This window comes from Stenotrophomonas maltophilia, from assembly GCF_002799155.1.
GTDB lineage: Bacteria > Pseudomonadota > Gammaproteobacteria > Xanthomonadales > Xanthomonadaceae > Stenotrophomonas > Stenotrophomonas maltophilia_R.
In genome coordinates this window covers 398,966-620,751 of the sequence record NZ_NERD01000002.1, presented here as the reverse complement: position 1 = coordinate 620,751, position 221,786 = coordinate 398,966, and the positions used below count along the sequence as shown (strand labels likewise).

Annotated in this window: 212 protein-coding genes, 14 tRNA genes, 1 other RNA gene and 1 pseudogene (2 of these 228 running past the window's edge); 97 read left to right on the top strand and 131 right to left on the bottom strand. The window is 66.6% G+C overall.

Annotated features, from left to right (window positions below; all coding sequences use genetic code 11):
- Positions 1-580 carry the 5' portion of a transposase gene (locus tag B9Y82_RS03460; protein ID WP_100471544.1) on the bottom strand. It extends 71 nt beyond the left edge of the window, so only the first 580 of its 651 coding nucleotides appear in the window; it begins with the start codon at positions 578-580; its stop codon lies off the left edge, out of view.
- A gap of 212 nt (positions 581-792) precedes the next feature.
- On the opposite strand from B9Y82_RS03460, the gene B9Y82_RS03455 reads away from it, so the two are divergent.
- The 13 genes from B9Y82_RS03455 (at position 793) to B9Y82_RS03395 (ending at position 14,208) form a co-directional block, all read left to right on the top strand.
- Positions 793-1,332, top strand: a complete 540-nt coding sequence (locus tag B9Y82_RS03455) for a GNAT family N-acetyltransferase (RefSeq protein WP_100471543.1) — start codon at positions 793-795, stop codon at positions 1,330-1,332.
- Positions 1,329-1,661 (top strand): non-heme iron oxygenase ferredoxin subunit, encoded by a 333-nt coding sequence (locus tag B9Y82_RS03450; protein WP_100471542.1) that lies wholly within the window; start codon positions 1,329-1,331, stop codon positions 1,659-1,661. The genes B9Y82_RS03455 and B9Y82_RS03450 overlap by 4 nt, the downstream gene beginning before the upstream one ends.
- 194 nt (positions 1,662-1,855) lie before the next feature.
- Positions 1,856-2,260, top strand: a complete 405-nt coding sequence (locus tag B9Y82_RS03445; protein ID WP_100471541.1) for a hypothetical protein — start codon at positions 1,856-1,858, stop codon at positions 2,258-2,260.
- A 150-nt stretch (positions 2,261-2,410) separates the two neighbouring features.
- Positions 2,411-4,699, top strand: a complete 2,289-nt coding sequence (locus tag B9Y82_RS03440) for a TonB-dependent receptor (protein ID WP_100471540.1) — start codon at positions 2,411-2,413, stop codon at positions 4,697-4,699.
- A 97-nt stretch (positions 4,700-4,796) separates the two neighbouring features.
- Positions 4,797-5,498 carry a tetratricopeptide repeat protein gene (locus B9Y82_RS03435; protein WP_238381533.1) on the top strand — a complete coding sequence of 234 codons (702 nt, stop codon included), beginning with the start codon at positions 4,797-4,799 and terminating at the stop codon, positions 5,496-5,498.
- A gap of 10 nt (positions 5,499-5,508) precedes the next feature.
- On the top strand, positions 5,509-6,186 hold the full coding sequence (locus B9Y82_RS03430; RefSeq protein ID WP_100471539.1) for a Fe2+-dependent dioxygenase: 678 nt from the start codon (positions 5,509-5,511) through the stop codon (positions 6,184-6,186).
- Positions 6,187-6,351: 165 nt separating this feature from the next.
- Positions 6,352-6,753, top strand: a complete 402-nt coding sequence (locus tag B9Y82_RS03425; protein WP_100471538.1) for a hypothetical protein — start codon at positions 6,352-6,354, stop codon at positions 6,751-6,753.
- A gap of 145 nt (positions 6,754-6,898) precedes the next feature.
- Positions 6,899-9,319, top strand: coding sequence for a TonB-dependent receptor domain-containing protein (locus B9Y82_RS03420; protein ID WP_100471537.1), 2,421 nt, complete (start codon positions 6,899-6,901; stop codon positions 9,317-9,319).
- Between the two features lie 202 nt (positions 9,320-9,521).
- On the top strand, positions 9,522-10,160 hold the full coding sequence (locus B9Y82_RS03415; protein WP_100471536.1) for a PepSY-associated TM helix domain-containing protein: 639 nt from the start codon (positions 9,522-9,524) through the stop codon (positions 10,158-10,160).
- Positions 10,161-10,186: 26 nt separating this feature from the next.
- Positions 10,187-10,705, top strand: coding sequence for a DUF2271 domain-containing protein (locus tag B9Y82_RS03410; RefSeq protein WP_100471535.1), 519 nt, complete (start codon positions 10,187-10,189; stop codon positions 10,703-10,705).
- A 75-nt stretch (positions 10,706-10,780) separates the two neighbouring features.
- On the top strand, positions 10,781-11,584 hold the full coding sequence (locus tag B9Y82_RS03405) for a DUF4198 domain-containing protein (RefSeq protein ID WP_100471534.1): 804 nt from the start codon (positions 10,781-10,783) through the stop codon (positions 11,582-11,584).
- A 51-nt stretch (positions 11,585-11,635) separates the two neighbouring features.
- The gene (locus B9Y82_RS03400; protein WP_100471533.1) at positions 11,636-12,607 is read left to right on the top strand and encodes an FAD:protein FMN transferase; all 972 of its coding nucleotides are present in this window, start codon (positions 11,636-11,638) and stop codon (positions 12,605-12,607) included.
- Entirely contained in the window at positions 12,604-14,208 is a 1,605-nt protein-coding gene (locus B9Y82_RS03395) for a sulfite reductase subunit alpha (protein ID WP_100471532.1), read from the top strand. Before B9Y82_RS03400 ends, B9Y82_RS03395 begins: the two co-directional genes overlap by 4 nt.
- Positions 14,209-14,335: 127 nt before the next feature.
- Here B9Y82_RS03395 and B9Y82_RS03390 read toward each other — a convergent pair whose 3' ends face one another.
- The 4 genes from B9Y82_RS03390 to B9Y82_RS03375 form a co-directional block, all read right to left on the bottom strand.
- Complete coding sequence (locus B9Y82_RS03390; RefSeq protein ID WP_100471531.1) at positions 14,336-14,944, bottom strand: HutD/Ves family protein; 609 nt, start codon at positions 14,942-14,944, stop codon at positions 14,336-14,338.
- Positions 14,945-14,978: 34 nt separating this feature from the next.
- Positions 14,979-15,704 carry a murein L,D-transpeptidase catalytic domain family protein gene (locus B9Y82_RS03385; RefSeq protein ID WP_100471530.1) on the bottom strand — a complete coding sequence of 242 codons (726 nt, stop codon included), beginning with the start codon at positions 15,702-15,704 and terminating at the stop codon, positions 14,979-14,981.
- Positions 15,705-15,720: 16 nt separating this feature from the next.
- Positions 15,721-16,800 (bottom strand): L,D-transpeptidase, encoded by a 1,080-nt coding sequence (locus B9Y82_RS03380; RefSeq protein ID WP_100471529.1) that lies wholly within the window; start codon positions 16,798-16,800, stop codon positions 15,721-15,723.
- 351 nt (positions 16,801-17,151) lie between these two features.
- A complete protein-coding gene (locus B9Y82_RS03375; RefSeq protein WP_049422785.1) occupies positions 17,152-17,478 on the bottom strand; it encodes a ComEA family DNA-binding protein in 327 nt (108 codons plus the stop codon).
- A 199-nt stretch (positions 17,479-17,677) separates the two neighbouring features.
- Between B9Y82_RS03375 and B9Y82_RS03370 the strand changes: the two genes are divergently transcribed.
- The 4 genes from B9Y82_RS03370 to murU all read left to right on the top strand — a co-directional run bounded on the left by B9Y82_RS03370 (position 17,678) and on the right by murU (position 21,306).
- The gene (locus tag B9Y82_RS03370; protein WP_049422700.1) at positions 17,678-19,171 is read left to right on the top strand and encodes a M20 family metallopeptidase; all 1,494 of its coding nucleotides are present in this window, start codon (positions 17,678-17,680) and stop codon (positions 19,169-19,171) included.
- Between the two features lie 69 nt (positions 19,172-19,240).
- Positions 19,241-19,510 (top strand): GlsB/YeaQ/YmgE family stress response membrane protein, encoded by a 270-nt coding sequence (locus B9Y82_RS03365; RefSeq protein ID WP_005415577.1) that lies wholly within the window; start codon positions 19,241-19,243, stop codon positions 19,508-19,510.
- Positions 19,511-19,573: 63 nt separating this feature from the next.
- Entirely contained in the window at positions 19,574-20,599 is a 1,026-nt protein-coding gene (locus B9Y82_RS03360) for an aminoglycoside phosphotransferase family protein (RefSeq protein WP_100471527.1), read from the top strand.
- Entirely contained in the window at positions 20,596-21,306 is a 711-nt protein-coding gene (gene murU, locus B9Y82_RS03355) for an N-acetylmuramate alpha-1-phosphate uridylyltransferase MurU (protein WP_100471526.1), read from the top strand. The genes B9Y82_RS03360 and murU overlap by 4 nt, the downstream gene beginning before the upstream one ends.
- Positions 21,307-21,801: 495 nt before the next feature.
- Here the strand turns inward: murU and hda are convergent, their stop codons facing one another.
- From hda to B9Y82_RS03340, 3 genes are read right to left on the bottom strand one after another with little or no spacing between them, the layout of a single operon-like run.
- Complete coding sequence (gene hda / locus B9Y82_RS03350; RefSeq protein WP_100471525.1) at positions 21,802-22,509, bottom strand: DnaA regulatory inactivator Hda; 708 nt, start codon at positions 22,507-22,509, stop codon at positions 21,802-21,804.
- Entirely contained in the window at positions 22,509-23,678 is a 1,170-nt protein-coding gene (locus tag B9Y82_RS03345) for an AI-2E family transporter (protein WP_100471524.1), read from the bottom strand. The genes hda and B9Y82_RS03345 overlap by 1 nt, the downstream gene beginning before the upstream one ends.
- Positions 23,675-24,814 carry a DUF2066 domain-containing protein gene (locus B9Y82_RS03340; RefSeq protein WP_100471523.1) on the bottom strand — a complete coding sequence of 380 codons (1,140 nt, stop codon included), beginning with the start codon at positions 24,812-24,814 and terminating at the stop codon, positions 23,675-23,677. Before B9Y82_RS03340 ends, B9Y82_RS03345 begins: the two co-directional genes overlap by 4 nt.
- A gap of 99 nt (positions 24,815-24,913) precedes the next feature.
- On the opposite strand from B9Y82_RS03340, the gene purM reads away from it, so the two are divergent.
- The 7 genes from purM to B9Y82_RS03305 all read left to right on the top strand — a co-directional run bounded on the left by purM (position 24,914) and on the right by B9Y82_RS03305 (position 29,833).
- A complete protein-coding gene (purM, locus tag B9Y82_RS03335) occupies positions 24,914-25,972 on the top strand; it encodes a phosphoribosylformylglycinamidine cyclo-ligase (protein ID WP_100471522.1) in 1,059 nt (352 codons plus the stop codon).
- A gap of 21 nt (positions 25,973-25,993) precedes the next feature.
- Complete coding sequence (locus tag B9Y82_RS03330; RefSeq protein WP_100471521.1) at positions 25,994-26,482, top strand: hypothetical protein; 489 nt, start codon at positions 25,994-25,996, stop codon at positions 26,480-26,482.
- Positions 26,479-26,901, top strand: a complete 423-nt coding sequence (locus B9Y82_RS03325; RefSeq protein WP_100471520.1) for a hypothetical protein — start codon at positions 26,479-26,481, stop codon at positions 26,899-26,901. Before B9Y82_RS03330 ends, B9Y82_RS03325 begins: the two co-directional genes overlap by 4 nt.
- 40 nt (positions 26,902-26,941) lie before the next feature.
- A complete protein-coding gene (locus B9Y82_RS03320; RefSeq protein WP_100471519.1) occupies positions 26,942-27,601 on the top strand; it encodes a DUF2238 domain-containing protein in 660 nt (219 codons plus the stop codon).
- A complete protein-coding gene (gene purN, locus B9Y82_RS03315) occupies positions 27,598-28,257 on the top strand; it encodes a phosphoribosylglycinamide formyltransferase (RefSeq protein ID WP_100471518.1) in 660 nt (219 codons plus the stop codon). Before B9Y82_RS03320 ends, purN begins: the two co-directional genes overlap by 4 nt.
- Positions 28,258-28,325: 68 nt before the next feature.
- Positions 28,326-29,147: a DUF3108 domain-containing protein gene (locus tag B9Y82_RS03310; RefSeq protein ID WP_100471517.1), complete on the top strand. Its 822-nt coding sequence runs from the start codon at positions 28,326-28,328 to the stop codon at positions 29,145-29,147.
- 2 nt (positions 29,148-29,149) lie between these two features.
- Complete coding sequence (locus B9Y82_RS03305) at positions 29,150-29,833, top strand: DUF3108 domain-containing protein (protein WP_100471516.1); 684 nt, start codon at positions 29,150-29,152, stop codon at positions 29,831-29,833.
- 79 nt (positions 29,834-29,912) lie between these two features.
- Here B9Y82_RS03305 and B9Y82_RS03300 read toward each other — a convergent pair whose 3' ends face one another.
- The 3 genes from B9Y82_RS03300 to B9Y82_RS03290 are packed head-to-tail and all read right to left on the bottom strand — an operon-like array spanning position 29,913 to position 31,759.
- Positions 29,913-30,239 carry a hypothetical protein gene (locus tag B9Y82_RS03300; RefSeq protein WP_100471515.1) on the bottom strand — a complete coding sequence of 109 codons (327 nt, stop codon included), beginning with the start codon at positions 30,237-30,239 and terminating at the stop codon, positions 29,913-29,915.
- Positions 30,236-31,507: a UDP-N-acetylglucosamine 1-carboxyvinyltransferase gene (murA, locus tag B9Y82_RS03295; RefSeq protein ID WP_014646237.1), complete on the bottom strand. Its 1,272-nt coding sequence runs from the start codon at positions 31,505-31,507 to the stop codon at positions 30,236-30,238. Before murA ends, B9Y82_RS03300 begins: the two co-directional genes overlap by 4 nt.
- 21 nt (positions 31,508-31,528) lie before the next feature.
- Complete coding sequence (locus B9Y82_RS03290) at positions 31,529-31,759, bottom strand: BolA family protein (protein ID WP_100471514.1); 231 nt, start codon at positions 31,757-31,759, stop codon at positions 31,529-31,531.
- A gap of 54 nt (positions 31,760-31,813) precedes the next feature.
- Here B9Y82_RS03290 and B9Y82_RS03285 point away from each other — a divergent pair, with 54 nt between their 5' ends.
- From B9Y82_RS03285 to B9Y82_RS03210, 16 genes are all read left to right on the top strand, one after another.
- The gene (locus B9Y82_RS03285) at positions 31,814-32,815 is read left to right on the top strand and encodes a KpsF/GutQ family sugar-phosphate isomerase (RefSeq protein ID WP_100471513.1); all 1,002 of its coding nucleotides are present in this window, start codon (positions 31,814-31,816) and stop codon (positions 32,813-32,815) included.
- Between the two features lie 67 nt (positions 32,816-32,882).
- A complete protein-coding gene (locus tag B9Y82_RS03280) occupies positions 32,883-33,431 on the top strand; it encodes a KdsC family phosphatase (RefSeq protein WP_100471512.1) in 549 nt (182 codons plus the stop codon).
- The gene (lptC, locus tag B9Y82_RS03275) at positions 33,428-34,003 is read left to right on the top strand and encodes an LPS export ABC transporter periplasmic protein LptC (RefSeq protein ID WP_100471511.1); all 576 of its coding nucleotides are present in this window, start codon (positions 33,428-33,430) and stop codon (positions 34,001-34,003) included. Before B9Y82_RS03280 ends, lptC begins: the two co-directional genes overlap by 4 nt.
- A gap of 101 nt (positions 34,004-34,104) precedes the next feature.
- Positions 34,105-34,671 carry a lipopolysaccharide transport periplasmic protein LptA gene (gene lptA / locus B9Y82_RS03270; RefSeq protein ID WP_100471510.1) on the top strand — a complete coding sequence of 189 codons (567 nt, stop codon included), beginning with the start codon at positions 34,105-34,107 and terminating at the stop codon, positions 34,669-34,671.
- On the top strand, positions 34,671-35,390 hold the full coding sequence (gene lptB, locus B9Y82_RS03265; protein WP_005415558.1) for an LPS export ABC transporter ATP-binding protein: 720 nt from the start codon (positions 34,671-34,673) through the stop codon (positions 35,388-35,390). The genes lptA and lptB overlap by 1 nt, the downstream gene beginning before the upstream one ends.
- Before the next feature lie 40 nt (positions 35,391-35,430).
- The gene (locus tag B9Y82_RS03260) at positions 35,431-36,852 is read left to right on the top strand and encodes an RNA polymerase factor sigma-54 (RefSeq protein ID WP_100471509.1); all 1,422 of its coding nucleotides are present in this window, start codon (positions 35,431-35,433) and stop codon (positions 36,850-36,852) included.
- 58 nt (positions 36,853-36,910) lie between these two features.
- Positions 36,911-37,228, top strand: coding sequence for a ribosome hibernation-promoting factor, HPF/YfiA family (gene hpf, locus B9Y82_RS03255; RefSeq protein ID WP_005415556.1), 318 nt, complete (start codon positions 36,911-36,913; stop codon positions 37,226-37,228).
- A 21-nt stretch (positions 37,229-37,249) separates the two neighbouring features.
- Entirely contained in the window at positions 37,250-37,702 is a 453-nt protein-coding gene (locus B9Y82_RS03250) for a PTS sugar transporter subunit IIA (RefSeq protein ID WP_100471508.1), read from the top strand.
- Positions 37,699-38,649: an HPr(Ser) kinase/phosphatase gene (hprK, locus tag B9Y82_RS03245; RefSeq protein WP_005408388.1), complete on the top strand. Its 951-nt coding sequence runs from the start codon at positions 37,699-37,701 to the stop codon at positions 38,647-38,649. The genes B9Y82_RS03250 and hprK overlap by 4 nt, the downstream gene beginning before the upstream one ends.
- A gap of 26 nt (positions 38,650-38,675) precedes the next feature.
- Positions 38,676-39,560: an RNase adapter RapZ gene (gene rapZ / locus B9Y82_RS03240; protein ID WP_100471507.1), complete on the top strand. Its 885-nt coding sequence runs from the start codon at positions 38,676-38,678 to the stop codon at positions 39,558-39,560.
- A gap of 296 nt (positions 39,561-39,856) precedes the next feature.
- The gene (locus B9Y82_RS03235; RefSeq protein ID WP_014036239.1) at positions 39,857-40,249 is read left to right on the top strand and encodes a PTS sugar transporter subunit IIA; all 393 of its coding nucleotides are present in this window, start codon (positions 39,857-39,859) and stop codon (positions 40,247-40,249) included.
- Complete coding sequence (locus B9Y82_RS03230) at positions 40,242-40,511, top strand: HPr family phosphocarrier protein (RefSeq protein WP_005408385.1); 270 nt, start codon at positions 40,242-40,244, stop codon at positions 40,509-40,511. The genes B9Y82_RS03235 and B9Y82_RS03230 overlap by 8 nt, the downstream gene beginning before the upstream one ends.
- 2 nt (positions 40,512-40,513) lie before the next feature.
- Positions 40,514-42,283 carry a phosphoenolpyruvate--protein phosphotransferase gene (ptsP, locus tag B9Y82_RS03225; protein ID WP_100471506.1) on the top strand — a complete coding sequence of 590 codons (1,770 nt, stop codon included), beginning with the start codon at positions 40,514-40,516 and terminating at the stop codon, positions 42,281-42,283.
- A 187-nt stretch (positions 42,284-42,470) separates the two neighbouring features.
- Positions 42,471-43,832, top strand: coding sequence for a magnesium transporter (gene mgtE / locus B9Y82_RS03220; RefSeq protein ID WP_008266103.1), 1,362 nt, complete (start codon positions 42,471-42,473; stop codon positions 43,830-43,832).
- 63 nt (positions 43,833-43,895) lie between these two features.
- On the top strand, positions 43,896-44,162 hold the full coding sequence (locus tag B9Y82_RS03215) for a hypothetical protein (protein WP_100471505.1): 267 nt from the start codon (positions 43,896-43,898) through the stop codon (positions 44,160-44,162).
- Positions 44,163-44,232: 70 nt separating this feature from the next.
- Positions 44,233-45,051: a prolyl oligopeptidase family serine peptidase gene (locus B9Y82_RS03210; RefSeq protein ID WP_100471504.1), complete on the top strand. Its 819-nt coding sequence runs from the start codon at positions 44,233-44,235 to the stop codon at positions 45,049-45,051.
- A gap of 69 nt (positions 45,052-45,120) precedes the next feature.
- On the opposite strand, the gene B9Y82_RS03205 is transcribed toward B9Y82_RS03210, so the two are convergent.
- The 4 genes from B9Y82_RS03205 to B9Y82_RS03190 all read right to left on the bottom strand — a co-directional run bounded on the left by B9Y82_RS03205 (position 45,121) and on the right by B9Y82_RS03190 (position 47,765).
- A complete protein-coding gene (locus B9Y82_RS03205; RefSeq protein ID WP_100475161.1) occupies positions 45,121-45,612 on the bottom strand; it encodes an REP-associated tyrosine transposase in 492 nt (163 codons plus the stop codon).
- A gap of 132 nt (positions 45,613-45,744) precedes the next feature.
- The gene (locus B9Y82_RS03200) at positions 45,745-46,695 is read right to left on the bottom strand and encodes an aspartate carbamoyltransferase catalytic subunit (protein WP_100471503.1); all 951 of its coding nucleotides are present in this window, start codon (positions 46,693-46,695) and stop codon (positions 45,745-45,747) included.
- A gap of 16 nt (positions 46,696-46,711) precedes the next feature.
- Entirely contained in the window at positions 46,712-47,206 is a 495-nt protein-coding gene (gene ruvX, locus B9Y82_RS03195) for a Holliday junction resolvase RuvX (protein WP_087921744.1), read from the bottom strand.
- On the bottom strand, positions 47,199-47,765 hold the full coding sequence (locus B9Y82_RS03190; RefSeq protein ID WP_087921743.1) for a YqgE/AlgH family protein: 567 nt from the start codon (positions 47,763-47,765) through the stop codon (positions 47,199-47,201). Before B9Y82_RS03190 ends, ruvX begins: the two co-directional genes overlap by 8 nt.
- Before the next feature lie 91 nt (positions 47,766-47,856).
- On the opposite strand from B9Y82_RS03190, the gene B9Y82_RS03185 reads away from it, so the two are divergent.
- Positions 47,857-49,644, top strand: a complete 1,788-nt coding sequence (locus B9Y82_RS03185) for a DUF4153 domain-containing protein (protein ID WP_100471502.1) — start codon at positions 47,857-47,859, stop codon at positions 49,642-49,644.
- Positions 49,641-50,183, top strand: a complete 543-nt coding sequence (locus B9Y82_RS03180) for a DNA-3-methyladenine glycosylase I (protein ID WP_100471501.1) — start codon at positions 49,641-49,643, stop codon at positions 50,181-50,183. The genes B9Y82_RS03185 and B9Y82_RS03180 overlap by 4 nt, the downstream gene beginning before the upstream one ends.
- Positions 50,184-50,193: 10 nt before the next feature.
- Here the strand turns inward: B9Y82_RS03180 and B9Y82_RS03175 are convergent, their stop codons facing one another.
- The 3 genes from B9Y82_RS03175 to B9Y82_RS03165 all read right to left on the bottom strand — a co-directional run bounded on the left by B9Y82_RS03175 (position 50,194) and on the right by B9Y82_RS03165 (position 51,749).
- Positions 50,194-50,901, bottom strand: a complete 708-nt coding sequence (locus tag B9Y82_RS03175) for a YitT family protein (RefSeq protein ID WP_100471500.1) — start codon at positions 50,899-50,901, stop codon at positions 50,194-50,196.
- 93 nt (positions 50,902-50,994) lie between these two features.
- Positions 50,995-51,444: a GNAT family N-acetyltransferase gene (locus tag B9Y82_RS03170; protein WP_100471499.1), complete on the bottom strand. Its 450-nt coding sequence runs from the start codon at positions 51,442-51,444 to the stop codon at positions 50,995-50,997.
- 95 nt (positions 51,445-51,539) lie between these two features.
- Positions 51,540-51,749 (bottom strand): DUF4287 domain-containing protein, encoded by a 210-nt coding sequence (locus tag B9Y82_RS03165; protein WP_100471498.1) that lies wholly within the window; start codon positions 51,747-51,749, stop codon positions 51,540-51,542.
- Positions 51,750-51,842: 93 nt separating this feature from the next.
- Between B9Y82_RS03165 and B9Y82_RS03160 the strand changes: the two genes are divergently transcribed.
- A complete protein-coding gene (locus B9Y82_RS03160; RefSeq protein WP_100471497.1) occupies positions 51,843-52,739 on the top strand; it encodes a LysR family transcriptional regulator in 897 nt (298 codons plus the stop codon).
- A gap of 154 nt (positions 52,740-52,893) precedes the next feature.
- On the opposite strand, the gene B9Y82_RS03155 is transcribed toward B9Y82_RS03160, so the two are convergent.
- From B9Y82_RS03155 to B9Y82_RS03145, 3 genes are all read right to left on the bottom strand, one after another.
- Positions 52,894-53,877, bottom strand: coding sequence for an aldo/keto reductase (locus B9Y82_RS03155; RefSeq protein WP_100471496.1), 984 nt, complete (start codon positions 53,875-53,877; stop codon positions 52,894-52,896).
- 121 nt (positions 53,878-53,998) lie between these two features.
- Positions 53,999-55,162 carry a PilT/PilU family type 4a pilus ATPase gene (locus B9Y82_RS03150; protein ID WP_049400675.1) on the bottom strand — a complete coding sequence of 388 codons (1,164 nt, stop codon included), beginning with the start codon at positions 55,160-55,162 and terminating at the stop codon, positions 53,999-54,001.
- 79 nt (positions 55,163-55,241) lie between these two features.
- Positions 55,242-56,279 (bottom strand): type IV pilus twitching motility protein PilT, encoded by a 1,038-nt coding sequence (locus B9Y82_RS03145; RefSeq protein WP_004147099.1) that lies wholly within the window; start codon positions 56,277-56,279, stop codon positions 55,242-55,244.
- A gap of 87 nt (positions 56,280-56,366) precedes the next feature.
- Here B9Y82_RS03145 and B9Y82_RS03140 point away from each other — a divergent pair, with 87 nt between their 5' ends.
- Together B9Y82_RS03140 and proC are read left to right on the top strand one after the other, a co-directional pair.
- A complete protein-coding gene (locus B9Y82_RS03140; protein ID WP_100471495.1) occupies positions 56,367-57,044 on the top strand; it encodes a YggS family pyridoxal phosphate-dependent enzyme in 678 nt (225 codons plus the stop codon).
- Between the two features lie 18 nt (positions 57,045-57,062).
- Complete coding sequence (proC, locus tag B9Y82_RS03135; protein ID WP_100471494.1) at positions 57,063-57,884, top strand: pyrroline-5-carboxylate reductase; 822 nt, start codon at positions 57,063-57,065, stop codon at positions 57,882-57,884.
- Between the two features lie 60 nt (positions 57,885-57,944).
- Here the strand turns inward: proC and B9Y82_RS03130 are convergent, their stop codons facing one another.
- Positions 57,945-58,820, bottom strand: a complete 876-nt coding sequence (locus B9Y82_RS03130; RefSeq protein ID WP_100471493.1) for a LysR family transcriptional regulator — start codon at positions 58,818-58,820, stop codon at positions 57,945-57,947.
- Positions 58,821-58,919: 99 nt separating this feature from the next.
- Between B9Y82_RS03130 and B9Y82_RS03125 the strand changes: the two genes are divergently transcribed.
- Positions 58,920-59,522, top strand: a complete 603-nt coding sequence (locus B9Y82_RS03125; RefSeq protein ID WP_088024857.1) for a short chain dehydrogenase — start codon at positions 58,920-58,922, stop codon at positions 59,520-59,522.
- A 66-nt stretch (positions 59,523-59,588) separates the two neighbouring features.
- Here the strand turns inward: B9Y82_RS03125 and soxR are convergent, their stop codons facing one another.
- Positions 59,589-60,023, bottom strand: a complete 435-nt coding sequence (gene soxR / locus B9Y82_RS03120; protein ID WP_088024856.1) for a redox-sensitive transcriptional activator SoxR — start codon at positions 60,021-60,023, stop codon at positions 59,589-59,591.
- 29 nt (positions 60,024-60,052) lie between these two features.
- On the opposite strand from soxR, the gene B9Y82_RS03115 reads away from it, so the two are divergent.
- Positions 60,053-61,474 (top strand): MFS transporter, encoded by a 1,422-nt coding sequence (locus B9Y82_RS03115; protein ID WP_100471492.1) that lies wholly within the window; start codon positions 60,053-60,055, stop codon positions 61,472-61,474.
- Between the two features lie 48 nt (positions 61,475-61,522).
- On the opposite strand, the gene B9Y82_RS03110 is transcribed toward B9Y82_RS03115, so the two are convergent.
- Both B9Y82_RS03110 and B9Y82_RS03105 read right to left on the bottom strand, forming a co-directional pair.
- Complete coding sequence (locus B9Y82_RS03110) at positions 61,523-63,547, bottom strand: esterase/lipase family protein (protein WP_100471491.1); 2,025 nt, start codon at positions 63,545-63,547, stop codon at positions 61,523-61,525.
- A complete protein-coding gene (locus B9Y82_RS03105) occupies positions 63,547-64,521 on the bottom strand; it encodes a DUF4105 domain-containing protein (protein WP_100471490.1) in 975 nt (324 codons plus the stop codon). Before B9Y82_RS03105 ends, B9Y82_RS03110 begins: the two co-directional genes overlap by 1 nt.
- A 171-nt stretch (positions 64,522-64,692) precedes the next feature.
- Here B9Y82_RS03105 and B9Y82_RS03100 point away from each other — a divergent pair, with 171 nt between their 5' ends.
- Entirely contained in the window at positions 64,693-65,097 is a 405-nt protein-coding gene (locus B9Y82_RS03100; protein ID WP_100471489.1) for a GFA family protein, read from the top strand.
- Positions 65,098-65,367: 270 nt separating this feature from the next.
- On the opposite strand, the gene B9Y82_RS03095 is transcribed toward B9Y82_RS03100, so the two are convergent.
- Together B9Y82_RS03095 and B9Y82_RS03090 are read right to left on the bottom strand one after the other, a co-directional pair.
- Positions 65,368-68,469 (bottom strand): efflux RND transporter permease subunit, encoded by a 3,102-nt coding sequence (locus tag B9Y82_RS03095; RefSeq protein WP_100471488.1) that lies wholly within the window; start codon positions 68,467-68,469, stop codon positions 65,368-65,370.
- A gap of 4 nt (positions 68,470-68,473) precedes the next feature.
- Positions 68,474-69,652: an efflux RND transporter periplasmic adaptor subunit gene (locus B9Y82_RS03090; RefSeq protein WP_100471487.1), complete on the bottom strand. Its 1,179-nt coding sequence runs from the start codon at positions 69,650-69,652 to the stop codon at positions 68,474-68,476.
- 152 nt (positions 69,653-69,804) lie between these two features.
- On the opposite strand from B9Y82_RS03090, the gene B9Y82_RS03085 reads away from it, so the two are divergent.
- From B9Y82_RS03085 to B9Y82_RS20795, 4 genes and pseudogenes are all read left to right on the top strand, one after another.
- Entirely contained in the window at positions 69,805-70,488 is a 684-nt protein-coding gene (locus B9Y82_RS03085; protein ID WP_100471486.1) for a response regulator transcription factor, read from the top strand.
- Positions 70,466-71,851 (top strand): sensor histidine kinase, encoded by a 1,386-nt coding sequence (locus tag B9Y82_RS03080; RefSeq protein WP_100471485.1) that lies wholly within the window; start codon positions 70,466-70,468, stop codon positions 71,849-71,851. Before B9Y82_RS03085 ends, B9Y82_RS03080 begins: the two co-directional genes overlap by 23 nt.
- A gap of 99 nt (positions 71,852-71,950) precedes the next feature.
- Positions 71,951-74,044 carry a TonB-dependent siderophore receptor gene (locus tag B9Y82_RS03075; RefSeq protein WP_100471484.1) on the top strand — a complete coding sequence of 698 codons (2,094 nt, stop codon included), beginning with the start codon at positions 71,951-71,953 and terminating at the stop codon, positions 74,042-74,044.
- Between the two features lie 25 nt (positions 74,045-74,069).
- Positions 74,070-74,207: pseudogene (locus tag B9Y82_RS20795) on the top strand (LysR family transcriptional regulator); the annotation flags it as partial.
- A gap of 13 nt (positions 74,208-74,220) precedes the next feature.
- Here B9Y82_RS20795 and B9Y82_RS03065 read toward each other — a convergent pair.
- The 3 genes from B9Y82_RS03065 to B9Y82_RS03055 form a co-directional block, all read right to left on the bottom strand.
- Positions 74,221-75,099: a LysR substrate-binding domain-containing protein gene (locus B9Y82_RS03065; protein ID WP_100471483.1), complete on the bottom strand. Its 879-nt coding sequence runs from the start codon at positions 75,097-75,099 to the stop codon at positions 74,221-74,223.
- 38 nt (positions 75,100-75,137) lie between these two features.
- On the bottom strand, positions 75,138-76,019 hold the full coding sequence (locus B9Y82_RS03060) for an SDR family NAD(P)-dependent oxidoreductase (RefSeq protein WP_100471482.1): 882 nt from the start codon (positions 76,017-76,019) through the stop codon (positions 75,138-75,140).
- Between the two features lie 155 nt (positions 76,020-76,174).
- Positions 76,175-77,038: a DMT family transporter gene (locus B9Y82_RS03055; protein ID WP_100471481.1), complete on the bottom strand. Its 864-nt coding sequence runs from the start codon at positions 77,036-77,038 to the stop codon at positions 76,175-76,177.
- Positions 77,039-77,170: 132 nt separating this feature from the next.
- On the opposite strand from B9Y82_RS03055, the gene B9Y82_RS03050 reads away from it, so the two are divergent.
- Entirely contained in the window at positions 77,171-78,550 is a 1,380-nt protein-coding gene (locus tag B9Y82_RS03050) for a PLP-dependent aminotransferase family protein (protein ID WP_100471480.1), read from the top strand.
- On the opposite strand, the gene B9Y82_RS03045 is transcribed toward B9Y82_RS03050, so the two are convergent.
- Positions 78,489-79,433: a LysR substrate-binding domain-containing protein gene (locus tag B9Y82_RS03045; protein WP_100471479.1), complete on the bottom strand. Its 945-nt coding sequence runs from the start codon at positions 79,431-79,433 to the stop codon at positions 78,489-78,491. The two genes, B9Y82_RS03050 and B9Y82_RS03045, sit on opposite strands and share 62 nt — an antisense overlap.
- A 115-nt stretch (positions 79,434-79,548) precedes the next feature.
- On the opposite strand from B9Y82_RS03045, the gene B9Y82_RS03040 reads away from it, so the two are divergent.
- On the top strand, positions 79,549-80,247 hold the full coding sequence (locus tag B9Y82_RS03040) for a glutathione S-transferase family protein (RefSeq protein ID WP_100471478.1): 699 nt from the start codon (positions 79,549-79,551) through the stop codon (positions 80,245-80,247).
- Between the two features lie 87 nt (positions 80,248-80,334).
- Complete coding sequence (locus B9Y82_RS03035; protein WP_100471477.1) at positions 80,335-81,009, top strand: class I SAM-dependent methyltransferase; 675 nt, start codon at positions 80,335-80,337, stop codon at positions 81,007-81,009.
- Between the two features lie 3 nt (positions 81,010-81,012).
- Here B9Y82_RS03035 and smqnr read toward each other — a convergent pair whose 3' ends face one another.
- Positions 81,013-81,660 (bottom strand): SmQnr family pentapeptide repeat protein, encoded by a 648-nt coding sequence (gene smqnr / locus B9Y82_RS03030; RefSeq protein WP_100471476.1) that lies wholly within the window; start codon positions 81,658-81,660, stop codon positions 81,013-81,015.
- Positions 81,661-81,820: 160 nt separating this feature from the next.
- Between smqnr and B9Y82_RS03025 the strand changes: the two genes are divergently transcribed.
- A complete protein-coding gene (locus tag B9Y82_RS03025; protein WP_100471475.1) occupies positions 81,821-82,597 on the top strand; it encodes a DeoR/GlpR family DNA-binding transcription regulator in 777 nt (258 codons plus the stop codon).
- Positions 82,598-82,608: 11 nt separating this feature from the next.
- Entirely contained in the window at positions 82,609-83,742 is a 1,134-nt protein-coding gene (locus tag B9Y82_RS03020) for an MFS transporter (protein ID WP_100471474.1), read from the top strand.
- Between the two features lie 9 nt (positions 83,743-83,751).
- On the opposite strand, the gene B9Y82_RS03015 is transcribed toward B9Y82_RS03020, so the two are convergent.
- The 3 genes from B9Y82_RS03015 to B9Y82_RS03005 all read right to left on the bottom strand — a co-directional run bounded on the left by B9Y82_RS03015 (position 83,752) and on the right by B9Y82_RS03005 (position 87,932).
- Positions 83,752-85,257 carry a PepSY domain-containing protein gene (locus B9Y82_RS03015; RefSeq protein WP_100471473.1) on the bottom strand — a complete coding sequence of 502 codons (1,506 nt, stop codon included), beginning with the start codon at positions 85,255-85,257 and terminating at the stop codon, positions 83,752-83,754.
- Between the two features lie 11 nt (positions 85,258-85,268).
- Positions 85,269-87,407 (bottom strand): TonB-dependent receptor, encoded by a 2,139-nt coding sequence (locus tag B9Y82_RS03010; protein ID WP_162292077.1) that lies wholly within the window; start codon positions 87,405-87,407, stop codon positions 85,269-85,271.
- A gap of 129 nt (positions 87,408-87,536) precedes the next feature.
- On the bottom strand, positions 87,537-87,932 hold the full coding sequence (locus B9Y82_RS03005) for a DUF2946 family protein (protein ID WP_100471472.1): 396 nt from the start codon (positions 87,930-87,932) through the stop codon (positions 87,537-87,539).
- 241 nt (positions 87,933-88,173) lie between these two features.
- Here B9Y82_RS03005 and B9Y82_RS03000 point away from each other — a divergent pair, with 241 nt between their 5' ends.
- Together B9Y82_RS03000 and B9Y82_RS02995 are read left to right on the top strand one after the other, a co-directional pair.
- Positions 88,174-88,749 (top strand): hypothetical protein, encoded by a 576-nt coding sequence (locus tag B9Y82_RS03000; protein ID WP_100471471.1) that lies wholly within the window; start codon positions 88,174-88,176, stop codon positions 88,747-88,749.
- A gap of 41 nt (positions 88,750-88,790) precedes the next feature.
- Positions 88,791-89,888, top strand: a complete 1,098-nt coding sequence (locus B9Y82_RS02995; RefSeq protein WP_100471470.1) for an XVIPCD domain-containing protein — start codon at positions 88,791-88,793, stop codon at positions 89,886-89,888.
- A 34-nt stretch (positions 89,889-89,922) separates the two neighbouring features.
- On the opposite strand, the gene B9Y82_RS02990 is transcribed toward B9Y82_RS02995, so the two are convergent.
- Positions 89,923-90,303 (bottom strand): tautomerase family protein, encoded by a 381-nt coding sequence (locus B9Y82_RS02990; protein ID WP_100471469.1) that lies wholly within the window; start codon positions 90,301-90,303, stop codon positions 89,923-89,925.
- Between the two features lie 566 nt (positions 90,304-90,869).
- Here B9Y82_RS02990 and B9Y82_RS02985 point away from each other — a divergent pair.
- From B9Y82_RS02985 to B9Y82_RS02975, 3 genes are all read left to right on the top strand, one after another.
- Positions 90,870-91,277 (top strand): hypothetical protein, encoded by a 408-nt coding sequence (locus B9Y82_RS02985; protein WP_100471468.1) that lies wholly within the window; start codon positions 90,870-90,872, stop codon positions 91,275-91,277.
- Positions 91,278-91,329: 52 nt separating this feature from the next.
- A complete protein-coding gene (locus B9Y82_RS02980; RefSeq protein WP_100471467.1) occupies positions 91,330-91,893 on the top strand; it encodes a hypothetical protein in 564 nt (187 codons plus the stop codon).
- 104 nt (positions 91,894-91,997) lie between these two features.
- Positions 91,998-92,231, top strand: coding sequence for a hypothetical protein (locus B9Y82_RS02975; protein ID WP_238381532.1), 234 nt, complete (start codon positions 91,998-92,000; stop codon positions 92,229-92,231).
- A 58-nt stretch (positions 92,232-92,289) separates the two neighbouring features.
- Here B9Y82_RS02975 and B9Y82_RS02970 read toward each other — a convergent pair whose 3' ends face one another.
- From B9Y82_RS02970 to B9Y82_RS02890, 17 genes are all read right to left on the bottom strand, one after another.
- Positions 92,290-93,492, bottom strand: coding sequence for a hypothetical protein (locus B9Y82_RS02970; RefSeq protein WP_088431441.1), 1,203 nt, complete (start codon positions 93,490-93,492; stop codon positions 92,290-92,292).
- 73 nt (positions 93,493-93,565) lie between these two features.
- Positions 93,566-94,573, bottom strand: coding sequence for a nucleoid-associated protein (locus B9Y82_RS02965; protein WP_157804588.1), 1,008 nt, complete (start codon positions 94,571-94,573; stop codon positions 93,566-93,568).
- Positions 94,574-94,928: 355 nt separating this feature from the next.
- Positions 94,929-95,204 carry a SinR family protein gene (locus tag B9Y82_RS02960; RefSeq protein WP_100471466.1) on the bottom strand — a complete coding sequence of 92 codons (276 nt, stop codon included), beginning with the start codon at positions 95,202-95,204 and terminating at the stop codon, positions 94,929-94,931.
- A 172-nt stretch (positions 95,205-95,376) separates the two neighbouring features.
- Positions 95,377-95,451 (bottom strand) — tRNA-Val (locus B9Y82_RS02955).
- 114 nt (positions 95,452-95,565) lie between these two features.
- Complete coding sequence (locus tag B9Y82_RS02950) at positions 95,566-95,919, bottom strand: PilZ domain-containing protein (protein WP_005412452.1); 354 nt, start codon at positions 95,917-95,919, stop codon at positions 95,566-95,568.
- On the bottom strand, positions 95,916-96,872 hold the full coding sequence (locus B9Y82_RS02945; RefSeq protein ID WP_100471465.1) for a DNA polymerase III subunit delta': 957 nt from the start codon (positions 96,870-96,872) through the stop codon (positions 95,916-95,918). The genes B9Y82_RS02950 and B9Y82_RS02945 overlap by 4 nt, the downstream gene beginning before the upstream one ends.
- A complete protein-coding gene (tmk, locus tag B9Y82_RS02940; RefSeq protein ID WP_049421574.1) occupies positions 96,869-97,534 on the bottom strand; it encodes a dTMP kinase in 666 nt (221 codons plus the stop codon). The genes B9Y82_RS02945 and tmk overlap by 4 nt, the downstream gene beginning before the upstream one ends.
- Positions 97,531-98,592 (bottom strand): endolytic transglycosylase MltG, encoded by a 1,062-nt coding sequence (gene mltG, locus B9Y82_RS02935; RefSeq protein ID WP_100471464.1) that lies wholly within the window; start codon positions 98,590-98,592, stop codon positions 97,531-97,533. Before mltG ends, tmk begins: the two co-directional genes overlap by 4 nt.
- Before the next feature lie 231 nt (positions 98,593-98,823).
- Positions 98,824-100,188, bottom strand: coding sequence for an aminodeoxychorismate synthase component I (locus B9Y82_RS02930; RefSeq protein WP_100471463.1), 1,365 nt, complete (start codon positions 100,186-100,188; stop codon positions 98,824-98,826).
- Between the two features lie 101 nt (positions 100,189-100,289).
- Entirely contained in the window at positions 100,290-101,552 is a 1,263-nt protein-coding gene (gene fabF, locus B9Y82_RS02925) for a beta-ketoacyl-ACP synthase II (protein WP_100471462.1), read from the bottom strand.
- 142 nt (positions 101,553-101,694) lie between these two features.
- Complete coding sequence (acpP, locus tag B9Y82_RS02920) at positions 101,695-101,934, bottom strand: acyl carrier protein (RefSeq protein ID WP_005415509.1); 240 nt, start codon at positions 101,932-101,934, stop codon at positions 101,695-101,697.
- A 152-nt stretch (positions 101,935-102,086) separates the two neighbouring features.
- Complete coding sequence (gene fabG, locus B9Y82_RS02915) at positions 102,087-102,830, bottom strand: 3-oxoacyl-ACP reductase FabG (RefSeq protein WP_100471461.1); 744 nt, start codon at positions 102,828-102,830, stop codon at positions 102,087-102,089.
- 82 nt (positions 102,831-102,912) lie between these two features.
- Positions 102,913-103,857, bottom strand: coding sequence for an ACP S-malonyltransferase (gene fabD, locus B9Y82_RS02910; RefSeq protein WP_100471460.1), 945 nt, complete (start codon positions 103,855-103,857; stop codon positions 102,913-102,915).
- Positions 103,858-104,017: 160 nt separating this feature from the next.
- Positions 104,018-104,800, bottom strand: a complete 783-nt coding sequence (locus B9Y82_RS02905) for a serine/threonine protein phosphatase (RefSeq protein WP_100471459.1) — start codon at positions 104,798-104,800, stop codon at positions 104,018-104,020.
- A 77-nt stretch (positions 104,801-104,877) separates the two neighbouring features.
- A complete protein-coding gene (locus tag B9Y82_RS02900) occupies positions 104,878-105,855 on the bottom strand; it encodes a beta-ketoacyl-ACP synthase III (protein WP_100471458.1) in 978 nt (325 codons plus the stop codon).
- A gap of 91 nt (positions 105,856-105,946) precedes the next feature.
- On the bottom strand, positions 105,947-106,141 hold the full coding sequence (rpmF, locus tag B9Y82_RS02895) for a 50S ribosomal protein L32 (protein WP_004154640.1): 195 nt from the start codon (positions 106,139-106,141) through the stop codon (positions 105,947-105,949).
- 107 nt (positions 106,142-106,248) lie between these two features.
- Positions 106,249-106,758 carry a YceD family protein gene (locus B9Y82_RS02890; RefSeq protein ID WP_094001990.1) on the bottom strand — a complete coding sequence of 170 codons (510 nt, stop codon included), beginning with the start codon at positions 106,756-106,758 and terminating at the stop codon, positions 106,249-106,251.
- A 113-nt stretch (positions 106,759-106,871) separates the two neighbouring features.
- Here B9Y82_RS02890 and B9Y82_RS02885 point away from each other — a divergent pair, with 113 nt between their 5' ends.
- Complete coding sequence (locus B9Y82_RS02885; protein ID WP_100471457.1) at positions 106,872-107,441, top strand: Maf family protein; 570 nt, start codon at positions 106,872-106,874, stop codon at positions 107,439-107,441.
- 114 nt (positions 107,442-107,555) lie between these two features.
- Here the strand turns inward: B9Y82_RS02885 and B9Y82_RS02880 are convergent, their stop codons facing one another.
- Positions 107,556-109,391, bottom strand: a complete 1,836-nt coding sequence (locus B9Y82_RS02880) for a glycosyltransferase family 39 protein (RefSeq protein WP_100471456.1) — start codon at positions 109,389-109,391, stop codon at positions 107,556-107,558.
- A gap of 42 nt (positions 109,392-109,433) precedes the next feature.
- Here B9Y82_RS02880 and B9Y82_RS02875 point away from each other — a divergent pair, with 42 nt between their 5' ends.
- The 4 genes from B9Y82_RS02875 to B9Y82_RS02860 are packed head-to-tail and all read left to right on the top strand — an operon-like array spanning position 109,434 to position 113,800.
- On the top strand, positions 109,434-110,387 hold the full coding sequence (locus B9Y82_RS02875; protein WP_100471455.1) for an AAA family ATPase: 954 nt from the start codon (positions 109,434-109,436) through the stop codon (positions 110,385-110,387).
- 23 nt (positions 110,388-110,410) lie between these two features.
- Positions 110,411-111,334 (top strand): DUF58 domain-containing protein, encoded by a 924-nt coding sequence (locus tag B9Y82_RS02870; RefSeq protein ID WP_162292093.1) that lies wholly within the window; start codon positions 110,411-110,413, stop codon positions 111,332-111,334.
- Positions 111,327-113,276: a transglutaminase TgpA family protein gene (locus tag B9Y82_RS02865; RefSeq protein ID WP_100471453.1), complete on the top strand. Its 1,950-nt coding sequence runs from the start codon at positions 111,327-111,329 to the stop codon at positions 113,274-113,276. The genes B9Y82_RS02870 and B9Y82_RS02865 overlap by 8 nt, the downstream gene beginning before the upstream one ends.
- Positions 113,273-113,800: a Slp family lipoprotein gene (locus B9Y82_RS02860; protein ID WP_014036182.1), complete on the top strand. Its 528-nt coding sequence runs from the start codon at positions 113,273-113,275 to the stop codon at positions 113,798-113,800. The genes B9Y82_RS02865 and B9Y82_RS02860 overlap by 4 nt, the downstream gene beginning before the upstream one ends.
- 80 nt (positions 113,801-113,880) lie before the next feature.
- Here B9Y82_RS02860 and B9Y82_RS02855 read toward each other — a convergent pair whose 3' ends face one another.
- The 4 genes from B9Y82_RS02855 to dnaX form a co-directional block, all read right to left on the bottom strand.
- On the bottom strand, positions 113,881-114,240 hold the full coding sequence (locus B9Y82_RS02855) for a histidine triad nucleotide-binding protein (protein ID WP_100471452.1): 360 nt from the start codon (positions 114,238-114,240) through the stop codon (positions 113,881-113,883).
- A 66-nt stretch (positions 114,241-114,306) separates the two neighbouring features.
- Entirely contained in the window at positions 114,307-114,906 is a 600-nt protein-coding gene (gene recR / locus B9Y82_RS02850) for a recombination mediator RecR (protein ID WP_005415496.1), read from the bottom strand.
- 103 nt (positions 114,907-115,009) lie between these two features.
- The gene (locus B9Y82_RS02845) at positions 115,010-115,330 is read right to left on the bottom strand and encodes a YbaB/EbfC family nucleoid-associated protein (protein WP_010483846.1); all 321 of its coding nucleotides are present in this window, start codon (positions 115,328-115,330) and stop codon (positions 115,010-115,012) included.
- A gap of 6 nt (positions 115,331-115,336) precedes the next feature.
- Positions 115,337-117,403 carry a DNA polymerase III subunit gamma/tau gene (gene dnaX, locus B9Y82_RS02840; protein ID WP_100471451.1) on the bottom strand — a complete coding sequence of 689 codons (2,067 nt, stop codon included), beginning with the start codon at positions 117,401-117,403 and terminating at the stop codon, positions 115,337-115,339.
- Between the two features lie 143 nt (positions 117,404-117,546).
- Here dnaX and B9Y82_RS02835 point away from each other — a divergent pair.
- A tRNA-Ser gene (locus B9Y82_RS02835) sits at positions 117,547-117,639 on the top strand.
- Positions 117,640-118,212: 573 nt separating this feature from the next.
- Positions 118,213-118,542, top strand: a complete 330-nt coding sequence (locus B9Y82_RS02830) for a hypothetical protein (RefSeq protein WP_157804587.1) — start codon at positions 118,213-118,215, stop codon at positions 118,540-118,542.
- Between the two features lie 185 nt (positions 118,543-118,727).
- Here B9Y82_RS02830 and B9Y82_RS02825 read toward each other — a convergent pair whose 3' ends face one another.
- A complete protein-coding gene (locus B9Y82_RS02825; RefSeq protein WP_100471449.1) occupies positions 118,728-129,611 on the bottom strand; it encodes an autotransporter-associated beta strand repeat-containing protein in 10,884 nt (3,627 codons plus the stop codon).
- A gap of 355 nt (positions 129,612-129,966) precedes the next feature.
- Positions 129,967-130,284 (bottom strand): DMT family transporter, encoded by a 318-nt coding sequence (locus B9Y82_RS02820; RefSeq protein WP_100471448.1) that lies wholly within the window; start codon positions 130,282-130,284, stop codon positions 129,967-129,969.
- A 300-nt stretch (positions 130,285-130,584) separates the two neighbouring features.
- On the opposite strand from B9Y82_RS02820, the gene ffs reads away from it, so the two are divergent.
- Positions 130,585-130,681, top strand: an RNA gene (gene ffs, locus B9Y82_RS02815) — signal recognition particle sRNA small type.
- An 87-nt stretch (positions 130,682-130,768) separates the two neighbouring features.
- Here the strand turns inward: ffs and B9Y82_RS02810 are convergent.
- Genes B9Y82_RS02810 through B9Y82_RS02800 form a run of 3 tightly spaced genes read right to left on the bottom strand, consistent with a single transcriptional unit; the run spans position 130,769 to position 132,671 of the window.
- Positions 130,769-131,158: a DUF4440 domain-containing protein gene (locus B9Y82_RS02810; RefSeq protein WP_100471447.1), complete on the bottom strand. Its 390-nt coding sequence runs from the start codon at positions 131,156-131,158 to the stop codon at positions 130,769-130,771.
- Complete coding sequence (locus B9Y82_RS02805; RefSeq protein WP_100471446.1) at positions 131,155-131,922, bottom strand: MBL fold metallo-hydrolase; 768 nt, start codon at positions 131,920-131,922, stop codon at positions 131,155-131,157. Before B9Y82_RS02805 ends, B9Y82_RS02810 begins: the two co-directional genes overlap by 4 nt.
- On the bottom strand, positions 131,922-132,671 hold the full coding sequence (locus B9Y82_RS02800) for a 3-deoxy-D-manno-octulosonic acid kinase (RefSeq protein WP_032958195.1): 750 nt from the start codon (positions 132,669-132,671) through the stop codon (positions 131,922-131,924). Before B9Y82_RS02800 ends, B9Y82_RS02805 begins: the two co-directional genes overlap by 1 nt.
- 20 nt (positions 132,672-132,691) lie before the next feature.
- On the opposite strand from B9Y82_RS02800, the gene B9Y82_RS02795 reads away from it, so the two are divergent.
- Positions 132,692-133,738: a glycosyltransferase family 9 protein gene (locus B9Y82_RS02795; RefSeq protein ID WP_100471445.1), complete on the top strand. Its 1,047-nt coding sequence runs from the start codon at positions 132,692-132,694 to the stop codon at positions 133,736-133,738.
- Positions 133,739-133,792: 54 nt separating this feature from the next.
- Here the strand turns inward: B9Y82_RS02795 and B9Y82_RS02790 are convergent, their stop codons facing one another.
- Both B9Y82_RS02790 and B9Y82_RS02785 read right to left on the bottom strand, forming a co-directional pair.
- The gene (locus tag B9Y82_RS02790) at positions 133,793-134,197 is read right to left on the bottom strand and encodes a DUF6165 family protein (protein ID WP_100471444.1); all 405 of its coding nucleotides are present in this window, start codon (positions 134,195-134,197) and stop codon (positions 133,793-133,795) included.
- A gap of 312 nt (positions 134,198-134,509) precedes the next feature.
- Positions 134,510-134,600: transfer RNA gene (locus tag B9Y82_RS02785), tRNA-Ser, on the bottom strand.
- A gap of 164 nt (positions 134,601-134,764) precedes the next feature.
- On the opposite strand from B9Y82_RS02785, the gene B9Y82_RS02780 reads away from it, so the two are divergent.
- Complete coding sequence (locus B9Y82_RS02780; protein WP_100471443.1) at positions 134,765-135,469, top strand: PP2C family protein-serine/threonine phosphatase; 705 nt, start codon at positions 134,765-134,767, stop codon at positions 135,467-135,469.
- 65 nt (positions 135,470-135,534) lie between these two features.
- Here B9Y82_RS02780 and dnaQ read toward each other — a convergent pair whose 3' ends face one another.
- From dnaQ to B9Y82_RS02765, 3 genes are read right to left on the bottom strand one after another with little or no spacing between them, the layout of a single operon-like run.
- A complete protein-coding gene (gene dnaQ, locus B9Y82_RS02775; protein ID WP_100471442.1) occupies positions 135,535-136,266 on the bottom strand; it encodes a DNA polymerase III subunit epsilon in 732 nt (243 codons plus the stop codon).
- Positions 136,267-136,270: 4 nt separating this feature from the next.
- The gene (rnhA, locus tag B9Y82_RS02770; protein WP_014646157.1) at positions 136,271-136,723 is read right to left on the bottom strand and encodes a ribonuclease HI; all 453 of its coding nucleotides are present in this window, start codon (positions 136,721-136,723) and stop codon (positions 136,271-136,273) included.
- A 12-nt stretch (positions 136,724-136,735) separates the two neighbouring features.
- Positions 136,736-137,380 carry a methyltransferase domain-containing protein gene (locus B9Y82_RS02765; RefSeq protein WP_100471441.1) on the bottom strand — a complete coding sequence of 215 codons (645 nt, stop codon included), beginning with the start codon at positions 137,378-137,380 and terminating at the stop codon, positions 136,736-136,738.
- An 11-nt stretch (positions 137,381-137,391) separates the two neighbouring features.
- Here B9Y82_RS02765 and gloB point away from each other — a divergent pair, with 11 nt between their 5' ends.
- Together gloB and B9Y82_RS02755 are read left to right on the top strand one after the other, a co-directional pair.
- Entirely contained in the window at positions 137,392-138,156 is a 765-nt protein-coding gene (gene gloB, locus B9Y82_RS02760; protein ID WP_100471440.1) for a hydroxyacylglutathione hydrolase, read from the top strand.
- Positions 138,153-139,355: a lytic transglycosylase domain-containing protein gene (locus B9Y82_RS02755; RefSeq protein ID WP_100471439.1), complete on the top strand. Its 1,203-nt coding sequence runs from the start codon at positions 138,153-138,155 to the stop codon at positions 139,353-139,355. Before gloB ends, B9Y82_RS02755 begins: the two co-directional genes overlap by 4 nt.
- 168 nt (positions 139,356-139,523) lie before the next feature.
- Here the strand turns inward: B9Y82_RS02755 and B9Y82_RS02750 are convergent, their stop codons facing one another.
- From B9Y82_RS02750 to B9Y82_RS02665, 18 genes are all read right to left on the bottom strand, one after another.
- Complete coding sequence (locus B9Y82_RS02750) at positions 139,524-141,479, bottom strand: peptidyl-prolyl cis-trans isomerase (protein ID WP_100471438.1); 1,956 nt, start codon at positions 141,477-141,479, stop codon at positions 139,524-139,526.
- Between the two features lie 181 nt (positions 141,480-141,660).
- A tRNA-Asp gene (locus B9Y82_RS02745) sits at positions 141,661-141,737 on the bottom strand.
- 106 nt (positions 141,738-141,843) lie between these two features.
- Positions 141,844-141,920, bottom strand: a tRNA-Asp gene (locus B9Y82_RS02740).
- An 88-nt stretch (positions 141,921-142,008) separates the two neighbouring features.
- Positions 142,009-142,085 (bottom strand) — tRNA-Asp (locus tag B9Y82_RS02735).
- A gap of 82 nt (positions 142,086-142,167) precedes the next feature.
- A tRNA-Asp gene (locus B9Y82_RS02730) sits at positions 142,168-142,244 on the bottom strand.
- Positions 142,245-142,270: 26 nt separating this feature from the next.
- Positions 142,271-142,345 (bottom strand) — tRNA-Val (locus B9Y82_RS02725).
- An 11-nt stretch (positions 142,346-142,356) separates the two neighbouring features.
- A complete protein-coding gene (locus B9Y82_RS02720) occupies positions 142,357-142,629 on the bottom strand; it encodes an HU family DNA-binding protein (protein ID WP_004146343.1) in 273 nt (90 codons plus the stop codon).
- 219 nt (positions 142,630-142,848) lie between these two features.
- Positions 142,849-145,299 carry an endopeptidase La gene (gene lon, locus B9Y82_RS02715; RefSeq protein ID WP_100471437.1) on the bottom strand — a complete coding sequence of 817 codons (2,451 nt, stop codon included), beginning with the start codon at positions 145,297-145,299 and terminating at the stop codon, positions 142,849-142,851.
- A 142-nt stretch (positions 145,300-145,441) separates the two neighbouring features.
- Positions 145,442-146,731: an ATP-dependent Clp protease ATP-binding subunit ClpX gene (gene clpX, locus B9Y82_RS02710; protein WP_004154600.1), complete on the bottom strand. Its 1,290-nt coding sequence runs from the start codon at positions 146,729-146,731 to the stop codon at positions 145,442-145,444.
- 126 nt (positions 146,732-146,857) lie between these two features.
- A complete protein-coding gene (gene clpP / locus B9Y82_RS02705) occupies positions 146,858-147,484 on the bottom strand; it encodes an ATP-dependent Clp endopeptidase proteolytic subunit ClpP (protein WP_004146318.1) in 627 nt (208 codons plus the stop codon).
- 76 nt (positions 147,485-147,560) lie between these two features.
- A complete protein-coding gene (gene tig / locus B9Y82_RS02700; RefSeq protein WP_100471436.1) occupies positions 147,561-148,856 on the bottom strand; it encodes a trigger factor in 1,296 nt (431 codons plus the stop codon).
- Positions 148,857-149,045: 189 nt separating this feature from the next.
- A tRNA-Leu gene (locus B9Y82_RS02695) sits at positions 149,046-149,130 on the bottom strand.
- A 139-nt stretch (positions 149,131-149,269) separates the two neighbouring features.
- Positions 149,270-149,638, bottom strand: coding sequence for a hypothetical protein (locus tag B9Y82_RS02690; protein WP_100471435.1), 369 nt, complete (start codon positions 149,636-149,638; stop codon positions 149,270-149,272).
- A 220-nt stretch (positions 149,639-149,858) separates the two neighbouring features.
- A tRNA-Lys gene (locus B9Y82_RS02685) sits at positions 149,859-149,934 on the bottom strand.
- A gap of 196 nt (positions 149,935-150,130) precedes the next feature.
- Positions 150,131-150,206, bottom strand: a tRNA-Lys gene (locus B9Y82_RS02680).
- Between the two features lie 79 nt (positions 150,207-150,285).
- A tRNA-His gene (locus B9Y82_RS02675) sits at positions 150,286-150,362 on the bottom strand.
- Between the two features lie 174 nt (positions 150,363-150,536).
- Positions 150,537-150,613, bottom strand: a tRNA-Arg gene (locus tag B9Y82_RS02670).
- A 39-nt stretch (positions 150,614-150,652) separates the two neighbouring features.
- A tRNA-Pro gene (locus B9Y82_RS02665) sits at positions 150,653-150,729 on the bottom strand.
- 180 nt (positions 150,730-150,909) lie between these two features.
- Between B9Y82_RS02665 and B9Y82_RS02660 the strand changes: the two genes are divergently transcribed.
- On the top strand, positions 150,910-151,668 hold the full coding sequence (locus B9Y82_RS02660; RefSeq protein ID WP_100471434.1) for a Bax inhibitor-1/YccA family protein: 759 nt from the start codon (positions 150,910-150,912) through the stop codon (positions 151,666-151,668).
- A 92-nt stretch (positions 151,669-151,760) separates the two neighbouring features.
- Positions 151,761-152,381, top strand: a complete 621-nt coding sequence (locus B9Y82_RS02655; protein WP_100471433.1) for a flavin reductase family protein — start codon at positions 151,761-151,763, stop codon at positions 152,379-152,381.
- An 11-nt stretch (positions 152,382-152,392) separates the two neighbouring features.
- Here the strand turns inward: B9Y82_RS02655 and B9Y82_RS02650 are convergent, their stop codons facing one another.
- From B9Y82_RS02650 to grxC, 6 genes are all read right to left on the bottom strand, one after another.
- Positions 152,393-153,145 (bottom strand): sulfite exporter TauE/SafE family protein, encoded by a 753-nt coding sequence (locus B9Y82_RS02650; RefSeq protein WP_100471432.1) that lies wholly within the window; start codon positions 153,143-153,145, stop codon positions 152,393-152,395.
- Positions 153,146-153,170: 25 nt separating this feature from the next.
- Positions 153,171-154,079 (bottom strand): LysR family transcriptional regulator, encoded by a 909-nt coding sequence (locus B9Y82_RS02645; RefSeq protein WP_100471431.1) that lies wholly within the window; start codon positions 154,077-154,079, stop codon positions 153,171-153,173.
- 53 nt (positions 154,080-154,132) lie between these two features.
- Positions 154,133-154,876, bottom strand: a complete 744-nt coding sequence (locus B9Y82_RS02640; RefSeq protein WP_100471430.1) for a cysteine hydrolase family protein — start codon at positions 154,874-154,876, stop codon at positions 154,133-154,135.
- A 206-nt stretch (positions 154,877-155,082) separates the two neighbouring features.
- Positions 155,083-156,087, bottom strand: a complete 1,005-nt coding sequence (locus tag B9Y82_RS02635; protein WP_100471429.1) for an isocitrate dehydrogenase — start codon at positions 156,085-156,087, stop codon at positions 155,083-155,085.
- A gap of 246 nt (positions 156,088-156,333) precedes the next feature.
- Positions 156,334-156,726, bottom strand: a complete 393-nt coding sequence (locus tag B9Y82_RS02630) for a carboxymuconolactone decarboxylase family protein (protein WP_100471428.1) — start codon at positions 156,724-156,726, stop codon at positions 156,334-156,336.
- Positions 156,723-157,013, bottom strand: a complete 291-nt coding sequence (gene grxC, locus B9Y82_RS02625) for a glutaredoxin 3 (protein WP_004154541.1) — start codon at positions 157,011-157,013, stop codon at positions 156,723-156,725. The genes B9Y82_RS02630 and grxC overlap by 4 nt, the downstream gene beginning before the upstream one ends.
- 88 nt (positions 157,014-157,101) lie before the next feature.
- On the opposite strand from grxC, the gene B9Y82_RS02620 reads away from it, so the two are divergent.
- From B9Y82_RS02620 to lpxH, 9 genes are all read left to right on the top strand, one after another.
- On the top strand, positions 157,102-158,802 hold the full coding sequence (locus B9Y82_RS02620; RefSeq protein WP_202908113.1) for a M48 family metalloprotease: 1,701 nt from the start codon (positions 157,102-157,104) through the stop codon (positions 158,800-158,802).
- 116 nt (positions 158,803-158,918) lie between these two features.
- Positions 158,919-159,608: a phosphate regulon transcriptional regulator PhoB gene (phoB, locus tag B9Y82_RS02615; protein WP_005408258.1), complete on the top strand. Its 690-nt coding sequence runs from the start codon at positions 158,919-158,921 to the stop codon at positions 159,606-159,608.
- Between the two features lie 106 nt (positions 159,609-159,714).
- The gene (gene phoR / locus B9Y82_RS02610) at positions 159,715-161,046 is read left to right on the top strand and encodes a phosphate regulon sensor histidine kinase PhoR (protein ID WP_087921666.1); all 1,332 of its coding nucleotides are present in this window, start codon (positions 159,715-159,717) and stop codon (positions 161,044-161,046) included.
- Between the two features lie 4 nt (positions 161,047-161,050).
- Complete coding sequence (gene ppk1, locus B9Y82_RS02605) at positions 161,051-163,138, top strand: polyphosphate kinase 1 (RefSeq protein ID WP_100471426.1); 2,088 nt, start codon at positions 161,051-161,053, stop codon at positions 163,136-163,138.
- A gap of 446 nt (positions 163,139-163,584) precedes the next feature.
- A complete protein-coding gene (gene ppx, locus B9Y82_RS02600) occupies positions 163,585-165,111 on the top strand; it encodes an exopolyphosphatase (protein WP_100471425.1) in 1,527 nt (508 codons plus the stop codon).
- Positions 165,112-165,429: 318 nt separating this feature from the next.
- Positions 165,430-168,372 (top strand): TonB-dependent receptor domain-containing protein, encoded by a 2,943-nt coding sequence (locus B9Y82_RS02595; protein ID WP_100471424.1) that lies wholly within the window; start codon positions 165,430-165,432, stop codon positions 168,370-168,372.
- A 172-nt stretch (positions 168,373-168,544) separates the two neighbouring features.
- Positions 168,545-169,690 carry a glycosyltransferase family 4 protein gene (locus B9Y82_RS02590; protein WP_100471423.1) on the top strand — a complete coding sequence of 382 codons (1,146 nt, stop codon included), beginning with the start codon at positions 168,545-168,547 and terminating at the stop codon, positions 169,688-169,690.
- Complete coding sequence (locus B9Y82_RS02585; protein ID WP_100471422.1) at positions 169,671-170,210, top strand: phosphatase PAP2 family protein; 540 nt, start codon at positions 169,671-169,673, stop codon at positions 170,208-170,210. The genes B9Y82_RS02590 and B9Y82_RS02585 overlap by 20 nt, the downstream gene beginning before the upstream one ends.
- A gap of 93 nt (positions 170,211-170,303) precedes the next feature.
- Complete coding sequence (gene lpxH, locus B9Y82_RS02580; RefSeq protein ID WP_100471421.1) at positions 170,304-171,050, top strand: UDP-2,3-diacylglucosamine diphosphatase; 747 nt, start codon at positions 170,304-170,306, stop codon at positions 171,048-171,050.
- A 54-nt stretch (positions 171,051-171,104) separates the two neighbouring features.
- On the opposite strand, the gene B9Y82_RS02575 is transcribed toward lpxH, so the two are convergent.
- Positions 171,105-172,358: a M12 family metallo-peptidase gene (locus B9Y82_RS02575; RefSeq protein WP_100471420.1), complete on the bottom strand. Its 1,254-nt coding sequence runs from the start codon at positions 172,356-172,358 to the stop codon at positions 171,105-171,107.
- A gap of 225 nt (positions 172,359-172,583) precedes the next feature.
- On the opposite strand from B9Y82_RS02575, the gene B9Y82_RS02570 reads away from it, so the two are divergent.
- The gene (locus B9Y82_RS02570) at positions 172,584-174,041 is read left to right on the top strand and encodes a DUF2235 domain-containing protein (protein ID WP_100471419.1); all 1,458 of its coding nucleotides are present in this window, start codon (positions 172,584-172,586) and stop codon (positions 174,039-174,041) included.
- A 68-nt stretch (positions 174,042-174,109) separates the two neighbouring features.
- Here the strand turns inward: B9Y82_RS02570 and B9Y82_RS02565 are convergent, their stop codons facing one another.
- The 7 genes from B9Y82_RS02565 to B9Y82_RS02535 form a co-directional block, all read right to left on the bottom strand.
- Positions 174,110-174,934 carry a ferritin-like domain-containing protein gene (locus B9Y82_RS02565; RefSeq protein ID WP_100471418.1) on the bottom strand — a complete coding sequence of 275 codons (825 nt, stop codon included), beginning with the start codon at positions 174,932-174,934 and terminating at the stop codon, positions 174,110-174,112.
- Positions 174,935-174,943: 9 nt separating this feature from the next.
- Positions 174,944-176,410 carry an amidophosphoribosyltransferase gene (gene purF / locus B9Y82_RS02560; RefSeq protein ID WP_005408246.1) on the bottom strand — a complete coding sequence of 489 codons (1,467 nt, stop codon included), beginning with the start codon at positions 176,408-176,410 and terminating at the stop codon, positions 174,944-174,946.
- 30 nt (positions 176,411-176,440) lie between these two features.
- On the bottom strand, positions 176,441-177,220 hold the full coding sequence (locus tag B9Y82_RS02555; protein WP_100471417.1) for a CvpA family protein: 780 nt from the start codon (positions 177,218-177,220) through the stop codon (positions 176,441-176,443).
- A gap of 46 nt (positions 177,221-177,266) precedes the next feature.
- Positions 177,267-178,286 (bottom strand): SPOR domain-containing protein, encoded by a 1,020-nt coding sequence (locus B9Y82_RS02550; protein WP_100471416.1) that lies wholly within the window; start codon positions 178,284-178,286, stop codon positions 177,267-177,269.
- Between the two features lie 80 nt (positions 178,287-178,366).
- Complete coding sequence (folC, locus tag B9Y82_RS02545; RefSeq protein ID WP_100471415.1) at positions 178,367-179,638, bottom strand: bifunctional tetrahydrofolate synthase/dihydrofolate synthase; 1,272 nt, start codon at positions 179,636-179,638, stop codon at positions 178,367-178,369.
- A gap of 41 nt (positions 179,639-179,679) precedes the next feature.
- Positions 179,680-180,324 (bottom strand): histidine phosphatase family protein, encoded by a 645-nt coding sequence (locus B9Y82_RS02540; RefSeq protein ID WP_100471414.1) that lies wholly within the window; start codon positions 180,322-180,324, stop codon positions 179,680-179,682.
- A 201-nt stretch (positions 180,325-180,525) separates the two neighbouring features.
- On the bottom strand, positions 180,526-182,691 hold the full coding sequence (locus B9Y82_RS02535) for a S46 family peptidase (RefSeq protein WP_100471413.1): 2,166 nt from the start codon (positions 182,689-182,691) through the stop codon (positions 180,526-180,528).
- A gap of 297 nt (positions 182,692-182,988) precedes the next feature.
- On the opposite strand from B9Y82_RS02535, the gene tdh reads away from it, so the two are divergent.
- Positions 182,989-184,011, top strand: coding sequence for an L-threonine 3-dehydrogenase (tdh, locus tag B9Y82_RS02530; RefSeq protein ID WP_010483949.1), 1,023 nt, complete (start codon positions 182,989-182,991; stop codon positions 184,009-184,011).
- 184 nt (positions 184,012-184,195) lie between these two features.
- Here the strand turns inward: tdh and B9Y82_RS02525 are convergent, their stop codons facing one another.
- Positions 184,196-184,891 carry a TorF family putative porin gene (locus tag B9Y82_RS02525; protein WP_100471412.1) on the bottom strand — a complete coding sequence of 232 codons (696 nt, stop codon included), beginning with the start codon at positions 184,889-184,891 and terminating at the stop codon, positions 184,196-184,198.
- Between the two features lie 201 nt (positions 184,892-185,092).
- On the opposite strand from B9Y82_RS02525, the gene kbl reads away from it, so the two are divergent.
- Positions 185,093-186,301: a glycine C-acetyltransferase gene (kbl, locus tag B9Y82_RS02520; RefSeq protein WP_100471411.1), complete on the top strand. Its 1,209-nt coding sequence runs from the start codon at positions 185,093-185,095 to the stop codon at positions 186,299-186,301.
- An 88-nt stretch (positions 186,302-186,389) separates the two neighbouring features.
- On the opposite strand, the gene B9Y82_RS02515 is transcribed toward kbl, so the two are convergent.
- From B9Y82_RS02515 to B9Y82_RS02500, 4 genes are all read right to left on the bottom strand, one after another.
- Positions 186,390-186,725: a hypothetical protein gene (locus B9Y82_RS02515; RefSeq protein WP_100471410.1), complete on the bottom strand. Its 336-nt coding sequence runs from the start codon at positions 186,723-186,725 to the stop codon at positions 186,390-186,392.
- An 84-nt stretch (positions 186,726-186,809) separates the two neighbouring features.
- Entirely contained in the window at positions 186,810-187,616 is an 807-nt protein-coding gene (locus tag B9Y82_RS02510; protein ID WP_238381531.1) for a pseudouridine synthase, read from the bottom strand.
- A gap of 20 nt (positions 187,617-187,636) precedes the next feature.
- A complete protein-coding gene (locus B9Y82_RS02505; RefSeq protein ID WP_065176011.1) occupies positions 187,637-188,143 on the bottom strand; it encodes a hypothetical protein in 507 nt (168 codons plus the stop codon).
- A 217-nt stretch (positions 188,144-188,360) separates the two neighbouring features.
- On the bottom strand, positions 188,361-189,452 hold the full coding sequence (locus B9Y82_RS02500; protein WP_049416163.1) for an OmpA family protein: 1,092 nt from the start codon (positions 189,450-189,452) through the stop codon (positions 188,361-188,363).
- 357 nt (positions 189,453-189,809) lie between these two features.
- On the opposite strand from B9Y82_RS02500, the gene B9Y82_RS02495 reads away from it, so the two are divergent.
- The 5 genes from B9Y82_RS02495 to B9Y82_RS02475 all read left to right on the top strand — a co-directional run bounded on the left by B9Y82_RS02495 (position 189,810) and on the right by B9Y82_RS02475 (position 195,182).
- A complete protein-coding gene (locus tag B9Y82_RS02495; protein WP_100471408.1) occupies positions 189,810-190,829 on the top strand; it encodes a zinc-binding alcohol dehydrogenase family protein in 1,020 nt (339 codons plus the stop codon).
- A gap of 128 nt (positions 190,830-190,957) precedes the next feature.
- Complete coding sequence (locus B9Y82_RS02490) at positions 190,958-191,599, top strand: YczE/YyaS/YitT family protein (protein ID WP_100471407.1); 642 nt, start codon at positions 190,958-190,960, stop codon at positions 191,597-191,599.
- Between the two features lie 101 nt (positions 191,600-191,700).
- Positions 191,701-193,731, top strand: coding sequence for an NADPH-dependent 2,4-dienoyl-CoA reductase (locus B9Y82_RS02485; protein ID WP_100471406.1), 2,031 nt, complete (start codon positions 191,701-191,703; stop codon positions 193,729-193,731).
- Between the two features lie 296 nt (positions 193,732-194,027).
- On the top strand, positions 194,028-194,486 hold the full coding sequence (locus B9Y82_RS02480) for a cell wall hydrolase (RefSeq protein ID WP_004145661.1): 459 nt from the start codon (positions 194,028-194,030) through the stop codon (positions 194,484-194,486).
- Between the two features lie 84 nt (positions 194,487-194,570).
- Positions 194,571-195,182, top strand: coding sequence for a glutathione S-transferase N-terminal domain-containing protein (locus B9Y82_RS02475; protein WP_100471405.1), 612 nt, complete (start codon positions 194,571-194,573; stop codon positions 195,180-195,182).
- A gap of 77 nt (positions 195,183-195,259) precedes the next feature.
- Here the strand turns inward: B9Y82_RS02475 and B9Y82_RS02470 are convergent, their stop codons facing one another.
- The 6 genes from B9Y82_RS02470 to B9Y82_RS02435 all read right to left on the bottom strand — a co-directional run bounded on the left by B9Y82_RS02470 (position 195,260) and on the right by B9Y82_RS02435 (position 201,924).
- A complete protein-coding gene (locus B9Y82_RS02470; RefSeq protein ID WP_100471404.1) occupies positions 195,260-196,315 on the bottom strand; it encodes a suppressor of fused domain protein in 1,056 nt (351 codons plus the stop codon).
- Positions 196,316-196,361: 46 nt separating this feature from the next.
- Entirely contained in the window at positions 196,362-196,865 is a 504-nt protein-coding gene (locus tag B9Y82_RS02465) for a hypothetical protein (protein WP_100471403.1), read from the bottom strand.
- A gap of 216 nt (positions 196,866-197,081) precedes the next feature.
- On the bottom strand, positions 197,082-198,962 hold the full coding sequence (gene prpE, locus B9Y82_RS02460) for a propionate--CoA ligase (RefSeq protein WP_100471402.1): 1,881 nt from the start codon (positions 198,960-198,962) through the stop codon (positions 197,082-197,084).
- Between the two features lie 627 nt (positions 198,963-199,589).
- On the bottom strand, positions 199,590-200,204 hold the full coding sequence (locus tag B9Y82_RS02445) for an RluA family pseudouridine synthase (RefSeq protein ID WP_100471400.1): 615 nt from the start codon (positions 200,202-200,204) through the stop codon (positions 199,590-199,592).
- Between the two features lie 123 nt (positions 200,205-200,327).
- Positions 200,328-201,314, bottom strand: a complete 987-nt coding sequence (locus B9Y82_RS02440) for a malate dehydrogenase (RefSeq protein ID WP_004153634.1) — start codon at positions 201,312-201,314, stop codon at positions 200,328-200,330.
- A gap of 118 nt (positions 201,315-201,432) precedes the next feature.
- Positions 201,433-201,924, bottom strand: coding sequence for a peptidylprolyl isomerase (locus B9Y82_RS02435; RefSeq protein ID WP_004153629.1), 492 nt, complete (start codon positions 201,922-201,924; stop codon positions 201,433-201,435).
- A gap of 272 nt (positions 201,925-202,196) precedes the next feature.
- Between B9Y82_RS02435 and typA the strand changes: the two genes are divergently transcribed.
- Genes typA through B9Y82_RS02420 form a run of 3 tightly spaced genes read left to right on the top strand, consistent with a single transcriptional unit; the run spans position 202,197 to position 206,187 of the window.
- On the top strand, positions 202,197-204,044 hold the full coding sequence (gene typA / locus B9Y82_RS02430) for a translational GTPase TypA (protein WP_100471399.1): 1,848 nt from the start codon (positions 202,197-202,199) through the stop codon (positions 204,042-204,044).
- An 11-nt stretch (positions 204,045-204,055) separates the two neighbouring features.
- Positions 204,056-204,523: a DUF2127 domain-containing protein gene (locus B9Y82_RS02425; RefSeq protein ID WP_005415426.1), complete on the top strand. Its 468-nt coding sequence runs from the start codon at positions 204,056-204,058 to the stop codon at positions 204,521-204,523.
- 41 nt (positions 204,524-204,564) lie between these two features.
- Positions 204,565-206,187: an amidase gene (locus B9Y82_RS02420; RefSeq protein ID WP_100471398.1), complete on the top strand. Its 1,623-nt coding sequence runs from the start codon at positions 204,565-204,567 to the stop codon at positions 206,185-206,187.
- A gap of 56 nt (positions 206,188-206,243) precedes the next feature.
- Here the strand turns inward: B9Y82_RS02420 and B9Y82_RS02415 are convergent, their stop codons facing one another.
- Together B9Y82_RS02415 and B9Y82_RS02400 are read right to left on the bottom strand one after the other, a co-directional pair.
- A complete protein-coding gene (locus B9Y82_RS02415) occupies positions 206,244-207,431 on the bottom strand; it encodes a mechanosensitive ion channel family protein (RefSeq protein ID WP_238381530.1) in 1,188 nt (395 codons plus the stop codon).
- A gap of 578 nt (positions 207,432-208,009) precedes the next feature.
- Complete coding sequence (locus B9Y82_RS02400; RefSeq protein ID WP_100471397.1) at positions 208,010-209,401, bottom strand: class II 3-deoxy-7-phosphoheptulonate synthase; 1,392 nt, start codon at positions 209,399-209,401, stop codon at positions 208,010-208,012.
- A gap of 213 nt (positions 209,402-209,614) precedes the next feature.
- Here B9Y82_RS02400 and B9Y82_RS02395 point away from each other — a divergent pair, with 213 nt between their 5' ends.
- Entirely contained in the window at positions 209,615-211,735 is a 2,121-nt protein-coding gene (locus B9Y82_RS02395) for a TonB-dependent receptor (protein ID WP_100471396.1), read from the top strand.
- A gap of 94 nt (positions 211,736-211,829) precedes the next feature.
- On the opposite strand, the gene B9Y82_RS02390 is transcribed toward B9Y82_RS02395, so the two are convergent.
- From B9Y82_RS02390 to rpsQ, 18 genes are all read right to left on the bottom strand, one after another.
- Complete coding sequence (locus B9Y82_RS02390; RefSeq protein WP_100471395.1) at positions 211,830-212,336, bottom strand: disulfide bond formation protein B; 507 nt, start codon at positions 212,334-212,336, stop codon at positions 211,830-211,832.
- Positions 212,337-212,502: 166 nt separating this feature from the next.
- Positions 212,503-212,886 carry a 50S ribosomal protein L17 gene (rplQ, locus tag B9Y82_RS02385; RefSeq protein WP_005408217.1) on the bottom strand — a complete coding sequence of 128 codons (384 nt, stop codon included), beginning with the start codon at positions 212,884-212,886 and terminating at the stop codon, positions 212,503-212,505.
- Between the two features lie 188 nt (positions 212,887-213,074).
- Entirely contained in the window at positions 213,075-214,073 is a 999-nt protein-coding gene (locus B9Y82_RS02380) for a DNA-directed RNA polymerase subunit alpha (RefSeq protein WP_100471394.1), read from the bottom strand.
- 56 nt (positions 214,074-214,129) lie between these two features.
- Positions 214,130-214,759 carry a 30S ribosomal protein S4 gene (gene rpsD, locus B9Y82_RS02375; protein ID WP_004145446.1) on the bottom strand — a complete coding sequence of 210 codons (630 nt, stop codon included), beginning with the start codon at positions 214,757-214,759 and terminating at the stop codon, positions 214,130-214,132.
- A 15-nt stretch (positions 214,760-214,774) separates the two neighbouring features.
- Complete coding sequence (gene rpsK, locus B9Y82_RS02370; protein WP_004145443.1) at positions 214,775-215,164, bottom strand: 30S ribosomal protein S11; 390 nt, start codon at positions 215,162-215,164, stop codon at positions 214,775-214,777.
- Between the two features lie 11 nt (positions 215,165-215,175).
- Positions 215,176-215,532, bottom strand: coding sequence for a 30S ribosomal protein S13 (gene rpsM / locus B9Y82_RS02365; protein WP_004154500.1), 357 nt, complete (start codon positions 215,530-215,532; stop codon positions 215,176-215,178).
- A 347-nt stretch (positions 215,533-215,879) separates the two neighbouring features.
- Positions 215,880-217,247, bottom strand: a complete 1,368-nt coding sequence (secY, locus tag B9Y82_RS02360) for a preprotein translocase subunit SecY (protein WP_004154499.1) — start codon at positions 217,245-217,247, stop codon at positions 215,880-215,882.
- 7 nt (positions 217,248-217,254) lie between these two features.
- The gene (gene rplO, locus B9Y82_RS02355) at positions 217,255-217,698 is read right to left on the bottom strand and encodes a 50S ribosomal protein L15 (RefSeq protein ID WP_004154498.1); all 444 of its coding nucleotides are present in this window, start codon (positions 217,696-217,698) and stop codon (positions 217,255-217,257) included.
- Between the two features lie 6 nt (positions 217,699-217,704).
- Positions 217,705-217,896, bottom strand: coding sequence for a 50S ribosomal protein L30 (rpmD, locus tag B9Y82_RS02350; RefSeq protein WP_005408214.1), 192 nt, complete (start codon positions 217,894-217,896; stop codon positions 217,705-217,707).
- Entirely contained in the window at positions 217,889-218,431 is a 543-nt protein-coding gene (rpsE, locus tag B9Y82_RS02345; protein ID WP_004154496.1) for a 30S ribosomal protein S5, read from the bottom strand. Before rpsE ends, rpmD begins: the two co-directional genes overlap by 8 nt.
- 160 nt (positions 218,432-218,591) lie before the next feature.
- On the bottom strand, positions 218,592-218,945 hold the full coding sequence (gene rplR / locus B9Y82_RS02340; RefSeq protein WP_010483976.1) for a 50S ribosomal protein L18: 354 nt from the start codon (positions 218,943-218,945) through the stop codon (positions 218,592-218,594).
- Positions 218,946-218,977: 32 nt separating this feature from the next.
- Positions 218,978-219,502 carry a 50S ribosomal protein L6 gene (rplF, locus tag B9Y82_RS02335; RefSeq protein WP_100471393.1) on the bottom strand — a complete coding sequence of 175 codons (525 nt, stop codon included), beginning with the start codon at positions 219,500-219,502 and terminating at the stop codon, positions 218,978-218,980.
- Positions 219,503-219,520: 18 nt separating this feature from the next.
- Entirely contained in the window at positions 219,521-219,919 is a 399-nt protein-coding gene (rpsH, locus tag B9Y82_RS02330) for a 30S ribosomal protein S8 (protein ID WP_005408210.1), read from the bottom strand.
- Positions 219,920-220,177: 258 nt separating this feature from the next.
- Entirely contained in the window at positions 220,178-220,483 is a 306-nt protein-coding gene (gene rpsN, locus B9Y82_RS02320) for a 30S ribosomal protein S14 (RefSeq protein WP_005408209.1), read from the bottom strand.
- 18 nt (positions 220,484-220,501) lie between these two features.
- Positions 220,502-221,044, bottom strand: coding sequence for a 50S ribosomal protein L5 (gene rplE, locus B9Y82_RS02315; protein ID WP_004154491.1), 543 nt, complete (start codon positions 221,042-221,044; stop codon positions 220,502-220,504).
- A gap of 11 nt (positions 221,045-221,055) precedes the next feature.
- Positions 221,056-221,373 (bottom strand): 50S ribosomal protein L24, encoded by a 318-nt coding sequence (gene rplX / locus B9Y82_RS02310; RefSeq protein WP_004154490.1) that lies wholly within the window; start codon positions 221,371-221,373, stop codon positions 221,056-221,058.
- 16 nt (positions 221,374-221,389) lie between these two features.
- Entirely contained in the window at positions 221,390-221,758 is a 369-nt protein-coding gene (gene rplN / locus B9Y82_RS02305) for a 50S ribosomal protein L14 (RefSeq protein ID WP_010483978.1), read from the bottom strand.
- 12 nt (positions 221,759-221,770) lie between these two features.
- Positions 221,771-221,786, bottom strand: the end of a protein-coding gene (gene rpsQ, locus B9Y82_RS02300) for a 30S ribosomal protein S17 (RefSeq protein ID WP_004154489.1). 254 nt of this gene lie beyond the right edge of the window; the window shows 16 of its 270 coding nt (coding positions 255-270); its start codon lies beyond the right edge, outside the window; its stop codon occupies positions 221,771-221,773.

Here is a 221,786-nt window from a genome sequence, read left to right as displayed (position 1 = left end):
ATGCTCGCCGGATCGCCGCCACATCCGCGGCAGGAATACCCTCCTCGATGAACTCCGCATAGCGCCTGCGCCGTTCATCCAGATCCAAGGCAATCAGTTCGAATGCCGAATGCGGCTTGAGCAGCGCATTCGGCATGCCGTGCGCATTCGCCCGATAGCTCGACCAGCGATAGTCCCCCGGGCGCGCCACCTTCCCCGCCCGAACCGGGTTGAGCTCGATGTAGCGCTGGCAGGCCAGCAGATAGCGATCCGTATCGACCAGCGTCGAGTGGAAACGCCCCTCCCACAGGGTTCCCGTGCGGCCCTGCCGATCATTCACCCGACGTACGTAGGTCCGGCTCACCGCCTGCATCATCCGCGACAGCCCGCCGGAGACATCAGGCGTTGCCAGAAGATGGACGTGATTGTCCATCAACACATAAGCGTGGACACAGCAGTACTGCTGGTCCGCGTGCTGACACAGCAGGCGCAGGTAGGCCACACGGTCGTCATCCGTGAAGAACACGGGTTGGCGATTGTTGCCACGTTGAACGACATGTTGCGGGTAACCGGGAGCATCGATGCGTGGTGGCCTTGGCATGGGCTTCTCCTGGGACCAGGGGTCAGAGCCCTTCGCTACGCAAAGGGATCTGACCCCGAGCATCTGCCGATTCCGCACCCATGCCAGTCGGTCCATGGCCTGCCGTTGGGTCGGTAGACGCCGGGGTCAGATCCCTTTCGCCCCGCGAAAGGGCTCTGACCCCACGCCGCGCCCCCATTTGCGCCCGCCCCCGCCCCACCTAGAATGGGGCCATGACCACCCTGACCTTCCGCGCCGCCACGCCGGCCGACATCCCCGCCCTGATCGCCCTCGTCACCTCGGCCTACCGTGGCGACGCCAGCCGCGTCGGCTGGACCACCGAAGCCGACCTGCTGGATGGCGCCCGCATCGACGCCGAAGGCATCCAGGCCGACCTCGACCGCCCGCGCTCCACCATCCTGCTGGCCGAGCGCGAGGGCCAGCTGGTGGCCTGCGCCCACGTCGCCGATGTCGACGGCAAGGGCTACTTCGGCATGTTCTCGGTCGACCCGGCCCAGCAGGGCGGCGGCGTCGGCAAGCAGATGATGGACGCCGCCGAAGCACACGCCGCACGCGAATGGAAGGTGCCGGTGATGCAGATGACGGTGATCGACGTGCGCGACGAGCTGATCGCCTTCTACGAGCGCCGCGGCTATCTGCGCACCGGCATCAAGAAGCCGTTCCCGTACGGCGACGAGCGTTTCGGCATTCCCAAGCGCGACGACCTGCGCTTCGAGATCCTGGAAAAGCCGCTGGCCGGAGCCGCCGCGTGAGCGATACCTGGACCTTCGTCTGTGCCGGCACCGAGCTGCTGCCGGGTGAAATGAAGAGCGTGTTCGACGAAGTGACCGGCACGCCGATCGTGGTCTTCAACCTCGACGGTGAGTTGTACGCGCTGGAAGACCAGTGCACACATGAAGAGTTCGAGCTGTCCTCGGGCGAGTTCAACACGGCCGAAGGCAGCGTGGAGTGCGTGCTGCACGGCGCGCGCTTCGACGTGCGCGATGGCCGCGCCCTGTGCGCACCGGCCTATACCCCGGTGCCCAAGTTTCCGGTGAAGCGCGAGCACGACGCCGTCTGGACCCGCGACGACCGCGATTGAGGTGACGCTCGGCCCGCAGAGATCGCCCGTGGGGCGCTCCGCGAGAACCCCTGGGGTGGAAGGCCGGAGGCCACTGAGAAGCCCCTCAGGGCCCTTCCGGGCCATCCAGGTCGCCCGCCGAACGACGTATATGCGAATCATTATCGTTGATGTTATCCTGCGTAACATCTTCGTAACGATCCGCCCCCCGCGCCATGGCTTCGCCCGCGCCCACCGCCACGTTGTGCCAGCTCGCCCGCCAGGGGTGGCCGCTGCTCGTGGCCGCGCTGCTGACGCTGCTGCTGGGCTGGTCGGCCTTGCATGAAGGACGTGGCAGCGGTACCGCCACGCACGGCTGGCAGGCGCACACGGATGATCTTCACCAGGCCATGCCGTTGCCGCCCACGCCAGTGGACGAATGCCCGCAGCATGCCGCACCCGCACCGGAACCGCCGCTGGATGGCGAGGGCACGCCGCCCTGCGCTGGCATGGCAGGTCCCCGCGCCGCCCTGGTCGCACGTATCCCGCTGTGGCGCTCCGACGCCCTGCGCTGGCAGCTGCGCGACCCCGCACTGCGCCTGAACCCCGGCCACGCTCCGCCCGCACCGCACGCCAGCTGAGGCGCCCTGCGGCCGTTGCCGTGCGCCTGGACTCGTTCACCCCGTAGCCGAACATCCGCTCGGCGCTACAGAAACAGCCTCTTCTGCACGCCGTCGCGCATTCTGCGTCACGGACCTCGCCATTTTCCGATCCTAGCCACTGCACAAGCCATGACTCACATCAAGTCCCGCAAGCACGCACCGCGCGTTTCCCTGCTCGCCACCGCCACCCTGGCCGCCGGCTTCGCACCGCTGGCCGCACACGCCGCCGACAGTGCCGACGCGGGCTCCCGCAAGGCCACCGACCTGGACAAGGTGCAGGTGCGCGGCAGCTGGTTCAATCCGTCCTCGCCGAAGTTCACCGCTGAACTGCTGGACACCCCGAAGTCGGTGTCGATCGTGTCGGAGAAGCTGATCGCCGAAACCGGTGCAACCAACCTGCAGGATGCGCTGCGCATGGTGCCGGGCATCACCTTCGGTGCCGGCGAAGGCGGCAACCCGACCGGCGACCGTCCCTTCATCCGTGGCTTCGATTCGCAGAGCAACATCTTCGTCGACGGCCTGCGCGACGTCGGTTCGCAGACCCGCGAAATCTTCGATCTGGAGCAGGTGGAAGTGGTCAAGGGCCCGAGTTCGGCCTACGGTGGCCGTGACTCGGGTGGCGGCAGCCTGAATCTGGTGAGCAAGACGCCGAAGCTGAAGAACGAGACCAGCGCCAGCATGGGCATCGGTACCGACAGCTATGCGCGCGGCACCGTGGATGCCAACTACGTGCTGGGCGATGGCATCGCCGCCCGCCTGAACCTGATGAAGCACGCGTCGGACATCGCCGGCCGCGACGCCGCCAATGTCAGCCGCTGGGGCATCGCACCGTCGATCGCGTTCGGCCTGAACGGCCCGGCGCAGCTGATCGCCAGCCACTACCACATGCAGAGCGACGACCTGCCCGATGCAGGCGGTTTCCCCTACGGAAACCCGAATGGTGCACCGGCATCGAAGTGGGTCGACGGCCGCCCGATGGTGCCGGACCGCAACAACTACTACGGTCTGGTCGATCGCGACTTCCAGCGCACCCGCGCCGACATCAGCACCCTGGACGCCAGCTATGACTTCGGTGGCCACAAGCTGCGCAACATCGCGCGGCTGGGCAACACGAGCAATGATTACCTATGGACCCAGCCGGACGACAGCCAGGGCAACCCGAACAACTACGGCACCCTGTGGCGCCGTACCAACGCCCGCGCCGTCGACGTCAAGAGCTTCGCCGACCAGCTGGGCCTGACCGGTGCCTTCCAGACCGGCGCGCTCAAGCACAGCTACAGCACTGGCGTTGAGTACAGTGACGAGAAGATGACCCGTGGCAGCTATCTGATGACCCCGGGTACCAGCAACCCGCTGACCGGCAACAGCAAGTGCCCGACCATCGGCGCCGCCACCGGCTACAACTGCACCGATTTCTCCAATCCGAACCCGCGCGATCCGTGGGCGGCCACCCATTCGGTGTACCGCAGCGACAAGGCACTGGACGTCGAGCAGCGCACCAAGACCAAGTCCGCGTATCTGTTCGACACCATCGAACTCAACGCACAGTGGAGCTTCAACGTCGGCCTGCGTTACGACGATTACAGCACCACCCTGACCACTCCGGTGGCCGGCAAGGCACCGACCCGCGTGCGCAATGACAACGACTTCCTGAACTACCAGGCTGGCGTCGTCTTCAAGCCGCTGGAGAACGGCAGCATCTACCTGTCGTGGGGCACCTCCTCGACCCCGCCGGGCATGGACGGTGGTGACGGCTCGGACGGCCTGAGCGCCGCCGTGGCCGACCTCAAGCCGCAGGACACCAGGAACCTCGAACTGGGTACCAAGTGGGACCTGTTCGACAAGCGCCTGAACCTGACCGCGGCAATCTTCCACACGGTGATGAACAACGCACGCGTGACCGTCGACAACGGCACCAGCCAGAACGCCGGCAAGAAGGAAATCAACGGCTTCGAGCTGGGCTTCACCGGCCAACTGACCGACGCCTGGAGCCTGTATGGCGGCTACACCTACCTGGACTCGGAACTGAAGGACAACGGCTTTGTCTGCGCCGTGTCCGGTCGTACCTGCCCGTCCAACGTCTACGTGCCGTCGCCGTACAACGGCAACGTGTTCCCGAACACCGCCAAGCACAGCGCCAACCTGTGGACCACCTACCGCTTCCCGATCGGCCTGACCATCGGCGCCGGTGCGTTCTACTCGGACAAGCAGTACGGTGATGTCGCCAACACCAAGTGGATCCCGAGCTACACCCGCTTCGACGCGATGGCCAGCTACGCGATCCAGGACAACATCAGCCTGCAGCTCAACGTGCAGAACCTGACCGACAAGACCTACTTCACCAAGGCCTATGCCTCGCACTACGCGAGCATCGCCCCAGGTCGCTCGGCCACCCTGGCACTGAACGTGAAGTTCTGATGTAACTTCGCTCCACCACGGCGGCAGGGTCTCCTGCCGCCGTTTTTGTTTCCGGCGATACTCACGCCCATGGTTACCCGCACTCCCATCGACAGCGATGCCCTGGCTGAGCTGCTGCAGCACGATCCGCAGGCCGCGTTCGCGCGCGTTCGCGCGCGTGCGCGACGCCGCGCAGGCCGGACAGGTCGACGCACAACTGCTGCTCGCGCAGATGCACATGGAAGGCAAAGGCACCGCGCAGGACGCCTCGGCCGCGCTGCTCTGGTACGAAACCGCCGCCAACAACGGCGCGCCGATGGCGATGAACATGCTCGGCCGCTGCCATGAGCTGGGACAGGGCACCGCACCCGACCCTGCGCTGGCGGCGGTGTGGTACCGGCGCGCCGCCGACACCGGCCTGGACTGGGGCCTGTACAACCTGGCCAACCTGCTGGCCACCGGACGCGGCATTCCGCAGGACCGCGCGCAGGCACTGGCCCTGTACACCCGTGCCGCGCACCTGGGCCACGCCAAATCGATGAACCTGCTGGCCCGCCACCTCGAAGACGGGCTGGATACCGCACCCGATCCGCAGGCGGCGCTCGCCTGGTACCAGCGCGCGGCCGAAGCCGGTGACTTCCGCGGCCAGGCCAACTACGCCTCGATCCTGCTGCAGGCCGGCCAGGTCGAGCAGGCCGTGCACTGGCTGCGGCTTGCACTGGCACACGGCAGCCCGGCGTTCATGGCGCACATCGTGCCGGAGCTGGCCGCGTCGCCGCATCCACAGGTGCGCGCCCTGGTCGCACCGCCGTCCCTCTGAGGAGTTCCGCATGCTGCTGCATATTCCCGACATCCTCGGCGCCGACCAGGTGGCCGACTTCCGCCGCCGCCTCGACGCCGCCGACTGGACCGATGGCCGTGAAACCGTCGGCCATCTGGGCGCGCAGGCCAAGCACAACCAGCAGCTGCCAGAGGCTTCGCCGCTGCGCCGCGAGCTGGGCGAGATCATCCTCGTCGCGCTGGCCCGGCACCCGCTGTTCTTCAGCGCCGCGCTGCCGCTGAAGTACCTGCCGCCGCGCTTCAACCGCTACAGCGGTGGCGGCACCTATGGTTTCCACGTCGATGGTGCGGTGATGAACCTGGCCAATGGCGAGCAGCTGCGCTCGGACATTTCCTGCACCCTGTTCCTGTCCGCGCCCGAGGAGTACGAAGGCGGCGAGCTGATCATCAGCGACACCTACGGTGAGCACGAGGTAAAGCTGCCGGCGGGCGACCTGATCGTGTATCCGTCCAGCAGCCTGCACAAGGTCAACCCGGTCACCCGCGGCGCGCGCGTGGCCTCGTTCTTCTGGGTGCAGAGCATGATCCGCGACGATGTGCAGCGCCGCCTGCTGTGGGAAATGGATGGCTCGATCGAGCGCCTGCGGCAGACCGGCGGCGACGCCGAGGCGGTGCTGCAGCTGACCGGCGTGTACCACAATCTGCTGCGGCGCTGGAGCGAGGTCTGAGCCCCCGCCGGGCCGGCCTGCGACAATTTGGCAATCATTCTCATTTGCAACGGCTAACAGCTCTCATTACAATCACGCCCCGTTGATGCCGGCCGCTGCCGGCAGACCCTTGGGGATCCCCGCTTGCTGCGCCCGCTTCGCCCTCGTCCACTCATCCATCGCAAGATGGGCACCGCCATGCGCGGCCAGCGTCCCGCGCTGGCCAGCCTGCTGGCGTGGGTGGCGATGCTGGCCTTGCTGCTGGGCACCCTGCCGCTGCTGCCACAGGCCCACGCCGGAATGGCCGTGCAGATGCCGCTGGAAGAGCGCGGTGGTGAAGGCCCCTCGCAGCAAGAGGCACCCGCCAAGCTGCGCCGCTGTGCTGCGGCTCCGGTGAAATCTGCCGAAAAGACCCGTCCGCCATTACTGCTGGCCAGCCAATGGCTGCGCACTGAACTCGACCTCGTACCCGCCACGCCGGCCATGCCTGGCGTGCGCCCGGACTGGCCGCTGGCCGCTCCGGACACGCCCTGGGCCGATGCGCCCGGGCGCCGCCAGCAACGCGGCCAAGCGCCGCCGCTCGCCTGATTCACGGCCCCGCGTGACCGCCTGCGCGGTCGCGCCTGCGCGCCGCTGCCTGCTTCATCCCTGCCGCCCCTGACCGGGCCTTCCGTGCCTGCCGCGCCCTTCGCGCACGGCGTCGCACCACCCTGCATCCTTCGAGGTAACTGCCATGGCCCAGCGCCATCGTGTCCGTTCGTCCCTGTCCCGTACCCTGCTGACCAGCGCCGTGCTGGCGGCTTTCGCCAGCCCTGCCTTCGCCCACGGTGACGCCGCCGGCGCGCCGCAGACGCTGGACAAGGTGGTGGTCACCGCTTCCGGCTTCGAACAGAAGGTGATCGATGCCCCGGCCAGCATCAGCGTGGTCAGCCGCGAAGAGCTCAGCAAGCGCCCCTACACCAACCTGGTCGACGCGCTGCGCGACGTCGAAGGCATCGATGTCGGCCTGGAAGCCAGCGACAAGAACGGCCGCGCGACCATTTCCATGCGCGGCCTGCCTTCCGAGTACACCCTGGTGCTGATCGACGGCCGCCGCCAGAGCAATGTCGGCCAGTTGTATCCGAACAACTTCGGTGGTGGGCAGTTCGCCTACCTGCCGCCACTGGATGCCATCGAGCGCATCGAGGTGGTGCGCGGTCCGATGTCCACCCTGTACGGCTCGGATGCGATGGGCGGCGTCATCAACATCATCACGCGCCGCAACCAGGACAGCTGGCACGGCGCGCTGACCCAGGGCTTCACCGTGCAGCAGGACGACCAGTTCGGTGATGCACGTACCACCGACGTGTACCTCAGCGGCCCGCTGGTCAAGGACCGTATCGGCGTGGCGGTACGCGGCAGCTACTACGACGCCAAGGCCTCCAATCCGGAATGGGAGGCGCTGACCCTGCCCGATGGCAGCCTGTGGGAACGCAGCATCGGCTTCGGTGGTGGCGGCAAGTCGGTGGCCAATACCAACTGGAACACCGGCGTGCGGCTGAACTTCCATATAAACGACGACCACGAGCTGTGGCTGGACTACGACGTGTCGCGGCAGAAGTATGACAACAGCGAAGGCCAGACCGGCACCCTCGACAGCCTGGCCAGCCTGTGGCGCGTCGGCAACGCAGTGATTCCCAACCCGAACGGCAGCGGCACGGTCACCCGCCGCGTGGTGCAGCCGCGCGTGGGCTACACCGCCTACCAGCGCTACGAGCGCGACCAACTGTCGCTGACCCATCAGGGCCGCTACAGCTTCGGCACCTGGCAGACCTCGCTGACCCACAGCAAGAGCAGCAACCTCGGCCGCTCGCTGCCGCTGACCCTGGACGAACGCGCCAACCTGCAGACCCTGTGGAACGACGTCTGCCGCCGCACCGGTGCCGCCAACAACTGCGCGGCCGGCCGTGGCAATGCACTGGCCGCTCTCAACCCGGCCGAGATGGCACGCCTGCAGGCGTTCCTCCCGCGCCCGCTGCGCACCATGGAGCTGGACGGCTACGTGCTGGACACGATGCTCGACCTCGACTTCGGCGCGCACAAGCTGACCGTTGGCGGCCAATACAACGACACCGACATGGTCGACGGCGTGTTCGGCATGGATGGCGCCGGCTACCGCAGCAACATCAGGCAGAAGCACCGCATGTGGGCGCTGTTCGCCGAGGACAACTGGGCGCTGACCGATACCCTCACCGCCACCTTCGGCCTGCGCTACGACGACCACAACGTGTTCGGCAGCCATGTCAGCCCGCGCGGCTACCTGGTGTGGAACGCCAGCGACGCATGGACCTTCAAGGGTGGCGTCAGCACCGGCTACAAGACCCCGCGTCCGGACCAGTTGTTCCCGGGCATCACCGGCTTCGGTGGACAGGGCGTGCTGCCGCTGGTGGGCTCGCCCAATCTGAAGCCGGAAACCAGCACCAACTACGAGCTGGCCGCGTACTACGAAGGCCAGCGCTGGGGCTTCAATGTCACCGGCTTCTTCAACAAATTCGAGGACAAGATCGCCAGCGGCGGCACCTTCCCGAACTGCGAAGTGGCCCGCGCCGGCAGTGGCTACTGCGTGGACATCGGCCCTGGCTGGGCAGCACTGGGCTACAGCACCTTCACCCAGAGCGTGAACATCGACAAGGCCGAGACCCGTGGCGCCGAACTGGCCGCCCACCTCGACCTGCTCGACAGCCTGCAGCTGCGTGGCAACTACACCTGGACCAAGAGCGAGCAGACCAGCGGCCCCGACAAGGGGCGCCCGATCTCAGGCACCACGCCGGCGAAGCACATGGCCAACGCCAGCCTCAACTGGCAGATCAACGAAGCGGCCAGCCTGTCGCTGATCGGCGAGGGCCGTTACGACCGCTATCGCGACACGCTGATCGACAGTACCGGCGCCGGCCACGTCCGCTATTACGAGAACTACACGATCTTCCACCTCGCTGGCAGCTGGAAGGCCACGCCGTGGCTGACGGTGAACGCGCGGGTCAACAACCTGTTCGACAAGGACTTCGTTTCGCAGTCGTGCCTGCTGCTCAATCCCAGCGAGTTCAGCTGCGTGGACGACTACGCAACCAAGGACCAGCGCCGCAGCTACTGGATCTCGCTCAACGCGAAGTTCTGATCGCCGCGCACCGCCCTGCTCTCGTGGGTGCCAACCTTGGTTGGCACCGCTTCATCCACGCATGGCGTGGATCTACCGACCTGCGGCAGGCCGGCCGCTGGCCGGCAGCCGACAACGCCTCTGGGATACAGAACGATACGCAATTGCGAGCTATTCTCACCAATGATGTAATGGGCAGTCCGCCGTCAGCCCGAACCACGCCGTGAGCCGTCCTGCTTCTTCCACCGTGCAGCAGCAACAGAACCGTGGCTTCTGGCTGCGGACGCTGCACCAGTGGCACTGGATCAGCTCGGCGGTGTGCCTGGTCGGCATGCTGCTGTTCGCGGTGACCGGCCTGACCCTCAACCATGCAGCAAAGATCGAAGCCAAGCCCCAGGTGCAGAACCAGCACCTGGAACTGCCGGCCACGTTGCTGGGCCAGCTGGGCACGCGCGAAGACGGCAACGCGCCGATTCCGGGCCCGGCCCGGCAATGGCTGGACACGCAGCTGGGCATCGCCATCGGTGGACGCCCAGCCGAGTGGTCGGCCGAAGAGATCTACCTGTCGCTGCCGCGCCCCGGTGGCGACGCCTGGCTGAGCATCGACCGCCAGACCGGCGCGGTGGAGTACGAATCGACCTCGCGCGGCGTGGTGTCCTACCTCAACGACCTGCACAAGGGCCGCAATGCCGGCCCGGCGTGGGGCTGGTTCCTGGACCTGTTCGCCGTGGCCTGCCTGGTGTTCTGCGTCACCGGCCTGTTCCTGCTGCACCTGCATGCGCGGCAGCGGCGCATGACCTGGCCGCTGGTCGGGCTCGGCCTGATGATCCCGCTGCTGATCGCCCTGCTGCTGATCCACTGACTTTCCTTCGTTTCCGGAGCCGCCCCATGCGCGTCACCCTGACCATCGCCCTCAGCGGCCTGCTGGCCACCTCGCCAGCCTATGCCACCACCCTCGACATCAACGTCGAAGTGCCCAAGCTCAACGTGGCCGAGTACCACCGCCCGTACGTGGCGGTGTGGCTGGAAGGCGCCGACCAGAAGGTCGCGGCCAACCTGTCGGTCTGGTACCAGCAGACCAGCAACAGCGAAGGCCACGGCACCAAGTGGCTGCCCGACCTGCGCCAGTGGTGGCGCAAGAGCGGCCGTACCCTGCAGGTGCCGGTGGACGGCGTGACCGGCCCGACCCGCCCGGCCGGCAAGCACGCACTGTCGTTCAGCGACAAGCAGCCGGCCCTGAAGCAGCTGGCCCCGGGCAACTACACCCTGGTGGTGGAAGCAGTGCGCGAAGTGGGCGGCCGTGAACTGCTGAAGATCCCCTTCACCTGGCCGGCCACCGCCGCGCAGAACGGCAAGGCGCAGGGCGCCACCGAACTGGGCCAGGTCACCCTTGCCGTCAAACCCTGAAAAGGGGACGGAGGGGATTAAGTCGTAATCCCCTTCCCCTTGTCGCATCACCCCGTATCCACTGGAGTCTTCCGCATGAAGCGCACGCTCGTCCTCGCCGCCGCCCTGGCCGCTGCCCTTCCCTTCTCCGCCCTGGCCCACAAGGCCTGGCTGCTGCCCTCGCAGACCGTGATCGCCGGCAATGCGCCGTGGATCACCGTCGACGGTGCGGTCTCCAACGACCTGTTCTACTTCAACCACGTGCCGCTGCGCCTGGAGTCGGTGGTGATCACCGCCCCGGATGGCAGCACCGTGCAGCCGCAGAACGCGTCCACCGGCAAGTACCGCAGCGTGTTCGATGTCGAGCTGAAGCAGCCCGGCACCTACCGCATTGCGTCGGTCAATGACGGCCTGTTCGCCACCTACGAGCAGAACGGCGAGCGCAAGCGCTGGCGCGGCAGCGTGGCGACCCTCGGCGAACTGCCCAAGGATGCGAAGAAGCTGGACGTGAGCCAGTCGATCGGCCGCGTGGAGACCTTCGTCACCAACGGTGCACCGAACGACACCGCACTGAAGCCGACCAACCGTGGCATCGAACTGGTCGCCGTCGGCCACCCGAATGATCTGTTCGCCGGCGAGGAATCCACCTTCCGCGTACTGGTCGATGGCAAGCCGACCGCAGGCCTGGAGTTCGAAATCGTGCGTGGCGCCACCCGCTACCGCAACGCGCAGGACGAACTGAAGCTGACCAGCGACGCCAAGGGCGAGATCAAGGTGACCTGGCCGGAAGCCGGCATGTACTGGCTGGAAACCGGCACCGAGGACAACAAGACGTCGGTCAAGCAGGCCGCCAAGCGCCGCCTGAGCTACGTCGCCACGCTGGAAGTGCTGCCGCAGTAACGTGGACCGCGATGCCGGGCTCTCCCGGCATCGCAGCCGCAGCGCACCACCATGACGGATCCCCTGCTCGACATCGCCCGCCTCGGTGGCACCACCATGGGCACCACCTGGAGCGTGTCGCTGGTCGCGTCGCGCCAGCGCGACCTGCACCCGCTGCATGCCGGCATCCAGGCGCGGCTGGATGAGGTGGTCGCGCAGATGAGTACCTGGGAACCCGGCTCGGCCCTCAGCCGTTACAACCGCGCCGACGCCGGCCGATGGTGCGTGCTGCCGGCCGAGACCCGCCACGTTCTGGCCTGCGCACAGGCCATCGCATCCAGCAGTGGCGGCGCCTTCGATCCCACCATTGGTCCGCTGGTTGCACTGTGGGGCTTCGGCGCGCATGCCGGTGAACGCCGCCAGCCCGATGCCGCCCTCCTGCAGGCCACGCGCAATCGATGCGGTTGGCAGCGCCTGCAGTGGCAGGACGATGGCCTGTTGCAACCGGGCGGGCTGGAACTGGATCTCTCCGCGATCGCCAAGGGCTTCGGCGTCGACCATGTCGCTGCATGGCTGCGTGCTCAGGGCATCACTGCGGCGCTGATCGAAGTCGGCGGTGAACTGGCCGGCTACGGCCGCAAACCGGACGGCCAACCGTGGCGCGTGCTGGTGGAATCCGCACCGGAAGAGGATGCGCACACCGATACCCCGCCACGGGTGCTGGCGCTGGACGGCAAGGCAGTGGCCACCTCCGGCGATCGCTGGCACCAGTACCACGCCGATGGCGAGGCCTACAGCCACAGCCTGGACCCGCGTACCGGCAGGCCAGTGCGCCAGGTTGCAGCAGCAGTAACCGTGGTGGCCGACGACGCCATGCACGCCGATGCCTGGGCCACCGCACTGACCGTCCTCGGTCGCGAACCGGGCATGGCGCTGGCCGAGCGCGAAGGACTGGCCGTGCGCTACCTGCAACGCGCAGCGGATGGTCCCCGCGAATTCCTCAGCAGCGCCTTCCAGCGCCTGCTCGACGGGCAGGACGCATGAGCACTCGGCCATCGCGCGCGTGGCTCGGCAACGCACTTGTACTGATCGTACTGGCGCTGATCGCCTGGGCGCTGCTTCGCCTGCACCTCGGCGAAGCCTGGTGGCAGGGCGCGCCGCCGGCACGGCAATCGCAGATCGCCATCATCGCCACCGCGCTGTACGCGCTGGCCTGCGCAGCACTGTGGTGGCGCAGTCGTCCGCGCGATGATGCGGCGCCCGGCGGTACCGCACCGATCCTGCTGGTCTGGTCCAGCCAGACCGGCTTTGCCCGCGCACTGGCCGAACGCAGTGCCGAGGCCCTGCGTGGCGCCGGCGTGCCGGTGCGCGTGCGCGGATTGCATGAGGTGGATGCCGCGCTGCTGGCTGCCAGCCAGCGTGCGTTGTTCATCGCCAGCACTACCGGTGAAGGCGATCCACCCGACCATGCCCTGCCGTTCCTGCGCGGGGTGATGGCCACACCGCCCTCGCTGCAGCATCTGCAGTACGGCGTGCTCGCGCTGGGCGACCGCAGCTATGGCCACTTCTGCGGATTCGGCCATCAGCTGGACCAGTGGCTGCGCCAGCATGGTGCGCATCCGCTGTTCGATGCGATCGAAGTCGACAATGCCGATCCGGCCGCGCTGCGACATTGGCAGCAGTTGCTCGGACAACTTGGCGGGGGCGCCAGTGAACTGCCCGACTGGAGCCCGGCCGAGTACCAGCCGTGGATGCTGCTGCAACGCGAGCATCTGAACCCGGGCAGCCCCGGCGGCCCGGTGTACTGGCTACGCCTGCAGCCACCGGCTGGCGTCGACGTGCAGTGGCAGGCCGGCGACATCGCCGAGATCGGCCCACAGCACGCACGCCACAGCGCGCGGGCCTGGCTCGATGCTCAGAGCTTCGATGCAGACACCGTGCTGGATGACGGGCAGACGTTGCTGGCCCGCATCGAGCGCTCGCATCTGCCCTCGCTGGTTCCCCCGGGTGATCTGCCTGCGTTGCTGGCGACCCTGCAACCGCTGCCCCACCGCGAGTACTCCATCGCCTCTGTGATGGCCGACGGCGCGGTGGAGTTGCTGCTGCGCCGCCAGCTGCGCATCGATGGCACACCCGGCATCGGCAGCGGCTGGCTGTGCGACCACGCCGCACTCGGTGAACCGGTACAACTGCGCCTGCGTCGCAACGACAATTTCCATGGCGTGCCCGCCGATGTGCCGCTGCTTCTGATCGGCAACGGCACCGGCATCGCCGGCCTGCGCGCGCACCTGCACGAACGTGCCCAGCGTGGCGCGCGCCGTACCTGGCTGCTGTTCGGCGAGCGCACCGCCGCGCACGACTTCCACTTCGGCGAAGAGCTGCAGGCGATGCTGGCCGACGGCACGTTGGCGCGGCTGGATGCAGTGTTCAGCCGCGACGGGGGCACGCACCGCTACGTGCAGGACCGGCTTCTGGCCGAAGCAGCCACGCTGCGGCAATGGGTGGATGAAGGCGCGACGATCCTGGTCTGCGGCAGCCTGCAGGGCATGGCCCCGGCCGTGGATGCAGTGATCGAGCAGGCACTGGGTGCCACAGGCAAGGAAGCACTGCTGCTGGCCGGTCGCTACCGGCGCGATGTGTATTGAGGCCACCGCATCCTGGTGGGTTGAGGCCACCGCATCCTGGTGGGTGCGAACCTTGGTTCGCACCATGACGCCGTGTCGGCGGCCGCATCCACGCAAGGCGTGGATGTTGCCTACCGGCGCCAGCAAATCATCCCCCCGCCGCACGGACCCGTATTGCCAGCACCTCTCCGCCACCGGTGAGTGCATGCCGCTGCCGTTCCCCCGCCGCCAACCACGCGGTGTCTCCCGCCTGCAGCGCCGGCAAACCGCTGTCGGCAGCAAACGCCGCCTGGCCGGCCAGCAGGTGCAGCGCCCAGGCCACGCCCGGTTCGCAGAAGAAGAACATCGACCCCACCAGTGGCCGGTGCAGCAGTTCGGCCTGCAGCAGGTCACGCTTCCACATCAGGTTGAAGTCGTGGGTGGTGCCATCGACCAGTTCGCCGTGCAGCGCTTCCTCACCGGCAAAGCGCACCCGTCCGTGCGGAGGCAACACTTCAGCCACATGGCCATCGTCGAAGCGCAGGCGCACGCCATTGCCCTGCAGCAGCACCAGTTCGCGCTCAACGCCGGGAAACGCGGAGAAAGCGGCGTCCTGCTCGATCTCGGCCACCGACAGGCGCAGCGCCCAGTCATCCCCCTGCGCAGGCAGGCGCAGGATCTCGCGGGTCCAGCCAAGGCCGTTGCGCCAGCGCTCGCGGCGATAGTCCAGGCTGGAGATCACCTGGCTCGGAGTGTGCAGCAGGGAGTCGATGTTCATCGGCGCATTGCATCATGCTGCGCGCCGTCGTGCATCACCGCGTAGCGAGCGTACCCTGGCCACCGCACCCGCCGGCCAGCAGCTGCGAGTGCTTCAGCCAATCCTGGTCGGGGTAGTAGGCAAACACCATCGTGCCGCCCCGCAACGCATCGATGAGTGGTTTGGCCACCGACAGCCGCACCGCCGGGCAGCCCAGGCTGCGGCCGAGCCGTCCCTGCAGCTGCGCGGTGGCCGGATTCACGTACGGCGCGCCGTGGATGACGATCGCACGGTCGCGTGCGCGGTCGTTGAAGCCCGGCTCAAGGCCGGCCAGGCGCAGCGAATAGCCGTTGCCGCCCATGTAGGTTTCCTGCGCGGTGAACGCGCCGAGGCTGGACATGAAACTGCCATCGCGGTTGGAGAAGTGCTCGGTGTGGTTCCCGCCGCTGTTGCGGCCATGCGCCACCCACTCCTCGAACAGCAGCCGCTGGTGGGCCAGGTCGAACACCCACAGGCGTGGCTCGGTGGACGGCCGCGAATAGTCGATCACACTGAGGCGGTCGCCGTTGATGCCCAGCTCCGGCCGTTGCAGCGCGCAACGCATGGCGTGCGCCGCCAGCTGCAGTACGTGGCGGTCGGCCTTGGGCGCGCTGCGCGACAGCAGGGCCGCCAGATCATCGGCAGAGGCAGCGAGGGCGGGCGTCCGTGCCAGCGCCGGGGCGCTGGCAGAGCTCGCCAGCAGGCCGAACGCGGCCAGCCGGCACAGGCGGGATGCAGTCATGGGCACAACGAGGGCGTCAGTTGCCCTTGAGGGTGGACCCTGGCGGCTCGGATTCCAAGACCGGCTGCATCCCGGATTCAGCCGGGCTTGGGCGGACCGCCGGCAGCGAGGTGACCAGCAGGGTCGTGCCCGGCACCAGCACCTGGTACAGCTGGCGGGCGAAATCGGCCGGCAGCGCCATCGGCAGCGAGGGCGTGGCCAGCAGATCCGGGGTGGCCTGGGCACGGTCCTGGCCCAGCAGCGGATAGGCCGTCCACTGGTGCAGGCGCTGGCTCACGTCCAGCGGGCTGGGCGTATCGCTGTAGCCCTGCCCCATCACGAACAGGGTGGTGCCCTGGAACGCCGGCAGGGCGTCGGCCTTCAGCGGCGACTCGCCGATCATCACGCCATCGCGCAGCACATACAGGCGCTGGTCGTGCAGGCTGACCAGGATGCCGACCTGCCCGGCCGGCGCCGCACTGCCGTCCCACCAGGCCTGCGCCGGCGCCCCGCCCTCGGCCTCCGGCAGGGCCTGGCCGCGTGCATTGACCGGTGCCAGCACCGACGGATAGGCCAGGGTCATCGGCGAACTCTTGGCATCGGCGACGACCACGGTATCGCCGCGCTGGGTTTCGCTGAACAGCTTCTGCGCGAAGGCCTCCGGCAGGCGCACGCAGCCATGCGAGGCGGGGTGGCCGGGCAGGCTGCCGCCATGCAGGGCGATACCGTCCCAGGTCAACCGCTGCATGTAGGGCATCGGCGCGCTGTTGTAGAGGTTGGACTTGTGGTCCTTGTCTTTCTGCAGGATGGTGAACACCCCGGTCGGCGTCTCGTGCCCGGCCTTGCCCGAACTGATCGTAGTCAGGCCGATGGCAATGCCGTTGCGATACACGTAGGCGCGCTGCTCATCGAGGCTGACCACCAGCACGATCGGCCCGGTCGGTGAGATTTCCGGATGCCACAGGTACTCGCCCGGCTTCAGGTCGGTCGGCCCGCGTACCTCGGCGGTGCTGGCGGCAGCGGGCTTGGCAGCCGACGCCGGCGCAGCGGCATGGGCCGGCAGCGGCAGCGCCAGTGCAAGGGCGAGCATCAGGGTGGTAGTGCGGTGCGGAAGCATCCAGCGGCGTCCTTTCCATGCGGAGCGGCCACCGTACACCATCGGCCCGTGGTGGCCGCGGCAAAACCGGGTGGCGGAAATGAAACTGCCCGGCGACACAGCCATGTGTCGTACCGGGCAATCGTTACGTCCTTGTCGGCCTGCTGCCGCCCCCTCGCATCCTGCGCTGTGGGGGTAGCGTTGCATCCTGCACGCGGCCGCGTCTGTCCTGTTTGTATCTCAGCCCCTTCCACAGGTCTGTGATGCCACCATCCTGGTGATTGGTGCCGCGTCCTGCGGCGGTCGGTGGTCACGGCCTTCCTGTCCGTAACCGGTGAACCAGCCTCCTGCCGGTTCCGACGATTCCTGCTGTCAGCGCCTGGGTACGGTCCGCACCGGTACCGATCCGGGTACCGGATCCGCCGGCAACAACCTGTTGCCTACGGTGATCCGCTGTCGATTCCGTTCGACGATCGCTTTCCCTATCCCCTTCACCTGCGTCAGGTCCTCGACGCGATGAAACGGGCCGTGTCTGCGCCGGTGCTCGACGATCGCCTCGGCCTTGGTGGCTCCGACCATCGTCAATCCCTGCTGCAGCGCCTGGGCATCGGCGCGGTTGATGTCGATCGGTTCGGCGGCATGCGCCCCAGCGATCCCCACTACCAGCACCAGTGCCCTCAACACGACAAACCAAGGCACGACGTGTATCTCCCTGTGATTCTGGTCGCCCCGACCGGCGATCCCGTCGGTAGGAACAGTGTCCGTCACCACATGTGCACAGCCTATCGGTTTCCCGGATTTCCGTAAGCCAGCCAAATACCCGACGTGATGTAGGAAAAACCCTACCCTCGGCACAGGCGTAGAATGCGCGGATCAGCCCATGCAACCGGAGTTTCAGATGGACAGCGCCAAGCTCGGCCAATTCGTCAATGACAAGTGGGACAGCGAAATCGTCCCGCAGTTGGTCGACTACATCCGCATTCCCAACAAGTCGCCGATGTTCGACGCCAATTGGGTGCAGAACGGCTACATGGAACAGGCGGTCACCCTGATGGAGAACTGGGCCAAGGCCCAGGAACTGCCCGGCCTGAAGGTTGAAGTGGTGCGCCTGGAAGGCCGTACCCCGCTGATCTTCCTGGAAATTCCCGCCACCGGCGCCGAGACCGGCGACGACACCATCCTGCTCTACGGCCACCTCGACAAGCAGCCGGAAATGACCGGCTGGGATGACGACCTCGGCCCGTGGACCCCGGTCCTGCGCGGCGACAAGCTGTACGGCCGCGGCGGTGCGGACGACGGCTACGCCATCTTCGGCTCGCTGGCCGCAGTACTGGCGCTGCAGGCCCAGGGCCTGCCGCACGCCCGCTGCGTGGTGCTGATCGAAGCCTGTGAAGAGTCGGGCAGCTATGACCTGCCGGCCTACGTCGATCACCTGGCCGACCGCATCGGCAAGCCGTCGCTGGTGGTCTGCCTGGATTCGGGCTGCGCCAACTACGACCAGCTGTGGTGCACCACCTCGCTGCGCGGCCTGACCGGCGGCAACTTCACCGTGAAGGTGCTCAACGAAGGCGTGCACTCCGGTGATGCGTCCGGCGTGGTGCCGTCCAGCTTCCGCCTGCTGCGCCAGCTGCTGTCGCGCATCGAGGACCAGGACACCGGCCGCATCCTGATCGACGGCATGAACGTTGAGATCCCGGCCGAGCGCCAGGAACAGGCCAAGCGTGCCGCCGAAGTGGTCGATACCGAGATCTTCGAGAAGTTCCCGATGGTCGACGGCCTGCGCCCGATGAACGAGGACCTGACCGAACTGGTGCTCAACCGCACCTGGCGCCCGGCGCTGTCGGTCACCGGCGTGGGTGGCATGCCGGCGCTGGAATCGGCGGGCAACGTGCTGCGCCCGCAGACCTCGGTGAAGCTGTCGCTGCGCCTGCCGCCGACCGCCGACGGCAAGACCTGCGGCGAACTGCTGAAGGAAGCGCTGCTGCGCGATCCGCCGAACGGCGCCCACGTCACCCTGGACCTGGAAAAGGCCTCCACTGGCTGGAACGCCCCGGCCATGGCGCCGTGGCTGACCCAGGCCATCGACGACGCCAGCCAGGCCTTCTTCGGCAAGCCGGCCATGTACATGGGTGAAGGCGGCTCGATCCCGTTCATGGGCATGCTGGGTGAGAAGTTCCCGGGTGCGCAGTTCATGATCACCGGCGTGCTCGGCCCGCATTCCAATGCGCATGGCCCGAACGAGTTCCTGCACATCCCGATGGGCAAGAAGGTCACCGCCTGTGTGTCCAAGGTGATCAGCGAGCACTACGCCGCCAGCCTGCGCGGCGAGACCAGCGGTTCGCCGGTGGCTGCCGACAGCGGCACCCGCCACGGCGACCACGGCTGCTGCTGATCCGGCACCCGTGACGGACGCAGCCTGGCCTTGCTAGGCTGCGTCCACACTCAAGCGGAATCCGCGCGCATGAATGGTCTGTTCGGCAGCAGCAGCTGGCTGTACATCCTGCTGGTTGGCTTCTTTGTCGGCCTGCTCGGGCGTTTCTTCATGCCCGGCAACAACCGCATGGGCTGCCTGCTGACCATCGTGCTGGGCATTCTTGGTGCCCTGCTGGCCGGCTGGTTCGGCCAGTACATGGGCTGGTACGCCCCCGGCGAACCGGCCGGTTTCCTCGGTGCGGTGGTGGGCGCGGTGGCCGTTCTTGCCGTCCTGCGCCTGTTCAGCGGTCGCCGCTGACGCCGCTCCCCCTTCCTTCCTGTTGCCGACGTTGGTGCGCCCAGCGCGCCCGGATATGCCTGCATGACCGAACCCGCTTCCGATCCCCAGCGCAGCGCGCAGCGCCTGCAGTGGGCCCGTACCCAGCTTGATGATGCCGACGCGGTGGTCGAACGCGCCTCGGTCGATGCCGGCATGCGCAGCTATTGGCGCACCACCGGCACGCGCGGCAACCACATCGTGATGGACGCTCCGCCGGGGCTGGAAGATCCGCGGCCGTGGCTGCGCATGCGCGGCCTGCTGCACGACCACGGCCTGCGCGTGCCTGCGCTGCTCGCCCAGGACCTGGAAGCCGGCTTCCTGCTGCTGGAAGATCTCGGCGGCCCGACCCTGGCGAAGATCCTCGACGAGCGCAACGCCGATGAATGGTTCGGTCGCTCGATCGAACAGCTGCTGCGCCTGCAGGCGATCCCGGTACCGGCCGACTTCGGCCAGTTCGGCGAAGCGCTGCTGCAGCGTGATGCCGGCCTGTTCGACGAATGGTTCCTGCAGCGCCATCTGAAGCTGGAGCTGGACTGTGGCGAGCTTGAAGGCCTGCAGCTGGTGCACCGCCGCTTGATGGACAACGCGCTCGGCCAGGCCCAGCTGATGACCCACCGCGACTACATGCCGCGCAACTTGATGCCGGTCGACGATGGCCCTGCCGTGCTGGATTTCCAGGACCTGGTGCGCGGCCCGATCGCCTACGACGCAGTGAGCCTGTTCAAGGATGCGTTCCTGAGCTGGCCGCTGCAGCGCGTGGACGAGTGGCTGGCGCAGTACCACGAGCGCGCACGCAGCACCGGCCTGCCGGTGCCCGACCGCGCCACCTTCCTGCGTGATGCCGACTGGATGGGCATCCAGCGCCACGTGAAGATCCTCGGCCTGTTCTGCCGCCTGCGTTACCGCGACAACAAGGGCCACTACCTGGACGACGCACCGCGCTTCATCACCTACCTGGATGAAGTGCTGCCGCGCTACCGCGAACTGGCGCCGCTGCAGCGGCTGCTGGAAGAGCGCATCAAGCCGGCGCTGGCCGAGCTGGCCGCACCGATGCGCGTGGCCCGATGAAAGCACTGGTCTTTGCCGCAGGCCTCGGCGAGCGCATGCGCCCGCTGACCCTGCACACCCCCAAGCCACTGCTGGAAGTGGCCGGCAAGCCGCTGATCGTCTGGCACCTGGAACGCCTCGCGGCGCTGGGCGTGCGCGAGGTGGTGGTCAACACCGCGTGGCTGGCCGAACAGTTCCCGGCAACGTTGGGGGATGGCAGCCAGTGGGGCCTGCGTCTGCATTTCCTGTACGAAGGACAGACCCCGCTGGAAACCGGCGGTGGCATCCTCAACGCACTGCCGGTGCTGGGCGACGCCCCGTTCCTGGTGGTGAACGGCGACATCTGGACCGATTTCGATTTCACCACGCTGCCACGCGAGCCGCAGGGCCAGGCGCATCTGGTGCTGGTCGACAATCCGGCGCAACACCCGGACGGTGACTACCGGCTGGACGCACAGGGCCTGCTGCATCACGACCGCACGGGGCCGTGCCTGACCTATGCCGGCATCGGCGTGTACCGTCCTTCGATCGTGGCCGACTGGCGCTCGGTGATCGGCGATGCGCCGGGCAGCGAGCGGCTGCCACCGAAGTTCTCGGTGGTGCCGTTGCAGAAGCATTTCATGGTGCAGGGATTGATGACCGGGCAGCATCACCGTGGGCGCTGGACCGACGTCGGGACGGTGGATCGCCTGCGCGCGCTGGATGCGGAGTTGGCGGCGAACGGCTGAGCCCCTCGTGGCGGGTCGCTCAAATCAAAAGCCGTGCTTGGCCGGGCGAGGTGGGTTCGCGGGGGACGCCGTGAACCCATCCATGGGGGCTTGGCCGCGGCATCCATGCCGCGGACACCCCCTCGAACCCACCCCGCCCGGCCTCTGACAGTTTCCGTGTGCGTCCAGCCACGGAAAAGAAAAAGAAAAGCAGAAGCGGACCGCTTCGCTGCGCTCGCTCGTCTGTGTCGACCAAGGTCGACACCTACCAAGCACGGAGCACATCTGATCCAAGGTCAATCCCAAGGCCACCGGCCAACTGTCGAAGGCGGGGTGGCTCAGGTTGCGGGGGCGTGAGCGCCATGGATGGCGCGACCGAGGCTACATGGACGTACTTGCGCCGTCCCCCGCAACCTGAGCCACCCCGCCTCCCCCAGGAAGCCAGCACTTGATTTTGACGTTGCTCTGGCTTGCAGCGGGTGCAGGGCAGCAGCCCTGCAAAGAAACATCCCAACCTCAGTAGCGGGGCCGGCCTTCTTCCAGCACCTGGCGCAGGAACGGCACGGTGATCCGCCGCTTCGCCGCCAGCGATTCGCGGTCCAGCCAGTCAAGCAGGGTGATCAATCCACCCAGTTCACGACCGGTGTGCGACAGCAGCCACTCGATGGCCGCCTCGTCGATCGCCAGGCCGCGGCGCAGCGCGCGCTCGCGCAGCACTGCTGCTCGCCCTTCCTCATCCAGTGGCTGCAGCTGCACGCGCACGCACTGGCCCAGCCGCGAGCGCAGGTCCGGCAGCACCAGACCCAGTTCGCCCGGCGCCTTCTGTGCCGTGTAGAGCACGGTCACGCCCGCAGCGCGTGCCCGGTTGTGGAAATCGAACAGCGCGATTTCGTCCTCGCGGTTGCCGGCGACCTCGTCCAGGCCGTCCAGCGCCACCAGTTCGCGCGCTTCCAGCCCGTCCAGCGCCGCGCGCACCCGGCCGGCGGCACTGGCCAGCGGCACGTAGGTTGGCAGTCGCCCGGCCTGCTCGGCGCTGGAGCACATCGCCAGCGCCTGGTGGGTCTTGCCCGTGCCCGCCGCACCTTCCAGGTAGACCCAATCGTGGCTGGCGCCGACCGCGATCGCACGCAACTGCGCCAGCGCGCCGTCCGGCGCGCCGATGAAGGTTTCCAGGCGCTGGTCCCGCGGATAATGCAGGGCCAGCGGCAGTTGCGGCACACCCATCACTTCAGGTCGGGGCCCTTGTCGTCCGGAACGATGATATGGGGAGCGTCGACCACGCCATCAAGCACGATCGCCGGCTTCTCGCCCACGTACAGCTCGCTCTGGCGGTAACGTTGGTGGGCATAGCGCAGCAGCACGTTGGTCACCGCCGCCACCGGCAGCGCCAGCAGCATGCCGAGGAAGCCGAACAGCTGGCCGCCGGCCATCACCGCAAAGATCACCGCTACCGGGTGCAGGCCGATCTTGTCGCCAACGATGCGCGGGGTCAGCACGTAGCTTTCCAGCAGCTGGCCCACGGTGAACACCACGCCGACCAGCAGCAGCAACTTCAGGTCGAAGCCCTGCGCCTGCACCAGCGCGGCCACGATGGCCATCAGGATGCCGGTGGTCGCGCCCAGGTACGGGATGAAGCTGATCAAGCCGGCAATCAGGCCGATCAGCAGGCCCAACTTGAGGCCGACCAGCGACAGGCCGCCGGCGTAGATCACGCCCAGCGCCAGCATCACCAGGAACTGGCCGCGGATGAACGCCCCCAGCACCTCGTTGGACTCGCGTGCCAGCGCGCTGATGGTGCCGATCTGGTTGCGCGGGATTACCGACGCGACCCGCTCGACCAGCTTGTCCCAGTCGCGCAGGAAGTAGAACGCCAGGATCGGCAGCAGCAGGATGTTGACCACCCAGGTCACCATCGCAAAGCCCGAGCGCGAGACGTAGCCCATGAACGTGGTGGCGAAGCCGCCGGCCTGCTGCCAGTGGCTGCGCACCCATTCGATCAGGCGGTCCGGATCCAGCCACTGCATCACTTCCAGGCCGGTCTTCTGCTCGAACCAGGGAATGCCCTTTTCCATCAGCCACGCCTGTGCCTGCGGCGCGACCGCAATCAGGGTGGTGATCTGGCGCTCGATCATCGGCACCAGCACCAGCAGCAGCGCCACGATCACCAGCACCATCGCCGCGAACACCAGCACCACGCCGGTCATGCGCGAGCGGCCGGTGGCCTCGATGCGGTCCACCAGCGGATCGCCCAGCCAGGCCAGCGCCAGCGCCAGCACGAACGGGGTCAGGATCGGCGCCAGCAGCCACACCACCCAGCCGATCAGGCCGGCGAACAGGATGTACTTCAGGCGGCGCAGGAACTGCGCGATTTCCGCTTCCGGGGTCAGGTTCATCGCAGGCGGTACTCGTTGCTGACCGGCGCAGCGACCGGGGCACCGGTGGTGTCGTCGATCGGCGTCGGCAGAGCCGGCAGCGGTGCGCTCGGCACCAGCACGCCGTTGTCGCCCAGCATGCGGTTGAAGCCGGCCAGGCCGGTGGTCATCTCCAGGCTCAGTTCAAGCTGGCCGGCCGAAGCGTGCAGCGGGGTGACGTTGCGCACCACCGGCACCTCACGCAGGCCGGCGGCCAGGCGCAGGTAGTCGTCGGCACTGTTGATGCCGGTGACCACCACCCGGTAGGTCCCGGCCTGGCCGACGGCGGCGCCGGCCTTGGCATAGCGCTTGACCAGCGCATCGGCGGCACCATCGGCACCGGCCGCCATCGCGCGCATGGCGTTGGCGTCCTTGCTGGTCCACTTGTTCAGCTCACGACCGTTGTCGACGAACACCCAGTCCGCCTGCCAGCCGCCATTGGCGCGGTACAGCTTGCCGATCAGCTGCATCGGCGGCGAGTAGCGGGAGGAGGCGCGGGCCACGGCGGCGCTGTCCTGGCGCCAGATGGCACCGGCCAGTGCCTGTTCGGCGGCGCCACCGCTGGGCAGGCCCAGCTTGTAGCCGCGCTCGATGGCGCGGTTCAGCAACGGACGGGCGGCATTGGCCTGCTGCACGCTGACCAGGCGCGGGCCACTGCCGTCGTCGACGGCCAGCCACAGCACCGGCTTCGGTCGCGGCTGCGGCCACAGCGGCAGGCCCAGCGCCGATACCAGCGAATCGACGTCGTCCTCGCGGAAACGGGCCACCAGCAGGGTGCGGAAGCTCGGTGCGCCGCTGGCGCCCACGCTCTGGTCCTGCTTGTAGTCGTAGCTGGCCACGTAGTCCTTGGCATTGCGCAGCGCCTGTACCACGCCGGGGCGTGACATCACGTTGCGGTCGCCGGACAGCTTGCCCAGCACCACGCTCAGGGCGCGGGCCAGGGCACCGTTGCGATCGGCTTCGGCCTGGCTGTTGACGGGCACTTCGGCCTCGTAGGCACCCGAGGCGGTGGCAACATCTCCCTCGGTGCGCAGGCCGCTCTGGGCCATCGTGGCCATCGGCAGGCTCAGTGCAAGGAGCAGGGTCAGAATCAGGCTGCGGCGCATCAGGACATCCATTGGCTCGACGAATCCGGGGGAATTGTTGCCCGAATACGGCCTTTGCGCCAATGCGGCCTGTTAAAATCGCTCGTTCAACCCCTGCCAGCGCCGACGCCCGTGACCAACACCCCGTCTTCCGCCCCCTCCCCCCTCACCTACCGTGACGCGGGTGTCGACATCGACGCCGGCAACGAGCTGGTCGAGCGGATCAAGCCCCTGGTCAAGCGCAGCTTCCGCCCGGAAGTGATGGGCGGCCTGGGCGGTTTCGGCGCCCTGTTCGACCTGTCCAACAAGTACCGCGAGCCGGTGCTGGTGTCGGGTACCGATGGCGTGGGTACCAAGCTGAAGCTGGCCCATCAGCTGAACCGCCACGATACGATCGGCATCGACCTGGTCGCCATGTGCGTGAACGACGTGCTGGTGCAGGGCGCCGAGCCGCTGTTCTTCCTGGATTACTTCGCCACCGGCAAGCTGGACATCGACACCGCCGCGGCGGTCGTGGGCGGCATCGCCAACGGCTGCACCGAGGCCGGCTGCGCGCTGATCGGCGGCGAAACCGCTGAAATGCCCGACATGTACGCCCCGGGCGAGTACGACCTGGCCGGCTTCACGGTCGCTGCGGTCGAGAAGAGCGAGCTGAAGGACGGCGCCAGCGTGGCCGCCGGCGACGTGCTGATCGGCATTGCCTCGTCCGGTCCGCATTCCAATGGCTACTCGCTGGTGCGCCGCATCTACGACCGTGCCGGCCGCCCGGCCGAGCTGGAACTGGAAGGCGGCGTGAAGCTGGTCGATGCGCTGATGGCACCGACCCGCCTGTACGTGAAGCCGATCCTGTCGCTGCTGAAGTCGCATGGCGAAGCCATCCACGGCATGGCCCACATCACCGGTGGCGGCCTGACCGAGAACATCATCCGCGTAGTGCCCGACGGCCTCGGCCTGGACATCCAGGCCTCGTCCTGGACCCTGCCGCCGGTGTTCCAGTGGCTGCAGAAGGAAGGCGCCGTGGCCGACAGCGAGATGTGGCGTACCTTCAACTGCGGCATCGGCTTCGTGCTGATCGTGGCAGCGGACCAGGTCGCCGCGGTGAGCGAGGCGGTCAAGGCACAGGGCCTGGAACACTGGACCATCGGCCAGGTGGTCACCGCTGAAGGCGCCGAGCGCGTCCACATCGGCTGAACCCGGCCCCGAGGAGCCCGCATGGACGCAACGCCCCCCCCGACACCCGCCCCCGTGCCGCCGCCAACGACGGTGGCACCGGCGTTCAGCAGCCAGGATGCTGACCATCTGCGCATGCTGTCGATTGCGCACTACGTGGTCGGTGGCCTGATCGCGCTGTTCTCGATGATCTTCATCGTCCACATCGTGCTGGGCATCACCGCCCTCAACGGCAATCTGCCGATGAATTCCGGCGGCCAACCCTCGTCGCCGGCCGAACAGCGCCTGTTCGGCTGGATGTTCACCCTCATCGGCTGCGTCATCGTGTTCGGTGGCGTGACCCTGGGCGCGTTCGTCGCCTATGCCGGCCGCTGCCTGGCGCGCCGCCGCCGCTACCTGCTGTGCCTGATCATGGCTGGCCTGGCCTGCCTGTTCACGCCGATCGGTACCGTGCTGGGGGTGTTCAGCCTGATCACGCTGCTGCGCCCGCAGGTCAAGGCCGCGTTCGACACCGCCGGTACCGCGGCATGACGAGCCCGGGCACGCCTCCGCCGCTGCCGCAGCAGTCGCTTGCGCAGCTGCAGCTGGCCAGCCACCTGCAGACGCTGAAGGTGCTGTTCTACGCGCTGGCGGTTTTCCACTGGGTAGCTGCGCTGGCCTTCCTCGGTTTCATCGGCCTGGTCGCCAGCTCGCGCGGGCTGGACGATGGCGCAGTGCTGGCCACGGTGTACGGCGCCGTTTCAGTGCTGGCTGCCGTGCTGGGCTTCGTGCAGCTGCACACCGCGCGCCTGCTGTCGCGTCGCACCGGGCTGGCCTGGTGCCAGCGCACGGCCTGGCTGGCGGTGCTGGCCGGCCCGTTGGGCATGGCCCTGACCGCCTATGCCTGGGTGTTCCTGTCCAAGCCCGACATGGCCGTGCTGTTTGACCGCGGCGACCACCTCAGTGTCTGAGCCTGCAGGCAGACGACCGCCCCCTTCTGATCGACCCGACATGTCCTCGCCTGCCATCGCCGCCCCCGTTGCTGCCAGCACTCATCGCTTTTCACTACCGAAGAAGCTGGCCTTCGCCGCCGTGCTGGCGGTGTTCGCGATCAGCTGGATCCACCCGCTGTGGCCCACCGAACAGGCCCTGCACAGCACCCTGACCGTGATCGGCCTGGCCGCATTGCTGTGGATCGACCGCCGCGGCTGGATGGGCAACGGCGCCTTCATCGCGATCTGCGGCTTCATCGCGCTGCATTGCGTGGCGGCGCGCTGGCTGTACTCGAACGTGCCTTACGACGCGTGGGCGCAGGCGCTGACCGGCTGGTCGCCCAATGCGGCGTTCGGCTGGCAGCGCAATCATTTCGACCGCCTCATCCACTTCCTGTTCGGCGTCTGTTTCACGCCGGCACTGCTGCAGCTGGCACGCCATGCCTGGCCGGCGCTGCGCCGCGGCCAGGCCTTCAGCCTGGCGGTGATGACGGTGATGTGCGCCAGCCTGGTCTACGAGTGGTTCGAGTGGGCCATCGCGCTTGCCCTGTCGCCGGATGCCGCCGAGGCCTACAACGGGCAGCAGGGCGACATGTGGGATGCACACGCCGACATGCTGATGGCCACCGTGGGCAGCCTGCTGACCTGGCCGCTGGTCCGCCGGAGTACCCAGCAATGACCGCGCCCACCCGCATTGCCGTGCTTGCCTCCGGCCGCGGCAGCAACCTGCAGGCCATCCTCGATGCCATCGCCGACGGCCGCCTGCCCGCCGAGGTGGTCGGCGTGTTCTCCGACCGCCCGTCCGCCGCCGCGCTGCAGCGGGTCGGCGCCAGCCTGCGCTGGGCGCATGCACCGAAAGAATTCGATGACCGCGCCGCCTACGAGCAGGCCTTGGGCGATGCGCTGGCCGCGGTCGCGCCGGATTTGATCGTCTGCGCCGGCTACATGCGCATTCTCGGCGCCGCCTTCGTGCAGCGCTTCAATGGCCGGCTGGTCAACATCCACCCCTCCCTGCTACCGCTGCACAAGGGGCTGGACACGCATGCGCGGGCGCTGCACGCCGGCGATGCGGAGCATGGGGCCAGCGTGCACCTGGTGGTGCCCGAGCTGGATGCCGGCGCCGTGCTGGCCCAGGCACGGGTGCCGGTACTGCCCGGCGATGACGCGAACAGCCTGGCTGCACGCGTGCTGGCGGTGGAGCACCCGCTGCTGATCGCCACCCTGCAGCTGCTGTGCGCCGGCCGCCTGGCTGAACGGGAGGGCCAGCCACTGCTGGATGGTCACCCCCTGTTTAGCCCACTGGTCCTAGATTCCGCCGGGAACCTGAACCGGTAACGCCCACGCACACGCCCCGCTGACTGCGGGGCTGGCATCCTGCCCCCCTCCTGCAGCTCCTGTCCTCCATGAAGACCACGACCCTGCTGTCCACTTCATTGCTGCTGTCGCTTGCCGTGCTTCCCGGCGTGGGTTGGGGCCAGGCACAGGCGCCCGCCGCCCCGCCGGCGCCGGTGCCAGCGGTGCAGCCGCCGGCCGAAACGACGGCCCCGGCCCTGCCGGCATTGGCGTGGGAACCGCCGCCGCTGCAGCCGTTCAGCGCTACCTACCAGGCCTTCTACAAGGGCAAGGAAGCGGGCGATGCCAGCATGCAGGTCACCCACACCGGCGGCAGCCAGTGGCGGGTGGACATGCAGGTGGTCGGCCGCCGCGGCTTCGCCAGCGTGCTGGGCCTGAACATCGAACAGAGCACGGTGTTCGAAGAGCGCGGTGGCACCTATGCACCGCTCAGCCAGAGCACGGTGCGCAAGGGCCTGTTCCTCGGCAAGAAGGCGGTCGGCACGTACAACTGGCAGGCCGGCACCGCGCAGTGGAGCGGCGACGTCAAGAAGGAACGCGCGCAGCCGATCCCGCTGCAGCCGGGCGACCAGAGCGCACTACTGATCAACCTGGCGATCATGCGCGATGCCCGCCCCGGTGCCACCATGCACTACCGCTACGTGGACATGGGCAAGGTCCGCCAGCACGACTACCAGGCCGCGCCGCAGACCGAGAACGTCGAGGTCGGCGACCTGTCCTACAACGCGCTGCGGGTCTACCGGACCAACGGCGGCAACAACGAAACCATCCTCTGGATCGCCAACGGTGTCCCCACCCCGGTGCGCATCCTGCAACGCGAAGACGGCGAAGACCGCGTGGATCTGCGCCTGATCGAATACCAAGGAGTCTGAGCATGAGCACCCTGACCCGCCCCCTCACCTGGATCGCCGCGGCCGCGCTGTCCGTGGCCAGCCTGCCGGCCATGGCGCTGCAGCCGTTCAAGGCCGATTACCTGGCCAGCTACATGGGCATGCAGGCCAACGGCACCATGACCCTGGCCAGCGAAGGCAGCAACAAGTGGCGCTACAGCCTGCAGGTGAAGAACCAGCTGGCCGACCTCAGCCAGAGCACCGTGTTCGAGGAAGTGCGTGGCCAGCTGCGCCCGCTCAGCAGCCAGGACCGTTCGGCGCTGCTGGTGAAGAAGCGCAACGTGCAGGCCAACTACAACTGGACCAGCAACCAGGCCACCTGGACCGGCGACATCAAGCCGGACCGCGCCGGCCCGATCGCACTGAAGGCCGGTGACATGGATGCACTGCTGATCAACCTGGCAATCGCCCGTGACCTGGCCGCAGGCAAGCCGCTGACCTACCGCATGGTCGACGAAGGCCGCATCAAGAACATGACCTACCGCGTGATCGGCAAGGAATCGATCACCGTGGGCGGCAAGAGCTATGAAGCCACCAAGGTCTCGCGCGCCGACGGCAACAAGGAACTGATCGCCTGGATCGTGCCGGAGTTCCCGGTGCCGGCGCGCATGCTGCAGCGTGAGAGCGGCCGCGATGCGCTGGACCTGACCATCAAGGCGATGAACTGACCGCCCGGGGTCAGAGCCCTTTCCGTCGGAAAGGGATCCGACCCCGCGAAAAGAAACGCCCGCTTTCGCGGGCGTTTTCTTATTTCTTCGCTTCGGCCGGTTTCTCTTCGGCCGCCTTGAACTCGGTGCGGCAGTCCACGCGGATCTGTTCACCCGTGCTGCGCCAGACGAAGGTTCGGCAATGGCGGTTGCCGTCCTGGCTGTCGTTCACCGCAACCGCATGGAACGACTCGATGATTTCGTCGCGCGAAACGGTGCCATCGCCGTTCCAGTCCATGTCCTTCTGCTCGATGCCCTGGGTGATGGCGATGTTGGCGTACCAGGCATAGCCCAGCCACGCCAGCACGATCAGCACCAGCGCCAGCAGCGCCTTGCGGCGCGGGCTGAACTTGCCGCGCAGGATCATGGCACGCGCCGGATGGTGGCACCGAGCGAAGACAGCTTCTCTTCGATGTTCTCGTAGCCACGATCAAGGTGGTAGATGCGGTCGATGGTGGTCTCGCCGCTGGCCATCAGGCCGGCCAGGATCAGCGAGGCCGAAGCACGCAGGTCGGTAGCCATTACCGGCGCACCGCTCAGGTGCTCGCTGCCGCGCACGATGGCGGTGTGGCCTTCAACCTGGATGTCCGCGCCCAGGCGCAGCAGTTCGTTGACGTGCATGAAACGGTTCTCGAAGATCGTTTCATTGATCACGCCCACGCCGTCGGCCACGCAGTTGAGCGCCATGAACTGCGCCTGCATGTCGGTCGGAAACGCCGGGTACGGCGCGGTGGTCAGGTTGACCGCCTTCGGCCGCTTGCCCTGCATGTCCAGGGTGATGGTGTCGTCGGTGGTCTCGATCTTCGCACCGGCTTCGACCAGCTTGGACAGCACTGCATCCATGGTGTTCGGGCGCGCACGATTGACCGTAACCTTGCCACCGGTCATCGCCGCGGCCACCAGGAAGGTGCCGGTTTCGATGCGGTCGGGCAGCACTTCGTGGCGCCCACCGGACAGGCGCTCGACGCCTTCGATGACCAGGCGGGCAGTGCCCAGGCCTTCGATCTTCGCACCCAGCGCGATCAGGCAATGCGCCAGATCGGTCACTTCCGGTTCCATCGCGCAGTTGTCGAGGATGGTGGTGCCTTCGGCCAGCACCGCGCCCATCAGCACGTTCTCGGTGCCGGTGACGCTGACCATGTCGAAGGTGAAATGGCCGCCCTTCAGGCGCTTGGCGGTGGCCTTGATGAAGCCGTTCTCGACCACGATCTCGGCGCCCAGGGCCTGCAGGCCCTTGATGTGCTGGTCGACCGGACGCGAACCGATCGCGCAGCCGCCAGGCAGCGATACTTCCGCCGCGCCGAAGCGGGCCAGCAGCGGGCCCAGCACCAGGATCGAGGCGCGCATGGTCTTGACCAGCTCGTACGGTGCCACGTGCTGGTTGACCGGACGCGGGTCGACCACGATCGCGCTGCCGCGCGACAGCGTGCCCTGGTCGATGGTGACCTTGGCGCCCAGTTCGCCCAGCAGCTTCACCGTGGTGACCACGTCGTGCAGGTGCGGCACGTTGGTGATCTCCACCGGCGCATCAGCCAGCAAGGTCGCGCAGAGAATGGGGAGGACGGCGTTCTTGGCGCCGGAGATGCTCACTTCACCGTGCAGCGCAGCGCCGCCGGTCACAACGATCTTGGCCATGTATTCGGGATCTTCTGCGGTTCAGCCGGCTTCGGCCGGGGTCACGGTTTTCAGCGCCAGCGCGTGGATCGCGCCGCCCATCAGGTCGCCCAGGGTGGCATAGACCATCCGGTGGCGGGCCAGCGGCATCTTTCCGGCAAAGGCCTCGCAGACCACGGTCGCGTCGAAATGCACGCCATCATCGCCGTGCACGTCGGCGCGGGCGCCGGGCAGGCCGGTTTCGATCAGGTTGCGGATGGTGTCGGCGTCCAACGGGCTTTCCTAATAAAATGTGCCTCCATTCTACTTCCGCTGCGTGGCGTCCGCATGGCCGAGTCCCTCCTGCCCCCCCGTTCCGTCGATCCGGCCAGCCTGGTCGCCAGTGGCCGCCGCGTCTTCGAGATCGAACAGCAGGCACTGGATGCCGTGGCCGACCGCCTTGGCGAGGCTTTCCAGCAGGCCTGCCAGGCGATACTGGCCAGCCGTGGCCGGGTGGTCGCCACCGGCATGGGGAAGTCCGGGCATATCGCCCGCAAGATCGCCGCCACCCTGGCCTCCACCGGCACGCCGGCGTTCTACGTCCACCCCGGCGAAGCCGGCCACGGCGACCTGGGCATGATCACCGAGGACGACGTCGTGCTGGCTCTGTCCTATTCGGGTGAATCGGATGAGGTGCTGATGCTGCTGCCGGTGCTCAAGCGCCAGGGCAACGTGCTGATTTCCATGACCGGCCGCCCGCAGTCGAGCCTGGCCACCGCCGCCGACATCCACCTGGACGTCAGCGTGCCGGCCGAGGCCTGCCCGCTGGCGCTCGCGCCGACCTCCAGCACCACCGCCTCGCTGGCGATGGGCGATGCGCTGGCCGTGGCCCTGCTCGATGCACGCGGCTTCACCGCCGACGACTTCGCCCGCTCGCACCCGGCCGGCAGCCTCGGCCGCCGCCTGCTGCTGCACATCACCGACGTCATGCACACCGGCGAGGACCTGCCCAGCGTGGGTGCCGATGCCAGCCTCAGCGAGGCCCTGATGGAAATGAGCCGCAAACGCCTGGGCATGACCGCCGTGGTCGACGACGGCGGCGTGCTGATCGGCCTGTTCACCGACGGCGACCTGCGCCGGGCGCTGGACAGTGCGCTGGACGTACGGACCGCGAAGATCGCCGATGTGATGACCCGCAACCCGCGCACCATCGGCGCCGACCAGCTGGCCGTGGAGGCCGCCCGGCTGATGGAGACCCACAAGATCACCGGCCTGATCGTGGTCGACGGCCAGGGCCGCGCGGTCGGCGCCCTGAACATTCATGACCTGTTGCGGGCCCGGGTGGTTTAACCGACAGTCCGTAGACCCCATTCAGTCTGTACCGCCCCAACCCGAACCCATCGAGCCTGCCACCCTGATGCCCTGGTCCCCCCTGCCCGCCTTCCCCGCCCATCTGCATGCCGCCGCGGCCCGTGTCCGCCTGGCCTGCTTCGACGTGGACGGCACCCTCACCGACGGTCAGCTGTACTACGACAAGGACGGCAACGAGAGCAAGGCGTACTTCGTGCAGGATGGCCTGGGCCTGAAACTGCTGCAACAGCACGGCATCCATCCCGTGCTGATCACTGCGCGCAACAGCCAGTCCGCGCTCAGGCGCGGCGCCGACCTCGGCATCGACACCCAGATCGCCGTGGGCGACAAGCTGGCCAGCGTGCAGGCACTGTGCGCGCAGCACGGCGTCGGTCTGGAGCAGGTGGCCTTCATGGGCGACGACCTGCCGGACCTGGCGCCGCTGGGCGCGGTCGGCCTGGCGGTGGCACCGGCCAACGCCCACCCGTGGATCGCCGAGCGCGTGCACTGGCAGACCCGCGCCAATGGCGGGCGTGGCGCCGCGCGCGAGCTGTGCGACATCCTGCTGGCCGCCCAGGGCCACGTGGACGCGGTCCTTGCGAGGTTCGGCGCATGAACCTGCCGACCCTGAACTGGCGCACCCTGCTCGGAATCGGCCTGCTGCTGGCGGCCCTGCTCAGCAGCTGGGCCGCCCTGCGCAACCGCGACAAGGCGCCGGCCAGTGCCGGCCAGGACGCCGGTGTGGACTACATCCTGCACGACTTCCAGATCGTCGCCCTGGATGAGCACGGCAAGGAATCGACCACCCTGCGCGCCCCGTTGCTGGAGCGCCAGCGTGGCGACCAGACCATCAACATCGCCACGCCGCTGTTCGAGATGCCGGACAAGGATGGCAAGCACTGGACCCTGCGCGCCGAGACCGGCTGGCTCAGCGCCAAGGGCGACGAGATGAAGCTGCGCGGCAATGTCGCCGGCGACAGCCCGGCCGACCCGGGCGTAGTGCCGACCACCTTCCGCACCGACCACCTGGACGTGTTCCCGAAAGAGAACCGTGCCCGCACCGATGCACTGGTCACCATGACCCGCCCCGGCATGGAACAGTCCGGCGTTGGCTTCGAGGTGGATTCGAAGAACAACACGTATCATTTCCTCAGCCAGTCCAAGGGCCGCTACACGCCCCGACGCTGATTCCGCCGCCCTCCTGCGACGTCCCCGGACAGGCGCAAGGCAGGCAGCCCACCCACCCGCCCCCGGTTTCCCGGGCGGCCCCACCGGTAGAACGGACCCCGATGAAGATTCCCTTTGCAGCCGTACTCGCGCTCGGCCTGCTTGTTCCCAGCGCTGCCTTTGCCAAGTCCACCGACCGCAACGAGAACATGAACATCGACTCCGGCGCCCAGTCGGGCGTGCTCACCGGCGATGGCAAGACCGTGCTTTCGCAGGGCGTGACCGTCACCCAGGGCTCGCTGGACATCCGCTCGTCCGAAGCCGAGATCTACCTGAAGGATGGCGAGGCCGTGCGAGCGGTGTTCATCGGCAAGCAGGCGACGATGAAGCAGCAGCTCGACGATGGCACCTGGATGGACGCGGTGGCTGATCGCATCGACTACGACATCAAGACCGAGATCATCACCCTGACCGGTAACTACAAGGTCACCAGCGCGCGCGGCACCAATGCCGGCCAGCGCATGGTCTACAACACCCGCAGCGGCGAGATGAACTCCGGCGGCGACGGCAGTCGCGTGCGCACCGTCATCCCGCCGAAGAACAAGAATCCGGCGGCACAGCCGGCTGCCACGCCCAAGGCGGCGGCGCCGGCCAGCACGCCGGCCAAGCCGGCCGGGAGCAAGAAGTAATGCTCGTCGCCAAGGGCCTGCGCAAGCGCTACAAGCAGCGCGAAGTCGTCAAGGACTTCGGGCTGACCCTCGACGCTGGCGAAGTGGTGGGCCTGCTCGGCCCCAACGGCGCCGGCAAGACCACCTGCTTCTACATGATCGTCGGCCTGGTCGCCGCCGATGCCGGCAGCATCGTGCTCGACGGCAAGGACATCACCAGCGACCCGATGTACACCCGTGCCAAACAGGGCGTGGGCTACCTGCCGCAGGAACCGTCGGTGTTCCGCAAGCTGACCGTGGCCGACAACCTGCGCCTGGTACTGGAGCTGCGCGAAGACCTGGATTCGGCCGGCCGCGAACGCGAATTGAACAGCCTGCTCGACGAACTGCAGCTGGGCCATGTTGCCGACCAGCTCGGCGCCAGCCTGTCCGGTGGCGAACGTCGTCGCTGCGAGATCGCCCGCGCACTGGCCGCACAGCCGCGCCTGATCCTGCTCGACGAACCGTTTGCCGGTGTCGATCCGATCTCGGTGGGTGAAATCCAGCGCATCGTCACCCATCTCAAGCAGCGTGGCATCGGCGTGCTGATCACCGACCACAACGTGCGCGAGACCTTGGGAATCTGCGACCGCGCGTATATCCTCGCCGAGGGCACCGTGCTGGCCCAGGGCTCGCCCGAGGCGATCCTGGACAACGCCGACGTACGTCGCGTCTACCTTGGGGATTCCTTCAAGCTGTGACCGCAGGCGCCGGGTCCCTTTCCTTCCGTTCGGCACAGGCATGAAGACTCGGCTGCAGACATCGTTGGGACAGCACCTGGTGCTCACGCCCCAGCTGCAGCAGGCGATCAAGCTGCTGCAGATGTCCACGACCGAACTGGAGCTTGAAATCGCCCAGGCCGTGGAAAGCAATCCGCTGCTGGACTGGGCCGACAGCAACGACAGCAGTGCCGCCAATGAAGGCAGCGACAGCGCGGATGCCGACGCGCCCGCCGAACGCACCGGCAACGGCGACGACTGGGCGCCGGCCGAACTCGATTGGAGTGCCGCCGGCAGTGGCGGCAGCTTCGACGATGACGATGACACCGGCAGTGCCGCCGAGCGCGTGGCCGAAACCGAAACGCTGGCCGACCACCTGCTGTGGCAGCTGCACCTGTCGCACCTTTCCACGCATGACCGCAGCATCGGCGCTGCACTGATCGATGCGCTGGACGACGACGGCTACCTGCGCGAACCGCTGGCCACCATCGCCGAAACCCTGCTGCCGGCAGTCCATGCCGATGAGGATGAAATCCTCGCGGTGCTGCACCGTATCCAGCGTTTCGACCCGGTCGGCGTTGCCGCGCGCACGCTTGGCGAATGCCTGCAGCTGCAGCTGGACGTGCTGCCTGGCGACACGCCGGGGCTGGCACTGGCGCGACAGATCGCCGCAGGCCCGCTGGAACGGCTGCCGCGCAGTGGCGTCGCCGGGCTGGCCCATGAACTGAAGCAGCCCCTGGACGAGGTCGACACGGCGGTCGCCCTGCTGCGCTCGCTGGACCCGCGCCCGGGTACGCAGATCGCACCGCTTTCGCAGGACACCTACGTGGTGCCCGATGTCGTGGTGTGGCGGCAGAACGGCATCTGGCGCGCGGCGCTGGCCGGCCATGCCGGACCGAAGGTGGTGATCCACCGCGGTTACGAGCAGCTGATCCGCCGCTGTGGCGAGGCCGACGCCGGCTACCTGCGCGCCCAGCTGCAGGAGGCGCGCTGGCTGCTGAAGGGCCTGCAGCAGCGCGGCGAAACCCTGCTGCGGGTGGTGCGCAGCCTGATCCTGCAACAGGCCGGCTTCCTCGAATTCGGTGAACAGGCGCTGCGCCCGTTGACCCTGCGCGAGATCGCCGCCGAGCTGGGCCTGCACGAATCCACGGTGTCGCGTGCGATCGCCCGCAAGCACGTACGTACGCCGCGCGGCACCCTGCCGCTGCGCGCCTTCTTCGCCTCGGGCATCGATACCGACGGCGGTGGCGAGGCGTCCAGCACGGCCATCCAGGCGATGATCCGGCGCCTGATCGACGATGAGAACCCGCGCAAGCCGCTTTCTGACGCCAAGCTGGCTGAGCTGCTCAAATCGTCGGGAATCCCAGTAGCGCGACGCACCGTGGCGAAGTATCGTGAAGCCATGAACATCTCCGCCTCGCACGAAAGGGTCAGAATCGCTTGACGCGCCGCCGCACCCGGCGGAGAGGTTCATTGGCACATCCGAACACAGGAGAAACCCGATGCGCATCGAAACGTTTGGCAAAGACGTCGAAGTCACCCCGGCCCTGCAGTCCTATGTAGAGGAGAAGCTGGCCCGGATCGGAAAACACTTCGACCAGCACTGCGAAGCGCGGGTGACCCTCAAGCTGCAGAAGACCGAACACCACGTCGACGCCAGCCTCAACATTCCGGGGCAGACCCTGCACGCCGAGGCCGGCGGCCAGACCATGTATGCCGCGATCGACCTGCTTGCGGACAAGCTTGACCGCCTGGTGATCAAGCACAAGGAGAAAAAACAGCAGCACGCACCGCTGCCGGTGGGCGACAATGGTGGCTGATTGCCACCGTTCCCCGCAGACATGCCCCTGACTGACCTCCTGGCGGCCGTGCAGACCCAGCTCTGCACGGCCACCGACCGTGACAGCGTCCTGCAGGCCGCCGCCGGGTTGCTGGCCTGCCGCCAGGCCAACGCCGAACAGATCTATCTGAACCTGTGCCAGCGCGAAGCGCTGGGCAGCACCGCGATCGGCCACGGTATCGCCATCCCCCACGGCCGCGCGCCGACCCTGGACCGCCCACGTGGCGCGCTGCTGCGGCTGGCCACCCCGGTCGACTTCGGCGGCGACGAGCCGGTGGACCTGGTGTTCGCGATGGCCGTCCCCGCCCACTACACCCACCAGCACCTGATGCTGCTGTCCGAGTTGGCCGAACTGTTCTCGGCACCGGACATCCGCCTGGCCCTGCGCGAAGCGGGCGACGCCCGGGCCCTGCGCGAGGCGCTGGACATGACCCCGCCTGCGAGTGCCGCATGAATACCAGCATCACCGCCCGTGAACTGTTCGAACAGCAGCGCGAGCGGCTGGGGCTGCGCTGGGCCGCCGGCAAATCCGGCGAGAAGCGCGAGCTGGAGGCCGGCAACACGGTCTCGCGGCGTCCCTCGCTGGCCGGCTACCTCAATGCCATCTATCCCAACAAGGTGCAGATCCTGGGCACCGAGGAACTGTCCTGGCTGGATGCGCTGGAACCGCGCCAGCGGTGGGAGACCATCGAAAAGATCATGCAGTCGCATCCGCTGGCGCTGGTGCTGACCCGCAACCAGGCGTGCCCGGAAGACCTGCGCGCCGCCGCCGATGAATCCGGTACCCCCCTGTGGCTGTCGCCCAAGCGCGGCCACGAACTGCTCAACCACCTGTCCTACCACCTGGCGCGCACGCTGGCGCCGCGGGTGATCCTGCATGGCGTTTTCATGGAGATCTATTCCATCGGCGTGCTGATCACCGGCGAGGCCGGGTCGGGCAAGAGCGAGCTGGCGCTGGAACTGCTCAGCCGCGGCCACCGCCTGGTCGCCGACGACGCCCCCGAATTCACCCAGATCGCCCCGGACGTGCTCGACGGCACCTGCCCGGAACTGCTGCAGGACCTGCTGGAAGTGCGCGGCCTGGGCGTGCTGAACGTGCGCGAGATGTTCGGCGACACGGCTGTAAAGAAGAACAAGTACCTTCGGCTGATCGTCCACCTGACCAAGCCGATGACCGAACCCACCCCGCATGGCTACGAGCGCCTGACCGGCGACTCGGGTACCCGCCATGTGCTGGACCTGGACGTTCCGCTGATCACCCTGCCGGTGATGCCCGGTCGCAACCTGGCCGTGCTGACCGAGGCCGCGACCCGCCTGCACATCCTGCGCACCAAGGGCATTGACCCGGCAGCGATGTTCATCGCCCGCCACAGCAACCTGCTGGAACGGCGAACACCCTGATTCCCCGCCCTTCGAAGAGCCTGTCCATGAGCACCGCCACCCCCTCCGCCCCGACCCTGATCATCGTCAGCGGCCTGTCCGGCTCGGGTAAATCCGTCGCCCTGAAGACCTTCGAGGACCAGGACTACTACTGCTCGGACAACCTGCCGATCCACCTGCTACCGGACTTCGTGCGCAGCCTGCTGGCCAACCACGACGGCAGCGCGCCGCGCCGGCTGGCGGTGGGCATCGACGTGCGCGGCCAGGCCGACCTGAGCCAGCTGGGCGACTGGCGGAAGCTGGCCACCGATGCCGGCGTGGAAGTGAAGGTGCTGTTCTTCGAGGCCAACGACGAAACGGTGCTCAAGCGCTACGCCGATACCCGTCGTCGCCATCCGCTGAGCCAGCTGGGGTTGTCACTGCCCGAAGCGATCGCCCGCGAACGTGAATTGACTGCCCCGCTGCGACGCGAGGCCGATGCGGTGATCGACACCAGTACGCTCAACGTGCACCAGCTGCGGCGGCGGATCATCACCGAGTTCGCGCTGGACCACGCCACTCGCCTGTCGCTCCTGTTCGAATCGTTCGCCTACAAGCGCGGCGTACCGGCCGAGGCGGACTTCGTGTTCGACGCCCGCGTGCTGCCCAATCCGCACTGGGACCCGGACCTGCGCGCACTCAGCGGCCGCGAGCCCGGCGTGCGCGACTACCTGGAAGCGCAGCCGGACGTGCAGCGCTACCTGGCCCAGCTGATGGATTTCCTCGATACCTGGTTGCCGAAACTGGGCGATGGCACCCGCAGCTATGTGACCGTGGCATTCGGCTGCACCGGCGGCAAGCATCGTTCGGTGTTCCTGGCCGAACGCATGGCGCGGCATGCCCGCGAGAAGGGCTGGGAAGACGTGGCCACCTACCACCGCGAACAGGATTGAGGGGGTCGGCCGGGCTGCGCCCGGCACCCGCTGGTAGTGCCGGCCGCTGGTCGGCAACAGCAAAAGCGGCTTCCGTGGGCTGGCAGTGCGGTGTGCTGTTGGTGAGTGTCGACCTTGGTCGACACAGTAGATCCACGCCATGCGTGGATGAATCTCTGCCGGGCATCGAAAAACGGATGGGGTCGGATCCCTTTTCCAGGGGAAAAGGGCTCTGATCCCGGTAACGCTGAATACGGGACACAGTGCCCCTCATCTGCTGCTATCGCCGATTCACCTTGACCTGTTAACGTGCAGTAATGACCTGTGGCATTCTCCTCGTAACACATCCTGGGGTCGGGACCGCCCTGCTTGACGTGGCGACCCGGCTCCTGCGGCAGTTGCCGCTGAAAACCGAAGCTTTCGAAGTACCGTTCGACGCAGACCTGGACGCCCTGCTCCCGCTCGCCTCGGCCGCCCTGCGGCGGGTCGACAGCGGCGAAGGCGTGCTGATCCTGACCGACCTGTACGGCGCCAGCCCCGCCAACCTTGCCGGGCAGCTGGCCCGGCTGGGGACCCCGGTTCGCCGGGTGTCGGCGCTGAGCCTGCCGATGTTGCTGCGGGTGATGAATTATCCGGAACAGGGACTGGATCAACTGCCCGCCACAGCCGCGGCGGGTACCCGTAATGGAGCGATAGTCGACGATGCTTGAACGAGAACTCACCGTCAGCAACCGCCTGGGCCTGCATGCCCGGGCCACCGCCAAGCTGGTGCAGACCCTGGCGCCGTTCCGCTGCAACGTGACCATGGCCGCCAAGGGCCGTGAGATCAACGCCAAGAGCATCATGGGCGTGATGCTGCTGGCCGCCGGCCAGGGCACCCCGGTCACCGTGCGCATCAACGGCGAAGATGAAGCCGCCGCGATGGAAGCGGTGGTCGGCCTGTTCGAACGCCGCTTCGACGAGGACAGCTGAGCGTGCCACGCGCACGCGCCGGCCAGGTCCCCTCCGGCCAGCGGCCGGTACAACTGCTGGCCGGGCACGGTGCTGCCCGCGGCGCGGCAATGGGCCGGGCCCGCGTACGCCTGCCGCATGCGCTGGAAGTGGCCGAGCAACGTATTGCCGTCCACCAGGTCGAGGCCGAGCTGGCCCGCCTGCATCGTGCGGTGGATGCGGCGCGTACGGAAATGCACGAACTGCGGCAGCGGCTGCAGGGTGCACTGAACCATGAAGTGGGCGAGTTCCTCGACCTGCATGCCCTGCTGCTGGATGACCCCGAACTGCTGCTGGGGCTGGACGAGCTGATCCGCAGCGGCCCGTACAGCGCCGGCTATGCGCTGCGCCTGCAGCGTGACCGGCTGGCCAAGGTCTTCGATGGCATGGACGATGCCTACCTGAAGAGCCGCATGGACGATCTCGACCATGTGATCAGCCGCATCCACGCCTTCCTGCAACCCGAACGCCCTCAGGTGATGAAGGGCCTGGCCGGTGAAATCCTGGTCTGCGACAACATCGCTCCGTCCGAACTGGCGCAGCTGCAGGCACAGGGGGTGGTCGGCATCGTCACCGCCGCCGGCAGCGCGCTGTCGCACAGCGCGATCCTGGCGCGCAGCCTGCACCTGCCCTTGATCGTCAACGTGCCGCAGCTGCTCAGCCGCATCGCTGACGGCGACGTGCTGATCATCGACGGTGCCGACGGCAGCATCACCGCCAACCCGTTGGCAGACAACCTGCGTGACTACCGCGCGCGCCTGAAGGAACACGCGCGCGAGCAGCGCGAGCTTGGTCGCCTGCGCAGCAAGCCCAGCCGTACCCGCGACCAGGTCGACATCGCCCTGCTGGCCAATGCCGAATCGCTGGAGGACGTCACCCACGCGCATGCGCTGGGTGCTCAAGGGCTGGGCCTGTACCGCACCGAGTTCCTGTTCCTGCAGCGCAACGAACTGCCGGACGAAGAAGAACAGTTCCAGACCTACCGCGATGCCGCGCTGGGCATGACCGGCCGGCCGGTGACCATCCGCACGCTCGACCTGGGTGCGGACAAGGCCGATCGCACCGGCCTGACCCTGAGCAACGAAGAGAACCCGGCATTGGGCCTGCGCGGTGTGCGCCTGTCGCTGGCACGGCCCAAGGTGGCCGACACCCAGCTGCGCGCGATCCTGCGCGCCTCGGCCTACGGCAAGCTGCGCGTGCTGGTGCCGATGGTCAGCACCCGCGAGGAACTGCTGGCAGTGCGCCGGCGCATGCTCAAGCTGGGCGAACAGCTGCGCGACGAAGGCCACATGGTGTCCGAGCACGTGCCGCTGGGCGCGATGATCGAAGTACCGGCCGCGGCGCTGGCGCTGGAGAGTTTCATCGATCTGGTCGATTTCCTGTCGATCGGCACCAATGACCTGGTGCAGTACCTGCTGGCCGCCGACCGCAACAACGAGGCACTGGGTGAGTTGTATTCACCGTTGCACCCGGCAGTGCTGCGGCTGTTGCAGATGGTGATCGAGACCGGCGCACGCCACCGCGTCCCGGTGGCGGTCTGCGGCGAGATGGCCGGTGATGCGCGGATGACCCCGCTGCTGCTGGCCCTGGGCCTGAGCGAGTTCAGCCTGCATCCCGGTACGTTGCTGGAGGTGCGCCGCGCGATCCGCGAAGCCGACCTGGGTGCGCTGCGCGCCCGTGCGCCGAAGCTGCTGGCCGCGCGCGACCGCCGCGCCATCGAGCGCTGGCTGGCGCTGGTGGCGGATACGGCCTGACACCACCCGCTCGCCGGGCATGCACGCCTGGGGTCAGATCCCTTTTCCGCAGGAAAAGGGATCTGACCCCGTCTCGTCGCGGCCGGGGTATCCGGTGAAACATCCCCTTGCGATAATGACGCGCTGAACACCCCTGTTGCCGCATCCTTGCCGGGATCGCGGCTTTTCTTATCCCGCGGGAGCTGCGATGGCTGAAGCTGTACGCCACGACAAGACTGCGCGCCAACTGCGGATGTTGTCCGATGCACTGGACAGCGGCCGGCTGGGCCCGGTGCGTCGCCTGGTCAACACCCTGGCCCCGGCCGAGATCGGCAACCTGCTTGAATCGCTGCCGCCAGGCAAGCGTGAGGTGGTGTGGGGCCTGGTCGACCCGGAAGATGACGGCGAGGTGCTGGTCCACGTCGGCGAAGACGTGCGCGAGAGCCTGCTCGCGGACATGGACCCGGACGAGATCATCGCCGCGGTCGAAGACCTGGACATCGACGATCTGGCCGACCTGGTCGAAGACCTGCCGGATACGGTCATCGACGAGGTCCTCAAGTCGATGGACCGCGAGAACCGCGAGCGCCTGGAACAGGTGCTGTCCTACCCCGAGGACAGCGCCGGCCGCCTGATGAATCCGGACGTGGTGACCGTGCGCGCCGACGTCAATGTCGACGTGGTGCTGCGCTACCTGCGCCTGCGCGGCGAATTGCCGGACCACACCGACCACCTGTTCGTGGTCAGCCGGCGCCACCAGTATCTCGGCCGGGTGTCGCTGGCGGCACTGGTGACCCACGAGGACACCACCCCGATCAACCGCCTGATCGACGACGAGCAGCCGGCCATCGACGTCGGCGAGAGCGACCAGGAGGTCGCCCGCCAGTTCTCCGACCATGACTGGATCTCCGCGCCGGTGGTGGACGACAACAACATCCTGATCGGCCGCATCACCATCGATGACGTGGTCGACATCATCCGTGGCCAGGCCGAGCACCAGGCGCTGGGCGCCGCCGGCCTGGACGAGGACGAGGATCTGTTCAGCCCGGTCTGGCGCGCCATGCGGCGGCGCTTGATGTGGCTGTCGGTGAACCTGTGCACCGCCTTCCTGGCCTCCAGCGTGGTCGGCCACTTCGAAGGCACCATCGACAAGCTGGTGGCACTGGCCGTGCTGATGCCGATCGTGGCGGGCCTGGGCGGCAATGCCGGTACCCAGGTGCTGGCGCTGATGGTGCGCGGCCTGGCACTGGGCCAGGTGGGCGCGTCCAACGCGCGCACGCTGCTGTGGAAGGAAGTACGGGTCGCCTTGTTGAACGGCGTGATGCTGGGTTCCGTACTGGGGCTGATCGTGCTGGCCTGGTTCCACTCGCCCGGGCTGTCGGCGGTGATCGCCATCGCGCTGACCTGCAACCTGCTGTTCGCCGCACTGGCCGGCGTGCTGGTGCCACTGACCCTGAAACGCTTCGGCTTCGACCCGGCGCTGGCCAGCGGCATCTTCCTGACCGCCGTGACCGACTCGATGGGCTTCTTCACCTTCCTCGGCCTGGCCACGCTGGTGCTGCTGCACTGATCCCTGCTGGGCCGGATTCCTGCGGCGCAGGGCTCCAACCCGCTTTCCATCCTGGAACATCCCATGGCAACAACGATCGAAAACTACTTCCAGCCCGGCTGGCGCGACCAGCAGCACACCTGCCCGGCCTGCGAATGGAAGGGCAGCTCGCGCGCCATGGAGATGGAGCTGGCCGAGGACGCCACCGAGTACGACTGCCCAGTCTGCGAGAACCCGCTGCTGGTGGTGCTGCACCCGGACATCGCGCAGGTACAGGCGGCCGCCGCCGGCGGCAATGCCGAAGCGCAGGAGCAGCTGGACATCATCGCCAGCTTCCCGCGCCCGGAGTGATGCGGCGCATGATGCCGGACCGAAGGCGGCGGACTACGATGCAGGCGATCTCGCCGCTTCGGGAAACCCCATGGTCCGTTTGCTGTTCCGCTGGCTGCCACTGCTGGCCCTCCTGGTGATGAGCGGTTGCACTTCGCTGCCGGACAGCGCGCGTGGTCGCTTCGAAGCACGCGCGGTGAAGGTGGACGGGCATACGGCCTACTACCAGGTATTCATTCCCGCGGGCCTGCAGGCCCGCAGTCCTCGCGGAGAGACGCCCGCAGCCTCCCATGTCCCGGTGGTCCTGTTCCTGCACGGTTCGGGCGAACGCGGCGGCGACGGTGTCAAGCAGACTCAGGCCGGGCTCGGGCCCTACCTGCGCGAGCATCCCGACTTCCCCGCCCTGGTGGTGTTCCCGCAGGTACCAGGCCACGAGGAATGGAGCGGCCGCAACAATCGTGCGGCGGTGGCCGCGCTGGACGCGACGATTGCCGAATTCGGCGCAGATCCGGCGCGGCAGTACCTGACCGGCATGTCGATGGGCGGCTACGGCAGCTGGAACATCGCCCTGGACGACCCGCGCCGCTTTGCCGCGATCGTCCCCGTGTGCGGCGCGGTACTTGCACCACGCGCGAAGCGCCCGACCCTGTTCGTCGAGCAGGTCGCGCGGGAAGCCGATCCGTATGCCGTGATCGCGCAACGCTTGCAGCACACGCCGATCTGGATCTTCCACGGTGCGCTGGACGACGTGGTGCCACCGGACGATGACCGCAGGCTGCACGCCGCATTCCAGAGCACCCACGCACGCGACGTGCGCTACACCGAGTACCCGCAGGGCAACCACAATGCCTGGGACGCCACCTATGCGGACCCGGCGATGTGGGCGTGGCTGTTCGCACAGAAGCGCTGAACTACGACTTCCGGGAGGTGCCCACCAAGGTTGGCGCGTGGTTTCGGTGGGTGCCAACCTTGGTTGGCACTATCTGTCAGCCCCAATGAACTCCGCCTTGGCACAGGAACCGTCGAGTTCCCACTCACACCACGCATGCGGGTACTCGCCAAGCTGCGTTGCCAGCCCCGCCCTGATCGGATTCGCCATCACATACATTGCGTGCCGGAACAGCGATTCATCTGAGCGGATCGCGTGATCGTGATAGCAGGACTGCCAGAAGCGCCCCACCCTGCCCAGTACCCTGTTTGCGTACACCGCCGTACGCGACTTGAAGCGCTTCATGACAACGTCGAGCGATGCCGCACGCAGCTGCATCAACCAGTGGACGTGATCCGGCATGACCACGTAGGCGATCGAATGGGTCAGACCCTCCAGATCCAGACGCTGGAACTCCTGCATGGCGGTAACCGCAACGGCGTCATTGGCGAACAGAGCCGCCCGGCCATGCACGTTCGTCGTGAGGATGTAGCTATGGCCGATACTGGAATGACGGCCTAGCAGAAGGCGGGTGCTGTTCATGCAGAAGAGCATGGGCGGGCGCATGTTTCCTGAACATCGGGAAATCACCTTCGCCCGGGTAGGCCAGTGCCAACCAAGGTTGGCACCCACCACACCAGCAGTGCCAACCAAGGTTGGCACCCACCAGAGCGATCAGCCCAGCAGGGTTTCCAGCACGGCCATGCGCACGGCGACGCCGTTGGCGACCTGGCGCAGCACCCACGACTGCGGGCCGTCGGCCACCTCGTCGATGACTTCCACGCCGCGGTTGATCGGGCCCGGGTGCAGCACCGCGGCATCCTTGCCCGCGCGCGCCAGGCGTTCGTTGGTCAGGCCGTACTGGGCGTGGTACTGCTCCAGCGACGGCACCAGGCCTTCTTCCATGCGCTCGCGCTGCAGGCGCAGCATCATCAGCGCGTCGACGCCTTCCAGCATCGCGTCGAAATCATCGCCGACCACGCAGCCCTTCAGGGTCTCGTCGTCCGGCAGCAGCGACTGCGGGCCGCACACGCGGATCTCGCCCACGCCCAGCGTGCGCAGTGCATGCAGGTCGGTGCGGGCTACGCGCGAATGCTTCACGTCGCCGACGATCACCACCTTCAGCTTTGAGAAGTCCGGGCCCTTGGCCTGGCGCAGGGTCAGCATGTCCAGCAGGCCCTGGGTCGGGTGCGCGCTGCGGCCGTCACCGGCGTTGATCAGCGCGGTGCCCTCGCCCGCCGCTTCGGCCAGCGCGGCCACGGCGCCATCATCGGGGTGGCGCACCACGAAGCCGCGCACGCCCATCGCTTCCAGGTTGCGCAGCGTGTCGCAGGCGGTTTCGCCCTTGCGCGTGGACGAGGTCGAGGCATCGAAGTTGAGCACATCGGCGCCCAGGCGCTGCGCGGCCAGCTGGAACGAGCTGCGGGTGCGGGTGGACGGTTCGAAGAACAGCGTGCATACCGCAGAACCGGCCAGCACGTGGCGCTTGTTGCCGACGCGGCCGACCGCGGCGTCGCGGATCTGCCCCGCCCGGTCGAGCAGCTGCAGCAGGGTTTCGCGTGGCAGGCCCTCCAGGGTCAGCAGGTGGCGCAGGCGTCCGGAGGCATCGATTTGCTGTGCGGTCATGGCGGGAGTCGTGCAGTCAGGGAATGGGGGTACCGTCGTCCGGCGACGACAGCCAGCGGTCGATGATCACCGCCGCGGCCACGGCATCGAGGGCAGCCGCATCGCGGCGGCGCTTGCGCCCTTCGGCGCGCTCGACAGCGAAGCGGCGGGCGGCCTCGACCGAGCTGGAACGCTCGTCGATCATCACCACCGGCAGCTTGAAGCGCTCCCGCAGCTGGCGGGCGAAGCCCTGCGCACGCTTGCGGTTGGGCTGGTCCTGGCCATCCAGGGTCAGCGGGTCGCCGACCACCAGGCCGTCGGGCTTCCATTCCTTGAGCAGGCGTTCGATCGCAGCCCAGTCCGGGCCGTTGCCGTGCACATCGACCACGGCCACCGCGCGCGCATGGGCGGCGAAGGCACTGCCGATGGCCACGCCGATCCGCCGCGAGCCGACATCGAAACCCAGAACGGTGCCGTCACGGCGGATGGCCGGGGCAGGAGAAACCGGTGCGGGCGCGGCCGGCTCAGACATGGCCGCTGTAGTCGGTCAGCCGGAACAGGTCCACGCCGATGCGCGAGGCCGCACCCTGCCAGCGCTGCTCCAGCGGCAGCTGGAACACCAGCTCGGCGTCGGCCGGCACGGTCAGCCAGCTGTTCTCGGACAGCTCGCTTTCCAGCTGCCCTGCCCCCCAACCGGCACAGCCCAGGGTAACCACGGCATTGGCCGGGCCTTCGCCGCGCGCCATCGCTTCAAGGATGTCGCGCGAGGTGGTCAGGTACAGGCCTTCGCCCACGGTCAGGCTGGAATCCCACGCCCGCCCGTCGTCGTGGATGACGAAGCCGCGTTCGGGATGCACCGGGCCACCATTGAGCACCATGCGCGCCTGCAGGTCGCCATCGCCGGTGGTGATGTCCATCTGCGCGAGCACTTCACCCAGCGTGTACTCGGACGGCTGGTTGACCAGCACGCCCATCGCACCGTTCTCGTCGTGCTGGCAGATCAGCGCGACGCTGCGGGCAAAGGTCGCGTCGAGCAGCGACGGCAGCGCGACGAGCAGGTGATCGGCGAGGGAAGTCGGCGTTACAGGCATGCCCCCATTCTACCTGCTGGGGGCGGGATGGTCGCGCGATGGACGCGCGCGTCGATCGGCTACGATGGCACTTTGCCATGGAAGGTCGTCGATGCAGCCCTCTTTGCCACTGACCCTGCCGGCACGCAGCGCCATCGTCCTGATCGCGCTGCTGCAGGGCCTGATGCTGTATGCCGCGCAGGAGCTGTCCGAAGCGTGGCCGTTCCGCGATATCGGCTGGCGCTACTGCTGGTACGCCTGGGTGCTGGCCATTCCCAGCGCGGTGGCGCTGAGCCTGGTCGAGCTGGGCCAGCGCCGCCTGTGGCTGCAGGCCATGCTCGGCTCAGCGGTGGTGCTGGCGCTGGCCGCCTGGGTCGGCTGGAACCTCAATGGCGAGATCGCGCTGGAATCGGGCCCGCTGCAGTTCCCGCTGACCCTGGGCATGGCCGTGGCGGTGTTCGTGGTACTGCCCTGGTGGCAGTTCCAGCTGCAGCACGGGCATTGGCGCGCCAGCTATCCGGAGCTGTTCGAGCGCGCCTGGCAGAACGGCCTGACCTTGGCGCTGGCGGCGCTGTTCACTGGCCTGACCTGGCTGCTGCTGTGGCTGTGGGCGGCACTGTTCCAGCTGCTGGACGTGACCTTCTTCCGCGACCTGTTCCGGCAGGACGCGTTCATCGCGCTGGCCACCGGCAGCCTGGCCGGATTCGGCGTGCTGATCGGGCGCACCCAGCACCGCGCGATCCAGATCACCCGCCAGGTGCTGTTCGCGATCTGCCGCGGGCTGCTGCCGCTGCTGTCGTTCATCGCCGTGCTGTTCGTGCTGAGCCTGCCGCTCACCGGGCTGGAGCCTTTGTGGAAGACCCGCTCGGCCGCCAGCCTGCTGCTGGTGCTGTCGCTGTTGCTGGTGACCTTCACCAATGCGGTCTACCAGCAGGGCGATGACACCGCCCCCTACCCCGTCGTGCTGCGCCGGCTGGTCGAGGCCAGCCTGCTGGCGTTACCGGTCTACGCGGCGTTGGCGCTGTATGCGCTGGGCCTGCGCGTGATGCAGTACGGCTGGACGGTGGACCGGTTCTGGGCGGTGCTGATCGCACTGGCCGTGGCCGGCTATGCCGTGGGCTATGCACTGGCGGTGCTGCGCCGGCAGGGCCGTTGGCTGCAGGCGCTGGAGCCGGTCAACCGCTGGATGTGCTGGGCGGTGTTGGCACTGGCGCTGCTGGGCAACTCGCCGCCGCTTGACCCGGTACGGCTGGCCCTGTCCAGCCAGCTGGCGCGCCTGCGCGCGGACCCGCCGGCGATCACCAGCACTGACGTCAACGTGCTGCGCTTCGATCTTGGGCGCCGTGGCGTGCAGGCGCTGCGCGAACTGGAGCGTGATCCGGCGATCACCGCCGATGCCAACGCGCCACAGGTGATCGCTGCCGCACTGGCACGTACTTCACGCTGGGACGACGGACAACGCCTCGACAAGGGTCTGCAGGACGTCGCCGCCCTGCAGCGCGCGCTGAAGCTTGCCAAGGGATCGAGCTCGCCACCGGACGATTGGTGGCAGGCACTGGCCACGCGCTCGATCAATGGCGAATCCTGCGCCCAGAGCGAGCGCGACTGCCTGATCGTGCATCGCGACCTGGATGGCGATGGCAGCGGCGATGTGCTGCTGTGCGAGCTGTACACCCACCGTGGGCCGGACTGCGTGTTGTACGCACGTGGCAGGAATTCCCAGTGGCGCCGGGCCGGTTCGCTGTTCGGCACCGTCAGCGGCCAGGCCGAAGCGATCAACCAGGCCCTGCGTGATGGCGAACTCTCGCTCGAACCGCCGCGCTGGCCGATGCTGTCCATCGGTGGGCGCCCTGCGGTGGCCATCGATCCCGAACCCGAATCCAACGAGTCTTCCCCATGAGCGGCTACTGCCTCATCGCCCCGGGCCATCCGGTGCACGACTACTACCACGCCAACGAGTACGGCTTTCCGCAGCGTGACGAGCGCGAGCTGTTCGAGCGGCTGGTGCTGGAAATCAACCAGGCCGGGTTGAGCTGGGAAACGATCCTGAAGAAGCGCGAGGGTTTCCGCGCGGCCTATGACGGCTTCGATGTGGACCGCGTGGCGGCGTATGCCGAGCAGGACATCGAACGCCTGCTGTCGGACGCGGGCATCATCCGCAACCGGCTGAAGGTGCTGGCGGCGATCCACAACGCGCAGGTGATCCAGCAGCTGCGGGCCAGCCATGGCAGCTTCGCGGGCTGGCTGGATGCGCATCACCCGCGCAGCAAGGCCGACTGGGTGAAGCTGTTCAAGAAGACCTTCCGCTTCACCGGCGGCGAGATCACCGGTGAGTTCCTGATGAGCCTGGGCTACCTGCCCGGTGCGCACGCCGAGGACTGCCCGGTGCATGCGCGGCTGCTGAAGCTGTCGCCGCCGTGGTTGAACGCGGCCCGGTAGTGCCGAATCGTCACACGCCCATGTAGCGGCCGGGGCGGTGGTTGAACATCAGCACCAGGCTGAGCACCACCGCGCCGATGGCCGAGTACAGCACCTTCGACGGCGACAGCACGAAGAACGCGGCCACCATCAGGCAGGCGTCGTAGGACATCTGCACCTTGCCCGCGCTCCAGCCGCGGGTGCGCTGCAGGTACACCGCCAGGATGCCGATGCCACCGAGGCTGGCGCGGTGGCGGATGAAGAACAGGATGCCCAGGCCGGACAGCGCGCCACCGACGATCGCCGAATACAGCGGATTGATATGCGAGAAGTCGATCCAGCGCGGCAGCAGGTCGGTCAGCACGCCACAGGCGGTGACCGCGGCGAAGGTCTTCAGGGTGAATTCCCAGCCCATGCGCCGCAACGCCACCCAGTAGAACGGCAGGTTGACCAGCACGAACACCAGGCCGAAGTTCCAGCCCATCGCGTAATGCAGCAGGAAGGCCATGCCGGCCATGCCGCCGATCATCAGCCCGCCCTTGGCGAAGATGGCCAGGCCCAGCGAGGCCACCATCGTGGCCAGCACCATGCCCTGCACGTCCTCGGTAATCGAGTGACGCAGCGCTTTCTCGTCGGCGGTGGTGCCGGCACTGTCGGGCGGCGGGGTCAGCGGACCGGCGGTGACCAGGTGGCCGTCAGCGTCGTCGCACGGCGCGGGGCCATGGGAGGGAAGGGACATGCGGGTGGGGGAACAGCAGGTGGGGAGCGATATTAGACACGATCTGCATGACAGTTGCAGATGAAATCGTTCAGTGAGGCCCGCCCATTCAGGTTATCCCGGGTCCACGACAGGCAGCACGGCCAGCATGTCCTCACCGTCTTCGTCCATGCCGGTCTCGACGAATCCGAAGCTGCTGTAGAAGGCGCCGGCGACAGGATTGCGCGGGTTGTAGCAGATCTCGATCTCAATCAGGCCGGGCGTTGCCCGGATCTGCACCAGCGCCAGTTCCAGCGCGCGGCGCCCGATGCCACGCCCCTGCCAGCGCTGATCGACCATGAAGCGCCAGATCGACGTCCGCTGCGGCGTTTCCGGCACCCACATGAAGAACCCGACCAGCTCGCCATCGGCCAGGATGGCGCGGGTCTGGTAGCCGGGATTGAATGCGGCCTGCACCAGCGACCAGGTATTGCCAGCCACGAAGCCCTGCTGCGCCTGGCTGACCTCGAGGTCGCACACGGCTTCGTAGTTGTCGACGGTGATCGCGTCCAGCGTGACCTGCATGGGGGCGTCCTGCCTCGGGATGGACGCCCAGTCTGCCCGACCCTGATGCCGTGTGGCGAGGCCCCACACGGCCGTTCAGCCCAGCGTTGCCTGCCTCATCCCTTCCCGGCCAGATGGTGCGCCACCAGCGCGTTGGCATGGACATGACCCAACCCATGTTCGCTTTTCAGGAAGCTGACCAGCTCCATGTGTTTCAGGCCCTTCCTGCCCGCCAGCAGCCCGAGCCAGTGCGCCACCGGCTGGCCGTAGGTTTTCTCGATGGAGGGGAAGTACGAAGCCGGGCCCTTGGGCTTTTCAGTGCTCATGCGGAAGCTCCTTGCGTTGGATGTACCGTTACAACGAACCGGCGAGCTGTAAATCGACAGATCCGTTCAATCCGGGAGCCGTATCATCCCTGCATGCCCCGTGAAAACCTCAACGACCTGCAGGCCTTCGTCCACGTCGCCCGCGAGGGCAGCTTCACCCGGGCCGCCGCCCAGCTGGGTGTCTCCCAGTCCGCGCTCAGCCATGCCATGCGCGGGCTGGAACAGCGCTTGGGCGTGCGCCTGCTGACCCGCACCACCCGCAGCGTGTCCACCACCGAAGCTGGCGCCCGCCTGCTCGAGACCCTCGCTCCGCGCCTGGCCGAGATCGAGGACGAACTGGCCGCGCTGGCCGAATACCGTGAACGCCCGGCCGGCACCATCCGCATCAATGCCACCGGCCACGCCGCCGAGTACATCGCGTGGCCACGGCTGGCGCCGCTGCTGCAGCAGTATCCGGATTTGAAGGTGGAACTGGCTGCCGACTACGGGCTGGCCGACATCGTCGCCGAGCGCTACGACATCGGCATCCGCCTCGGCGAGCGACTGGCGCGCGACATGGTCGCGGTACCGATCAGCCCGCCGCTGCGCATGCGCGTGGTCGGCGCGCCCAGCTACTTCCGCCAGCACGTGGTGCCGCAGCACCCGGATGACCTGGCCCAGCACAACTGCGTGACCCTGCGCCTGCCCACGCATGGCGGGCTGATGCCGTGGGATTTCGGCCAGGACGGCAACGAACTGAGCGTGCGCGTGAGCGGCCAGTGGACCTTCAACACCATGGGCATGACCCGCGCCGCCGCGCTGGCTGGCAGCGGGCTGGCCTGGCTGCCGGAAGACCAGGTGCAACCGATGCTGGACGATGGCCGCCTGCAGTCGGTGCTGGACGACTGGTGCCCGCACTTCGATGGCTACTACGCGTATTACCCGTCGCGTCGCCACGTGACCGTGGCGATGCGCACGGTGCTTGATGCGCTGCGCGGGCCGATGGGGTGAGGGTTAAGGAGTGCGGACCAACGGTCCGCACCCACCACCATCGGTCCGCCCCCCACCATCGGTCCGCCCCCCACCATCGGTCCGCACCCACCATCGGTCCGCACCCACCATCGGTCCGCACCCACCATGATGGGAGTCCGTACCCAGCTGGTGATCAGCCCTTGGCCTGGGCCGCGCGCTGCGCGTTGTAGCGCTCGCCGACGATCGACACTTCATCCAGCGCCTGCGCGATGCGTTGCAGTTCCTCCGGCGCAAGTTGCAGGTCGACCGCGCCCAGGTTTTCTTCCAGGCGATGGACCTTGGTGGTGCCCGGGATCGGCACGATCCACGGCGCCTGCGCCAGCAGCCAGGCCAGCGCCACCTGTGCCGGGGTCGCGCCACGCGCCGCAGCAATCGTGCCGATGCGATCCACCAGCGCCTGGTTGGCACGACGCGCCTCCACTTCGAAGCGCGGCACGGTGTTGCGGAAGTCGTTGGCATCGAAGGTGGTGTCGGCGTTGATCGCGCCGGTCAGGAAGCCACGGCCCAGTGGGCTGAACGGCACGAAGCCGATGCCCAGCTCCTGCAGGGTCGGCAGCAGCTCGTGCTCCGGTTCGCGCCACCACAGCGAGTACTCGCTCTGCACGGCGGCGACCGGCTGCACCGCATGCGCACGACGCACGGTGGCGGCGCTGGCCTCGGACAGGCCAAAGTGGCCGACCTTGCCTTCGGCGATCAGGTCGCGCACGGTACCGGCCACATCTTCGATCGGCACGTTCGGGTCGACGCGGTGCTGGTAGAACAGGTCGATATGGTCGGTGCGCAGGCGCTTGAGGCTGGCTTCGGCCACCGCGCGGATGTTCTCCGGGCGGCTGTCCAGGCCGGTATCGACGCGCGCGTCCTTGAAGCCGAACTTGGTGGCGATCACCAGCCTGTCGCGGTATGGCGCCAGCGCCTCGCCGAGCAGATCTTCGTTGGTGTAGGGGCCGTACACTTCGGCGGTGTCGAAGAAGGTCACGCCGCGCTCGACGGCGGCGTGCAGCAGGGCGATGCCCTGGCTGCGCTCCACCGGTTGGCCGTAGCCATGGCTCAGGCCCATGCAGCCCAGGCCGAGGGCGGAAACCTTCAGGCCGCTGCGGCCGAGTTCACGTGTCTGCATCGTCGTGCTCCAGAGGGGGAGCGCTGACGATACGCCTGCACTGCCGGTGGATTGAACCGACTGGATGGCAGTCGGTCATGACTGGAATTCATCAATCCGGTCACGACCGATGCCAGCCGGGTCACCGGATCTCGGAAATCTCCACGCCATCCAGCCCCTGCGACAGGGTACGCGCGTCGCCGCCCTGGCTGAGCTTGATGCGCAGGCGTACTTCGTTCTGCGAATCGGCGTAGCGCAGCGCGTCCTCGTAGCTGATCTCGCCGGCCTGGTACAGCTCGAACAGGCTCTGGTCGAAGGTCTTCATGCCCAGCTGGACCGAGTCCTTCATCACTTCCTTCAGCTTGTGGATCTCGCCGTCGCGGATGTAGTCCTGCACCAGCGGCGTGCCCAGCAGGATCTCCATCGCCACCTTGCGCGAGCGGCCATCGGGCGACGGCACCAGCTGCTGCGCGACCACGCCCTTGAGGTTCAGCGACAGGTCCATCAGCAGCTGGTTGCGGCGGTCTTCCGGGAAGAAGTTGACGATGCGGTCCATCGCCTGGTTGGCGTTGTTCGCATGCAGGGTGCACAGCACCAGGTGGCCGGTTTCGGCGAACGCGATGGCGTGGTCCATGCCTTCGCGGGTACGCACTTCGCCGATCATGATCACGTCCGGCGCCTGGCGCAGGGTGTTCTTCAGCGCCGCTTCCCAGCTGTCGGTATCGATGCCGACTTCGCGCTGGGTGATGATGCAGCCTTCGTGCTTGTGCACGAATTCGATCGGGTCTTCGATGGTGATGATGTGGCCGGTCGAGTTCTGGTTGCGGTAACCGATCATCGCCGCCAGCGAGGTCGATTTACCGGTACCGGTGGCACCGACGAACAGGATGATGCCGCGCTTGGTCATCGCCAGCGTCTTGATGATCGGCGGCAGGCTCAGTTCTTCCACGGTCGGGATGCGCGTCTCGATGCGACGCAGCACCATGCCGACCTGGTTGCGCTGGTAGAAGCAGCTGACACGGAAGCGACCGACGCCGGACAGGCCGATGGCGAAGTTGCATTCGTGGGTCTTCTCGAATTCCTCGCGCTGCGCCGGGGTCATCACGTTGAGGACCAGGTCGCGGCTCTGCTGCGGCGTGAGCGGGGTCTGCGTGATCGGCGAGATCTTGCCGTTGACCTTCATCGCCGGCGGCATGCCGGCCGTGATGAACAGGTCCGAGGCGCGCTGGTGCGCCATCAGCTTGAGGAACGAAGTGAAATCGATGGTGGTCGCGGTGGTGTTCACGGCGGGCTCCCAATGGGGCATGTACCAGGAAACGGTCGGTGGAGGAAACGGCACGGGTACGGCGGCGCACTGGCGCACGCCGCCCCGTTGCGGCCCCGCCTTACTCGAACAGGCGCTTGTCCTTGGCGTACTCGCGGGCCTGGTTGCGGGTGATCAGGCTGCGCTTGACCAGGTCCTGCAGGTGCTGGTCCAGGGTCATCATGCCGTACTGCTGGCCGGTCTGGATGGCCGAGTACATCTGCGCCACCTTGTCCTCGCGGATCAGGTTGCGGATGGCCGGGGTGCCGACCATGATTTCCCATGCCGCGGTACGGCCGCCGCCCACCTTCTTCAGCAGCGCCTGCGAGATCACCGCGCGCAGCGACTCGGACAACATCGAACGCACCATCGGCTTTTCGCCGGCCGGGAACACGTCGATGATGCGGTCGATGGTCTTGGCCGCCGAGCTGGTGTGCAGGGTGCCGAACACCAGGTGGCCCGTTTCCGCGGCGGTCAGCGCCAGGCGGATGGTTTCCAGGTCGCGCAACTCGCCGACCAGGATGATGTCCGGGTCCTCACGCAGTGCCGAGCGCAGTGCTTCATTGAAGCCATGCGTGTCGCGGTGCACCTCGCGCTGGTTGATCAGGCACTTCTGCGAGGTATGCACGAATTCGATCGGATCCTCGACGGTGAGGATGTGGCCGTATTCGTTCTTGTTGATGTAGTCGATCATCGCCGCCAGCGTGGTCGACTTGCCCGAACCGGTCGGGCCTGTCACCAGGATCAGGCCCTGCGGCTGCTGGATCACCTCGCGGAACAGCGGCGGGCAGGCCAGGTCCTCGAGGGTGAGCACCTCGGACGGAATGGTACGGAACACCGCACCGGCGCCGCGGTTCTGGTTGAACGCATTCACACGGAAGCGCGCCAGCGACGGAATCTCGAAGGAGAAGTCCACTTCGAGGAATTCCTCGTAATCGCGGCGCTGCTTGTCGGACATGATGTCGTACACCAGCGCGTGGACCTGCTTGTGGTCCAGGGCTGGAATGTTGATCCGGCGAACGTCGCCGTCCACGCGGATCATCGGCGGCAGGCCTGCGGACAGATGCAGGTCGGACGCTTTGTTCTTTACGGAAAACGCCAGCAGTTCGGCGATATCCATGAGCGGCTACTCCCCAATAACGGCTTCGACTGGAAGGATCTTTCCCCGGGCGGCAGTATAGCCTCCTGATTCAACGGAACGCGTTACGTGGCCACTCCCCTGCCCCAGATCCTGAGCAACCTGCATGCTGCCGCCGAGGCGGCCGGCCGGCCCGATCCGCGCCTGCTGGCCGTTTCCAAGACCCAACCGGCCGAGGCCGTGGCCGCGCTGGCCGCACAGGGCCAGCATGCCTTCGGCGAGAACTATGTGCAGGAAGCGCTGGCCAAGATGCAGGCGCTGCAGCACCTGGCGCTGGAGTGGCACCTGATCGGCCACCTGCAGTCGAACAAGGCCGATGCCGTGGCCACCCATTTCGACTGGGTGCAGAGCGTGGACCGGCCCAAGCTGGTGACGGCGCTGGCGCGCCATCGCCCGGCCGCGCGCGGCCCGCTGAACGTGCTGATCCAGGTCAACATCGACGATGAGTCCAGCAAGCACGGCTGTGCGCCGGAGGCCGTGGACGCATTGGTCGCCGCGATTGCCGCCGAGCCCCAGCTGCGCCTGCGCGGCCTGATGGCGATTCCCGCGCCATGGCCCGAGGCCGAGCGCCGTCGGGATGCGTTCGTGCGCATGCGCACCCTTTTCCAGTCGCTGGCCGCCCAGCACGCGCAGGTCGACACCCTGTCGATGGGCATGAGCAGCGACTACGCCGAAGCCATCGCCGAGGGCGCCACCCTGGTGCGCATCGGCACCGCCCTGTTCGGCGCGCGCCCGCGCCCGGCCTGATTTTCCAAGGAGACTTCCATGGCAGCTGATTCCATCACCTTCATCGGCGGCGGCAACATGGCGCGCAGCCTGATCGCCGGCCTGATCCGCCAGGGCGTGCCGGCCGCGCACATCCACGTGGCCGAACCGGTGGCCGCACTGCGCGGATCGCTGGCCACCGATTTCGGCGTGCAGGTACACGAAAACGCCGCCGATGCCGCCACACAGGGCCGCACCTGGCTGCTGGCAGTAAAGCCGCAGGTACTGCGCGAGGTCTGCCAGTCGCTGCAGGCACTGGCGCAGGCGAATCGGCCGTTGGTGGTATCCATTGCCGCTGGCATCACCAGCGCGCAGCTGGAACGCTGGCTGGGTGGCAACCTGCCGGTGGTGCGTGCAATGCCCAACACGCCCGCCCTGCTCGGCGCCGGCGTGACCGGCCTGTTCGCCACGCCGTCGGTGGATGCTAAGCAGCACGCGCAGGCCGAACAGGTATTGGCCAGTGCCGGCCGTACCGTGTGGATCGAGCGCGAGGCGCTGATGGATTCGGTCACTGCCGTGTCCGGTAGCGGGCCGGCCTACGTGTTCCTGCTGGCCGAAGCAATGGAAGCGGCGGGCATCGCCCAGGGCCTGCCGGCCGACGCCGCGCGCACGCTGGTGGTGCAGACCCTGCTGGGTGCATCGCGCATGCTTGATGAGGCCGGTGAAAGCCCGGCCGAGCTGCGCCGTCGCGTGACCTCGCCCAACGGCACCACCCAGGCTGCAATCGAGAGCTTCCAGGCCGGCGGTTTCGAGGCGCTGGTGGATACCGCGCTGCGCGCCGCGCAGGTGCGCGGGCAGGAACTGTCTGCGGCGAATGATTGATCTCCTGGGGTCAGATCCCTTTGCCGAGGCAAAGGGATCTGACCCCATCCCCCCCGATGATCACCGTCCCAACGTGGCCATGACGAAATCGACGAAGCACTGCAGCCGCGGGCGCGGCCGTCGATCCGGCAGGTAGATCAGGTTCATCGGCCGCGGTTCGGGCAGGTAGTCGCGCAGCAACGGCTTCAACCGCCCGGCCGCGATCTCGCCAGCCAGCAGGGCTGTCGGCTGCAGCACCAGCCCTGCTCCGGCCACGGCAGCCTCGCGCAGCGCAAGGCCGTCGTTGCAGGCCAGCCGCGCCTCCCAATCCACCTGTTCCCCGTTGGCCAGCTGCCAGCCATGGCCACCACGCCAGGCCAGATGGCTGAGGCAGTCGTGTCCCGCCAGATCCGCCGGCGTGCGCGGCATGCCGCGCCGACGCAGGTAGGAAGGCGCCGCGCACAGGCTCATCGCGTAGGGCGGCAACGGCCGCGCCACCACTTCCTGTGACGGCAGCGGCCCGACCCGGATCGCCACGTCGAAGCCATCCTCGATCAGGTCCACGCGACGGTTGCTCAGGTCCAGTTCGATGTCCAGCAACGGCTGCTCACGCAATAGCCCGGACAGTACCGGCGCCAGCACGCAGCTGCCCCAGGTGGTCGGCGCGCTGACCCGCAGCAGGCCACGTGGCTGCACCTGCAGGCCGGCGACATCGGCCTCGGCCTGCTGCACCTGCTCCAGCACCTGCCGACAGCCGGCCAGGTAGGCGCTGCCGGCCTCGGTCAGGCGCTGGCGGCGGGTGTTCCGTTGCAGCAACGCGGTCCCCAGGTGGGACTCCAGCTGCTGGATGTACTTGCCCACCATCACCGCCGAAACCTGCAGCTGTTCGGCGGCGCCGGCGAAGCTGCCACGCTCGGCCACGGCAATGAAGGCCCGCATGCATCGAAGGGTATCCATTACTAATCCAGAGTTAGGGATCTGCGAAGCATGCGCAGCTTACCTAACCCGGATGTGAGGGCGCAGACTGCGCGCATCCCCCTCTCGCAAGGAACGGCCATGAAGATCCTCCTCGTCGGTGCCAGCGGCACCCTGGGCCAGGCAGTCGCCCGCCAGCTCGGCCAGCAGCATCAGATCCTCGCCGCCGGCCGCCGCAGCGGCGAGCTGCGCGTGGACCTGACCGATGACGCCAGTGTCGCCGAGCTGTTCGCGCGTACCGGCCCGGTCGATGCCGTGGTCTCCACCGCCGGCAAGCTGCACTTTGGCCCGCTGCAGGAGATGACGCCCGAGCAGTTCAACCTTGGACTACAGGACAAACTACTGGGCCAGGTGCGGCTGGCACTGGCCGCGCAACACCATCTCAGCGCCGGCGGTTCGATCACCCTGACCAGCGGCATCGTCAGCGCACAGCCCATCCGCGATGGCGCCAACGCCACCTCGGTGAATGCCGCGCTGGAAGGCTTCGTGCGTGCAGCCGCCTTGGAACTGCTGCCACGCGGCCTGCGCATCAACGTGGTCAGCCCCAACGTGCTGATCGAATCGATGGCCGCCTACGCGCCCTACTTCCCCGGCTTTGAAGCGGTGAGCGCACAGCGCGCGGCACTGGCCTTCCAGCGTGCGGTGGAAGGCATCCAGAGCGGCGAGACGATCACGGTCTGGTAAGAAAAAGGGGACGGAGGGGATTAAGTCGTTTGTGCACTTGCGACTTAATCCCCTCCGTCCCCTTTTTCACTCCCAGCGCATCGGGCCGTCGCCGCGTTCGCCGAGGACGTCGCCCGGGTTGGCCAGGCGGCAGCGCTGCAGCGAAAGGCAGCCACAGCCAATGCAGCCGGTCAGTTCATCGCGCAGCAGCTGCAGCATGTGGATGCGCTCTTCCAGCTCGGTGCGCCAGCGCGCGGAAAGCTTGGCCCAGTCGGCCTTGGTTGGCGCGCGGCCTTCGGGCAGGCTCTCGAAGGCACGGCCGACCGCTTCCAGCGGCATGCCGACCCGCTGTGCCACACGAATCACCGCCAGCCGGCGCAGCACATCGCGACTGTAACGGCGCTGGTTGCCCGAGGTGCGCAGGCTGCTGATCAGCCCCTTGCGCTCGTAGAAATGCAGCGCGGAAACCGCCACGCCACTGCGCTCGGCGACTTCGCCCACGCTCAGCTCCTGGGACACCATTGCTTGACCTCAACCGTTGTTGAGGTGTCATGCTGCTATCTTCGCCGCTTGTTGACAAGCGCGGCCCGCACCTGACCCGTATGACCCCGAGCGTACCTCCCGCCGGCACCATCGCGCCGGCCGATACTTCGATCCTGTCCCCGCGCTACCGCACCACCACCGCCGGCATGGTGGCGCTGGTCGCGCTGCACGCCTTCGAGGCACTGGCGGTGGCTGCCGCCATGCCCACCGTGGCCGAGGCGCTGGACGGCCTGCGCCTGTATGCACTGGCGTTCGGCGGCACCCTGGCCACCAGCGTGATCGGCATGACCCTGGCCGGTCGCTGGGCCGACCGCCAGGGCCCGGCACGGCCACTGTGGTATGGCCTGGCCTGCTTCGTGCTGGGCCTGTTGCTGGCTGGTTTCGCAATGCGCATGGGCACGCTGGTAGCGGGGCGCCTGCTGCAAGGCCTGGGTGCGGGCGCGATTTCGGTCTCGCTGTACGTGATGGTTGGCCGCAGCTATCCCGAGCACCTGCGACCGAAGGTGTTCGCGGCGTTCTCTGCTGGCTGGGTGGTGCCCTCGATGGTCGGCCCGGCACTGAGCGGCCTGATCGTGCAGCACCTCGGTTGGCGCTGGGTGTTCCTGGCGGTGCCGCTGCTGGCCGTCCCGGCCGCACTGCTGCTGCGCCCGGCGCTGGCGCGCATGCAGTCCCCCGATGCGGTCGGCAACGATGGCGAGCGCAGCAACGTGGTGCGCTGGGCCAGTGGTGCCTCGCTGGCCGCGCTGCTGCTCTACGTCGGTGGCCAGCAACAGGGCATGGCCGCCCTGCCCTGCATCGGTGTGGCGATGCTGGCGCTGCTGTTCTGCGTGCACCGGCTGCTGCCGGCCGGAACACTGGTCCTGCGCCGCGGCCTGCCCAGCGTGATCGCGCTGCGCGGCATCGCTGCAGCGGCCTTCTTCGCCTGCGAGGCCTATCTGCCGCTGTTGCTGCAGCGCGAACGTGGACTCTCGCCCAGCTGGGCCGGCGCGGTGCTCAGCCTCGGTGCGCTGGGCTGGTTCGCGGGCTCCTGGCTGCAGGGCCACCAGCAGCGCGGCTGGTCACGGCAGCAGCTGTTGCGCGTTGGCACGGCGATGATGACGGTCGGCATCGCCGCAACGCTGGCAGTGCTGTTCAAGCGGATGCCATTGCCGGTCGCGCTGGTTGGCTGGGCCGTGACCGGTTTCGGCATGGGCATGATCTACGCCAGCCTGTCGGTGCTGACCCTGTCGCTGTCAGCGCCGCATGAGCAGGGCACCAATACCTCTGCCCTGCAGCTGAGCGAGGCGTTGTCGGTGGCCACCGCGCTGGCGGTTTCCGGCGCGCTGTTCGCCATGTTCGTGGAAAGCGCGCCGCACACGGGCTACCTGCTGTGCCTGGCGATCACCTGCGGGCTGGCCGTGCTGGCTACGGTGATCGCACGGCGGGTGTAGGGGCCCAGCATTGCGCTTCCGCCGGGCACGACCCGGCGAGCGTAGCGGTCAGGGATTTGCAGCGGCCCCCGTGTCATCGATGTCCCGGTGCAGGATGCGCCGCACTTCCAGCACCGCCTGCGGGGTTTCCTGCACGCTGTGGCCGGAAATGATCACCTTCTCCGACAGCGCGCCCTGCAGGTGCGCGCTCCAGTACGGCACCAGCCCATCATCGGACTTCTCCACTGGCAGCTCCGGCTTGCGCTGGGCGATGATCGAGTGGTACTTCAGGCCTGCTTCGATCGGCAACTGCGCGGTGGCCTTCACGAACGGATCGCTGGCCTTGAGGTTGTCGATGCTGTTGGGGATCTTCGGCTTGGCGGTACCGTCGACCTGCTGCTCGGCCTGCGCCAGCGCCATGAACACATCCTCGAACTTGCCAAGGATGGTCAGTGGCAGCCGCACCAGGCGACCGATCAGGCGACCGACCTTGTTACCGGCGATATCGGTGCCCTGGTGCGGCGCGGCGATGAAGATCGCGCGCTCCACGTTGGGCTGTGCCTTGAAGTGCAGCAGCGGCCCCAGCTTGGTCTGCACGCGCTTCAGGCGCTCGCCCTTCAGATCGTAATTGGCCAGCAGGTCGTTCCACAGTACATCACCGGAGTTGCTCACCAGCAGCCGGGCCAGCACACCGCCCATGCTGTGGCCGATGTAGACCATGTCCTTCGACGCACGCGTGCTGCCGTTGGGGTCGAAATGCTTGAGCGTGTCGTTGAACGCGTTGGCGATCTCGTAGCGGTTCAACGCGATCGGGGCATTGGTGGGGTAGTAGACCTGCCACACCTGGAACTGCTGGCGCAGCTCGGGATCGCCCATGATCTCGTTGGCCAGGTTCACCCACGCTTCCGGGCTGCTGGCCAGGCCATGCAGCATGAAGATGATGCGGCGGTTCGGGTCCCACGGCTGCATCAGGTAGATGTGGGGTTCGCCGATGCCTTCGCTCATGCCGAACAGCGTCCGCAGTGACTGCCGGGCGAAGCCACTCTGCGCCAGCCACAGGCCGTAAGCCGCGGTGAAGTTGCCGGCCAGCGGCACCTGTTCTCCATGCAGGGTGATGCGCTCGGTGGCTTCCGGCGAATAGGCATCGAGCTCGACCCGGCGCGTGCGCATCACGTCTTCGAGACTGCTGCCCTCGAACCGCAACAGCGCTGTGACGTTGATCGAGGACATCTCACTGAACTCGGGCACCGAATCATCATGGCGATGGCGGCGGCCACGGCGCTCGTCGCCCTCGTCGTCCTGCGTGGTTTCGGCCTTCGGGCCATCCGGTGCGATCACCGGCGCAACCAGCTTGGGCGGATCCATCACCATCACCAGCTCGGCACCGAAGCCATCGCGGCGATAGGTACTGCGCAGGCCGACGAAGCTGACCGTGCCGGCCGGCACCAGCTGCGCAGGAATGCTCTTCAGGTTCAACTGCTGGTAGTTGGAGGCCAGCGACCAGCTGCCGACCGTGAGCGGTTTCGTATAGTCCTCGCCCGCCAGCGCAGCGGCGCGTGCGCGCACGAACAGCACCACTGCCGCCTTCTCGGCCGCGTAGTTGTAGTAGTCGCGCACCTGCGTCTGCCGGTCTTCGAAGGCGCGGTCGGACGGCGAACGCCCGCTGTAGAACAGGTAGGCATAGGCATAGCGCGCGGCTTCCAGCCAGGCGTCCAGCGCTGCATCGCTCATCGGCGGATCGCCGGCGGTGGTCTTCTTCGGCGTCAGCGCCAGTGCAGCCTTCACCCACAGCTCGGACAGCGCCGACAGCCGCTGCTCGACATTGAGGTCATCAGTCATCAGCAGCGTGCTGCGGCAGACCAGGAAGTCCTTCTCGCACTGCGATTCGTCCAGGCCCGCCGCGCTGAGCGTTTCACGCGCGGCCGGGCTGAGCTTGCCAGTGTTGAGCACGTCGGCACGCTTGTTGACCAGCGAATCACTGGACGTGACCTGCTTGACGGTCACCATCGCGCAGCCGCTGCTGCCCAGCAGCAGGAAGGCGGCGAACAACACCGGCAGCGCGCGCTGCCAGCGGATCAGGAAGAGTCGGGTCATTACTGCGGGTCCTGCTCGGTACCAGGCACGCCCTGGCGGATCACGGTGGAAAAGTGGTCGCCGCTACCCTGGTCCAGCGCACGCTGGGTGATGCGGCCCTTGTCATGCAGCTCGGCGTACGGCACACCCGGAGCGAGCGCACCGACCTCCTGCGCGTACTCGGCCAGGTAGCCGGACAGCAGCAGGCGGTAGTCCAGCGGCAGGCGCGGCGCAATGTGCCGGGCCAGGTCGAAGACGATGGTGGTGCAGTTGCTGGTGAGCGTGTTGTAGAAGCCCGGCTTCGCATCCAGCTCACGCGCCTGCGCGATGTAGGCGGTGAACAGTTCCTTCAGCTGCGCGCGGTCCATGCCATGCAGGCGGTACAGGTAGACATCCTCGCCGCGCGCGTTGGTACGGGTGCGGATGATATCGGTCTCTTCCGAGGCCACCAGGGTCATCTCGAACTTGCGGAAGAAGCCACCCAGCGCCGAGAACGATTCGCCACGCTCCTTGCGGATCTCCAGCGAGAACACCACGTGGCGGCCATCCTCGAAACCGAATGAGATGAGGGTGTGGGCAATCGCCGGCCCCATCCAGTACGACAGCACCAGGTCGGCCGAGCGCAGCTGGTCCAGATCGTACTCGCGGCGTACCCAGCGCGCGTCGTAGTCGGTTTCGCTGCGCCAGCTGAAGTCGCGCACGTTGTCCAGCACCACATGGCGGCCATCGAAGGACACCACATGCAGGCGCTGGGCCACGTCATCGGCCCATATGCGGTCCTGGCGAGGGGTCAGCAGCAGCCACCACAGGCCGGCCAGTGCCAGCGATGCACCGAACGCCAGGCCCAGGCGGCACGAGGCGCGGCCCCGCGCGACCCGCCATGACGCCCACAGCGCAACCAGCAGCCACAGCCCGGCGACGCCGTTGGCCAGCCAACCCGGCCCCGGCATCTGATAGGCCAACAGCCCGGTCACCCACAGCGCTGCCAGCGCCATGGCACTTCCTGTCATCCAACGTCCTGCGGCTTTCACTGGCATCCTGGTGCGGTCCCGAAGCCGCATAGTTAGCCACAAGCCGGTTCACGGTGGCATCTACGGCCCGTTCAGGCACGCCGGCGCACCGTCGGCGGCGGCCCATGCGGCCGGATTCACCTCACAGGAGCAACGATGGGCATTACTTCCGTGGCCGGCGTTCCGGTCCAACCCCAGCACCGCGCCACCTGTCATTGCGGCACGGTCGAACTGCTGCTGGACCTGCCGGACGGCATCGTCGACCCGCGCCGCTGCGACTGCTCGATGTGCCGCCGCCGGGGGGCCATTGCCGCCAGCGTCAGCCGCGCGGGCCTGCAGGTGGTGCGCGGACAGAACCACCTGCAGCTGTACCAGTTCAACACCCATGTGGCCGAGCACTACTTCTGCGGCGTGTGCGGCATCTACACCCATCACCGGCGCCGCTCCAACCCGGAACAGTACGGTTACAACGTGGCCTGCCTGGAGGGCATCGACCCGTTCGCGCTGGGTGTGATCCCGGTCAACGACGGGGTCAACCACCCCGCCGACCGCACCGGCTAGTGGCGCGTGCGCCGTAGCGGCGTGGCGACCTTCTGCCAGGGCGCCATGCCGCTGCGCCCGGCCCGCGCCGGACGCTTCAGCCAGGGACGGCGTGGCGGCCCCTGCGGTGCGTCCGCAACCGGGGGAGGAAGCGGTCTACGGCTGGGCCAGAGATGGTCAAGCAGCCACATGGCGGGTCTCCGTGGGGGACGGGGACGACCTACGTTAGCGACGCCTGGGCAAAGAACGGGTGAGGGTACCGCGGCAGCCAGATGACAGCCGCGCCCCCACTCAGTCCTGCGGCCGCGACCGGCCCAGGCGGCGTACCAGCACGAAGAACAGCGGCACCAGCACCACCGCCAGCACGGTGCCGGAGACCATGCCGCCGATCACGCTCATGCCGATTTCGCGGCGGCTGACCGCACCCGCACCGGTGGCCAGCGCCAATGGAATCACACCGGCCACGAAGGCCAGAGATGTCATCACGATCGGGCGCAGGCGCAGGCGCGCGCCCTGCAGCGCCGCCTCCACCGCCGAACTGCCAGCGCGATAGCGGGCTTCGGCGAACTCCACGATCAGGATCGCATTCTTGGCCGACAGGCCGATGGTGGTCAGCAGACCGACCTGGAAATAGATGTCATTGACGAACCCGGCCACGGTGGTCGCCAGCACGGTACCAATGACACCCAGGGGGATCACCAGCACCACCGCCACCGGCACCGTCCAGCTCTCATAGAGCGCTGCCAGGCACAGGAAGATGAAGGCAATGGAGGCGGTGTACAGCCACAATGTCTGGTTGCTGGCCAGTTGTTCCTGGTAGGACAGGCCGCTCCACTGCAGGTCGAACCCGGGTTGATCGGCAACCAGCGCCTGCATGCGCTGCATCGCCTCGCCCGAGCTGCGCCCTTCGGCGGCACTGCCCTGGATCTGCATCGCCGGCAGGCCGTTGAAGCGCTGCTGCAGCTGCGGGCCGCGCGCCCAGTGGCTGCTGGCGAAGCTGGCGAACGACGCCATCTGGCCGTTGCCACCGCGCACATACCACTGGCCGATGTCGTCGGGCACACTGCGGTAGGGCTGATCACCCTGCATGTAGACCCGCTTGACCCGGCCACGGTCGAGGAAGTCGTTGATGTAGCTGCCGCCCCAGGCCGCCGACAGCGTGGAATTGATGTCGGCCTGCGCAAGGCCCAGCGCGCTGGCCTGCGCATGGTCGATGTCCAGCCGCAGCTCGGCCTTGTCGCCCAGGCCGTTCAGGCGCACCGAGGTGAGCCCGTCGTCTTCGCCGGCCGCACGCACCACCTGCTCCTGCGCCGCCTGCAACGCCACGCGTCCGGCCGCGCTGGTGTCCTGCAACCACAGTTCAAAACCACTGGACTGGCCCAGTCCACGCACCGCCGGCGGTGCCAGTACGTTGACCCTGGCATCGGGCAGGCTGCGGAAGTAGGCATTGGCCCGCGTGATGATCGCCGCAGCGGTGTTGTCACCCGTGCGCTCATTCCAGGGTTTCAGTGCGAGGAAGCCCTGCCCGGCGTTCTGGCCGGTACCGGCATTGTTGCGGCCGACCACTACGAACACCACATCCAGGTTCTGCTTCTCGTGCTCCATGAAGTAGCGGCTGATCTGCTCGCCCAGCGCTTCGGTACGTGCCATCGGCGTGCCTTCCGGCGTGGAGAACTGGAAGGTCACCTGGCCCTGGTCCTCCACCGGCAGGAAGCCGGTGGGCATGCGCGCGTACAGCGCGACCATGGCGACCACCAGCAGCAGGTACAACGCCATCCAGCGCCGCGGCCGGGTAACGACGCCACCGAGCTTTCCCTGGTAGGCCAACTGGCTGCGCTCGACGCCCCGGTTGAACGCCCGGAAGAAGCGGCCCTGCGGTTTCTGCGCCGAAGACGGCTTGAGCAGGGTCGCGCACAGCGCCGGGGTCAGCGTCAGCGCCACCAGCGCCGACAATGCCATGGCAGATGCAATCGTGATCGAGAACTGCCGGTAGATGATGCCGGTGGAACCACCGAACAAGGCCATCGGCAGGAACACCGCGCCCAGCACCACGGTGATGCCGATCAGCGCGCCGGTGATCTCGCCCATCGATTTTTCGGTGGCCTCGCGAGGCGACAGATGCTCGTCGTGGATGATGCGCTCCACGTTCTCCACCACCACGATCGCATCATCGACCAGCAGGCCGATCGCCAGCACCATCGCGAACAGGGTCAGCGTATTGATGGTGAATCCGGCGACCGCCAGCACGCCGAAGGTGCCCAGCAGCACCACCGGCACCGTGATTGCCGGGATCAACGTGGCACGCAGGTTCTGCAGGAACAGGAACATCACCACGACCACCAGCACGATGGCTTCGACCAGGGTATGGATGACCCCCTCGATCGAGACCCGCACGAACGGTGTGCTGTCGCGCGGATAAGCCACCTGCAGCCCCGGCGGGAAGGTCGGCCGCAGCCGTTCGATCTCCGCGCGCACCGCGTCGGCAGTGGCCAATGCGTTGGCACCGGAGGCCAGGGTGACCGAGAAACCGGCCGCCGGATAGCCATTGAGATAACTGCTGGTCTGGTAGTTCTCCGCGCCGATCTCGACCCGTGCGACGTCGCCCAGCAACACCGCCGCGCCATTGGGCAGGGTGCGCAGGATGATCGCGCGGAACTGTTCGGGGGTCTGCAGGCGCGACTGCGCGGTCACCGTGGCGTTGAGGCTCTGCGCCGGACTGGACGGCATTGCGCCCAGCTCGCCCGCCGTCACCTGCGTGTTCTGCGCCTGGATCGCTGTGCGCACGTCCGACGGCATCAGGTCGTAGGCGCGCAGCTTGTGCGGGTCCAGCCAGACGCGCATCGCATAGGCAGAGCCGAACACGTTGATCTCGCCCACGCCGGGAATGCGGCTGATCGGGTCCTGTACGTTGCTGACCAGGAAGTCGGAGACGTCCACGCGCTCCATGCGCCGGCTGGTGTCGTACAGCGAGACCACCATCAGCGAATCGCCCTGGGATTTGGCGACCGTCACGCCCTGCTGCTGCACTTCCTGCGGCAGCCGGTTGATGGCCTGGTTGACGCTGTTCTGCACCTGCACCTGGGCGATATCCGGATTGGCGCTCTGGTCGAAAGTGACTGTGATGCGCGCCTGCCCCGATGACGAGCTGGTGGATGAGAAATACAGCAGATGGTCGATGCCCTTGATCTGCTGCTCGATCACCTGGGTGACGCTGTCCTCCACCGTCTGCGCCGAGGCACCGGTGTAGTTCGCGGTGATGTTGACCTGCGGCGGCGCGATGTCCGGATACTGCTCCACCGGCAGCTGGGTCACTGCAATGGTGCCGAAGGCCATGATGCAGATCGCCAGGACCCAGGCGAATACCGGGCGATGGATGAAAAAGCGCGGCAGCATCTGCTCAGTCCTTCCCGGCCGGCGCCGGCGCAGGCTTCACCCGCACCGCCATGCCATCGGCCAGGCCCTGCGCGCCGGCCACCACCACCCGCTCACCGGCGGAAAGGCCATCGAGCACCAGCCACTGATCGCCCACCGCACGCGCGGTGCGGAACAGGCGCAGCCGTGCCTTCCCATCCTTGTCCACCAGCCACGCCTGCGCCTCGCCTTTGGGGCTGCGATCGACCGCAGCCTGTGGCACCAGCAGCGCCTGCTGGCGGGTACCCTGCCCCACCAGCGCGCGCACGTACATGCCCGGCAGCAGCTGCCCGTCCGGATTGGGGAAACGCGCGCGCAGGGTGATGCTGCCGGTTTCCTGCTGAACGTCCACGTCGGCGAATTCCAGCGTGCCCGGCAACGGGTAGTCGGTGCCATCGGACAGGCGCAGCCGCACCGGCGCTGTATCGGCCTGCACGCCACCGTCGGCGATGGCGCGGCGCAGTGCCAGGTACTCATTGCTGGACTGGGTGATGTCCACGTTCATCGGGTCCATCTGCTGCACCCGTGCCAGTGGATCGGCCTGGCCTGAGGTGACCAGCGCCCCCGGCGTGAACAGCGCGCGGCCGATGCGCCCGGCAATCGGTGAAGTCACCGTGGCAAACCCCAGCCGTGTGCTGGCCGTGTCACGTGCCGCCTGTGCGGCCTGCGCGGCGGCAGCGGCCTGCTGGTCGCTGGCCACCGCATCATCCACGTCCTGGCGCGCGGCCAACTGGTCCTTGCCCAGCGCCTGCATGCGCTGCGCCCGCAGGCGCGCGGTCACCGCAGCGGCCTCGGCCGTCTTCAGGTTGGCCTGTGCCTCGTTCAGCGCCGCCTGGTACAGCGCGGGCTCGATCTGGAACAACGGCTGCCCGGCCTTCACCCACTGGCCCTGCTCGAACAACCGCTTCACCAGCACGCCATCCACCTGCGGGCGCACATCCGATTCCTGCGAGGCGACGCTGCGCCCAGGCAATTCCTGCTGCAGTGCCAGCGGCTGGCTGCGCAGGGTCAGCACCGTCACCTCAGGCGTCGTGGCGGCAGGCTTGGGCGCGTCCTTGCCGCAGGCGCTGAGCAGGCCGGCCAGGGCAAGCGCCAGCAGCGGCAGGCCCGCGGTACGCGGCAGCCGCCAGGCGCGGCAAGCACGGGAGGAATTCGGAAGGATCATCGGCTGCAGGTTCCACGCGTGGGGGAGCGTTCGGCGCCGAATATAGAAGACGCGGCGGCACGATCCTGCTAAATGGCGCATGAAACATTTTTCATTTGCAGTCGCTGCCCGCGATTGCGACGATGCCCCTGTCCCACTCTGCACACTGGCCCATGCCGCGCGTACTCACCATCGAGGACGATCTTGTCACCGCAGAGGAAATCGCCACCGAACTGCGCAGCCACGGTTTCGACGTGGACGTTGCCAGCGACGGCAGCAACGGCCTGGCGATGGCACGTACAGGCGACTACGCGGTGATCACCCTGGACCGCATGCTGCCCGGCATCGACGGGCTGGCCCTGGTCACCCGGTTGCGCCGTGAAGGCATCACCACGCCGGTGTTGATGATCAGTGCCCTGTCTGACGTGGATGAGCGCGTGCGCGGCCTGCGTGCGGGAGGGGATGACTACCTGACCAAGCCGTTCGCCTCCGATGAGATGGCCGCACGCGTGGAAGTGCTGGTCCGGCGCCAGGGCTCGACCGGCGCCATCGACAACGTGCTGCGCGCCGGTGACCTGGAACTGGACCTGATGACCCGTTCGGCGCGACGCGGCGGGCATGAAATCGCGCTGTTGCCGACCGAGTTCAAGCTGCTCGAATTCCTGGTCCGCAACGCCGGCCAGGTGGTCACCCGCAGCATGCTGTTCCAGGAAGTCTGGGGCTACCACTTCGATCCGGGCACCAACCTGATCGACGTGCATATCGGCCGCGTGCGCAAGCGCATCGAACAACCTGGCCGGCCGCAGCCGATCATGACCGTACGTGGAACCGGCTATGTCTTCGACGCGCAATCCTGACCACTGGCGTTCCTCCAGCAGCCGACTGCTGGGCCTGTACTGCATCCTGTTCGTGGCGTGGTCGAGCCTGCTGCTGGGCGTGATGTACTGGCGCATCTCGGATTACCTGAGTGACCTGACCGAATCGGGACTGCAGCAGCGCGCCCACCTGTTCATGAGCTTCGACGGGCCGGCACTGGATGAAGCTTTGCGCGACAGCCAACGCTTCGACCTGCACCAGGTCTATACGTACGGGTTGTTCGACAACACCGGCATGCCGATGGCTGGCGCACTGGCCGCCATTCCCGAGGGGCTGCCGCTGGATGGCAATTCGCATCCGGTGGACGGCTGGACGTTGGCCGATGGTCCCCACGAGAGCGGTGGCAGCGCACTCGGCGTGGTGACCCGCGATGGGCGGACGCTGGTGTTCGTGCGCCAGAATGGCAAGCTCATGGCGGTCAACAGCATCATTCTCGATGCACTGCTGTGGGGCGTGTCGTTGACCGTCATTCCCGGCCTGGTGGGCTGGCATCTGCTGCGCCGGCGCCCGCTGAAGCGGATCCAGCAGATCGAAGCGGCCACCAACCGCATCGTGGCCGGTGACCTTGGCCAGCGCTTGCCGGTCTCCAGCCGCCGCGACGAGATCGACCGGCTGTCCAGCATCGTCAACGCCATGCTGGAGCGCATCGAACAGCTGATGACCGAGGTCAAGGGCGTGTGCGACAGCATCGCCCACGATCTGCGTACGCCCCTGACCCGCCTGCGTGCCCACCTGTACCGCATGCGCGTAGGCCTGGAAGAACGGGACCCGCACGCTGTTCCACTGGACAAAGCGCTGGCCGAGACCGACATGCTGATGGCGCGCTTCGCCGCGCTGCTGCGGGTATCCGAACTGGAGAGCCACCAGCGGCGTTCGGCCTTCGACGCGGTCGACATCACCGAGCTGCTGCAGGAACTGCACCAGTTCTATCTGCCGCTGGCCGAGGAAAAGCAGCAGTTGCTGGAGCTGCAGGTGGACCCGAAGCTGGGCCCGCTGCGTGGCGACCGCGAGCTGCTGTTCGAAGCATTGGCCAACCTGCTGTCCAACGCCCTGCAGTTCACCCCGGCACACGGCCGCATCCTGCTGCGTGCAGTCGATGATCACGGCGCCCCGAGGATCGATGTGATCGACAACGGGCCAGGCATTCCGCCACAGGACCGCACGCTGATCTACCAGCGCTTCTTCCGCGGCACCAGCAGCGCCAGCCAGGGACCAGGATTCGGCCTGGGCCTGTCGATCGTGGCCGCCATCGCCGGCCTTCACGGCTTCCGTGTCCGTGCCGGCAGCGCCCCCGGCGGCGGCGCCTGGATGAGCATCCGCGGCGCGACCGACGGCCTGCCCTGACACAGCGCCCGGACGACACAATCGCATTTGGGAATCATTTGTATTTGTGAGCGGGCATCCGGATAATCCGCCGTCACCGCCCTTCCCGGATTCCTGACAATGCCCGCCCTGTCGCCGCGCCGCCCGCTGCTGTACACGCTTGCCCTGCCCCCCCTGCTGGCCTCGGCCATCACCCAGGCCCAGGACAACCCGGCGGCGCGCACTCTGGACAAGGTAACGGTGGTGGCCGAGCGGGCCAGCACCGCGACCAAGACCGACACCGCCCTGGCCGAGACACCGCAGGCGATCAGCGTGGTCACCCAGCAGCTGTTCACCGATCGCGGCGCACACAACCTGCAGGAAGTGCTGCGCTACAGCGCCGGCGTCACCGCCGATGCCTGGGGCCTGGATACCCGCAACGATGCGACCTCGGTGCGCGGGCTGGACCCGGTGCAGTACCAGGACGGCCTGCGCCGCAGCTACGGGTTCAGCCCCCTCGCCCGCCCGGAAATCTATGGCCTGGAACGTGTGGAAGTACTGCGCGGCCCGTCCTCGGTGCTGTACGGTGCCGGCGCCACCGGCGGCATCATCAATGCGATGAGCAAGCGCCCGACCTTCGGCGCCCCCAACGGCGAGGTCGGCGTGCAGCTCGGCAGTTTCGACCGCAGGCAGCTGCAGGGTGATATCGGCGGCGCCTTGAACAATGCCGGTACGCTTGCCGGCCGCTTCGTCGGGCTGGTGCGCGAATCGAACATGCAGACCGATGTATTGAAGGATGACCGCGTCTATCTGGCACCGTCGATCAGCTGGCGCGGCGAACGCAGCACCTTGACCCTGCTGGCCAGCTACCAGCACGACAGGACCGGCTCCAGCCAGCAGTTCCTGCCGCTGGCCGCGACCCTGCTGGCCCCGCCCGGACGCCGCCTCGACCCGTCCACCTTCATCGGCGATCCTGGTTTCGACCGCATCGACTCGCGCGTGTACAGCCTGACAGCGCTGTTCGATCACAGCTTCAGCGACACGCTCAGCCTGCGCTCGGCGGTGCGTTATATCGATGGCAGGACCACGCTGCAGCAGATGTACGTGGACAGCTACAGCAACCCGGCCGATCCCTTCATCGACGCCGAGCGGCGCGTGGTCAACCGCACGGCCTACGGCACCCGCCCCGACGTGCAGATCTTCAGCGCCGACAATGCGCTGCAGTTCGACTTCGCCACCGGTGCCTTCCAGCATCTGTTGCTGGCCGGCGTGGACTACAGCCAGTACAAGGAGCAGCTGCAGCGGCTGGACGCCACCGGCACGCCGATCGACATCTACACCCCGGTATCGGTGGCGCCGACGGTCCGTGGCTGGGACCGCCAACCCGACCAGACCTCCACCCAGCTGGGTTTGTACGTGCAGGATCAGATCCGCTGGGCCGACCGCGTCTCGCTGGTACTGGGCGCGCGCCGCGACCATGCACGCTCGAAGACAGAGGGGCAGCCCAGCCAGACCGACAACGCCACCACCTATCGCGCCGGCCTGATTGGCGAACTGGGTGCAGGGGTGTCGCCCTACCTGAGCTACAGCGAGTCGTTCCTGCCGGTCACTGGCCAGGACCTGTTCGGCCAGGCTTTCAAGCCGATGCGTGGCCGCCAGAGCGAGGCAGGCATCAAGTGGCAACCCGCACGCAACCTGCTGCTGACGATGGCAGCGTATCGCATCATCGAAACCAACCGGCAGACCAACGACCCGGACAACGTGTTGAACGTGGTGCAGACCGGGCAGATCCGCTCCAAGGGCATCGAGCTGGAAGGCCAGTTCCAGTTCGCCAACGACCTCACGATCACCGCTGCCGTTGCGCGCAACGAGGCCGAGGTCAGCCGCAGCAACTTCGCATTGGAAGTCGGCCAGCGCCTCAACGACACCCCGCAGGACCTGGCCTCGGCCTGGGTTTCGAAGGGCTTCCAGCTGGACGATGCCGCACGCCTGCGCCTGGGCCTGGGTGTGCGCCACGTCGGCAATACGGTGTCGCTGGGCAATGGCGGGCGCATCATCACCCCCAGCTACACGCTGGCAGACGCATTGGTGGAAGTACAGGTGACTGACTGGACGATGGCGTTGAACATCACCAACCTCACCGACAAGCGCTACTACGCACCGTGCCGTACCTTCGGCGACTGCTTCGCCGGCTACCCGCGCGTAGTGACCGGTACCATCAGCTATCGGTTCTGAGCATTGCCGGCGCTGACCACCGCAGCAGCAGTTGCTGCCTGCACTGCCCACGCACCAAGGGCAGTTCTCGTTGCTATGGCCCGGTGGGCGCCATCCCAGTGCACGCCTGCGGGTGTTCATCGACTATGCCGTTGCGAACCTGTTCCGCGGCGACCCCGCATAGCGGATCCACAGGATCAGTTCGCACCCGCCATCTGCAGGAAATTGCCCAGCACGGGCGACAGTTGTTCCGGGCGCATGCAGAACTGCAGGCTGAAGCGCGCTGCTTCGCCCTGCAGCACGCGATAGACGATCTCCTGCGGACGGAAGCTGGCCATGCTGGCCGGCACGATCGCCACGCCGGCGTCGACCGCCACCAGCGATAGCACGGCATGCATGCCCTGCGCTTCCTGCACCACGCGCGGGGTGAAGCCCGCAACGGTGCACAAACCCAGCACCTGTGCATGGAAGCCGATGCCCTCGCCCGCCGGCCACGACACGAACGGTTCGTCTGCCAGCATCGCCACACTGGCCTGCGGCACATTGGCCAGCGCGTGTGCACGCGGCAGCGCAATCGCCAGGCGATCGTGGTCGAAGTCGTGCAGCAGCAGCTCGGCGGCGGGAATCGGTGGGATCAGCACACCGACGTCGATGCGCTGCTCGCGTAGCCATAGCTGCTGCTGGCGCGACGTCGCCTCCTGCAGATGCAGTTGCACCTGCGGGTACTGCTGGCGGAAGCGGCGGATCAAGCCCGGCAACCGGCCATACAGCGCACTGCCGACATAACCCACGCGCAGGCTGCCAGACTGCCCGGCGGCGGCTTCACGGGTGCGCTGTAGTGCCTGCTCCGCCTGCTGCAGTGTTGCCCGCGCCTCCACCAGCAGCGTCTGCCCGGCCACGGTCAGGCCCAGGGTACGGTTGCCACGCACGATCAGTTCACTTCCAAGCGCGTCTTCCAGCCGTCGTATCGCCGCCGTCAGCGGCGGCTGTGACATGTGCAGGCGGGCGGCGGCGCGGTGGAAATGCAGCTCTTCGGCCACGGCCACGAACTGGCGTAGCAGGCGCAGGTCGATCATCTCGGTGCAGGCAGTGGGAACCTGCCTAGGGTACGCGCTCAGCTGCGCGCGTCCATGCTGGCACGCGCGATGGCAGGCCACTGCAGCGCGACCGATTCAATACTGTCGGCAGGCACCGCGCGCAGATCCCGTGGGTAGGCCACATGCTCCGCTTCCTGCAGGCGCAGTGCATGGAACTGCCCGTTGCTCGCGCGCAGCACCCACCCTCCCTCCTGGCAGCGCGTGGATGCCAGATAGGCCACGCCCTGCGCGACCGCATCAGGATGCAGCTCGTCCGGCTCACCTTCGATGCCCCACATGCGCGTCTTCGCCACCGGCGAAACCGCATTGACCACGATGCCATGCCCGGCGCCTTCCAGCGCCAGCACATTGACCAGGCCCAGCGCGGCCAGCTTGCCCATCGCGTAAGCGGACAGCCCGCGCTGTGCGTACTGCGGATACAGCGCGCGATCGGAGGTGGTGATGACGATGCGCCCACCACCCGCCGCGCGCATTGCCGGCCACGCCGCCTGCGCCAACCACAGCGGCGTCTTCGCCGCCAGGCACAGCATCTGCTCCAGCGCCTCGTCCTCAATCACTTCCAGCGCCTGGTACTCGACCCAGCCCGCGTTGTGGATCAGGAAGTCAATGCGGCCGTGAGCCTGCAGCAGTTCCTGCACCAGCGCATGGCAACCGGCGCGATGATCGATGGGACCGCTTGCGGCCTGCACCGTCAGCCCCCGCGCCTGCAACGCTTCGACGCTGCGCAGGATGCGCTGCGGATCGGCGCCGCGGCCGTCGGTGCCAGCACCGATGTCATGCATCAGCACCTGCGCACCGCGCTCGGCCAGCAAGCGACTGTAGGCCAGGCCCAGTCCTCCGGCGGCACCCGTCACCAGGCCCACCTGGCCCTCGAAGGAAATACGAGAAATTGGCTGCATCGGCACAGCTTCAGCCAAGCGCACCGCCCCGGCCAATACCGTTGACCACCGCCCACGATACGCCCGCGCTATCACAAGAAAAGGGGACGGAGGGGATTAAGTCGCTTCAGGCACAGCAGGGTCAGTTGCGACTTAATCCCCTCCGTCCCCTTTTTTCAGCGGCTGAAGCGGCGCGCGCCTGCCACGCAGATCACCGCGACCACGGTCACCAGCACCATGCTGAGGCTGACCGCTTCGTGCAGCAGCAGCGCGGCCAGGGCCAGGCCGAAGAACGGCTGCAGCAACTGCAGCTGGCCAACAGCGGCGATGCCACCCTGGGCCAGCCCGCGGTACCAGAACAGGAAACCGATCAGCATGCTGAACACCGCCACGTAGCCCAGCGCCCACCACGCCGAAGCGCCGACTGCCGCGAACGAGGCCGGGCGCATCAGCACTGCCAACGGCAGCATCACCGGCAACGCCAGCAGCAACGCCCAGCTGATCACCTGCCAGCCGCCCAGATGACGGGCGAGCCGGCCGCCTTCGGCATAGCCCAACCCGCACACCACGATTGCCGCCAGCATCAGCAGGTCGGCCTGCAATGACGCCTCGATGCCGTTGCGCACTGCATAGCCGACCACGCAGGCGCTGCCCAGCAACGAGAACAACCAGAACGCCCGGCGCGGCCGTTCGCCACCGCGCAGCACGCCGAATACCGCGGTGCTCAGCGGCAACAAGCCCAGGAACACGATGGTGTGCGCTGATGAGGCATGGCGCAGGGCCAGCGCGGTCAGCAGCGGAAAGCCGACCACAACGCCGAGGCCAACCACCAGCAACCCCGGCAGGTCGCCACGTCGCGGCCGCGGCTGGCGTAGCAGCACCAGCAGCCCCAGGCCAAGCACAGCGGCGATGGTGGCGCGGGCGGCGGTGACGAACCCCGCATCCAGCTGCAGCACCGCCAGACGGGTGGCCGGCAATGAGCCTGCGAAGATCACCACACCAATGAAGCCATTGATCCAACCACTCGCCGACCGTTCCACGCCTGTAATCCTGAAGTGCCGGGCGACGCCTGGCGGAGCCTGTATGGAAGCATCCAGCGCGGAACCACCCCAGCTACAATCCAGTACAGTCCCAAATAACTGTACTGCCCACACTTCCACTACAGTGCTGCCATGTCACGTCCGCTTACCCGCATCGAATCGGTCATCCAGGCCGTCCGCAACCGCATCACCGCACGCGTGGATGGTCCCGGCTCCCGCCTGCCTTCGGTGCGCGCGCAGGCGGCTGCGATGGGAGTGTCGGTCTCCACCGTGGTCGAAGCCTACGAGCGCCTCGCGGCCGAAGGCCTGATCACTGCGCGCGCAGGATCCGGCTTCTACGTCAGCGGGCCCGCCGCACCGCTGGCACTGGCCGAGATGGAGCCCCGGCTGGACCGCGCCGTGGACCCGCTGTGGGTGTCGCGGCAGTCGCTGGAAACCCCGCCGGGCCACCTCAAGCCCGGGTGCGGCTGGATGCCCAGTGACTGGCTGTACCACGACGGCGTGCGGCGCGGCCTGCGTCGGTTGGCGCGCGCCGATGCCATGCATCTGGCCGACTACGCCGGCCCACTCGGGCTGCCCGCGTTGCGCCAGCTGCTGCAACGGCGAAGCGCTACGCTGGGCATCGATGCACCGATGGAGCAGATCGTGCTGACCGAATCCGGTACGCACGCGGTCGACCTGATCTGCCGCTTCCTGCTCAAGCCCGGCGACTGCGTGCTGGTCGATGACCCAAGTTACTTCAATTACCACGCGTTGCTGAAGGCGCACCAGGTACAGGCAGTGGGTGTGCCGTACACGCCCACCGGCCCGGACCTCGAAGCGTTCGAACGCGCATTGCAGGACCATTCGCCGCGGCTGTACATCACCAACTCCGGCCTGCACAACCCGACCGGTGCGGTGCTTTCGGCCAGCACCGCACATCGCTTGCTGGGCCTGGCCGAACGCAGCGAACTGATCATCGTCGAGGATGACATCTTCGCCGACTTCGAACTGCAGCCGGCACCGCGCCTGGCCGCACTCGATGGGCTGTCACGGGTGATCCACGTCGGCAGTTTTTCCAAGACGCTGTCGGCGGCCTCGCGCTGCGGCTACATCGCTGCGCGCCATGACTGGATCGAGGCGTTGACCGACCTGAAGCTGGCGACCAGCTTCGGCGGTGGCCATCTGGCCGCACAATTGATGCACATCGCGCTGACCGACAGCGGCTACCGACGCCACATGCAATCGGTGCGTTCGCGTTTGGCCGATGCGCGCCGGCACACGCTGCGCAAGCTGCACACGCTTGGCATCACGCCGTGGCTGCAGCCAGAAGCCGGACTGTTCCTGTGGTGCCAACTGCCGGATGGCCGCGATGCCGCCGCGCTGGCGCGGCAGTGCCTGCGCGAAGGCATCGTGCTGGCGCCGGGCAACGCGTTCAGCCAGTCGCAGCGCGCGGCCGACTATCTGCGCTTCAACGTTTCGCAGTGCCAGGACGCACGGATCTGGCAGGTGCTGGCGCGGGAGTTGCGTTGAGCTGGTAATGCGCGACCAGCGCATCCACCACCACGCGCACGCCTGGCAACTGGCCGCGACGATGTGGCAGCAGCACGCTGGTGGTCACTTCGCCGGCATGCCACGCCGGCAGCACCTGCTGCAGGCGACCGGCCACAAGAGCCGCAGCACACAGGCTGTAGGGCAGCACGGTGATGCCAAGGCCCGCCTCGGCCGCCGCGATCAGCAGCTGCGATTCATTGCCGACCATTGCCACCTGCGGCTCCACCTGCACGGTGCGGGCGTCGGGGCCGTGCAGCGTCCATCGCGTGGCGTGGCGCGCGGTGAGCAGGCCGGCATGCGCGCGTAGTTGCTCTGGTGCCACCAATGCTGGTGCAGCTGCCAGATAGCCAGGGGACGCGACCAGCACGATGCGTTCGCTCCCCAACGCGCGTTGCACCAACCCCGAATCCGGCAGCGGACCGAAGTGGCTGCGCAGGGCGATGTCGATGCCCTCCTGAGCCAGATCGATGAAACGATCACTTGCTTCAACTTCGATCCGCAGCCGTGGATAGCGGCGGGCCAGTGCAGGCAGGCACGCGGCGAGCTCGCCCTGCACCACCGGAATCGAAGCGCTGATGCGCACGGTGCCGCTGGGTTCGGCCTGGCGGTCGCGGACGATGGCCTCGGCGGCCTCCACTTCAGACAGGGCCGTGCGTGCGCGTTCGAAGAACGCCTGGCCGACCTCGGTCAACGCGAAGCGACGCGAACTGCGTTGCAGCAGCCGCACCTCGAGGTGTTCTTCCAGCAGCGCCACGCGCTTGCTCAGGGTCGAGCGCGGCAAGCCCAGATGGCGGCCACCAGCCGCGAACCCGCCCTGCTCCACTGCGGTCACGAACAGGGCCAGATCGTTGAGATTGAGCATGCGCAACGTCCACAGATGTGGACTTCAGGATGCCATTCTGACGGCTTCCGGGGCAATGTCCACGCAGGCACGCTTTCCTCACCCGCCGCATCGCGGCTTGAACCGGAAACCTGCCATGACCCCGATCCTCTTCTACGGCGTGCCCTCGGGCTGCTCGTTCGGCTCCATCGTTGCCCTGGAGTGGCTGCGCCAGCCTTACCAGCTGTGCCGCATCGACATGCCCGGCCAGGTGCAGGGCGAAGACTACCGCCGCCTCAATCCACTGGGCGAAACCCCGACCCTGCGCACCGCGCAGGGCGAACTGCTCAGCGAAAGCCTGGCCATCCTCAACCATCTGGCCGCGAAGGGCATCGCGCAGGGCCTGGGCTTCGCACAGGGCACGCCCGGCTTCGATCGCCTCAACCACCGGCTGGCCTATCTCAACACCAGCTTCTTCGGTGCCTACGCCCCGCTCTGGCATGCACTGGAACACGCGGAGGGTGCCGAAGGTGAAGCGCTGCGTACGTACGGCACGACCAAGGTCCGCCACGCACATCAGGCACTGGAGCAGATGATCGGCACGGGCCCGTGGCTGCTGGGCGCACAGCGCAGCTTCGCCGATGCCTACTTCGCCGGCATCGCGCGCTGGAACGATTACCACCAGGTGGTTGATCGTCGCGAGTTCCCCAGGGTGCAGCAGCTGTTCGAGCGCCTGCAGGACGACGCCGGCGTGCAGTTCGCCCACGCCATCGAGGCGCAGCAGCCGGCAACCAGCAGCGGTGGTTTCCTCGGCGAGGTACGACTGCAGGACGTACTCGGGGCCGCGGCGGCCTGATCCCTGTCCTGCCCGTGCGGCAGCGGCGCGCAATGCCTCTTGCGCGCCGCGCTACAGTGGTATGTCCCCCGCCGCAGGAATCCGCGCATGTCCACGTTCTCCGATCCGCAGGCGGTGGCCCGCTATGCCGAAGCGCCACTGCGCCAGGTGCCGGGTTTCCTCGCCCTGCAGCAGATGAGCCGTCTGCTGCTGGCCGAACGTGTCCCCGCGCAGGGCCGCGTGCTGGTACTCGGTGCCGGTGGCGGGCTGGAGCTGAAAGCCTTCGCCGAGGCGCAACCGGGTTGGCAGCTGCTGGGCGTGGACCCGGCCGCGCCGATGCTGGCCCTGGCCGAGCAGACGCTGGGCCCGTTGAACGCACGCGTTGAGCTGCTGGAAGGCTACATCGACGATGCCCCGGACGTGCGCTTCGATGGTGCCAGCTGCCTGCTGACCCTGCACTTCCTCGACGCTACGCAGCGCCTGCACACGCTGCGCGAACTGCACCGGCGCCTGCAGCCCGGCGCGCCGCTGGTGCTGGCGCACCACAGCGTGCCGCAGGATCCGGCCGGCAAGCTGCGCTGGTTGCAGCGCTACGCAGCGTTCGCCGAAGCCTCTGGCGTTGCCCACGCCGATGCTCAGCGCGCGATCGAGGCCATTGCCGAGCGATTGCCGCTGCTGGCTCCCGAACAGGAAGTGGCACTGCTGCAGGAAGCCGGCTTCGAGAGCATCGAGCTGTTCTATGCCGGCTTCAGCTTCAAGGGCTGGGTGGCGTACGCCGGATGATGCCTACGGCACTACGGTAATGCCGATGCGCTGCATCAACAGCGCTACCTGCTGCACGTCCAGCGTGGCGCCGCGCAGGTTGGTGCTGCGCAGGTCCAGCTCGCCCAGCTCCGAGCGGGTCAGGTCGCAGTCGGTGAAGTTGGCGCTGTTCCAGTCGATGCCCTCGAACTGGCCGCCGGACAGATCCGAACCGGCGAAGCTGGCGCCACTCAGGTTCGCGCCATCCCAGCGGTTCTCCCACAGTTCGCACTTCTCCAATGTCACCCGCGAGAAATTGGCATAGCGCAGGTTCGACTTCTTGATGAACGCACTGCAGAACCAGCTGCGCGTGGTGACCTGGTTCATGAAGCTGGCGTTGCTGAAATCCGCGCCCTGCGCGCGGCATTCGCTGATCTCCAGGCCCAGTGCCTTGATGAAACTGAAATGGCACATGCTGATGTCGCAGCTGCGGAAGCTGGCTTCCTTCAGCGTGGCGCCATTGAAGCGGCAGCCGGCGCGGCTGTCGGCGTCGTAGAAGCTGCAGTTGATGAACTCGGTCGCGGTCAGGTCGGCACCGGAAAAGTCGCACTCATGGAACTGCTGGTCGACCACTTTCTGGCCGGTGTACTGGTCCGCGCCGATGCGCAGCTTGCGGTGAACGGTGGGGGACATCGTGGATTCCACGCCAAGGGCCCCGCCATGATGCCGGGCCGCAAAGGTGATCCATAGACGCCGGGCGCGGGCCGGTTCACCGGCAATCCAGCCGTTCTGTGTCCACTCCCGCCAAATGCACGTTGTTGCACGTTAATGCACAAACGTGCAGACTTGCGTCATGAGCTCCGATCCCAGCCCCCTCCCCGCCCAGCGCACCCAGCAGATCCTTGAGGAACTGCGCCAGCAGGGCCGCGTGGTCGCCGCCGAGCTGGCGCGCCGCTATGCCATCTCCGAAGATTCGATCCGCCGCGACCTGCGCGAGCTGGCGGCACAAGGCCTGTGCCAGCGCGTCTACGGCGGCGCCGTGCTGCCGCCGCCAAAGGAACGCCCGCTGCGCGAGCGCCTGACCCGCGACCGCGGCGACAAGGCCGAGCTGGCCGCCCGCGTCTGCGCGCTGCTGCAGCCCGGCCAGGTGGTACTGCTCGACGCCGGCTCGACCAACCTGGCGGTCGCCCAGCAGTTGCCGGCCGCCCTCGGCCTGACGGTGATCACCAACGCGCCACAGATCGCCACCGCCGCCAGCATGCTCGAAGGCACCTCGGTGCAGCTGATCGGCGGGCGTTTGGCCAACGGTGGTGGTGCGGTCGGCGCCGAAGCACTGGCCCAGGTGCAGCGCCTGCGGGCCGACGTGTACCTGCCCGGCCCCTGCGCGGTGGACGGCGACACCGGCGTGTGGGCGATGGATGCGGAAGAGGCCACGCTGAAGCGCGCGATGGTGGCGTGCAGCAGCCGCGTCATCGTCGCCGCCACCACTGAAAAACTCGGTGCACGCGGCAACTGGCAGATTGCCAGCCTCGACGAGATCGACGACCTGGTCCTGACCACCTCGGCACCGCCTGCGCTGGCCGCACGCTTCCGCGCCGCCGGCATCGCGGTGCACCCCACGCCTCCCTGACCGTACCGCTCATGTCCCTTGCCAACCGCGCGCGTGCCGAACAGCACGCGACCCGCGCTGCATTCTTCATTCCCGGCTTCGCCACCGCGCTGTGGGCCACCTTGGTGCCGTTCGCCAAGGCGCGCACCGGCATCAATGACGCCACGCTGGGCCTGGTGCTGCTCTGCCTTGGTGCCGGCTCGCTGCTGGCGATGCCCTTGTCCGGCGTGCTGGCCGCGCGCCTCGGTTGCCGCCGGGTGATGGTGGCCAGCAGCCTGCTGATCTGCCTGACCGCGCCCGGCCTGGCGCTGGGCGGTTCGGCCTGGACGCTGGGCCTGGTGCTGTTCGTGTTCGGCGCCGCCGTGGGCGCGATGGACTGCACGATGAACGTACAGGCCGTCATCGTCGAGCGCGAAGCACGGCGGGTGATGATGTCCGGCTTCCATGCCTTCTTCAGCATCGGCGGCTTCCTCGGCGCGGCCATCATGACCGTGCTGCTGTCCGCACAGTTGCCCCCTTTGGCATCGGTGATGATCGGCGTCGGCGCCATGCTGCTGGTGATGCTGCTCTCGGCCGCGCACTGGCACAGCGAACGCACGCCACACGACACACCGATGCTGGCCCTGCCGCACGGCATCGTGCTGTTCATCGGCGTGCTGGCGTTCGTTGCCTTCCTCGGCGAAGGCGCGATGCTCGACTGGAGCGCGGTCTTCCTCAGCGATGTGCGTCGCGTCGATGCCAGCCTCGCCGGTATCGGCTATGTGACCTTCACCCTGACCATGACCGTCGCGCGCCTGTTCGGCGATGCGCTGGTGGCGCGCGCAGGCCGTGAGCGCGCGATCGTGTTCGGCGCGCTGCTCGCCGCCGCGGGCGTGCTCGTGCTGACCCTGGTCACGCCGTGGCAGGCGTCACTGCTCGGCTATGTGCTGGTCGGCCTTGGCTGCGCCAACATCGCACCGGCGTTGTTCTCGCTGGCCGGCCACCAGACCCGCATGCCCGGCGCACTGGCAATCACCGCCGTTTCCACGCTGGGCTTCGCCGGCATCCTTGCCGGACCGGCGCTGATCGGTTTTGCCGCCAACCATTTCGGCCTGATCGCTGCGTTCATCGGCGTGGCCACGGCCTTGTTGCTGGTGGCCGTCTCCACGCGTTGGCTGCGGGTGTAGCCCGTGGCATCAGCGCCGCCTGCGCCGCAGTGTCATCCGCAATCGCCGATAGCCGATCACCGTCGCCGTGGCACACAACGCGGTGCCGGCAGCGCTCAGCAGCAGCAACACCGCCAGCCGGGCACCTTCCTGGCGCAACATCGCGGGCAGATCCCAGCTGTGCAGGAAGTAGAACAGCCAGCGCCCCACCCGCTCGCGATGCCCCATCGTCAGCAACGGATCACCGGTGGCCAGGTCGAGATAGACGCGCGTCGCCTCGGCATCGCCGAAGTCCACCACGGCTACCGGGAAGCGCCGTACCGCTGCGCCATTCATGGCCTCGGGCGCACGCGGATAGAAGTAGGCGTCCGCTGCATGCTGCACCACGAACTCCTGCATCGGCGCATCGGACAGCGCCCGCACCTTCTGCTGCAGCCACGCCGCCGGCAGCAGGCGCGCAACCTGCAGATGCCCATCGCTGCCGGACACGATGCGGGTATCGCCCTGACCGTCCAGCAGCACTGCGAACAGCTCGCCTCCGACGCGGCGCCACTGGATCTCCACCGGCCGGAAGCGCTCGGCATCGGCTGCGGCCAGAAGTGTCGCCGGCTCACCCAGCGCGCCATCCACCGCCACCACGCCGCCACGATAGCGCCCGCTGTCGATCGCTTCACGCGTACTGCTGAAGATGCCCAGTGGATTCATCGACATCAGCCCGCTGAAGATCCAGGTGAACACGAAGGCCGCAGCACACAATCCGATCAGATGGTGCCAGCGCATCCACGGCTCGACGTACGGCGTCCTCGCACCGGACCGATAGTGCCCCCGGAAACGCCAGCGCCACACACCCACCACGATGCCGCTGATCGCCGCCAGCGTGCACAGCGCGGACAGCACGATCACCACCCACGTCCACACCGGGTCCACCGACTGCATGCGCAGGAAGTACAACCAGTGCAGCCAGGCACCCACGTAGTTCCAGCGCTGCTGCACATGCGGTGCGTCCAGCACCACTTCACCGGTACGCGAAGATACATACAGGTCGCCGGGCCGTGCGCCACCCACCTCCACCCGGTACAGCGGCCGGTGCACGTCCAGCGCGCGCGAATGGGTCCAGCGGTCCTCGTCCACGCGCGTCGCGCCTACGAAGGCCTGGCCGCCGGCGAACTGTGCAGCGGATGCTTCGGCACGCTGTGCCGACACCGGCAGCAGGGCCTGCCCGGTGGCGGCTGACCACGCCCCCACGTTGCTTCCCGTGCGCACCACATACACAGGCTCGCCACGCAGCGTGGTCAGTGCCACGGTCTCCGGCTCGGCCTGCACGGCTACAGGCAGCACTGACAGCCCGTTCAGATCGCGGGCCTCCGGCAGCACCGGCAATGCCGCCAGACGTTCACCGGGCGTCAGCTTCGGGTAGCCGATGAACAACATCACCATGCCGCTGACGAACCACAGCAGCATCAACAGGCATCCGCCGATGCCGAGCCAGCGGTGCACCAGGTAGGTCCAACGCTTGGCAGTGGATCGCAGCGACATGGTGCGCGTCCTCAGAAGCGATGGTCGACGGTGAATTCAATGCGCCGGTCCGCACCCAGCAGCCACTGCGTGCTGGTGTAGTACGCGGTGGCGTAGTACGCCTTGTCGAACACGTTGAACAGGCGCGCAGACAATCGCGTGCGCGGTGCTGCCTGCCAGGTCAGCGCCAGGTCGGTGGTGCTGTAGCCGGGCAGTTCCAGCGTGTTGGCATTGTCGGCATAGCGCTTGCCGACATAGCGGACGCCGGCCGCCGCGCTCCAGTCCGGCAGGAACTGCCAGCTCAACCATGCATTGGCCAGGCGTTCGGCTACGTTCGGCGGCACGTTGCCATCACGCGACACCAGCATCGGCGGCGAGCCGGTCGTCTCCAGGAAGTCCTCGAACTCGGCCTTCAGCACCGTGGCGTTGGCGTCGAGTGACCAGTGCGGCGCGATGTTCCAGTTCAAGGAGGCCTCTATGCCACGCGAGGTCTGCGCGCCCACCTGCACGCGGCGATCCGGCACCAGCGGATCGCGGCTGAGCAGTCCGGTCTTGCGGATGCGATACGCGGCCAACGTCCACTCGCCGCCGTCGAAGGCCTGCTTCAGGCCCACTTCGATCTGCCGCCCCTTTGCCAGGTCGAACGCTCCGTTGGCCGGGCTGATCATCAGCAGTCCGCTGACAGGGTCTGCCGCCTGCGAGTACTGCGCATACAGGCTCAGCGTCGGCTGCAACGCGAACACCGTACCTGCGCGCCAGCCGGTGCTGCTGTAGGTCTTCGAGAACGCGTTCTGGCCGCCGATCAGATCGGCGCGATCGATGCGCGCGCGGTCGTGGCGCAGCCCACCCAGTACCGACCAGCGTTCGCTCAATGCCAGCCGGTCCTCCACGAACAGCGCGTATTGCTCGGCACGGTTGCGGTAGCGCGGCAGGTTCGGCGCGTCGCTGGTGAACTGGCCCGGAATCGGATCGAACGGATCGACCGGACCCGAGCTGCCGGCATAGCTGTTGTTGGTGTGCTTGAAGTGCGCGCGGTTGGCATCCAGGCCCACCGCCAAGCTGTTCGCCCAACCGCCCACATTGCCCTGCACACGCAGCGTTGAGGTCAGCCCGGTCTGGTCCTGGTTGTGGGTGATCTCGGTATTGCCCGATCGATCGATCAGACCGGTGGCGCGGTTGTAGACATAGGCCTCGGCATTGCGCCAATCGCGCTGGCTGTCGATCTGGTAGAGGCGCGTGCGCCATTCGACGTTCGCGGTCGGCGTCCACAGTGCATCGAGCTGGGTCCAGCGGTCGCGATAGCGGATCTCGCTGTCATCCACGTTGTAGTTGCGATGGCGCAGCGCCTCCAGCTGGCGGCCATCCACCAGCGGCGTGCCAAAATAGCGCATCGGTTTCTGGTAGCCCTGCGCATGGGTGAGGGTCAGCTGCAGGTCCGCACGCGGCTGCCACAACAAGGCACCGGAGAAGGTGGCGTCACTGTTGCGGCCACGGTCAACCCAGCCACCGCCGTAATTACCACTCACATCCAGCCGGTAGGCCAGCTCGGGCGTCAGTGCGCCCCCACTGCCGAAGCCCAGGCGCGCGGTGTCCTCGCTGCCCACGGTTACGCTGATCTCGTTCTCGATCGCACCGCGCGTGGGCTTCTTCGGCACGATGTTGACCACGCCGCCGATCGCACCGTCGCCATGGATCACCGAGGCCGGTCCACGCAGCACTTCAATGCGTTCGATCGACCAGGTATCGAACGGAAAGGTGATGCCGACGCCCCCGTACTGGCGCAACCCGTCATACAGCCGCATCACCGAGGCCCCGTCGGTGAAGCCGCGGCTGGACAACGCACTCAGGCCGTTGCCGGGGTGCGGCATGGCACTGATCGCGCCTGCCCGGCTGATCGCATCGTTGAGGTTCGTGTCACCGCGCTGCTCCAGCTGTTCGCGCGAGATGACGGTCAAGCTCGCCGGTGTCTGCAGCACGCTCAGGCCCAGCGCGGAACCGGCGCTGGCGGTGGACGACAGTTCGCCGCTGCGGGTGTCGACCACGCGCACGGTATCCAGCGTCGTCGGTGGTGCCGCGTCGGCGGCAAGCAGGGGCGCGGCATGCAGGAGCAACGCGCACAGAACAGGCAGCGTCGCCCGGCGCAGGCGCGTGGAGTTGGGGGTCGTTTTCATTTTTTCACGGCATGCAAGGCCACCCCGCGATGGCAGGGCAGCAATCAGAAAGTGACAAACACGCGCGTGCGGGCGCCGGCCATGGCCGGCAACCTCATGGATGGAAGATCAATGCAGCGCGCGTGCGGCTCAGGCGGCCATGAAGGCCGGCGGTCCGCGCGCTCCCAATGTGCCGCTGATCCGTTGCGGCAACGCCCGCACTGCACCGCGCAACGCGCGGCAGACCGGTTCCATCGGCGCCAGCAGCAGCAATGCGGCCACCAGCAGGGTGATCAACCGCGCGGCGATCAGGCAGTAATCGCAGTCCACGCCCATCCCATGGTCGGCGTGTGGATCGGCAGCCGGCTTCGGCGCTGGTTCAGCGTGCCGCATCGCCATCGCGTGATGGCCGCGGTGGCCCTCCATCGCGTGCTGCGCATGCTCTGCGTGCGTCGCGTGGCCCATGGCTGCCACCGGTGCGGCAGCGACCACGTGGCCTTGTGCCAGCCAGCGGCTCACCAACGGGGCGAGCAGCACCAGCAGCATGGCAAGCCATGCCAGGGCCTGGAACCGGCGGTGGAGAGCAGAACGACGCACGCCGCCATTCTACGGGGCCACGATCAACCTTGGACCCCGTTCAGGGTTTGTCCCCTGCGACACGGTGACGCAGGGGCTCGCCTCCAGCGGTGACATGTGAATGCACCGCACCGCGGTCCCGGCGCTTGCAGGCACCGCCTCGCCAACGTTAGGGTTCAGATGGCAACGGCAAGGAGCCAGAGGGATCCGCATGACCACCCGCATCACACGCCGGCTGCGCATCAGCCTGCTCGGCCTGACCGCGCTGCTTGCCGCCTGCGCCGACAAGGGGCCGCCCCCACCGCCAGAGCCGCTGGAACTCTCACAGCCCATCGCCGTGGACACGCCCGGCCAGCAGCTGCAGTTCGAGTTCGAGACCACGGCGCGCAATTTTGCCAGCTACCGTACATATGCGGTGGAGCTGGATCTGCAGCACGTTTCCTCATCGCCAGATGCTGCTTCTCCACGCGACCTGCACATTCCTTTACGCGTTGGACTTCAGCAATGGTCCGGCGGCACTTGGCAGTCGCTGGCAAGCCCCGACGCCTACCAGATCGCACAGTCGCAATCTGGCCAGCCACTGCCAGACTGGCACCGCGGTAAGGGCCTGAACTACGCCCAGACCCAACGAGGCAGCGATGGGGCCTATCGACTCCATGTCGCGCTGCTGCCGTTGCAGGCGCAAAATCGCTACCGCGTACAGATCAGCACGGTTGAAGACATCGCACCACTTCGTGGCGCAAGCGCCAGGATACTGATTCACGAATCGCGTCCGCTCGCCAAGTAGCGCAGCGCCTTCGTACACCTTCCAGGAGGATCACCACGCACATGGACAAGCCACGCTACATCGTCGATATCGTCATTGCGGCACCGGGAACACCTCTTCTCCACCCCGTTACGCAGCAACCGCTGCGCAATCCTGATGGCTCGGCGCAGACGTCCGGGCCGGGACACATGTTCTACGTCCTTCGAGCACCGGGAAAGGATCCGGCAAGCTACGGCTTTGCACCGATCGAGCACGGCAGCATGAACGGCCCAGGTGACATCGTAGTCAACGATGCAAAGACCTATAAGAACCCGCATTACACGCGCTCTCTGGAAATCACCGAAGCACAGTACAACAAGCTCAAAGCGTTCGGCGACGATCCAGTAGCGCACGGCTTCAGCAAGCACTATGCCGACGTGCGTCACAACTGCGTGGACTTCACCTGGGGTGCATTGAATCATGCGGGTATCCAGCGCAAGCAGAGCCTGGACGTGAACAGCATCGGCGGCCCTGTTGGGCAATTGCTGCCCGATGTCCGCATTCCGCTGGGCGTCCAGTCACAGGGCAAGGACGGCTATCGTCCGCTGCGCAACATCCATGGCGTGGACAGCATTGAGCCCCCTTTCCCCAACAGCGAACTCAACCGCACCATCACTCATCCCCTGCCCGAGCGCAGCTTGAAGCAGCGTCTGCTCAGCGAAACCGATGGCATTGATGGCCCCTTGGGCGAGCGTCTGGCTGCGGACGCGCGCGCACCGGGGCACAGCCTTCATGCCTTGGACCAGAAGGTGCGCACCGCACTCGTCCAGGCCAGCGAACAGCAGGGACTGCCCCCCGGACAGGAGCATGAACGCCTGGCCGGCCATCTGACCCACGCGGCGGTGCAGGCCGGCTTCAGCGAAAAGGACACGCTGCACGTGGCATTCAGTTCAAACAGCACCGCCGAGGTACCCGGCTACGTATTCCTGCATCGCAGCGGCGACACCGCCTCGCCGGACCCTGCCGCCAATCGCCAGCGCCTGTCCCTGCTCGATACGCAGCAGGGCGACGCGGATACGCTGTATCAGCAGGCCAACGTGCAGCAGCAATCCCGCGACGCAAGCCGACCGACGCAGGACGAACAACAGGCACAACAGCAGGCATCGCCGCGCATGGCCTGACCAAACCGCGTCAGGCGCAGACGCCGTTCCCGCGTCAACTCACGTACTGCGCCACGCCATTACCGAAGGACCAGTTCTCCTTCTTCATTTCCACAAGGTTGATGAACACATCCTCGCGGCGGATGCCCACCGCCGCGTGCAGTCCCTCGGCGATGCCCGCGTACAGCGCCTTCTTCTGCTCCAGCGTGCGCCCTTCGTTCCAGGTGATCTGGATGCAGATGAAATCGTCGGTGCGGTCCACGCCCAGGTAGCCGGGGTCGTAGATCAGCGTGCCAGGCGCGTGTTCCTGGAAGATCTGGAAGCGATCGTTCTCCGGCACGCCCACCGCGCGCATGGCCTGGTAGATGGTTTCGCCGACGCGTTGCAGGTAGTCGGCGGATTTACCTTTGCGAAGATCGATGCGGGCGAGCGGCATGGTGGCACTCCAGAGTGGGTGGGCACGGCAACGGACTGAGACTACGCCTGCCCGGGGCGGCGGGACAGCGCAGGGATGGAACCCTCTGGCTCCATGCGTGGCATGGTCCCGTCTCCGCCGCGCGGGGTGACGCGATTGCCGTGGCGGCGCCGCTCTGGAGTCATCTCGTGCACGGTCGGCAGGGGCGGCGATGTGCGCCATCAGTGATGGGCCGCACTACTCGCGGGTGTCGGACGGCACACAACGGGAAATGTCTGGCCTGCCTAGGGACAGTTGAGAATTTTCCTTACAGACCGATGTGATTGCCCGGCTTGAAGATCGCCGCGCCGAGGCAAGACGCCTTGGCCGGGATTGGCGTCTCGAATAAACGAATGAACACCCATCGCTGCGGTTTACGTCGCAGCAGAGAGAATGCACCGATTGCCTTCCATGGCGGCCGGTGCGTGGGGATCGACAGATCCGCCAGGCCTTCTTCTCGATGGGAGTTCGTTTGCCTTGGTACGCCAACCCGCACCGTCCGCCACCTTCACTCCGGAAGGTGGCCCTACGCCAGTGAGGGTTTCGCTATGACCAACCGCACCGCCATCCATCCCCGCCTGCACGCGCTTATCGGCGACGTCGCCGCCGAAGTGCCCGATGACCTCGCACGCGAGATCGAGTCCGCCCTGAACGAACAGAACCTGCCAACGCAGTCGGCCACGTTCTTCACTTGCCTCAATGCCATCAACCATGCCGACGGCGATGACGGACTGCCGTGCAACAGCCTCACCCTCGGTGCCAGCAACCACGCCTCGCTTCGCCGTTCGATGTCTGGGCTCAGCGCAGTGCTCGATCTGCTGCAGGCCGCCGACCGCTCGCGTAACGAAGGCGGCCCGGACGAACAGTTGGGCGCTTTCCACACCGACGGGCTGATCGTGGCCGCACGACAACTGGTGCGCGAGGCACATCATTGCCTCTCCAGTGGCGATGCCTGACCGGCCCGGATGTGCGCCCGCTACAATCGCGCAGGGAGCGCAGGAGACCGCAATGGATGCCGAACACCTGGAATACTTCAAGGCCGCACTGGAAGGCCGCGCAACCGTGGGCTGGAACGTCTGGTTCGCCGCCAACCAGCACGCGCTGGCACAACAACTGAGCCGCCCTGCACTGCTGCGCTTGAAGTTCAGCAAACTGGATGAAGCCGAACGCCTGCTGGCCGAGGCCGGCATCGCGCCCAGCAGCACGGCGGGCAAGCGCTACGAGATGTACTGCGCGCAGTTCTCGGCGGACGTGGTGGGCGCGAACGGTCGCCCGCTACCGGCCATCTGGCGCGCGGCGCACGGCGGTGCCATCGCCCTGCTTGCAGATGGTGAGCAGGAGGCCGGCCAGGCCAAGCTGCTCTCGGAGTTCCGCCGCGTCCGCAAGCGCGGGCTGCAGCAGGCCCACGAATGGTTGGCCGATCTGTGCTTTGAAGGCGAGATGGAGCTCACCAGCGGCAATGCCGAGGTGGGCCGTAGCCTGTTGGCGGTGGTGGTGCAGGCCGGCGGCGGCCACGACCTGCTGGATGCAACGGCGATGATCGCGCGCGAGCTGCTGGACGGACACGGCTGATGCGATGTGCGCTTGCGGCTGAATCCTGACCTGCCCCCATCGGTACGCCCTACAAAGGCATGACCGCCGCACAGGTTCGGGTTTGGAAGGAGTGCGTCTCGAACATGCCCTGGTTCAATGCCGCCCACCGCCTATTGCTACGCCAGGTGTGCATCCTCGCCGCACGCATGGAGACGGGCGAGGACCTGAGCGTATCGTCCACGCACGCGCTCAGCGCGATGCTCTCCAAGCTCGGGGCCACGCCGACCGATGAGTCCAGGTCTGCCATCCGCTTGAAGATGAAGACCCGGACGAACAGCACTTCCACTGAGCCAGTCGACGCGGCGAGGGAGATCTGAGCGGATCCGCGCACCTAGCGCTGGCGACCTGGCGGCCCCGCTCGGCCTCCCTGGTTAATCAAGCAACGTGATTGTGTACAACCACCACGAGGAACAACAAGAACGACAAAGCCCCAGCGCACATCATTGCGAATCGCAGTGAGCCCTCGGACTTCTCTAGAGGCTCTGTGACCATGGTCCTGTAGTCCTCCGTACGAAGAAACTCGTAGAACTTACCCCTCCATCTTTTGCGCAAGTCCTCTTGCTGCTTCAGATTCTTATGAGTGATCCATATGATTGCCGCCACGTATCCCAAGCCAACAACCGCCATGGCATCAAGCAGATATAGGTTGGTAGCAGACCCTAGGCGTGCAGCAATCAAACCCAGACCGTAGAACATTGCACCCGCAATGCTCAGTGAGAGCTGACGCGTCGCATCCGCGATCTTCGTTGTCTCATCTGCTACGGACTTTCTGAGATCCGCCATAGACTTCAATGCGTCTCTGCTTACTTCAGCAAGTCCAAACTGATGTGCGATCCTTGCCCCTTCGAGTGCATCGCTGCATCCCTCACCAAAAGCGCCATACGCCCTTGCGCGGCTCTTGATGGATCTTGCGAACTCGATCCCGAAGAGCTTCTTCCGGGTCTCGACCTCTCGGTCAACTTCGTAGACCCACTTGGCGGCAGACTGCAACGCAAGAAAGGCATCCGCGCCTAGTTTTGCCGGCTCATACACGTCGATCCCTTCAAGCGTGACTTTGGGTGGACCGGCAAAATCTATCTCTGAACTGACGTAGTTCACCTCCGTAGCCAATGCGACCATTAGCCGCGGCAGCGCAACCTCGAGCCAAATACCGAACGCCGGCTGCGACCATGGATGATTCGAGCCCACAAGAATGTACGGCCGAATGTCCGCAGCGAGCAAAGGCGTTTCACCCATGGATTTGACGACCGCCCTCGGACTCCTACGCTCTAAGCCTGGCGTGAATTCGCGCGATTCATCCTCCGCCGCCAAGAGCAGAAAGGACTCGGTCTCAAAGCCAACTGTGGCTCCTGCATAACGAGCTTTACCGCAAGGGCGCCCCTCCAACCATTCTCGGAATCCAGGCGCCGAGATAAAGAGAAGCTCGTCAGGCGAACCAATCTTCTCTATTCGTACATCAAAAGGCTCGCAGTAATCACTCAAGTCACCGAGAGTGACCTCCATGTCCGAGCAATCGACCAAAGTGCACGACCAACCAATGTCCTCCGCTAATTCCCGCAGGTCGGCAGCGGCCTGCAAGCTGACTCCATGCAGTACTAGCGGACCGTCACCGGTTTCAGTGACGGATGCCGCTTGGGCAGCGAGCAGGTTGTTAACGAAGCGCGCGAGCGGTCTCGGAGACAACTTTGTCGACCTCCAGGCGGTCGGTCGTGATAGTGATCTTGCGTCCACCTGTCGGAAGGTCCTCCATTGTTACACGTGATCCCTCCAGATACTGAGGGTAATCCAGGTTGACCCCTTCCTTGGTGGAGAGCTTCTTCCTAACCGATTTCTTCAGGACATTCTCGTCTGGCGCAAACTCAAGGCCTGAGACTTTGCGCCTCTTCATGGAACGCTGCAGAGCCTTCTCCAGCGACTCAGCAAATTCCGGCTCACTCGGACGCCCCGCTGCCAGCATCAGCGCGTCAAGCGCCGTTGAATCACTGATCACTGACGCAGTGCGAAGCCGCTCTCTAGCCACCGCAAGGGCCTGCGATATGCCCCCCTCCGGTAGAAGTTCTTGGTGACTCTTTAGAACATCTGTGAGGGCCAAATAGACCTGCTGATTAAGCTCCTTGTCGTCTCGTGATCTCTCTACGCTGAGAAAGGCGGAGAAGAAGTCAGTGATATCGGGCGACTTCCCATTTCGATCACGTGCCGAAATCTCATCCTCTGCAATCCCGTCCCTTACTCTTATCAAGCATGACTTCTGCAGGGCGCGCTTATCCTGAACGAAAGCCTCAACGATCTTCCTCAGCTGCCTGGAGCCATTCGATCTGGACGGTGCAAGAACCTCGCGATAGTCGTACTTGAGCATTGAGTACAGGCGGACCGATTCGTCTGCCACATGCAGCTCAAAGAAGAAGAATGCCCCAGACGAACTTTGCCCCACATGACGGCCATGAAAATCTCGCGCCAGCTGCACGCCACCCTGGGCAAACTGAACACGTTCCGAGGCAATGCGTTGAACGAGATCACGGGCAGCGGAGTGCTCTGAGAACCTAAACAGCGATGATGCGTCCATGTCCGCAATGCGAGCCAAGAAGAAGTGCTCGAACTCGACATTTGCCATCGGTCGCCGAGGAGCGAACTCCTCATCGCCAACGATCTGATAGTTCATCTTTGCAATCCGAAGAGATGCAATCTCCTCGTCACTCAGAAAACCCATGCTGCCCCCTTATCAGTGGATACGTACTCTATCGGCGTAGAGTCGTTGTCAGTCTGATGCAGCTTCTTCACGAGTAGATGTAGGTAGAGCCCCTGATCTGATGTAGGTAAAACCCTACACTCGGCTCATGGGAGAGTCTGGCGCACAGGCGGCGGATCGGTTGGACTGACTGGGGGTCGTCACGACACAGCGTGGGACGCATCCGGGAGCCGCGCACTGCGGGTATCGCTCAATCGGTAAATCACCGGAAAGAGGGTGATTTAGAGAAGGCCCTACCATGCACGTCCATGGCAGGGCCTGCTTTCATTCAAAGGTGGTTGTGAAGCCAGGTCGCGCCAGATTCCTTGATACCGAACGAAGCCCAGTCACCTTTGGTCAACAGCGCAACCAGGAGTTCGTCATCAGCATCCAAGTACGGCTCAAGAGCCTCGCGGATCGTGATTGCGTTGCCGGCATGGCCGATGAGCCAAGTCGAATCAAGGTGATGCCAGAAGCCGTTGCTTATTTCCTTGATCTTGGCGATCAACCCATCGTAGTTCTTGCCCTGCTTGTTCAGGTCATAACCAACCATGTAAGTGGCCATCGATCCCCCTGCGTCCTTCAATCGCATAGCGCGTCATTGCGCACTTTGATTGAAGCAGGGAAGTGATTCGGCGCCAACTGGGTGGCGAGCATTGGCCTTGCTAATGCACTTACCTTGCACTTACGAAAAAACCGGCTCAAGGCCGGCTTCTTCGCAACACACTGATTTTAAATGGTGGGCGGTACAGGGATCGAACCTGTGACCCTTGCCGTGTGAAGGCAATGCTCTACCGCTGAGCTAACCGCCCGGTGTGTTGCTGAGCCGCTCATTATAGGGGCTTTTCAGAGGCCGTCAACACTTTTCACATTCGTGTTCATGCGCGTTCCCACACGCCGCCGGGTATGATCCGGCGCAACCGCGATCACATCGTATGGGTCGGCTTGTCCGAGCCGGTCAGCCCGGCCAGCAGGGTCTCGATCTTGTGGCGCACGCCCTCGCCTTCGGCACCGTCGGCCAGCTGCACGCCGATGCCGGCGGTACGGTTGCCCTGTGCGCCGGCCGGGGTCACCCAGATCACCTTGCCGGCCACCGGCAGGCGCTCGCTGGAATCGGGCAGGGTCAGCAGCAGGAACACCTCGTCGCCCAGGAAGTAGCGCTTGGGCGTGGGCACGAAGATGCCACCGTTCTTCACGAACGGCATGTACGCGCTGTACAGCGCGGCTTTGTCCTTCACGGCCAGGGACAGGATGCCCTGGCGGGCGTTGCTGGCACTCATCGATTTCCCCTTGCGGCAGGCCGCTCGTTCACCTTGTTCCAGGCCAGCAGCAACTCGACCACCGCAAGGTCTGCGCGCACCGTGGTGCGCAGCAGGTCGCGGGTGCGGTTGGCAGCGTCGAACCAGGCTGCAAGCTTGTGCAATCGTTCCGGCGTGGTCAAGGCATCGGTGCTGGCCTGGGCCAGCGCCAGGTCGGCAGCGAAGCGCAGGCGCAGCGCCACGTTGTCATCACCGCACCATTTCTGCGCCAGCTCCACCGCGCCGGTCTTGCCGGCGGCCAGCTGTTCCAGCTCGCGGCCCACTTCACGGCGCAGGCTCAGGCCATCTTCGCGCAGCCAGTTGTCGGCCTGGCCGGGATGGCCGCGCGCAGCCTCCAGCGCTTCGCGCGCCGATGCTTCGCTGTGGCCCTGTTGCTGCAGCCAGCCCAGCGCTTCGTGCGGCGGCGGCAGCTTGAATTCCAGGCGCTGGCAACGGCTGCGGATGGTCTGCGGCAGGCGCGCCGGGTCGCTGCTGATCAGCCACAGGTAGCGGCCGGGCTGCGGCTCTTCCAGCGTCTTCAGCAACGCGTTGGCCGCCGAGCGATTGATCGCATCGGCGGGGTCGACGATCACCACCTGCGCCACGCCGTACTGCGGGGTCAGCGCCAGCTTGTCAGTGATCTCGCGCACCTGCTCGATGACGATCTCGGTGCGCAGCTTGTCGCCGCTCTTGTTCGGAATGAAGCTGACCAGCTGCAGGTCAGGATGGGTACCGGCAGCGATCAGCTGGCGCGTGCGCGTGGCATGCGCGGCATCGCCGCGCGCCAGCACGTGGTCGGCCAATGCCAACGCCACCTCGCGCTTGCCCAGCCCGGCCGGACCGCAGATCAGCAGGCCATGGCCGAGGCGACCGGCATCGAGCGCGGCCACGGTCTGGTCGAACGCGCGCTGCTGCCATGGTGAAAAGGGACTCATGCGCCCTCCCCTTCCTGCAGCCAGCGTTCGACACGCGCGACCACATCAGCGGCCACGCGCGCCTGCTCCTGGCCCGCATCAATCAACGCAAAGCGCTGCGGGTCCTGCTGCGCGCGGCTGCGGAACACTTCGCGCACGCGCTGGAAGAAATCGTCCTGTTCGCTCTCGATGCGGTCCGGCCACAGGTCGCGGCCATTGGCGCGTGCGCGGCCCACTGCCACGTCCACGTCCAGCAGCAGGGTCAGGCCCGGCAGCAGGCCCACCGCGCGTCGTTCCAGGTCGGCAATCCACTGCGGATCGAGCCCGCGGCCACCGCCCTGGTAGGCATAGCTGGAATCGGTGAAGCGATCGCTCAGCACATAGGCACCGCGCTGCAGTGCCGGCTGGATCACCTGGCGCACGTGCTGCGCACGTGCAGCGAACACCAGCAGCAGCTCGGCTTCGGCGCTGAGCGGTTCGGCAGCGATCTCGGCATCGGGCTTCAGCACCAGGCCGCGGATGCGCTCGGCCAGCGGCGTACCGCCCGGCTCGCGGGTCAGTACCACCTCGTGGCCGTGGCTGCGCAGGCAGTCACGGATGGCATTGATGGCGGTGGTCTTGCCCGCGCCCTCGCCGCCTTCCAGGCTGACGAAACGCGGGTGGCGAAGCAGCGCGGGACTCATTGCGCCGGGGTCTCCTGGGTACGTTGCTGGCGCAGCTGCTGCAGGTAGCGGGCCACTGCGGCGTTGTGCTGGTCCAGGCTGGGCGAGAACACGTGCGCGCCACTGCCATCGCCCACGGCGACGAAGTACAGCGCGTCGCCCGGTGCCGGCTGTGCAGCCGCCATCAGCGCATCGCGGCTGGGCATGGCGATCGGGGTCGGGGTCAGGCCGGCACGGGTATAGGTGTTGTAGGGCGTATCGGTGGTCAGGTCGCGGCGGCGGATGTTGCCGTCATACGCAGCGCCGATGCCGTAGATCACGGTCGGATCGGTCTGCAGGCGCATGCCGATCTTCAGGCGGCGCATGAACACGCCGGCAATCTGCGGGCGTTCGCTGGCCAACGCGGTTTCCTTCTCGATGATCGACGCCATCGTCAGCAGTTCGTAGGGCGTGTTGATCGGCAGGTCTGGCGCGCGGCTTTCCCAGGCTTCATCCAGTGCCTTTTCCATCGCGGCGTGGGCGCGCTTGAGCACGTCCAGGTCGCTGTCGCCGCGCTGGTAGACGTAGGTCTCCGGCAGGAAGCGGCCTTCCGGATGCTGGCCACCGAAACCGAGACGCTGCATCAACGCGGCGTCATCAAGATTGTCGGTGGTGTGCAGCAGCGGCTCGGCGCGCTTGAGCGCGGCACGCAGCTGGCGGATGTTCCAACCCTCCACGATGGTGACGCGGTGCTGCAGCACCTTGCCGGCGCGCATGCGCAGCAGCAGCTCGCGCGGGGTCAGGTCGCCGCTGAGCGCGTACTCACCCACCTTCAGCTTGCCGGCGGCATCAAGCTGGCGCGCCAACAGCTGCCACTGGGTGTCCTGGCCCTCGTCCACGCCGGCATCGCGCAGCTTGCGCAGCACGCTGTTCATGCCATCGCCGCTGGCGATGACCATGCTCTCGGCGGTCGGGGTGATCGGGGCGTCGGCGAACCGGGTCTGCTGGTAGAAGAACCACGCGCCCGCACCGGCCACGACGGCGGCCAGCACCACCACCAGCGTTACCACGAACAGACACCCGCGCTTGGCTCCCGCCATGGACTACCTCTGAACTCGATTCCGTCGTGCAGGATACCGTGCCGGTGGATTGGGGTCATGACCGGGGACACACCCCCGTGCCGACCAACGGTCGGCACCCACCAAGCGCCCCATCCGGCGCGGCCATCAGTAGATCCACGCCATGCGTGGATGAACGGCCATGGAGGCATCCGCGCCGACCAAGGTCGGCACCCACCGTGGGGGAATGGGGTTGCCGGCCAGCGGCCGACACTACCCCTGCTGGCCCAGCGCGCGCAGCAGGCCGCGGGCCTTGGCGCGGGTCTCGTCCAGCTCCTTGTCCGGGTCCGAATCGACCACGATGCCGGCGCCGGTGCGGAAGCGCACCTCGTGGCCATCCACTTCGGCGGTGCGGATCAGGATGTTCAGGTCCAGGTCGCCATCGCGGTTCAACCAACCGAACGCGCCGGTGTAGGCGCCGCGCGGCACCTGCTCCAGCTCGCTGATGATCTGCATGCAGCGCACCTTGGGGCAGCCGGTGATGGTGCCGCCGGGGAACGTGGCGGCGATTACCTCGCCGGGAGTGACCTCCGGGCGCAGGTGGCCGCTGACGTTGCTGACGATATGGTGCACATGCGCGTAGCTCTCCACCGTCATCAACTCATCGACCACCACGGTGCCGGGCAGGCAGATGCGGCCCAGGTCGTTGCGTTCCAGGTCGATCAGCATCACATGCTCGGCACGCTCCTTGGGGTGGCCGACCAGCTCCTGGATGCGCGCGGCATCGTCATCGCCTTCAAACCGCGGACGCGTGCCGGCAATCGGACGGGTCTGCGCATGGCCGGCATGCACCGACACCAGCCGCTCTGGCGAGGAACTGACCACATGGCGGCCGTGCGCGCTGAACAGGCCGGCGAACGGTGCCGGGTTGGCGCGGCGCAGCTGCGCGTACAGCGCCTGCGGGCTGACCGGGGCGGCGAACTGCGCGCTCCAGCGCCGTGACAGGTTCACCTGGAACACGTCGCCGGCACGCAGGTACTCGATCACCCGGCGCACGCCGTCGGTGAAGCGCTGCGGCGCATCCTCGCCCACCGACTGCGGCGGCTGCCAGCCCTGCCCGGCTTCGGGCAGCGTGGCCGAGGCCAGTGCCACCAGCGCATCCAGCAACGCCTGCTCGCCGGCTTCGGCGATGACGAAGCTGGCCTCGTTGTGGTGGTCGTGCAGCACCGCGGCCGGACAGCGCAGCGCCAGCGCGGTCGGGCGACCGTCCTCGCGCGCACGCGCCGGCAGCACCGGTTCGATCTGGCTGGCCACTTCGTAATCGAGCATCAACGCCCAGCCGCCGCGGAACGGCAGGCTGTGGCTGCCATCATGCGGCAGGCGTTCGCGCTGCCAGGCACGATCCAGCACCTGCAGGAAGCTGCCGGCGTGTACCGCATCGTGCTGGTCGCGCACCTGGCCATCGGCATCCAGCCGCAGGCCATCGCCCTGCGCGGCCAGCAGCAGGCTCCAGCGGCCCTGGGCGGTGCCCGAGGCGGTGGATTCCATCAGCAGCGGGAAGCGTGCCGGGTCGTGCTGCTGCAGGGCCAGCAGATCGATCGGGTGCGGCAGCGGGTGGATCAGCGGTGCGTGGGTCATGGCAGCCAGCTCAGGGGTTCAGATGCACGGAAGCCGCCTTGCGGCGGCCTCCTCGTGCGTAACGCACGTTCAGTCGAGCATGGCTCGACTGTACAACTCGGTCAGACGCGCTTGAAGATCAGCGTGCCGTTGGTGCCGCCAAAACCGAAGCCATTGGACATCACCACGTCGACCTTGGCCTGGCGTGCTTCATTGGGCACGTAGTCCAGGTCGCAGCCTTCGCCCGGCTGCTGCAGGTTGATGGTCGGCGGAATGACGTTGTCCTGCAGCGCCATCACCGAGAAGATCGCTTCCACGCCGCCGGCAGCGCCCAGCAGGTGGCCGGTCATCGACTTGGTGGAGCTGACCATCATCTTGTAGGCGTGGTCGCCGAAGGCGGTCTTCATCGCCATGGTCTCGCCCAGGTCGCCCAGCGGCGTGGAGGTGCCGTGCGCGTTGAGGTAACCGACCTGTTCCGGGGTGACACCGGCGTCCTTCATGGCCATGACCATGCAGCGGGCGGCGCCTTCGCCGTTCTCGCTCGGTGCGGTCATGTGGTACGCGTCGGAGCTGGCACCGAAGCCGGCCAGTTCGCAGTAGATCTTCGCGCCGCGCGCCTTGGCATGCTCGTACTCTTCCAGGATCAGGATGCCGGCACCGTCGCCCAGCACGAAGCCGTCGCGGTCCTTGTCCCACGGGCGCGAAGCCTGTTCCGGAGCGTCATTGCGGGTGCTCATGGCCTTCATCGCGCAGAATCCGCCCACCGCGGTCGGCGAGGAGCCACGCTCGGCACCGCCGACCACCATCACGTCGGCATCGCCGTACTGGATCATGCGCATCGCGGTACCGATCGAATGGTTCGAGGTCGCGCACGCCGACACCGCCGAGAACGACGGGCCCTTCAGGCCGGTGATGATGCTCAGCTGGCCCGGCAGCATGTTGATGATGGTCTTGGGCACGTAGAAGGGCGAGATCTTCTTGCCCTCGTGGAACTCGATGGTCTGCTCTTCGATGCCGAGCAGGCCGCCGATGCCGGCGCCAACAATGGCGCCGATGCGATCGGCATTGGCGTCGGTGATTTCCAGGCCCGAGTCATGCAGGGCCATGAACGAGGCACCGAGGCCGTAATGGATGAACGGGTCCATCTTCTTGGCATCCTTGCCGCTGACCCGGAACTTGCCGAACAGTTCATTGTCGGCGGTGATGTCGAATCCCTTGACCTCACCTGCAATCTTGGTGGTGAACCGATCCAGATAGGCATCAGAAACGTTGGTCAGCGGACCGATGCCCGAACGACCCTGGGTGATGCCTTCCCAGCTGCTGGCCAGATCATTGCCCAACGGCGAGACGATACCCAGGCCGGTTACGACGACGCGACGCTTCATTGCTGATTCTCCTGGCCCGGATGATTTCAACGGGCAACTCGGTTTGCTTCGGTGTGATGCTCAAACACACGGGGCCGCAACAGCGGCCCCATGGGGTGCGGTGCGCGGCGAGCGTGGCCCGCGCGCGCACTGCCGTCTGACATCAGGCCTTGACGTGGGCCTTGATGTAGTCGATGGCGGCCTGCACGGTGCTGATCTTCTCGGCTTCTTCGTCCGGGATCTCGCACTCGAATTCTTCTTCCAGGGCCATCACCAGCTCAACGGTGTCCAGCGAGTCAGCGCCCAGGTCATCGACGAACGATGCGCTGTTGGTGACTTCTTCTTCCTTGACGCCAAGCTGTTCGACGACGATTTTCTTGACGCGTTCTTCGATGGTGCTCATGGGATCTCGCTCCAGATGGAGTTGTGGTTCAAAAGTGGTCGCCATCAAAGGCGATGGCCGTGGGATAGTGTAGTGGAAACCGACGCGGCCTTGCATTGCAGCAAAAACCCTCGCAGATCAACCACTTGCGGCGCAATCCCTGCGCCCCTTGCTTACGGCATGTACATGCCGCCGTTCACATGGAGGGTTTCGCCGGTGATGTAGCCGGCAGCCGGTCCGGCCAAGAAGGCCACCGCATGGGCGATGTCTTCCGGCGAACCCAGGCGTTCGAGGGCGATGTCGTTGATCAGCGCGGTACGCGCTTCTTCCGGCAACGCCTTGGTCATGTCGGTGTCGATGAAGCCGGGTGCGACAACATTGACGGTGACACCGCGCGAACCGATTTCCTTGGCCAGCGACTTGCTGAAGCCGATGATGCCGGCCTTGGCCGCAGCGTAGTTGGCCTGGCCGGCATTGCCGGTCACGCCCACCACCGATGCGATGTTGATGATGCGGCCCTTGCGCGCCTTCATCATGCCGCGCATCACCGCCTTGCTGGTGCGGAACACGCTGGTCAGGTTGGTGTCGATGATCGACGCCCAGTCCTCGTCCTTCATGCGCATCAGCAGGTTGTCGCGGGTGATGCCGGCGTTGTTGACCAGGATCGAGATCGGGCCGAATTCCTTGGCGATGCCATCGAGCACGCTGTCCAGCGCGGCGGCGTCGGTGACGTTCAGCGCGCGGCCGTGACCGCCGTGGGCGGCCAGGCGCTCACCGATCGCGGCAGCGCCGGATTCGGTGGTGGCGGTGCCGATGACGGTGGCGCCCTGGGCGGCCAGCAGATCGGCAGTGGCGGCACCAATGCCACGGCTGGCGCCGGTGACCAGTGCGATTTCACCCTGCAGGGGCTTGCTCATGATGTTTTCCTCAGGCTGGGACGGCCGCCGCACCCGTGCCGCTTGCAGCGGCCACCGGCACGGGCGGCAGGAACAGGGGGTATCAGGCCGACCATGCCTCGCGGGCAGCTTCGAAGTCGCCCGGAGTGGCCAGTGAACGGCCGTCGATGGCCTTGTCGATGCGCTTGACCAGGCCGGTCAGCACCTTGCCCGGGCCGCACTCGGCGATCTGGGTGACGCCACGGCCGGCCAGCGCCTGTACGCATCCGGTCCACTGCACCGGCTGGTACAGCTGCTGCACCAGCGCGGTACGGATCGCGTCAATGCCGTCATGCACCTTGGCGTCGACGTTCTGCACCACCGGCAGCTGCGGCGCCTGCCAGGCCAGGCCGGCCATCACTTCGGCCAGGCGGTTGGCGGCTTCGCGCATCAACGGGGTGTGCGAGGGCACGCTCACGGCCAGCTTGACCGCCTTGCGCACGCCCTTTTCGGCCAGCAGCGCCAGCGCACGGTCAACGGCGTCGGCGTCGCCACCGATCACGATCTGGCCCGGCGAATTGAAGTTGGCCGGCACCACCACCTGGCTGCCTGCCGCTTCAGCACAGACGTCCAGCACCAACTGGTCCTCGGCGCCGAGCACGGCGGCCATGGCACCGACACCGGCCGGTGCGGCGTCCTGCATCAGCTGGCCGCGCAGGCGCACCAGGTGCGCACCGTCATGCAGGCTCAATGCGCCCGCGGCGACCAGGGCGGTGTACTCGCCCAGGCTGTGGCCGGCCAGCACCGACGGGCGCGGACCGCCCACGGCGCTCCAGGCGCGCCACACGCCGATGCTGGCGGCCAGCAGGGCCGGCTGGGTGTATTCGGTACGGTTGAGCATTTCCTCCGGGCCACCCTGGGACAGCGCCCACAGGTCGACGCCGGCACCATCGGATGCCTCGGTGAAGGCTTCACGCACCTGCGGGTGCAGTTCGGCCAGCTCGGCCACCATGCCCACAGACTGCGAGCCCTGGCCGGGGAAGACAAAAGCGAGGGTGGATACGGTCACGCGGTCATCCGCTTGTTGCAATCGAAGCGGGCCATCATAAGGGGGAACATGCCGTGTCGTCTGTACGTGCGCGTATGCACGCGTATGGTGGGCGGCCGGGCAAGCGCAACGGGGTCAGATCCCTTTTCAGCAGGAAAAGGGATCTGACCCCTATCAGCCATCAGCAGAACAGCTGCAGGACGTCCAGATCGCCGTCGGCGAGGAAATCCACGCACAGGCCCAGCAGCATCAGAACGCCTGCAGTACTGGCGCCATGGGTGATGAAGATCGAATGGGCCAGCGCGCGCGCCGAACGGCCCAGCTTCATGCACACTCTGGCCAGGCTGCGCAGGCGGCCACTGACCGCATGCACGTGCTCGCGCACCGGCGCCTGAACGTCGCCCATCGCTTCGGCCATCATCCCCTGCAGACGCTCAGGGCGGTCTGCGTAGTACTTGGCCACGCCATAGCCGAACATCAGCCAGTCGCGGGCCTGCGCTTCGGACAGATCCATCACTTCCAGCGGATCTTCCTCGAAGTCGATGAAACCGACCTTCTCGCCGTCCCAGGTGAGGTTGCGCGGCAACGGCTGCCCGAAATAGGCACCGCGGGCATGCGCTTCAGCAATGGCCTGCATTGCCGCCATCACCAGCCGATCGCGACCGGCCTCATCGGCTTCACGCAGGCAGGTATTGAACGAGCTGCCGTTGTCGCCGATCACCAGCGCGGCATGGCCGGTGCCCAGTACGCCAGGCACGTTCACGCCCTGTGCCTGCAGTTCCCCCAGGCGGCGGGCTTCGGTTGCGCGTGCGGCGTCGCCGCCGCGATGCGGTGGCGGGCGCAGGGCATCGAGATGGAAACGGCGGGCGACGAAATTGAGCAGGCCCAGGGCCAATGCTCGGCTTCCCTTGCCGTACTGCTTCAGCCAGGCACGCTGCCCTTCGATGACGATGGGCTCAACCATGACAGGTCCTCCTCAAACGCGTTGCGGCCCCAAAGGGGCCGCAACGACAAAGCTTCACATTGTCGTAACTTGCACTATCAATAGCGCAACAGGGCCGAACCCCAGGTGAAGCCGCCGCCAAAGGCTTCCAGCAGCAACAGCTGGCCACGTTCGACCTTGCCCGAACGCACGGCGGCATCCAGTGCCAGAGGCACCGAGCCGGACGAAGTATTGCCGTGCTTGTCGACGGTCACCACGACCTGGTCCATCGACATGTCCAGCCGCTTGGCGGTCGCTTCGATGATGCGCAGGTTGGCCTGGTGCGGGATCAGCCAATCCAGGTCGGACTTGTCCAGGCCGTTGGCGGCCAGGGTCTCGTCCACGACCGAGTCCAGCGCCTTGACGGCGTACTTGAACACGTCGTTGCCCTTCATGTTGATGGTGCCACCACCGTTGGCGCCGTCCTTGAAGCCGGTCGAAACGCCGACCGGGTTCCACAGCAGCTCCTTCTTGCTGCCATCGGCATGCAGGTGGGTGCTGAGGATGCCGGTCTCTTCGTCGGCCTTCAGCACGACAGCGCCAGCGCCATCACCGAACAGCACGCAGGTGGTGCGATCGTTCCAGTCGACCATGCGGGTCAACGTTTCGGTGCCGATCACCAGCACGTGCCTGCAGTCGCCGGAACGGATGAACTTGTCGGCCACGCCCAGCGCGAACACGAAGCCCGAACAGGCTGCGTTGACGTCGAAGGCGGGGCACCCGGCCACACCGAGCTTGGCCTGGATCAGGCACGCGGTGGACGGGAAAATGAGATCAGGGGTGGTCGTGCCGACCACGATCATGTCGAGCTGCGAGGCATCGATGCCTGCGGCTTCAAGCGCGCGCAGGGCGGCGTTGTAGCCAAGGTCGCTGGTGGTTTCGCCTTCGGCCGCGATGTGCCGTTCACGAATTCCGGTGCGCGACTGGATCCACTCATCCGAGGTTTCGACCATTTTTTCCAGGTCGGCGTTGGTCAGGACTTTTTCCGGCAAATAGCTACCGGTGCCCGCGATCCTCGAATAGATCCGCTTGCTCATCATGTTTCCTGTTGCGCGGGCCGCCGATCACCGGCACACCCGGGAAAGAAGGCAAAGGCCGCTGCCCGGAGGCAGCGGCCTTCCCGGCACATCAATCTTCTTCGACGGCCGAGGTCTTGGTCTGGATGACCTTCTTGCCGCGGTAGAAACCATCGGCAGTGATGTGGTGACGCAGGTGCACTTCGCCGGTGGTCGGGTCGGTCGACAGCTGCTTGGCGCTCAGGGCGTCATGGGCACGACGCATGCCGCGGCGGGACGGGGTGACACGGGATTTCTGCACAGCCATGGGATTGCTCCAAACTCGGTTCGATTTGCTTCGTCGTATCGTCGCGCAGGACGCCAGCGCCCAGCACACTTTCGCTTTCGCCGCAGCCGCCGACGACAATCCGGCTGCTATTGTTTCTTCAGTGCTGCCAACGCCGCAAACGGGTTGGCCTTCTTCGTTTCTTCTTCGCTCGGCGCCCAGTCCTTGTCGACTGCCTCACCGTCGGGCGACAGCGGCACCACAGGCACCGCCAGCACCAACTCGTCCTCGACCAGGTCCAGCGGGCGGAGCTGGCCGTCTTCGGGCACCAGCAACGCCTCGTATTCCTCCGGCAGGGACGATTCCTCGTCCTCGTCGCGGATCAGGCCAAGCCTCTGGGTCACCTTCACCGGCAACAGGAATCGCTGCATGCTGCGCTGACAGGTCAGCGGCAACGCGGTGTCGATGGTCAGTTCCACATAGGATACCCGCAAGACGTCGTCGCGACCGAATTCAAGCGAGTAGGCACACTCGCCGTCGGTATCTGCGACCAACCCCTGCAGGCGGGTCAATTCAGCCAGGGAGACCTGACCGTCGAAGCGCCTTCGCGCTACAACCATCCGCCAGGCATCCAGCGTTTCGGGCACGTTCGCGGACATAAGCCGCTGAATACTAAGGATCGCGTCGTCCGCTGTCAAATGCCCGCCATACAGGGCTTGCCGCTGGCGTCGTGAAGGGGCCAGACTGCCGTGCCCTGCCCCGGTATTGTCGCATGCCACTGGTCCTGGCCTCCACCTCCCGCTACCGTCGCGAACTGCTGGAACGGCTGGGCCTGCCCTTCGACTGTGCACGCCCGGACGTGGATGAAACCCCTCTGGGCGCCGAGATTCCGCTGGCCCTGGCCACGCGCCTGGCCGCCGCCAAGGCCGCCGAAGTGGCCGCCCGCTACCCGGGTGCCTGGGTAATCGGCTCGGACCAGGTGGCGGACCTGAACGGCCAGCCGCTGGGCAAGCCCGGCACCGTCGATGCGGCCTGTGCGCAGCTGATGGCGATGTCCGGGCAGACGGTGCGCTTTCACACAGCGATCAGTCTCAGGCGTGATGGAGAATGCCTCGCCGCCCTGGACCTGACCGAAGTGCGCTTCCGCGCGCTGGACCCGCAGGAGATCACCCGCTACGTCGCGGCCGAGCAGCCGCTGGACTGCGCCGGCAGCTTCAAGTGCGAGGGCCTGGGCATCAGCCTGTTCGAGGCGATCGACAACCGCGACCCGACCGCGCTGGTCGGCCTGCCGCTGATCGCGCTGTGCGGCCTGCTGCGCCAGGCGGGGTTCGCCGTGCCCTGAACAGCGGGATTCGCGCCGCCCCGAACGGCAGAGTCGAGCCACGGTTGCTTTTGCTGGCCCCTGCCCTCCGGAACAGAAGCAGTCGAGCATGGCTCGACTCCACCACAGCAGGACTCAACGAACCTCGAACGGCTGCTCCTGCCACTGCTCCACACTGCCGTCGCGCCCGTGCAGGCGCAGGCCAAGCCAATGCCGGCCCGGCGCCAGCGTGGTGGTATCCAGCGATGCATCGAAGCCCACCGCCGGATGCTGCGGATCGGTGCTGTCCGGCCAGGTGTGGCGGATGTCGAACATGCGCCCGTAGCGCGCATCACCGATCGAACGGCCATCGACCAGCACTTCGATGCGCGCCAACCCGACGCCATCCTTGAATGCCCAGCCCTTGATGGCGAGCGTCCCGGAGACCTTTTCGCCGTTGGACGGCGCATCCAGCCAGGCCATCGCCGGCGTCACGCACGGCCCCTGCGCACGCTGCACCGGCAGCCGGAACAGCAGGAAGCGCTGGAAGCCATGATCGCTGCTGACCACGCGCGGCGACGGCAGCGGCCCCACTTGCTCGCAGATGGCGTGATAGCGCGCCAGCAGCTCACGGTAGCGCTGGTCGCTGGGCGACAGCACCAGCAGCATCGGCGCGCGGCGCGGGCCCTCGTGCAGCAGGCCCCACTGCGCCAGCTGTGCGGTCCGCCCATGCTTGTCGTTGAGCGGATGCGGCAACACCTCGATATCACCACTGCCCAGCTGGAAGCCCAGTTCGGCACCGACCTTGAAGTTGCCCGCCAGCACACGCGTGCCCGGCGGCATCTGCCGCAGTTCGTCGCGCACCGCCACGGCCAGTGGCTGCCAGCCGGCAAAGTTGCGCGGGTAATACTTGCTGCCGGCCATCTGCTCGCGCAGTGCCGGCGTGGACGCCATCAGGTAGTAGCCGAAGGCCAGCACGGTACCTGCAGCCGCCAGCCACCAGCCGGTACGGCGCAACCAGCGCGGCCAGCCATTGAGGACCACCGGCACGGCTACCAGCAGCGCCAGGTAGCCCGGCAACGGCCAGTGGAAACTGATCCGCTCGACATCGGTGAAGAAGCCCAGCAGGAAGATGCCCAGCGTCGACACCCCACCCACCAGGCCGAAATAGCGCCACTGCACCCGCGCACCACCACCGCTGCGGGTACCCGCCAGGGCGACCTTCCACATCGCGATGCACAGGATCGGCGTCACCAGCATCGGCTGGATCACCAGGAACCACAGCCCCTCCCACTCGAACGTCCACGGGTGGCGCTCGACCACTTGGAACTTCAGGCCGGCATCATGGTTGTCCGCATTCCAGGCCAGCAACGGCAGCCAGGCCAGTACGCCCACTGCGATCGCCACCCATACGCGCGGGTCGGCCAGCATGCGGCGGCCCTGCGGCAGCGCCAGCAACGCAATGAAGCCGACACCGATGACACCAATGAAACGGTAGTGGCTGAGCGCGCCGATCAGCAGGCCCAGCGCCAGCTTCATCGCCGACGACGCATCCACGCTGTGCAGCAGGCGTGCACCGGCGTGCAGGCAGATCACCGCCGCCAGCGCCATCGGCACATCCGGTACGGCCAGCAGGCCCAGGGTGGCCGACAGCGGCATCAGCAGGGTCAGGCTGCCCGCCTGCCACCCGGCGACGTTGCCGAACCAGCGCGTGGCGATGCGCACCACCAGCAACGGCAGCAGCGCACCGATGGCCAGGAACGGCAGGCGCAATGCGAGCACGTGATGGCCACCGATCTCCACGCCCAGGCGCGCCAGCCACGCCGTCAGCCCTGGCAGGTCGGAATAGGCGGCGGCCAGGTGCTGGCCCTCCTGCCAATAGAACGCCTCGTCGACAAACAGGGGCAGGCGCGCAGCCACCACCAGCTTGGCCGCTGTGATCAGCGTCCATAACCAGAGAAATATTGTCCGCGCGCGCTGTTCGCCTTGCATTGCTCTATGGATAATCGAATGGATTCCAGACCTGAGACGATCATGCCTGCCTCGTCCCCCAATCCCAGCATGCTAACCGATCAACTGCGCCAGGCCCTGCGGGAGGCACAGGATCAGGTGAACGCACTGGTGCTGGGCAAGGTGCCGGAAGTCAGGCTGGCCTTTGTCGCCCTGCTTTCCGGCGGCCACCTGCTCATCGAGGATCTGCCCGGCCTGGGCAAGACCACACTTGCGCATGCACTGGCCAGCAGCCTCGGGCTCAGTTTCCAGCGCGTGCAGTTCACATCCGACCTGTTGCCGGCCGATGTGCTTGGCGTATCGGTGTACGAGGCTGGCAGCCGTCAGTTCCAGTTCCACCCCGGCCCGGTGTTCACTCACGTGCTGCTGGCCGATGAGATCAATCGTGCACCACCGCGCACGCAGAGCGCGTTGCTGGAAGCGATGGCCGAGCAGCAGGTCACCCTGGATGGACAGACGCATCCGCTGCCCGACCCGTTCTTCGTGATCGCCACGCAGAACCCGGTCGACCTGTCCGGCACCTTCCCGTTGCCGGATTCGCAGCTGGATCGTTTCCTGCTGCGGCTGGCGATGGGCTATCCGAGCGCGCAGGCCGAGCGCGAGCTGCTGCGTGGCAGCGATCGTCGCGACCTCATCGCACGCGCGGTGCCGAAGCTGGACGACACCCAGGTGCGTGCATTGCGTGAAGCCGTTGGCCAGGTGCACGCCAGCGATGCGCTGATCGACTACGTGCAGGCATTGCTGACCCGCAGCCGCCAGCATGCCGGCGTACGTGTGGGCCTGTCACCGCGTGCCGGGCTGGCCCTGCTGCGCGCGGCCAAGGCCCACGCGCTGCTGCTCGGCCGTGGGCATGTGGTGCCCGAAGACGTGCAGACCCTTTTCATAGCGGTGGCCGGCCATCGCCTGGTGGCAGAGGCCGAATCCAGCTCCGGGCCTGCACTGGCACGGGCGATCCTGCAGACCGTCGCGGTGGACTGAAGGTGGCCACACGCTGGGCACGCATGCAGCTGCTGGCACGCCCACGCAGGCCCGAAGCCTTGCCGCAGCGGCTGGATCGCCATCGCATCTATGTACTGCCGACCCGTTTCGGCCTGTTCGTCGCCACCCTGCTGTCGGCGATGCTGCTGGGCGCATTGAACTACAACAACAACCCTGCGCTGCTGCTGGCCCTGTTGCTGGCTGCAGCGGCGATCGCCAGCGCCATCGCCGCGCATCTGCAGCTGTCCGGCATACAGATCGATGCAATCTCCGCCGAACCGGTGCCGGCCGGGCACCCCCTGCGCCTGCGCCTGGACCTGTCGCTGCGCGACCCGCGCGCGCGCCATGGGCTGCACCTGCAGCTGGGCGCAAGCGAGGCCTGGGTCGCACTGCCTGCACACGGTCGCGGCGAAGTGGAGCTGGATGTCCCCAGCGAGCGCCGCGGCTGGCTGGAACTACCCCGCATCCGCCTGTCGAGCACGCAGCCGCTGGGACTGGTGCGGGCATGGTCATGGGTATGGCCCGAGCAGCCGCTGCTGGTCTATCCGCTTGCCGAGGCTCTGGCACCACCCCTTCCGGAAAGTGGCAGCGATCCACTGCACACCCGTGCCCATGCCAGTGGCGATGAGCTGCATCAGCTGCGCCCCTATCGTGCCGGCGACGCCCCGCGCAGCATTGCCTGGAAACACTCGGCACGCCGCGACAGCCTGCTGGTACGCGAGTACGAAAAGCCGATCGGCATCGACGTGGTGCTGGACTGGCGCGCGCTGGCGCCGATGGGCCATGAAGCGCGCATCGCGCGGCTGGCGCGCTGGGTCGACATGGCCGAGCGCGAAGGCCGCCGCTACACGCTGCTGCTTCCGGCCCATCCCACGCTCGGGCCCGGCCAGGGCGCCAGCCACCACCACCTGTGCCTGCGCGCACTGGCGTTGATGCCCCATGACTGAGCCTGCCGTCCTGCTCGATCGCAACGCCCGCAGCTGGACCCTGGCCAGCGCGGCGCTGGCGCTGCTGCCACTCCTGCTGCAGCTGCCGCCGGCACTGGCCGTGGTGATCGCGATCGCCGCCGTGCTGACCGCTGCGCTTTCGTGGCGGCGTGTGCTGCCGATGCCGGTTCGCCTGCTGCTGGTGCTGGCCATGCTCGCCACCATCGTCTGGCAGATGGGCATGGTGCGGCCGGGCCGTGATACCGGCTGTGCATTGCTGGCAGCGATGCTGGCGATCAAATCCAGCGAACTGCGCAACCTGCGCGATGCGCGCAGCCTGCTGGGCTTCGCGCTGTTCTCGCCCTTCGCGGCCTTCCTGCTCGACCAGGGGCCGCTGACCACCGGATTGGCGGCGCTGGCCGCGGTTGCCGCACTGCTGGCCCTGCAGCGCCTGGCCCAGGACGAGGGTCGCAGCCCAGGCCTGCCACTGCGCGGCCAACTGCGCGGCGTCGGCCGCCTGCTTGGCCTCGGCCTGCCGCTGGCACTGGCCTGCTTCTGGCTGTTCCCGCGCTTGTCCACGCCGTTGTGGGGCGTCCCCGAACGAGCGGTGGGTACACCGGGCCTGGCTGACAGCATGGCGCCGGACCAATGGTTGGACCTCATGGCCGACGACACCCCGGCGCTGCGCGTGCAGTTCTTCGGTGCGGTGCCCGAGCCCGCGCAGCGCTATTGGCGCGGCCCGGTGCTGACGTCGTTCGACGGCCACCGCTGGAGCCGCGATCGCGCGACGGCCCGGCGCCCCGCCCCCATGGTCGAAGCCGCCGCACAGGGATGGGACTACCAGATCGACTACGAGCCCACCGACCGTCGCCTGCTGGTGGCACTGGACCTGCCCAGCCGCGCACCGGAGGGCAGCAGCTTCGATGCGGACATGAGCCTGCGCAGCGACCGCACGCTGTCCGCGCTCAGCCGCTGGCGGTTGCATTCGGCGCCGCCGCAACGGTTCGACACCGATCTGTCGCCCTATCTGCGCCGCGCCGCGTTGCAGCTTCCGCCCGGCTTCAATCCGCGCACCGCCCAGCTGGCACGGCAATGGCGGCAGGAGGCCGGCAATGATGACGAAGCCATCGTCCGCCGCGCGCTGCAGTGGATCACCCGCGACTTCTCCTACACGCTGGAAACCCCGGTGGCCGGGCGCGATCCGGTCGACGATTTCCTGTTCAACTACAAGGCCGGCTTCTGCCAGCACTTCAGCTCGGCCTTCGTGGTGCTGATGCGCAACGCCGGCATTCCGGCCCGGGTGGTGACCGGCTTCGCAGGCGGCACCCGCAACCGCATCGGCGACTACTGGGTGGTGCGGCGCATGGATGCCCACGCCTGGGCCGAAGTGTGGCTGCCGCAACGCGGCTGGGTCCGGGTCGACCCGACTGCGGCCGTGGCACCGGAACGCATCCTGGACACGCTGGACGACCGCCTGCAGGCCGGCACGGAGACCCCGCTGCAGCAGCGCTGGCTGCAGCTGGGGCAGATGGGTGACTGGCTGCGCCGCGGCTGGAACGACCTGGTGCTTTCCTTCGACGCACGCCGCCAGCAGCAGCTGCTCAAGCCGCTCGGGCTGGGTGATCTCGGGCCGGCACAGCTGGTGGCCGGCTTCGTGGTCGCCGCGCTGCTGGCATTGGCGTGGATGGCCTGGTTGCTGGCCCGCGGCGAGCGCGAGCGCGACCCGCTGCTGCGCGCCTGGCACCGGCTGGGGCGCCGCTATGCGCGCCTTGGCCTGGCCCGCGAACCCAACGAGACGGCATGCGACTGGGCACGGCGGGTACACGCCCAGCACCCCGACCCCGCCCTGCTGGCACTCAGCCAGCGTTTCGCCGACGCGCGTTACGCTGGAACTTGCACCGACCTCGCTTCATTATTGCGGGACCTGCGCAGGCATCGCCCGACTTCCGGAGCCTCCCCATGAACACCAAGTTCCTCCTCACCGCTGTGGCCACGCTGGCCCTGTCGGCCTGCGCCACGGCCCCCAAGCCGCTGCAGGGACAGTTCAGCCTGGTCTCCCCGCGCGACTCGGTCGCCACCCAGCAGGTCGGCACGCCGGTCCGTTGGGGCGGCCGCATCATCGAGACCAAGCCCGGCCAGGGCGAGACCTGTTTCCAGATGATCTCGCGCCCGCTCAACGCCAGCGGCCGCCCGAACACCACCTCGTCCGACGCCAGCGATGGCCGCTTCATTGCCTGCCGCGCCGGGTTCTACGATCCGGCCGTGTTTGAAGCGGGCCGCGACGTGACCTTCATCGGCAAGATCGACGGCTACCAGAACACCCGCATCGGCGAGTACGACTACCGCCTGCCGAAGCTGTCGGCCGACGTGATCTACCTGTGGCCGGAACAGCGCCAGGTCGATGTGGTGCCCTACCCCTATGGCCCGTGGGGCCCAGGCCCGTATGGCCCGTACTGGGGCGGTTATGGCCGCTGGGGCTGGTGGTGATCGCCACCAGGCTTGCGTAATGGAAAAAGGCCGCCCCTGGGCGGCCTTTTTCATCCACGCATGACGTGGATGCCGGGTGCTCAGCGGCCCGGCGTACCGAAATGCCCCAGCGGCCCACCGGCCAGCAGGTGCATGTGGATATGGAACACGGTCTGCCCGGCATGCTCGCGGCAGTTCATCACGATGCGGTAGCCGTCCTGCGCGAGACCTTCGCGGCGCGCGTACTCGGCGGCGGCCAGGGCCAGCTTGCCGATCAGGTGCGCCTGCGACGGCTGCAGGTCGTCCAGGGTCGGGATGATCTCGTTCTTCGGAATGAACAGTACGTGCACCGGCGCCTGCGGTGCGATGTCCTTGAAGCCCAGCACCTCGTCGTCCTCGTAGACGATGGTGGCCGGGATCTCGCGACGGATGATCTTGCTGAAGAGGGTTTCGTTGCTCATGGTCGGCCTCGGCGGGATGTCCTCCGCATTGTAGGCCGGACACGCCGGACGCTGCCCGGACAGCGCTCAGTCGCGGAATTCGCTGCGCGTGCCGAACGCGTGCGACAGCGTGCCGCGGTCAACGTATTCGAGCTCGCCACCGAGCGGCAGGCCCTGCGCCAGCCGGCTGGGCTGCACCTTGCGCGCGCGCGCCAGCTGCGCCAGGTAGTGCGCGGTGGCTTCGCCTTCGACGGTGGCACTGGTTGCGATGATCAGCTCCTGCACCTCGCCTTCGGCCAGCCGCTGCTCCAGCTGCTCCAGGCCCAGCTCGCGCGGGCCGACGCCATCAAGTGGCGACAGCCGCCCCTGCAGTACGAAGTAGACACCGCGGAAGCCAGTGGCGTTCTCGATGGCCAGGCGGTCGGCCGGCGATTCGACCACGCACAGCTGGCTGCGCTCGCGGCTGCTGTTGGCACAGGTCGGGCACAGTTCGGTTTCGCTGAAGTCGCGGCATTGCGCGCAGTGGCCGATACGCTCCACCGCCAAAGCCAGGGTTTCGGCCAGGCGCTGGCCACCTTCGCGCTCGCGCTCGAGCAGGTGGTAGGCCATGCGCTGCGCGGTCTTCTGGCCGACGCCAGGCAGCACCCGCAGTGCGTCGATCAATTGTTCAAGCAGGGGTGCGGACACGGCGGCATGCTTTGTAGAGCCGAGCCATGCTCGACTGAGGGCTGGAACCGTCGAACAGTTCGATGCTACGTGGCACCCGCTTGCGCAAGTGCCACGCTGAAGATCAGAACGGCAGCTTCATGCCCGGCGGCAGCTGCATGCCGGCGGTGGCCGAACCCATCTTCGACTTCGATTCGGCATCGATCTTGTTCGAGGCATCGTTGAAGGCGGCGGCGATCAGGTCTTCCAGCATTTCCGGATCGCTGGCCAGCGACGGATCGATGCGCACCTTGCGGCATTCCTTGGCGCCGGTCAGGGTCACGCTGACCATGCCGCCACCAGCGCTGCCGGTCACTTCGATCCTGGCGATTTCTTCCTGGGCCTTCTGCAGGTTTTCCTGCATCTTCTGGGCCTGCTGCATCAGTTGGGCGATATTGCCGCGCATAGTGTCTTACTCGTCAAAAGAACGGATGGAATCGGAAACAACCCGTGCGCCATGCTGTTGGATCAGCACCTGCACTTCCGGGTCGTCCATGAAAACAGCCTCTGCCACCTGCTGCCGCTCGCCACGCTGGCGGTCGGCCCGCTGATGCAGGGTTTCGGCCGGAACGTGTTCGGTTTCCACGGTCTCAACCACGATCTTCGGCGCCTGGCCGAGGGCCTTCTGCAGCATCTCGCCCAGGGCAGCCAGCGCGCGCTCCGAGCGCAGGTATTCAAATCCGGGCGAAAGGCCCAGTTTCAAGGTCCCATGCTGGCAGCTGATGAACGCGGCGTTGGCGGCCAGCTGCCGCGAGGGGCCGCTCAGGCCGCTGTTGGCGACCAGGTCCAGCCAGTCTTCGGCAGTGGCCAGCTCGCTGACACCGTCCTGCGGTGCGGCGGCATGCGCCGGGGCCGGCTCGGCATGTTCGGCCGGGGCAATGGCAATGCCTTCGGCGCGGAACGGGCGCTCGGGCAGCGCAGGCTCGCTGGGAGCCGCGACGGGAGCCGGCGGTTCGTGCCAGGGCGCAGCCATGGCGGCGTCCGGGCCGGACATCTCGGCCGCCAACGCCTCGTCACGCGCCTCGGCTTCGCCGGTGGCCCAGGGCGGCAGGTCGTCGCTTGACTCTGCAGTGACGGCAGGCGCCGGCGCTTCTGCCTCGACCTTCACTGGCGGCGGTGACACGGGCTCTTCCACCGGAACCGGCTCGGGCTCAGGCGTCGGATCCGGCTCCGGTTGCGGGGCCGGCTCGGGTTCGGGTTCAGGTTCGCGTGGTGCGGCCTGCGCGGTGGCAGCCACCTGCGGCGCCACGGTCGGGCTGGCCGAGGTTGCGGCAGCGGCCGGCGTCGCTTCGTGGCTACCGGTACCGGCACCACCACCGGCAGCGTTGCCGCCTGGCGCGCCGCCCATCGCACCGTCGCCCCCCTTCGGCACCGGCGGTACCGCTGCGGCCGGACGGAACGCCAGCATGCGCAGTACCGCCATTTCAAAGCCTGCGCGCGGGCTCGGTGCCAACGGCAGGTCGCGCCGGCCATTCAGGGCCATCTGGTACCAGAGCTGCACCACTTCCGGGCGCAGGCGCTCGGCGAATGCCGCGGCATCCAGGCCTTCCGCGGCGGCGGCGCCCGGCACCAGCTGCTGCACCTGGATGCGGTGCAGCCCTTCGGCCAGCGCTTCCAGCACACCACTCCAGTCCGGCGAGAACTCGGCCAGCGCGGCCACCACCTGCAGCAGGCGCGGGCCATCGCCCTCGGCCAGCGCATCGAGCATCGCCGCCACCTGGGTGCGGTCCACGGTACCCAGCATGGTGCGCACCACGTCCTCGCGCAGCGCGCCGCCGGCATAGGCGATCGCCTGGTCCAGCAGTGACAGGCCGTCACGCAGGCTGCCATCGGCAGCCTTGGCCAGCTGCACGATGGCGCTGCCGTCGGCCTCGATCTCTTCGGCCGCCAGGATGCGGGTCATCTGGCCCTGGATCTGGTCTTCATCCAGGCGCTTGAGGTTGAACTGCAGGCAGCGGCTGAGCACGGTGACCGGCAGCTTCTGCGGATCGGTGGTGGCCAGCAGGAACTTCACATGCTCCGGCGGTTCTTCCAGCGTCTTCAGCAGCGCATTGAACGCCGCCTTGGACAGCATGTGCACTTCGTCGATCAGGTAGACCTTGTACTTGCCGCGCGAGGGCATGTACTGCGCGTTCTCGATCACCTCGCGCACGTCGTCCACGCCGGTGTTGGACGCGGCGTCGATTTCCAGCAGGTCGATGTAACGCCCCGCGTCGATGTCCAGACAGGCGGCGCACTGGCCGCACGGGTCGGCGCTGGTGCCCTGCTCGCAGTTCAGCGACTTGGCGAAGATGCGCGCGATGGTGGTCTTGCCCACGCCACGGGTGCCGGTGAACAGGAACGCGTGGTGGACCCGGCCGCTGTCCAGCGCGTTGCTGAGCGCACGGACCACGTGTTCTTGGCCCACCAGCTCGGCAAAACGCTTCGGACGCCACTTGCGGGCAAGGACGAGATAGGACATCAGGCCACCGTTTTCCATCGGATGTTCCATTGTGCCATGCCTGTCCAGCCCCCTCGCCACCCATTGCCATGGATACGCCCTTGATCGGGGTGCTTGTGTCCGGCCGCGCCGCCCGCTAGAATCTGCGCCCCTGCTGAGGCGTTTGCCGATGGCAGGGATCCGGAGAGGTGTCCGAGTGGTTGAAGGAGCACGCCTGGAAAGTGTGTAAGCGTCTAAACCGCGCTTCGGGGGTTCGAATCCCCCTCTCTCCGCCAGACAAACGCAAAAGGGCCGCCCACAAGGCGGCCCTTTTGCGTTTGTCTGGCGGATGGGATGGGTGGTGAGAAGCCACGCCGGGGTTCGACGGTTCTGCAGGAGCAGAACCGGACCGCCGCAGGCGGGTCCCGAGGAGCAACGCGCATCGGGATCGGGTGCATGGATGCACCCGACAATCCCCCTCTCTCCGCCAGATAACTGAAAAAGGCTGCCCTCTGGGCGGCCTTTTTCAGTTATCTGGCCGGGGACGCGAAGTGCGCTGCACGCGGCTCGCCCAAACCTTGCTGCGCAACGTTCGGGCGCCTCCCCTTGCCGGCCTCTCCCCGCTCCTGATCCATCGGTAGATCCACGCCATGCGTGGATGCCGGGCCGGCCACCCCGCGTCCACGTTCGACGGCCGTTCAACGACAGGACCTGCCCCGCGTCGCGGCACCCCACCCCCTCCCTCACCACTGACCACGCTGTCGCGATGCAACGACACGCTGGCACTCACTGCCTGTTGCTATGCTCGGGGCACAGGGGATTGATGCCCGCCAACGGGCCGGATGAGGAACATCAACATGCGGTATTTCATGACGAAGCTAGTGATCACCTCCGCCTTGCTGATCGGCAGCGGCACCGCAGTCGCACAAGGCGGCGGTGCGGCGCAGTTCGGCGCACTGGGAGGCACGCATGCAGGCAACGCCCTGGCGTGCGGCGCTACCCCGGAACAGGCGGCCAAGCTGCGCGCAAGCCACAAGGCGCAGGCAAAAACCGTGTTCGGTACCGAAGCAGGCTTCGACCAGGCCTATGACACGGCCGAAGCACAGACACAGAAGAAGATCACCGATGCCTGGAAGAAGGGCCAGTACAAGCCCACCAGCGAAGTCTGCAACGAATTGATGAAGCAGGTGCGTTCATGATGCAGACGCACGGATCGACGATGTCCGCAGTGCGCGCGAGCCCCCGCCAGCCGGGTTGCGTCGACGCACGCAGGATGCGGTGAACTGAGCGGTCTGCGCGGCACAGCGGCGCCATGGATCAGCACTCACTCCCGCCGCACCGGTAGATCCACGCAGCGCGTGGATCCACCGCTGGCCCGCTCCCCTTAGAAGCCTACCCGCAGGTTGATCTGCCCGCCGACATCGCGGCGGCCATCACCGTGCTGGCCCTGCACGAACATCGACAGCTGGCTGTTGCGGCCAAGGCCGACCGCCACACCGAGCTGGCTGACCAGCGCATTGCGCGCCATCACCGCACTGTAGACATCGAAGGCATCACCACCGACCGCGAAGCGGTTGCGGCTGGCCACATCAGTGTCACCCGACGCATGCTGCCAGCCCAGGCCGACGGTCAGCTGCGCCGGGAAGCGCTCGCCGCTGCCGACGTCCCAGCGGCCCCGCACGCCCACCGTGCTGACGTCGAGCGTGTCCTTGCCGCCTTCCAGCACCAGTGCGGCACTGCCGCCCTGCTCCACCGCGCGATCACTGTCGACCCAGTGCTTGGTGAACTGCACGTACGGCTGCAGCTGGGTCCTGCCATGGGTCCAGGTCCAGCTGCCTTCGACCTGGGCGATGGTCACGTCCGAATCCTGGCGGCTGTACAGGGTCTGGCCCAGCAGCGGCACTTCACGCGTGGTGCGCGTGCGGTAGTCACCGCGCGACACGCTGCCACCGACCGCAAAGCCGTTGTTCCACTGTCCCTGTGCATACAGGCCGAACGTGTTGCCACGCAGGCGGGCGCGCGAACTGCGATCGTACAGGCGCGTATCCAGCCGCTCGTTGCCGGCCGCCGCACCCAGCACCACATGTTCACCCAGCTGCCAGTCCACGCCCGCCATCAGCGCATTGCGGTTGGAGCGGATCTCATCACCGTTGCCATCGCCATCCTGCTTGAACACCTTGCCACTGCCGGCCAGCCAGGCCGAGGCGCGCTCGCCACGCACGGTCGGCAGCTCACTGCCCAGGCGCTGGCGGATGCCCTCTTCCAGGTAGTTGTCGTACAGCAGCACCGCGCGGCTGGCCGCGTGCACTTCACCGGAGAGCTGGTCGAATGCGCTGCGCGCAGTGCCGGCGTCATACATCAGCACCGTGTTGTACAGGCCCAGCGCCGCGCCACTCTGCGGCAGGCTGTCCAGCGCCGCGGCGGTGTTGTACTGGTTGCGCGTGTTGGCCACGGTAGTGAACGCCGCCGTCTGCGCCACGTCGATCTGCAGGTTGGCGGTGTTGGCGGTGTAGACCGGAGTGACGGAGAGGAACGCCGAGGTGGATCTTCCTTCCGCGAACTGCCCGTTCACCCCACCGCCCGCATTGACCACGGTGTACTGCTGGCCCTGCTGGTAGCTGGTGCTCGGCGAAATGGTGTTCACCTGCACCGTGCTTCCGCCCACGTTGGCGCTGCCGCCCACCTGCACCGTGTCGCTGCCGCTGGCACCGAGATCGATACCCAGCGTGCTGCCCGGCGACAGGGTCAGGTTGCCACCCACCGTGATCGTGCCGGTGCCATTGCCTGCGCCGCTGCCGTTGCCCGGGCCATTGCCCGGCGACAGCACGCCACCACTGGACACCGTCACGCCGCCGCCGGTGCCGCCGATGGTACCGGTGCCGGACAGGGTCGTGCCGCTGCCGATGGTCCACTGGCCGCCGATGGTGCCGGTGACATTCAGGCCACCGCCGGTGACCTGGCCGGTGCCGCTGAAACCACCACTGTTGCCGCCGAGATTCAGGCCACCCGGGCCGGCCTGCACGATGCTGCCGACGCCGGTGATGCTGCCGCCGAGCGTGGTGGTGCCGCCGGTGTTGATCACCAGGCCACCGTTGTTGGTGATGTTGCCGGTGATCGCGCCGCTGGCCCCGCCGTTGCCGATCTGCACGGTGCCGCCGGCATTGATGGTGGTGCCGCCGGTGTAGGTATTGTTGCCGGTCAGGGTCACCGTGCCGGTACCGGCCTGGGTCAGGCCACCGCTGCCGCTGATGGTGCCACCCACCGCGGTGTTGCCCCCCACGTTGAACACCAGGCTGCCGTTGTTGCTGACGTTGCCGGTGATCGCACCGCTCGCGCCACCATTGCCGACCTGCAGCGTGCCACCGGCGTTGATGGTGGTTCCGCCGGTGTAGGTGTTGTTGCCACCCAGGATCAGCGTACCGCTGCCGGCCTGGGTCAGGCCGCCGCTGCCACTGATGGCGCCGCCGACGGTGCTGCTGCCCCCCACGTTGAATACCAGGCTGCCGTTGTTGGTCACAGTGCCGCCGATCGCGCCGGTGGCACCGCCATTGCCGACCTGCAGGGTGCCACCAGCGTTGATGGTGGTCGGGCCGGTATAGGTGTTGTTGCCGGTCACGGTCAGTGTGCCACTGCCGGCCTGGGTCAGGCCGCCGCTGCCGCTGATGGTGCCGCCCAGCGTGGTGTTGCCCGCCACGTTGGACACCAGCGTGCCATTGTTGATGACGTCGCCGACGATCGAGCCGCTCGCACCACCGTTACCCAGCTGCAGCGTGCCGCCGGCGTTGATGGTGGTACCGCCGGTGTAGGTGTTGGTGCCGGTCAGCAGCAGCGTACCGCTGCCGGCCTGGGTCAGGCCGCCACTGCCGCTGATCGTGCCGCCCAGCGCGGTGTTGCCGGCCACGTTGGAAATCAACGCACCGTTGTTGGTGATGTCGCCGGCGATGGCGCCGGTTGTACCGCCATTGCCCACCTGCAGCGTGCCGCCGACATTGATGGTGGTACCGCCGCTGTAGCTGTTGTTGCCGACCAGGGTCAACACACCACTGCCGGCCTGCGTCAGGCCGCCACTGCCACTGATCGCGCCACCGACGGTAGTGTTGCCCGCGACGTCGAAGACCAGGCTGCCGTTGTTGGCGACATTGCCGGTGATCGCGCCGGTCGCTCCACCATTGCCGACCTGCAGCGTGCCTCCGGCATTGATGGTGGTGCCGCCGGTATAGGTGTTGTTGCCAGTCAGGGTCAACGTGCCGCTGCCGGCCTGGGTCAGGCCACCGCTGCCGCTGATGGTGCCACCCAGCGTGGTGTTGCCGGCCACGTTCGACACCAGCGCGCCGTTGTTGATGATGTCGCCAACGATCGCACCGGTCGCACCACCGTTGCCCACCTGCAACGTGCCGCCGGCATTGATGGTGGTGCCACCGGTGTAGGTGTTGTTGCCGGTCAGCACCAGCGTGCCGCTGCCGGCCTGGGTCAGGCCGCCGCTGCCACTGACCACCGCGCCCACGGTTGCCGTCGTGCCCAGGTTGTAGACCAGGTTGCCGTTGTTGGTGATGTCGCCCAGCACCGAGCCGGTACTGCCACCGTTGCCGATCTGCAGCGTGCTGCCACCATTTATGGTAGTGCCGCCGGTATAGACGTTGGCGCCGCTCAGGGTCAGCGTGCCGCTGCCACTCTGCACCAGGCCGCCGGTGCCACTGAGCACGCCGCCGAAGGTGGTGGTGGCGTTGTTGCCGCCGGTGGTCAGGGTTGCACCGCCCAGCACCACGCTGGATCCGGTCACGCCAGCCAGGCCACCGATGCTCTGGCTGCCACCGGCACTGATGTCCAACGTGCCGGCGCCGGCCAGGTTCACCGTGCTGGCACCGGACAGGCTGCCACCGGCCGCCACCGCCATCGTGCCGCTGTTGATCGTGGTGTCACCGCCATAGCTGCTGGTACCGCCAAGAGTGACGGTCGCTGCGCCATCCTTGAGCAGACCACCCGCACCACTGATCGCACCATTCAACGTGAGCGCGTTGCTGCCCGCCAGGGTCAGCGTGCCGCTGCCCAGTTGCACGTTGTTGCCCACGGTCAATGCGGCGGTGCCATCCAGCGTGGCATTGCCGCCCACCGTCAGCGTACCGGTACCCAGCGCACCACCATTGCCCAGTGTCAGGCCACCGCCATTGAGCGCCACACCGCCACTGAATGTATTCGTGCCGGTCAGGGTCTGCACACCCGCGCCATTCTTCACCAGCCCACCGGTACCCGTAATGTCACCAGCGAAGGTCGTGTTCCCTACGCCGTTGAGTGTCAGCGTGCTGCCACCGAGCGCGACCGTGCTGCCGGCAACACCGGCCAGTGACCCGATGCTCTGCGCACCACCGGCAGAAATATCGAACGCCGTTCCAGCGTTGGCCAATGTCACCGCGCCAGTGGATGCCAGGCTTCCTCCGGCGCCAATCGCCAGCGTGCCCGCATTGATGGTGGTACCACCGGTAAAGGTATTGGTACCGGTCAGGGTCTGGGTGCCGGTGCCTTCCTTGACCAGCCCACCGGTCCCCCCCACCGAGCCACTGAACGTGCCATTGGCGGGGCCACCAATGGTCAAGGTGTTGCCGCCCAGGTTCACTGTGCCGTTGCCGATCAGGGTACCGAACTGCTGCGTGCCGCTGCCCGCCGACAGATCGAAGGTCGCACCACTGGCCAGGTTGACGATGCCACTGGCATGCAGGCTTGCGCCAGCGCCCAATGCCAGCGTACCGGCATTGATGAAGGTACCACCGGTATAGGTATTGATACCGTTCAAGGTCAGCGTCGCCGCGCCCTCCTTGGTCAGCGATCCGGTGCCACTCAGGCTGCCGTTGAGGGTGAGGTTGTTGCTGCCGAGCACGGTCAGCCCGGCGTTGAGGACGAAGTTGTTGGCCAGCGTCACCGCGGAGTTCGAATCGAGCGTGGCATTGCCCCCCACCGTGACCGCCCCGGTACCCAGAGCTGCATTGTTGCCGGCCACCAGGCCGCCTGCATTGAGCGCTACACCACCACTGAAAGTGCTGGCGCCGTTGAGGGTCTGCACGCCTGCTCCGTTCTTGATCAGGCCACCATTGCCAGTGATCGCACCGTTGAACGTGCTGTCTCCCGTACCACCCAGGGTCAGCGTGCTGCCGCCCAGTGCCACCGTGCTGTCGGCCACACCGGCAAGCGAACCGATGCTCTGGTTGCCGGCCGAGATGTCGAGGGTACCGGTACCGGCCAGGTTCACCGCACCGGTCGACGCCAGGCTGCCACCGGCGCCGATCGCCAGCGTGCCACTGTTGATGGTGGTGCCACCGGTGTAGGAGTTCGCACCGGTCAGCGTCACGGTGGCCGCACCGTTCTTGATCAGCCCACCTGCACCCGAGATCACGCCACCCAGAGCCAGCGCCTGGCTGCCGAGCAGGTCGAGGTTGGCACCCGATGCAAGGCTGATGTTGTTGGCCAGGCTGACGCTGGTCGATGCATCCAGCGTTGCGTTGCTTCCGACCGTCAACGCCCCGCTGCCGAGCGCCGCGCTGTTGCCGACCACCAGGCCGCCGCCATTGAGGGCCAGGCCGCCACTGAACAGGTTGGCGCCGCCCAGCGTCAGTGCGCCAGCACCGTTCTTGACCAGGCCACCGGTACCGGAAATCGCGCCGTTGAAGGTACTGTTGCCAACGCCACCGAGGATCAGCGTCCGTGCACCCAGGCTCAGCGTTGAACCGGCCACGCCAGACAGTGAGCCGATGGTCTGGTTGGCACCTGCGGTGGAGATATCAAAGCCGGTACCCGCAGCGGCCAGGGTGACCGCACCGGTAGCGGCCAGGCTGCCACCCGGACCAATCGCCAGCGTGCCGGCGTTGATGAAGGTGCCGCCGGTATAGGTATTGGTCCCGGTCAGCGTTTCGATGCCCGAACCGACCTTGGTCAGGCCACCCGTGCCAGCGATCGAGCCACTGAACGTGCCGTTGGTGGCACCACCGACCTCGATCGAGTTGGCCCCCAGGTTGACCGTACCGTTGCCGACCAGGGTGCCGAAGGTCTGCGTGCCGCTGCCCGCGGACAGATCCAGCGTGGCACCGGTGGCGAGATTCACGGTACCGCTCGCCGCCAGGCTGGCACCGGCGCCCAGCGCCAGCGTGCCGGCGTTGATGTTGGTACCACCGGTATAAGTGTTGACGCCGTTCAAGGTCAGCGTTGCGCCGCCATTCTTGGTCAGGCTGCCAGCCCCGGAAAGTATGCCGTTGAGTGTCAGTGCGTTGCTGCCGAGCACGGTCAGCCCGGCATTGAGGGCAATGTTGTTGGCCAGCGTTGCCAGGCCGGTGGTATCCAGCGTGGCAGCACCACCGACAGTCAGCGCCCCCGCACCCAGCGCCGCGTCATTGCCGAGCACCAGCCCGCCTGCATTGAGCGTCACGCCACCGCCAAACGTGTTGGCCCCGGACAACGCCTGTACGCCTGCGCCCACTTTCACCAGGCCGCCGCCGCCACTGATCACGCCGTCGAACGCGGCGTTGCTGGCGGTTCCGAACGTCAATGAATTTCCGCCCAGCGACAGCGTGCTTCCGCCCGCACCATTGAGTGCGCCGATGGTCTGGCTGCTGCCGGCACCGGAGATATCGAAGCCAGCGCCCGCGCCCAACGTGACGTCACCCGCCGCGGCCAGGCTGCCGCCCGTGCCCAGCGCCAGCGTGCCGGCAGTGATGGTGGTACCGCCGGTGTAGGTGTTGGCACCGGACAGCGTCAGCGTGGTAGCGCCGTTCTTGATCAGACTGCCATTGCCACCGACCACGCCCGACAGCGTCAGCGCATTGCTGCCCGGCAACGTCAGTGCAACGCCCGAGCCCAGCGTGACTGCATTGCCGAGCGTCACTGCCGCGCCCGCATCCAGTGTGGTGCTGGCATTCACCGCAAGCGCGCCGGTACCGAGCGCACCATTCGCGCCGACCACCAGGCCACCGCCGTTCAAGGCCAGGCCGCCGCCGAAGGTATTGGTGTTGTTGAGGGTCAGCAGGCCCGCACCATTCTTGATTAGGCTTCCGTTGCCAGCCACCACACCCGCAAGGGTAAGGTCACTGGTGCCGCCCAGCGTCAGCTGGGTTCCGGCACCAAAGTTCACCGCGTTGGCCAGGTTCAGGGGCACCGTTCCGTCCAGGCTGACGTTGCCGCCAATCCCCAGCGCTCCTGTGCCAAGCGCGCCCGCATTGCCCAGCACCAACCCGCCCGCATTGAGCGCCAGTCCACCACTGAAGGTATTGGCGCCGGACAACGTCTGCACGCCAGCGCCGACTTTGATCAATCCACCACTGCCATCAATGGCGCCGGCAAAGCTGCCATTGCTGGCGCCGCCAAAGGTGAGTGACTGCGTACCCAGCGCCACCTGGCTGCCTGCCACGCCGTTCAACGCACCGATGGTCTGGCCGGCACCCGCTGCGCCGATATCCAGCGTCGCACCTGCACCGGCAAGATTTACTGCCCCACCCGCGGCGAGACTGCCACCCGCACCCAGCGCAAGCGTGCCGGCATTGACCGTGGCGCCGCCCAGGAAGGTATTGGCACCGGACAGCGTCAGCGTCGAGGCGCCGTTCTTGATCAGGCCACCGGTTCCCCCCACCACCCCGGTCAGGGTCAGGTTGTTGCTGCCCGGCAGGGTCAGCGTATTGGCGCCCAGGTTCACCGCATTGGTCAGCGAAACCGGGGCGCTCGCGTCCAGGGAAACATTGCCGCCGATGTTCAGTGCCCCGGTGCCAAGCGCACCGTTGGCGCCCACCGATACGCTGCCCGCGTTCAACGCAAGGCCACCGCTGAAGGCATTGCTGTTGTTCAACGACAGCACACCGGTACCGGTCTTGATCAGGCCACCCGTGCCGGTGACCAGACCGCCTAGAGCAACGTCCTCGTTGCTGGCCAGGCTCAGCTGCGCGCCGGCGTCGAGATCGATGGCGTTGCCCAGGCTCAATGCCACCGAGCTGTCCAGGGTCGCGTTTGCACCGACGGCAAGCAGTCCGGTTCCCAGTGCGCCGGCATTGCCCAGCATCAGGCCGCCGCCGTTGAGCACCAGACCGCCACCGAAGGTATTGGCGCCATTGAGCGTAAGGGTGGTGGCACCGTTCTTGATCAGACCACCGGCGCCGGAAACGACGCCACCAAGCGTGACCGCCTGCGTGCCTGGCAACGACAGCAGTGCACCCGCCCCAAGCGCCACATTGTTGGTCAGGTTCAGGGCCGTGCTGCCATCGAGTGATGCATTGCCGCCCACGCTCAACGCGCCCGTACCGAGTGCACCGCTGTTGCCCAGCAGCAGGCTGCCGGCATTGAGGTTCAGGCCACCGCTGAAGGCATTGGTGCCGTTCAAGGTCAGCAGCGAGGCACCGTTCTTGGTCAGGCTGCCGGTACCGGTGATGTTGCCGCCCAAGGTGAGGTTCTGGCTGCCCGGCAACGTCAGTGCTGCCCCCAGACTGATGGCGTTGGTCAGGTTCAGTGCTGCGCTGCCATCGAGCGAACTATTGCCGCTGACCGTCAACGCCCCGCTGCCGATCGCACTGTCGTTACCCAGCAGCAGGCCGCCCGCCGCCAGGTTCAGGCCACCACTGAAGGTATTGGCGCCGGCCAGCGTCTGCACGCCGGTGCCCTGCTTGATCAGGCCACCGGTACCGCCAATCGCGCCGGCGAAGCTCTGGTTGGTGGCATTGCCAAGAGTGAGCGTGCTGCTACCCAGCGCCACCGTGCTGCCTGCGGCGCCAGACAACGCGCCGATGGTCTGGTTGCCGCCAAGCGAGATGTCCAGCTCCGTCCCTGCATTGACCAGATTCACTGCACCGGTGGCTGCAAGGCTGCCGCCACTGGCCAGCGCGACCTTGCCCGCGTTGATCGCCAATCCACCGGTGAACGCGTTGGCACCGCCCAGCGTCAGCGTGGCAGCGCCGTTCTTGACCAGGCTGCCGGTGCCGCTGATGACGCCCCCCAGGGTCAGCGCATTGCTGCCCAGCACGCTGAGAGAGCCCCCGGCACCCAGGTTGATGCCATTGCTCACGCTCAGTGCCGTGCTGGCATCGAGCGTTGCCAGACCACCGACGTTGAGTGCACCGGTTCCCAGCGCCCCGGCATTCCCAAGCACCAGGCCGCCTGCGGTGAGTGACAGGCCACCGCCAAAGGTGTTGGCATTGTTGAGCGTAAGCGTGGCCGGACCGCTCTTGACCAGGCTGCCGGTACCGCCGATCACACCATTGAAGGTCAATGCCTGCGTACCAGGCAGGTTGAGAAAGCTGCCCGTCCCCAGGGTGACCGCGTTGTTGAGCGCCAGCGCTCCTGCGCTGCCATCAAGGCTGACGTTGCCGCCGACACTGAGCGCACCCGTTCCCAGCGCACCGGCATTGCCCAGCAGCAGCCCACCACCGTTGAGCGCAACACCGCCGGTGAAGGCGTTGGCACCGGACAGGGTCTGGGTGCCCGTACCGACCTTGACAAGCGTGCCACCGACACCGCTGATGGCGCCGGAGAAAGTGGTGCTGGTGTTCAGGCCACCCAGGGTGAGAGTGCGTGCGCCCAGGTTGAGCGCACCGGATCCGGCGAGCGAACCGATGGTCTGGTTGGCTGCAACCGAGAGATCAAGGTTGGTCCCTGCGCCCAGCGAGATCGCTCCTGTCGACGAGAGGCTGCCAGCGGCGCCCAGTGCCAGTGCGCCGCCGGTAATGGAGAACGTGCCTGCAAGGGTGTTGGCACCATTCAAGGTCAATGTGCCGGCACCCGCCTTGAACAGATTGCCTGCTCCGGAGATCGATCCATTCAGGCCGAGCCCATTGCTGCCCAGCAGGTTGAGTGTTCCGCCCCCGTTGATGACGAGGTTGTTGCCCAGGTTGAAGTTGGCCGAGGTATCCAGGGATGCCGTGCCGCCGACGGTCAGATTACCGCTGCCGAGCGCCCCCGCATTGCCCAGCACCAGTCCACCGGCATTGAGATTGACTCCCCCGGAGAACAGGTTTGCATTACCGAGCGTGACGATGCCGCTGTTGTTGACCGTGAGGCTGCCAGTCCCTGAAAGCACGCCCCCGAGTCCGAACGCATTGGTCCCAGACAGGGACAGATTGCCACCGAGGCTGAAAGCGTTGGCCAGGCTCAGACCCGCCGTGGAGGAGGCGATGGCACCGCCGTTGGCGGTGAACAGCCCTGTGCCGAAGGAGGCGGCATTGTTGAAGTTGATCAGACCATCGTTGAGCGTCGTCGGCCCGGTCCCGCTCCATGCGCCCTGCAGGTTCCACGTACCGCTGTTGACCGTGAGCCTCTGGAAGTTGAGGTACTGGTTCCAACCCAGCGTGGTCACTGCACCGCCGGTACCGGACCCCGGACCGCTGACGACGTTCTGCAGCACCAGCGTGTTGCTGGCGGCGCCGGCGCCCACGCCGGCATTGACCGTACCGGCGGCGGCGAGCGAAACCGAAATACCACCCAGTGCATCGATTCCCGCCGAGGCCCCGGTCCCGGTTGCCACATTGGACCCGGACACCGCAGTAAACGTATTCCCCTGCGCCGAATCACCGAGATAGACGCTGCCGGTGATCGTGCCACTGTTGTTGACTGAGTTGCCCAGCGTCGAGCCGGCCAATCCGACCCGTCCGGTGATCCCGCCGCTGTTGCTCAGAATCGTCTGCGCGCCACCGTAGCTGACGATGGCCGGCGCGTCGGCCGTGCCGAGTCCGCCCAGCAGGAAATTCATGTTGACGGTGCCGGCATTGTTGATCGTGGTGACACCGCCTGCGCCATTCTGCACGGACAGCGCGCGGCCATTCGCGCCCAGCAGGGAGCCGATATCAATGAAACCCTGAAGCGTGCCGGTCGCGCTGTTGGTAACGCTGATCGCCTGGCCACTGGCATTGCCAAGCACCGCGCCGGAGGCAGCAAAGAGACCGACATTGGTGCCGATCGTGCCGTTGTTGGTGAGCTGGATGCCGTTGCCGCTCAGCGTCATCGAATTACCCAGGCCAGCGGTACTTCCTACATTCGCGCCAGCTGCCACGGTCACCTGGACGCCGTTGGTGGCGTCCGCAAAATTATTGGTGGTTCCGGTGCAGTTGATTACCGGCCCCGGGGTCGTGCACGCCGCAAAGGCCGAACCACTGGCCAGCGTGGTGGCCAACGCCAGCGCCAGCTGGTGCGCCCGCAATCGCGGCAGCCGCTTCACGTAAACCGCGCTTCCACCAGGATTCTGGGCGACCTCCGAAGCAACCTGCATTACGCCGAGGGCGCGATTGAAAACCAGACGGTAAATGCGGTTCATCGGTAAATCTCCCTGAAAAGACCGGATGGCACTGCAGGCAGTTTTTTGAAGACGATGCGACCCATCCCGGTTCCCGACACGGAAACAAGGGCTGGCGGCATTAACTCCTGAAAATCTTCACATCTTCACGCGATCGCACCCAGGACAGGTGCGCCAACGTTTCCGTCAAGGCGAAAACTCCCCGATTTCGCCTGACGAATGGCGGCACTGTGCGACCGACGGCGCCAGTGCGATGTGAATCACGCTCGTTATTTTCATGACGCACGTCAAATAAAACGGGCGGACAAAATGATTTGCCGGAAATGCATATACCTGCGACGGGCGGGGATTCCCTTCCCCACCATAAGTAAATGATTCAGCTGCTGGAGAGTTTCATCAGCACCAGGCCCGAGACGATCAATACCGCCGCACCGATCCGCATCGCGCTGACCTGCTCTCCGAGAAACACGATGCCAACCACGAATGCCCCGACCGCGCCGATGCCGGTCCAGATCGTATAGGCGGTTCCCAGCGGCAGGCTGCGCATGGCCACCGCCAGCAACCAGAAGCTGGCGATCATGCCGATGAGGGTGACCACGGTGGGGGTGAGCTTGGTGAAGCCTTCGGACTGTTTCATGGACACGGCCCAGACGATTTCCAGCAGGCCGGCAAACAACAGATAGATCCAGGCCATGACGGCCCTCCTCTTGGTAGGGCCAGGCCGTCCTGGTCTTTGATTCCCGATGTGGGGGAGGTCGTTCCTCCTGGCCGGCATTCTAGCAACGGGGGTGGCCTCCGGCCGCCGTCGCCGGGAACGGGTTACAGCCGATTCAGCGCGTGAAGCTGGCGCCGATGGACCTGCCTGCGCTAGAATGCGCGTCTGCCATCGGCCAGCCGATGTGCGGTCCGGCTGTGGTCTCCGGCGCATCGCGCGCTGCTTCCCCTGATCCGTGAACTGGCCGCCCACCGGGCGGCCAACGTCTCTATGGTGGCCCCGTCGGCCCCTCGCGACGCTAGGTCGAAAACCCCGCCAGGGCCGGAAGGCAGCAACGGTATCGATCGACGCGGGCGCCGAGGTCAGCCGGCGGGGCCACCGCCTTTTCTGCACTGGAGTCAGATCCCTTTGCCCGGCAAAGGGCTCTGACCCTTAAGCCGTTCGTACCAGGCAACGCCCGCCGCTACCCTGCCTCGGGCGTGCCTTGGTGGAACACCATGCGCCATCCGTCCCCGTGCCGGCGCCACAGCGAACTGCGCAGCACCCAGCGTTGCGGCCGCCCATCGAGGTGATGGCGGCTGCGGTAGCGCACCTGGGCCAGGCCCTCGGCCAACAGCCGCACCGCGTACTGATCGGACTCGATCTGCACCTGCGCACGCTCCAACGGGATCTCCTGCAACGCGGCCGCACGGTCGTAGCACTGGCCGGAACTGCCGATCTCGCTGAAATCCTCATCCAGCAATGCCGCCAGTTGCTCACGGCCGGCCCGCACGTTTGGCGCATGCAGTGCACGCTCCAGCGCCTCCAGTTCGGCAGCCAGCGCCACATCGGCGGGCTGGCCGGTACCGCTCACGGCGGGTCCTGCGCCAGCACGTGCGGTGCGGTCGGGCTCGCCAGCGGCACGCACTGCCCCGGCTGCGCCACGCGGTGCCCACGCGCAGCCAGTGCCAGACCATCGGCTGCGCTGGCGTAGTGGTACAGCATCATCCGCGCCTGCAGTTCGGCGCTGTACTCACGCTCCAGATCGTCCACGCCGGTATGCGACGGATTGCCGTGCAGGCCGCAGTCGTGAGCGATCAGTTCGTTGTCGTTGGCAAAGCGGGCCAGCATCTCCGGAACCGGCCGGGTATCGCCGCTCCAGGTCAGCGCGCCCTGCAGGCGCAGGCCATAGGCGGTCTCCGGCCAATGGTGGCGCACCGGGAACACTTCCAGTCGCACGCCCTCATGCCAGAACGCCTCACCGACCACGATCAACTGGAAGGCATCCCAGAAGTTCGCACCGCCCTCGGCCAGCACGTTCGGGTAATCCCCGATGCGCTTGTGCAGCAGCGGCACCACCGTGGCGGGCACGTACAGGCGCACCTTGCCGCGTCGGTGCGCATTGAAGTAGGTGTCCACGAACAGGCGCTCGAAGCCGGCCACATGGTCCAGGTGCACGTGGGTGACGAACAGCGACTGCGGCATGTGCCCGTAGTGCGCCTTGAACGCGGTCAGGCCTTCGCCACCGCAATCGATGGTCAGCCACGGACGCCCCTCCCGCTCGATCACCGACATCGGCGACCCCAGCTCGACTGCCGACGCATTGCCGACGCCCAGGAAACGCAACGACCAGTCCATCAGGTGCCCCGGTTCCAGGCCATGTCATAGGCGCGGCGCAGCCGCGCGTAGTCCTTCTGCACATCTTCCACGCTGCGCTCGCCGCGCAGCTTGATCAGCGAGCGCAGCAGGCGCTTGAGATTGCGCTCTCGCCAGGCGGTCGCCGGGATGCGGATCACGCCGCGGTCGAAGTCGATCAGCCAGCCATGGCCACTGCCATCGAACAGGATGTTGTGCGCGTTGAGGTCGGCATGGTCCAGGCCGGCACGGTGGAAACGGGCGATCAAGCGCCCGGTCTCCTCCCAGGGGGCACCACGGCCGGCGACCAGCGCGCGGTCGGCCAGCGAGCGTACACCCTCGATCCGCTCCATCAGGATCGCCGCCCGGTAGCGCAGGCCCTCGCGCATGTAGAACGCGGCGATCGGCCGTGGCACCGGCAGCTTTTTCTCGCGCAGCGCCCGCATCAAGCGGAATTCGGCGAAGCTGCGGGTCCGGTCCGAGCCGCGCCAGAGGTACTGGTCGTGGCTGATACGGGCCGCCATGCCGCCGCGCAGGTAGTGGCGCAGCACGCTGGCACCGAACGGCGCATCGACGAACCAGGCACTGCCGCGGCCACCCTCGCCCACCGGCCGGGCCCTGCTGCCCCAGTGCTGGGGCGAGAACAGGCCGATCTCGGCTTGCCGCAGCCGCTCGCGGTCGAACAGAATGGCCCCGATGCCGCGACCCTCGCGGCATGGCGTCAGCGCTTCATTGGCGTCGAATGCGACCATTTCATTGAGTCTAACAACACATGGCATCAGCGTCCTCCTCCTTGTGCCTCCTGCGCCTATCCGCACTTGGCGATGTCACCCACGTGGTGCCCCTGGTGCGCACCCTGCAGGCCGCGCGCCCGGACACGCCGATCCACTGGATCATCGACAAGGTCGGCCACAAGCTGCTCGACGGCCTCCCCGGCGTCACCTTCCATGCCTATGACAAGAAGAGCGGCATGGCCGGAGTCAAGGAACTGCGCAGGCAGCTGCCGCCGGGGCGCTTCGAAGCGCTGCTGCAGATGCAGGTCGCGTTCCGCGCCAACCTGCTGTCGGCCTTCATCCCGGCCGAGCGCCGCATCGGCTACGACCGCAGCCGCTCCAAGGACCTGCATGGGCTCTTCATCAACGAGCGCATCCCCGACCGTCCCGGCATCCATGTGCTCGATGCCATCGGCAGCTTCTGCGAACCGCTGGGCCTGCGCCAGACCGGCGTCAGCTGGGACCTGGCCGTGCCGTCGTCCGCCTTCGAATGGGCCGCCGCGCAGTGGCAGGACGATGGCCGCCCGGTGCTGATGATCTCGCCCTGTTCCAGCCACGTGCGCCGCAACTGGTATGCCGACCGCTACGCCGCAGTGGCCAACCATGCCGTCCAGCGCGGCTGGCAGGTGGTGCTGTGCGGTGGCCGCAGTGAACTGGAGCGCAGCATGGCCGACGCCATCCAGGCGCAACTGATCACACCGGCACTGGACCTGGTCGGCAAGGACACGCTCAAGCAGCTGCCTGCACTGCTTGCCCGCGCCAACCTGGTGATGACGCCTGACTCGGGCCCGATGCACATCGCCAACGCGATGGGCACCAAGGTGCTGGGCCTGCATGCGGCCAGCAATCCAAACCGCAGTGGCCCGTACTCGGACCGCCGTTATTGCGTGGACCGTTACGACGACGCTGCGCGGAAGTACCTCGCCAAGCAGGCCACCGATCTGAAGTGGGGCACGAAGATCGAGTTCGACGATGTGATGGAACTGATCACCGTCGAAGACGGCATCGCCGCCTTCGAACGCTACGTGGCCGACCATCTGGGGTAAGCGGCGGGCGCCGTCCACGCATGGCGTGGACCTGCTGCATCGGCCCGCCCGGGATTACGCGCGCTGCGCGTAATCCTGATAGGACTTCTCTTCCACGTACGCCGAACCCAGCGCGAGGTTGATCGCCTTCTTGATGCGCGCGCGTTCGTCGTTGCGCAGGTAGACGCTGCGCGCCAGATCGATGAAAACCTGGTCGAACGCCTGTTCCTTTTCCTTCAGCCGGATGTCGTCCTCGATCTCCCACAGCTGCTCGTTGACCGCCTTCAGCTCGGCACGCAGCTTGGCGATGTCCTTCACCGCGGCCGGGTGTGCCATCCAGGTCCGCTCAAGCGCCGACAGCTCCCTGCGCACATTGGCCAGCTTGCCCTCGTCGCTGATGCGTTCGGACTTGATCTGCAGGATCGAGATCTTGTCCAGCAGCTCGCCGAAAGAAACGGGGACGAGGATTTCAGCGGTCATGGGGAAAGCTCCAGCAGGTGGTGCGTACATGGTAACCCGCAGCGTCCGGACGGATATGCCGGGTAGATCCACGCCATGCGTGGATGAGCCTGCCAGCAGGAACAGCATCCACGCACCGCGCGGATCTCCCGTGATGCATCTGGAGGAACAAGCCCCTCTGTTGAGGGGCTGCCCCGACAGGAGCGGGGAGAGGCCGGCAAAGGGAGGGGCCCACAGGTTGCGCAGCAACGTGTGGGGCGACGCGCAGAGCGCGGCGCGTCCCGCGCCGGATAAAGAAAAAGGGCTGCCTGTCGGCAGCCCTTTTTCTTTATCTGGCGGAGAGGGGGGGATTCGAACCCCCGAGGCGCTATAAACGCCTGCCTGATTTCGAGTCAGGTACATTCAACCACTCTGCCACCTCTCCGGGTGGTCCCCGGCGGACCGGGGACGCGCATCATACGAGGAAGTGAGGCCGACGACAAGTCATCCCGGTCAATGAAGTGAAAATTTCCTGGGTGCATGCCTTGCCGGATGCCTGCAGCCCCCCGATGATGCCTGTCTCCCCAGCAATACCCGCCCCTGCACACCATGATCGAATTCGGACATCTCACCCACCCCGGCCTGCGCCGCGAGCTCAACGAGGACACCTACTACGGTGACAGCGAGCTGGCCCTTTGGCTGGTGGCCGATGGCATGGGCGGCCACGCCTGCGGCGAAGTCGCCAGCGCGCTGGCGCGTGAAACCATCGTGCGCGAGATCCGCGGTGGCGCGCCGCTGGCCCACGCCATCCGTACCGCCGACGAAGAGATCATCCGTGCCTCGCGGCGGCGCAACGACACACTGCCGATGGGTACCACCGTGGTCGCCGCACGCGTGCAGGGCAATCGCTATGAAGTGGCATGGGTCGGCGACAGCCGTGCCTACCTGTGGCGTGACGGCCAGCTGGCACAGCTCAGCCAGGATCACAGCGTGGTGCAGGAACTGGTCGCTCAGGGCAACCTGACTGCCGAACAGGCACGCGCCCATCCGCATCGCAACGTGGTCACCCAGGCGCTGGGCGTCACCGATCCGGCACACCTCAACGTGGCCACCACCAGCGGTGAGCTGCGCCCCGGCATGCAGCTACTGCTGTGCAGTGATGGCCTGACCGAGGAAGTGGACGACCGCGGCATCGCCCGCACCCTCGCCTTCGAAGATGCAAGCGCGCAGGAATGCGTGGACACGCTGGTCGCCGCCGCGCTCGACGGTGGTGGCCGCGACAACATCAGCGTGATCCTGGTGCGCTGCCACTGAATGGCGTGATCCGGTAGCGCCAGGCCATGCCCGGCGAGAATCCGCCGGATACCGGATCCCATCGTTTACGCGCTGGCGGCTTCTTCCACCTTCGGGCCATCCCACAGCGCGTGGCCGGCCTTCTTGCGCAGCCGTTCCAGCCGCGCGGCATGCGCTTCCAGCTCCGACGGCGTCGCCACCACGCGCGGGCGCGGCAGCAGCTTGCTGGTATCGAAGGCCTGCAGCGCCGCCCCGGTGCCGCCCCCATCGTCATCGCCCAGGCCGAAGCCGATCTCTTCCTGGCCTGAAGTCAGTGCGATGTAGACGTCGCCCAGGATCTGCGCATCGAGCAGGCCGCCGTGCAGCGCACGGTGCGAATTGTCCACGCCCAGTCGCTTGCACAGCGCATCCAGCGAATTGCGCTGGCCCGGAAAGCGCTCGCGCGCCATCACCAGGGTATCGATCACCGTGCAGCGGTCGGTGATCCTGCCGTACTGCGGGCCCAGCAGCGACAGCTCGTTGTCAAGAAAGCCCAGGTCGAACGCCGCGTTGTGGATGATCAGTTCGGCGCCATCGATGAACGCCAGGAACTCGTCGGCGATCTGCGCGAAGTCCGGCTTGTCAGCCAGGAACTCCAGGGTCAGCCCGGTGACTTCCTGCGCGCCCTGTTCGAACTCGCAGTCCGGCTTGATGTACTGGTGGTAGTTGTTGCCGGTCGGGCGGCGCTTGAACAGCTCCACGCAGCCGATTTCGACGATGCGGTTGCCCTTCTTCCATTCCAGGCCGGTGGTTTCGGTATCGAGGATGATCTGACGCATGGGCTCAGTTTACCGGGCTGGCGTCGCGGATCTGGATGGCCGCATTGCGCGCCAGCGTATCCACCCGCTCGTTGTCCGGGTCACCGGAGTGGCCCTTCACCCAGCGCCAGTCGATCTGGTGCCGAAGCGTGGCCGCATGCAGGCGCTCCCACAGCTCGCGGTTCTTTACCGGGTCGCCGCCGGCGGTCTTCCAGTTCTTGCGGATCCAGCCGGGTAGCCACTGGGTCAGGCCCTGCCGCACATACTGCGAATCGGTGTAGAGCACGATGTTGCACGGCTCGGTCAGCGTCTCCAGCCCGGAGATGGCCGCCATCAGCTCCATCCGGTTGTTGGTGGTGTGCGCTTCGCCACCGCTCAGTTCGCGCTCGTGGCCCTTGTAGCGCAGCAGCGCAGCCCAACCACCGGGGCCGGGATTGCCAAGGCAGGAACCGTCGGTGTGGATTTCGATGGTTTTCAATACAACTCCAGATCAGGTAACAACGGTGCCGTGCCAACGCACCGGCAACGGTTTCGGCCCGGGCAGGGCCAGCGTGCGCTTTTCAGCATGGAACAGGCAGGCCGCGCGCAGCGGCGCCCAACCGCCCGGGCGACGGCTGCCAGCGCCGCGCCAGAGTGGGCCGAGGTAACGCATATCGTCGCACTCCAGCCCGTGGCGGCCGAGCAGCAGGCGGATCCGCTGCGGCGTGCGCACCACCAGGCCATGCTGGCGCCAGTGCGTGCGGTAGGGGCTGAACGGGTTGAGGCTGCTCAGCCACAGGTGGCCGCCGGGCATCAGCACGCGCTCGCACTCGTCCAGCAGCTGGTCGGCATCGCCCGCGGTGACATGCTGCAGCACGACCGCGTTGACGCTCTCGTTGGCCAGCGGCAGCGGCAGCGCGCAGCGGGTATCGCCGGCATAGCCCTGTCCCTGACGGAACAGGCGCAGGCCGCGCCCGCCCAGCTGCGCATCGTCCAGCCAGGCGGCACTTGGTGCGATCCACAGCCAGGGCTGCGTCGGCAGGACAGACAGCTGCGGCAGCAGCAACTGCCGCTCCAGCACGCGCAAGGAGTCCGCCGGTTCAGTGTCGAACCACGGGGTCTGGCTCGCTTGACGGGTGCTCTGCAGCGCGGGCATGGTCCAATTCTATGCGACTGACTGCCCTGCCCGCATTTGCGGACAACTACATCTGGACGTTGATCGACGACGCTGGCGCCGCCGTGGTCGTCGATCCCGGCGATGCCGCGCCGGTGCTGGCGCTGGCCGATCAGGGCCTGCGCGTGGACACGATCCTGCTCACCCATCATCACGATGACCACATCGGTGGCGTGCCCGCGCTGCAGGCACGTTTTCCCCGTGTACGGGTCATCGCGCCCGTCGAAGAGCGCATCCCCATGGCAACCGAACGGGTCGGCGAAGGTGAACGCGTTCAGGCACTGGGCCGGACGTTCCACGTACTATCCGTGCCCGGGCATACCCGCAGCCACATCGCGTTTCACACTGCTGAACATCTTTTCAGCGGAGATTCGTTGTTCAGCCTGGGCTGTGGGCGCCTGTTCGAAGGTACGCCGTCCCAGCTTCTGGCATCGATGCGCAAGCTGGGTACCTTGCCCGCGCAACTGCTGCTTTGTTGCGCCCACGAGTACACCGTGTCAAATGCCGTCTTCGCGCGGCATGTCGACCCCGCCAACGCTGCCCTGTGGCAGCGCCAAGAGGAGGCTTTGGCCATGCGCCGCGATGACCGTTCCACCCTGCCGGTAACCCTGGCCAACGAATTGGACTGCAATCCGTTCCTGCGTGTGCACACTGCGCCGATCCGCGCGGCAGTGTCGGCGCACCTGGGCCGCGACGTCGTTGACGACGTCGACGTCATGGCCGGCCTCCGGCACTGGAAAGACGGCTTCCGCGCATGATGCGCCGAAGTCTGCCGCTGGCCCTGGGCCTGGTCCTGGGGCTGGCCGGAACCGCCGGCGCGCAGTCGCTGGGCGCCGGCATCAGCCAGAACCTGACCGCTGCTGCGGCGCTGCCGCTGGATCCGGCCGCGTTGCCGGCCGCCTCCGTGCGCAATGGCCAGGAGATCTTCTCCAGCTTCCGCGACGGCCTGGCCGAACCCACCTGCGACGCAGAGGCCACCAGCCCGCGCTGGCAGAAGCAGTTCGCCCACGCCCCGTCGCGCCTGGCCAACCAGGATGACGATGCGCTGGTGCTGTTCGGCTACGTGGTCGAAGAGCTGCGCAAGGCCAGCCTGCCTACCGAATTCGCACTGATTCCGTTCGTGGAAAGCGGCTATCGGCCCAACGCCCGCAACGGCAGCGGCCCGACCGGCCTGTGGCAGTTCATCGCCACCACCGCGCGCAACCATCGCGTACCCATGGCCAACGGCTACGACGGCCGCCTGTCGGCGGTCGATTCGACCCAGGCCGCAGTGCGCTACCTGAAGACCCTGCACGGCATGTTCGGCGGCGACTGGCGCTTGGCCACCATGGCCTACAACGCCGGCGAGTACCGCGTGCTGCAGTCGCTGCGCAAGGCCGGCATGAACGCACAGAACGCCAAGCCGTCCGCGCTGCCCGGCCTGTCGCCGGTCACCTATGCCTACGTCGAGAAGCTGCATGCCCTGGCCTGCGTGCTGGAAGACGTGGAAGACCAACCCGGCGTGATGGCCTCGCTCGACCGCACCGTGCCGGTGCTGAAGGACCACACCCTGCCGGCTGGCACCAGCGTCCAGCAGTGGGCCGCACAGCGCGCCCTGGACCCGGCCAGGATCGCCCGCCTGAACCCCGCCCTGGCGGGCGGTGGCCGCGCCTCGTCAGGCACGACCCGCGTGCTGGCACCGGTCTCGGCCGCCAATGCGACTGTCGCCGAAGCGGCCACTGCACTGGTGGCCAGCGCCGCACCGGCTGCCGCCGCCACGCCAACGCCGCAGGTCGCCAGGACCGTCGCCGCGATTGCCGATCGTCCGCGCAGCCGCCGCCACACCGTGCGAGATGGCGAGTCGGCCTGGACCATCGCCCGCCGCTACGGCATGCCGGTCAAGGCCCTGCTGTCGCTGAACGGCCTGAGCGGCAGCAGTGTGCTGAAGCCGGGCGCGGTACTGCGCGTCGAAAACTGACGGCCGGCGCGGTCCCCCCGCGCGCGCGCCTTCCTGTTGCGCCGGGCCCACGCTCGGCTTTTTCACGTCTGCGCCCGGCAGATGCAGTCCAGCAAGCTCGACTCTACATAGGCACGTAAAAAAAGGCCCGGCATTGCCGGGCCTTTCTCATGGATGCAGCCGCAAGGCTTACAGGTTCGCTTCGGTGGTCTGGACCACGAACTTCCTGCGCATCGCCTCGATGTAGGCCTTGGCCGCAGCCATGCCGTCGATCTGGCTCAGCTGTTCCTTCAGCTGCTTCTGCTGCTCGGCGGTCACTTCCTTGATGTCGCCCGGATTGACCTTGTTCACCGCGAACAGCAGCGCGTGGCCATTGACGTCGACCTTGCCATAGCTCGGCTTGCCTTCGGCCGGTACCGGCGCACTGAAGATCGCGCGGTTGATTTCCGGGGTCGGCACCGGCTGGCTGCGCGGCAGACCCGGCATCGGGCTCAGCTGCAGCTTCTCGCTGGCAGCCAGCGACTGCAGGGTGGCGCCTGCCTTCAGCTTGGCCAGGATGGCATCGGCGGCCTTGTCGCTGGCCTGGCGCTGGCGGTCAGCGCGGATGGCGGCGATCACCTGCTCACGGGCCTTTTCCAGCGGCAGGGCCTGTTCCGGGGTGTGCGCAGCCACGCGGATGACCACGCTGTGGTTGGTCGCGCCACCCAGGGCGATCGGGTCGCTGGCGGTACCGTCCTGCACCAGCACGTCGGAGAAGGCAGCACGCAGCACAGCCGGGTCAGCGGCAATGCCACTGGCGGTCGCGCGGGTGATCGGGCCGAGCGTCTGCAGCGGCAGGTTCACTTCCTTGGCCGCAGCGGCCAGGTCGCTCGGGCTCTTGTTGATGGCATCGACCAGGTGACCGGCCAGCTCGTTGAAGCCACGCTCACCGTCCGCCTTCAGCTGCTCGGCGGCCAGCGTGTCACGCACTTCCTCGAACGACTTGCCCTGGCCACCGCGCACAGCGGCCACCTTGATGATGTGGTAACCGAACTCGGTCTTCACCGGGCCGATCACGTCACCGGCCTTGGCCGCAAACAGCGCGTCCTCGAACGGCTTCACCATCGCACCGCGCTCCACCCAGCCCAGGTCACCGCCCTGGTCCTTGGAGCCTGGATCTTCCGAATTGGCCTTGGCCAGCGCGCCGAAATCGGCACCAGCGGCCTTGGCTTCGGCAGCGATCCTGTTCGCCTTGGCTTCGGCGCCGTCACCGGTGATCAGGATGTGCGAAGCCTGGCGCTGCTCCGGCGAGGTGAACTTCGCCTTCTCGTCTTCATAGCGCTTGCGCAGGGTCGCTTCATCGGCCGCCGTCGGTGCCGGCAGGTTCGCGCCATTGATCTCGACGTATTCCAGCGACACGCTCTCGGCCTGGCGGAAATCCTTGCCATGGCTGTCGTACCACTTCTTGATCTGCTCATCGGTGACCGGTGCGGTATCAGCCGGCACGGGCGGCAACGCGGCCAGCTCGACGTCACGGGTTTCGCCCAGCAGCTTCAGCAGGCGCTCGGTCTCAGCCTGGGTGACGAAGCCCGAGCTCTGCAGGCCCGACGGGATCACCGACTGCTGCAGGCTCTCACGCACCAGTTCCTGGAACTGGGTCGGCGTACGCGGCGGGTTGCCGCCGGCCAGGGCCAGGCGATAGTTGTTCTCGTTGAACTTGCCGTTCGAATCGAGGAACGCCGGCATGGTCGCAATGTATTCACGCACCGCACCGTCGCCGATCACCACCCCCGCCTGCTCACCGACCAGGCGCACGACCTGCTCGTCGATCAGCTGGTCGAGCACGGCCATCTTGTTCTCGGTGCTCTCGAACGCGCGCGGGTCGAAGTTGTCGCCCTGCTGCTGGCGCTCACGCATGCGCTCCTGCTCGAAACGCGTGCGGAAATCCTGCGAGCTGATCTCATGGTGCTGCCACAGCATGCGCACCGGCCACCACGACGGCGCCGAACGCCACCAGGTCGGCGGCGCGGAAACCTTGGCCACGTTCTGTGCGCCAACGCCACCGAGGTAGCTGTTGTCGATCACGAACAGGAACGGAATCATCAGCAGCCCCAGGATCACGGTGACGATCCAGCCTGAGGTCTTGTCGCGGAGTTTCTGCAGCATGGTGAGGAATCACAAGGCCTGATTGGCGAGCCCGGCAGTGTAACCCGCTTCGCCGCAGGGACCAAAAGCACCAGCGGCGTGGCCTGCGCCCACCACCGCCGGCGCGCGCCACCCACGCATCGGCACCCTCCGGCGCAACGCAAAGAAAAAGCCCCCGGCTTGCGCCGAGGGCTTTTGAAGTTGGCGGAGCGGACGGGACTCGAACCCGCGACCTCCGGCGTGACAGGCCAGCATTCTAACCAGCTGAACTACCGCTCCGCGCTGAAACTTTGCAGGCGCCCAGTATATCCGAAGATTCCCTGGAAACCCAGCCCGATGAACACTTTTTTCAAAGTTTTTTCACAGGGACTTAAGAATTCTGCAATGGCGGAGCGGACGGGACTCGAACCCGCGACCTCCGGCGTGACAGGCCAGCATTCTAACCAGCTGAACTACCGCTCCGTTCTTGCAAAAACCTTTTCGCCTTGCCCCCAAACCTGCCGGGGGAGAAGACAAGGCCCCCAGCTTTCGGCCGGGGGCCTCGATGCAATGGCGGAGCGGACGGGACTCGAACCCGCGACCTCCGGCGTGACAGGCCAGCATTCTAACCAGCTGAACTACCGCTCCACAGTGTTGCTTTTTTGCTTTCAGCCGGCCTGGGCCAGGGAGAAAACAAAGCCTCCAGCTTTTGGCCGGAGGCCTCGTTGAATGGCGGAGCGGACGGGACTCGAACCCGCGACCTCCGGCGTGACAGGCCAGCATTCTAACCAGCTGAACTACCGCTCCACACTCAAACTTTTACCGCGGTGCTGTGGTGGGTGCTGAGGGTTTCGAACCCCCGACCCTCTCCGTGTAAAGGAGACGCTCTACCGCTGAGCTAAGCACCCCAGCGAGCCGCTTAGTTTACAGCATCCTTCAGGGCCTTACCAGCCTTGAACGACGGATTCTTCGAAGCAGCGATCTTGATGGTGTCGCCGGTCTTCGGGTTGCGGCCGGTGCGAGCAGCACGGTCGCGGACCTGGAAGGTACCGAAGCCAACCAGGGTGACCGCATCGCCGTCCTTCAGCGCCTTGGTGACGGCGGCAACGACGGCATCGACAGCGCGGCTGGACTCGGCCTTGGTCAGGTCTGCAGCTTCAGCAACGGCATCGATCAATTCGGTCTTGTTCATTCTCTACAACTCCTTTGGCGGTGGGTTCCGCTTATTCGACAGGGAAGCAACCGCACACGCTCTGCATGCGGCCGCCATGTGGAAACGGTTCGCCGAATTCAGTGATCGCCCGACTGCGATCACCCATTCGCGAGTGCTGCTTTTATACCAGTGGCCCTACCCCCACGCAAGCTGGAAAGCCAGCAACGACGCGGGTTTCAAGCCATTGGACAGCGCGCGTCAATGCTTGACGCGCGCGTTTCCACTCGGTTTGGCCTTGCTGCGCACCGTGACACGTTGCGCACTCTTGCGCGCCTTCTTCGGTGCCAGCGGACGCTCCAGCGCCAGGTCCAGGACTTCTTCGATGTACTTCACCGGCACGATCTTCAGATCGCGGGTGACGTTGGCCGGGATGTCGGCCAGGTCCTTGCGGTTCTCTTCCGGAATGATGACCGTACGGATGCCGCCACGCAGTGCGGCCAGCAGTTTCTCCTTCAGGCCACCGATGGCGGTGACGCGACCACGCAGGGTAATCTCGCCGGTCATCGCCACGTCGGCACGCACCGGCACCTTGGTCAGCATCGACACCAGCGACGTCACCATCGCCGCGCCGGCACTCGGGCCGTCCTTCGGCGTGGCGCCATCGGGCACGTGCAGATGCACGTCGTGCTTCTGCAGGAAGTCGCTGTCGATGCCAAAGCCCACGGCGCGCGAACGCACTACCGACAGCGCCGCCGAAGCCGATTCCTTCATCACGTTGCCGAGCTGGCCGGTCAGGATCAGCTGGCCCTTGCCTGGCACCAGCGTCGATTCGATCTGCAGCAGATCACCACCGACTTCGGTCCAGGCCAGGCCGGTGACCAGGCCGATCTCGTTTTCTTCTTCGGCGCGGCCGAAGTCGAAGCGACGCACGCCCAGATACTTGTCCAGGTTCTTGCCGGACACGTTCACCAGCGCCCTGGACTTCTTCGCACCCTTCTTCGCCTTCACCGGCTGCGGGCCGGCCAGCGCGATCTCCTTCACCACCTTGCGGCAGATCTTGGCGATCTCGCGCTCCAGGTTGCGCACGCCCGATTCACGCGTGTAGTAGCGCACGATGTCCTGGATCGCATCACTGCCGATCTCCAGCTCTTCCGGCTGCAGGCCGTTGGCCTTGATCTGCTTCGGCACCAGGTAGCGGGTGGCGATGTTGAGCTTCTCGTCCTCGGTGTAGCCCGGGATGCGGATCACTTCCATGCGGTCCAGCAGCGGGCCCGGAATGTTGAGCGAGTTCGAGGTGGCCACGAACATCACTTCGGACAGGTCCAGGTCCACTTCCAGGTAGTGGTCGTTGAACGCGTTGTTCTGCTCCGGATCAAGCACTTCCAGCAGCGCCGACGACGGATCGCCACGGAAGTCCATCGACATCTTGTCGATCTCGTCGAGCACGAACAGCGGGTTCTTGCTGCCGACCTTGTTGAGGTTCTGCACGATGCGGCCCGGCATCGAACCGACGTAGGTACGACGGTGGCCACGGATCTCGGCCTCGTCGCGCACGCCGCCCAGCGACATGCGCACGAACTTGCGGTTGGTGGCCTTGGCGATGGACTGGCCCAGCGAGGTCTTGCCCACGCCCGGCGGCCCGACCAGGCACAGGATCGGCCCCTTCATCTGCTTCACGCGCGACTGCACTGCCAGGTATTCAAGGATGCGTTCCTTGACCTTTTCCAGGCCGTAGTGGTCCGCATCAAGCGTATCCTGCGCAGCCTTCAGGTCCTTGCGCACCTTGCTTCGCTTCTTCCACGGCACGCCCAGCAGCCATTCCAGGTAGTTGCGCACGACCGCGGCTTCAGCCGACATCGGCGACATCTGCTTGAGCTTGTTCAGTTCGTTGCGCGCCTTGGCTTCAACCGCCTTCGGCATGCCCGCTTCGGCGATCTTCCGGGCCAGCTCTTCCAGTTCGCCCGGCGCGTCGTCCAGGTCACCCAGTTCCTTCTGGATGGCCTTCATCTGTTCGTTGAGGTAGTACTCGCGCTGGCTCTTCTCCATCTGCGACTTCACGCGGCCGCGGATGCGCTTCTCCATCTGCTGCACATCGATCTCGCCATCGACCAGGCCGACCAGCATCTCCAGGCGGTCACCGACGGCCAACGTCTCCAGCAGGCGCTGCTTGTCGGCCAGGCGCACGCTGATGTGCGCGGCGATGGTGTCGGCCAGGCGGGCCGGCTCATCGATGCCCGACAGGGTCTGCAGCAGTTCCGGCGGCAGCTTGCGGTTGGTCTTCACGTACTGCTCGAACAGCGACATCAGCGAGCGGGCGATCGCCTCGACCTCGCGCGTTTCACGCTCGTCGGTGGCGTCGATCTCCACGGCCTGGCCATGCAGCGAGCCGTTGCGCTCGTCGACGTGGGTAACCTGCACGCGTGACAGGCCCTCGACCAGCACCTTGATGGTGCCGTCGGGCAGCTTCAGCAACTGCAGCACCTGCGCCAGCGTACCGACCTGGTAGAGGTCGGCCGCATGCGGGTCGTCGGTCTCGGCCGACTTCTGCGCCAGCAGCAGGATGCGCTTGTCCGCTTCCATCGCCTGTTCGAGCGCGTGCATCGACTTGTCACGGCCGACGAACAGCGGGATGACCATGTGCGGGAACACCACTACGTCGCGCAGCGGCAGGACCGGCAGGTCGAGGGTTTCACTTGGGGAACGGGCCATGGGGGCTCCAGGGAAGGGGAAAACCGCCTCCGGGAGGGCATCTTCCGGAGACAAAAAAAGCCGATGGCCCCGTTATGGGGCCATCGGCTTTCAGATGCAAGGCATTCGTTTAAAGTCCTTTCCAATCAACAACCTGGAAGGATCACTCGGCGCCTGCGGCCTTCTGTTCAGGGGCCGCCGGGGTCTGGTAGATCAGGTACGGCTCGGACTTGTGCTCGATCACCGACTCGTCCACCACCACCTTGCTGACGTTCTCCTGCGACGGGAGGTCGTACATGGTGTCCAGCAGGACCGATTCGACGATGGTGCGCAGGCCGCGGGCGCCGGTCTTGCGCTTGAGCGCCTTCCTGGCGATGGCCGACAGCGCGTCCGGACGGAACTCCAGCTCCACGTTCTCCATCTCGAACAGCTTCTTGAACTGCTTGGTGATGGCGTTCTTCGGCTCGGTCAGGATCTTGATCAGGGCCGGCTCGTCCAACTCCTCCAGGGTCGCCACCACCGGCAAGCGGCCGACGAACTCCGGAATCAGGCCGAACTTGATCAGGTCTTCCGGCTCGACTTCGGCCAGCACCTTGCCCACTTCCTGCTTGCGCTCGCTGCTCTTCACCTTGGCGCCGAAGCCGATGCTGCCGACGTCGGTGGAACGGGCCTGGATCACCTTGTCCAACCCGGCGAACGCGCCACCGCAGATGAACAGGATGTTCTTGGTGTCCACCTGCAGGAATTCCTGCTGCGGATGCTTGCGGCCGCCCTGCGGCGGAACGCTGGCCACGGTGCCTTCGATCAGCTTCAGCAGGGCCTGCTGCACGCCTTCGCCGGACACATCGCGGGTGATCGACGGGTTCTCGCTCTTGCGCGAGATCTTGTCGATTTCATCGATGTAGACGATGCCCTGCTGCGCCTTCTCGACGTCGTAGTCGCACTTCTGCAGCAGCTTCTGGATGATGTTCTCCACGTCCTCGCCCACGTAACCGGCTTCGGTCAGCGTGGTGGCGTCGGCCATGGTGAACGGCACGTTGAGCAGGCGGGCCAGGGTCTCGGCCAGCAGCGTCTTGCCCGAACCGGTCGGCCCGACCAGCAGGATGTTCGACTTCGCCAGTTCGACGTCGTCGTTCTTCTGCCGGCTCTCGATGCGCTTGTAGTGGTTGTACACGGCCACGGCCAGGGTGCGCTTGGCGCGGTTCTGGCCGATCACGTACTGGTCGAGAACCTCAAGGATCTCGCGCGGCTTGGGCAGCGAACTGCGCGCCGACTGCGCCTTTTCCTCGAGTTCCTCACGGATGATGTCGTTGCACAGCTCCACGCACTCATCGCAGATGAATACGCTCGGACCCGCAATCAGCTTGCGCACTTCATGCTGGCTCTTGCCGCAGAAAGAGCAGTAGAGGATCTTGCCGGTGTCCGTGGAACGACCTTGGCGGTCTTCGCTCATGCTTCGCTTACCCAGTTACCCCACCCGCTGAACGGGGGTTCGATTCGAGAATAGCACAGGGCCGAGGGGACACCAGTCCCGCCCGACCCTGCAGGAACGGGGCCTCCATGGCCCCGTGAAGGCCGGTCAACCGGCCTGGATCGACTCATCCGGACGACGCTCCAGGACCTGGTCGACCAGACCGTAGGCCTGCGCCTCGAAGGCGCTCTTGAAGTTGTCGCGTTCGGTATCCCGCGCGATTGTCTCCAGTGACTGGCCGGTGTGCTTGGCCAGCACTTCGTTCAGGCGCGAACGCAGGGTCAGGATCTCGCGCGCGTGGATGTCGATGTCGGTGGCCTGGCCCTGGTAGCCACCCAGCGGCTGATGGATCATCACGCGCGAATTCGGCAGCGCATAGCGCTTGCCGGCTTCGCCCGCGGCCAGCAGCAGGGCGCCCATCGAGGCGGCCTGGCCGATGCAGGTGGTGCTCACATTCGGCTTGATGTACTGCATGGTGTCGTAGATCGCCATGCCGGCGGTGACCACGCCACCCGGCGAGTTGATGTAGATGTTGATGTCCTTTTCCGGGTTTTCCGATTCCAGGAACAGCAACTGCGCCACCACCACGTTGGCCATGTGATCGTCGATCGGCCCCACGAGGAAGATCAGGCGCTCCTTCAACAGGCGCGAATAGATGTCGTAGGCACGCTCGCCGCGGCTGGTCTGCTCGACCACCATCGGAACCAGGTTCAGGGCTTTGGTTCGGTTGTCCATTACGTGAGGTACCTATCTTGGGGGGCAACAACCCCGCGCCGGCAAAGGCGCGGGGCATCCGGTGATCCGCCCGGGCTTACTGGCGGATCGCGTCCTGGAACGACAGCTTCTCTTCGGTGTGCTGGGCACGCTCGGCGATCCAGTCGATCACCTGCTCTTCCATCACACGGTTCTGCAGGCCAGACATCAGCTGGGGGTCGTTGCGGTACATCTCAATGACCTGTTCCGGCTCTTCGTAGGTCGAAGCGATCAGACGCATCGTTTCGTTCAGGCGCTTGGCTTCCAGGCGCAGGTCGTTGATGCGGGCCACTTCACCGACCAGCAGGCCGACCAGCACGCGCTTGGCGGCAGCGTCCTTGAAGCCTTCATGGGCATCGGCCGGGATTTCGCCGACGTTCTGGCCGTTGCGGCGGATCTGCTCGACCTGCTGGGCCAGCATGGCGCGGGCTTCGTTCTCGACCAGGCGCGGCGGCATTTCCACCGACGAATAGGCGGCGATCAGCTGCTCGCCCACTTCGCGGCGCAGGCGGTTCATCAGAGCACCCTTCAGCTCGCGCTCCAGGTTGGCACGGATGTCGCTGCGGAACTGCTCGACGTCGCCGCCCTTCACGCCGAAGCTCTTGATGAAGGCTTCGTCGACCGCCGGCACGACCGGCTCGGACACTTCGGCGACCTTGACGGTGACCTGCACGGTCTTGCCGGCCAGCACCGGCACGCGCCAGTCAGCCGGGAACTCGACGTCCAGGGTCTTTTCTTCGCCCTTGGCCAGGCCGACCAGGCCCTTTTCGATGGTGTCGAACATCATGCCCTGACCGAGCACGATCGAACCCTTCTCGGTGCCTTCGGCCGGCAGGCGCTCTTCGCCGGCCTGCGACCAGGTTTCCACCGCGACCAGGTCACCGTCCTGCGCGCCACGGCTGACCGGGGCCCAGGTACGACGCTGGTTCTGCAGGTTCTCGATCATCTGGTCGATGTCGGCGTCGGTGATCTCGGCGCTGTGGCGCACGACGGTCAGCTTGCTGACGTCGATGTCGCCGAAGTCCGGCACCACTTCCACGGTGGCCACGAAGGAGAACTCACCCTCGTCGCCCTTGTCGATGCGCGGGCTGCCGACGATGCGCAGGTCGTGCTCACGCACGGCGGCATCGAAGGTTTCGCGCAGCAGGCCGTCCAGCGCCTCGCCACGGACCTGCGCGCCAAAGCGCTGCTCGATCACCTTGGCCGGCACCTTGCCCGGACGGAAACCCTTGATGCGGGTGGTACGGGCGATTTCGCCCAGACGGCCGACGATATGGCTCTGCAGACGGTCTTCCGGCAGCGAGAAGCTCAGGCGGCGTTCCAGGTTGCCGGTGGATTCGATCGAAGCTTGCATGTTGACTCCTGCCACCGGTGGCCCAGGCCCCCGGCTCGATGATTGGGATGAAACGGTTGTAAGGACACGACGTCTGGGACGCGCCTGCTTGCCGCAGCCCTTTAGTTTCGCCCAATTCGGCTTGCACTGCCAGCGCGTGCCGGTCAAGGGGGCGCAGATGGCCCGATCAGGGCGGGGACAGGCCGGCACTGGTGCGAAAGGGGGGACTCGAACCCCCACGCCTTGCGGCACTGGAACCTAAATCCAGGGCGTCTACCAATTCCGCCACTTTCGCGTGGCCGGCACAGGCGCTCATTGTCGCAGGCGGCGACTGGAATCGGAAGGCCTGCACAAAGCTGAATCCACCGCACTCCGCGCCATTGCTGCATCGCAGCCGCCCCGGCGGGTGCGCGACCCGCCGGGAGGGCTGCAGCTTACCGCTGCGGGACGGCGCGGGCCGGCGCCATGCCTGTGCCAGACTCAACGGCTGCATCCACCTTCCGGACTTCCACGCCCCCATCGTCGGTACGACGCAGGGCCACCGACTCCGGCGCAGCCTTGCGCACATCTACCGAATCGTCCGCATTGCGCTGCACCTCGACCGCGTCGGGCAGGACCTCCCCCTCCGCGGGCTGGGCCGGCTGCATCTGCAGGGCGTCACCGACCGGGCGCGCCGGAATGCTCTCCGCGCCCGCATCGCGCTCGACGGTCTGCGCGGGATCATTGCCCGGCGCGCAGGCCGCCAGTGCCATCAAGGCGAAGGGAACCCACAGCGTGCGGTGCAATCGAGTGATCTCAGCCATCAACATCTTCCTTCGTGCATGCGCCATCGGCGCGGAAGATTCATTGGGTGCGATGCAGGAGGCGATGCGGTGAGAAGCAGTGCACAGCATTGAAAACAACGATGGCGCATATGCCCCAGATTTCAGCATCGCTTCAGTAGTTCCACGGCATGCGTGGATGAAGCACAACCCAGCGTACAGGCAAGAAAAAAGCCACTTGGCGAACCAAGTGGCTTTCGTCTGGTGGGCTGTCAAGGATTCGAACCTTGGACCTATTGATTAAGAGTCAACTGCTCTACCAACTGAGCTAACAGCCCGAAATCGGGGCGCGAATTATGACCCGATCCGCTCGGTGGGTGCAAGCACTTTCTTCAACACCGTTGAAACCAGCACTGCGATCCCGCTGCGTTGCGGATCCACGCCACGCGGGGTTCTGCAACGTGTGGCCCGTCGAAACGAAAGGGTCACACCTATAAGAAAAAAGCCTCCTGGCGTACCAGGAGGCTTCTGTCTTGGTGGGCCGTCAAGGATTCGAACCTTGGACCTATTGATTAAGAGTCAACTGCTCTACCAACTGAGCTAACGGCCCGTGAAACTCAGACGCACATTGTAGCGTGCTTTCTGTTTATTGCAATACCGTTTCGGCAGCGCCGATGCGGTTCAATCAGTGGGGTGGCTGAGGGGATTCGAACCCCCGACCACCGGAATCACAATCCGGTACTCTAACCAACTGAGCTACAGCCACCACTGAAACTTTCGTCCACCCGCCGATGCCACTGGCGGTGGAACCTCAAATCTTTGCCTGGAGACTGTCACCGAAGTTCCGGTCCGCCGAAGCGAGTCCGATATTCTGGTGGAGTCTTTACGCTTTTGCAAGCACTTCTTCACATCCGCCGATACGATCCCGCTGTCTCGCCGATGGCGCGCCCGACAGGAATCGAACCTGTAACCGCCGGCTTAGAAGGCCGGTGCTCTATCCAGTTGAGCTACGGGCGCCCGAACCGGAACGGTGTCCAATCCGACGTGACGTGGGATTGGTCGGGGTAGAGGGATTCGAACCCCCGACATCCTGCTCCCAAAGCAGGCGCGCTACCAGACTGCGCTATACCCCGGTCTTGCAATCCCCTCGGGTCAGGCCCGCGGAGTCGTTCATTGTCGCCAAGCACATCGCGAACTGTCAACGCAGGCGGTGCCGACCCGAAGTCTGCCACAGCGCCGTGCGTGGTCATCAGCTATGCTCGCGGTCATCGGCCGGATGGCCGTCCCGACCCTCATTCGCACGGAGAATACGCATGCGCAGCGGCAACCCGGCTCTTTCCGAGTCGACCTTCCTCGACCTCGCCAGCGGCTCGGTGGTGACCAGCCCCGACCAGGTGATGACCCTCAACGGCACCGCCAACAAGACCGGCATCCTGCTGTTGTTGGCCGTGCTGACCGCGGCGTTCGCCTGGAGCCAGTCGGTCGACGAGTACGGCCAGATTTCCGGCAGCGCAAGCCTGTACGCCATCGGTGGCGCGATCGGCGGCCTGTTGCTGGCGCTGATCACCATCTTCAAGAAGGAATGGTCGCCGGTCACCGCGCCGATGTACGCGCTGGTCGAAGGCCTGTTCCTGGGCGCCGTGTCCGCACTGTTCAACATGAAGTACCCGGGCATCGTGTTCCAGGCGGTGCTGCTGACTTTCGGTACCCTGGCCGCACTGCTGTTCGCATACCGCAGCGGCGTGATCAAGGCCACCGAGAACTTCAAGATGGGCGTGGTCGCCGCCACCGGCGGCATTGCCCTGCTCTACCTGGCTTCGTTCGTGCTGGGCTTCTTCAACATCAATGTGCCGGTGATCCACGACTCCAGCTGGCTGGGCATCGCCTTCAGCCTGTTCGTGGTGGTGGTGGCCGCGCTGAACCTGGTGCTGGACTTCGACTTCATCGAAACCGGCGTAGCCCAGCGCGCACCGAAGTACATGGAGTGGTATGGCGCATTCGGCCTGATGGTGACCTTGGTCTGGCTGTACGTGGAATTCCTGCGCCTGCTGTCGAAGATCCAGCAGCGCTGAGTCCGGCCGCGCCGAGAACGACAAGCCGCGATCCGCAAGGGTCGCGGTTTTTTTTGGAGTCGAGCACGCTCGACACTACTGAACCCCGCCCCATGCCCGACACCTTCCACAGCTACCGCCCGGCAGAGGGCCACCGACTGCCGCATGATCCGTTCAACGCCATCATCGGCCCGCGCCCGATCGGCTGGATCTCCAGCCACGATGCAGACGGCACGTTGAACCTGGCGCCGTACAGCTTCTTCAACGCCTTCAACTACACCCCGCCGATCATCGGCTTCTCCAGCCAGGGCCGCAAAGATTCGCTGCGCAACATCCAAGCGACCGGCGAGTTCGTCTGGAACCTGGCCACGTTCGACCTGGCCGAGGCCATGAACGAAAGCTGCCGCGCGGTCGCCCCGGACGTCGACGAGTTCGCCCTCGCCGGCCTGACTCCGCTGGCATCCACCCAGGTCGCGCCACCACGTGTTGCACAGAGCCCGGTGAGCATGGAATGCCGCTGCACCCAGATCGTGCGCCTGCGCGACGCCGCCGGCCAGGACACCAACGGCTGGCTGGTGCTGGGCGAGGTGGTCGCGGTGCATATCGATGCACGATTGCTGGTCGAAGGCGTCTACGACACTGCGGCGGCGGCCCCGATCCTGCGCGGCGGCGGGCCCGCCGACTACTTCCGCATCGGCGCCGAACAGCGCTTCCGCATGTTCCGTCCGGCCTGACGCTCAACCGGTTACGGGCGCGCCAGCAGCAACGGCAGCGACGACGCCAGCAATGCGATGCCCGAGGCGGTCAACAGGCTCAGCACGACCTGCCGGAACCGCGGCTCGCTGATGCCGATGTAGACACGCGCCCCCAACAGGGTCGGCACCAGCATGGCCGGTGCCACGATGGCGAAGTACGGCAGCATCTGCCGGCTCACCAGTCCGCTGCCGACATAGGTGGCCATGGTCACTGCCAGCATCGCCAGATTGAAGTTCTGGATGACCGCGCGCTGCTCGTCCTTGCCGAAGCCACGCAGCGTGCTCCACAGCGTCGGCACCGGTCCGGCGAAACCGCCGATGCCGCTGAGCACGCCACCGGCCATGCCGGCGATCGCGTCACCGATACGACCACCCACGCGGATCGGCGGCAATGAGCGCGCCATCAGCATCACCGGGCACCACAGCGCAAGGAAGCCGCCCAGCAGCGCCTTGAACCAGTCCATGTCCAGCTGCGGCAACACCCTCACGCCCAACGGAATGCCCGCCAGCCCACCCAGCACGAACGGCAGCAGCAGGCGCAGATTGAATCCACGCCGCACGGTGAACACTGCCACCAGCTGACCCACCAGCGCGCCGAACACCGACAGCGTAGCGGCCAGTCGCGGCTCCAGCCCCCATGCCCAGAACGACATCGCCACCATGCCGAAAGCGAAACCGGACAGGCCCTGCACGAATCCGGCGACGATCGCCCCGAGCGCGACCAGCAGATACACCGACTCCATCACCACCTCGGTTGCAGCCGCGCGGCTACCCTGCCGCGCTCACCTGTGCAGCGTAGTGCGCCGCGAGATGCTCGACCAGCGCACGTACCTTGGGCGCCAGCGCGCGTGCATGCGGATATAGCGCGAAGTAGCGTCGTTGGCCGGCATGCCAGGCCGGCAGCACGCGGATCAAACGGCCGGCGCGCAGATCCTCCTGCACGGTCAGCGCGGTGAACAGGCTGATGCCCATGCCGGCCAGCGCGGCGGCGTACAGTGCGGGCGTGGCATCCACGCGCAGGCGCTGCCCGGCTTCGACGCTCGCGGTTGCGCCGCGCGGCCCCTGCAACTGCCAGGGCGGCATTGACGGCGTGGGACTGAAACCCAGCAGCGTGTGCTGTGCCAGGTCCGCTGCCTGCCGCGGCAGGCCGTGGCGCGCCAGGTAGGCCGGTGCGGCGACCAGGATGCGCGGGCAGCTGGCCAGTTCGCGCGCGACCAGCTGGCTGTCCGGCAATGAAGCCGCAATGCGCAGGGCCAGGTCGAAACCACCGCCCACTACATCGACCAGCTGATCATCTGCCGACAGGTCCAGCGTGACCTGCGGGTAACGCTGCAGGAACGACGGCAGCCAGTGCGGCAGCTCCTGGCTGGCCACCACCTGCGGCACGCTGATCCGCACGCTGCCACTGGGCTGCGCCTGCCCGGCGCGGGCACGGTCGTCGGCTTCCTGCAGGCGATCCAGCAGCGTCGCCGCCTCACGGTAGTAATCGCGCCCGGCCTCGGTCAACGACAGCCGACGGCTGTTGCGATCGAGCAGGCGCACCTGCAGGTGTTCTTCCAACTGCCGCAGTTGCCGCGACATCGCCGAGTGGGTGGTCCCCAGGCGTTCGGCGGCCGCAGTAAAGCTGCCGGCGTCGACGATGGCGCGCAGCGCACGCAGGGCGGCGAAGTGATCCATCGGCGGGCAGCTCCACGTGGCGGGGCCCGCGGCATGCGGACCCCGCCAGCTTATCAAGCGCCGTCGCCGGCCTGGCGCACCGGCAGCGCCAGGATTGCGTCAGTACTCATGACATCACCGAAGGTGTCCTCGATCTGGGCCAGAGAGGCCTCATGCAGCGCGCGATGGCCGATGCGCTGGCCGCCGGCCAGATCCAGGTCGCGGCTGGCGCTCGCATCGGACGAAACGATCACCCGGTAGCCGCGCGGCGCCGCTGCCGCGTCGCGCGCGGCACCCGCCACGCAGGCATGGGTCTGCAGGCCGGTGACGATCAGGGTGTCGATGCCGGCGTTCTTCAGCACCTGGTCGAGTACTGCGGCGGACGCACCGGCGAACACGCTGACATTGTCCTTCTGCACCACGGTCTCGCCCTGGCGTGGCTGCAGGTCTCGATGGAACGCGGCATTGATGCTGCCCTGCGCGAACAGCGGCGCGCCGGCCGGCAACACGTGCTGCACATGGATCACGCGGATGCCATGGGCGTCGGCAAATTCGACCACCCGCTTGGCCTGGCGCAGCGCGGCCACGCCATCGGGGATGACCATGCGGCCACCGGCAAAACCTGGTGCGGCCTTGGCATCGAAATACTCATTCTGGAAGTCGATCACCAGCACGGCGGTCTTCGCCGCATCCAGCGAGGTCGCCACCGGCGCGCCGGCCATGTGGCGGATGGTCGGATGGGCCGGTTCGACAGCGCTGACGGGGGTAACGGTGGCCATGCCGATCAGGCTGGCCAGGCCAAAGGCGGTGAGGTTCATGTTCAGGCTCCTGTGCGTTGGGAAGTGGGCACAGGATGCGGAGCGAATGACGCACGAACCAGCCGCATATCAGCACATGATCTGTGCGAATTATGCACAGACCGACGGTGTCGAGGCGAGCCATGCTCGACGCTGCAAGAGCGGGAAAACGCAACGGGGCGCCCGAAGGCGCCCCGCTGCGGATCCAACCGAGGTCGGCCGGCCGCTTACAGGCGGCTGGCGATGGCCCGGGCAAAGCTCATGGTGGTGCCGGTGCCGCCCAGGTCGCCGGTCAGCGAGTCCTTGGCTTCCATGGTGGCGACGATGGCCTTGCGCAGGCGCTCGGCGTTTTCCGGCTGGCCGACATGGTCCAGCATCTGCGCGGCTGCCAGCAGCAGCGCGCACGGATTGGCCTTGCCCTGGCCGGCGATGTCCGGCGCGGTGCCGTGCACGGCTTCGAAAATCGCTGCGCCCTTGCCGATGTTGGCACCCGGGGCCAGGCCCAGGCCGCCGACCAGACCCGCGCACAGGTCGGAGATGATGTCACCGAACAGGTTGGTGGTGACGATCACGTCGAACTGTTCCGGACGCATCACCAGCTGCATGCAGCAGTTGTCGACGATCATTTCCTGGAACTCGATTTCCGGGTACTGCGCGGCGACTTCACGGGCGACGTTCAGGAACAGGCCCGAGGTCGACTTGATGATGTTGGCCTTGTGCACGGCGGTGACCTTCTTGCGGCCGGTGCTCCTGGCCAGCTCGAAGGCGTAGCGCACGATGCGCTCGGAGCCCTTGCGGGTGATGCGGGTGCCGGAGAAGGCGGTTTCGCCGTCCGCCGACACTTCCTGGCCTTCGGCCAGGTAGGCACCTTCGGTGTTCTCGCGAACGGTGATCAGGTCGACGTTGTCGAAACGCGACTTGGTGTTCGGGAAGGTGTGGGCCGGACGCACGTTGGCGTACAGGTCGAAGTGACGGCGCAGGCTGACGTTGATCGAGGTGAAGCCACCACCGACCGGGGTGGTCAGCGGGCTCTTCAGCGCGACCTTGTTGCGCGCGATCGATTCCAGGGTCACCGCCGGCATCAGGTCGCCGTGCTTTTCCAGGGCCACCAGGCCGGCGTCGGCGTCTTCGTACTCCAGGCCAGTCTTGAGCTGGTCGAGCACGAACAGGGTGGCGTCCATGATTTCCGGGCCAATGCCGTCGCCGCGGATGACCGTAATTTTCTGCGTCATTGATCGATGTTCCGAACAGGGGGAAAAACGCCGTCCGGACGTGCCCGGAAACGCCGGCGCAAAGGAAGTTTCATCGGCAATTATGCCTTACCCGGCTCGGAGACCCCAAATAGGCAATTAGTCCGAGCCGGGTAAGGCAGAATTGCCCGCGCATCCCACCTTATCCCCGCGCCTGTCGGCGCGCCCCCTTGAACAACAAGGGGGCTCCCCGGGCTGTTGGATCGCGGGAACGGGCCCGGCGCTACCTCAATGCGCGTGCGCTTCCGGGGCGGCGGCGCCGCCTTCGAGCTGGTCGAGGAAGTCGACCGCGCGGCGCAGGTGCGGGATCACGATCGAACCGCCAACCACCAGGCCGACCGAGAAGGTCTCGAAGAACTCCTCGCGGGTCACCCCGGCGTCCTTGCACTGGGCCACGTGGTAGCTGATGCAGTCGTCGCAGCGCAGCACCATCGAGGCCACCAGCCCCAGCAGTTCCTTGGTCTTCACGTCCAGCGCGCCGGCCTGGTAGGTCTGCGTATCCAGCGCGAAGAAGCGGCGAACCACCTGGTTCGGTTCGCCCAGGATGCGCTCGTTCATGCGCTTGCGGAACTCGGTGAACTCGGCGATGCGGTCCTTGCTGCCGTCGTCGGCCGTGCTCATGCCTGGCCCTGCCCGGCCAGCAGCGGCTCGAGCTTGCCTTCACGGTGCAGGGCCATCATGTCGTCGTAGCCGCCGACATGGACGTCGCCGACGAAGATCTGCGGCACGCTGGTGCGGCGGGTCAGCGCCATCATCTTCTCGCGCTCGGCCGGGTCCAGGTCGATGCGGACCTCGGTCCACTGCTGGCCCTTGCTCTTCAGGAAGTTCTTGGCGGCCACGCAGTACGGGCAGACGGCGGTGGAATAGATGGTGATGGCGGGGGCACCGCCGGCGGTCTGGGCTGTCACGGGAAACTCCACGATGGATCGACGGTCTACATATGGTACCGGTGCGCTGGAATTTCCACGCCACGGCCGCAACACTGTGGATTAACGAATGGTTGCCCCCTGCCCTGCCACGCTTGGCGCGCCCCGCCCGAGGACCTTCTGCTTGCGAGCCCTGCTGCTGACTACCGCCGTCACCCTTGCCCTGGCCATGCCGCTGGCCCGGGCCCAGGAGAAGCTGCCCGACATCGGCTCCTCGGCCGGTGAGCTGCTGACCCCGGCCCGGCAGGCCGAGTACGGCGCGATGATGCTGCGCGAGCTGCGCAACTACGGCTACCTGCTGGAGGATCCGCTGGTCAATGACTGGCTGCAGACCATGGGCACCCGGCTCGGCTCCAACAGTGACCAGCCACGGCAGCCGTACACCTTCTTCGTGATGAACGACCGCCAGATCAACGCCTTCGCCACGCTGGGCGGCTACATCGGGGTCAATGCCGGCCTGGTGCTGACCGCCGAGCGCGAGGATGAGGTCGCTGCAGTGTTGTCCCACGAAATCGCCCACGTCACCCAGCAGCATGTGCTGCGCGGTGTCGAGCGCGCCCAGCGTGACCAGATCCCGATCCTGCTGGGCATGCTCGCGGCGGTGGTTGCCGCCCAGGCCAGCAACAGCACGTCGTCCGGCAACGCGACGATGGCCGCGATCAGCTCCGGCATGGGCCTGATGCAGCAGCGGCAGATCAACTACACCCGCTCCAACGAGTCCGAGGCCGACCGCCTCGGCATCCGCACCCTGTCGCGCAGCGGCTACGACGTGGATGCCATGGCCGGCTTCTTCGAACGCATGTCGGCGGCGATGCGCGGCAACGAGGGCGGCTACAGCGTGCCGGAGTTCCTGCGCACCCACCCGGTCAACATCACCCGCATCAGCGAGGCCAAGGCCCGCGCCGAGCAGATGAAGAAGGATACGGTGCTGCTGACCACCAGCACCCCCACTGGTGAGCGCAAGGAGCGGGTGGACCCGGCCGATCCCAGCCTGGGCGAGCCGCTGCTGCGCGGCAACAACCCGCTGCTGCCCAGCAATGTGCTGCGCCTGCCGATCGGCCAGCTCAACCGTGGCGCCAGCGGCGACTTCGACTGGGCGCGTGAGCGCCTGCGCGTGCTCAGCGCGGATTCCACCCCCGAGCTGGAACGCGAGTATGCCGACCTGGCCAAGCGGCAGAAGGACGGTCTGAACGACGCACAGCGCTATGGCCAGGCACTGGCGGTGATGCGCGGTGGTCGTGCCGGTGCCGGCCAGGCCCGGCAGACCCTGGCCAGCCTGCTGCAGACCCATCCTGGCAACCTGTGGCTGGCGCTGGGCCTGGGCGAAGCGGAGTCGCGGGCGGGCCAGGCCGCCCAGGCCAACAGCCGCTTCGAGCAGCTGCTGCGTGAACACCCCAACAGCCGCCCGGTGGCACTGACCTATGCCGAGATCCTGAACGAACAGGGCAACCGCGAGGCCGGCCAGCGCGCGCAGGCAATGCTGCGCCCGCTGTTGTCGCAAAGCGGTAACGATCCGGTCTTCCAGCAGCGCTTTGCCCGCGCCAGCGAGCTGGCCGGCGACAGCGTGCGTGCGAGCGAGGCCTATGCCGAGGCTGCCTTCCTCAGCGGGCGACCGGAACAGGCGCTGATGCAGCTGCAGGCCCTCAAGCGCAACCCGGCGCTGGATTACATCGGCCGCGCGCGGGTCGACGCCCGCATCGAATCGATCACCCCGACCGTGCTGGAGCTGCGCCGCCAAGGCGTGCAGGACCCGGACCTGGACCGCCGCTGAGCGCTGCATGACCGGCCGATGGCAATCCAGGCCGGTTCCGGCCGGGTAGTCACAAACATGTCATCAAACCGTAGTCTACTGGCACCACTCCAGTAACCGAGCCCTACGGTGTCCTCGTGCAGAAACGCATCCTGATCGTCGATGACGAGCCCGCGATCCGTGAAATGGTCGCCTTCGCCCTTCGCAAGGGTGATTACGAACCGGTCCACGCCGGCGATGCCCGGGAGGCCCAGACCGCGATCGCCGACCGCGTTCCGGACCTGATCCTGCTGGACTGGATGCTGCCCGGCACCAGCGGCCTGGACCTGGCCCGCCGCTGGCGCAAGGAAACGCTGACCCGCGAAGTGCCGATCATCATGCTGACCGCCCGTGGCGAAGAGAACGACCGTGTTGGAGGCCTTGAAGCAGGCGTCGACGACTATGTGGTCAAGCCGTTCTCGGCGCGCGAACTGCTGGCCCGCATCCGTGCGGTCATGCGCCGTGCCCGCGAGGATGACGAGGATGGCAGCGTGGCGGTCGGCCCGATCCGCATCGACGGCGCTGCCCACCGCGTGTTCGCCAACGACCAGCCGGTGCCGATCGGCCCGACCGAATACCGCCTGCTGCACTTCTTCATGACCCACCCGGAGCGCGTCTATACCCGCGCCCAGCTGCTGGACCATGTGTGGGGCGGCAGCGTGTACGTGGAGGAGCGCACCATCGACGTGCACATCCGCCGCCTGCGCAAGACGCTGGAACCGTTCAACGCCGAGAACATGGTGCAGACCGTGCGCGGCGCCGGCTACCGCTTCTCCACGGCCACCTGAGTCTCGTCGTGCCGGCGCCGCGCACCTGCGGGTGCCGGTGCCGGCAACTCTGCTATAACCCTCGGTTCACCCCAGTGAACCGCCGCACCTCAACGACGAGACCGCAATGCCCCGCCACATCCGCTCTGCCTGGTTGAAGACCCTGGCCACCGTTGCCGCGGTACTGCTGTTCTCCGGACTGGTGGGGTGGTTCACGGGCCATCTGTGGTTGTGCATCGCACTGGGCGCGCTGGCCACCCTGGCCTGGCATTACTGGCGCCTGCGCAGCGTGCTGCGCCGCCTGACCGCACGCCAGCGCTGGGACACCGCCGAGGAAGGCACCGGCGTCTGGAACGAACTGGACCGCCTGCTGTATCGCAACCAGGTGGAAATGCGCGTGCGCAAGCGCCGCCTGCTGGACATGCTGCGCAGCTACCGCGCCGCCGCCGCCGCGCTGCCCGATGCGGTGGTGGTGCTGGACCGCAACAGCCAGCGCGTGCAGTGGTTCAACGAAGCGGCCACCGCCCTGCTCGGCCTGCACCATCCCGGCGACCTTGGCGAGGCCCTAGTCGAACGCCTGCAGCCGATGCCGCTGGCCCACTGGCTGGCCGGTGGCCGCAATGCGGAACCGATCCTGGACGTGCCCTCGCCGGTCGATCCGGCGATCCGCCTGAACCTGCGCCTGATTCCTTATTCGTCGGATTACTGGCTGCTGATCGCCCGCGACGTCAGCAAGCTCCTGCGCCTGGAACAGGTGCGCCGTGACTTCGTGGCCAACGTTTCACACGAACTGCGCACCCCGCTCACCGTGGTCCACGGCTACCTGGACATGATGGACCCGGAGGATTTCCCGGGAACCGGACCGATGCTGGAAGAAATGCGCAAGCAGAGCCAGCGCATGGCCCAGCTGGTGGAAGACCTGCTGACCCTGTCGCGCCTCGAATCGCAGGAACACAGCGAGGAAGAGACCGTGGCCATGCAGCCGATGCTGGCGACGCTGCGCCGCGAGGCCGAGGCGCACAGCCAGGGCCGCCACCAGATCAGCATCGACGACCTCGCCGGTGTCGACCTGCAGGGTTCGACCAAGGAACTGCACAGCGCCTTCTCCAACCTGGTCACCAACGCGGTGCGCTATACCCCGGCCGGGGGCCGCATCGCGGTGGAGTTCCGCCGCGAGGGCGACGGCGCGGTGCTGGCGGTGCGCGATTCCGGCTACGGCATCCCGGCCACCCACCTGCCGCGCCTGACCGAACGTTTCTACCGCGTTTCCAGCAGCCGCTCGCGCGAGAGCGGCGGCACCGGGCTGGGCCTGTCCATCGTCAAGCACATCCTCGGCCTGCACCACGCACGGCTGGAGATTGAAAGCGAGGTCGGCAAGGGCTCGGTGTTCTCCTGCCATTTCGATGCCGACCACGTGCGCCCGCGCGAGTCCGCCCCCCTGACCTCCATCGAAGAATGACGCCATGAGCAGCCTCGGATCCCTCCCCCTCCCCGTGAGCCCGGACAACGATCCGTTGCGCGACCCGGCGCTGTACATCAACCGCGAGCTGTCGCAGCTGGATTTCAATTTCCGCGTGCTGGCGCAGGCGATGGACCCGCAGGTGCCGCTGCTGGAGCGCCTGCGCTTCATGTGCATCTCCTGCACCAACCTCGACGAATTCTTCGAGATCCGCGCTGCGGCCGTGCGCCACGCACAGGAATTCGGCCTGCCGCCGGCACCCGACGGCATGAGTCCGCAGGCGATCCTCAATGCCATCCATGACCGCGCCGCCGAACTGGTGGACCAGCAGTACCGCTGCTGGAACGAGACCCTGCGCCCGGCACTGATGGACGCAGGCATCGGCGTGCTCGGCCGCCATTCCTGGACCGACCGCCAGAAGCGCTGGCTGCGCGCCTACTTCCGCAACGAGATCATGCCGGTGCTGTCGCCGCTGGGCCTGGACCCGGTGCATCCGTTCCCGAAGATCCTCAACAAGTCGCTGAACATCGTGGTGGTGCTGAAGGGCACCGATGCGTTCGGCCGCGCCGGCCACCTGGCCATCGTGCGTGCGCCGCGCTCGCTGCCACGCATCATCCAGTTGCCGGAGAAGCTCGGCGGCCCGCAGAACTTCGTGTTCCTGTCCTCGGTGCTGTCCACCTTCGTCGATGAGCTGTTCCCGGGCCTGGAAGTCCAGGGCGCCTACCAGTTCCGCGTCACCCGCAACTCCGAGCTGGTAGTGGACGAGGAGGAGGTGGAGAACCTGGCACTGGCGCTGCGCGACGAGCTGGTCGACCGTGGTTACCGACCGGCGGTGCGCCTGGAAATCGCGCAGGACATGCCGCGCGAGATCGTGCGCACCCTGCTGCAGAATTTCGGCCTGACCGAGAACGCGGTGTACCGCATCGATGGACCGGTCAACCTCAACCGCATCATCCAGCTCTACGACCTGATCGCACAGCCGGACCTGAAGTACCCGCCGATGACCCCGCGTACCCTGCGCGACAGCGACGGCATCTTCGAGACCACCGCGCGCCACGACCTGCTGCTGCATCACCCGTTCGATGCCTTTACCGCAGTGCTGGAGCTGATCCGGCAGGCGTCGGTCGATCCCAACGTGCTGGCGATCAAGCAGACCCTGTACCGCACCGGCAAGGATTCGCTGATCGTCGACGCCCTGATCCAGGCCGCGCGCAACGGCAAGGATGTGACGGTGGTGGTGGAACTGCGCGCGCGCTTCGACGAAGAGGCCAACCTTGGCCTGGCCGATCGCCTGCAGGAAGCCGGCGTGCAGGTGGTGTATGGCGTGGTCGGCTACAAAACCCACGCCAAGATGCTGCTGATCGTGCGCCGCGAGGGCCGCAAGCTGCGCCGCTACGTGCACCTGGGTACCGGCAACTACCACAGCGGCACCGCCCGCGCGTACACCGACATCAGCCTGATTACCGCCGATGCGGACATCGGCAATGACGTGCACCTGCTGTTCCAGCAGCTGTCCGGGCTGGCCTCGAAGATGAAGCTCAAGCGCCTGCTGCAGTCGCCCTTCACCCTGCACACCGGCATCCTCGGCCGCATCGAACGCGAGACGCGCATTGCCGCCGCCGGCCGCCCGGCGCGGATCATCGCGAAGATGAACGCATTGAACGAACCGCAGGTGGTGCGCGCGCTGTACGCCGCCTCGCAGGCCGGCGTACAGATCGACCTGATCATTCGCGGCGCCTGCACGCTGCGACCCGGCGTGCCGGGCATCTCGGACAACATCCGCGTGCGCTCGATCGTCGGCCGCTTCCTGGAGCACAGCCGCGTCTACTGGTTCGGCAACGACGGCGCACCGGAAATGTACTGCGCCAGCGCCGACTGGCTGGAACGCAACCTGCTGCGCCGGGTCGAGACCTGCTTCCCGATCCTCGACCCGGAACTGGCCAAGCGGGTATACCGCGAAGTCCTGCAGAACTACCTGGACGACAACCTCAACGCCTGGGAACTGGACGCCGACGGCGTCTACCACAAGCGTGCGCCGGCCCACGACGAGGCACCGCATTCGGCACAGATGGCATTGATGCAGGGGCTGTAGCCCGGTGTGTCGACCAAGGTGGACACCTACCAGGAGCGGTAGGCACCGATTTTGGTCGGGACTGGATCAGTGCCGACCAACGGTCGGCACCCACCATCAGATCGCGGAATTCTGTCGAAGGCGGGGTGGGTCCGGTTGAGGGGGCGTGAGCGGCATGGGCCCGAGGCATGCCTCGGGCGGGTTGGGCAGGATGCCCAGCCCCGGTCTTGCCGTGTGCGCAGGACAGCGCACACGAGCAGGCGCGACCGAGCTTACATGGACGTACTTGCAGCGTCCCCCTCAACCGGACCCACCCCGCCATCCCACGGATAGCCCGCTGTTGCTGTTGCTGTTGCTGTTGCCGCTGGTTCGGCACGTGCAGGGCGCTGCCCTGCCGCACTCCCCTCTTCCAAAATGTGAAGGCCGCGCGGTGACGAGCACACCGCCCCTTCGGCTAACATTCGTCCATGCCGCATACCACCACGACTCCGCCCGCATTGCAGGATGGCGACCTGCTGGCCGCCATCGACCTTGGCTCCAACAGTTTCCACATGGTCATCGCGCGCTACACGCTCGGCCAGCTGCGGGTGATCGACCGCCTGCGCGAAACCGTGCGCATGGCCGACGGCCTGGATGGCAAGGGTGGACTCTCATCCGCTGCCCGGCAGCGCGCGCTGGAATGCCTGGCCCGCTTTGGCCAGCGCATCCGCAATGTGCCGCCGCACCGGGTACGCGCACTGGCCACCAACACCGTGCGCCAGCTGCGCTCGCCGCAGTCGTTCCTGGTCCCCGCCGAAACCGCACTGGGGCATGCCATCGAAGTGGTCAGCGGCCGCGAAGAGGCTCGCCTGATCTACCTTGGCGTGGCCCACGCGCAACCACCCAAACCCGGCCAGCGCCGGCTGGTGATCGACATCGGCGGTGGTTCGACCGAGTTCATCATCGGCATGGGCATGCAGACCCTGGAGCGCGAAAGCCTGCAGGCCGGTTGCATCGCCAGCACCCGACGCTTCTTCCCCGGCGGCAAGTTGAGCAAGAAGCGCTGGAAGGACGCGCTGGCCGAAATCGGCCGCGAGTTCCAGCCGTTCGCCAGCAAGTACCGCGCGCTGGGCTGGCAGGAAGCACTGGGGTCTTCAGGTACGCACAAGGCGATCAGCGAGATCTGCGCAACGATGAAGCTGAGCAAGGGCGCGATCACCGCCGAGGCGCTGCCCCAGCTGCGAGATGAATTGCTGAAGGCCAAGAAGATCGACGACATCCAGTTGCCGGGGCTGTCCAGCGACCGCCGGCCGATCATCGCCGGCGGCATCCTGGTGCTGGAGGCGGCGTTCCAGGCGCTGGGCCTGCAGAAGCTGCTGGTCAGCAAGGCGGCGATGCGCGAAGGCATCCTGTATGACATCGTCGGCCGCGCCGGCGAGAACGACCTGCGTGATGAATCGGTGGCCGCACTCAGCCAGCGCTATGGCATCGATACGGTGCAGGCCGACCGCGTGCAGGACACCGCGCTGTCGCTGCTGGAGCAGGTGCAGGAACGCTGGAGGCTCGATGCCGACGATGCGCGCATGCTCGGCTGGGCCGCGCGCCTGCACGAGCTGGGCCTGATGATCGCGCACAGCGGCTACCACGTGCATGGCAGCTACGTGCTCGAGCACTCGGATATCGCTGGCTTCTCGCGCCAGGAGCAGCAGATGCTGGCCGCCCTGGTGCGCAGCCACCGCCGCAGCGTGACCAAGACCGCATTCGACGCCCTGCCCGAGCGCCTGCTGCTGACCGCACGCCGGCTGGCGGCCCTGCTGCGCCTGGCGGTGCTGCTCAACCGCGCCCATGAGGACGACCCGCTGCCGGCGCTGGAACTGACCGCCGACGACAACCGCCTGTCACTGATCGTGCCGCAGGCCTTCATCGATGCCCGTCCGCTGCTGCGCGCCGACCTGATCGGCGAGACCGACGGCATCGCCGGGCTGGGCATCCAGTTCCGTCCGTTCGTGGCCTGAATACGCTGTCCCCTGTTGTCCACAGGACAGCCAGGGGTGACGCACTTCCCACTCCCGCTTTGCGCAGTCTGGCGGTTTTTTATGCTGCTTCGCAACACAACGGCGAGGTAAGGGCGATCGCACCCCTCACGTAAGCACCTGCTTTTGTTCACGTTTCGTGAAGGAAGAGGATGCAACGTGACATAGATTGATACGAACTCTTTACAGGGCATTAACCAACGAGACTACTATCGGGTCACCGGCTCGGTCATTGACCCTGCTGGCTCCTTCGACGCCCACTTTGGCGTCCTTTGCACGACCTGAGAGAGAGAGCTCGCCATGACTTCACGCACCACCGCACTGGGGCAGGCCATCCGCTACGCCCTGGCTACCACCGCGACGCTGGCCGCCCTGCCCGCGTTTGCCCAGGACGGCAGCAGCGCCACTCCCACCAACCTCGACCGCATCGAGATCACCGGCTCGCGCATCCGCCAGGTGGACGTGGAAACCGCCCAGCCGGTGTTCGCGATCACCCGTACGGCCATCGAGCAGCAGGGTTTCAGCTCGGTCGCCGACATCCTGCAGAACGTCACCGCAATGGGCAGCCCGGCGATCAGCCGCGCCAACGCGCTGACCGCCGGCGAGAACGCGGGGGGGTCGTACATCGACATGCGCAACCTGGGCACCCAGCGCACGCTGGTGCTGATCAACGGCAAGCGCCTGGGCATCAGCACCTCCGGTTACCAGGACATCTCTACGATTCCGGTGTCGGCGGTGGAGCGCATCGAAGTGCTGAAGGATGGCGCGTCGGCCATCTACGGTTCCGATGCCATGTCCGGCGTGGTCAACATCATCACCCGCTCCAATGTCACCGGTGTGACCGCCAACGTCTACCACGGCCAGTTCAGCCAGGGCGACGGCGCGCGTGACCGCTTCGACGTGGTGGCAGGCTGGAGCAACGACCGCATTTCGCTGACCGTCGCGGCCGAACATGCCGAAGAAAAGGCCGTGTGGGCCAAGGACCGCGGCTTCAGCGCCTATGGCCTGACCGACCGCCATGCCGACAACCTGACCAACTGGACCACCATCAGCCAGTGGGGCCAGTTCACTGGCCTGAAGGGTCGCCCAGGCTGCACCAACGCGAAGGACGGCTGCAACTACTCGCTCAATCGTGGTGCCGACCCGACCAACCCGGCGAACTACCACATCACCGATCCGTCGGCGTTCACCGGCGACGTCAGCAACGCCAACGAGCAGATGCACCTGAACTTCCCGCTCAAGCGTGATTCGGTGTACTTCGACGGCCGCTTCAAGATCACCGACAACGTCAACTTCCGTACCGAGCTGGGCTACAACAAGCGCAAGGCCGTGCGCCAGATCGCCGGCTACCCGCTGCAGTCGAGCACCGCCGGCGTGGGTTCGATGTCGATCGACAGCTACTTCAACCCGTTCGGCCGCCAGCATGGCTACGCCACCCCGACCGCCGTGGCCTGGAACCGCCGTACCTGGGAAGTGCCGCGCGTGACCACCAGCGAGCTGAAGACCTACCGTGCGGTGGCGTCGTTCGACGGTTCGTTCGAGATCGGCAGCCGCTACTTCGACTGGGAAGCGGGCTACCAGTACAACCGCAACGAACTGGAAACCATCGCGACCGGCAACCTGCACAAGGCGCGCGTCGCTGGCGGCGTCGGCCCGTCGTTCTACAATGCGGCCACCGGCAAGGTCCAGTGCGGCACCGCTGCCGCGCCGATCTCCTATGACGTGTGCAAGCCGTGGAACCCGCTGGTGCCGTACGGCACGATCGATCCGAACGGCATCGATGGCAACGCCGAACTGCAGGCCTGGCTGTTCCCGCCGGAAGTCACCACCGGCAAGACCACCAGCAAGAACTTCTTCGCCAACATCGCCGGTTCCATCGTGACCCTGCCGGCAGGCGACCTGGGCTTCGCCTTCGGTGTGGAAAGCCGCAAGGAAACCGGTGAGTACCGTCCGGATCCGCTGGCGCAGGCCGGCGCCACCACCAACCTGGCCGCGGGCCCGACCGGTGGCGGCTACAAGGTCAACGAGGCGTACCTGGAAATCAACGTGCCGGTGCTGGCGGACCTGCCGGGCGCGAAGGAACTGACCTTCAACGGTGCCACCCGCTTCTCGGACTACGACACCTTCGGCAACACGCTCAACAGCAAGTTCGGCTTCAAGTGGAAGCCGTTCGACCAGCTGCTGGTCCGTGGTACCTGGGCTGAAGGCTTCCGCGCCCCGACCATCAGCGATCTGTACGGTGGCGGCTCGCAGACCTTCGCCCAGTTCAGCGATCCCTGCGACGTGCAGTTCGGCTCCTCGCGCACCAGCGCCGAGGTTCGCGCCCGCTGCGCCCGTGACATCGCCAACGCTGCAACCTTCCGCCAGCTGCGCCAGGGCAATCAGCCGGTCGCCACTTCCGTCGATGCGACGCCGGTGCCGTTCGTGTCGGGTTCCAACCCGACCCTGACCCCGGAAACCTCGACCAGCAAGACGCTGGGCCTGGTCTGGAGTCCGAGCTTCATCAAGAACTTCAATGCATCGCTGGACTGGTGGAAGATCCGCATCGACAACACCATCGTTGCCGACAGCCCGACCCAGATCCTGATCGACTGCTACGAGCAGGGCATCGATGCACGCTGCCAGCGCTTCACCCGTGACAAGTCGACCGGCCCGACCGCCGGCATCGTCGATACCCTGCAGTTCGGCAGCCGCAATTCCGGCTTCATGGAAACCGAAGGCTACGACCTGGACCTGAACTACCGCCTGGAAACCAGCGTCGGCAAGTTCAACGCTGGCTGGGCCACCACCTATGTCAGCAAGAGCGAGTTCCGCTCGACCAACGACAGCACGGTGGTGCCGACTGTCTCCAATGGCATCGGCAGCAACTTCCGCGTCCGTTCGAACCTGGTGCTGGGCTGGGATCTGGGCAACTTCGGCGTCAGCTGGACCGCGCGCTACTATTCCGGCGTGAAGGAACAGTGCGTGGACATCCGTGCCTATCCGGACGAGTGCTCCGATCCGGGCGTGTACGCCCCGTGGTACAAGGGCGCACGCAACTACAACGAGCGTGGTTCGGTCACCTTCCACGACGTGCAGGTGCGTTACTCGCTGCCGTGGGATGCCACCGTCTCGGTCGGTGCCAACAACGTGTTCGAGAAGACCGGCCCGATCATGTACACCAAGCCGAACTCGGCCTTCTCGTATTACGGTGGCTACGACATCGGCCGCTTCGTCTACATGAAGTACCAGCAGCGCTTCTGATCCATCGCGCTGTGATGTGAAGCACTACGACCACGGCCCTTCGGGGCCGTGGTTTTTTCAGGGGGGCAGGGCCTCCATACGGTGGCCGGCGCCGCCGTCATCTGACCGTCGCAAAGCGGTCATGTCGGCTACATCGCCAGGCCCGAGCATGCCGGAAACCGGGAGGCCCGCCATGCGCTATGCCATCGTCACCGAGACCTATCCACCGGAAGTGAACGGCGTTGCCCTCACCGTGCAGGGGCTGGAACAGGGTCTGCGCGCAGCCGGGCACGAGATCGACCTGGTGCGCCCCCGCCAGTCCAGCGAAGCACTGGATTCGGCGCCGGGCACGCTGCTGGTTCCTGGTGCCGCCCTGCCCCGCTACCCCGGCCTGCGTTTCGGCCTGCCAGCGCCGATCCGGCTGGGCCGCCACTGGCAGAAGCAGCGCCCGGATGCGGTCTACATCGCCACCGAAGGTCCACTCGGATGGTCCGCGCTGCGTACTGCACGCCGCCTCGGGATTCCCGTCGCCAGCGGCTTCCACACCCGCTTCGACGAATACCTGCCCGACTATGGCGTGGCGTGGCTGCAGGCTGCCGCCATGCGCTGGATGCGCCGGTTCCACAACCAGGCGGACGCCACCCTGGTGCCGACCCGCGAGCTGCAGCAGTTCCTTGGCGAACAGGGCTTCGAGCGCGTGCGCCTGCTGGCCCGCGCGGTGGACAGCCAACAGTTTGATCCGGGCCGGCGCGATCCTGCGCTGCGCGAGGAATGGGGCGTCGATGGCAATGGCCTGGTGGCGATCTATGTCGGCCGCATTGCCGCGGAGAAGAACCTTGGCCTGGCGGTGAAGGCATTCCGCCGGCTGCAGCAGATCCGGCCCAAGGCACGCTTCGTGTGGGTGGGGGAGGGTCCCGCCCGCGAGAGGCTGGCACACGAGAATCCCGACTTCATCTTCTGCGGCATCCAGCGCGGCGACGCCCTGGCCCGGCACTTCGCCAGCGGCGATCTGTTCCTGTTCCCCAGCCGCAGCGAGACCTTCGGCAACGTGACTCTGGAAAGCATGGCCAGCGGTGTCGCCACCGTGGCGTTCGACTATGGTGCTGCACGCGAGTACCTGCGCAACGGCGAGAACGGCGCGGCGGTGGGCAGTGACGAGCAGTTCATCGAGGCCGCCGTGCAGCTGGCTGCCGATGACGCGCAACGCCGCGAACTGGGCGGCAACGCCGCGCGCGCGATGAAGCGCCTGCATCCACAGCAGGTGGTAGCCGAGTTCGATGCCCTGCTGGCCGAACTGGCACAGTCGAGGAGGAGCGGCCATGCGCACCACGCGGCTTGAGTTGCTGGCCGACCGCGACGCACGCCTGTGCCGACGGGCCAACCACTACTGCCGGCGCCGCCGGGTGCGTCGCCTGTTCTCGATCATCAGCCGGCTCGGCGATGGCGTGTTCTGGTATGTGCTGATGGGTGCGCTGGTGGTGCTGGACGGATTCGATGGCCTGCGCGCCTCGGTGCACATGGCTGCCACCGGCCTGGCCGCGCTGCTGCTGTACAAGGGCCTCAAGCGCTGGACCCGGCGCCCGCGGCCCTATGCGGCCGACCTGCGCATCCGCGCCTGGGTGGCACCGCTGGACGAATTCAGCTTCCCCTCCGGGCACACCCTGCATGCGGTGTCGTTCACCATCGTCGCCCTGGCCTACTACCCTTGGCTGGCACCGTTGCTGGTCCCCTTCACCGCCGGCGTCGCGCTGTCGCGGGTGGTTCTGGGCCTGCACTACCCCAGCGACGTACTGGCGGCGACGGGCATCGCGGTGCTGCTGGCGTCGGCCAGCCTGGCCTGGCTGCCGCTGCCGGTGTAGCCCGGGGTCAGATCCCTTTTCCTTCGGAAAAGGGATCTGACCCCCACAATGCCGGCGGCGCTACCGTCATCGTTGATGGCCTAGAATGCGGGCATGACCACGCTGTTCATTTCCGACCTGCATCTGGACCCCAGCCGTCCGGAGATCACCGACCTGTTCCTGCGCTTCCTGCGCGAGCAGGCGCCCGGCGCCGATGCGCTGTACATTCTTGGCGACCTGTTCGAAGCCTGGATCGGCGACGACACGCCCTCGCCCGGCGCCGATGCCGTCGCCGATGCGTTGAAGGTGCTGTCCGACAGCGGCGTGCCGGTGTACTTCATCCGCGGCAACCGCGACTTCCTGCTCGGCGAGGATTACGCGCGCCGTGCCGGCCTGCGCATCCTGCCCGACCCGTGCATGATCGAACTGTACGGCCGGCCCGTGCTGCTGCAGCACGGTGACCTGCTGTGCACCGATGACATCCCCTACCAGCAGTTCCGTGCACAGACCCGCGACCCGGCGTTCCAGGCGCAGTTCCTTTCTCAGCCGCTGGCCGCACGCATCGCGTTCGCGCAGAAGGCCCGCGAAGCCAGCCAGGCGCGCCAGTCTGAAATGAAACAGGACGATCGTGCACAGTTCGAGTCGGTGACCGACGTGGCCGCTGCCGAAGTCGATGCCACCTTCGTGCGCCATGGCGTGGACACCATGATCCATGGCCATACGCACCGGCCGGCGATCCACACGCTGCAGGCCGGTGGTCGCGAGCGCACCCGCATCGTGCTGGGTGACTGGTACGAACAGGGTTCGGTGCTGCGCGTGGATGCCAGCGGCTGGACGCTGGATACCCTCGCCCGCAGCTGATGCGCGCGGGCCGGAAATCCGCGGCCGCACGAGGCGGCCGCGGACGATACAGGCTCAGCGGAATGCCGCGATCGTGTGCTTGGTATTGACCAGCACGCGCTGGTTGTCGGCGGTACTGGCATTGCCCATCGGGATGCCGCTGTAGCTGATGTTCGGGTTGGACCAGTAGTTCAGGCGCGGGCAGCTGCGGGTGCAGTTGTAGGCCATGATCGTGCGCCAGCCGGTGCCGGTTGCCGGCTCATAGCGGTAGCCATGGCCGTAGGCGTACGGCGACGTACTCGGGTCGGTGGCGATGTCATGCCGCGCGCTCTGCAGATGGCCGATCTCGTGCGCGAACGAGTAGTAGCCGGTCGCGCAATCCCAGTACACCGCCGCGAACGCCGTCGACGCCGTCGATCCGATGCCCGAGGCCAAACCGCAGTAGCTGGCGTTGTTGATCAGCAGTACCCCGACGTCTGCGGCGGTGTTGTTGCGGCTGGTATGGATGCTGTCCATGTAGCCGTCGCTGGTGTTGCGGAAGCGGGTCAGGTCGGTGGTGAAGTTGCCGGACTCGGCGTAGCTGGTGGTCTCGTACCCGGCCAGCTGCAGGGTGAGGCCGACGTTGCTGTTGGTGTAGCCCTGGTTGGATTCGGCCACGGCCAGCTGCACCAGCGACTGCATGTTGCCGCCATAGGCAGCCACCGCAGCATTCGTCGCCACCACCAGCACGCGGATGGTCGCCGGCGTGCCGGACGAAGCCTGGGCGATACCGAGGCGATCATTGTTGCCCATCGGGATCTTCGGCAGCTGGTTGTAATCGGCCGGATGGTCGGCCGGCATCCGCGACTCATCCACTTCCACCAGCACGTGGCGGTTGCCCAGCGGGCGCAGGCGGTACAGCTTTCCATCCTTGCGGATCGAGCCGGTGATGGTATCGCCCGAGCGCACCAGGATCAGCGAATTGCCGGGATCGTCCTGGCCGTTGGAGGTGGCCGCGGTCAGCTTGTCCGAGGGCGAACGGAACTGGCCGTACCAGATGCTGCCGCCATCGGGCAGCGCCTGAACCTTGCTGCGCACCGCCTGCACGCGCTGGCCGAGCAGTTCGAATTCCAGCTGCGGCTGTGCAGTGGCTGCTGCATCGACACGCACTTCCTGTACCGTCGCCGTGGACGGGGTGGCCAGCAACTTGCCGAGTGCGGGCTCACTGCTTGCCGATGCGCGGCTGATGACCGTCACCGGCTCGAACAACGGTGCGGCATGCGCGGCCGCTGCCACCGACAAACCCAGGACCAGGCCACCTGCCGCTTTACCAATCGATCTGGACAACATTGCGTCGCTCCTTGAATGATGTGAATAGCGTTGATGCAGCACGACCCGGTTTGCCGGGTTTGGCCATCTGGCCTGCGCGGGTCGTGTGAATTCAATAGGCGAGTGAAATGAAAGTCGGGATTTGTGATCTACCGCATCTGCGTTCAGTCAGGTCAAAAGCGTCACTACACTTCGCCAATACACCGCTTTCGCGCTACCGTGACGCAGCCACGACGGGGAATGCACATGGCACCATCGCAGGACACGGACGAAGATGTCGGCTTGCTGCGGATCGGCCTGTTCTTCGATGGCACCCGCAACAACGCACACAACCTGGCACGCGGTCGCCCACAGGTTCCGCAGCCACGCCCGGCGCAGCTGCGCGCGGATGATGATTCGACCTACCAGAGCCGGCTGACCAGCAGCTACGACAACGGCCTGACCAACATCGCGCGCCTGCAACAGCTGTATCCGGACAGCCGCCGCGATGCGATGGCCGTGCCTTCGCTGTCGATCTATGTCGAGGGCGTGGGCACCCGCGATGATGCCGATGACGATCTGATCGGACTGGCCTTCGGCATCGGTGCCAGTGGCGTTCGCGCGAAAGTGCAGCGCGCGCTGCAGGTGCTGCTGCCGGCGGCACTGGCCGAGCTGTCCGCGCGCTGGCAACGACCGCTGCATAGCGTGCAGGTGGATCTGTTCGGCTATTCGCGCGGTGCTGCCGCGGCACGTGATATCGCAAACCAGCTGCAGGCCTGGGACAGCGCGCGCTGGCGCCAGCTGCTGCAGGGCGCCGGCCTGCCCTGCACTGTGCACTTCGCCGCCGTCACGCCGGTGCTGCGCTTCATCGGACTGTTCGACACCGTGGTTGCGGTCAGTGGTGGCCGCGCCGACGAACACCCGCAGCTCGCCCTGCGCAGCGGCATCGCTGCGCGCGTGGTGCAGTTGACCGCGCGCGACGAACATCGCCAGCACTATCCGCTGACCACGGTGGCACCGCCGTTCACCGAGATCGCCCTGCCCGGCGTGCACGCCAACATCGGCGGTGGCTACAACCAGCTGGAAGAAGGTCCCAAGCTGCTCAGCCGCCCGCGCCGGCAGCAGTTGCGTCGCCCGGCCGTTGCCGACTACCTGGTCCCTCCACTGGCGTTGCTGCAGGCCACCACGGCCTACGCCGAAACGCAGGCCGATGCCGAGCGCTGGCGGCAGCAGCTGGGCGTGGGTGAAAAGGAGGTCTGGGTGGATGTCTGGCACCAGTGGCAACAGCAACGTCGCGCCGGCAGCCGCAGCGTGCTGCTCTCCCCGGTGCTGTACGTCACCGCGGCAGTGGTGCTGCGCCGGCGCATCGATTGGCGCTACCAGTTGATCGCGCTGCAGGTGATGCAGCAGCATGCCATCGATGCCGGCGTGCAATGGACCGCCAATGTCGCTGGAGTTCCCGGCTGGGAGCTGCCGTCGGCCCTGCAGCCGATCGCACGCCGACTGGTGGCCGGACAGGCGCTGACCCAGCCCCAGGAGGCGCTGCTGCGCCGACGCTACCTGATGCAGTCGGCACACTGGAATTTCGATGCACTGGGCGACACTGCACTGACCTACACCGCCGACGCCGGCGTCAGCGAACTGCCCTACAGGCCGGGTCCCGGCCTGTTCTACATCAACCGGCCAACGGTGGATGGCAAGCGCGTGGTGTTGCCGAACGCATGAAAAAAGGGACGGAGGGGATTAAGTCGTTTGTGCCACAAACGACTTAATCCCCTCCGTCCCCTTTTCTGTCAGCCGGCCTGTTCGACCAGGTTGGCGAGCTCGTCGGCATCGAAGCCGGCCAGCAGGCGCGCTTCGATGTTGAACGGCCCATGCAGGTAGCCGCCGGCGTATTCCACCAGCAGCTCCTTGAACCGCGCGCGCGGTTCGACACCGGCGCGATCACAGTACCAGCGGTACCAGCGCGAACCGGCCGCAACGTGCGCCACTTCCTCGCGCAGGATCACTTCCAGTACGTCGGCGGTTTCGCCATCACCCACATTGCGCAGTTTTTCGATCATGCCCGGGGTCACGTCCAGGCCACGCGCTTCCAGCACGCGCGGTACCAGTGCCATGCGCGCCAGACCATCATGGGCGGTCTTCCCGCACATTTCCCACAGGCCGTTGTGCGCGGGAAAATCGGCGTAGTCGTGGCCGTGTACCTGCAGGCGCTCGCGCAGCAGCATGAAGTGCCGCGATTCGTCGTCGGCACAGCTGACCCAGTCGGCATGGAACGCCGGTGGCAGGCCGCGGAAGCGGTACACCGCATCCCAGGCCAGGTCGATCGCATTGAGTTCGATGTGGGCGATGGCGTGGATGAAGGCGGCACGCCCTTCCACGCCGCCCAGGCCGCGCCGCGGCACTTCGCGCGGATGCACCAGCACCAGCCGAGCCGGCCGGCCAGGCATGCGGATCGGTTCCGGCGGCGGCGCATCGGCGGTCACCCTCAGGCGGCCGGCACGGAACGCGGCCGCATACGCCTGGGTCAGCGCCACCTTGCGCAGCGGGTCGGCTTCAGCCAGGCACTGCTGCGCCGCGCGCAGCAGGTCACCACCAACATCGGGCACCGCAACCACGCCTGGACCTCAGGCGCGGCGCTTGTGCTTGGCGTCGTCCGAACGCAACTGCTGGATGCGCTCGAAGTAGCCCGGCTCGATACCCGTCGGGTAGTGGCCGTTGAAGCAGGACGAATCGAAGTTGCGCAGCGCCGGGTTGCCCTCGCTGACCGCCGCTTCCATGTCTTCCAGGTCCTGGTAGATCAGCCAGTCGCAGCCCAGGTGGGCCTCGATCTCTTCCACGGTGCGGTTGTGCGCGACCAGCTCTTCGGCCGCCGGCATGTCGATGCCGTAGATGTTCGGGTAGCGCACCGGCGGCGCCGCGCTGGCCAGGTAGACCTTGCGCGCGCCCGCATCACGGGCCATCTGCACGATCTGCTGGCTGGTGGTGCCACGCACGATCGAGTCGTCCACCAGCAGCACCACGCGGTTGCGGAACTCCAGGTGGATCGGGTTGAGCTTGCGGCGCACCGACTTCACGCGTTCGCCCTGGCCCGGCATGATGAAGGTGCGGCCGATGTAGCGGTTCTTGATGAAGCCCTCGCGGTACTTCACCCCAAGCACGTTGGAGATCTCCAGCGCGGCATCGCGCGAGGTATCCGGGATCGGGATGATGGTGTCGATGTCGTGGTCCGGGCGCAGGCGCAGGATCTTCTCGCCCAGCTTGATGCCCATGCGCATGCGCGCCTTGTGCACCGAGACATTGTCGATCATCGAATCCGGGCGCGCGAAGTACACATACTCGAAGATGCACGGTGTGTGTTCGGCCGGCTCGGCGCAGATCTCGGAGAACAGCTCGCCGCGCGCGGTGATCACCAGCGCTTCACCCGGCTGCACGTCACGCACGCGCTGGAAGCCCAGTACGTCCAGCGCGGCCGACTCGGAGGCCACGATGTACTCGTCGCCCTCGGCATGGCTGCGCTTGCCCAGTACCAGCGGGCGGATGCCATGCGGGTCGCGGAAGGCAACCAGGCCCAGGCCCAGCACCACGCTGACCACCGCATAGCCGCCCTTGCAGCGGCGGTGAACACCGGCCACCGCGCGGATCGCGGCTTCCGGGCTGAGCTGGCGCTGCTGCTCCAGTTCGTAGGCGAACACGTTCAGCAGCACTTCGCTGTCCGAATCGGTGTTGACGTTGCGGCGGTCCTGTTCGAACACCTGCTGGCGCAGCGCCTCGGTGTTGATCAGGTTGCCGTTGTGGGCCAGCGCGATGCCGTACGGTGAGTTGACGTAGAACGGCTGCGCCTCGTCCATGCCTTCCGAGCCGGCGGTCGGGTAGCGCACATGGGCGATGCCGACACTGCCTTCCAGGGTGGACATGGTGCGTGCATCGAACACATCGCGGACCAGGCCGGTGGCTTTCTGCACCCGCAGGCGGCTGCCATTGGCCGTGGCGATGCCCGCCGCATCCTGGCCGCGATGCTGGAGAACGGTCAAGCCGTCATACAACTGCCCGGCGACGTTCTGGTTGCCGACGATTCCGACGATGCCACACATGGTGCGAAGTCTCCGCTGGGCTGTGCCCAGTTACAAGGAAGGTGGCCGTACCTGGCCGCGGTGGTCGCCGCGCCCGCGGTCGACATTGGCCGGATCGCCCGGCTCGATACTGTCCGGCAGTGCTGGGGCGTCCGGGCGCACTTCGGCCGGATCGTATGCGTCGCCCTGTTCCGCTTTCGCGGGCCGCAGCCATCCGCCGCCCGCCACTACCTGGTTGAGGATGCCATTATCGCCTGCCGCGCCCGGCTTTCCCAAATCGGCGCCTGCGTTCTTTCCCAGCTCCATCAATGCAGATGGGGACAGCATGTCGGTCGGCAAGTTCTTGGGCAGCAGATCGGCGCCGGGCACCTGCCAGTGCGGCAGCTTCCCGTTCATCCAGGCCACGGCCGGGTTCAGCACCGGGCGGACCGCCGAGCGCTTCCAGGAGGGTTCGGCGGTCAGCGGGGTGAAACCGGCCAGCAGCACCAGGATCGCCGCGATCAGGCCGCCACGCACGGCTCCCAGCACGCCGCCCAGCAACCGGTCCAGGCTGGTCAGCATGCTGCGGTGGATCATCGCCTTGATGACCATGCCGATCACCGCGACCACGATCATCACGCCAATTCCCACGCCCAGGTAGCCGCCGACGAAGTGCTCGCCGCCAGGCGCGGCCGGCGCCGCCCACCAGCGTGCCGCATCGTTACCGAAGGCGAAGGCCGCCCACGCGGCCAGCAGCCACGACAGCGTGCCGATGACGATTCCAACGAAGCCACGCAGCATCCCGAGCAGGGTCGAGGCGGCGATCACGATCAGCAGCACCACGTCGATCATGGCGCCCCGCTCCTTCGGCGGCGCTGGCAACGGGCCTGCGCGTGGGTCATGGGTGCGGTCGGACCATGCCGGCCACGCCGACCTTGGCGGCGACCTGCGCCTTCAACTGCTCGGCGTCAGCCCGGTTGGCCACCGGCCCGACGCGGACGCGATGCAGGGTGCCCTTTTCGGTGCGCACCTGCTCGACGAAAGCACTGAAGCCGGCGGCACGGACCTTGTCGCGCAGCGCATTGGCATCGTTGGCCTGGCCGAACGCGCCCAGCTGCACAGCGAAGCCGACGCCACTGGCCGCCGGTGCGGCCGGCGTGGCCGGTGCCGCCGCCGGCTTGCTGGCGGTGGCCTCCGGCTTCGGCTCGGGCTTGGCTTCCGGCTTCGGCGCCGGCTTGGGCGGTTCCGGCTTGGTGGCCGCCGTCGGCGTGCTCGGCGGCAGGCTTTCGCTGCGCACCGGGTTGCTGGTGGCCGACGGCGTAGTGGCCGCAGCCGGGGCGCTGGCAGTCGGCGCCGGCGTGGCGGCGACCGCCGCACTGCTGCCTGCCGCCGCGTCCAGGGCGATGACTTCGGCCTTTACATCGGCGCGGATCTTCACCGCCTGCAGGCGGGCAGCCTCGGCCTGCGCACGGTCGGCATACGGCCCGACGCGCACACGCCACGCCTGGCGCCCGTTGATGGTGGTCGTTTCGGCAAAGCCCGGCAGCTGCGAGCGCTGCAGGTAGGCGATGACCGCGTCGGCGTCGGCCTTGCTGCCGTAGGCGCCAAACGTGACGGCGTAGTTGCCGGCGGCAACGGCCGGAGACGTGTCCACGGTCGGCGGAGTGGCCGGGGCGGCGGCCTCCTGCAGGGGCTTGGCCTGCCCGGCCTGCAGGCCGGTGGCTCCACCGGCCGGAGCAACCAGCGGCAGCTCACGGGTTTCGAACTGGCCATCGGCCGGTGCATCCGGCGCGGCGATCGGCACCGAGGCCACACCGCTGTCCGGCGCCGGTCCCTTGACCAGCATCGGCAGGAAAATCACGGCCAGCGCGACCAGCACGATGGCACCAATCAGACGCTGTTTCAGAGGCGTATCCACGTGAGGCGGCAACTGTCCGGAGGTTGCAGTCGATTATACGGGTGCCGGACCGGACGGCGTCGGCATTGGCTGAACGCGGATCAGGCGGCGCCCTGCAACCATTGCAGCGCGGCAGCAGCGGTATGGAAGGAGCCGAACACCAGCACGCGGTCACCGCGTTCGGCCCGTGACAACACCTGTGCCAGCGCCTGTTCGACGCTATCAACCCGCTGTGCCTGGGCCGCAGCCGTGCTGGCCAGACGCGCCTGCAACTGGGCAGCGCTCTGCCCGCGCGGGCCGTCCAGGCCCGCCAGGGTCCACTCGCCGACCACGTCCTGCAGCGCCTGCACCACGCCTACCACGTCCTTGTCCTGCAGCGCGGCGTATACCGCGAGGGTGCGCCCGGCTGCCGCTTCGGCCTTCAGCGCGCGCGCCAGCTGGCCCGCCGCCTGCGGGTTGTGCCCGACGTCGACGCGGATCTGCACACCCTCCCGCTCGAACGCCTGCAGGCGGCCAGGGATGCGCGCCGCCGCGATACCGGCAGCCCACGCGGCGCGCGGCACCGGCTTGTCCAGCGCACGCAGCGCAGCGATGGCAGCACCCGCATTGGCCAGCTGGATCGGGCCGGCCAGCGCCGGCGCCGGCAGTTCCATGCGCAGGCCGACGTCGCGCCAGCGCCAGCGCTGGGCATCGATCGGCTCGTAGAAGTAATCGCTGCCACCCCGGATCGCATTGGCACCGACCAGGTAGGCACGTGCGAGCACGCTCGAGGGCGGATCGGTCTCGCCCAGGATCACCGGCTTCCAGCCACGGATGATGCCGGCCTTCTCGGTGCCGATCGCTTCGCGGTCCTCGCCCAGCCATTCGGCATGGTCGATGTCCACGGTGGTGATCACGGCCACGTCGGCATCGATGATGTTGACCGCATCCAGTCGACCGCCCAGGCCCACTTCCAGTACCGCCAGGTCCAGCCCGGCGTCGGCGAACAGCTGCAGCGCGGCCAGCGTGCCGTACTCGAAATAGGTCAGCGTGATCTCGCCACGCGCGGCCTCGACTGCGTTGAACGCAGCGACCAGCGCGGCATCGTCCACCTCCTGCCCGTCGATGCGCACGCGCTCGTTGTAGCGCAGCAGGTGCGGCGAGGTGTAGGCGCCGACCTTCCAGCCCGCCGCGCGCGCAATGGCTTCGATGAAGGCCACGGTGGAGCCCTTGCCGTTGGTACCACCGACCACGATGGTGCGCTGGGCCGGCGTCCCCAGCCCCATCGCCGTGGCTACGGCGCGCACGCGCTCCAGGCCCATGTCGATGGTCGCCGGGTGCTGGCGTTCAATGTAATCCAGCCAGTCGGCCAGGGTGGTCGGGGTGTTCGTCACGGCAGCGGTTCCAGCAGAAGCAGTTGATGCGGGAGGATGGATCAGAGAGCGCGGTGCTTGGCTTCACCGAAGAACGGGGTGTGGTGGGCGCAGTCGTTCAGGCGCACCACCTCCAGGCTGTCCAGGTCGGCGCCTTCGAGCAGGTTGAGCGTGGTCGGTGCCTGGCGGAAGGTCCACAGACGGGAGATCGGCAGGCCCAGCACCCTGCACAGGATCACCCGGTTGACCGCGTCATGGGCGACCACCAGCAGGGTGTCGTGTTCGCCAAGGCCTTCGGCAGCGCGGGCAAGGCCGCGCCAGCTGCGCTCCAGCACCAGGCGCAGCGATTCGCCGCCGGGCATCAGAACGGTATCCGGTTCCTCGCGCCAGGCCTGCAGGCGCGACGGATCCTTCTCGTGGATCTCGCTGGCCAGCAGCCCTTCCCATTCGCCATGGGCGATTTCCTGCAGCTCCGGCTCGGTCAGCAGCATGTCGGCACGGGCGGCGCCGAGCGCCAGCTGCGCGGTGCGCTGCGCGCGCGACAGCGGCGAGGCGACGGCACGGGTGATGTCGACCGAGGCCAGGCGGGCACCCAGTGCCTGGGCCTGGGCTTCACCGATCGGCGAAAGCGGGATGTCGATCTGGCCCTGGTAGCGGCCTTCGGCGTTCCACGGCGTTTCGCCGTGGCGGGCAAGCAGGATGCGCATGCGTGCAAGGGGTCCTGGGGGGAGGAGGTTTCCGCGTTTCGTTCACATCCTGTGAAGTACGCGGAACAGCGATGATACCTGTTCGGCGCACCGGGCCGGGCCGGGCATTAAAAAACCCCGCGACCTGCGTCGCGGGGTTCCGGAGTTTCCGGTCATTGGGTCGAGGTTTGCCGGCCAGCGGCCGGCACTACCGCAACCGGTTTATTTGGCCAGGTTCAGTTCCTTCAGCAGCTCCGGTGCCGGCGCCACTTCCTGCATGATCCACTGCATGTAGCGGCTGTCGACCGCGATCATGCGGGTCATCACCGGGTCGAACACCCAGTTGGAGCTGACCGATTCCCAGTTGCCGTCGAAGGCCAGGCCGACCAGCTTGCCGTTCGCATCCAGCACCGGCGAGCCGGAGTTGCCACCGGTGATGTCCAGGTTGGACAGGAAGTTCACCGGCACCGAGCCGACGCGCTTGTCTTCCAGGCCGCCGTAGCGCTTGGCCTTGACCGCGTCGAGCAGCGCCTTGGGCGCATCGAACGGATCGACGCCGGTGTCCTTGGCGACGATGCCTTCCAGCGTGGTGAACGGGGTGTAGGCCACGCCATCCTTGGGCTCATAGCCCATCACGTTGCCGAAGGTGATGCGCAGCGACAGGTTGGCATCGGGGTACACGAGCTCGCCCTGGCTCTTCTTGTAGTCGGCCAGTGCCTGCAGGTACAGCGGGCGTGCGGTCAGCGACTCACCTTCGCGGATCTTCTTCTGCTCTTCCTGCTTCAGCAGCGACGGCATGATCGCCACCGCGTACTGGATGGCCGGGTCGGTGCTGGCTTCGAACGCAGCGCGGTCGGCCTTGAACCACTTCAGGCGCGCATCCAGGCTGCCCAGCTCGGTGCCCGACAGCTTGCTCACCAGCGCCTTGACGGCGCTGGCATCGCTGCCGCCCAGCCATTTGTTCAGCACGTCGTTGTTGCGCTGCGCGGCCGGCAGGGCAACGTACTGCTCCAGCCAGTAGGCCTGCAGCTGCTGGTCCATCTTCGCCACATAGCGGCGATCCATCTGCTTCAGGCCGCCTTCCAGGGTCGGCAGGTCGCGCTGCTGGTAGCCGACCTCACGCTCGGCATCCGGCTTGCTGCGCTCGATCGACAGGCGGTACAGGGTGATCGCTGCGCCAACGGCCGAGGTGTTGTTGAACTGACCGACGAACAGGTCGCGTTCGCGGGTCGACCTGCTGGTATCCAGGTGCTTGAGCAGCTGCGCGTGCGCCGCCAGGGCCGGCTTGCCGGCGGCGCCCTGCTTCTTCAGCCAGGCCAGCACGGCGGCTTCTTCAGCCTGCTTCTGGCCAGCGGCGTCGATGCGCTTGAAGCCTTCCAGCTGGCCGGCGTAGTTCTTGGCCACGTTGTTCATGCTGGCCGCGGTGGCGGCGTACTTCACCTTGACGTCGGCGTCGGCCTTGCCCGCCTCATCGATCATCTTCAGCACCGCGTTGTAGTGCTTGGCGATGGTCGGGTAGGTCCAGCTGGCGGTTTCGTTGAACTCACCGGCCAGCGCGTAGCGGTTGGTGCGGCCCGGATAGCCGGCCACCATCACGAAGTCTCCGGCGCCGAGCGGCTGGTCGGTGAACTTCAGGAAGTGCTTGGGCTGGTACGGCACGTTGTCGGCCGAGAACGCGGCCGGTTTGCCGTCCTTGCCGACGTAGGCGCGGTAGAACGAGAAGTCGCCGGTGTGGCGCGGCCACATCCAGTTGTCGACGTCGCCGCCGTACTTGCCGACGCTGCCCGGGGGCGCGTAGACCAGGCGCACGTCCTTGATTTCCATGTTGCGGAACAGGCGGTAGGTGTTGCCGCCGGAGAAGGTGTACAGGCGGCAGCGGAAGCCTTCCTCGGCCTCACACGCGGCGACCTGCGCCTTGTCGAAGGCGTCCAGCGCACGGCTGCGGGCCAGCGGGTCGTTGCCGGCGGCGGCAATGGCCGCCTTGGCCTGGGCGGTGACGTCGGTGATCTGGTCGAGCACGTAAACGCGGGCGTTCGGGCCGGCGCTCAGCTCATCGCTGTGCTTCGGCGCGTTGAAGCCGTCCTTGATCAGGTTCTTCTCGGCCGTCGAATTCAGCTGGATCGCACCGTAGGCGCAGTGATGGTTGGTGACCACCAGGCCCTGCGGCGAAACGAAGCTGGCGGTGCAGCCGCCGAGGGCGACGACCGCGCCCATCGGGTCGCCGGTGAGGTTGGACAGCTGCTGCGGGGACAGCTTCAGGCCGGCCTTCTGCAGCGGACCGGCAATTTCCGGCAGCTGCTGCGGTACCCACATGCCTTCAGCGGCATGGGCGACCTGGGCCAGCCCAAGGCTGGCGACGATGGAGAATGCAAGCAGGTTCGAGCGCATGGAGCGGCCCCTGGTAGTGGAACCTTCGATTGTAGCCCGCCGCCCTGCCCCGGCCCGAACCCCGGAAGTCATGGGCTCACTTCGTTCCGCCGCGCGCACGGGAACCCTCCTGAGGGGGCGTGGTCGCCCCCTCCCCCGAACCAGGGAGGCGCTGCTGTTTGCAGTACGTTCGAAACGCCCGCTGGCGCACGCCTTTCGTTCCGCCACTGCACCCGCAGCGCAACATGGGAAATCCGCGCGGCACCCTATAATCCGCGCTTTCCCCCTGACGAGTTCCACCCGATGGCGCAGCAAACGATGAAGGCCCTGGTCAAGCGCGAAGCAGCCAAGGGCATCTGGCTGGAAGAAGTTCCGGTTCCGACCCCGGGCCCGAACGAGGTCCTGATCAAGCTGGAGAAGACCGCGATCTGCGGCACCGACCTGCACATCTACCTGTGGGACGAGTGGAGCCAGCGCACCATCAAGCCGGGCCTGACCATCGGCCACGAGTTCGTCGGTCGCGTCGCCGCGCTTGGCTCGGCGGTGACCGGCTACGAGATCGGCCAGCGCGTCTCGGCCGAAGGCCATATCGTCTGCGGCCACTGCCGAAACTGCCGTGGCGGCCGCCCGCACCTGTGCCCGAATACCGTCGGCATCGGCGTCAACGTCAACGGCGCCTTCGCCGAATACATGGTGATGCCGGCCAGCAACCTGTGGCCGATCCCGGACCAGATCCCATCGGAGCTGGCCGCGTTCTTCGACCCGTACGGCAACGCCGCGCACTGTGCGCTGGAGTTCAACGTCATCGGCGAAGACGTGCTGATCACCGGTGCCGGCCCGATCGGCATCATCGCCGCCGGCATCTGCAAGCACATCGGTGCGCGCAACGTCGTGGTGACCGACGTCAACGACTTCCGCCTGAAGCTGGCCGCCGACATGGGCGCCACCCGCGTGGTCAACGTCGCCAACCAGTCGCTGAAGGACGTGATGAAGGAACTGCACATGGAGGGCTTCGACGTGGGCCTGGAAATGAGCGGCAACCCGCGCGCGTTCAACGACATGCTCGACTGCATGTACCACGGCGGCAAGATCGCCATGCTCGGCATCATGCCCAAGGGCGCTGGCTGCGACTGGGACAAGATCATCTTCAAGGGCCTGACCGTGCAGGGCATCTACGGCCGCAAGATGTACGAGACCTGGTACAAGATGACCCAGCTGGTGCTGTCCGGTTTCCCACTCGGCAAGGTGATGACCCACCAGCTGCCGATCGACGACTTCCAGAAGGGCTTCGACCTGATGGAAGAAGGCAAGGCCGGCAAGGTTGTTTTGAGCTGGAATTGACCCGGCACACGGCGACGCCGGGCATGGCCGGGCGCTACCGGAAAGAAAAGGGCGCCCTGTGGGCGCCTTTTTCATGTACCGCTGCCTGTCTGGAGGAGAGCCCCCTTGTTGTTCAAGGGGGCGCGCCAACGGCGCAGGGATAAGGTGAAATGCGCGGGGCAATCGCCGGTGCCGCAGGCCCCGGTTATTGCCCGATCGCGACCGACAGCATCACCCGGCTGTGGGCCAGCTTGCCGGAGTTGTCGCGGCCGTTGCCGTCGGTGCCGTAGTAGCCCAGGCCGACGTTGAACAGGCCGAACTGGCGCGCGACGCCGACGTTCCAGTCGGTGTAATCCTTGGCGATGCCATCCTCGAAGGTACTGCGACCGACGTTGGCATTCAGGGTGAAGTCCTTCGGCAGGCCCCAGCTGCCGCCCAGGCCGAAGTACCAGCCATCGGTGCTGCTGTTCCATACATCGTTGGTGTAGGCCACCGTCAGCTTGTAGGTGTCATCCAGCGTGGTGGTGGTGATCAGCTCGTTGTAGTTCTGGTGGCTGGACTTCAGGTAGGTGTAGCGGTTCAGCAGCACATCAACGTTGACGCGCTCGGTGACATCCACGCCGTAGCCGATCAGGTAGTCGACCTCGGTCTTCGGATCACCGGCACCGAAATCCACGCCCGAACCCCACACGCCGGCATACAGGCCAACCGGGCTGGTGTAGGTGAAACCGGCCTGCAGGGTCGGATCCTCGTCGGTCTGCGACACACCACGGAACAGGTAATCGGAAACAGCGGTGACGTTCCAGCTGTACGGCGATTCGTTTTCCTGGGCGCTGGCGGCGAACGGGGCGGCCAGGGTCAGGGCAGCGGCAATGGCGAGGCAGGCACGGGCGTGCTTCATGAGCGTCTCCGGTGGGGGCGGTGGCGTGGCGTGGAAGGCGGAAGCAGCCGGAGCGCGACAGCTCCGGTTCACGAATTCTTAACCAGTTTGCTATTGCGATGCAACATGCGCCGACCATGGCGATGGCCCATCCGGCCCGGTCGGCGACGGGCGATGCCCGGTAGAATCAACGGTTTCCCCGTTCAGAGCCGTGCCCACGCCATGACCGACGCCTCCTCCGCCCTGACCCGCCACTACGCCGAGGAACTGGACGCCATCCGCGCCCAGGGCCTGTTCAAGTCCGAGCGGATCATCACCAGCCCGCAGTCCGCAGAGATCACCCTCGACGACGGCCGCAAGGTGCTGAACTTCTGCGCCAACAACTACCTGGGCCTGGCCGACCACCCGGACCTGATCCAGGCCGCCAAGGACGCGCTGGACACGCACGGCTTCGGCATGGCCTCGGTGCGCTTCATCTGCGGCACCCAGGACCTGCACAAGCAGCTGGAGAAGCAGATCGCCGATTTCTTCGGCAAGCAGGACACCATCCTGTACGCGGCCTGTTTCGATGCCAACGGCGGCCTGTTCGAGCCGCTGCTCGGCGAGCACGACGCGATCATTTCCGATGCACTGAACCACGCTTCGATCATCGACGGCGTCCGCCTGTGCAAGGCCAAGCGCTTCCGCTACGCCAACTGCGACATGGCCGACCTGGAAGCGCAGCTGCAGGCCGCTGATGCCGCCGGCTGCAAGACCAAGCTGATCACCACCGACGGCGTGTTCTCGATGGACGGCTTCATCGCGCCGCTGGACGAAATCACTGCGCTGGCGAAGAAGTACAACGCACTGGTGCACATCGACGAATGCCACGCCACCGGCTTCCTTGGCGCCACCGGCCGTGGTTCGGCCGAGGTCAAGGGCGTGCTGGAAAAGATCGACATCATCACCGGCACCCTGGGCAAGGCGATGGGCGGCGCCCTGGGCGGCTTCACCTGCGCCAGTGCCGAGGTGATCGAACTGCTGCGCCAGCGCTCGCGTCCGTATCTGTTCTCCAACTCGCTGCCGCCGCATGTGGTGGCCGCCGGCATCAAGGCGTTCGAAATGCTGGCTGCCGCCGACGACCTGCGCAGCACCCTGGCCGAGAACACCGCCTACTTCCGCGAGAAGATGACCGCCGCCGGCTTCGACGTGAAACCGGGCGTGCATCCGATCAGCCCGGTGATGCTGTATGACGCACCGCTGGCGCAGAAGTTCGCCGAGCGCCTGCTGGAAGAAGGCATCTACGCGATCGGCTTCTTCTTCCCGGTGGTGCCCAAGGGCCAGGCCCGCATCCGTACCCAGATCAGCGCCGCGCACAGCCGCGAGCACCTGGACCGCGCGATCGATGCCTTCACCCGCATCGGTGTCGAACTGGGCGTGGTCAAGGGCTGATCATGGCCGGGGTCGGATCCCTTTCCTGCGGAAAGGGCTCTGACCCCACCGGTCAAGGCGTGTCGACCAAGGTCGACACCCACAGGCGTCACTTCTTTTTCTTCTTGTCCTTGGGCTGGTCCTTGCTGGCCACCACCACCGGCTTGGCGGCGGCGTCCTGGCCGTTGCCTTTGGCGACACGGATCCCGTTGGCCTTCATCCAGGCATCGAACTCATCGGCGGTCATCTTCTTGTCGCCGTTGCTCATCAGGAAGCGGTAGCTGCCGCGACCATCCAGCTCCGGCGTCTTTACTTCCACCACCGGGGTCTCGGCAGGCGTTTCCGCCTTGGCCACCTTCTTGTGGCCGCCACAGGCGGTCAGCAGCACCATCGGCAGCAGCAGGCCTGCACAGCGCAGGGTTTGGTTGAGGGTCGGGTGGTACATGGCAGGCTCCGTTCGGGAATGTCGACAGCCAGGCGCCCCCTACGCCTGGAACGGTGGCCGGCAACTGCCGGCCGTGGGCGGTGATCAGCCCGGTGCGGCGGCCCCCAGCCGCTGCTGGTCGCTGACCTCCAGTACCCGCCATTGCCCCTTGCCGAGATCGCCGAGCAGCAGCCCACCGATCGCGACCCGGACCAGGCGCAGCACCTGCAGGTCAAAGGCCGCCAACAGGCGGCGGATGTGGCGGTTGCGGCCCTCGTCGAGGACCACCTCCAGCCACGCGGTCTTGTCACCGCTGCGCAGCACGCGCACGGCCAGGGCGACGAGGAACTCGCCCTCGTCTTCGACACCGGCGCGCAGCGCTGCCAGGGTGTCCTCGTCAGGCAGACGATCCACCTGCACGTGATAGGTCTTCTGCGGCCCGGTCTCCGGGTCGGTCAGGTGCGCCGCCCATTGCGGATCATTGCTGAACAACAACAACCCTTCGCTGGCCTTGTCCAGGCGCCCGACCGGCGCGATCCACGGCAGGCCGGCACCATCGAAGCAGCGATACACGGTGTCGCGACCACGCTCGTCCTGCGTCGTTGTCACCACGCCGCGCGGCTTGTTGAGCATCAGGTACATGCGCTGCGGCGCACCCATCGGCTGGCCATCGACTTCGATCGATGGCGCAGGCTGTCCAATCGGGAACTCGGGATCGCGCACGATGCGGCCGGACACACGCACGCGGCCTTCGGCGATCCAGCGCGCGGCCTCGCTGCGCGAGCACACGCCGGCCTTGGACAACACGCGCGCCAGGCCATGGCGCACGCCACTGGAGGCATTCGGAACCGCACGCCCACGCGGTGCGTGGGAGCGGGCGGCGGGGGTGGCAGGTGGGCGGCGCGTGCGCAAGCCTCTGCTCCCCGCGGCGCTTACTTCTTGTCGACCGGCTTGGTCTCAGCCGGTGCTTCGGCCGCAGCCGGAGTGGCGACCGGCGCCGGACGCGCCTTGACCACGCGCACGCCGCGCGCCTTCATCCAGGCATCGAATTCTTCGGCGGTCATGCGCTTGCCGTTCTGGCTCATGTCGAAGCGCCACGGCGTGTTGTCGAACTCGGTCTGCGGCTTGTAGGCCGCCGGATCGTTCGGCTTCACCGCCGGCGCGCTCGGGATGGCCTTGGCGATGTTCTGGCAGCCGTCGATGCGCAGGCGCTGCAGCACCTGGTCCAGCGACTGCGATGGATCGTAGTTGCTGCTCAACACGCCAGCCGGCATGCCAAGCTGGTTGCCACGGATGTACAGCTCGTCGGCCACCGGTGCGATGGTCGTGGCCGGCAACGGCAGCGGCGACGCGCTGGTGTTGACCGAGCAATCGACCGCAGCGTGGGCGGCGGGAACCAGGGCCAGCGCCAGGACGGCGGCCGATGCAGAGCGCAGCATGAGGACATCCACGGAAGGAAGTGACGCGGCGAGTTTAGCAATGCCGCGCCAGCTTTCAAGCGCCACTTTCAATGAATACGGCAACTCATTGGTTTTATGGACAAAAACCCGACGAACGGTTGCCCTCGCGCATGAAGATCCAGGTTCCTGGCCGCAGAAACAACAAGACCCGGCCGAAGCCGGGTCCTGCTGTGTCTTACTTGCAGAGCGTCAGAACTTAGTTCTGGACGTTCAGCTCGGTACGACGGTTCTTGGCGCGACCTTCCGGGTTGTCCGAACCATCCGGGTTGGTGTTCGGAGCAATCGGACGGCTCTCGCCGTAGCCGATCGGGCCGACCAGGCGACCGGCGTCAACGCCGTTCTTGGTCAGGTAGTTGTACACGGCGGTGGCACGACGCTCCGACAGCTTCTGGTTGTAAGCGTCGGTACCCTTCGAGTCGGTGTGACCGGCGACTTCAACGCGCAGATCCGGGTAACGCTTCAGGATCTCGGTGGCTTCGCTCAGGATCGCCACGGCGTCCGGACGCAGGTTCGACTTGTCGAAGTCGAAGTTGACGCCCTTCAGGTCGATGGAGACCGGAACCGGGCAACCGTCCGGACCGATGGTCTGACCCGGCTGCGAGTTCGGGCACTTGTCGTCGCAGTTGTTGACGCCGTCACCGTCGTCGTCCAGGTCGGCGCAGCTCGGGGCAACCGGAGCCGGAGCCGGAGCAGCCGCGACCGGAGCCGGGCCCAGCGGGATCACGACGCCGACCGAAGCCAGCACGTCGCCGAACCAGCTCTCGTCACGTGCGGCGATGCTCTGGTCGTCGAAGTCAGCGCGGTAGGCCACTTCGGCGCGGACAGCAACACGCTTCTCGAAGGTGGTCTGCAGGCCGACGCCCAGCTTGGCGGCAACATTGCCGTCCTTACGCTGGCGCGGGCCGTTGTTGTCGAGCGCAGCGTACTCTTCTTCCGACTTCTGGTAGCCCAGGCCACCGACGATGTACGGGTTCCAGCCGCGGCCTTCCTTGATGAAGTGGCGACGCAGGTCCAGCGAGACGCCGTACTGCGACCAGTTCAGGTCCTGGTTGCTGTCGAAGTTCGGGTTCTGGTAGTTCAGCTCACCGTCCAGCGACCAGTTCGGGCTGATGAACTTACCCAGGCCCAGGGTCACGAACGGAGCGTCATTGGTCAGACGGTCGCTGTCCTGGAAGTTGAAGCCGGCCGAACCGGTCAGGTACCAGCGGTCATCGAACTCCTGCGCCGAAGCTGCCTGGGCGAAAGCCAGGCCGCCCAGCAGCGCGGCAGTAAGGATCTTCTTGTTCATTGAGTACAGCTCCTATTTCGGGGGTATGAAACCGGTAGAGGCATGGGCCAGCACTAGTGCGTCGATGTACGACAGCCGATTCAGCACGCCACCGCCGCGAACATTATGCTCAGGCGGGTGAAGGCCATGTTAACAGTCCCGTAACATGTGAAGTGTTGCGCCCGACCGTCCGCCGGTCCGACGTTGAAACCCTATACAGGATGATGAAAATCCGCAAGACCCACACGCTGCAAGGGTTTGACGGAGTTTAAGCGGCAAAAACGACATATTGCGCAACGCGCTGCAGGACACGGTTCAGCAGGTTTGCGGAAACGTGAGGAACCTTATGATGGGATCACGAACCCAGCCGGAGCCGTGATGAAAGCCGTCGCCCTGAGTCGTGAATTCGCCCCTACCCTGCGTGATGTCCTCCTGCCTCCGCCGCTGCCGCCACGCGGCCGCGACCTGCTGGTCCGGATCGAAGCGGTATCGGTCAACCCCGTCGACGGCAAGCAGCGGGCCGCCACCGATCCGGCCACACTCGACGTTCCCCGGGTGCTGGGCTGGGACGCAGCCGGTGTGGTCGAAGCCATCGGTGACGAGGCCAGCCTGTTCGCCTCCGGCGACGAGGTCTACTTCGCTGGCGACCTGACCCGGCCGGGCTGCAACGCCCAGTACCAGTGGGTGGACGAGCGCCTGGTCGCCCGCAAGCCGACCACGCTCGACTTCGCGGACGCCGCCGCGCTGCCCCTGACCACGCTGACCGCCTGGGAGCTGCTGTTCCAGCGCATGCCCCTGCACCTGGATGATCGTCGCCATGGCGGCCAGCACCTGCTGGTGATCGGCGGCGCGGGCGGCGTGGGCTCGATGGCGATCCAGCTGGCCCGCCATGCAGGTTTCGAAGTGATCGCCACTGCCTCGCGCGAGGCCTCGATCGATTGGTGCCGGCAGATGGGGGCCACGCACGTGATCGACCACCGGCAGCCACTGCAGCCACAGTTGCAGGCGCTGGGCATCGATGCGGTCCAGGTTGCGCTCAATCTGGCCGACACCGATCACTACTGGGATGAGCTGGGCCAACTGCTGGCACCGCAGGGCCATGTCGGCCTGATCGTGGAGCCACGTGGCGCGCTGCGCATCGGCGATCCCTACAAGGCCAAATGCATCGGCATCCACTGGGAATTCATGTTCGCGCGCTCGCGCTTCGCCACTGCCGACTGCATCGAGCAGCACCGCATTCTCAGCCGCGCGGCCAGCATGATCGATGCCGGCCAGCTGCGTGGCACGCTCAGTGAAACGCTGGGCACGATCAATGCCACCAATCTGGACATCGCGCATGAACGCCTGGCCAGTGGGCGCACGGTGGGCAAGCTGGTGCTGGTGGGCTGGGACGACTGACGCCTCATGCAGCGCCCCACCGGCAGGCTGGACCCTGCCTGTAGCGGTGGATTGACCGGCATCTGTATCTATGGACCAAGCAAGAACGGGGATACGGTGGAAACAGATTCCTCCCCCCGAGCGTCGCCATGCCTACCGCCCTGCCCCTGCGCCTGCTGCAACTGATCACCGGCCTGTTCCTGTATGGCTTCGGTGCCTCGCTGATGATCCGCGCCGCCATCGGCGTGGCGCCCTGGGATGTGCTGTCGCAGGGCATCGCCGCACAGACGCCGCTGTCCTTCGGCCTGGCGACCAATGTCATCGGCGCACTGGTGCTGTTGCTGTGGTGGCCGCTGCGGCAGAAGCCGGGCGTCGGCACCGTGCTCAACGTGATGCTGATCGGTCCCTCCGCGCAGTTCGGGCTTTGGCTGCTGCCACCGGCCGTTGGCCTGGGCTGGCAGTTGGCGATGTTCTGCGCCGGTATGCTGCTGGTCGCGCTGGCCACTGGCCTGTACATCGGCGCCAAGCTCGGCCCCGGGCCGCGCGATGGCCTGATGACCGGCCTGCATGCCCGCACCGGCTGGCCGATCTGGAAGGTACGCAGCCTGATTGAAGGCAGCGTATTGCTGCTGGGCTGGTGGCTGGGCGGCAATGTTGGCCTCGGCACCCTCGCCTTCGCCCTGCTGATCGGCCCGTTGTGCGGAGTGACCCTGGGCTGGTTCGGGATTGGCCGCCCACCGGTGGGTAGCGCCGGGCCGCGCCCGGCGAGCGCGCAGCGCGGCCACGGGTAGTCATGTACCCGGCCAACGGCCGGCACCGCCCGCCAAGCAACCCTTGCCCCGGCCGCCGTTTCGCGGCACGCTTCGCGCTTCCGTACGCAAGCGTATCGACCATGTCGCCAGCCAACGAAAGTGCCTACCCCCATCTGTTCGCCCCGCTGGACCTGGGCTTCACCCAGCTGCGCAACCGCGTATTGATGGGCTCGATGCACACCGGCCTGGAAGATCGCGCCCGCGACTTCCCGCGGCTGGCGGCCTACTTCGCCGAGCGCGCCGAGGGCGGCGTCGGCCTGATCGTCACCGGCGGCTTCGCGCCGAACGTGGTCGGCTGGCTGAAGCCGTTCGGCGGCAAGCTGTCCTGGCCCTGGGAAGTGCGGCCGCACCGCCAGCTCACCGCCGCCGCACACCAGCACGGCGCGAAGATCTGCCTGCAGCTGCTGCACGCCGGCCGTTACGCCTACCACCCGTTGTCGGTGGCACCGTCGAAGCTGAAGGCACCGATCAACCCGTTCACCCCGCGCGCGCTTTCGGCCGGCGGCGTCGAGCGCCATATCGCCGACTACGCACGCAGCGCGAAGCTGGCCCGCGAGGCGGGCTACGACGGCGTGGAAGTGATGGGCTCGGAGGGCTACCTCATCAACGAGTTCATCGCCCCGCGCACCAACAAGCGCACCGATGCCTGGGGCGGCGACGCGCGCCAACGCATGCGCTTCGCGGTCGAAATCGTACGCCGCATCCGCGAGGCCTGCGGTCCGGACTTCATCATCATCTACCGGCTGTCGCTGGTCGACCTGGTGGAAGACGGCAGCAACTGGGAAGAGATCGTGCAGCAGGCGCAGGCGATCGAGGCGGCCGGCGCGACGATCATCAATTCCGGTATCGGCTGGCATGAAGCGCGCATCCCGACCATCGCCACCTCGGTACCGCGGGCTGCATTCGCCGGGGTCACCGCCAAGCTCAAGCCGCATGTGACACTGCCGCTGGTGGCGACCAACCGCATCAACATGCCCGAGGTGGCCGAACGCATCCTCGCCGATGGCGGCGCCGACATGGTGTCGTTGGCGCGCCCCCTGCTGGCCGACCCGCAATGGCCAAACAAGGCCCGCGCCGGCCGCGCCGAGACGATCAACACTTGTATCGCCTGCAACCAGGCCTGCCTGGACCACGTATTCGAGAACAAGCTGGCCAGTTGCCTGGTCAATCCGCGCGCCGCCCACGAGACCGAGCTGGTCTATCACCCGGCCCACGCGCCGAAGAAGGTCGCCGTGGTCGGTGCCGGCCCGGCCGGCCTGGCCTGTGCCACCGTCGCGGCCCAGCGCGGCCACCACGTCACCCTGTTCGATGCCAGCGACGAAATCGGTGGCCAGTTCAACGTGGCCAAGCGCATCCCGGGCAAGGAAGAGTTCCACGAGACCCTGCGCTACTTCCGCCACGCGCTGCAGGAAACCGGTGTGCAGCTGCGCCTCGGCACCCGCGCCGATGCCACCCAGCTGGCCGGCTTCGACGAGGTGGTGCTGGCCACCGGCATCACGCCGCGCAAGGTCGACTTCCCCGGAGCTGATCACGCCAAGGTGGTCAGCTACCTGGACGTGCTGCTGGGCCGGGTCGAAGTAGGTGCCAATGCGGCGATCATCGGCGCCGGTGGCATCGGCTTCGATGTCGGCGAGTTCCTCAGCCACGCCGGCGAGTCACCCTCTCTCGACCCGCAGCGCTGGATGGCCGAATGGGGCGTGGACGGCACCTTCGAGGCCCGCGGCTCGCTGGCCCAGCCGCATGCCGAGGCCTCACCGCGCCGGCTGTGGCTGCTGCAGCGCAGCCCGGGCAAGCCCGGCGCGCGCCTGGGCAAGACCACTGGCTGGATCCATCGCGCCACGCTGAAGGCCAAGGGCGTGCGCATGCTCGGCGGCGTCGAGTACCTCGGCGTGGACGACGAAGGACTGCGCATCCGCGTGGACGGCAGCGAACAGCTGCTGCCGGTCGACCATGTGGTGATCTGCGCCGGGCAGGAACCGAACCGCATGCTGCAGGCCGAATTGCAGGCGGCCGGCATCAACGCGCAGCTGATCGGCGGTGCCGATGTGGCCGCAGAACTCGATGCAAAACGCGCCATCGATCAGGGTAGCCGGGTCGCTGCCGCGCTCTGACAAGCGCCTGAATGGGGGGCGGAATGTGATTTTCGTCACCCCCGTTGAACCTGAATGTCAAGCCGAGCGGTTCACGATGCGTTCGGCTACGCCCCCCTACCTTGCGCCATCTTTCCGCTCACCAGCCAGTTTCCGGTGAGCCGGCGCAGCCCCTCGATCGGTACTGATCGTTTCTTTTGGGGCTGCCCACGGGGCGGCCCCGATGGCCGCCTCCCCATGACGCCAAGTCGTGCCCCGCCTCCTGTCGCCCTGCGGCCGGAACCGGAGTGTGCGGCCCATACGGAGCAAGGAGTTATATGAAACTGGCCTGGATTCTCTGGCTGTCGCAGTTGTTGCCGCAGCCGGCCGCTGATTCATTGTGTTTGAGCACCACCGTTTACCTGGAAGCCCGCGACCAGACCCTGCGTGGCCAGCAGGCCGTCGCCGAGGTCGCACTGCGCCGTCTCGACAGTGGCCTGTGGGGCGACTCGATGTGCCAGGTGGTCACCGCACGCAAGCAGTTCGCGCCGACCATCGTCTCACCCGGCACCCAGCTGGGCAACGACGCGGCCTGGAGCGAGGCGATGAACGTGGCCTTCGACGCCGAGCGCAACTGGGCGCTGCCGGCCGGCGAGCGCCGCGAGATCGTGCCCGGTGCCAGCCACTTCGCCGCGCTGGCCATCGCCAGCCCGAACTGGCGCAACGCCTACCAGGTGGCCACCATCGGCGATCACACCTTCTACAAGGTGCAGAACCTCAAGCCGCGGCAGTCGTAACGATCCGTGCTGGCGGCAGCGTTGCCGCCCGCCGCCAGGCTCTGGGATAGTGGGCGTTTCCCGCCCGCATCACCTGGAGTTCCCATGAAGCTGTACAGCAAGCCCGGTGCCTGTTCCACCGCCGACCACATCGCCCTGCAGTGGACCGGCCAGCCGTTCGAGGTTGAACTGCTGAACAAGGACACCCTGAAGGGTCCGGAATTCCTCAAGATCAATCCGGCCGGCGCCGTTCCCGCACTGGTAGACGGCGACTTCGTGCTGCTGCAGAACGCCGCGATCATGGGCTACATCGCCGACAGCTTCCCGCACGCCGGCCTCGGCGGCGATGGCAGCCCGCGTCAGCGCGCCGAAGCCACCCGCTGGCTGGCCTTCGTCAATTCCGACGTGCACCCGGCCTTCTCGCCGCTGTTCGCGCCAGGCAAGTTCATCGCCGACGAGAGCCAGTTCGATGCGATCCGCGCCGCCGCGCACAAGCGCCTGCGTGGCCTGTTCGAGACCGCTGACAAGCAGCTGGCCGACAAGCCCTGGCTGGCCGGCTTCCGCAGCTTTGCCGACCCGTACTTCTACATCACCCTGCGCTGGGCCGCCGGCACCAAGGTCGACCTGTCCGGCCTGGACAACCTGGCCGCCTACAAGGCGCGCATGGACGCCGATGCCGGCGTGCAGGCCGCGCTGAAGGCCGAAGGGCTGGCCTGAGCCTGACCTGGGGGTCAGAGCCGCTCGCGTGGCGAACGGATCTGACCCCATCGGTTCCATCGGTTCCATCGATCCGCTCAGCCGATCTGGCGGATCACTTCGCCCTTGGCATCGCGCAGGTAGGTCGGCACCACTTCAATGCGCAGTGCCCCCGCCACCGGGTAGATGCCGCGCTCGGCGCGCACGCCCGCCAGGGCCTGCAGCCCCGTCTCATCCAGCGCCCAGCGCGCGCTGTCTGCCGACACCACGCCGGCGTCACCGCGCGCGGCCGGTATGAATTCCCACTGGCGCTCGCGGCTGGCCAGCTCCAGCGATTTGCCGTGGCGCAGGCGCAGCGGCAGCAGCTCGCATACGCTGGCCACCTGGCCGGCACCGAGCACCAGCGTGGTGGCGCCCGCCTCCTGCCGCCAGTCCAGCGTCTCGATGAACAGCATGCCGGTGCTGGAGCCCTCACGCTCGCTGCCGGCCTGCACCTGTGCCGCCAGTGCCGGATCTTCCAGCAAGTTGCTGCGATGCAGGTCGCTGATCCAGAGCGGCATCGCCGGCTGCAGTGCCTGCAGCACGCCGCGCGTCGACCAGCGCTTGACCGCCTCCATCTCCTCATCCGTCAGCCCGACCAACTGCAGGAACAGCAGGTGACCGTTGGCGGTATCGCGCGCGGGAAGCTGCGGGTCGGCGATGAAGGCCAGATGGCACAGCCGCGTGCCGGTCTCCAGCGCAATGGGACCGTTGGCGTTGAGGTGGTGGCCATCCTCGAACACGTTGCCACTGCCGAACACATAGCGCGCCAGGTTCTGCAGCAGGTTCATCGGCCACACCGGCGGCGTGCTGCCGGCGTTCTCACCGGCTTCGGCAGCGAGGCGGAAGGTCAGCTCGAAACCATAGCCGCTGGCGGCGACATCACTGCTCTCCTTGGCGTACAGCTCGGAGAAGCCGTAGGTGATGTAGTGCCAGTGCGGGATCGGCGTTTCCGCCCAGTACACGCTGATGCCATCCAGCGGATCCTGGCCACCGAGCGTGTACGGCAGCGCGGTGCCGAAGTGGCGCGGCTCCTGGCCGGCATACAGCGGCGCCAGCGCCGCATTGATCGCGTCCCAGCCTGGGGTGTCGGTGTCGTCGTGGTCGTCCTGCACGCGGGACTCCTTGTGGGGAAGTGAACCGATCACTTTACGCGGTGGCTCAGGCCTGCACGACCTCAGTGCCAGCGTTCACCAGGGCCGCCTGGGTTTCCTGCCACCAGCGCTGCGCCAATGCCGGGCTGCGCGCCTTGCCCACCGCCGTCAGCAGTTCCGGGCACAAGCGCTCCAGCGCCAGCGCATCGGTGCAGCGTTCGATCTTCAACTGCATGAAGTAGCCCTTCAGGCCCAGGTGGCGGCGCACCGCCTCGCTCATCGCAGCATACAACTGCTGGTACAGCGCCGGATCCTGTTCGCGGCCGGTGCTGATACCACGCGCCGGCGCCACCTCTGCGCTTCCGCCGATCACTTCGATCAGGCCTTGTGCGGCCAGCTGTTCCAATGCATCGGGTGGTGCGCGCAGGCCTTCGAACAGGCCACGCAGCTCGGTGTCGTCGCGATGGCCATCGACCATCAGCAGGATTGAACGCAGTGCCGCCGGCAGGCGCCGGCTACGGTCTTCGATTTCCTGACGGCCAGCAGCCGTCTTGGCGTGCAGCAATGCCATTGCCTCCCCCCTCCCTTGATGCGCAATGCCAGCGCACCCTCGCGGGCACGCCCCCCTGGGTGCCATCCCCGGGCGGCACGCGCGTTCCCCGGCGCGCGCCGCGTGTTGCAGGTCGATGACAGGCCGAGCTTAGCGCAAGTGCGCAGAGTAGTGCCGGTCGCTGGCCGGCAACCTGGGGATCGATGGGGGTGCCGGCCAGCGGCCGGCGCTACCTGGTCAACGGCCCAGCGCCCGGCGGATCTCCTCCAGCGCGCTGGGGTCGTCCAGTGTGGACAGGTCACCCGGGTCGCGCTGCTCGGCCAGCGCCTGCAACGAGCGCCGCAGCAGCTTGCCGGAACGGGTCTTGGGCAGCGCGTTGACCACGTGCACGTGCGCCGGGCGCGCCACCGCACCAAGCGAGGTGGTCACCGTGGCCATCATCTCGGCTACCAGCGCCGCCGGATCCTCGCCATCCAGCCCCTGCTTGAGGGTGACGAATACCAGCGGCACCTGCCCCTTCAGTTCGTCCTTGACCCCGATCACAGCGGCCTCCGCCACGCGTGGATGGCTGGAGATGGCCTCCTCGATCTCGCGCGTGCCCAGCCGATGCCCGGCCACGTTGATCACATCGTCGGTACGGCCAAGGATGAAGGTGTAACCATCGTCGTCGCGGATCGCCCAGTCCAGCGAGCTGTACAGCAGTTCCTTGAAGTGGCTGAAGTAGCTCTGCAGGAATCGGTTGTCGTCGTTCCACACCGTGCTCATGCAGCCCGGCGGCAAGGGCGGCGACACCACCAGCACACCCTTCTGCCCCGGGGCGACTTCCTCGCCGGTGTTCTCGTCGATCACCTTCATCCGGTAACCAAGGTTGGGGAAGCCCGGTGAACCGAAGCGCACCGGCTTCATCTCCAGGCCCGGCAGCAGGGTCAGCGCCGGCCAACCGGTTTCGGTCTGCCAGTAGTTGTCGATGATCGGCTTGCCGAGCGCTTCGCTGATCCAGTGCGCCGTCGGTTCGTCCAGCGGTTCGCCCGCCAGGAACAGGTACTTCAGCGCGCGCAGGTCGTGGCGATGGATGAAATCCGCGTCGTGCTTCTTCAGCACGCGGATGGCGGTGGGCGATGAGAACATCGTGCGCACGTTGTACTGCTCGCACAGCGCCCACCAGATGCCGGGGTCCGGGTTGGTCGGCAGCCCTTCGTACAGCAGCGAGGTGCAGCCGCCGATCAGCGGGCCGTACACATTGTAGGAATGGCCTACCGCCCAGCCGACATCGGAAGTGGAGAACATCACCTGTCCCGGCTTGCAGTCGAACACGGTTTCCATCGACTGTGCCATCGCCACCGCGTAGCCGCCGACATCGCGCTGCACACCCTTCGGCTTGCCGGTGGTGCCGGAGGTATACAACAGGTAGCTCGGCTCGCTCGCTTCCAGCCACTGCACCGGCACATCGACTTCACCGATCTGCGCACGCAGCTCGGCGTACTCCACATCGCGGCCCGGCACGCGTGGTTCGGCGGCATCCAGTCCGCGCGACACGATCAGCACGTGCGGCGGTGGCGATGTGGCTTCGGCGCAGGCGGCGTCCACCATCGGCTTGTACGGAATCAATTTGCCACCGCGCATGCCGGCATCGGCGGCGATCAGCAGCTTGGGCTTGGCGTCGTCGATGCGCAGCGCCAGGTTGTGCGCGGCAAAGCCACCGAACACGACCGAATGCACGGCGCCGATGCGCGCGCAGGCCAGCATCGCGAACACGGCTTCGGCCATGTTCGGCATGTAGATCACCACACGATCACCGTGACCGACGCCGAGATGCTTGAGCACGGCGGCGAAGTCGTTCACTTCGCGATACAGCTGGCGGTAAGTGATCTCGCGGGTGCTGTTGGTCTCGGTGGAAATAGCGACCAGCGCAAGCTGCTCGGCACGCTCGGCCAGGTGCCGATCGACCGCGTTGTAGCAGAGATTGGTCTCGCCGCCGACGAACCAGCGCCGGAACGGCGGATTGCTGTAGTCGAGCACCTGCTGCGGCGGTGTGTGCCAATGGATGCGCTTGGCTTCCTCGCCCCAGAAGGCCTCCGGCTCGTCGATCGAGCGACGGTAGGTTTCCTCGTAGTTCATGACGCAGCCCTCCCAGACAAAGTCATGGGTTCGAGGATAGTCCGGCGCTGCCGCGCGGGCCGCCCTACCTTGGTAGGGGGTGGGGTTTTGTTCTGCAGGGCTTGCAGCCCTGCACCTGCCCAAGCCGAAGCAACAGCAGAAGCTGGCTTACTGGGGGATGGCGGGATGGGTCCGGTTGCGGGGGACGCCGTGAATCCGTCCATGGAGGCTCGGTCGCCGCATCCATGCGGCTCGCGCCCCCGCAACCGGACCCACCCCGCCTTCGACAGTTCTCCGCGATCTGTCGGAACGACGTTCTGCCTTGGTGGGTGTCGACCTTGGTCGACACCGTAGATCCACGCATGCGTGGATGCATTTCGATTTCAATTCGAAATATTCGATTCCGATTGAGATTCATCCACGCATGGCATGGATCTACTGGCTACCGGCCAACTGTCGAAGGCGGGGCACTGTGGGTTTGCGGGGTGTGAGCGGCATGGATGCCGCGACCAAGCCCCCATGGATGGGTTTACGGCGTCCCCGCAAACCCACAGTGCCCCGCCATCCCACGGAATGCCGCGTTGGCTTTTGACGTTGCCGTTGCTTGAAGACAGGTGCAGGGCGCAGCCCTGCCGACACACTTACTCTCTAGAAGGGAGCCGCAGACTCGAACGCGAGCACCTCGCCTGTCACCGGATGGGTGAACCACAGGCTGCGCGCATGCAGATGCACGCGCTGCGAAGGCGCGGCGTCATACAGCACGTCGCCAACGATGGGATGGCCGAGACTGGCCATGTGCAGGCGCAGCTGATGGCTGCGGCCGGTGACCGGCTCCAGCGCCACCCGGGTGCGTCGCGCCTCAACATCGCGAGCCAGTACGTGCCAGCGTGTCAGCGCCGGCTTGCCACGTTCATGATCGATCCTCTGCTTCGGCCGGTTCGGCCAGTCCACGATCAACGGCAGGTCCACTTCGCCGGCATCGCCATCGAGCAGCCCCTGCACCACCGCTTCGTACCGCTTGCCGACCTGGCGCTGCTCGAACTGCATCGACAACGCCGCCTGCATTTCCTTGCCACGCGCATGCAGCAGCAGGCCGGAGGTCACCTGGTCCAGCCGGTGGACGGTCAACGCGTCCGGGTACAACGCCTGCAGGCGCGCGACCACGCAGTCCTGGTTGTCTGCGCTGCGGCCGGGCACGGACAGCAGGCCGGCCGGCTTCTCGGCCACCAGCAGCGCGTCATCGATGTAATGCAGGTGGATCATGCGGTTCCGTATCCGTCCAAACAAAAACGGGGAAGCCGAAGCTTCCCCGTTTTCTGCGTATCGGCCAACGGCCGGTACCTACCTCGATGGAAGACGTACCGGCCAGGGCCGGCACCGCCTGCATCAGCCCAGCAGGTGGGCGACGCCGGCGCGCTCTTCTTCCAGCTCGGCCAGGGTCTTGTCGATGTACTTCTGGCTGAAGTCGTCGATCGGCAGATCCTTGACCAGGGTGTACTTGCCGTTCTCGGTGGTCACTGCGAAACCGAAGATCACGCCTTCCGGAATGCCGTAGGAACCGTCGGAGGGCACACCCATGGTGACCCACTTGCCGTTGCTGCCCAGCACCCAGTCACGCACGTGGTCGATGGCGGCATTGGCGGCCGAAGCAGCCGAGGACGAGCCGCGGGCTTCGATGATCGCCGCGCCGCGCTTGCCGACGGTCGGGATGAAGGTATTGGCGTTCCACTCCTGATCGTTGATCGCATCGGCGATCGACGCACCATCGGCGGTGGCGAAACGGTAGTCCGGGTACATGGTCGGGCTGTGGTTGCCCCACACGACCAGCTTCTCCATGCCACCGACCGGCTTGCCGAGCTTGGTCGACAGCTGGCTCAGCGCGCGGTTGTGGTCCAGGCGCAGCATGGCGGTGAAGTTTTCCGGCTTCAGGTCCGGGGCCGACTTCATGGCGATGTAGGCGTTGGTGTTGGCCGGGTTGCCGACCACCAGCACCTTCACGTCACGGCTGGCGACCTTGTTCAGCGCCGCGCCCTGGGCGGTGAAGATCTTGGCGTTTTCCAGCAGCAGGTCCTTGCGCTCCATGCCCGGGCCACGCGGACGTGCACCCACCAGCAGGGCGATGTCAGCGTCCTTGAACGCGACTTCAGCGTCGTCGGTGCCGACCATGCCGGCCAGCAGCGGGAAGGCGCAGTCTTCCAGTTCCATCATCACGCCCTTCAGGGCGGCCTGGGCCTTGTCGACCGGCAGCTCCAGCAGCTGCAGGATGACCGGCTGGTCCTTGCCCAGCATTTCGCCGGAGGCGATGCGGAACAGCAGGGCATAACCGATCTGGCCGGCGGCGCCGGTCACGGCAACACGAACGGGTGCTTTCATGGGGGTTTCCTCTTGCTTGCAAGCGTTTGATGGGACGCCGCGGGCGTGGCCACGCAGGCCTGGCGGGCGGCGGGGAACAGGGAAACGGCCACCCGTGGGTGGCCGTTTCGAAGGGGGATCAGGCGGCGAGGTGCTTGTTCCACTCCGCGACGCGCTCGGCCTGCGCGGCCAGCACGGCGTCGACGTCGCCTTCCAGGGTGATCGAATGGATCACGTCGCCCTGCTTGACCGAATCGACGATGGCCTGGCCTTCCAGGACCTTGCCGAAGACGGTGTGGCGGCCATCCAGCCAATCGGTCTTGATGTGGGTGATGAAGAACTGGCTGCCGTTGGTGTTCGGGCCGGCGTTGGCCATCGACAGCGAGCCGACCTCGTGCTTCACGCCATTCTTCTCGTCTTCGAACTTGTAGCCCGGGCCGCCAGTGCCACGACCCTGCGGGCAGCCGCCCTGGATCATGAAGTCGGCGATCACGCGGTGGAAGATCAGGCCGTCATAGAAGCCGTGCTTGACCAGGTTCACGAAGTTGGCCACGGTCAGCGGCGCCTTGTCGGCGAACAGCTCGACCTTGATCGGGCCCTGGGTGGTGTCGAAAGTGGCGATGAGGGACATGAAGATCCTTGATGCAGAGGGGAACGCGTCTAGCCACCTAGTTTACACCTGCCTCGCGGCGGCGGCGGCTTCGACCATGGGCGCAGTTCCGGGCTTCAGCCACCGGATGGGCCTCACGCCGTACAGGCCAGGTGGCCTCGACCGGCAGCGTGGACAGCCAGCTGAATGGGTCCCGAGACCGATGTGAAATCCACCTTTTCGCGAATCGTCAAGTTCGACGTATAATGTTGGACTTCTTTTTCCAAATCCGGCGCCGACTGGCCCCCTTTCGTATGTCCATCGAAAATCTTCGCAACATCGCCATCGTCGCCCACGTCGACCATGGCAAGACCACCCTGGTCGACCAGCTGCTGAAGCAGTCCGGCACCCTGTCCGAGCGCACCGTCCTCGCCGAGCGCGTGATGGACAGCAACGACCAGGAAAAGGAACGCGGCATCACCATCCTGGCCAAGAACACCGCCATCACCTGGGAAGACAAGAAGACCGGCATCAAGAACCGGATCAACATCGTCGACACCCCCGGCCACGCCGACTTCGGCGGTGAGGTCGAGCGCGTGCTGTCGATGGTCGACACCGTGCTGATCCTGGTCGACGCGATGGACGGCCCGATGCCGCAGACCCGCTTCGTGACCCAGAAGGCCTTCGCGATGGGCTTCAAGCCGATCGTCGTGGTCAACAAGGTCGACCGTCCGGGCGCCCGTCCGGAGTGGGTGATCGACCAGGTCTTCGACCTGTTCGACAAGCTCGGCGCCACCAACGAGCAGCTGGACTTCCCGATCGTCTACGCCTCGGGCCTGAACGGCTACGCCGGCCTGGAAGACACCGTGCGCGACGGCGACATGACCCCGCTGTACGAAGCGATCATGCAGCACGCGCCGAAGCCGGAAGTGGACCCGGAAGGCCCGTTCCAGATGCGCATCAGCCAGCTGGACTACAACAACTTCGTGGGCGTGATCGGCATCGGCCGCATCCAGCGCGGCACCCTGAAGAAGAACATGCAGGTCGCCGTCATCGACCGTGAAGGCAAGAAGCGCAATGGCAAGGTGCTGCAGGTGCTGGGCTTCATGGGCCTGGAGCGCATCGAGCAGGATTCGGCCGAAGCCGGCGACATCGTGGCCATCTCCGGCATCCAGGAGCTGACCATCTCCGACACCATCTGCGCACCGGACTTCCCGGAAGCGCTGCCGGCGTTGACCGTCGACGAGCCGACCATCTCGATGACCTTCCAGGTCAACAACTCGCCGTTCGCCGGCAACAAGGACCTGTCCGGTGGCAAGTTCCTGACCAGCCGGCAGATCAAGGACCGCCTGGACCGTGAAAAGGTCCACAACGTGGCCCTGAAGGTCGAGCAGCTGGAAGACGCTGACAAGTTCCTGGTCTCCGGCCGTGGCGAACTGCACCTGTCGGTGCTGATCGAGAACATGCGTCGCGAAGGCTACGAGCTGGCCGTGTCGCGCCCGGAAGTGATCATCAAGGAAATCGACGGCCAGTTGATGGAGCCGATCGAGCAGCTGGTGGTGGACATCGAAGAAATCCACCAGGGCGGCGTGATGGAAAAGCTGGGCACCCGCAAGGGCCAGCTGAAGAACATGGAATCGGACGGCAAGGGCCGCGTGCGCCTGGAATACTCGATCCCGGCTCGTGGCCTGATCGGTTTCCAGAACGAGTTCAAGACCCTGACCCAGGGTTCGGGCCTGCTGTTCCACGTGTTCGACCACTACGGTCCGAAGGAGCAGGGCGCGATCGCCAAGCGCATCAACGGCGTGATGATCGCCAATGCGCCGGGCACCACGCCGGCCTACTCGCTGGGCCCGCTGCAGGAACGCGGCAAGCTGTTCGCTGCTGAAGGCGACAACGTGTATGAGGGTCAGCTGGTCGGTATCCACTCCAAGGACAACGACCTGACCGTCAACGCAATCAAGACCAAGCCGTTGACCAACATGCGCGCTTCGGGCAAGGACGATGCGATCCAGCTGACCCCGGCGATCAAGTACTCGCTGGAACAGGCCCTGGACTTCATCGAAGACGACGAGCTGGTCGAGATCACCCCGAAGGAGATCCGCCTGCGCAAGAAGTTCCTGACCGAAAGCGACCGCAAGAAGGCTTCGCGCGGCGGCTGAGCCAGCACCCCGTGAACCAGAGCGGCTACAACCCGGATCCACACCGGCATCCGGGTCTGCATGTCATCGCCCTGCTCGAAGCGAGCAAGGCGATGCTGGCACTGTTGGCCGCCACCGGGCTGGAAGTGCTCGGTCCGCAGCCGCTGCGGCACGGCATCATGGTCCTGATCCGGCGTTTCAGCCTGGATCCGGACCATGGCACCCTGCCGTCGCTGCTGCACATGATCAGCCCCGACGCGGTGCACCTGGCCGCGGCGGGGATGATCGGCTACGGCCTGCTGCACCTGGTCGAAGCCTGGGGCCTGTGGCGGGCAAAGGCCTGGGCCTCCTGGCTGGGCTGCCTGACCGCCTCGCTGTACCTGCCCTTCGACATCTTCGCGATCATCCGCCACCCCGGCTGGCCGTCGTGGACGATCCTGGCGATCAACCTGATCGTGGTCTACGTCCTCGCCCGCGACCTGCGCAAGCGCCACCGCTGAGCACCGGCTACACTGGGGATTGGAGCCGACCAAGCCGCCCCATGCGCCTGTCCTTGCCGCCTCTGCTGACCTGCCTGCTCGCCGCGCTGCCTGCGCTGCTTTCGGCTGGCTGCAGCCCGGCCACATCCAGCGCGCATGCGGCCGAACCTGCGAGCCGCAACGTGCCGTTCCCTTACGCCGAAACCGATGTCGCCGACCTGCAGGCGCGGATGACCGCCGGTGAGCTGGACAGCACCACCCTGACCCAGGCCTACCTGCAGCGCATCGCCAGCCTGGACCGCACCGGGCCACGCCTGCGCGCGGTGATCGAGCTCAACCCGGATGCAGTGAAGGAAGCCGCTGCGCGCGACCGCGAGCGCCGCGATGGACGCCTGCGCGGCCCGCTGCACGGCATTCCGGTACTGCTGAAGGACAACATCAACGCCACTCCGATGGCTACCAGCGCCGGCTCGCTGGCACTGCAGGGCTTCCGCCCTGAGGACGCGTACGTGGTGCGGCGCCTGCGGGACGCCGGTGCGGTGGTGCTGGGCAAGACCAATCTCAGCGAGTGGGCCAATTTCCGCGGCAACGATTCAGTGTCCGGCTGGAGCGCACGCGGTGGCCAGACCCGCAATCCCTATCGCCTCAGCCACTCGCCCTGCGGTTCCAGCAGCGGCAGCGCGGTGGCGGTCGCCGCCAACCTGGCCAGCGTAGCCATCGGCACCGAAACCGATGGCAGCATCGTCTGCCCTGCGGCGATCAATGGCATCGTCGGCCTCAAGCCGACCGTCGGCCTCGTCAGCCGCGAGGGTATCATCCCGATTTCCTTCAGCCAGGACACCGCAGGGCCGATGACGCGCAGCGTCGCGGACGCGGCGGCCGTACTGACCGCGATCGCCGGCCGCGATGATGCCGACCCGGCCACTGCGACCATGCCCGGCCGCGCAGTGTACGACTACACCGCGCGATTGGATCCGCAGGGCCTGCGTGGCAAGCGCATCGGCCTGCTGCAGACACCGCTGCTGAAGTACCGCGGCATGGCGCCGCTGATCGAACAGGCGGCCAACGAGTTGCGTCGGGCCGGTGCCGTCGTGGTGCCGGTGGAGCTGCCCAACCAGGGCGCCTGGGCCGAGGCCGAACGCACGGTGCTGCTGTACGAGTTCAAGGCCGGGCTGGAGCGATACTTCAGCACCTACCGCGCTCCCCTGCGCAGCGTGGCCGATCTGATCGCCTTCAACCAGGCGCACAGCAAGCAGGAACTGGGCCTGTTCGGCCAGGAACTGCTGGTGGAGGCCGATGCCACTGCCGGCCTGGCCGACCCCGCCTATATCCGCGCACGCAGCGATGCACGCCGGCTGGCCGGACCGGAAGGCATCGATGCCGCCCTCTCCGCCCACCAGCTCGATGCCCTGGTGGCACCGACCACCGGCGTGGCATGGCCGATCCGCAGCGAAGGCGACGACTTTCCCGGCGAGAGTTACAGCGCCGCCGCCGTGGCCGGTTATCCCAGCCTGACCGTCCCGATGGGCCAGATCAATGGCCTGCCGGTCGGCCTGCTGTTCATGGGCACCGCCTGGAGCGAACCGAAGCTGATCGAAATGGCCTACGCCTATGAACAGCGCACCCGCGCGCGGCGACCACCGCACTTCGACACCGACACCCTGATCGACGCCGGCGAACCGTGATCCAGTAGTGCCGGCTGCTGGCCGCCAGATCCCGGGTCGGCAGCCAGCGACCCGCGCTACCGTTCGGGTTCCGGCTCCACCGGTACGATTGCCGCCTCTCCATCTTCAGCACCCGGCGAACGCACATCTGCGGTACGTGCACGTGGCCCGCGCGGCATGTCCAGTTCGTCTGCATGCTGCAGCCGCGCACGCACCTGCGGCAGTGCCTGCGGGTGCTCGCGCGCAAGGAAATCGAGCATGCGTTCGCGCACCAGGCAGCGCAGATCGAAGGCATCACCGGAGCTGCGCGCACTGACCAGCAGGCGCACCTGGATCGCACGTTCGCTGGTCTCGGTCACCTGGGTCACGCAGACCCGGCCATCCCACAGCGCCTCACCCCGGCAGATCCGCTCCAGCTCAGCGCGGATCGCCGCGATCGGCGCACGATAGTCCAGCCACAGGAACGCCGTGCCGAGCAGGTCCGCGCTGCGCCGCGTCCAGTTCTGGAAGGGGTTCTCGATGAACCAGGTCAGCGGCACCACCATCCGCCGCTCATCCCAGATGCGCACCACCACATAGCTGCTGCCGATCTCCTCGATGCGCCCCCACTCACCTTCGACGATCACCACGTCATCCAGCCGGATCGGCTGCGTCACCGCGATCTGCAGGCCGGCGATCAGGTTGCCGAACACCGGCTTGGCCGCGATACCGGCCACCAGGCCGATCAGGCCCGCCGAGGCCAGCAGCGCGGTACCGATTTTCTGCACCATCGGGAACGTCAGCAGCACCAGCGACGCGCCCAGCACGATGATGCCACCCATCAGCACGCGGCTGAGCACCCGCGTCTGGGTCTGGATGCGGCGTGCTTCCAGGTTGTCGGAGACATCGATGGGATGACTGCGCAGGATTGCCCGCTCACCCGCCGCCACCGCCCGCACCAGCAGCCAGATGAAGCACGCGGTCAGCGCGATGTGCAGCACGTGCTGCAGGTTGGCCAGCAGCGGATCCTGCAGCGGCGTGGCCTGCAATGCGGGGATCAGCAGCAGCAGCGGCCACGCGGTGGCCATCGGCAGACCGAGCACACGTCCGATGCGTGCACGCCGGCGGTCGCGCCCTTTCAGCCGATGGTAGACCCACAGGATCAGCCACGCGCCGATGCCGCCCACCACTACGGCCAATCCCAACGGCCATGCGTATGCCTGTGCGCTTTGCCAGTGCACCACTGTTACCTCCACTCGAACAGCCAGGCGGACAGCCTCGCGCATGGGGCATGAGCGTCACGTCAGTCGTTCGTAAGGAGGGTGTTGGTCGGCAGGGCTTGCAGCCCTGCACCTGCCAGAATCCGAAGCAACTGCAACAGCAACAGCAGAAGCTGGCATTCCGTGGGATGGCGAGGTGGGTCCGGTTGCGGGGGACGCCGTAAATCCGTCCATGGAGGCTCGGTCGCGCCATCCATGGTGCTCACGCCCCCGCAACCGGACCCACCCCGCCTTCGACAGTTTTCTGCGATCTGCAGTAGATCCACGCCATGCGTGGATGAATCTCCATTGGAATCGAATATTCCGAATTGGAATCGAAAAGCATCCACACATGGCGTGGATCTATCGTGTCGACCAGGGTCGACACCTACCAACAGCCGCCGGAATCTGTCAGAGGTGGGGTGGTGTCGGAGTGCGGGGTGTCAGCCGCATGGATGCGGCTGCCAAGCCTACAGGGACGTACTTGCGGCGTCCCCGCACTCCGACACCACCCCGCCATCCCACGGAATGCATGCTGTTGCCGTTGCTTCGGCCGTTGCCGTTGCGTCCGCAGGTGCAGGGCTGCAAGCCCTGCCGAAAACCCCTTACCGCACTTGTTCCTGCTTGCGCACGATCGCCATTGCGATCTCCAGCGACTGCTCGTAGTTCAACCGCGGGTCCACCGTCGAACGATACGCGCGCTCCAGATCACGCTCGGTCAGTTCGCGCGCGCCACCGGTGCACTCGGTCACGTCTTCGCCGGTCAGCTCCAGGTGCACACCGCCCAGTCGCGTGCCTGCGGCCGCATGCAGATCGAACGACATCTCCACTTCGCCGCGAACGTTGTCGAAGCGGCGCGTCTTGAAGCCGTTGGCGGTGCTTTCGGTATTGCCATGCATCGCATCGCACACCCACAGCACGCGGCGGCCATCGCGCTTGACCGCGTCCAGCAGCGGCGGCAGCTTCTCGGCAATCTGCGCTGCCCCCATGCGATGGATGAAACTCAGTCGGCCCGGCTCGTCATGCGGGTTGAGCACATCGATCAGGCGCAGGAGCTGGTCCGGCGTCACCGACGGGCCCACCTTGATCGCAATCGGATTGCGCACGCCACGCAGGTACTCCACGTGCGCGCCGTCGATCGCGGCCGTGCGCATGCCGATCCACGGGTAATGCGTGCTCAGGTTCAACCAGCCCTGCTGGCGCGGCACCTGCCGGGTCAGCGCCTGCTCGTAGGGCAGCAGCAGCGCTTCATGCGAGGTGTAGAAGTCGATGCGGTTGAGGTTGTGCACGCGGGCCCCGGCCAGGGTTTCCATGAAGTGCACTGCATCACCGATCGACGCCACCATCTTCTGGTACTCGGCAGCCAACGGCGAATGGCTCACCCATTCCAGGTTCCAGTACTCGGGGTGGTGCAGGTCGGCGAAGCCGCCATCGATCAGCGCACGCACGAAGTTCATGGTCATCGCCGAATGCGCGTGCGCCTGCAGCATCCGTTTCGGATCCGGCAGCCGCGCCGCTTCGGTGAACGCCGGCGCATTGATCACATCACCGCGGTAGCTGGGCAGTGTCACACCGTCACGGGTCTCGGTATCAGCCGAACGCGGCTTGGCGTACTGGCCGGCAAATCGGCCAACGCGGATCACCGGCTGGCGCAGGCCGTGCACAAGTACCAGGCTCATCTGCAGCAGCACCTTCAACCGGTTGGAAATGGTGCCCGATTCGCAGTCGCTGAAATTCTCAGCGCAATCGCCGCCCTGCAACAGGAAGCGCTTGCCTTCCTGCGCCTCGGCCAGCTGCTGCTTCAGGGCCAGGATTTCCCAGGATGTCACCAGCGGCGGCAACCGCTTCAGCTCGTGCAGGGCGGCGTCCAGCGCCACCGGGTCCGGGTAGGTCGGCATCTGCAGCGCGGTCTTGCCACGCCAGCTCTCCGGCGACCAGGCAGCGCCATCGGCGGTCGCGGCAGGATCGGGGACAGGCGAAACGGCGGACAGGCTCATTGCAGACTTCCGGAGGTGGGGGACGGTCATGGTCGCAGAGCCGACCGCTGTCGCAAAGGGCCAGGCGCCGTCTGCACATGGCTGAACGCCGGGGAAAGTGCATCGCGATCGGCCACAAACCGCATGGCCACGGCCTCCCGGACAGGCGCATGATTCGCCACGCACTGTTACGAAGTAACAACCCCCACCGGCCCCTTCCACAGCCCCTCTGCCATGAAACCTTCCCTGCTCGCTACCGGCATCACCTTCGCCCTGACTCTGGCCAGCCTGCCCTCCCTCGCCGTGGCCGCCGATGCCGCCCCGGTGAAGGACCTCGACACGGTCACCGTCAGCGCCCAGCTCGACCAAGCCCGCAATGCGCTGTCGCCGGACATCGGCAGCAGCCAGTACCAGATCACCGCCGAGGACATCCAGAAGCAGCCGCTGGGTGCCTCCGCGCCGCTCAGCCAGGTGCTGCTGCAGGCCCCGGGCGTCGTCCAGGACTCCTATGGCGGCGTGCACGTGCGCGGCGACCACGCCAACCTGCAGTACCGCATCAATGGCGTGCTGCTGCCCGAATCGATCTCCGGCTTCGGCCAGACCCTGGATGCCCGCACCATCAAGAGCATCCGCCTGATGGACGGCGCACTGCCTGCGCAGTTCGGCGAGCGCACCGCCGCGGTGGTCGACATCACCACCCGCAGTGGTGCCGAGCTCGGCAATGGCGGCAGCGCCGGGCTGACTGTGGGCTCGTTCGGCAAGATCAATCCGAATGCATCGTGGTGGGGCAACCAGGGACGCTGGAGCTGGTTCCTGACCGGCAACTACGACCAGAACGAGGTCGGCCTGGAGAATCCGACCAGCTCGCGCAAGCCGCTGCACGACGACACCCACCAGGGCAAGGCCTTCGCCGACCTGACCTACCTGGTCAACGAGAACACCCGCCTGAGCGTGTTCGCCGGCTTCGCCAACAACCGCTTCCAGATCCCGGTCAATCCCGGCCAGACCCCGCAGTTCGGCTACCTGGACACCACCACCTTCGACTCCAGCCAGCTGGATGAAACCCAGCGCGAGACCACCCGCTTCGGCATGCTGGTGCTGCAGGGCACGCTGGGCAGCAGCGCCTACCAGCTCTCGGCCGGGCAGCGTTACAGCGATGTCGGATTCAACCCGGATGTGGTGGGCGATCTGGTGTTCAGCGGCGTCGCCTCGCAGGTCCAGCGCAGCAACCGCGCCAACACCCTGCAGGCCGACGTCTCCACCCCATTGGGCAGCGACCACACATTGCGCTACGGCCTGTACGGCAACTACGAAAACGCGCGTGCCAGCAACAGCAGCTGGGTGTTCCCGGTCGATGACGCCGGCCAGCAATCCAGCACCACGCCGCTGCTGGTTCCTGACCGCAGCGCCTTCCATGCCAGGACGCTGGCGTTGTACGTGCAGGATGAATGGAAGATCGGTGACGACTGGACCGTGAACTACGGCCTGCGTGGTGATCGCTACAAGGCCTTCGGCCACACCGAGGGCCAGCTCAGCCCGCGCGTGGGCGTGGTCTGGAATGCCAACGAGAGCACCACCGTGCACGCCGGCTATTCGCGCTACTTCACGCCACCGGCCAGTGAGCTGATCGCCAGCAGCGATATCGCCCTGTACGACGGCACCACCAACCAGCAGCCCAGTGGTGGCAACAACGTACCGCTGGCCGAGCGCAGCGACTACTACGACATCGGCGTCTCCCAGCAGCTGGGTGAACACCTGACCCTGGGCCTGGACGCGTACGACCGCCGTGTTGCGCGCCTGCAGGACGAAGGCCAGTTCGGTGCCGCCTATATCTACTCGACATTCAACTACCGCCGCGGCCACATCCGTGGCCTGGAGTTCAGCGCCGACTACAGCAACGGCCCGTTCAGCGCCTACTTCAACGCGGCTTACAACAAAGCGATCGGCACCCAGGTCATCACCAGCCAGTACAACCTCGACCCCGATGCGCTGGCCTATGTGGCCAACCACTGGATCCACCTCGACCACGACCAGAAGCTGACATCGTCGGGCGGGCTCAGTTACGCCTTCGCCGGGCACAACCGGGTCGGTGCCAACTACGTGTTCGGCAGCGGCCTGCGTTCGGATATCGAGGGCGTGCCCAATGGCGGCGAGCTGCCGTCGTACCTGCAGGTGAACCTCAGCGCCGGGCACGACTTCAATGCCGACAGCGGCCATCCGCTGCACGTGCAGCTGGCCGTGATCAACGCATTGGATCGCAGCTACCAGCTGCGCGATGGCGGCGGGGTCGGCGTGTTCGCCCCGCAATGGGGACCGCGCCGCGGCGCCTACCTGAGCCTGCAGCAGGACTTCTGAGGACAGACCGTGGTAGTGCCGGCCGCTGGCCGGCAGCTACGGAACGCTGCCATCATTCATGGGGTTGCCGGCCAGCGGCCGGCACGCCCTTGCTTCAGCGCCTGACCTTGCGCAGCGACACCACCAGCGCCCACAGCGCCAGCAGCACGAACCACACGCCTGACCACATCGGCATGGTCAGGCCCAGGAACGTCCAGTCGATGTTGCCGCAGTTACCGGTACCGGTCAGCACCGTGCGGAACACTTCCAGCGGCCCCATGGTCTCGCGCAGGAAGCTCAGCGGCGGGCCGCAGGTCGCGCCCATCTCCGGCGGCAGCATCTGCACGTAGACATGGCGTGCGGCGATGCCTACACCGACTGCCGCGGCAATGAAGGCCAGCACGCCGTAGGTCGCACGACCGGGACGGTTGGACGGCCCGTGCAGTGCACCGATCAGGAACAGCAGGCCCAGCGCGGCAAACGCCAGGCGCTGGAAGATGCACAGCGGGCATGGCTCCAGGCCCATCTTCAGCTGCAGGAAGATCGCGTAGCCGAGCAGGCCCGCGCAGATCAGGAAGCCCAGGAAGAACTGGGCGCGGAAGGGCCAGCGCAGTGGATTCATCGTCAACGCTCGAATGGATCAAGGCGCCAAGCGTAACCGAGTGCGCACGCCATTCGAACCGCCACAGGTGACGCTCGTCGGAACGGTGCGGGTCGGATCCGGCCCACGGAAACGCAAAAGCCCGGCAGAGGCCGGGCTTTCGCTGTGTCGCGTTGGAGCGGTCCGATTACTCGGCCACTTCCTCGGCCACGACCGGACGGTCAACCAGCTCGACGTAGGCCATCGGCGCGTTGTCGCCGGCGCGGAAGCCGCACTTCAGCAGGCGCAGGTAGCCGCCCGGACGGTTCGCGTAGCGCGGGCCCAGGATGGTGAACAGGTTGCCCACGGCTTCGTTGTCGCGCAGGCGGGCGAAGGCCAGACGACGGTTGGCGACGGAGTCGACCTTGGCCAGGGTGATCAGCGGCTCGGCAACGCGGCGCAGTTCCTTGGCCTTCGGCAGGGTGGTCTTGATCAGCTCGTGCTTGAACAGCGAGGCGGCCATGTTCTTGAACATCGCTTCGCGATGGGCGCTGGTGCGGCTGAACTTACGGCCAGACTTCTGGTGACGCATGGTGATATTCCTTGGTTAATGATGAGGCTGTGCGGATCGTTGTCGCCATCCTGGCGTTGTTGCGCGGACTGCGGTTGGTCCTGGCCATCCGTCCTGGACGACCTGCCCGCGAACCTTCGTTCGTCGTGGCATGTATGTTGCGTTGAAGGCCCCACCGCGAACGGTGGAGCCTTCAGGCATTACCGATATCAGCCCAGCATGCCGTGGCTGGCGACGCCGGCCGGCGGCCAGTTCTCCAGCTTCATGCCGAGGGACAGGCCGCGCTGAGCCAGCACTTCCTTGATCTCGGTGAGCGACTTCTTGCCCAGGTTCGGGGTCTTCAGCAGCTCCACCTCGGTCTTCTGGATCAGATCGCCGATGTAGTAGATGCTTTCAGCCTTCAGGCAGTTGGCCGAACGCACGGTCAGCTCCAGATCGTCGATCGGGCGCAGCAGCACCGGATCCACGCCGTTGTTGGCCGGCTTGGCCGCACCGCGGTCGCGGTGGGTGAAGTCACCAAACACCGACAGCTGGTCGCTGAGGATGTCGGCGGCGGTGCGCACGGCTTCCTCGGCGTCGATGGTGCCGTTGGTCTCGATATCGATGACCAGCTTGTCCAGGTCGGTACGCTGTTCGACGCGGGCCGCTTCCACGGCATAGGCGACGCGGCGGACCGGCGAGAACGAGGCATCCAGGACCAGGCGGCCGATGGCACGGGTTTCTTCGTCCGGACGACGACGCGCGGCAGCCGGCTGGTAGCCGAAACCACGTTCGATCTTCAGACGCATGTTGATCGCCGTATCCTTGGTCAGGTGGCAGATCACATGGTCGCCGTTCAGGATCTCCACGTTGTGGTCGACCTTGATGTCGGCAGCGGTGACAACGCCCGGGCCCTGCTTGGACAGGGACAGGGTGGCGTTGTCGCCGGAGTGCATACGGATGGCCACGTCCTTCAGGTTCAGCAGGACTTCAAGCACGTCCTCCTGCAGACCTTCGACCGTGGTGTACTCATGCAACACGCCGTCGATTTCGACTTCCGTGATGGCGAAGCCCGGGATGGACGACAGCAGCACGCGACGCAGGGCATTACCCAGCGTATGCCCGTAACCCCGCTCCAAAGGTTCGATAACGACCTTTGCACGGGTGTCGGTAAGGCGTTCGATCTGCGGACCGCGAGGACGCAGAACCTGGTTGGCGGTAACCGTCATGTTGCGGGTTCTCCTAGTGAACCCCCGGCCGTCGCCGGGGGCTCTCCAATGATGAATTACTTCGAATACAGCTCGACGATCAGCGCTTCGTTGATGTCCGCAGGCAGATCCGAACGATCCGGAACAGCCTTGAAGATGCCGGTGAACTTGCCGGAATCCACTTCAACCCACGACGGGCTCAGGTCATGCTGGGCGGCGACGGTCAGGGCTTCCTGGACGCGCAGCTGCTTGGCAGCCTTTTCGGACAGGGCGATGGCGTCGCCAGCCTTGACCTGGTACGAAGCCAGGTTGACCGACTTGCCATTCACGGTGACGCCGCGGTGCGACACCAGCTGACGGGCAGCCGGACGGGTCACGGCGAAGCCCATGCGGTAGACGACGTTGTCCAGGCGGGTTTCCAGCAGCTGCAGCAGGTTCTCGCCGGTGTTGCCCTTCTTGGTCGAGGCCTTCTTGTAGTAGTTGCGGAACTGACGCTCCAGCAGGCCGTAGATACGCTTGACCTTCTGCTTTTCACGCAGCTGGGTGGCGTAGTCGGACAGCTTGCCCTTGCGGGCAGTGGCGCCGTGCTGGCCGGGCTTCTGCTCCAGCTTGCACTTGGAGTCCAGCGCACGCGCCGGGCTCTTCAGGGACAGGTCGGCGCCTTCGCGACGGGCGAGCTTACAGGTAGGACCGATATAACGAGCCATTTCTTATCGCTCCCTTTAGACGCGACGCTTCTTCGGCGGACGGCACCCGTTGTGCGGGATAGGCGTCACGTCGATGATGTTGGTGATCTTGTAGCCGACGTTGTTCAACGAACGCACGGCCGACTCACGGCCCGGACCCGGGCCCTTGATGCGGACTTCCAGCGACTTCACGCCGTAGTCCAGCGCAGCACGACCGGCCTTTTCAGCAGCCACCTGGGCAGCGAACGGGGTCGACTTGCGCGAACCGCGGAAGCCAGCGCCACCGGAGGTCGCCCACGACAGAGCGTTGCCCTGGCGGTCGGTGATGGTGACGATGGTGTTGTTGAACGAAGCGTGGACGTGGGCAACGCCGTCGGTGACGACGCGCTTGATCTTCTTCTTGGTCTTAGCAGCGGGCTTAGCCATTTCTCAGTCCCTTACTTCTTGATCGCCTTGCGCGGACCCTTGCGGGTGCGGGCGTTGGTACGGGTGCGCTGGCCACGCAGCGGGAGGCCACGACGGTGACGCAGGCCGCGGTAGCAGCCCAGGTCCATCAGGCGCTTGATCGCGATGCCGATTTCACGGCGCAGATCGCCTTCCACGATGTACTTGCCGACTTCGGCGCGCAGGCGCTCGATTTCCGGCTCCGACAGATCGCGGATCTTGGTGGTCGAAGCAACGCCTGCGACTTCGCAGACCTTCTTCGAACGGGTACGGCCGATGCCGTAAATGCTTTGCAACCCGACCCAGACGTGCTTCTGGGCTGGCAGGTTGACGCCTGCAATACGCGCCATGACGCGGTTCTCCAGCTGAGTGATGGCCGACAGCGCGCCTCGGGCACGCCAATCCGGCAGGATGGATCAAAAAAGTGAACTAGCGATACTAACAAGGTTCCGGTTTACATGGAAGCCCGTGAAACCATTGGTTTCATGAACCCGGCCTGGGGAGTGTGCCCAGGCTCCGGCGCCGGATGGGGTTGGACCTGGGGTTTCCCCCGGGGCCGCCCGCGCTACTCCAGCGCGGGACCACCTCATCACACCCCCACCCGGAACCGCTGCGGGGGCCGCCCTTCGTTTGTGTGGCCGGAGTCCGCGAAGCGGAGAGACCATCACGTCAGGAAGACGAAAGTATAACAGGCCTATCAGCCGCGGGCAAAACCGCCGCGGTTGCCGCCCTTCAGGTTGGCCTTCTTCAGCAGGCTCTCGTACTGGTGGGACATCAGGTGCGCCTGCACCTGGGCGATGAAGTCCATCACCACCACCACCACGATCAGCAGCGAAGTACCACCGAAGTAGAACGAGGCGTTCAGCTGCGTGCGCATCAGTTCCGGCAGCAGGCAGACAATCACCAGGTACGCCGAGCCAGCGGCGGTCAGGCGGGTCAGCACGCCATCGATGTAGTCGGCGGTCGCCTTGCCCGGACGGATGCCCGGAATCAGCGCGCCGGACTTCTTCAGGTTATCGGCGGTTTCCTGCGAGTTGAACACCAGCGCGGTATAGAAGAACGCGAAACCGGTGATCAGCGCAGCGAACACGATCATGTGCAGCGGCTCGCCCGGGCCCAGCGCGTTGGCGACCTTCTGCAGGATCTGGCCGAAGCTGCTCTGGTTGGCGGCCTGGCCGGACCACATGGCCAGGGTGGCCGGGAAGGCCAGCAGGCTCGAGGCGAAGATCGCCGGGATGACGCCGGCCATGTTGAGCTTCAGCGGCAGGAACGAGGTCTGGTTCATGTACGCGTTGCGACCGCCCTGGCGGCGCGCGTAGTTGACCGTGATGCGGCGCTGGCCACGCTCGACGAACACCACGAAGAAGGTGAAGGCGAGCACGACGATGGCGATCAGCAGCAGCTGGATGAACTGGATGTTGCCGTCGCGGTAGGCGTCGAAGGTGTGGATGACCGCACCCGGCAGGCCCGCCACGATACCGGCGAAGATGATCAGCGACACGCCGTTGCCGATGCCGCGCTCGGTGACCTGCTCACCGACCCACATCAGGAACATGGTGCCGGCGGTCAGCGCGACCACGGCGGTGAGCACGAAGCCCATGCCCGGCGCATACACGACCGGAGCGCCCGACGGCGAGACCTGGCCCTGCAGGGCCAGTGCGATCGAGCCGCCCTGCACCACTGCCAGCAGCACGGCGCCGATGCGCGAATACTGGGTGATCTTGCGGCGGCCGGATTCGCCTTCCTTCTGCATCGCCTTCAGGGCGGGGAAGATGTGCACGGCCAGCTGCATCACGATCGATGCCGAGATGTACGGCATCACGTTCAGCGCGAAGATGCTGAAACGGTGCAGGGCGCCGCCCGAGAACATGTTGAACATGTCCACGATGCCGCCGCCCTGCTGTTGCATCATGGCAAGCATGGCATCGGGATTGACGCCCGGCACCGGCACGTAGCAGCCGATGCGATAGACGATCAAAGCCCCGACGACGAACAGCAAACGTTGGCGAAGTTCAGTGAACTTGCCCATTCCGCCCGCGAGGTTACCGATGCCAGCTTGCGCCATGATTTTCTTACTCCGTTACGCTGCCGCCGGCAGCTTCGATCGCGGCCTTGGCACCCGCCGTGGCAGCAATACCCTTCAGGGTGAACGCCTTGGTCACTTCGCCCTTGACGACGACCTTGGCCTTCTTGGCAGTGCTCGGGACCAGCTTGGCAGCACGCAGGGCGGCGAAGTCGATCTCACCGGCCGGCAGCTTGTCCAGTGCGTACAGCAGCACTTCAGCGGTGTCCTTGGCGATCGGCGAACGGAAGCCGATCTTCGGCAGACGACGCTGCATGGGGGTCTGGCCGCCTTCGAAGCCAGCCTTGATCTTGCCGCCACCCTTGCGGGCGAACGAACCCTTGTGGCCGCGGCCGGCAGTCTTGCCCAGGCCCGAGCCGATACCACGACCGACGCGGGTACGCTCGGTGCGGGCGCCCGGTGCCGGGCTCAGTTCATTGAGACGCAGAGTCATGGTCGATTACTCCTCAACCTGGACGAGGTACTGAACCTTGTTGATCAGGCCGCGTACCTGCGGGCTGTCCTTCAGTTCACGCACATCGTTGAGCTTGTTCAGGCCCAGAGCACGCACCGACAGGCGGTGACGCGACTGGGTGCCACGCAGGCCACGCACCAGGCGGACCTTGACAGTCTTGTTGGACTCATTAGCCATGGTTGAGTTCCTCCACCTTCTTGCCGCGCTTGGCCGCGATGCGGGCCGGCGACTGCGCAGCAGCCAGGCCCTTCACGGTGGCACGCACCAGGTTGATCGGGTTGCGCGAACCGGTGGCCTTGGCCAGCACGTTCTTCACGCCGACGGCTTCCAGCACGGCGCGCATGGCGCCACCGGCGATGACGCCGGTACCTTCCGAAGCCGGCTGCATGAACACGCGGGCTGCGCCGTGACCATCCTTGATGGTGTGCCACAGGGTGCCGTTGTTCAGGTCAACGCTGACCAGGTTCTTGCGGGCCTGCTCCATCGACTTCTGGATGGCGACCGGCACTTCGCGGGCCTTGCCATAACCGAAACCGACCTTGCCTTCGCCGTCGCCGACAACGGTCAGGGCGGTGAAGGTGAACTGGCGGCCACCCTTGACGGTCTTGCTGACGCGGTTGACCGCGACCAGCTTTTCGATCATGCCGTCGTCGATCTTCTCTTCGCGGTTACGGTCGCGATCACGACCCCGCTGCTGACGCTCTTCTGCCATGTTGATTCCTTGGTTGTTTGGGTATGTACGGCTCGAAGCCGCTTATGGTTGTGGCGTGACGCGGCGTTCCGGTGGGCCGCTGCAGAAGAGCGGCGCCGTCCAGCCTCACTCAGGCTGGCGAGCAGGCGGGCAGGAGGCCATGGCCCCCTGCCCTTGTCCCTTAGAACTGCAGGCCGGCTTCGCGGGCCGCTTCTGCCAGGGCCTTGATGCGGCCGTGGTAGCGGTAGCCCGAACGATCGAAGGCAACCTTCTCGATGCCGGCGGCCTTGGCGCGCTCGGCAACGATGCGGCCAACCTTGGCAGCGGCGTCGGCGTTCTTGCCGTTCTTCAGGCCTTCCATGACGTCGGTCTGGGTGGTGTTGGCAGCAGCCAGCACCTTGGAACCGTCGGCGGTGAAGACCTGGGCGTACAGGTGCTGGCCGGTGCGCAGCACCGACAGGCGGGCGACGCCGAGCTCACGGATGTGGGCGCGGGTCGACTTGGCGCGACGCAGGCGGGCGATGTTCTTGTTCATGATGTTTTTCCCTTGAAAGCGGAAGCGCCTAATTAGGCCTTCTTGGCTTCCTTACGGATGATGACTTCGTCGGAGTACTTCACGCCCTTGCCCTTGTACGGCTCCGGCTTGCGGAACGCACGGATCTTGGCGGCAACTTCACCGACGACCTGCTTGTCAGCGCCCTGGACCAGGATCTCGGTCTGGGTCGGGGTCGACAGGGTGATGCCTTCCGGCGCCACGAACACGACCGGGTGCGAGAAGCCCAGCGACAGGTTCAGGTCCTTGCCCTGCATGGCAGCGCGGTAACCCACGCCGACCAGCTCCAGCTTGCGCTCGAAGCCTTCGGACACGCCCTTGACCATGTTGGACAGGATCGCACGCACGGTACCGGTCAGTGCGACCAGCTCGGCGTTTTCGGTGCTCAGGGTGGCAACGCCGTTGTCGACGTTGATGGCAATACCGGCCGGCTTGGCCAGCGACAGGGTGCCCTTCGGGCCCTTGGCGGTGACGCTGTCCGACTGGACGTTCAGTTCAACCTTACCCAGGGTGATCGGCTTCTTGGCTACGCGGGACATAGTTCTACTCCTTTCGCCTTAGGCCACGAAGCACAGGACTTCGCCGCCGACGCCCAGCTGGCGCGCCTGCGCATCAGTCATGATGCCCTTGGAGGTGGAAATGATGGAGATACCCAGGCCGTTCATGACCTTCGGCAGCTCGCTCTTGCCGCGGTACTGGCGCAGGCCCGAACGCGAGAAGCGCTTCAGGGTCGCGATGACCGGCTTGCCTTCGAAATACTTCAGCACGATTTCCAGCTCGGACTTGTTGTTTTCCAGCTGGGTCACGCGCAGGTCGGTGATGTAACCCTCGTCCTTCAGGACCTGGGCGATCGCAACCTTGATCTTGGACGACGGGGCTTTCACCGTCTGCTTGCCAACCGCGGCCGCATTCTTGATGCGGACCAGCAGGTCGGCGATGGGATCAGTCATGCTCATATGAGTACCTTTGAGTGCACCGATATCCGCTTTCGCGAAAATCTGTTGTCTCCTGGAAACGGGCCAGGTCCCTTGATGCAGCGGGCCGGAAGCCCACTCCTACGACCCCGTTTGCGCAGGGCAAGACGCGGGAGTATACGCCAAAAGAGCCCGGCTTGCGCCGGGCTCCTCGGTTTTTTTGCGTCGGGAAAGCTGAATGCCTCCCCTGCCCGGTTCAGCAACCCCCGAAGGGGCGCCTGATCGCAGGGCCGGCTGGGATTACCAGCTGGCCTTGCGCAGACCCGGGACGTCGCCACGCATGGTGGCTTCACGCAGCTTGTTACGGCCCAGGCCGAACTTGCTGTAGACGCCACGCGGACGACCCGACAGCTCGCAACGGTTGCGCTGGCGGCTCGGCGACGAATCGCGCGGCAGCTTGGCCAGCTTGGTTGCGGCGTCGATCTTCTCTTCGTAGGTCGCGTCCACGGAGGACACGATCTTCTTCAGAGCCGCACGCTTTTCAGCGTACTTCTTTGCCAGCTTTTCCCGCTTGATGTCGCGGTTGACCATGGAGGTCTTTGCCATTTCGGTTTCCTCGACAGATCAGTTACGGAACGGGAACTTGAACGCTGCCAGCAGCGCCTTCGCTTCCGCGTCGGTCTTCGCAGTGGTGGTGATGGCGATATCCATGCCGCGGATCGCGTCGACGGCGTCGAAGTCGATTTCCGGGAAGATGATCTGCTCCTTCACACCCATGTTGAAGTTGCCGCGGCCGTCGAAGGAACGACCGGAAACACCACGGAAGTCGCGCACGCGCGGCAGCGAGATGTTGATCAGGCGATCCAGGAACTCGTACATCTTGTGGCGACGCAGCGTGGTCTTGCAGCCGATCGGCCAACCATCGCGGATCTTGAACGACGCAACCGACACACGCGACTTGGTGACAACCGGCTTCTGGCCGGAAATCTTGGTCATGTCGCCGACGGCGTTTTCCAGGATCTTCTTGTTGGTGGCCGCTTCGCCGACACCCATGTTCAGGGTGACCTTGACCAGCTTCGGCACTTCCATCGGATTGGTGTAACCGAACTGCTTCATCAGCGCCGGCACCACTTCGTCCTTGTAGAACTTTTCGAGACGGGAACTCATCTTCTCATTCCTCAGGCGTCGAGCGCCTCACCGCTGGAGCGGAACACACGCAGTTTGCGTCCATCCTCCAGCACCTTGAAGCCAACGCGTTCGCCCTTGCCCGAAGCCGGGTTCAGAACATTCACGTTGGAGATATGGATCGAAGCTTCGCGCTCGACCACGCCGCCGGCAACACCTGCCTGCGGGTTCGGCTTGGTGTGGCGCTTGACGATGTTCACGTTGGCGACGACCACACGGTCGCCGTCGACGCGGACGACTTCGCCCTGCTTGCCCTTGTCCTTGCCAGCGTTGACGACAACCTGGTCGCCCTTCTTGATACGGTTAGCCATGATTATCTCCTGTCGCTCACAGCACTTCGGGAGCGAGCGAGACGATCTTCATGAACTTCTCCGAACGAAGTTCACGGGTCACCGGCCCGAAGATACGGGTACCGATCGGCTCCTGCTTGTTGTTCAGCAGGACGGCAGCGTTGCCGTCGAAGCGGATCAGCGAACCGTCGGCGCGACGCACACCCTTGCGGGTACGCACCACGACGGCGTCATACACTTCACCCTTCTTGACCTTGCCGCGCGGAATCGCATCCTTCACGGTGACCTTGATGATGTCGCCGATGCCGGCGTAACGGCGCTTGGAACCACCCAGCACCTTGAAGCACATCACCTGCTTGGCACCCGAATTGTCCGCGACGTCAAGGTAGCTCTGCATCTGGATCATGATTCAGACTCCTTATTCAGCCGCACGC

What these genes read in the sequence shown, in the direction of transcription:
- B9Y82_RS03455 (WP_100471543.1), top strand. Translation starts at nt 793, where the DNA reads ATGACCACCCTGACCTTCCGCGCCGCCACGCCGGCCGACATCCCCGCC.
- B9Y82_RS03445 (WP_100471541.1), top strand. Translation starts at nt 1,856, where the DNA reads ATGGCTTCGCCCGCGCCCACCGCCACGTTGTGCCAGCTCGCCCGCCAG.
- B9Y82_RS03440 (WP_100471540.1), top strand. Translation starts at nt 2,411, where the DNA reads ATGACTCACATCAAGTCCCGCAAGCACGCACCGCGCGTTTCCCTGCTC.
- B9Y82_RS03435 (WP_238381533.1), top strand. Translation starts at nt 4,797, where the DNA reads ATGCCCTGGCTGAGCTGCTGCAGCACGATCCGCAGGCCGCGTTCGCGC.
- B9Y82_RS03430 (WP_100471539.1), top strand. Translation starts at nt 5,509, where the DNA reads ATGCTGCTGCATATTCCCGACATCCTCGGCGCCGACCAGGTGGCCGAC.
- B9Y82_RS03425 (WP_100471538.1), top strand. Translation starts at nt 6,352, where the DNA reads ATGGGCACCGCCATGCGCGGCCAGCGTCCCGCGCTGGCCAGCCTGCTG.
- B9Y82_RS03420 (WP_100471537.1), top strand. Translation starts at nt 6,899, where the DNA reads ATGGCCCAGCGCCATCGTGTCCGTTCGTCCCTGTCCCGTACCCTGCTG.
- B9Y82_RS03410 (WP_100471535.1), top strand. Translation starts at nt 10,187, where the DNA reads ATGCGCGTCACCCTGACCATCGCCCTCAGCGGCCTGCTGGCCACCTCG.
- B9Y82_RS03405 (WP_100471534.1), top strand. Translation starts at nt 10,781, where the DNA reads ATGAAGCGCACGCTCGTCCTCGCCGCCGCCCTGGCCGCTGCCCTTCCC.
- B9Y82_RS03400 (WP_100471533.1), top strand. Translation starts at nt 11,636, where the DNA reads ATGACGGATCCCCTGCTCGACATCGCCCGCCTCGGTGGCACCACCATG.
- B9Y82_RS03395 (WP_100471532.1), top strand. Translation starts at nt 12,604, where the DNA reads ATGAGCACTCGGCCATCGCGCGCGTGGCTCGGCAACGCACTTGTACTG.
- B9Y82_RS03390 (WP_100471531.1), bottom strand. Translation starts at nt 14,944, where the DNA reads ATGAACATCGACTCCCTGCTGCACACTCCGAGCCAGGTGATCTCCAGC.
- B9Y82_RS03385 (WP_100471530.1), bottom strand. Translation starts at nt 15,704, where the DNA reads ATGACTGCATCCCGCCTGTGCCGGCTGGCCGCGTTCGGCCTGCTGGCG.
- B9Y82_RS03380 (WP_100471529.1), bottom strand. Translation starts at nt 16,800, where the DNA reads ATGCTTCCGCACCGCACTACCACCCTGATGCTCGCCCTTGCACTGGCG.
- B9Y82_RS03370 (WP_049422700.1), top strand. Translation starts at nt 17,678, where the DNA reads ATGGACAGCGCCAAGCTCGGCCAATTCGTCAATGACAAGTGGGACAGC.
- B9Y82_RS03365 (WP_005415577.1), top strand. Translation starts at nt 19,241, where the DNA reads ATGAATGGTCTGTTCGGCAGCAGCAGCTGGCTGTACATCCTGCTGGTT.
- B9Y82_RS03360 (WP_100471527.1), top strand. Translation starts at nt 19,574, where the DNA reads ATGACCGAACCCGCTTCCGATCCCCAGCGCAGCGCGCAGCGCCTGCAG.
- murU (WP_100471526.1), top strand. Translation starts at nt 20,596, where the DNA reads ATGAAAGCACTGGTCTTTGCCGCAGGCCTCGGCGAGCGCATGCGCCCG.
- hda (WP_100471525.1), bottom strand. Translation starts at nt 22,509, where the DNA reads ATGGGTGTGCCGCAACTGCCGCTGGCCCTGCATTATCCGCGGGACCAG.
- B9Y82_RS03345 (WP_100471524.1), bottom strand. Translation starts at nt 23,678, where the DNA reads ATGAACCTGACCCCGGAAGCGGAAATCGCGCAGTTCCTGCGCCGCCTG.
- B9Y82_RS03340 (WP_100471523.1), bottom strand. Translation starts at nt 24,814, where the DNA reads ATGGATGTCCTGATGCGCCGCAGCCTGATTCTGACCCTGCTCCTTGCA.
- B9Y82_RS03330 (WP_100471521.1), top strand. Translation starts at nt 25,994, where the DNA reads ATGGACGCAACGCCCCCCCCGACACCCGCCCCCGTGCCGCCGCCAACG.
- B9Y82_RS03325 (WP_100471520.1), top strand. Translation starts at nt 26,479, where the DNA reads ATGACGAGCCCGGGCACGCCTCCGCCGCTGCCGCAGCAGTCGCTTGCG.
- B9Y82_RS03320 (WP_100471519.1), top strand. Translation starts at nt 26,942, where the DNA reads ATGTCCTCGCCTGCCATCGCCGCCCCCGTTGCTGCCAGCACTCATCGC.
- purN (WP_100471518.1), top strand. Translation starts at nt 27,598, where the DNA reads ATGACCGCGCCCACCCGCATTGCCGTGCTTGCCTCCGGCCGCGGCAGC.
- B9Y82_RS03310 (WP_100471517.1), top strand. Translation starts at nt 28,326, where the DNA reads ATGAAGACCACGACCCTGCTGTCCACTTCATTGCTGCTGTCGCTTGCC.
- B9Y82_RS03305 (WP_100471516.1), top strand. Translation starts at nt 29,150, where the DNA reads ATGAGCACCCTGACCCGCCCCCTCACCTGGATCGCCGCGGCCGCGCTG.
- B9Y82_RS03300 (WP_100471515.1), bottom strand. Translation starts at nt 30,239, where the DNA reads ATGATCCTGCGCGGCAAGTTCAGCCCGCGCCGCAAGGCGCTGCTGGCG.
- murA (WP_014646237.1), bottom strand. Translation starts at nt 31,507, where the DNA reads ATGGCCAAGATCGTTGTGACCGGCGGCGCTGCGCTGCACGGTGAAGTG.
- B9Y82_RS03285 (WP_100471513.1), top strand. Translation starts at nt 31,814, where the DNA reads ATGGCCGAGTCCCTCCTGCCCCCCCGTTCCGTCGATCCGGCCAGCCTG.
- B9Y82_RS03280 (WP_100471512.1), top strand. Translation starts at nt 32,883, where the DNA reads ATGCCCTGGTCCCCCCTGCCCGCCTTCCCCGCCCATCTGCATGCCGCC.
- lptC (WP_100471511.1), top strand. Translation starts at nt 33,428, where the DNA reads ATGAACCTGCCGACCCTGAACTGGCGCACCCTGCTCGGAATCGGCCTG.
- lptA (WP_100471510.1), top strand. Translation starts at nt 34,105, where the DNA reads ATGAAGATTCCCTTTGCAGCCGTACTCGCGCTCGGCCTGCTTGTTCCC.
- lptB (WP_005415558.1), top strand. Translation starts at nt 34,671, where the DNA reads ATGCTCGTCGCCAAGGGCCTGCGCAAGCGCTACAAGCAGCGCGAAGTC.
- B9Y82_RS03260 (WP_100471509.1), top strand. Translation starts at nt 35,431, where the DNA reads ATGAAGACTCGGCTGCAGACATCGTTGGGACAGCACCTGGTGCTCACG.
- hpf (WP_005415556.1), top strand. Translation starts at nt 36,911, where the DNA reads ATGCGCATCGAAACGTTTGGCAAAGACGTCGAAGTCACCCCGGCCCTG.
- B9Y82_RS03250 (WP_100471508.1), top strand. Translation starts at nt 37,250, where the DNA reads ATGCCCCTGACTGACCTCCTGGCGGCCGTGCAGACCCAGCTCTGCACG.
- hprK (WP_005408388.1), top strand. Translation starts at nt 37,699, where the DNA reads ATGAATACCAGCATCACCGCCCGTGAACTGTTCGAACAGCAGCGCGAG.
- rapZ (WP_100471507.1), top strand. Translation starts at nt 38,676, where the DNA reads ATGAGCACCGCCACCCCCTCCGCCCCGACCCTGATCATCGTCAGCGGC.
- B9Y82_RS03235 (WP_014036239.1), top strand. Translation starts at nt 39,857, where the DNA reads ATGACCTGTGGCATTCTCCTCGTAACACATCCTGGGGTCGGGACCGCC.
- B9Y82_RS03230 (WP_005408385.1), top strand. Translation starts at nt 40,242, where the DNA reads ATGCTTGAACGAGAACTCACCGTCAGCAACCGCCTGGGCCTGCATGCC.
- mgtE (WP_008266103.1), top strand. Translation starts at nt 42,471, where the DNA reads ATGGCTGAAGCTGTACGCCACGACAAGACTGCGCGCCAACTGCGGATG.
- B9Y82_RS03215 (WP_100471505.1), top strand. Translation starts at nt 43,896, where the DNA reads ATGGCAACAACGATCGAAAACTACTTCCAGCCCGGCTGGCGCGACCAG.
- B9Y82_RS03210 (WP_100471504.1), top strand. Translation starts at nt 44,233, where the DNA reads ATGGTCCGTTTGCTGTTCCGCTGGCTGCCACTGCTGGCCCTCCTGGTG.
- B9Y82_RS03205 (WP_100475161.1), bottom strand. Translation starts at nt 45,612, where the DNA reads ATGAACAGCACCCGCCTTCTGCTAGGCCGTCATTCCAGTATCGGCCAT.
- B9Y82_RS03200 (WP_100471503.1), bottom strand. Translation starts at nt 46,695, where the DNA reads ATGACCGCACAGCAAATCGATGCCTCCGGACGCCTGCGCCACCTGCTG.
- ruvX (WP_087921744.1), bottom strand. Translation starts at nt 47,206, where the DNA reads ATGTCTGAGCCGGCCGCGCCCGCACCGGTTTCTCCTGCCCCGGCCATC.
- B9Y82_RS03190 (WP_087921743.1), bottom strand. Translation starts at nt 47,765, where the DNA reads ATGCCTGTAACGCCGACTTCCCTCGCCGATCACCTGCTCGTCGCGCTG.
- B9Y82_RS03185 (WP_100471502.1), top strand. Translation starts at nt 47,857, where the DNA reads ATGCAGCCCTCTTTGCCACTGACCCTGCCGGCACGCAGCGCCATCGTC.
- B9Y82_RS03180 (WP_100471501.1), top strand. Translation starts at nt 49,641, where the DNA reads ATGAGCGGCTACTGCCTCATCGCCCCGGGCCATCCGGTGCACGACTAC.
- B9Y82_RS03175 (WP_100471500.1), bottom strand. Translation starts at nt 50,901, where the DNA reads ATGTCCCTTCCCTCCCATGGCCCCGCGCCGTGCGACGACGCTGACGGC.
- B9Y82_RS03170 (WP_100471499.1), bottom strand. Translation starts at nt 51,444, where the DNA reads ATGCAGGTCACGCTGGACGCGATCACCGTCGACAACTACGAAGCCGTG.
- B9Y82_RS03165 (WP_100471498.1), bottom strand. Translation starts at nt 51,749, where the DNA reads ATGAGCACTGAAAAGCCCAAGGGCCCGGCTTCGTACTTCCCCTCCATC.
- B9Y82_RS03160 (WP_100471497.1), top strand. Translation starts at nt 51,843, where the DNA reads ATGCCCCGTGAAAACCTCAACGACCTGCAGGCCTTCGTCCACGTCGCC.
- B9Y82_RS03155 (WP_100471496.1), bottom strand. Translation starts at nt 53,877, where the DNA reads ATGCAGACACGTGAACTCGGCCGCAGCGGCCTGAAGGTTTCCGCCCTC.
- B9Y82_RS03150 (WP_049400675.1), bottom strand. Translation starts at nt 55,162, where the DNA reads ATGCCCCATTGGGAGCCCGCCGTGAACACCACCGCGACCACCATCGAT.
- B9Y82_RS03145 (WP_004147099.1), bottom strand. Translation starts at nt 56,279, where the DNA reads ATGGATATCGCCGAACTGCTGGCGTTTTCCGTAAAGAACAAAGCGTCC.
- proC (WP_100471494.1), top strand. Translation starts at nt 57,063, where the DNA reads ATGGCAGCTGATTCCATCACCTTCATCGGCGGCGGCAACATGGCGCGC.
- B9Y82_RS03130 (WP_100471493.1), bottom strand. Translation starts at nt 58,820, where the DNA reads ATGGATACCCTTCGATGCATGCGGGCCTTCATTGCCGTGGCCGAGCGT.
- B9Y82_RS03125 (WP_088024857.1), top strand. Translation starts at nt 58,920, where the DNA reads ATGAAGATCCTCCTCGTCGGTGCCAGCGGCACCCTGGGCCAGGCAGTC.
- soxR (WP_088024856.1), bottom strand. Translation starts at nt 60,023, where the DNA reads ATGGTGTCCCAGGAGCTGAGCGTGGGCGAAGTCGCCGAGCGCAGTGGC.
- B9Y82_RS03115 (WP_100471492.1), top strand. Translation starts at nt 60,053, where the DNA reads ATGCTGCTATCTTCGCCGCTTGTTGACAAGCGCGGCCCGCACCTGACC.
- B9Y82_RS03110 (WP_100471491.1), bottom strand. Translation starts at nt 63,547, where the DNA reads ATGACCCGACTCTTCCTGATCCGCTGGCAGCGCGCGCTGCCGGTGTTG.
- B9Y82_RS03105 (WP_100471490.1), bottom strand. Translation starts at nt 64,521, where the DNA reads ATGGCGCTGGCAGCGCTGTGGGTGACCGGGCTGTTGGCCTATCAGATG.
- B9Y82_RS03100 (WP_100471489.1), top strand. Translation starts at nt 64,693, where the DNA reads ATGGGCATTACTTCCGTGGCCGGCGTTCCGGTCCAACCCCAGCACCGC.
- B9Y82_RS03095 (WP_100471488.1), bottom strand. Translation starts at nt 68,469, where the DNA reads ATGCTGCCGCGCTTTTTCATCCATCGCCCGGTATTCGCCTGGGTCCTG.
- B9Y82_RS03090 (WP_100471487.1), bottom strand. Translation starts at nt 69,652, where the DNA reads ATGATCCTTCCGAATTCCTCCCGTGCTTGCCGCGCCTGGCGGCTGCCG.
- B9Y82_RS03085 (WP_100471486.1), top strand. Translation starts at nt 69,805, where the DNA reads ATGCCGCGCGTACTCACCATCGAGGACGATCTTGTCACCGCAGAGGAA.
- B9Y82_RS03080 (WP_100471485.1), top strand. Translation starts at nt 70,466, where the DNA reads ATGTCTTCGACGCGCAATCCTGACCACTGGCGTTCCTCCAGCAGCCGA.
- B9Y82_RS03075 (WP_100471484.1), top strand. Translation starts at nt 71,951, where the DNA reads ATGCCCGCCCTGTCGCCGCGCCGCCCGCTGCTGTACACGCTTGCCCTG.
- B9Y82_RS03065 (WP_100471483.1), bottom strand. Translation starts at nt 75,099, where the DNA reads ATGATCGACCTGCGCCTGCTACGCCAGTTCGTGGCCGTGGCCGAAGAG.
- B9Y82_RS03060 (WP_100471482.1), bottom strand. Translation starts at nt 76,019, where the DNA reads ATGCAGCCAATTTCTCGTATTTCCTTCGAGGGCCAGGTGGGCCTGGTG.
- B9Y82_RS03050 (WP_100471480.1), top strand. Translation starts at nt 77,171, where the DNA reads ATGTCACGTCCGCTTACCCGCATCGAATCGGTCATCCAGGCCGTCCGC.
- B9Y82_RS03045 (WP_100471479.1), bottom strand. Translation starts at nt 79,433, where the DNA reads ATGCTCAATCTCAACGATCTGGCCCTGTTCGTGACCGCAGTGGAGCAG.
- B9Y82_RS03040 (WP_100471478.1), top strand. Translation starts at nt 79,549, where the DNA reads ATGACCCCGATCCTCTTCTACGGCGTGCCCTCGGGCTGCTCGTTCGGC.
- B9Y82_RS03035 (WP_100471477.1), top strand. Translation starts at nt 80,335, where the DNA reads ATGTCCACGTTCTCCGATCCGCAGGCGGTGGCCCGCTATGCCGAAGCG.
- smqnr (WP_100471476.1), bottom strand. Translation starts at nt 81,660, where the DNA reads ATGTCCCCCACCGTTCACCGCAAGCTGCGCATCGGCGCGGACCAGTAC.
- B9Y82_RS03025 (WP_100471475.1), top strand. Translation starts at nt 81,821, where the DNA reads ATGAGCTCCGATCCCAGCCCCCTCCCCGCCCAGCGCACCCAGCAGATC.
- B9Y82_RS03020 (WP_100471474.1), top strand. Translation starts at nt 82,609, where the DNA reads ATGTCCCTTGCCAACCGCGCGCGTGCCGAACAGCACGCGACCCGCGCT.
- B9Y82_RS03015 (WP_100471473.1), bottom strand. Translation starts at nt 85,257, where the DNA reads ATGTCGCTGCGATCCACTGCCAAGCGTTGGACCTACCTGGTGCACCGC.
- B9Y82_RS03010 (WP_162292077.1), bottom strand. Translation starts at nt 87,407, where the DNA reads ATGAAAACGACCCCCAACTCCACGCGCCTGCGCCGGGCGACGCTGCCT.
- B9Y82_RS03005 (WP_100471472.1), bottom strand. Translation starts at nt 87,932, where the DNA reads ATGCTGCTGGTGCTGCTCGCCCCGTTGGTGAGCCGCTGGCTGGCACAA.
- B9Y82_RS03000 (WP_100471471.1), top strand. Translation starts at nt 88,174, where the DNA reads ATGACCACCCGCATCACACGCCGGCTGCGCATCAGCCTGCTCGGCCTG.
- B9Y82_RS02995 (WP_100471470.1), top strand. Translation starts at nt 88,791, where the DNA reads ATGGACAAGCCACGCTACATCGTCGATATCGTCATTGCGGCACCGGGA.
- B9Y82_RS02990 (WP_100471469.1), bottom strand. Translation starts at nt 90,303, where the DNA reads ATGCCGCTCGCCCGCATCGATCTTCGCAAAGGTAAATCCGCCGACTAC.
- B9Y82_RS02985 (WP_100471468.1), top strand. Translation starts at nt 90,870, where the DNA reads ATGACCAACCGCACCGCCATCCATCCCCGCCTGCACGCGCTTATCGGC.
- B9Y82_RS02980 (WP_100471467.1), top strand. Translation starts at nt 91,330, where the DNA reads ATGGATGCCGAACACCTGGAATACTTCAAGGCCGCACTGGAAGGCCGC.
- B9Y82_RS02975 (WP_238381532.1), top strand. Translation starts at nt 91,998, where the DNA reads ATGCCCTGGTTCAATGCCGCCCACCGCCTATTGCTACGCCAGGTGTGC.
- B9Y82_RS02965 (WP_157804588.1), bottom strand. Translation starts at nt 94,573, where the DNA reads ATGAACTATCAGATCGTTGGCGATGAGGAGTTCGCTCCTCGGCGACCG.
- B9Y82_RS02960 (WP_100471466.1), bottom strand. Translation starts at nt 95,204, where the DNA reads ATGGCCACTTACATGGTTGGTTATGACCTGAACAAGCAGGGCAAGAAC.
- B9Y82_RS02950 (WP_005412452.1), bottom strand. Translation starts at nt 95,919, where the DNA reads ATGAGTGCCAGCAACGCCCGCCAGGGCATCCTGTCCCTGGCCGTGAAG.
- B9Y82_RS02945 (WP_100471465.1), bottom strand. Translation starts at nt 96,872, where the DNA reads ATGAGTCCCTTTTCACCATGGCAGCAGCGCGCGTTCGACCAGACCGTG.
- tmk (WP_049421574.1), bottom strand. Translation starts at nt 97,534, where the DNA reads ATGAGTCCCGCGCTGCTTCGCCACCCGCGTTTCGTCAGCCTGGAAGGC.
- mltG (WP_100471464.1), bottom strand. Translation starts at nt 98,592, where the DNA reads ATGGCGGGAGCCAAGCGCGGGTGTCTGTTCGTGGTAACGCTGGTGGTG.
- B9Y82_RS02930 (WP_100471463.1), bottom strand. Translation starts at nt 100,188, where the DNA reads ATGACCCACGCACCGCTGATCCACCCGCTGCCGCACCCGATCGATCTG.
- fabF (WP_100471462.1), bottom strand. Translation starts at nt 101,552, where the DNA reads ATGAAGCGTCGCGTCGTCGTAACCGGCCTGGGTATCGTCTCGCCGTTG.
- acpP (WP_005415509.1), bottom strand. Translation starts at nt 101,934, where the DNA reads ATGAGCACCATCGAAGAACGCGTCAAGAAAATCGTCGTCGAACAGCTT.
- fabG (WP_100471461.1), bottom strand. Translation starts at nt 102,830, where the DNA reads ATGAGCAAGCCCCTGCAGGGTGAAATCGCACTGGTCACCGGCGCCAGC.
- B9Y82_RS02905 (WP_100471459.1), bottom strand. Translation starts at nt 104,800, where the DNA reads ATGGTTGAGCCCATCGTCATCGAAGGGCAGCGTGCCTGGCTGAAGCAG.
- B9Y82_RS02900 (WP_100471458.1), bottom strand. Translation starts at nt 105,855, where the DNA reads ATGAGCAAGCGGATCTATTCGAGGATCGCGGGCACCGGTAGCTATTTG.
- rpmF (WP_004154640.1), bottom strand. Translation starts at nt 106,141, where the DNA reads ATGGCTGTGCAGAAATCCCGTGTCACCCCGTCCCGCCGCGGCATGCGT.
- B9Y82_RS02890 (WP_094001990.1), bottom strand. Translation starts at nt 106,758, where the DNA reads ATGTCCGCGAACGTGCCCGAAACGCTGGATGCCTGGCGGATGGTTGTA.
- B9Y82_RS02885 (WP_100471457.1), top strand. Translation starts at nt 106,872, where the DNA reads ATGCCACTGGTCCTGGCCTCCACCTCCCGCTACCGTCGCGAACTGCTG.
- B9Y82_RS02880 (WP_100471456.1), bottom strand. Translation starts at nt 109,391, where the DNA reads ATGCAAGGCGAACAGCGCGCGCGGACAATATTTCTCTGGTTATGGACG.
- B9Y82_RS02875 (WP_100471455.1), top strand. Translation starts at nt 109,434, where the DNA reads ATGCCTGCCTCGTCCCCCAATCCCAGCATGCTAACCGATCAACTGCGC.
- B9Y82_RS02870 (WP_162292093.1), top strand. Translation starts at nt 110,411, where the DNA reads ATGCAGCTGCTGGCACGCCCACGCAGGCCCGAAGCCTTGCCGCAGCGG.
- B9Y82_RS02865 (WP_100471453.1), top strand. Translation starts at nt 111,327, where the DNA reads ATGACTGAGCCTGCCGTCCTGCTCGATCGCAACGCCCGCAGCTGGACC.
- B9Y82_RS02860 (WP_014036182.1), top strand. Translation starts at nt 113,273, where the DNA reads ATGAACACCAAGTTCCTCCTCACCGCTGTGGCCACGCTGGCCCTGTCG.
- B9Y82_RS02855 (WP_100471452.1), bottom strand. Translation starts at nt 114,240, where the DNA reads ATGAGCAACGAAACCCTCTTCAGCAAGATCATCCGTCGCGAGATCCCG.
- B9Y82_RS02845 (WP_010483846.1), bottom strand. Translation starts at nt 115,330, where the DNA reads ATGCGCGGCAATATCGCCCAACTGATGCAGCAGGCCCAGAAGATGCAG.
- dnaX (WP_100471451.1), bottom strand. Translation starts at nt 117,403, where the DNA reads ATGGAAAACGGTGGCCTGATGTCCTATCTCGTCCTTGCCCGCAAGTGG.
- B9Y82_RS02830 (WP_157804587.1), top strand. Translation starts at nt 118,213, where the DNA reads ATGACGAAGCTAGTGATCACCTCCGCCTTGCTGATCGGCAGCGGCACC.
- B9Y82_RS02825 (WP_100471449.1), bottom strand. Translation starts at nt 129,611, where the DNA reads ATGAACCGCATTTACCGTCTGGTTTTCAATCGCGCCCTCGGCGTAATG.
- B9Y82_RS02820 (WP_100471448.1), bottom strand. Translation starts at nt 130,284, where the DNA reads ATGGCCTGGATCTATCTGTTGTTTGCCGGCCTGCTGGAAATCGTCTGG.
- B9Y82_RS02805 (WP_100471446.1), bottom strand. Translation starts at nt 131,922, where the DNA reads ATGGACTGGTCGTTGCGTTTCCTGGGCGTCGGCAATGCGTCGGCAGTC.
- B9Y82_RS02800 (WP_032958195.1), bottom strand. Translation starts at nt 132,671, where the DNA reads ATGGTCGCATTCGACGCCAATGAAGCGCTGACGCCATGCCGCGAGGGT.
- B9Y82_RS02795 (WP_100471445.1), top strand. Translation starts at nt 132,692, where the DNA reads ATGGCATCAGCGTCCTCCTCCTTGTGCCTCCTGCGCCTATCCGCACTT.
- B9Y82_RS02790 (WP_100471444.1), bottom strand. Translation starts at nt 134,197, where the DNA reads ATGACCGCTGAAATCCTCGTCCCCGTTTCTTTCGGCGAGCTGCTGGAC.
- B9Y82_RS02780 (WP_100471443.1), top strand. Translation starts at nt 134,765, where the DNA reads ATGATCGAATTCGGACATCTCACCCACCCCGGCCTGCGCCGCGAGCTC.
- dnaQ (WP_100471442.1), bottom strand. Translation starts at nt 136,266, where the DNA reads ATGCGTCAGATCATCCTCGATACCGAAACCACCGGCCTGGAATGGAAG.
- B9Y82_RS02765 (WP_100471441.1), bottom strand. Translation starts at nt 137,380, where the DNA reads ATGCCCGCGCTGCAGAGCACCCGTCAAGCGAGCCAGACCCCGTGGTTC.
- gloB (WP_100471440.1), top strand. Translation starts at nt 137,392, where the DNA reads ATGCGACTGACTGCCCTGCCCGCATTTGCGGACAACTACATCTGGACG.
- B9Y82_RS02755 (WP_100471439.1), top strand. Translation starts at nt 138,153, where the DNA reads ATGATGCGCCGAAGTCTGCCGCTGGCCCTGGGCCTGGTCCTGGGGCTG.
- B9Y82_RS02750 (WP_100471438.1), bottom strand. Translation starts at nt 141,479, where the DNA reads ATGCTGCAGAAACTCCGCGACAAGACCTCAGGCTGGATCGTCACCGTG.
- B9Y82_RS02720 (WP_004146343.1), bottom strand. Translation starts at nt 142,629, where the DNA reads ATGAACAAGACCGAATTGATCGATGCCGTTGCTGAAGCTGCAGACCTG.
- lon (WP_100471437.1), bottom strand. Translation starts at nt 145,299, where the DNA reads ATGGCCCGTTCCCCAAGTGAAACCCTCGACCTGCCGGTCCTGCCGCTG.
- clpX (WP_004154600.1), bottom strand. Translation starts at nt 146,731, where the DNA reads ATGAGCGAAGACCGCCAAGGTCGTTCCACGGACACCGGCAAGATCCTC.
- clpP (WP_004146318.1), bottom strand. Translation starts at nt 147,484, where the DNA reads ATGGACAACCGAACCAAAGCCCTGAACCTGGTTCCGATGGTGGTCGAG.
- tig (WP_100471436.1), bottom strand. Translation starts at nt 148,856, where the DNA reads ATGCAAGCTTCGATCGAATCCACCGGCAACCTGGAACGCCGCCTGAGC.
- B9Y82_RS02690 (WP_100471435.1), bottom strand. Translation starts at nt 149,638, where the DNA reads ATGGCTGAGATCACTCGATTGCACCGCACGCTGTGGGTTCCCTTCGCC.
- B9Y82_RS02660 (WP_100471434.1), top strand. Translation starts at nt 150,910, where the DNA reads ATGCGCAGCGGCAACCCGGCTCTTTCCGAGTCGACCTTCCTCGACCTC.
- B9Y82_RS02655 (WP_100471433.1), top strand. Translation starts at nt 151,761, where the DNA reads ATGCCCGACACCTTCCACAGCTACCGCCCGGCAGAGGGCCACCGACTG.
- B9Y82_RS02650 (WP_100471432.1), bottom strand. Translation starts at nt 153,145, where the DNA reads ATGGAGTCGGTGTATCTGCTGGTCGCGCTCGGGGCGATCGTCGCCGGA.
- B9Y82_RS02645 (WP_100471431.1), bottom strand. Translation starts at nt 154,079, where the DNA reads ATGGATCACTTCGCCGCCCTGCGTGCGCTGCGCGCCATCGTCGACGCC.
- B9Y82_RS02640 (WP_100471430.1), bottom strand. Translation starts at nt 154,876, where the DNA reads ATGAACCTCACCGCCTTTGGCCTGGCCAGCCTGATCGGCATGGCCACC.
- B9Y82_RS02635 (WP_100471429.1), bottom strand. Translation starts at nt 156,087, where the DNA reads ATGACGCAGAAAATTACGGTCATCCGCGGCGACGGCATTGGCCCGGAA.
- B9Y82_RS02630 (WP_100471428.1), bottom strand. Translation starts at nt 156,726, where the DNA reads ATGAGCACGGCCGACGACGGCAGCAAGGACCGCATCGCCGAGTTCACC.
- B9Y82_RS02620 (WP_202908113.1), top strand. Translation starts at nt 157,102, where the DNA reads ATGGTTGCCCCCTGCCCTGCCACGCTTGGCGCGCCCCGCCCGAGGACC.
- phoR (WP_087921666.1), top strand. Translation starts at nt 159,715, where the DNA reads ATGCCCCGCCACATCCGCTCTGCCTGGTTGAAGACCCTGGCCACCGTT.
- ppk1 (WP_100471426.1), top strand. Translation starts at nt 161,051, where the DNA reads ATGAGCAGCCTCGGATCCCTCCCCCTCCCCGTGAGCCCGGACAACGAT.
- ppx (WP_100471425.1), top strand. Translation starts at nt 163,585, where the DNA reads ATGCCGCATACCACCACGACTCCGCCCGCATTGCAGGATGGCGACCTG.
- B9Y82_RS02595 (WP_100471424.1), top strand. Translation starts at nt 165,430, where the DNA reads ATGACTTCACGCACCACCGCACTGGGGCAGGCCATCCGCTACGCCCTG.
- B9Y82_RS02590 (WP_100471423.1), top strand. Translation starts at nt 168,545, where the DNA reads ATGCGCTATGCCATCGTCACCGAGACCTATCCACCGGAAGTGAACGGC.
- B9Y82_RS02585 (WP_100471422.1), top strand. Translation starts at nt 169,671, where the DNA reads ATGCGCACCACGCGGCTTGAGTTGCTGGCCGACCGCGACGCACGCCTG.
- lpxH (WP_100471421.1), top strand. Translation starts at nt 170,304, where the DNA reads ATGACCACGCTGTTCATTTCCGACCTGCATCTGGACCCCAGCCGTCCG.
- B9Y82_RS02575 (WP_100471420.1), bottom strand. Translation starts at nt 172,358, where the DNA reads ATGTTGTCCAGATCGATTGGTAAAGCGGCAGGTGGCCTGGTCCTGGGT.
- B9Y82_RS02570 (WP_100471419.1), top strand. Translation starts at nt 172,584, where the DNA reads ATGGCACCATCGCAGGACACGGACGAAGATGTCGGCTTGCTGCGGATC.
- purF (WP_005408246.1), bottom strand. Translation starts at nt 176,410, where the DNA reads ATGTGTGGCATCGTCGGAATCGTCGGCAACCAGAACGTCGCCGGGCAG.
- B9Y82_RS02555 (WP_100471417.1), bottom strand. Translation starts at nt 177,220, where the DNA reads ATGATCGACGTGGTGCTGCTGATCGTGATCGCCGCCTCGACCCTGCTC.
- B9Y82_RS02540 (WP_100471414.1), bottom strand. Translation starts at nt 180,324, where the DNA reads ATGCGCATCCTGCTTGCCCGCCACGGCGAAACGCCGTGGAACGCCGAA.
- B9Y82_RS02535 (WP_100471413.1), bottom strand. Translation starts at nt 182,691, where the DNA reads ATGCGCTCGAACCTGCTTGCATTCTCCATCGTCGCCAGCCTTGGGCTG.
- tdh (WP_010483949.1), top strand. Translation starts at nt 182,989, where the DNA reads ATGAAGGCCCTGGTCAAGCGCGAAGCAGCCAAGGGCATCTGGCTGGAA.
- B9Y82_RS02525 (WP_100471412.1), bottom strand. Translation starts at nt 184,891, where the DNA reads ATGAAGCACGCCCGTGCCTGCCTCGCCATTGCCGCTGCCCTGACCCTG.
- kbl (WP_100471411.1), top strand. Translation starts at nt 185,093, where the DNA reads ATGACCGACGCCTCCTCCGCCCTGACCCGCCACTACGCCGAGGAACTG.
- B9Y82_RS02515 (WP_100471410.1), bottom strand. Translation starts at nt 186,725, where the DNA reads ATGTACCACCCGACCCTCAACCAAACCCTGCGCTGTGCAGGCCTGCTG.
- B9Y82_RS02505 (WP_065176011.1), bottom strand. Translation starts at nt 188,143, where the DNA reads ATGCTGCGCTCTGCATCGGCCGCCGTCCTGGCGCTGGCCCTGGTTCCC.
- B9Y82_RS02500 (WP_049416163.1), bottom strand. Translation starts at nt 189,452, where the DNA reads ATGAACAAGAAGATCCTTACTGCCGCGCTGCTGGGCGGCCTGGCTTTC.
- B9Y82_RS02495 (WP_100471408.1), top strand. Translation starts at nt 189,810, where the DNA reads ATGAAAGCCGTCGCCCTGAGTCGTGAATTCGCCCCTACCCTGCGTGAT.
- B9Y82_RS02490 (WP_100471407.1), top strand. Translation starts at nt 190,958, where the DNA reads ATGCCTACCGCCCTGCCCCTGCGCCTGCTGCAACTGATCACCGGCCTG.
- B9Y82_RS02485 (WP_100471406.1), top strand. Translation starts at nt 191,701, where the DNA reads ATGTCGCCAGCCAACGAAAGTGCCTACCCCCATCTGTTCGCCCCGCTG.
- B9Y82_RS02480 (WP_004145661.1), top strand. Translation starts at nt 194,028, where the DNA reads ATGAAACTGGCCTGGATTCTCTGGCTGTCGCAGTTGTTGCCGCAGCCG.
- B9Y82_RS02475 (WP_100471405.1), top strand. Translation starts at nt 194,571, where the DNA reads ATGAAGCTGTACAGCAAGCCCGGTGCCTGTTCCACCGCCGACCACATC.
- B9Y82_RS02465 (WP_100471403.1), bottom strand. Translation starts at nt 196,865, where the DNA reads ATGGCATTGCTGCACGCCAAGACGGCTGCTGGCCGTCAGGAAATCGAA.
- prpE (WP_100471402.1), bottom strand. Translation starts at nt 198,962, where the DNA reads ATGAACTACGAGGAAACCTACCGTCGCTCGATCGACGAGCCGGAGGCC.
- B9Y82_RS02445 (WP_100471400.1), bottom strand. Translation starts at nt 200,204, where the DNA reads ATGATCCACCTGCATTACATCGATGACGCGCTGCTGGTGGCCGAGAAG.
- B9Y82_RS02440 (WP_004153634.1), bottom strand. Translation starts at nt 201,314, where the DNA reads ATGAAAGCACCCGTTCGTGTTGCCGTGACCGGCGCCGCCGGCCAGATC.
- B9Y82_RS02435 (WP_004153629.1), bottom strand. Translation starts at nt 201,924, where the DNA reads ATGTCCCTCATCGCCACTTTCGACACCACCCAGGGCCCGATCAAGGTC.
- typA (WP_100471399.1), top strand. Translation starts at nt 202,197, where the DNA reads ATGTCCATCGAAAATCTTCGCAACATCGCCATCGTCGCCCACGTCGAC.
- B9Y82_RS02420 (WP_100471398.1), top strand. Translation starts at nt 204,565, where the DNA reads ATGCGCCTGTCCTTGCCGCCTCTGCTGACCTGCCTGCTCGCCGCGCTG.
- B9Y82_RS02415 (WP_238381530.1), bottom strand. Translation starts at nt 207,431, where the DNA reads ATGCGCGAGGCTGTCCGCCTGGCTGTTCGAGTGGAGGTAACAGTGGTG.
- B9Y82_RS02400 (WP_100471397.1), bottom strand. Translation starts at nt 209,401, where the DNA reads ATGAGCCTGTCCGCCGTTTCGCCTGTCCCCGATCCTGCCGCGACCGCC.
- B9Y82_RS02395 (WP_100471396.1), top strand. Translation starts at nt 209,615, where the DNA reads ATGAAACCTTCCCTGCTCGCTACCGGCATCACCTTCGCCCTGACTCTG.
- B9Y82_RS02390 (WP_100471395.1), bottom strand. Translation starts at nt 212,336, where the DNA reads ATGAATCCACTGCGCTGGCCCTTCCGCGCCCAGTTCTTCCTGGGCTTC.
- rplQ (WP_005408217.1), bottom strand. Translation starts at nt 212,886, where the DNA reads ATGCGTCACCAGAAGTCTGGCCGTAAGTTCAGCCGCACCAGCGCCCAT.
- B9Y82_RS02380 (WP_100471394.1), bottom strand. Translation starts at nt 214,073, where the DNA reads ATGACGGTTACCGCCAACCAGGTTCTGCGTCCTCGCGGTCCGCAGATC.
- rpsD (WP_004145446.1), bottom strand. Translation starts at nt 214,759, where the DNA reads ATGGCTCGTTATATCGGTCCTACCTGTAAGCTCGCCCGTCGCGAAGGC.
- rpsK (WP_004145443.1), bottom strand. Translation starts at nt 215,164, where the DNA reads ATGGCTAAGCCCGCTGCTAAGACCAAGAAGAAGATCAAGCGCGTCGTC.
- rpsM (WP_004154500.1), bottom strand. Translation starts at nt 215,532, where the DNA reads ATGGCGCGTATTGCAGGCGTCAACCTGCCAGCCCAGAAGCACGTCTGG.
- secY (WP_004154499.1), bottom strand. Translation starts at nt 217,247, where the DNA reads ATGGCGCAAGCTGGCATCGGTAACCTCGCGGGCGGAATGGGCAAGTTC.
- rplO (WP_004154498.1), bottom strand. Translation starts at nt 217,698, where the DNA reads ATGACTCTGCGTCTCAATGAACTGAGCCCGGCACCGGGCGCCCGCACC.
- rpmD (WP_005408214.1), bottom strand. Translation starts at nt 217,896, where the DNA reads ATGGCTAATGAGTCCAACAAGACTGTCAAGGTCCGCCTGGTGCGTGGC.
- rpsE (WP_004154496.1), bottom strand. Translation starts at nt 218,431, where the DNA reads ATGGCAGAAGAGCGTCAGCAGCGGGGTCGTGATCGCGACCGTAACCGC.
- rplR (WP_010483976.1), bottom strand. Translation starts at nt 218,945, where the DNA reads ATGAACAAGAACATCGCCCGCCTGCGTCGCGCCAAGTCGACCCGCGCC.
- rplF (WP_100471393.1), bottom strand. Translation starts at nt 219,502, where the DNA reads ATGTCCCGCGTAGCCAAGAAGCCGATCACCCTGGGTAAGGTTGAACTG.
- rpsH (WP_005408210.1), bottom strand. Translation starts at nt 219,919, where the DNA reads ATGAGCATGACTGATCCCATCGCCGACCTGCTGGTCCGCATCAAGAAT.
- rpsN (WP_005408209.1), bottom strand. Translation starts at nt 220,483, where the DNA reads ATGGCAAAGACCTCCATGGTCAACCGCGACATCAAGCGGGAAAAGCTG.
- rplE (WP_004154491.1), bottom strand. Translation starts at nt 221,044, where the DNA reads ATGAGTTCCCGTCTCGAAAAGTTCTACAAGGACGAAGTGGTGCCGGCG.
- rplX (WP_004154490.1), bottom strand. Translation starts at nt 221,373, where the DNA reads ATGGCTAACCGTATCAAGAAGGGCGACCAGGTTGTCGTCAACGCTGGC.
- rplN (WP_010483978.1), bottom strand. Translation starts at nt 221,758, where the DNA reads ATGATCCAGATGCAGAGCTACCTTGACGTCGCGGACAATTCGGGTGCC.